This is a genomic window from Tsukamurella pseudospumae, assembly GCF_001575205.1.
Taxonomy (GTDB): domain Bacteria; phylum Actinomycetota; class Actinomycetes; order Mycobacteriales; family Mycobacteriaceae; genus Tsukamurella; species Tsukamurella pseudospumae.
In genome coordinates, this window is sequence record NZ_LSRE01000001.1 from 112209 (window position 1) to 338529 (window position 226321).

Below are 226321 nucleotides of genomic sequence, written 5' to 3' on the forward strand. Positions count from 1 at the left end.
GACGAACGCCTATGGGCTCAAGATACCCGATCGTCAACCCGATTCGGCGACCACGCCACGCCGCACCGCGGCGATCGCGGCCGTCGCGACGGTGGCCAACCCCGGCCGGGTTTCGAACGAGGTCTGCTTGATCTGATCGAGCAGATCGATGACCTGCCTGCACCAGCGGACGAAATCGCCCGCCGGAAGCGGCCGACCGCGCTCTCCGGCGGCCAACAGGACCGCCGCGAGGGTTCCGCCGGCGGCCCACTGGTACATCGGCGCCACGAAGCCGATGTCGGGCTCGCGGCTCGGCTCCAACCGGTGCGCGGACTCGGCGGCGACGATGTCGGTCCACCGGTCGGCGATGTCGCGGAGCGCGGACCGGACCGCGCCCGGCACCTTCTCGCCGGTCAGGAGCATGCCGCCGCGCTCGCCGCGGGACTCGAAGACCAGCGCGGACACGACCGCGGCGAGTCCGGCGGGGTCGATCCCGTCGAACACCCCGTCCTCGATGCACTCGCACACCAGCAGGTCGGACTCGCTGTACACCCGTGCCAGTCGGTGTCCGGCGTCCGTGAGCTCGGCGGCACCGTCGACCTGCGCGATGTACCCGCGGTCCGACAGCAGGGCCACGATCCGCTCGAAGGTGACGGCCAGGGACGAGGTGGTGGCGCGCACCGTCGCCGCCGAGGAGGTGACCTCGCGCTCCAGCCGGGCGTACCGCTCGGCGAGCCGGTCCAGCTCCGGGGCGCGCTGCCCCGTGTGCGCGGGGTGCGCGCGCATCCGGGCCCGCAGGTCGGCGAGCTGGGTGTCCGATGCGGCCGGACGGTGCGCCTTCGCCTGCTGCCGGGGCGCCGAGATGGTGCTGTTGCGCAGTGTCGACGCGAGGTCGCGCTTGCCACGCCCCGACCGGTAGTCGGCGTTCTTGGGGACGCGCAGCGTCCCGAGGACCTGGATCTCGCCGACGAAGTCGGCCGTGCCGACGCGTCCGGACCAGCTGCTCTCGGTGACCACGACCGGCTTCGGGTCGCGCCGGTCACCCGAGGGCTCCACCACGAGGGCCAGGCCCCGCCGGCGGCCGCCCGTGACGGCGACGACATCGCCTCGGCGGAGCTCCGCGAGAGCGGTCGCGGCGCCGTCACGGCGGTCGGCGAGGTCCGCGCGGCGCAGCGAACGCTCCCGCGCCCGGACGGCCTCGCGCAGCCGGACGTACTCGAGGTAGTCGGCGCCGCCCGCCGCCGCGGTGATCTCCGCACCGAGGGTGATCAGCTCCTTCTCGCCGCGCTCGACCCGCTTGGCCAGCCCGACGACGGAGCGGTCGGCCTGGAACTGGGCGAAGCTGGCCTCCAGGAGCCGCTCGGCGCCCTCGCGGCCCAGGCGGTCGAGCAGGTTGATCGACATGTTGTAGCCGGGCGAGAACGAGCTCACCAGCGGGAAGGTGCGCGCACCCGCGAGGCCCGCGACCTCCTGCGGCCGGACACCGGTCTGCCAGAGCACCACGGCGTGGCCCTCGATGTCGATGCCGCGGCGGCCCGCGCGTCCCGTGAGCTGCGTGTACTCGCCGGGCGTGAGCTCGACGTGCGACTCGCCGTTGTACTTGACCAGGCGTTCGAGGACGACGGTCCGCGCGGGCATGTTGATGCCCAGCGCGAGCGTCTCCGTCGCGAACACGGCCCGGACGAGGCCCTTGACGAACAGTTCCTCCACCGCGTGCCGGAACGCGGGGAGCATGCCCGCGTGGTGCGCCGCGAAACCGCGCAGCAGCGCCGCCCGCCATTCCTCGTAGCCCAGCAGGTCGAGGTCGGCGGGCGAGAACTCGGCGACGTGCTTGTCGACGATGCGGCCGATCTCGTCGGCCTGCTCGGCGGTGGTGAGCACGACCGGGGATCGCAGGCACTGGGTCAGGGCCTGCTCGCAGCCGGAGCGGGAGAACACGAAGGTGATCGCCGGGAGCAGGCCCTCGGCGTCGAGCAGCGCGATGACGTCAGGACGTGGGATGGGGCGGCGGACCTCCTGGCCGCGGCCCTGCCGGTTCCCGGAGCCCGTCCGCCGGCCGGTGCGGCTGTTGATCCCCGGCTCGAAGCTGCGGTCCAACGCCTCGCGCTGCTTGACGTAGCGGACCAGGTCCGCGTCCAGGATCAGGTTCTTCCGACCCTCGTCCTGTGCGGCGCGCAGTGCGTTCGTGTCGAACAGGTCGAACAGCTTGCGGCCGACCAGCATGTGCTGCCACAGCGGGACCGGCCGGTGCTCGTCGACGATCACCTCGGTGTGCCCGCGCACCTCGGCGATCCAGGCGCCGAACTCCTCGGCGTTGGACACCGTCGCCGACAGGCTGACCAGGCGCACGTCCTGCGGGAGGTGCAGGATCACCTCCTCCCACACCGCACCGCGGAACCGGTCGGCGAGGTAGTGCACCTCGTCCATGACCACATGGCTCAGCGCATCGAGGGTGGGCGAGTCCGCGTAGAGCATGTTCCGCAGCACCTCGGTGGTCATGACGACCACGGGCGCGGACGAGTTGATCGACGTGTCGCCCGTCAGCAGGCCCACGTTGTGCGCGCCGTAGCGGGCCGTCAGTTCAGCGTGCTTCTGGTTCGAGAGCGCCTTGATCGGCGTCGTGTAGAAGCACTTGGTGCCGCCGGCCAGGGCGAGGTGGACGGCGAACTCGCCGACCACCGTCTTACCGGCGCCGGTCGGGGCGCAGACGAGGACCCCGCGGCCCTCCTCGAGCGCCCGGCAGCCGCGGACCTGGAACGGGTCGAGGGTGAAATCGAGGGCTGCGGTGAAGCTGTCGAATTCAGAGGACGTCATCGAACCCCGAACGCGGGATCGACGTGCGCGTCACCTTCTCCGGTTGCCCGATCGGGGCGGTGTTCCCGACGGTGCCCGACGACGCCCCGGCGCTCGCGCCGATCGGCTGTGGGGCCGACGGTGTCGGCGACGCCGCCTCGTCGTCCAGCTCACCGTCGAAGACGTCCGAGCCGGCGGCGTTCCGGCGCTTGATCTTCTCGCGGATCCGGCAGAACTGGATCGACAGCTCGAGCAAGACGGCCAGCGCGAGACCGAGCACCAGCATGGTCAGGGGATCGCCGGACTGTGAGATGAACGCCGCGACGATGAACATCGACATCAGCAGGCCGCGCCGCCACTTCTTGAGCTTCGCATAGGGAAGGACCCCGACGAGATTGAGCGCGATGATGAAGAGTGGCAACTCGAAACTGACGCCGAAGATCGCCATGACGCTGAGAACGAAGCTGAAGTAGTCGGCGCCCTGGAGTGCGGTCACCTGGGTCTCGTTACCCACGGTGAGCAGGAACCGGAAGGCGTTGGCGATCATGAAGTAGCCGAGGATCGCGCCGCTGAGGAACAGCACGCCGCCCATCGTCACGAAGGCGAGCGTGTAGCGCTTCTCCTTGCGGTGCAGCGCCGGCACGATGAACGACCAGACCTGGTACAGCCACACCGGGCACGCCAGCAGAACGCCGGTCGCGAACGCGACCTTGACCCGGAGGTTGAACTGATCGAACACGCCGGTCGCGAGGAGCCGGCATTCGCCGGTTCGCGTGATCTCGGCGCGGGCGGACTCGGGGAGCTCGCAGTACGGTCCGCGCAGCAGCTCACCGGAGGGCCGGAGCCCCAGCATGCTGTGGTTGTACCAGAAGAACCCGATCACCGCGGCCAGCACGATCGCCAGGAGCGACCACAGGATCCGCGTGCGGAGCTCGTACAGGTGATCCACGATCGACATCGTGCCGTCGGGATTGACGACGGCACGACGACGACGCGGATCGAACGGGATCTTCACAAACAGTGCGGGCTACGGCTACGCCGTCTTGCGATCGGTGTCGGACGGCTGAACCGTCTGCACGTCGATCGGCTGCTCGGTGACCTGCGCCTGCGGCTGCTGAGCGGGGGCCTTCGCGTCGCCCTCGGTCTTCATCTCGTCCATCTCGCTCTTGAAGATGCGCAGCGATCGGCCGAGGCCGCGGGCGGCGTCAGGGAGCTTGCGTCCACCGAACAGGACCAGCACCACGACCGCGATGACGATCCACGCGGTTGCACTATGCGGAAACATGTCGCCTCAATTCTCTTCCGACTACGTGACAAGACTACCGGACCCGCGGCTCGCTGTTCCTGTGCGAACGCTGCGGGCGATGTGTCCGGTTCATGAATAGTTGGCGAGCCCCGCGGCCGCGCGGCGCGCGACGGCGGTCGCCAGCGACTCGGGGCCGCGCACCGTCAGTTCCCCGCCGAAGCTGAGCACGAACCGCACCATCCAGTCCTCCGTCGCGTACTGCATCGTCGCGGCGACCGGACCGCCCGCGTCCTCGCTCAGCACGGTGAACGGGTGGTACTCGAGCGCCCAGGCGGCGCCGGGGCCGACCTCGACGGTGGCCGTGGTCAGCTCGTCGGCCGCGGCACCGTCGAACAGCCCGGCCGCCGGTTCCACGTGCTGCGGCACCGAGGCGGGTTCGTCGAGCTCGTGCACCTCGTCGATCCGGTCGAGGCGGAACATCCGCAGGCCCTCGCTGGTACGGCACCAGGCCTGTAGGTAGCTGTGGCCGCCGAAGGTGTCGAGGGCGATGGGGTCGACATCGCGCTCCGTGGTGCTGTCGCGGGTGGCCGAGTAGTAGCGCAGGTGCAGTGCGCGACCGTCACGCAGGGCCCCGCGCACGGTGGCGGCGACGCCCGCCACCGGGCTGTCGGGCTGGGCGCCGTCGATCGAGGCGACGGTGTCCCGCCCCGCGCCAGCGACCGCCGCCTCGAGTTTGGCGATGGCTCGCAGGACCGCGGCCGGATCGGCGACACCGGGCGAATCCGCCAGCCCGCGCAGCGCGAGCAGCAGCGACGCCGCCTCGGGGCCGGTCAGCTTGAGCGGGCGGTCGATCTTGGCGCTGAAGCCGATGTCGACCCCGGACTCGTCGTAGTCGATCTCGATGAGATCGCCCGGGAACATGCCGGGCAGCCCGCACATCGTGAGCCCGGTCAGGTCCTTGCGCAGCTGGGCGACCGTGACACCGAGGTCGGCCGCGGCGCGCTCCAGGTCCGCGTCGGGGTGCGTGCGGAAGTACGGGATCACGTTGAGCCAACGCGCGAGGCGCTGCATCTGCTTCGTCGGCTGCTTGGACGGTGTGCTCATCGCGCCGCCGCCAAGGCCGTGAGCCGGTCCACGACGGCGTCGCGCAGCTCCTGCGGTTCGAAGACCACCGCGTCGGGCCCGAGCCCGGACACCTCCCGGGCAACGGCGTCGACCGAACGCATCTCGACGGTGATCTCGGTGCCGGACCGGCCGCGGAAGTCACCGTCGGCCTGCGTGGCCGCGAGCCGACGGAGCCCGTCGCCCCGCCCCCGCGCGACCCACAGCCGGGCCGTCCCGACCGGGTCGCGCTCGGCGACGGTGGCCACCACGTGCGCGTGCAGGTCGAAGCCCTCGGGCGGCCGCACGGTGGCCGCGGCCCCCGTGACGGAGCCGCCCCGGACCCGGCTGAGCTTGAACGTGCGCACGGCGTCGCGCGCCACGTCGTGCCCGACCGCGTACGCGCTGCCGCGGAACGTGACCACGCCCCACGGGTGCAGCGTGCGGTCGACATAGGGCTGCGCGGGATTGGCGCGGTGCTCGAAGGTGACCTGGCGCCGCCGGTCGATGCCCTCGAGCATCGCCAGCAACGCGCCCTCGGCACCCCGGTCGGGGGCGATACCCGGGCCCACGCCCGCGCCGGGCCCGCTGACGTCCATGCCGCCGGCGCGCAGCTTCTGCACCGCGGACTGCGCCGCTGAGGACAGCTCCGGCGACTGCCAGACCGCTGCGGCGACGGCCACGGCGGTGGCCTCCTCGGGATCGAGGTCGATCTCGCCGAGGGCGTACTCGTCGAACGCGATCCGGTAGCCGGTGGCCGAATTGATCCGGGACACCGGTGCCACCTCGATGGGGACGCCGAGTTCCCGCAGGTCCGCCTTGTCACGCTCGAACATCCGCTCGAAGGCCTCGTCGTCGGCGTCCGGGTCGTACCCGAAGACGTTCGCCCGGATGTAGTCCCGATCGAGCGGGCGTTGCGTGTACAGAAGGCATATCACCAGGTTGGTGAGACGCTCGATCCGCGAAGTTGCCACGTGTCGATCTTACGTTCTACGTGTCCGATCCGCGCGGATCGACGCGGTGTCGTCCGTTCGGAGGACAGGGGTCGCACTCCCCTATGCTCCACGCATCGTCGCGAGGAGGCCCGCCGTGCAACCCCATTCCGATCCGCTGTTCGGGCGGTACACCGTCGTCGCGCCGCTGGGCCGGCACGCCACCGGTACCAGCAGTCTCGTCGACGGCCCCGACGGACGCCAGGTGCTCACGGTGCTTCCCGTGGCCGACGGTGCCGCCTTCCTCCGGGACGCCGCCGTCGCAGCGCGACCGAGCGGCACCGGCGCGGCACCCGTCCTCGCGTACGGGTTCGCCGACGGTGTCGCCTGGTTCGTCGCACCCGACCCGTCCGGCCGGGACCTGGCCGCCGTTCCCGCCGCCGACATCCCCGTCGGCGAGATGGTCGGACGCGCCCTCGCAGCGCTCGACGCCGCGAGTGAGGCCGGCGCGCGCCGAACCTCCGGGGTGGGTGGGGGTCCCGCTCCCGTCCGGCGACGGTGGCCGGTGATCGCGGGAGCCGTCGCCGGAGTGTTCGTCCTCGTCGGGGCTGTCGTCGGGGTGACGGTGGCACGCAGCGGTGACTCCGGCGCCGACGGTCCGTCCGGTCCGGTGACGGCGGTCAGCGGGTACGGCGACACCGTCTGCGCGGTCGCCGATGCGCGCCTGTACTGCTTCGGAGGCAACCGGTCCGCGACGAACGGCGACGGAACCACGACCGCGCGAACGGCACCGGCGATCGTCGCCGGGCTCTCCAGGGTGTCGGACGTCGCGGTCGCTGATGGCGTCGTGTGCGCGATCACGGCCGGTGACGTCTACTGCTGGGGTGCGTACTCCTCCGGGTTGGTGCCGGAGCAGACCACGCAGTACACCGGGGCTCGGACCCCGGTGAAGGTCACGGGCATCTCGGGTGCGACCCGGATCGCCGTCGCCACCTCCGGCCGCCTCGGATCGACCGCCTGCGCCCTGACGGCGGCGGGCCCGTACTGCTGGGGCTCCGCGATCTCCTCGACGAAGCCGACCGCGCTGCGCGGGGTGCCGAAGGCGTCCGCGGTCGAGGTCTCCTTCGTCGGGTACGCCGCGATCGCCTGCGCCCTCGTCGATGACGCGGTCGAGTGCTGGACGGGCGGAACGGACTTCGACCCGCTCACCGAACCTCCCAGCCGCGTCGCCGGACTGCCTGCCGTGACGGCTCTGTCGGCGGGCGGCGCCTGCGGGGTCGCCGACGGCCGGGCGTACTGCTGGGAAGGAAACAGTGCGACCATCGCGGCGGTGGCCGCGCCGTGGGCATCGGGCCGGCGTGGGATCACCGCCGTCGCGAGCGACGGACAGTACGCGACGGCGCACTGCATCGTCGTCGACGGCGCAGTCTCGTGCGCCGGGAAACCCACGGAGACCGTGGCCGTGGTGTCCGGCCTCGACCGCGTCACCGCGATCACGACGGCCGGCCCCACCTGCGCCGTGGCCGACGGCTACCTGTACTGCTGGGGCGACCTGGCCTGGCGTACCGGCGGCACCGCCGGTGGTGCGGCGGCGGCCCCGGTACGGATCGAGGTGGCCCGGTAGGTCGCACGACGACGCCGCCGGGGCCACATCGGACGCCGCTACATCGACGCGATGAGCCGCTCGACCCGCTCGTCGACGCTGCGGAACGGGTCCTTGCACAGCACCGTGCGCTGGGCCTGGTCGTTGAGCTTGAGGTGCACCCAGTCGACGGTGAAGTCGCGTCCGGCGGCCTGGGCCGCGGTGATGAACTCACCGCGCAACTTGGCACGCGTGGTCTGCGGCGGGGTCTTGACGGCGGCATCGATCGCCTCGTCCGTGGTCACGCGCGCGGCCATGCCGCGGCGCTGCAGCACGTCGAACACGCCGCGGCCCCGCTTGATGTCGTGGTACGCGAGATCGAGCTGCGCGATCTTGGGGTCGGACAGCTCCATCGAGTACTTGTCCAGGTAACGCTGGAACAGCTTGCGCTTGATCACCCAGTCGATCTCGGTGTCCACGCCGGAGAAGTCCTGCGACTCCACCGCGTCGAGCGTGCGGCCCCACAGGTCCACGACCTGCGCGAGCTGCTCGTCGGGCTCGCGGGTGGCGAGGTACTCGACGGCCTTCCCGTAGTACTCGCGCTGGATGTCCAGCGCGCCGGCCTGCCGCCCACCGGCGAGGCGCACCTCGTGCCGTCCGGTGGTGTCGTGGCTGACCTCGCGGATCGCGCGGATCGGGTTGTCCAGCGAGAAGTCACGGAACTGGACGCCCGCCTCGATCATCTCCAGCACGAGGTGCGCGGTGCCCACCTTGAGCATCGTGGTGGTCTCGGACATGTTCGAGTCACCGACGATCACGTGCAGGCGGCGGTACTTCTCGGCGTCTGCGTGCGGCTCATCGCGGGTGTTGATGATCGGCCGGCTCCGGGTGGTCGCGCTGGAGACGCCCTCCCAGATGTGCTCGGCCCGCTGGCTCAGGCAGTACGTGGCGTTCTTCGGCGTGAGCAGCACCTTGCCGGCGCCGCAGATCAGCTGCCGCGTCACCAGGAAGGGCAGCAGCACGTCCGAGATGCGGGAGAACTCGCCCACGCGGCTCACCAGGAAGTTCTCGTGGCAGCCGTAGGAGTTGCCCGCCGAATCGGTGTTGTTCTTGAACAGGTAGATGTCGCCGCCGATGCCCTCGTCCTGCAGCCGCTGCTCAGCGTCCAGCAGCAGATCCTCCAGGACCCGTTCCCCCGCCTTGTCGTGCGTGACCAGCTGGAGCACCGAATCGCACTCGGCGGTCGCGTACTCGGGGTGGCTGCCCACGTCGAGGTAGAGGCGCGAGCCGTTCTGCAGGAAGACGTTCGAGCTGCGTCCCCAGGAGACGACCCGCCGGAACAGGTACCGGGCGATCTCGTCGGGGCTCAGGCGACGGTGTCCGTGGAAGGTACACGTGACACCGAACTCGGTCTCGATTCCCATGATTCGGCGCTGCACGGTTCGAACATACCCTCAGGTCCGCTTTCGCAGTCCGCCCCGCCCGGATCGGAGTGCCGGCGCTCCCGCACCATCACCGCGACGACGATCGGCGCGAGGGCGACCGCCGCCAGCACGAAGGTCGTCAGCACGTCCGTCGCGGCGACGAACGCACCCAGTGTCGCGGAGAAGACGAGGTTGAATCCGGTGTGTGCGATCGACGTCGTCCAGATCGTTCCCGAGCCGTACCACAGTGCGCTCCAGATGATCTCGAGCAACACCGACATCACGATCCACATCGGGATGAGCAGGAGGGTCTCGCGCAGGGGCACGTCGAACCCGAAGTAGCCCACCGACGCCAGCGGCCAGTGCCACGCTCCCCAGATCGCGCCGGTCGTCGCCGCAGCGGCCGTCGGCCGGTTCCGGAACACCGGCAGGTCGGCGAGCGCGCCCCGCAGATACGCGGTCCAGCCGAACTCCTCGCCGAAGAAGACGGGCGCGAACACCACCATCACGAGAGGCCCGAGCAGGAGCTGCTCCAGGTGGGGCCCGGCACCGTCGGGCGGGACCGAGATGACGCCCGTCGCGAAGCCGACCGGCAGGGCGACGGCCAACAGCACGAACGGGACCGCCAGCGCGAGGAGGTACCAGCGCCACCGCTCCCGTAGGCGCGGCCGCAGCCCCGCGTCGGCGAAGCCCTGCCGGGTGATCCACACCCGCACCACGAACGCCGCGAGAGCGGGCAGGAACGCGGCGGTGATCAGCTGGATCACCGGGTCGTTGAGCGGATGCCCGAGTGCGTAGGCGATCACCCACAGACCCCACGAGGGCAGGAAGGTCAGGGCCAGGAACCACGGGATGCCGCGCCGGTGCACGGAGGTTTCGTTCATGCCTCCAGTCCACCCGAACGACGGTCCGCGGTCACGGGCCCGGGAGCCCGACCTCGCGGTGGTGCCGGCACTACCCCAGCAGCTGCGCGACCCGCTCGTCGGACAGGCGCTTGAACGCACGACGGGGTCGGGTGTGGTCGAGGATCGCGACCTCCAGCTCCCCCGCCTCGAAGGTCTTCGGTTCCGCGGTCGATGAGGCGGACGAGCCGTTCGACGGTGCCGGGGCGCCGAGCGCCTTCGCCGCGAGGCCGAACGCTGCGGCGAGGTCCAGGCCGTCCTGGTAGCCCTCGGTGAGGACAGGCGTGATCGACTCCGTCTGGCCGCCCATGACCACGAACTGCTTCTCATCGCCGACGGAACCGTCGTAACCCACGCGGTAGAGCCGCGACGCGGCGTTGTCCGGCGTGCCGACCTCGGCCACGCACAGCTCCACCTCGTAGGGCTTGGCCTGTTCGGTGAAGACCGTGCCCAACGTGGACGCGTACGCGTTGGTCAGCGACCACCCGGTGACATCGCGCCGCGAGTACTGGTACCCGCGGGTGTCGGCGAACTGGATGCCCGCGCGCCGCAGGGACTCGAACTCGTTGTACTTGCCCACCGCGGCGAAGCCGATGCGGTCGTAGATCTCGCTGATCTTGTTGAGCGAGCTCGGATTGTCGGCCACGAACAGCACGCCGTCCGCGTACTTGAGCACGACGACGCTCCGGCCGCGGGCGATGCCCTTGCGGGCCAGCTCCGAGCGATCGCGCATGATCTGCTCGGCGGACGCGTAGTACGGGAAGGTCATGCCTGCGCCCCTCTCGCCGCGATGACGCGGTCCGTCGCGGCTGCCACGTCCGCCTCGGCGACCTCGACGGCACCGTCGGAGGTGATGACGACGGACGTCGGGTACAGCTTGCGGAGTACGTCCGGACCGCCGGTGGCGGTGTCGTCGTCGGCGGCGTCGAAGAGGGCCTCCGCGGCCACGTCGAGCGCACCGTCGGCGTCGAGACCCTGCCGGAAACGCTTCTTGATGGACGACTTCGCCCAGGCCGAACCCGAGCCGATGGAGTGGTAGCCCACCTCGTCGTGCCAGTCGCCCGTCACGTCGTAGGAGACGATCCGACCGCGTGCCTCCGCCTCGTCGAATCCGACGAGCAGTGGCACGGCCGCCAGGCCCTGGAGAGCCGCACCGAAGTTGCTGCGCACCATGCCCGCGAGCCGATTCGCCTTGCCCTCGAAGGTGAGCGGGACGCCCTCGATCTTCTCGTAGTGCTCGAGCTCCACCGTGAACAGTTTGACGATCTGCTTCGCGATGCCCGCGGTGCCGGCGATGCCGACCGCGGTCAGCTCGTCGGTGACGAAGGTCTTGACGATGTCGCGCTGCGCGATGAGGTTGCCCATCGTGGCACGGCGATCACCTGCGAGCAGCACGCCGCCGTCGAAGGCGACCGCCACGATCGTGGTGCCGTGCGGCACGTCCGCGGGGCCCTCGGAGATGCGGAAGGCCAACGCCTCCGGGGCCACCTCGGCCAGATGCTGGACGAAGGAGGATCGCGCGCCGCTCAGCGGCGTCACTGGCCGCCCTTCTGGACGTACGCGCGCACGAAGTCCTCGGCGTTCTCCTCGAGCACGTCGTCGATCTCGTCGAGGAGATCGTCGGTCTCGTCGGTCAGCTTCTCGATGCGCTCCTGGCCGGCTCCCGACGGTGCACCCGCGAGGTCCTCGTCGTCTCCGCCGCCGCCACGCTTGACCTGCTCCTGCGCCATCTCGCTGCCTCCTTAGCGACCATCCCGGGCCGCATGACCCGATGTTCCAACCCTACCGGCCTACACTGCTCCCGTGGATCCGTACACGCCGCCCGGCATGCCCGAACCGGTGCTCGTCAGCATCGGCGACATTCATTGCACCCGCACCCAGGTCATCACGCCCGCGGGAACCTTTCCGATCACGGGCGCGCAGTGGACCGTGACCGACCACAGTGTGCACACCCGCACCACGCCCACCTGGGCGATCGTCCTCGCGATCGTCGGCGCGTTCGTCGTCTGCCTGTTCTCGCTCTTCTTCCTGCTCGCGAAGGAGGACCAAACTCAGGGATTCGTGCAGGTCAGCGTGTTCGGCCCGGAGGGCCGTTCGTTCACGACCAGCGTCCCGGTGTACTCGCCCTTCGCCGTGCAGGACGTGTTCGGGCGCGTCAACTACGCCCGGAACCTCAGCATCGGCATGTAGCCCCGACGGTCCGCCGGAGTTCGGCCGCTACTGAAGGATGCGGGCGACGGTACGCCGGATGCGCCGTGGGCGGGGCGTGCTGCCGACGGGACAGACGACCTCGATGAGGGTGCGATCGTCGAGACGGATGACCCAGTGGTGCTCAACGATGATCGCCTCCGCATTGATCGTCGTGTGCGTGATCGACGCGAGCCGTTCGATCGGAATCGGTTCGGACGCTCCCCCGATGCCCACTCCCGACTCGTCGATCCACCAGATCACCCTCCCGGCGGACTTCCACATCGCGATCGGGATCGGACCGAAGAACGCCGTCACGACCGCGGCGAAGCCGGCTGCCATGACCACCATCCCTGGCGACCCCACCTCCACCGGCAGGAAGGCCGCGGAGATCACCACGAACGCGACACCGGCATCGAGAAGAGCGAGCGCAGCGGCTGCGACGAAGAAAGGAATCCCGATCCGCCCGCGGACGGCCAACGCTGTCGGCGGCGGTTCCGGCGGAACACTGGGCGCATCGATCGGAACCACGATGTCCGCTGCCGCGAACCAGACGGCGGCGCCGGCGATCCCGCTGGCGATGCCGAAGGCTACCCGTCCGAGCTCCCAGCCGTCGACGGTGTTCGCCTCTGCGATGAGGATTCCGCCACCGAGCACCAGCAGCGCGGCACCGATACGGAAGAACCAGAACCGAACGAACTTCCGTCCATCGATTCGCGGTGCCGGTGGCACGTACCCGAACGACTGCTCCGGCCGGTCCGCCCTGTGGCGCGCGCTCACCACCAACCGCCGCTGACGCGGACACCGGGGGCGACGTTCCGCACGAGGCCGCGGAATCGCATCGGTCGCACTGATGCTCCGGCGGGATATCGGACCGTGACGGGAGGACGATCGTCGAACGAGATAGTCCACCGGTGGGTGTAGACGAGGCCGCGAGCATCGTCCTTGTCGTACTCCACCGCGACCACGTGGTCCCACGTGCTTCGGCCTGGCCGGTCGGTATCGGTGGTGCGAAAGCCGATCTCGTCGAGCGTCGCCCAGAGGTGAACACTGCGGCCGCTCCGGATGATCCGCAGCGGGAGCGCGGCACAGAGCACGGCACCCGTCACTCCGAGGACGAAAACGCCCGGCCACAGGGCTGGTTCCTCCTCCGGCGGTGCGATCGAGAGTCCGAGGCAGATCACCGCGAGTAGTCCGAAGGCGACGGCAGCCAGCACGCCGATGACGAGGACGATGCCGTACCTGCCACGCACCACCGTCGGAAACTGCGGCGGCTCGGGGGCTCGACCGGAGCTCTCGACCGTTGGACCGTGGCCCGACGCAGGAAATGGATCCTGCCAGGTACCGGCCATCCTCACATGCGGGGCCGCACGTCTGATGCTCGCGCGCACGTGCGTGGGTCCACGCCGCACCCCCGCCGGATACCGGACCTCGTCCACGTCTCCAGTGGTGCGCCGAATCGTCCACACATGCCACAGCGGGAACCCGCCGACGTCCTCATATCCGTACTCCACGGCCTCTATCTCGCGCCAGGCAGCTCTCGTCGGGTTGTCGCCTCGCCGATACTCGAGACTTTGATCGGTGACCGCCATTCGCCACCGGACTCCGCCACGGAGTACCGCACGAAGGTACAGCACGCCTCGCGCGCCGGCTCCCACCACGAACAGCAGCGATGCGCCGCCGGGGAGCGTGAATCCGTTCGCCACGACATCCGCTATCAGACGCCAGGTGAAGAACGCGCTGCCCAGGAGTACTCCGACTGCGAGCCAACCGACACCTCCGATGCCGCCGCGCACCAAGACGTTCGAGCCGGCCGGCGTCACCATCCGAGGACCGTCTCGACCTGTGAGTGTTGGCGGATTGGACAACTATTCAACATCAAGAAGAGTGTATCGGTCTGATCCGCATCGCGAAGGAGTGAGTGGCGGTCAGCGGTCCAGGAGATGGGGTGCCAGGCGCCGCAGCTCGCGATCGATCTCGACTACTCCGGGGCGCAGGTCGACGGGCGTGCGCACGGACACATCGCCGAATCTCCAGGTGAAGTGATGGTCGACGTCGCTCGGACCGATCGGGAAGTACATCGACTCGACGGCTCGGCTGAACCATTCGATCTCGTTCCATGGCGTGAACGTCGGAGCTTGTCCGGATGTCGCGATGCTCACCCCCTCAGGAGACAGCGCGATCAACACGATCCTGGAAGCGCGAAGGACGCCGACGGCGTATCCCGCCAGCACCGCGTTGAAGAGTAGAACGAAGCCCCCGATCAGTAGTGCGCTCATCGCACCGTCCCGGGTACCGACGGCAAAGGCCGACAGGGCGGCACCACCGAGAAGTACCGCAGTGACGAATGTGAGGATGATCGCCCCCGCCGCGGAGAGGAAGAAGAGCAGGGTGAGGCGCCCGCGGACCTCGACCGCGTCACGAATCGCGAGGGCGCTGCGTGTCGCCACCGGAACGTGCGACGCTTCACGACCGATCACTCCCGCGGCGAGCGCGAAGAGCAGCGCACCGATGACCTCGATCCACCAGTCGATCTTGCGGTCGGCAGAGAGCCACAGTCCGACGCTCAGACAGGCGTGCAGACCGAGCAGCAGCGTCGATCCGAACAGCGCGAGGACCATCGGGCCGAACCTGCGCGGCGCTGACCGCGCATGCCGCACCACGTCAGATGGGACGGAGACGGACGACCGGGATCGGGCGGGTGGTCTTGCGCTGGTACGCCGCGTAGCGGCCGCCGTTGTTGCGATCCGCGAGATCCCAGAGCCGCTGGTAGTCGGCGTCGCCGGGCCGCAGGGTCTCGACGCCGGCCGGGAACCGCTTCGTCCCGACCTGCACGTCGACGGTGCCGGCGGCGACCATGTTGTGGAACCACGCCGGGTTCCGCGGCGCTCCGCCCTTGGACGCGACGACGACGTAGTCGGCACCGTCGGCGACGTAGGTCAGGACGGTCGTGCGCGGCTCCCCCGACTTCGCACCGACGGTGCGGACGATGAGGCTGGGCACCCCGAAGAGCAGCTTGTGACCGATGCGGCCGCCGGAGCGCACGTACAACTCGCCGTGCGCCTTGAGCACCTCGGGGAATGCCCTCGCGTACAGCTTGTTCAGTTCGCGGGCGATGTCCATGGAAGTCCTTGTCAGATGGTCGAATCGACGATGAAATCACGGTCGAGTCCGAGGAGGACGCCGTCCGAGGTGTACAGGTGGAGTTGCTCGACGTGCGCCTGCGCGACGAGCAAACGATCGAACGGGTCGTGCCGCAGGAGCTCCGGGAACTCGCGGATCCCCTCCGCGTGCTCCGCCTCCACGTTCAACAGTGCGAGTCCCTCACGCTCGACAACCGACCCGAAATCGACGGGGATCGTCAACTTGCCGAGCATCGACTTGATCGTGAGCTCCCAGATCGTCGCCACGGAGACGTACACCTCGACGGTCTCCGCGATCATCGACCTGGCGAATTCACCGAGACGGGGATTGTCGTCGAGTACCCACAAAGCGGTCTGGCTGTCGAGCAGGATCACTCGTCGTCCGTCCCGTAGAACATCCGCTGGATGTCGGCATCCACGTCGAACGCGGCGTCGTCGTAGGCGATCTGGCCGGCCAAACCCCCGAATTGCACGCGCGTACCGCGATGCGGGACGAGGTCGGCCACCGGACGCCCCGCCTTGGAGATGACGATGCGTTCACCCTGTGCGACACGTTCCAGCAGCCGAGACAGATGCGTCTTGGCTTCGTGGATGTTCACTGAGGTCATAGACCAAGGGTACGGACTTAGTCCGACTTAGTCCATGCCTGCCCGCCGTCGATCAACCCCGCAAGGAATCGACGAGCTCGCGGGCGGAGGAGGCACCGTCGAGCAGGGCCCCGACGTGCTCCTTGGTGCCGCGCAGGGGCTCGAGCGTCGGGATGCGGACCAGCGAGTCGGCGCCGACGTCGAAGATCACCGAGTCCCAGCTGGCCGCGGCGATCTCGGTACCGAAGCGGCGCATGCATTCGCCGCGGAAGTAGGCGCGGGTGGACTCGGGCGGCGTCGTCACGGCGTCCATCACCTGCTGCTCGGTGACCAGGCGCTTCATCGAACCGCGGGCGACGAGCCGGTTGTAGAGCCCCTTGTCGAGCCGCACGTCGGAGTACTGCAGGTCGACGAGCTGCAGCTTCGACGCTCCCCACGACAAGCCCTCGCGCTGACGGATGCCCTCGAGCAACCGCAGCTTGGCCGGCCAGTCCAGCTCGTCGGCGAGCCGCAGCGGATCGTCGGCGAGGGTGTCGAGCACTCGGACCCAGGTGGCGTGCACGTCGAGGGCACGGGCATCGTCGGAGCCCTCGAGGAAGGATCCCACCCGGTCCGCGTAGGCGCGCTGGATGTCCAGCGCCGTCATGTGCCGGCCGTCGGCGAGCTCGAGGACGCCGGTCAGCGACAGGTCGCGCGAGACCTGATGCACCGCGGAGACGGGCGCCGCCAGCTGCAGGTCCGACAGGTCGACGCCGGCCTCGATGAGGTCGAGCACCAGCGACGACGTGCCGACCTTGAGGTACGTGGAGGTCTCGGCGAGGTTCGCGTCACCGATGATGACGTGGAGTCGGCGGTACTTGTCCGGGTCGGCGTGCGGCTCGTCGCGGGTGTTGATGATGCCGCGCTTGAGCGTGGTCTCGAGGCCCACCTCGACCTCGATGTAGTCCGCGCGCTGCGAGAGCTGGAAGCCCGCCTCGTCGCCGCTGGCGCCGATCCCCACGCGGCCGCTGCCGCAGAACACCTGCCGCGTCACGAAGAACGGGGTCAGCCCGCCGACGATCGCGGCGAACGGGGTGTCCCGCCGGCACAGGTAGTTCTCGTGCGTGCCGTAGGAGGCGCCCTTGCCGTCGATGTTGTTCTTGTAGAGCTGCAGGGCCGGGGCACCGGGCACCGTCGACGCGTAGCGGGCCGCGGCGTCCATGACGCGCTCGCCCGCCTTGTCCCAGATCACCGCGTCGAGCGGGTCTGTGACCTCTGGCGCCGAGTACTCGGGGTGCGCGTGGTCGACGTACAGGCGTGCGCCGTTGGTGAGGATCATGTTCGCGGCGCCGATCTCGTCGGCGTCGATGATCGGCGCCGGCCCGCCGCGTCCGAGGTCGAAGCCGCGGGCGTCGCGCAGGGGCGACTCGAGGTCGTAGTCCCAGCGGGTGCGCTTGGCGCGCGGGACGGCCGCGGCCGCCGCGTACGCGAGCACCGCCTGCGTCGAGGTGAGAATCGGGTTCGCCGTGGGGTCCTTCGGCGCGGAGATCCCGTATTCCACTTCGGTACCGATGATGCGCTGCATGCGCCCCAGCCTATCGGTGCCGATCGGGCCGGGTCAGGCCGCCTGCCGCGCGATCCGGAACCGGGTGACCGCCCACAGCAGGACCGCCATGAGCGCGAGCACGCCGATCGCGATTCCCCACTGCATCGGCGTGGAGTCCCACAGCGGATCGACGCTCGATCGGGTCGTGACGAGCCGCCCGGACACCGGGTCGGTCGCGGTCACCGAGGTCACCTTCTGCAGGTCGATCGTCGAGGCGGACGCGGCGAAGCCCCATCGGGACGGGAACAGCCAGGACACCTGCTCGAGGCCCGGCCGGTCGTGCAGCCCGAACAGGCCGCCGCTCATCACGAGCTGGGAGATGACGACGACCACGAGGAGCGGCATCACCTGCTCGGCGGACCTGGCGATCGCCGAGATCAGTAGGCCCACCAGGGTGGACACGCACGCCAGGACCGCGATGTCGGCGATCAGCTCGATGGGGACGTTCGCGAGGATCGCACCCTGGTCCGGTGTGGCCGTGCCGATCAGCATGATGCCGACCATGATCGCCGCCTGCAGGGTGGCGGCGGCGAAGAAGACCACCGTCTTCGCCGACAGGTACGCGCCGGGCCGGAGACCGACCGCGCGTTCGCGCTGGAAGATGGCGCGCTCGCCGACCAGATCGCGGGCCGTCAGCGCGGCACCCATGAAGCACGCGCCGATCACCAGCAGTACGAGGATCATCTTCGGCGCCGCGACCTCCTTGTCGACGACACCCGCGAGCCCCTTCTCCGCGGGCACCAACAGCGTGACCGCGCCGAGGACGATCGGCATGAGGACCAGGAAGATCAGGTACGCCCGGTCGGCGAGGATCAGCCGCAGCTGCCGCCGCGCGATCACCGACAGCTGCTTGCGCGTCGAGGTCCGTGGCGCCTTCGTGGGGGTCGGCGGGGCTCCGGTCGGGGCCGGCGGCGGCGGGGCGGGGTTCGCCGAGCGGTACCGCTGCCACGCGACATCGGGTTGCTTGGCGGCGAAGTCGAAGATCTCCGCCCAGTCGCTCGTGCCCATCGCGGCCTTGACGCCCTTCGGCGAGCCGCAGTACGCGGTCTTGCCGCCGGGCGCCAGCAGGAGCACCTGGTCGCACATGTCGATGTGGGTGAGCGAGTGGGTCACGACGATGACCACGCGGCCCGCGTCGGCCAGGCGGCGCAGGGTCTGCATCACCTGACGGTCGAGCGCCGGGTCCAGGCCGGAGGTCGGCTCGTCCAGGATCAGCAGCGACGGGCCGGTGAGCAGTTCCATCGCGACGGACGCGCGCTTGCGCTGGCCGCCGGAGAGCTTGTCCACCCGCGTCTGCTTGTGCTCGGTCAGCTGCAGCTCCGCGAGCACGCCGTCGATCACCTGGTCGCGGTCGGCCTTCGACATGTCCGGCGGCAGGCGCAGCTCGGCGGCGAACCGCAGCGCCTGCTGCAGGGTCAGCTGCCGGTGCAGCACGTCGTCCTGCGGCACCATGCCGATACGGGAGCGGAGCGCGTCGAAGTCGCGGTGCACGTCCCGGCCCTCGAACTCGACCCGGCCGGCGGTCGGGGTGACGGCGCCGGAGACGACCCGGGACACCGTCGACTTGCCGGCGCCCGAGGGGCCGATCACGGCCGTCAGCGTGCCCGGGGCGGCGCGGAAGTCGATCCCGTGCAGGAGCGTCTTGTTGCCGTCGACGGTCAGGGTGATGCCCTGGACCGCGAGGCCGGCGCCCGCGAACTGCTGCGCCTTGGGGCGTTCCAGGCGGCCCTGCTCGACGATGAGGTCCGAGTTGCCGATGGTGACCAGGTCGCCCTCGCGCAGCGCGGTCGGTCCCGCGATGCGCCGGCCGTTGACCTGGGTGCCGTTGGCCGAGCCGAGGTCCTCGATGACGAGGCCCTGCGGGCCCGTCAGCAGCCGTGCGTGGCGGCGCGAGACCAGCATGTCGCCGAGGGCGATGTCGTTGTCGGGGGTGCGGCCGATGGTCATCTGGCCGGACGCGGAGCCCATGGGGCGCTGCGGCATCTTCGCGACCTGGTACAGGCCGGTGTTCCCCGCCATCGCGCGCAGGTGCGGCGCGACCTCGCCGCCGGGGCCCTGCAACAGTGTGGGCTCGGCCCGCTGGGCCGGGATCGGCGCCGACGGTGCCTGCTGTCGCGGCAGCTGCATCGGTCGTGACGGCGGCGCGGGGTTCTGCCCGGTGGCCGGGGGCACGGGGATCCGCGCCAACTGCGGTGCGCTCGGACCCGGCGGGGGCGTCGGCGTGCGCGGAACGGGATTCGACGGTGCCCGCTGCGCGGCGGGAATCTGCTGCACGGGCTGCTGCGACGAGGGCGGCGGCGGAGTCCGGGCCGGGGGCGGGGGCGGCGTGTTCGAGCGGGGCGCCGCCGAGAACACGACCTGGGCGCCCGTGCGGGGGTCGCCGAACATCAGCTGCTGCGTGCCGTTCAACGCGATGGTCGGCCGTCGGACGCCGCCGACGAACACACCGTTGGTGCTGCGGTCGGTGAGGATCCACCCCGTCGGACCCGCGGTCGCGACGGCGTGCGTCCGAGACACCAACGGGTGGTTGATCGTCACGTCCGACTCGAGCGTGCGCCCGAAGGTCACCGTCTTACCCGGGGCGAAGGTCAGCGTCTGCCCGTCCACCGTGACGGTGAGAACTGAAGTTTCCGTACTCATCACGCAGCATTCTATGCAGACGCGACTTGCCCTGGGCTTATGCGGCGCTTGTGCGCCGCCGCCCGGCGACCTACAGGTACTGCCCGGTGTTGTTCTCCGTGTCGATCGCCCGGGACGCGCTGGAGTTCTTGCCCGTCACCAGCGTGCGGATGTACACGATCCGCTCGCCCTTCTTGCCCGAGATCCGCGCCCAGTCGTCCGGGTTCGTGGTGTTGGGCAGGTCCTCGTTCTCGGCGAACTCGTCGACGATCGACTCCAGCAGGTGGGTGATCCGCAGGCCGGGCTGGCCGGTGTCGAGGAAGGCCTTGATGGCGTGCTTCTTCGCCCGGTCCACCACGTTCTGGATCATCGCGCCCGAGTTGAAGTCCTTGAAGTACATGACCTCCTTGTCGCCGTTGGCGTAGGTCACCTCCAGGAACCGGTTGTCATCCGTCTCGGCGTACATCCGCTCGACGACCCGCTCGATCATCGCCGTGACGCACGCCTCGCGATCGCCGCCGAACTCGGCGAGATCCTCCTCGTGGATCGGTAGCGCCGCGGTCAGGTACTTGGAGAAGATGTCGATCGCGCCCTCTGCGTCGGGCCGCTCGATCTTGATCTTCACGTCGAGGCGTCCGGGCCGCAGGATCGCGGGGTCGATCATGTCCTCGCGGTTCGACGCGCCGATGACGATGACGTTCTCCAGGCCCTCGACACCGTCGATCTCGCTGAGCAGCTGCGGGACCACGGTGGTCTCCACGTCCGAGCTCACGCCCGAGCCGCGGGTGCGGAAGATCGAGTCCATCTCGTCGAAGAAGACGATGACGGGCGTGCCCTCGGACGCCTTCTCCCGCGCGCGCTGGAAGATCAGGCGGATGTGCCGCTCCGTCTCACCCACGAACTTGTTGAGCAGCTCGGGGCCCTTGATGTTGAGGAAGTACGACTTCACCTCGCGCGAGTCGTCGCCCCGGACCTCGGCGATCTTCTTCGCCAGCGAGTTGGCCACGGCCTTGGCGATGAGCGTCTTGCCGTTGCCGGGCGGGCCGTAGAGCAGCACGCCCTTCGGCGGCCGCAGCGAGTAGTCCTTGAACAGGTCCTTGTGCAGGAAGGGCAGCTCGACCGCGTCGCGGATCAGCTCGATCTGCCGACCCAGGCCGCCGATGTCGGAGTAGTCGACGTCCGGCACCTCCTCCAGCACCAGGTCCTCGACCTCGGCCTTGGGGATGCGCTCGAAGGCGTAGCCCGCCTTGGTGTCGACCAGCAACGAGTCGCCCACGCGCAGCTTCCGGCGCGGCAGCCCGAACTCGTCGAGGCCCGGATCCTCGGAGGCCTGCAGCGCGAGCGGCGCGGCCAGGCGCACGACGCGCTCCTCGTCCGCGTGGCCGACGACGAGGGCACGGGCACCGTCGTCGAGGATCTCGCGGAGGGTGGAGATCTCGCCCACGGTCTCGTACTCGCCCGCCTCGACCACGGTGAGCGCCTCGTTGAGGCGCACCGTCTGGCCCGTGCGGAAGCTGACGACGTCCAGGTTCGGGGAGCAGGTGAGCCGCATCTTGCGCCCGGAGGTGAAGACGTCCACCGTGTCGTCCTCGTAGGTGCCCAGGAGCACGCCGTAGCCCGATGGGGGCTGCCCCAGCCGCTCGACCTCCTCGCGGAGCGTGAGCAGCTGATTGCGGGCGTCCCGCAGCGTCTCGAGCAGCTTCGTGTTGCGGGTGGTGAGCGCGTCGACGCGCTCGCGCAGCACGGCCGCGGAGGTGGCCTGCGAGGTTCCCGGCGTCGTGCTCGACGGGCGGGTCGGATCCGGCTCGGTCACAACAGCTCCCTTCCAGTGGGGACCTTCAACGCTACCCCTTGTTCGATCGACGCTGGGGACGAGGCGCGACGGTGCCGTCGGCCAGCCGCCGGCACGTGATCAGGAAGGCCGTGTGGCCCTGCATGCGGTGCGACGGTCGCACGGCGAGACCGACGACGTGCCACTCGCGCACGAGCGCCTCCCACGACCGGGGCTCGGTCCAGATGCCCTGCTCCCGCATCGCCTCGACGACCTTGGACAACTGGGTGGTGGTCGCGACGTAGACCGTGAGCACGCCGCCGGGGACCAGCGCCTTCCCGACGGCGTCGAGCACGTCCCACGGCGCCAGCATGTCGAGGACGACGCGATCGACCTGTGGGCCGTCGTACTCGGCGAGGTCGCCGAGGTGCAGGTTCCAGTTGTCGGGACGCCCGCCGAAGAACTCCTCGACGTTCTTGGCGGCGTACTCGGCGTGGTCCTCGCGGACCTCCCAGCTGGTCACCGAGCCCTCGTGGCCGACGGCGCGCAGCAGCGAGCACGTGAGTGCGCCGGAGCCGGCCCCCGCCTCGAGTACCCGCGCGCCCGGGAAGATGTCGCCCTCGGCGACGATCTGCGCCGCGTCCTTCGGGTAGATGACCTGCGCGCCGCGCGGCATGGACAGCACGTAGTCGGTGAGCAGCGGCCGCAGCGCGAGGTACGGGGTGCCGTTGACGGCCTTGACGACGCTGCCCTCGGGCGCGCCGATGAGCTCGTCGTGCCGGATCCCACCCTTGTGGGTGTGGAACTCCTTGCCCGCCTCCAGGTGGACGGTGAACTTCCGGCCCTTCGCGTCCGTCAGTTGCACTCGGTCGCCCACTACGAAGGGTCCACTGTTCGCCATGGGTGCAGATTGTCCCAGCGACCCCGCCGTTCCGGCGAATCAGGGCTGTCGGTAAGTGTTGTTCATGGCCGATGACGCGTTCTTCCATCCCGTCGGGACCCTCGACGCCGACGGGTTCGAGTACGAGGTGTTCGATCCGACCCGGGCGAGTGCGAGCGTGTGGGCGGACACCATGCAGCACGGTGCCCCGCCCGCGGCGATCATGGTGCGCGCCATGGAGAAGCTGGTCGGCGACGGCGCGCGGGTCTCCCGGGTGACGATCGACCTGCTGGGCGTGGTGCCGATCACCCGGACGCGGGTGCGGGCGTGGGTGTCCCGGCCGGGTCGGACTATCTCACTGATAGCCGCGGAGATGGACTGCGTGGATGGCTCCGGCGAGTACCGCACCGTCGCGCGGGCGCAGGCGTGGGCGCTCGCGGCGTCCGACACGACGGCGATCGCCCGCGACCTCTCCCCCGCCATCGCTCCGCTGGACGCAGTACCCGGCCCCGTGCCCGGCTTCTTCGCCCACCTGCAGGACCAGGGCTTCCTCTCCGCCTGTGAATGGCGTTTCGTGACCGATCCCGGCGCGCCGGACGGCCCCAAGCAGTGCTGGATCCGGCCGAAGATGCCGCTGGTCGCCGGTGAAGCGCCCTCGCCGCTGGTTCAGGTCTTCTCGGTCGTCGATGCCGCCAACGGCATCTCGGCCTACCTCGATCCGACTGCGGTGACCTGGATGAACATGGACATGACGGTGCACTTCCACCGCTCGCCGCAGCCCGTGGACGGCTGGGTCGGTCTGTTCGGCGATCAACTCGTCGGGGGCGAGGGCATCGGCACCACCGTGTCCCGGATGTACGACGGTGCCGGGGCCTTCGCCGTCGGCGCGCAGACGCTCCTCGTCGCCGCGCGGTGAGACGACGGCGCCCCGGGAACCTTCCCGGGGCGCGGTCACTCGCCGGTCAGAAGCGGCAGCTGCGGATGTCGGTCATCAGGATCGCCTTGGCGCCGAGGTCGGCGAGGTCGTCCATGACCCCGTTGGCGTCCTTGCGAAGGACCATGGCGCGCACCGCGACCCAGGCGTCGTCGGCCATGGGGGCGACCGTCGGCGACTCCAGGCCGGGCGTGACGGCGATGGCACCGTCGAGCAGCGTGCGCGGGCAGTCGTAGTCGAGCATCACGTACTGCCGCCCGAAGACGACGCCCTTGAGCCGCGCGGTGATCTGATCGCGGGCCCGGCTCGACTCGGCGCCGACGCGCTCGATGAGCACACCCTCCGAATCGCACAGGGAATCGCCGAAGGCGATGAGGTTGTTCTGCCGCAGCGACCGGCCCGACTCCACGACATCGGCGATGAGGTCGGCGACGCCCAGCTGGATGGAGATCTCCACGGCACCGTCGAGCCGGATGACCTCGGCGGTCATGCCGCGCGCGGCGAGGTCGCGCCGCACCAGGTTCGGGTACGAGGTGGCGACCCGCTTGCCGTCGAGATCGCCGACGGACCAGTCCTGGCCCGCCGGGCCGGCGTAACGGAAGGTGGACCGGCCGAAGCCCAGCGCGAGGCGCTCGGTGAACTCAGCGCCCGAATCGAGCGCGAGGTCGCGCCCCGTGATGCCCATGTCCAGCTCGCCCGAGCCGACGTAGAGCGCGATGTCCTTGGGACGGAGGAAGAAGAACTCCACCTCGTTGGCGTTGTCGATGACCGTGAGGTCCTTGGCGTCCGAGCGGCGGCGGTAGCCCGCCTCGCTCAGGATGGCGGCGGCGGCCTCGGAGAGCGCGCCCTTGTTCGGTACGGCGACCCGCAACATGTGTGTGGATTCCTTCGGGAGGATCAGGGGTGGGGGATCAGAGGTACGAGTAGACGTCGTCGAGCGTCAGGCCGCGCTTGATGAGCAGCACCTGCAGCCAGTACATCAGCTGCGAGGCCTCCTCGGCGAGGTCCGCGTCGCTCTGATGCTCGGCGGCGATCCACACCTCGCCCGCCTCTTCCAGCACCTTCTTACCCAGGAAATGGATGCCGCGGTCCAGCGCCTCGACGGTCCCGCTCCCAGCGGGCCGCGCCTCGGCCTTCTCGGCCAACTCCGCGAACAACGTCTCCATGGTCTTCACACGACTCATTGTCCCACGCGAACTAGAGTGGTCCGTGTGGAGGGCAGCGCGACCGCGGAGGGGGCACCGTCGGCACCCCGAACGGATGGTCCCGACGCCCCGGCGAAGGGCTCCGCGCAGTACCGCTACGCCCGCGCGTTGATCCGCGCTCGTCTGCGCCTCGTCCGCGCCGCGCGCGACCCGGACCGGTTCCTCCGCGAGAACTACGACGATCTCGCCCGACGGCACCCGCTCCTTGCGTGGGCATGGAGCCTGCTGCACCTCGACTTCGCCGGGCTCTTCGTCGGCGGACTGTTCCTGATGAGCAGCTTGACGGTGTCGCTGCTCCCCCGTTCCTGGTTCTTCCAGGGCATCGTGTCGGGCATCAACGCCGTGATCGGCTATGCGATCGGCGTGTTCCTCAAGTGGGTCGTCGTGGACCTGCTGGTGCGCTCGCACCCGATCCGCGACGATCCGAAGCGGGCGCGCTGGGTGCCGGTGTGGCGGGCGCTGATCGTGCTCGGCGTCCTGGCCGGTGGGCTGTGGATGATGATCGCCGCGAAACGCTGGCAGGACGACGTGCGGGCCCTGATGGGCATGCCGCCCGGATCGAACCTCTGGTACCTGCTCACCCCGATCGTGGCCTTCGTCGTTGCAGCGCTGCTGATCTCGATCTTCCGGGTGCTGCGCGACCTCGCGCTGCTGGTCGGTCGCCGAGCCAACCGCTTCCTCCGCATCCCGCTGCCCGCCGCCCGGGTGTTCGGCTTCGTCTGGATCGCCTTCCTGGCCTTCCTGCTGGTCGACGACGTCGGCTTCCGCGCCTTCACGGCCGTCGCCAACCGCGTCGCGTCCACCACCAACAACGAGGAGGTCGCAGGCTTCCCGCAGCCGACGATCCCGCAGCGATCCGGCTCTCCGGGTTCGCTCGCGCAGTGGTCCGGCCTCGGCAACGAGGGCCGCAAGTTCGCGACCGGGGGTCTGCGTGCGGAAACGCTGAGACGCTTCACCACGCGGCCCGTGAGCGAGCCGGTCCGCGTCTACGTCGGACTCGAGAACGCCCCGACGCCGGAGCGTCGCATCGCGATGCTGCACCAGGAGCTCGCGCGGACCGGTGCCCTCGACAAGGGCCACGTCGTGATCATCCCCACCACCGGATCCGGGTGGGTCAACCCGACCGCGGCGCGGGCGCTGGAGCTCATGTACGACGGCGACGTCGCTCTCGTCGCCATGCAGTACTCGTACCTGCCCAGCTGGATCTCGTTCCTCACCGACGGCGAGGCCTCGCTGCAGTCCGGTAAGGCGCTGATCGACGCCGTGCTCACGGACGTGCGCGCTCGCCCCGTGGCCGCGCGGCCCAAGGTCCTGGTCATGGGCGAGAGCCTCGGTACCCGCGCCGGCGAGGGCGCGTTCAACGGGCTCGCCGACATCCGGGACAAGGTCGACGGTGTCGTCTGGATCGGGCCGCCGCGCGCCAACCCGATCCACTCCGCGATCTCCGACCGGCGTGACCTCGGCACCCCGGAGGTACTCCCCACCTACACCGACGGGCTGATCGTCCGGTTCACCGACGGCAGGCGGTCGCTCGCGGGGAGCGGTGGCGCGGAATGGCTGGCCCCGCACGTCGTGTACGTGCAGCACCCGTCCGACCCGGTGGTCTGGTGGTCCCCGGAACTCATGCTGCGCCAGCCGGATTGGCTCAAGGAGGCACCGGGCAAGGACCGCAGCTCGGCGATGGCGTGGTACCCGTTCGTCACGTTCTGGCAGGTATCGGCCGACCTCGCGAACGCCGCGGGGGTTCCCGACGGACACGGCCACAACTACGGCACCGCCGTGGTGGACGCGTTCGCCGCGGTCCTCCCGCCCGCGGGGTGGACGCCGGCCGACACCGAGCGGGTCCGGATGGCCGTCATGGCCAGCGCCGCGATCGACGGTGCCGAGAAGTAGCTTCAGCGGCGGGCGGCGTCCTTCAGCGCAGCGAGCAGGTCCGGCGACAGGCCGCTGACGTCCGCGGTGAGGACGAGCGGCGACCCCAGTGCGGCCCACCGGGCGATCTGGGTGCGGCCCTGTTCATCGGTGACGCCGGGAAGGCCCGCGACCAGCATGTCGAGGTCCCGGACGGTGCCCGGGGCCGGCGGCACGCGGTCGAGGACGTCCGCGATGCCCTGGTCCTCGGTGGCGGGCGCGCCGGTCCGCCACGTCGGGACGACGTCGTTGGTGACGCGGACCGCGTCGGCGATACCCGCCCAGGTTCCGGTGGCACCGGGCACGGACCCGGCGACGCCGCTGTTCGGGTTGATCGCGTACGTGACGGGGCGCCCCGTCGCTACGAGCGCGTCGCGCATCCGGCGGAAGGCGGCGCGCTGCATCTCGGCAGGTACGCCCGGGCCGCACCAGTCGTATTTGAGGTAGTCGACGCCCCAGGCGGCGAAGGTCCGCGCATCCTGCGCCTCGTGGCCGGCGCTGCCGGTCGAGCCGGGGTAAGCACCGGACTGCTGCGCGCAGGTCCGGTCCCCGGGGGATTCGTAGATCCCGAGCGTGAGGCCCTCCGCGTGCAGCCTGTCGGCGAGCGCTGCGATGCCGTGCGGAAAGGTCGTCGGGTTCGCCGTGAGTGAGCCGTCCCGGGTGCGGTCCGGGGCGAACCAGCAGTCGTCGACGATGACGGTGCGGTAGCCGGCGGCCGCGAGCCCGCTGCTGATGAGCGCGTCCGCCTGGTGTTCGACCTCGGCCTCGGTGACCGCGCAGCCGTAGAGGTTCCAGCTGTCCCAGCCGAGGGTCGGCGGGAAGGCCGGCCGCGGTGGGGCTGGTCGCGCGCCGCAGCCCGCGACCAGAAGGAGCAGTACTGCGAGGGTTCGCTTCACACTCGCAGTGATACCCGCCGAAGCTGCGCGCGGGCTGGCAGGACTACAGCCGGAAGGTCTCGCGGGACGCACCGGCCAACGTGCCCAAGTGCACGGCACCGTCGGCGACGGGCTCGGGCCCCACGGTCAGGACCCTGCAGCCCGCCGCGAGGGCGGACCGTGCGCCGGTCGGCGAGTCCTCGACCGCCACGCAGTCCGACGATGCGAAACCCGCCAGCTCGGCGCCGCGCAGGTAGGGGTCGGGTGCGGGCTTGGGGGCCGGGATCTCGTCGCCGCAGACGGTGGCCACGAACCGGTCGCGGCCCAGGGTGCCCAGGGCGTGCTCGGTGACCTCGCGGATCGTGTTCGTGACGAGGACGAGGGGGACCTCCGCTGCGCCGAGCAGGTCGAGCGCCTCGCGCGCGCCCGGCTGCCACGGGATGCCACCGTCGAACAGTTCGACCACCCGGTTCGACACCCACCGCTCGGCGCCGGCGTAGTCGCGGTCGGCCTCCGGGACGTCGGCGATGTCGAACAGCTTGCGCAGGGCGTCGCCGGTCGCGTTGCCGAGTGTGCTCTCGCGCTGCTCCGGGGTGACCTCGTACCCCAGCGTGCGGGTGAACTCCGCGACCGCGATGTCCCACAGCTTCTCGGAATCGAGCAGGGTGCCGTCCATGTCGAACAGGACCGCGGACGGCAGGGAGGAGGTGGTCATGGCGTGCACCCTATGCGCCTGGTCATCCGAGGTGTTAATTCATTCGTCACCCGAACGACGGATCTCTGTGTTTGAGTGCGATGCATGCGCAATCGCACGCTGCTCACCGCCCTGGCCCTGACCGCGTCGGCCGCACTGGTCGCGAGTTGCGGCACGTCGGGGAACGAGGCGGCACCGTCGTCCTCCGCTGCCGCGTCGTCCGGCGCGAAGGCGAGTTTCACGGTGCCCGGCACTGACGACCTGCCGGCGGCCAAGCCCGGACAGGTGCACCTGCTGGCGTTCAACGACTTCCACGGCAACCTGCAGCCGCCGAGCGGATCGACCGGGAAGATCGGCGGCAAGGACGCCGGCGGCGCCGTCTACTTCGCGACCGCGCTGCAACGCCTCAAGAAGCAGTACCCCGACAACCTCACCGTGGCCGCGGGCGACCTGGTCAGCGCCAGCCCGTTGGTCTCGGCGTTGTTCCGCGACGAACCGACCATCAAGTTCCTCAACTCCGTCGGTCTGCAGGCGTCGTCAGTGGGCAACCACGAGTTCGATCACGGCACCATCGAGCTCGAGCGCCTGCAGAAGGGCGGCTGCGCGCCGCAGGGCTGCGAGCCCGGCGATCCGTTCACCGGCGCGGCGTACCAGTACCTCGCTGCGAACGTCACCAACACGCAGGGCCAGCTGCCGCCCGGGACCGTCCCGTGGAAGATGTTCGAGGTCGCGGGCAAGAAGATCGGCGTGATCGGCACCGTGACGCCCGAGACCGCGACCATCGTCGCGCCGGAGGGCGTGCGCGGCTACACCTTCGGCGACGAGGCCGAGGCCATCAACAAGTACGTGCCCGAGATCGAGGCTGCGGGCGCACAGGCGATCATCGCGACGATGCACGACGGCGGCGCACAGAAGGGCACCGGCGAGGCGGACCCGAACGCGTGCAAGGACGTCTCCTCCCCCGTCCCCGAGCTCGCGAAGGCGATCGACCCGGCCGTCACATCGATCGTCACGGCGCACTCGCACCAGGCCTACAACTGCACGATCGACGGCCGCACCGTCACGCAGGCGGCGTCCTACGGCCGGCTGATCACCGACATCACCCTCGACTTCAACGGTCCCGCGGCGAAGGCCACCGCGGTCAACCGCGTCGTCGGGCGTGACATCCCCGCCGACGCCGCCACCCAGCGCCTCGTCGAGTTCTACGAGAAGGAGGCCAAGCCGCGCGCGGACCGGGTGATCGGGACGATCCCCACCGATCTCAAACGCGATCCGTTCCCCGGCGGAGACTCGCCGCTCGGCGATGTCATCGCCGACGCGATGCTGTTCACCACGCGGCCGCCGAACGAGGCGGCCGGGCAGATCGCCCTGATGAATCCCGGCGGCGTCCGCGCCGACCTCAAGGGGGGCGATGTCACCTACGGCGCCGCGTACACCGTGCAGCCCTTCGGCAACCAGGTCGTGACCGTCTCCCTGAGCGGCCAGCAGATCATCGATCTCCTGGAGCAGCAGTGGCGCAACCCCGCCAAGGCGACTGTGCTGGCACCGTCGGGCATCACCTACAGCTACGACCCGAACGGCGCCCCGAACCGGAAGGTGGTGCGGGACAGCGTCAAGATCGGTGATCAGCCGATCAACACCGTTGCGAAGTACCGCGTGACCACGAACAACTTCCTCGCCGCCGGCGGCGACGGGTTCAGCGTCTTCACCCAGTCGACGGACCTCACCGTGGGCGGGATCGACCTCGACGCGCTGGAGAAGTACCTGCAGGCCACCCCGAACCTGCCGACCCCGACCAGCCGGGTCCGCAAGCAGTAGTCGCTGTCAGGGCTTCGCAGTAACATCGGCACCATGACCGCTGCACCGAATCCCGCGTTGCTCACGCTGGAGGACTGGTTCGCCTTGGGGGAGGACGAATCGCTGCGGCGTGCGGAACTGTGCCGGGGGCTACTGGAAGTGTCGCCGAGTCCGAGGGAAGAACATTCGGACGCAGTTCATGAACTGCGGAACGTCCTGAAGGCCCAATTGCCGGCTGAGTATCGCGTTGCCACCGAGATCGACGTGATCCTCGATGCCACGGCACCACCGACCGTGCGGCAACCCGACGTTCTCGTGCGTCATTCGGGATCGACGGGCACGCTCACCGCCGCCGACGTGGTCCTGGTGATCGAGATCCTTTCGCCCAGCTCACACCGCGTTGACCGCGTGACCAAGCGAGACGAGTACGCACGCGCGGGGATCCCGCATTACTGGATCGTCGACGTCGACGAACAGAGCGCTGAGGTGCTCGCGCTGGTCGACGGGAGATTCAAGGGCTCGACGGTGACCGGCCGGATCGCCGTCGACGTACCCGCAGCCCTGGACGTCGACCTCACCGCCCTCACCTACTGACGCAGGTCCAGGCCCAGCGCGGAGACCACGGCCTTCACCGCGTCGAGGGCACCGTCGAGCGACCCCGCCGTCGCCGCCGCGATCTGCAGGCCGGCGGCATCGTCGAGCCGCCAGAACCAGGCGGGCTCGCCGGGCTCCCCGGCCTGCAGGTGCAGCCTGTAGTCGTCCATACCCGGCAGGCCTACGTGTTGAAGTACTTCGCCTCGGGGTGGGTGAGGACGAAGGCGTCGGTGGACTGCTCGGGGTGCAGCTGCAGTTCCTCGGAGAGCTCGACGCCGATCCGTTCGGGCTGGAGCAGCTCGACCATCTTGCGCCGGTCCTCGAGTTCCGGGCAGGCGCCGTAGCCGAAGCTGTACCGCGCACCGAGGTACTTGAGGTCGAAGAAGTCTGTGACCGCGTTGGGATCGGTGTCGGAGACCTTCCGGCCGCCGGGCAGGATCAGCTCCTGCCGCACGCGCTGGTGCCACCGCTCCGCAAGCGCCTCCGTGAGCTGCACACCGATGCCGTGCAGCTCCAGGTAGTCCCGGTAGCTGTTCGCTGCGAACAGCTCGTTCGCCGCATCGGCGATCGGCTGCCCCATCGTGACCAGTTGGAAGGGCAGTACGTCGACCTCGCCGCGCTCGCGGGCCGTGCCGCGGTCGCGGATGAAGTCCGAGATCGCGAGGAACCGCCCGCGCTGCTGCCGCGGGAACTCGAACGAGTAGCGCACGGGCGCATCGGGATCCGGCGATTCGAGCACGTCGATGGTGTTGCCGTGGCTCACGGCCGGGAAGTAGCCGTAGACCACGGCGGCATGGTCGAGGATGTGCTCGGACTTGAGCTTGTCGAGCCAGTACCGCAGCCGGGGCCGGCCCTCGGTCTCCACCAGTTCCTCGTACGACGGGCCCTCACCCTTGCGGGCGCCGCGCAGGCCCCACTGCCCGAAGAACAGGGCGCGCTCGTCGAGCAGCGGCGCGAACTCGCTCACCGCGATGCCGCGGACGACGCGGGTGCCCCAGAACGGCGGGGTCGCGACCTCGAAGTCGAGCGGCACGTCGGAGCGATCCGGCACCACGACCGGCGCGGCTTCTGCTTTGCGCTTCTCCGCGATCCGTTTGCTCCGGGCGTGCCGCTCCTTGCGCTCGCGGACCTTCTCCGCGGCGGCGAGCGCCTCGGGGCTGTTCGGGTCCGGGCCCTCGCCGCGCTTGAGCGACATGATGTCGTCCATCAGCCGCAGCCCCTCGAAAGCGTCGCGGGCGTAGCTGACCTCGCCGTCGTAGACCTCCGCGAGGTCCGTCTCGACGTAGGCGCGCGTGAGCGCCGCGCCACCGAGCAGCACGGGGTACTTCTCCCCCAGGCCGCGGGCGTTGAGCTCCTGCAGGTTCTCCTTCATCACCACGGTGGACTTCACGAGCAGGCCGGACATGCCGATGACGTCGGCGTGCTTGTCCTCCGCGGCCTCGACGATGGCGGCGATCGGCTGCTTGATGCCGATGTTGACGACCTCGTAGCCGTTGTTGCTCAGGATGATGTCGACGAGGTTCTTGCCGATGTCGTGCACATCGCCCTTGACGGTGGCGAGCACGATCCGGCCCTTGCCCGCGTCGTCATCGGCCTTCTCCATGTGCGGCTCGAGGTACGCGACGGCCGCCTTCATCACCTCGGCGGACTGCAGCACGAAGGGCAGCTGCATCTGGCCGGAGCCGAACAGCTCGCCCACGGTCTTCATGCCGGACAGCAGGGTGTCGTTGATGATCGACAGCGCGGGCTTGGTCAGCAGCGCTTCGTCGAGGTCCGCATCGAGGCCCTCGCGCTCACCGTCGACGATGCGCCGCTCCAGACGATCGAACAGTGGGAGCTTCGCCAGTTCCTGCGCGCGGGATTCCCGCGCACCCGCGGCGGAGACGCCCTCGTACAGCGCCATCAGCTTGGTCAGCGGCAGGTAGTCCGGGTCACCCTCGGACTGCACGCCGTCGAGACCCCGCCGGTCGTAGACCAGGTCGAGGGCGGTCTCGCGCTGCACGTCCTCGATCTTGCTCATCGGCAGGATCTTCGAGGCGTGCAGGATGGCCGAGTCGAGCCCCGCCTCGGTCAGCTCGTGCAGGAACACCGAGTTCAGGACCTGCCGGGCCGCCGGATTCAGGCCGAAGCTCACGTTGGACAGGCCGACGGTGAAGTGCAGCGTCGGGTACTTCGCGTGCAGGATGCGCACGGCCTCGATGGTCTCGAGGGCGTCCCGACGGACCTCCTCCTGGCCGGTCGAGATGGGGAACACCAGCGGATCGATGATGATGTCGTCGAGCGCCAGGCCCCAGTTGTCGGTGAGATCGGCGATGAGGCGCTCGGCGATCCGCACCTTCCACTCGGCGGTGCGGGCCTGGCCCTCCTCGTCGATGGTCAGCGCCACGACGGCCGCACCGTGCGCCTTGACCAGCTCCATGATCTTGGTGAACCGCGACTCGGGACCGTCGCCGTCCTCGTAGTTCACCGAGTTCACGGCGCACCGGCCGCCGAGGTGCTCGAGGCCGGCCTTGATCACCTCGGGCTCGGTGGAGTCGATCATGATCGGCAGCGTGGACGCCGTCGCGAGGCGGGCGGCCAGCGCCGCCATGTCCAGCGCACCGTCGCGGCCCACGTAGTCCACGTTCAGGTCCAGCATGTGCGAGCCGTCGCGGATCTGGTCCTTGGCGATGTCGACGCACTTGTCGTGATCGCCCGCGAGCATCGCATCACGGAAGGCCTTGGAGCCGTTGGAGTTCGTGCGCTCGGCGATCATCAGGATCGAGCTGTCCTGCGCGAACGGCACCGTCGTGTACAGCGAGCTGATCGAACTCTCCGACTCCGGGGCCCGCCGGGCCTGCTCGGTGGTGCGCACCGCCTCGGCGACCTGCCGGATGTGCTCGGGGGTGGTGCCGCAGCAGCCGCCCACGAACGCGAGGCCGTACTCGCCGACGAAGCCCGACAGCGCCTCCGCCAGCTCCTCCGGTGTCAGCGGGTACTCCGCGCCGTTCTTGCCCAGCACCGGCAGGCCGGCGTTCGGCATGACCGACACGGGGATGCTCGAATGCCGCGACAGGTACCGCAGGTGCTCGCTCATCTCGGCCGGGCCGGTCGCGCAGTTGAGGCCGATCATGTCGATGCCCAGCGGCTCCAGCGCCGTGAGCGCGGCCCCGATCTCGGAGCCGAGCAGCATGGTGCCGGTGGTCTCCACCGTCACGTGCACGATGATCGGAATACGGCGCTCCAGCTCGGTCATCGCGATCTGGCAGCCCAGCACCGAGGCCTTGGACTGCAGGATGTCCTGGCAGGTCTCGATGAGGAAGGCGTCCGCGCCACCGTCGAGCATCCCCCGCGCGGCCTCCGCGTACGCGTCCCGGATCACCTCGAACGAGGTGTGGCCCAGCGTGGGCAGCTTGGTGCCCGGGCCGATCGAACCGAGCACGAACCGCGGCTCACCGTCGACCGCGAACTCGTCCGCGACCTTCCGGGCGATCGCGACGCCCTTGTACGACAGCTCCCGGATCCGGTCGGCGATGTCGTAGTCGCCGAGGTTGCTCAGGTTGCAGCCGAAGGTGTTCGTCTCCACCGCGTCCGCGCCGGCGGCGAAGTACGCGCGGTGGATGCCCTCGAGCACGTCCGGGCGAGTGTCGTTGAGGATCTCGTTGCAGCCCTCGAGCCCCAGGAAATCGTCCAGGGTCAGCTCGGCCGCCTGCAGCATCGTGCCCATCGCACCGTCGCCTATGAGAACACGGCGTTCCGCCGCCTCCAGGAACGTCGACTGCAGCGGCTGCTGATGCGTACGGGTCATAGTCCCAGGGTAGTGGGTGCGGGCAAATCGAATCTTCAGGGCCTGCGCGTACGCTGACCCGGTGATCTATCCACCGAACCTCGACCGCCCGGTGCTCATCGCGGCGTTCGAGGGCTGGAACGACGCGGGCGACGCCGCGTCGGGCGCCGTCGAGCATCTCGAGTTGACCTGGGACGCGACGCTGCTGACCGAGGTCGATTCCGACGACTTCTACGACTTCCAGGTCAATCGGCCGACCATCAAGCAGGTCGACGGGGTGACCCGGGCCGTGGACTGGCCGTCGACGACGCTGTCGGTGTGCCGTCCGCCGAAGGCCGACCGCGACGTGGTCCTCCTCCGCGGCATCGAGCCGAACTTCCGCTGGCGCGCGTTCTGCGAGCAGCTGCTGACGATCTTCGCGGACCTGCACATCGACAGCGTGGTGATCCTCGGCTCCCTCCTCGCGGACACGCCGCACACCCGTCCGGTGCCGGTCACGGGGACGGGCTACGACGCGGACTCCGCGAAGCGCTTCGGGCTCGAGCAGAACCGGTACGAGGGCCCCACCGGGATCACCGGGGTCCTCCAGGACGCGTGCGTGCGGTCCGGGTACCCGGCGATCTCGCTGTGGGCGGCGGTGCCGCACTACGTCTCGCAGCCTCCGAACCCGAAGGCCACCGTCGCGCTGCTGCAGCGCGTCGAGCAGGTCCTGGATCTCGCGGTGCCGCTGAGCGACCTGCCCGAACGGGCCGAGGCCTGGGAGTCCTCCGTGACGGAGATGACCGAGGACGACGAGGACGTGGCCGCGTACGTCCGCGGGCTCGAGGAGCGGGGTGACGCCGAAGCCCAGGACGTCGAGCAGCACATCGACGCCGATGCGCTCGCCGAGGAGTTCGAGAAGTACCTGCGGCGCCGCGATCCTGGTACGGGCCCGTGATCGGCGCCGCGGATCCGTCCCGGCGCTAGCCGATCCGTTCGATCGACACGACCGGCGTGGTGATGCGCCAGGTCCGCACGTCCGGGTCGTCTGCGGCGCGCACCCAGAACTGGGCCGACTCCCCCACCCGGCAGCTCTTGATGCCGAGCAGCGGGATGTCCTCCGAGTCGCGCCGGAGCGCGCTGATGCTCCACTGCTCGTCCTCGGAGTCGCCGCCGATCCCGGGGGCGCGCATCAGGGTCTTCTCTGCCAGATCCACCACGTAGGTCGACGTGCGGGTCTGCACGGTCCATACGCCCTCGGTCAGATCCGGGGCCAGCTCGCTGACGGTCCTCACAGGCGAAATATAGCGTGTCGGGGCGTCAGGCCGTGGCAGGTACGCCGAGCAGCGCGTCGACGGCGGCCCCCACGGCGGCCGGAGCGCCCGCGTCCGGACCGCCCGTGGAGAGGGCCTTCTCGGCCCACGCGTCGATGGCGGTGAGCGCGTGCGGGGTGTCGAGGTCGTCCGCCAGGTACCGGCGGACCCGGGCGATCAGCTCGGCACCGTCGGGGCCCGACGGTGCCGCGAAGGCCCGGCGCCACAGGTCCAAGCGCGCCAGCGCGCGCTCGAGCACCGCGTCGGACCACGGCCTGTCCTGGCGGTAGTGCCCCTCGAACAGACCGAGCCGAATCGCGGCGGGGTCGACGCCCGCGCGCCGCAGCTTCGAGACGAAGACGAGGTTCCCGCGGCTCTTGGACATCTTCTCGCCGTCCAGGCCGATCATCGCGGCGTGCACGTAGTGGCGGGCGAAGCGACGCTCGCCCGTGGCGGCCTCGACGTGCGCGGCCGAGTACTCGTGGTGCGGGAAGATCAGGTCGCTGCCGCCGCCCTGGATGTCGAAGCTCGCGCCGAGGCGGTTCGCCGCGATCGCGGCGCACTCGATGTGCCAGCCGGGCCGGCCGGGCCCCTGCGGCGAGGGCCACGAGGGCTCGCCCGGCCGCTCCGCGCGCCACAGGATCGGGTCGATGCTGTCGTGCTTGCCCGGACGGTCGGGATCGCCGCCGCGTTCGGCGAAGAACTTCTCCATCGTGGCGCGGTCGTAGCCGGACTCGTAGCCGAACTGCTCGGTGGCACCGGAGCGGTAGTAGACGTCCGGGAACTCGGGATCGTCCACGATGTACGCGGACCCGTTGTCCAGGAGCTTCCCGACGTAGTCGACGACCTCGCCGACCGACTCCACCGCGCCGATGTAGTCGCGCGGCGGGATGACCCGGAGGGCCTCCATGTCCTCCCGGAACAGGTCGATCTCGCGGGCGCCCAGGTCGCGCCAGTCGATGCCGTCACGATCCGCCCGCTCGAACAGCGGATCGTCCACATCGGTGATGTTCTGCACGTAGTGCACGTCGTGGCCGTTGTCCCGCAGCAGCCGGTTGACCAGGTCGAACGCCAGGTACGTGGCGGCGTGACCCAGGTGGGTTGCGTCGTAGGGCGTGATGCCGCACACGTACATCCCCGCCACCGCGCCGGGGTTGACCGGGCGCACCGCCGCGTCGGAGGTGTCGTAGAGACGCAGCGGGACCGACGGTCCGGGCACGCTGGGAACGGTGGGGGTCGGCCAGGAACGCATGCCTCCACCCTATGCGTCGGTGCGTCGACGTGGATTTCGGGCCGGAACCTGTGATCGGTAGGCCGAGTCGCCGCGCGATGCTAGCGGTGCACCCGGTCGGTGGACCCGGTCGGAGCGGAGCGTCACCGCGCTGGAGCAGCACGAACGCTGTGCCACAGGAACTCTCAGCAAACTCTTGCCTCGCAGCGCTGGTCTTCGACGAGACCGCGGGTCATGCTTGCCGGAACGTGAACAACCCTTTACCCGCGGAGGTGAACACGATGTCCCCCAGCCGTTTTGAGCGAGGACCCGAATCGGTGTCCACCGTCCGTGCCCGGCGGTCCTGAGACCCTCCGCTCTCCTCGTTCCGCCTTCTTCCCGATCATGCCTTCAGCAGCGAGGGCGTGCTATCCCCTATCCGCACCAGGAGGTGTTCGCCATGCGTGGAGACTGCCCGATCCGATTCACCGATGACAACGGCGAGACCCTGTGCGACGTCGCCGACGTCCTCTTCCCCGCGGAGCTGCGCTGGTACCAGCTGCTACTGGCCGGCGGGATCGTGCTCGCCGTGATCTGGCGACGGCTCGCGGACGTCCGGCCCGTCGACGGTCCGCCCCTGACGACTCCCGAGCTGGCGCGTCTGCGCGACGTGCGCGCGCCCGTGGTCGCAGCCCTCGGCATGCTGCGCGCCGGCGGGCACGTGACCGCGGACGGCCGACCGGACCCGGCGCGACCGCTGGGCCCGCACGCCGACCCGTTCACCCGGGCCGTCCTCACTCGGTTGGTGGCCGACCCCACCCGCACCGCGAACGAGCTGACGGTGGACACCGACGAGGAGCGTGCGGCTCTGGAGAGCTCGCTCGCCGCGCGCGGGCTGTGGCGGACCGGGGAGGTCCGGTGGCGCATGCGGGTCGGCGCCGCGCCCGTCACCGCCGTGGTGGCCGCAGGGGTGTTCCTCGTGTACCGGGCGGTCGCCTCCGGCGACATCGAGGACGCCATGCTGGTCCCCGGTATCGTCGTCCCCGCCATGCTCCTCGGGATGTTCGTCCTGCCGCACCTGTGGACCGTCTCCCCTGAGACGCGTGCGGGGAATCGGCTCGTCGCCGACGAGCGGAAGCGGTTCGACTACCTGGCGCCGTCGCGCCGGCCGTCGTTCGCGACCTACGGTGCGGCCGCCGTCGGGCTCTCCGTGGCGCTCTTCGGCACCGCCGCGGTCTGGCAGCTCGACGATGCCTTCGCGGGGTCGGTCGAGCTGGCCGGGAGCGCTGAGGCCTCCGGCGACGGTGGCGGATCGTGCGGAGGCGCGTCCTGCGGCGGGGAAGGCGGCGGAGGAGGCTGCGGCGGGTGCGGGGGTTGTGGCGGCTGCGGCGGGTGCGGAGGATGAGCACCGTGACACGCACCGTTCCCGCCCTCGGCGACCTCGGACTGGGGTGGCGCCGCGAGATCGCCGGCGTCATCGCGGACCTGCGGCCCGGTTTCTGCGAGGTGATCGCCGAATCGGTGCCGATCCGGCGCACGCGCGCCGTCCCCGATCCGCTCCTGACCGACCTGCGCGACCGCGGCGTCCCGCTGGTGCCGCACGGCGTGGCCCTCTCGCTCGGCGGGGTCGACGAACTGGAGCCCGACCGGGTGCACCGGCTGACCGCCTGCGCGGAGGCCTTCGGCGCTCCCCTCGTCAGCGAGCACATCGCCTTCGTCCGCGCGGGTGGCATCGAGGCGGGTCATCTACTGCCGGTGCCCCGCACCCGCGAAGCGCTGGACGTGCTGGTGCGCAACATCACCCGCATGCAGGACGCGCTGCCGGTGCCGCTGGCGGTCGAGAACATCGCGGCGTTCCTGCGCTGGCCCGAGGACGAGTACTCCGAGGGACAGTTCCTCGCGGAGTTGCTGGAGCGGACCGGCGCCCTCCTTGTCCTGGACGTCGCGAACGTCTACGCCAACGCCCGCAACCGCGGGCTGGACCCGCTCGGCGAGCTGGCGCGGCTCCCCGTCGACCGCATCGCGTACAGCCACGTCGCGGGCGGATCCGAGGGCGGCGGCCGGTACCACGACACGCACACCGACCCGGTGAATCGCGGTGTGCTGGAACTGGTCACGGCGCTGCGGGAGCGCGCCGAGGTCCCGTTCATGCTCGAGCGGGACGGACGGTACCCGCCGGCCGCGGAGCTGTTCGACGAGCTCGATGCCATCGCCGGCGCGGCGGGGTGCGCGCCGATCACCGACGATGCGAGGAAGGTGTGGTCATGAGCCTGCGGGAGCGTCAGGAGGCCCTGGTCCGGGCCCTGGTCGACGGTGGGCCCGTGCCCGACGGGTTCGATCCCGACGAGGTCGCGGCGGCGGGCGCGGTGTGCCGGCACAAACGCGACGCCCATGCCGGACACGCGGAGACGGCGCACCGTCGGCGCTGGTGGCGCAGGCCCCGCCGCTGACCCGGACCGGTCAGAACGGGGGCCAGGGAATCGGCCGGCTGGGCGTCGGCAGGGGCATGGCGCCCAGATCGATCAGCTCGGCCGCGCGCTCGACGAGGGCCGCCTGCTCCTCGTCGGTGATGAGGCCCGCGAGGTCGGGAGGCGCGGCGCGGAAGGCCTCGAGGTCGGCGAGCAGCTCGTCGGGCACGAGGCGCCCGGCCCAGCCCCACAGGACCGTGCGCAGCTTGGGAGCGCTGTGCAGGCAGATGCCGTGGTCGACGCCCTGCACCCGGCCGTCCGGCCCGAGGAGGACGTGGCCGCCCTTGCGGTCGGCGTTGTTGATGATGACGTCCAGGACCGCGAGCCGGCGCAGGCGCGGATCGTCGGCGTGGGCCAGCGCCACCTCCGCGATACCGTCCGGGGCGTCCTCGTCCTCCACGTAGCCAGTGAACACCTTCAGGTAGCCCTCGGGCACGCCGTCCAGTGGGAACAGGTCGACGAGGTCCGGGCCGTCCTCCGCGTCGGGCTCGTCGACCCAGCGCTGCACCATCCCCGTGCCGAGCGGCCCGTCGCGCAGGACGGTCTCGGGGATGAGACCCCAGCCCAGAGCCTCGGACACGCGGTAGGAGGCGACCTCGCGGCCGGCCAGCGTGCCGTCGGGGAAGTCCCACAGCGGCACCTCGCCGCGGACCGGCTTGTACACGGCGCGCTCACCCGTGTCGCCGAGCTCGCACAACAGGGTGGCGTTGGACGCGCTGGTGATGCGGCCCAGGATCTTCAGGTCGGCGGTCTCGAGGTCCACCGTGAGATCCACCTACTGGTCCTCGTCATCGGTGCCGCTGCCGAACGCCGCGCCGCGCCGGTAGCCGTTGAGGCGCACGCACATGTGGCCGTCGGCGTCCAACGGCTCGCCGCACAGCGGGCACGCCGGACGGCCCGCCCCGAGCACCTTCTCCGAACGGTTCGCGAACTCCCGCGCGGCCTTCGGGGTGAGGAACACCCGGACCGCGTCCGGGCCCTCCTCGGCGTCGTCCGCGAGCACCACGGACTCGTCGAGTTCCTGCTCCGTGATCGCGAGCAGCTCGATCACGACCGCCCGCTCCTCGGAGTCCCAGCCCAGCCCCATGGTGCCCACCCGGAACTCGGGATCGACGGGCATCACGAGCGGCTGCAGGTCGGAGACGGGCGTGCCCGCAGGCGGCATCTCCATGCCGAAACGGCGCGAGACCTCGTCCAGCAGCGCGGCGATGCGCTCGGCGAGGACCTCGACCTGCTGCTTCTCGAGCAGTACCGAGACGATCCGCGAGTCGTGTACCGCCTGTAGGTAGAACGCGCGGTCGCCGGGCTGCCCGACGGTGCCCGCGACGAACCGGTCGGGCGTCCGGAAAACGTGGACGGAGCGACTCATGCCTCGCCTCCCACGGTTGCCTCCTCAGCTGGACGTTTCGGCAGCGCGACGCTACCGGACGAGTTCACGCACTGCACCAGCGGGCGGTTCGGACCGTAGGTGACGATCGACACCGAGGCCGGTGCGACGAAGATGCGCTGGAACTGGTCGAGGTGCGTGCCCAGCGCGTCGGCGATGACCGCCTTGATGACGTCTCCGTGGCTGCACGCCACCCACACGGCGCCCGGTCCGTACTGCTCGGTGTACCGGCGGTCCGCCTCGCGCACCGCCGCGACCGCGCGCGCCTGGACGTCGGCGAGTCCCTCCCCGTCGGGGAAGACGGCGGCCGAGGGCTGCTCCTGGACGGTCTTCCACAGGGGCTCCTGCAGCAGGTCCTTGATGGCGCGCCCCGTCCAGGCGCCGTAATCGACCTCGACGAGCCGCCCGTCCACCTCCGGCGTGACGCCGTGCGCGGCGGCGAGCGGCGCGAGGGTCTGCTCGCAGCGCAGGAGCGGCGAGCGAACGGCGGCCACGATGTCGACATCGGCGAGGCGGCCGACGAGATCGGCGGCCTGCGAGCGGCCCGTCTCGTCCAGCGCCACGCCCTCGCCGCGCCCCGCGAGCACACCGGAGGTGTTCGCGGTCGAGCGGCCGTGGCGGAGCAGGATCACGGTCATGCTCCCGAGTCTATGCGCGGCCGCCACGTACGCTATTTGAAAGTGTTCCGCGCACCGTCGTGCATACCGTGCGATGCGCATCGTCGAAGGAGGATCGATGACACTTCCCCCGTCCCCGTCGGGCCCGCACGGCCCCTGGTCACCGTCGCGCACGCCCGTCGAACGTCCCCTGCAGGCACCCATCCCGCCGCTCCGGCCCGGGGAGGCGCCCCGGCTGTACGGGCCGCCCGTCGCTCCGCCGTCCGGCACCGACTTCATGTTCGGCGGATTCTGGCCCGAGAAGGACCTCACGCCGCGGCCCGCGCTGCTGGGCGCGGCGGCGGCGATCGGCGTCGTGGCGGCGGTGATCCTGCCGTACCACTACGCGGTGTCGCTGGCGGGACTCATCGTGGTGGCCGCCCTGCTCCTGGTACCGCTGGGGATCTCGCGGCACCGGGCGTCGCCCTACACCTGGCTGGTCGCCGCGCTCGGCACGGCGCTGGTCTCGCTCATGGTGCTGCGCGCGGCGGGCTGGCTGACCGCGCTGATGCTGCTCGTGCTCGTGCCGCTGGCGTTCTCCGCGCTCTCCGCGGGGAGGACGGTCCTCGACCTGCTCACGGCCGCGGTGACGTGGCCGCTGTCGCTCCTGCGCGCGACGCCGTGGGCGCGGCGCACCGCCGGGACCGTGCGGTCCCTGCCCGTCGGGTGGCCGGTGGTGCGGACCGCCGCGCTGTGCGTGGTGGCGCTGCTGGTGTTCGGAGCACTGTTCGCCACCGGCGACGCCGTGTTCGGGTCCTGGGTCCAGGCCCTGATACCCACGTTCGACGGTGGCTCCGTCGTCCTCCGAGTGCTGGTCGCGGCGGCGATCGGCGCGCTGGCGCTGGGCACGCTGTACACGGCGATCAACCCGCCGCGCCCCGTGCACGCGCCCGGGATCCCCGCCGGACCGTCGCGGACCGTCCGGCGGTTCGAATGGCTCGCCCCGCTGGGCGTGGTGATCGCGATGTTCGCCGGCTTCGTCGCAGCCCAAGCCACCACGATGTGGGCCGGGCACGATTACGTGCAGCGCACCGCGGGCGTCACCTACGCCGAGTCGGTGCACAAGGGCTTCGGCCAACTCACCGTCGCGACGCTCCTGGCGCTCCTCACCGTCGCGTTCGTCTGGTGGGCCGCGCCGCGGGAGTCGAAGTCCGACCTGGCCGCTCTGGCGGGCGCCCTGGGGTCGTTGTGCGCGCTCGCCCTCGTCGTCGTCGTGTCGGCGCTGTACCGGATGCACGTCTACCAGCAGGCCTACGGCTTCACGACGCTGCGGCTCGTCGTCGACGCGTTCGAGCTGTGGATGGGGCTGCTCCTGCTGCTCACGATCGCGTGCGTGGCCCTGCGTCGCGTCGGACAACTGCCGCGGGCGGCGCTGGCGTCGGCCGCGTTCGTGGTGATCGGGCTCGGCTGGATGAACCCCGAGGCCTGGATCGCCGAGCACAACGTCCAACGGTTCGAGGACACCGGCAAGGTCGACACCGCGTACCTCGCCACCCTCGGCCCCGACGCCCGTGCGGCGATCGCGCGGCTCCCGCTCGATGTCGCGCAGTGCTCGGTGCAGCAGGGTCCACGGGACGCGTCGTGGATCGAGTGGAACCTCGGGCGCGACCGCGCCCGCGACGTCCACCTGGACAGCAGGCTCTACCAGCAGGAGTGCAACCCGAACCGGGACGGGCAGACCCGCTGACCCGACCGGGCGGGGACGCGGTCAGTGCGTGCGGGCGAACTCGGTGATCGCGGTTCCCGCCTGCGGGGAGAAGGGCAGGTCCGCCCCGTAGTTCGACGGTGCGCGGCTCGGGTCCTGCTTGAGTACGTGCGAGACGCCGGTGAGGTGGACGTACGTGAGGTCGGCCGCGGTCAGGCCCGTGGCCAGGTGGTCGACGTCGGCGCAGCTGACCTGGATGTCCGCGTCGCTGCAGGTCAGCAGTACCGGATAACGGGCGGGCAGGGTGCGCGCGAGCTCCGGCGGGTCAATGCGGTCCAGCTGCTGCAGGAACTGCGCGGTGCTCGCGTTGAACGTGGACTTCAAGGAGGCCGGGAGGTCGGCGGGCACCGTCCCGCCGGCGCGGACCTGCGCGATCGTCGTGGCCAGGGCGGCGAGCAGCGCGTCACCGTCGGCCTGCGGGACCTGGCCCGCCTTCTCGGCCGTGGTCACCTGGTCGGTGATCTGCCGGGAGAGCAGGTCGAGGTAGCGGACGCTGAGCGGCTCCAGCATCCCCAGCGCCTTCACGGACGGTCCCGTCGTCGACGTGGCGAGCTGGAGCGCGAACAGCGCGCCCTCGCTGTGGCCGTACGCGGACAGGCGGTCCCGGTCGACGGACGGCCGGGACGCGAGGAAGGCGAGGGCGTCGCGCGCCTCGGTGGAGAAGACCTCGGCGTCGATCGCCGCCGGATCCGCGGCGTACTTCCCGATCCCCGTCGCCCCGGAGCCCAGCTTGTCGTACCGCAGACTGGCCGTACCGGCGGCGGAGAGCTTGTCCGCCACCGACTTCAGGGTGTTCACGGCGCCCGGGAGCAGCCGGGAGTTGCCGTCCCGGTCGGTCGGGCCGCTGCCGGCGATGAGGAGCGCCGCAGGCACGGGAGCCCCGGACGCCGGGCGGTGGAGCGTGCCGTGGATCGTCACGCCGCCGCTGTCGAACGTGACCTCGTCGTCGACCCACGCCTGCGCCGCCGACGAGCTGCTCGGCGACGTCGCCGGAGCGCCGGTCGGCGAGCACCCCGCGACGAGGGTCAGGACCGTCGCCGCCGCGATCGCCGCGCATCTACGACCGAACATCGTTACCTCCCCCAACGGACCTGTGATCGTCACCAGCGTAGAACGCGCGGGGGCCGAGCGCGCCGCCTACGCGGTCACTGCGGCCCGGGCGAGGGCTGCCGCCGCGGCCACGGCACCGTCGGACGCGGGCAGCAGCGGCAGGCGTACGGCGGGCGTCGCGATGCGGCCCTGCGCGGCGAGGACGCCCTTGATCACGGTCGGGTTCGGCTCGGCGAACAGCGCGGTCGCGAGGCCGGCGAGCGCGCCGCCGAGGACCCGGGCCTCCTCGATCCGGTGCTCGCGCCACGCGGCGACCAGTGCGGCGAACTCCCCCGCCGCGACATTCGCGCCGGCCGAGATCGCGCCGTGCCCGCCCAGCGCGAGGATCGCGCCGACGAACGGGTCATCGCCCGCCAGCACCGACACGCCGGCGGGCAGCCCCGCTCCGGTCTCGGCGAGGAGGCGCACCGTCGTGTCCGTGACGCCGCCGACGGCGTGCTTGAATCCGGCCACCCCGTCGAGCTCGGCGAGCCTCAGCAGCGTCTCCAGCGAGAGCGATCGACCCGTGCGCTGCGGGATGTCGTAGACGATCACGGGCACGGGGCTCTCCCCCGCGATCCGCCGGTAGTGCTCGACGACGCCCGGCTCGGACGGCCGCGTGTAGTAGGGCACGACGACCAGCGCGAGGTCGGCGCGTGGGTGGACGCCGTGGAGGGCTTCGACGGTGCCCTCCGTGGCGTTGGTCCCCACGCCGACGGTGAAGACGGCGCGGTGCTCGGCGCAGACCCCGCCGATCAGGTCGACGACGGCCGTCCGCTCGAGGTCGGTGAGCGTCGCGGGCTCGCCGGTCGTGCCGAGGGCGACGAGGCCGTCGGCCCCGTCGGCGAGGGTGTCGTGCGCGAGGCGCTCGAGCGAAACGAGGTCGACGGTGCCGTCCGCCGCGAACGGCGTGACAAGGGGGACGTGGAGGCCGGTGAGCTGCATGGCTATCAGGTTCCGGCATGCCGAGCGGAAGGTCCAGCGCGATTCCGCGATGTCGAGCGTAAGGTGAACTGATGCTCGATGTCCATCGTCTGCGCCTGCTCCGCGAGCTCGCCGAGCGCGGCACCATCGCCGCGGTGGCGCAGGCGCTCGACTACACGCCGTCGGCGGTATCTCAGCAGCTCGCGACCCTGGAGCGCGAGGCCGGGCGGCCGCTGCTGGAGCGCACCGGGCGCAGCGTGCGGCTCACCGAGGCGGGTCGGGTGCTCGTCGGGCACGCCGACGCGATCCTCGAGCGCCTCGAGCGGGCCCGGGCCGACCTCGACGCCCTGAGCACGGAGGTCACCGGGGAACTGCGGATCGGCGCCTTCGGCTCGGCGATGCGCACCGTCGTGACGCCCGCACTCCTGCGCCTGTCCCGCGACCATCCCCTGCTGCGCGTGCGCGTGACGGAGATCGACCCGGCGACCGCTCCCGAGGAACTGCGGTCCCGGCGACTCGACGTCGCGCTCCTGCAGCGCTACGACTGCCTGCCCGCGCGCACCGACCCTTCGCTCGACACCGAGCCGCTGTTCGACGAGGCCGTCCACCTGGCCGTCCACCGCGACCGTCCGCGGACGCTGGCCGACTGCGCCGAGGAGCGTTGGATCTCCGGCACGGTCGGCACGATGTGCGACGAGGCCACCGTCCGGACCTGTGAGAACGCCGGGTTCACGCCGCGGGTGCGGCACCGCACGGACGACTTCCCGGCCGTCCTCGCGCTCGTCGCCGCCGGCCAGGGCGTGGCCGTGATCCCCGACCTCGCTGCCGTCGACGTCCCCGCGGACGTGCTGCTCGAGCCGCTCGAGGTGGTCCGGCACACCGCGCTCGCCTACCGGCGCGGCGCGGCGCGCGACCCGCTCATCGGGGCCGCGCGACGGGCGCTCAGGTCGCGCTGATCACGCCGCCCCACAGCAGGCCGAGCACGAGCACGCCCACGAGGATCCGGTAGCCGACGAACCAGTTCAGCGAGTGCTTGGCGACGAAGTTGAGCAGCCAGGCGATCGCGGCGTAGCCGATGACGAAGGCGATCACCGTCGCGACCAGCAACTGCGGGCCCGAGGCGTGCAGCCCCTCCCCGGCGGGCTCGAAGGCGTCCTTCAGGCTGAACAGGCCGGACGCGGTGACCGCCGGGATCGCGAGCAGGAACGACAGCCGCACGGCCGCCTCGCGCTTGAGCCCGAGGAACAGGCCCGCGCTCGACGTCGCGCCGGAGCGGGAGACGCCGGGGATCAGCGCCAGGCACTGAGCGAGGCCCATGAGGATGCCGTCGCGGGCGGTGACCTGCTCCAGCGGCCGCTGCCGGTTCGCGAAGTACTTCGAGCTCACCCACTCCGCCGCGAAGATGACCACCGAGAACACGATGAGCATGGTCGCCACCAGGTACAGGTTGCGCGCCGCGGTCCGGATCTCGTCCTTGAGCAGATAGCCCAACACGCCGATCGGGATCGTGCCGATGATCACGTACCAGCCGATCCGGTAGTCGACGCCGCGCGCCGCTTTGTCGAACAGGCCGCGGAACCACGCCACGACGATCCGATAGATGTCCCGGGCGAAGTAGATCAGCACCGCCAGCTCCGTGCCGAGCTGCGTGACCGCGGTGAACGACGCGCCCGCGTCGTCGCCGAACCAGATCCCCGACACGATCCGCAAATGCCCCGAGGACGAGACGGGGAGGAACTCCGTCAGCCCCTGCACCACACCGAGCACGATCGCCTGCAACCACGTCATGTCCACCGGGGCAGGCTACCGGGCGGACCGGTGATCGGCCGGGCGCGGTAGCTTCGAGGGATCATGACCCGCACATTCGCGTCCCGAATCGCCGCCCTCACCGTCGTCGCCGCGGTCGCCCTGGCCGGGTGCTCGACGACCCCCTCGCGGGAGAGTCGCCCCACGATCGTCCCGGCGCAGGCGGCCGTCGCGCCGGAGCCGACGGTGCCGCCCGCCGGCACGGTGACCCCGTCCGGCGCCGGTGAGGGACTGGCCTTCGACGCGAAGAGCCGGCGGCTCGCGACGCTGGTCGGCAACGACGTGGTGCTGTACACCGTCGACGGCGGGCTCAAGGAGGTCGCACGGATCGACGCCGGAGCAAGGACCCACCAGGTCGTACCGAGCTGGGGAGAGCAACCCTACGGCGACTTCCTCGTGGCCACGGACAACGGCGTCATGACGATCACCGGCGACAAGGGGTATACGCAACGCATCGAAGGCGGCGCGCTCACGGTCTCCCTCTACGGCGGCAAGTCCGGGGACGCCGAGAGCGTCTGGGGGCTCGCGGGGACCGCGAAGGGCGACATCGTCGTCCTGCGCGTATCGGACCAGCCCCGCCGGATCTCCGGCCCGGTCGAGGCGAGCCGAGTCCTCGCCGACGGCTCCGACGTGGTGGTCGTCGACCGACTGCAGTCCTCCATCACCACCGTCGACGTGGCGGGCGGGAAGATCGGCAAGGGACTGCGGGTGGGCCGCGGCGTCACCAACGCGACGATCACGCCGGACGGCCGGGTCTTCGCCGTGGACACGGGGAAGAACCAGATCATCGGGTACACGGCCGCGCCGCTGATGGAGCGCTTCCTGTACCCGGAGACGGGCTCTCCGTGGGCCGTCGACTACGACGCGACCGACAAGCTGATGTGGATCACCCGCACCGCGACGAACCAGGTGGTCGGGTACGCGCTCGGCACCGGCATCCCCGAGCAGCGCAAGCTGTTCCCGACGGTGCGCCAGCCCAACGCGATCGCCGTCGACGCGAAGACGGGGACCTTGTACGTGCAGTCGGCCACCGGCGGCGGCATCCAGGCGATCCCGACGCGATAGGGAACGGACATTGACCACCGGCACCCGGAGCGCCCCCGACGAGGACGAGTACGATTTCCTGCCGTTGCGATTGCCGCGGGAGGTCTCGCGGGTGACCGCGGCGATGCGGCTCGCCATCGAGGCGGAGTTCGGCGGGTGGGAGCTGTCCCGCGTCCGGCTGTACACCGACGGATCTCGGCGGGTGCTGCTGCGCCGCAAACGCACGAAAACGTCCGGCATGCTGCCGCCGGACGCCACGAAGGGGTTGTGAACGCCATGTCCGCGATGTACCGCGCTCTGCTGAGGGTGATGTTCCTGATCTCGCCGGAGCGCATCCACCACCTGGTGTTCGGCCTCATCCGCGGGACCACCGCCGTTCCGCCCGTCCGGGCCGCGATCCGACGGTGCCTCGCGCTCCGCGATCCGATCCTCGAGCAGACGGTGTTCGGGGTCCGCTTCCCCGCGCCCGTCGGCCTCGCCGCGGGTTTCGACAAGAACGCGCGCGCCGTCAACGGTTGGGGCGCCCTCGGTTTCGGCTTCGCGGAGATCGGCACCGTCACCGCGCACCCGCAGCCCGGCAACCCCACGCCGCGCCTGTTCCGGCTGCCCGCCGACCACGCGCTGATCAACCGGATGGGCTTCAACAACTACGGCTCGGGCGCCGCCGCGAACGAGCTGCGCAAGCGCGACGCGGGGCCGGCCGCGGTGCCGATCGGCGCGAACATCGGCAAGACGAAGGTCACGCCGCTCGAGGGGGCCGCCGACGACTACCGGATCAGCGCCATGCTCCTCGGCCCGCTCGCCGACTTCATCGTGGTCAACGTCTCCTCGCCGAACACCCCCGGCCTGCGCGACCTGCAGGCCACCGAGTCGCTGCGACCCGTGCTGCAGGCCGTCCTCGACACCGTCACGGTGCCCGTCCTGGTGAAGATCGCCCCCGACCTCGCCGACGAGGACGTGGACGCGGTCGCCGACCTGGCGGTCGAGCTGGGCCTGGCCGGGATCGTGGCGACCAACACGACCATCAGCCGCGACGGCCTGGACACGCCGGCCGGCGAGGTCGAAGCCATCGGCGCGGGCGGGCTGTCGGGCCGCCCCGTCAAGGCGCGCTCGCTCGAGGTGCTGCGGCGGCTCTCCGCCCGCGTGGATGATCGGCTGGTGCTGATCTCCGTGGGCGGCGTCGAGGACGCGGACGACGTCTACGCGCGCATCCGCGCCGGTGCCTCGCTGGTGCAGGCCTACACCCAGTTCATCTACGGCGGCCCGCTCTGGACCCGGTCCGTGCACAAGCAGCTCGCCGCGCGGCTGCGCGCCGACGGCTTCGCGTCGATCTCCGACGCCGTCGGCGTCGATCGCTGACCCGGTCCGCCGAGCACTTCCACGACCACGCGACAGGCCGCGCCCGGGACTCCCGGGCGCGGCCTGTCGTCGTCGGGCTACTGCTGCGCGTAGGTCGCGCTGATCGAGCCGCGCGCGATGGCGGCGCCGAACAGGTTGAAGCCCAGGTACGCCGGCGTCGCGGTGGCCGGCAGGTCCAGCTTCTCCACGCTCAGGGCGTGCACCACGAAGATGTACCGGTGCGGGCCGTGGCCGGCGGGCGGGGCGGCGCCCACGTACTGCGGCAGGCTCGCATCGTTGTTCAGCGTGAGCGCGCCCTCGGGAAGGGAGCCCGGCGCACCGTCGCCCGCGCCGGCGGCGAGGGACGTGACGGACGCGGGGATGTTCGCGACGGCCCAGTGCCAGAACCCGGAGGCCGTGGGCGCGTCCGGGTCGTAACAGGTCACGGCGTAGGACTTGGTGCCCTCGGGCGCGCCGCTCCAGGACAGCTGCGGCGAGACGTCCTGCCCGCCCGCGCCCATGATCCCGCTGCGCTGCGCAACGGGCAGCTCGGCACCGTCGGTGATGGTCTCGGAGGTGACGGTGAGCTTCGGCAGGGCGGGCAGGCCGGCGTACGGGTCGAACGCAGCGGTCATGGTGGGCATCCTCTCGTCGGGTTTCGCGCGGTACGGTTCCAGGCTACGAGTTCATCAGGAAATGCTCGAACACCTTGGTGCCGAACAACAGCGACTCGACGGGCACGCGCTCGTCGACGCCGTGGAACAGGGCCGCGAAGTCGAGCTCCTCGGGCAGCTGCAGCGGCGCGAAGCCGAAGCACCGGATACCCAGCTTCGCGAAGGCCTTGGCGTCGGTCCCGCCCGACAGCATGTACGGGACCGTCTTGCCCTCGGCGTCGAAGGCGAGGATCGCGTCGTTCATGGCGTCGACGAGGTCACCGTCGAACTGGGTCTCGTACGAATCGAGCTTGGTGATCCACTCCCGCTCGATGTCCGGGCCGAGGAGCTCGTCGAGCTCCCGCTCGAACGCGGCCTGGCGGCCGGGCAGCACGCGGCAGTCGATGACGGCCTCGGCGGTCTGCGGGATGACGTTCGCCTTGTACCCGGCGCGGAGCATGGTCGGGTTCGCGGTGTCGCGCAGCGTCGCCCCGACGATGCGGGCCAGGCCGCCGATCTTGGCGAGCTGCCCCTCGAGGTCCGGACCGTCGAGGTCGATGTCGATGGTGGACTCGCGATCGAGGGCGCGCAGGAAGGCGATCACCGTGTCGGTGAGGACCAGCGGGAACTTGTGGCGGCCGAGCTTCGCCACGGCCTCCGAGAGCAGCGTCACCGCATTGTCCTCGTGCACGAACGAGCCGTGCCCGGCCCGCGCCTTCGCGGTCAGGCGCATCCAGCACATGCTCTTCTCGGCGGTCTCGACGAGGTACAGGCGCTTCTTGTCGCCCGACGGGGTGTCGACCGTCAGCGAGAAGCCGCCGACCTCGCCCACCGCCTCGGTGACCCCCGCGAACAGGTCCGGACGGTGCTCGACCAGCCAGTGCGAGCCCCAGGTGCCGCCGGCCTCCTCGTCGGCGAGGAAGGCGAAGGTGATGTCGCGCGGCGGGACCGTGCCCGTGGACTTCAGCTGCCGGGCCAGCGCGAGCATGATGCCGCACATGTCCTTCATGTCGACCGCGCCGCGGCCCCAGACGTAGCCGTCCTCGACGGCGCCGGAGAACGGGTGCACGCTCCAGTCGGCGGGCTCGGCGGGCACCACGTCCAGATGGCCGTGCACGAGCAGCGTGCCGCGCTTGGGGTTGGCGCCCTTGATGGTGGCGAAGACGTTGCCGCGGCCGGGCTGTCCGGACTCGACGTACTCCGTCTCGTAGCCGACGTCCTCCAGGCGCGCCTGGACCCACTTGGCGCACGCCTCCTCACCGCGGGTGGTCTCGAGCTCACCCGTGTTGGACGTGTCGAAACGGATCAGGGAGCTCACGGTCTCGACGACCTCGTCGAGCGCGTTCACGTCAGTCGTAGCCACGCCCTGTATTTAACACGTCCAGCACCGGGGCGGTGGCGCTCGGCGGGTGGCCCGACGTGGCGATTTGGATTCCCGGGGCGCCGTGGATTACGGTTAACGAGCTTCCCAGCGCGGGTGGCGGAATGGCAGACGCGCTAGCTTGAGGTGCTAGTGTCCTACTAATGGACGTGGGGGTTCAAGTCCCCCTCCGCGCACAGAACGAAAACCCCGGCTCCGGCCGGGGTTTTCGCGTTTCCGGTGGCTCATCGACGGGGCGGTAGCGGCCTGATCGTCGCGAGGCAGTGATCGCCGGCGAGGAACGATTCCAGGTCCAGCAGCTCCAGGTCCGCGTCGTGCGCGCCGAGAACTCCTTCGATCATGCCGCGGTGCACGGCACAGGTCACGCCGGGTCGTCGCCGCGCGACCTCGAGGAACGGACATCGGTTCAGGCGGATCCCTTCGGCGCGCCGCTCCGGTGCGAATCCCGCTTCGTCGAGCAGCCCTACGAGGTCCGCGAGCGCATCGGTGGACGACCGCGCTCGCTCGGCCCCCCACACGTGTCCCGACCGCCGGGCGCGCTCGGTCGCGTCGGGCACGGATTCCAGCACGTCCACGAGAAGGTGCGCCAGGAGCGCGAAGTCGCGCGGGCCCGACGGGTCCATCGCCGGGCGGGCGCGGTAGAGCATGCTGGGCCTGCCCGGGCCGTCCGACGGTGCGGGGCTCGCCTCGACGAGCCCGTCCTCGGCGAGGGCGTGCAGGTGGAAGCGCACGGTCGTACTCGGGACGTCCGTCGCCCCGGCGATCTCCGCCACGGTCTGCGCCTCGTCCGCGGCGCGCACGTGGCGCAGGACCTTCTCGCGCATCTCCATCAGGCGACCGTATCCCGCTCCGGGCGGGCGGCGACCACGGGCGCGTCAGCCGGCACGGGTCCGATCTTCGCCGCCCCGCCCGGCGACCCGACGGGCTCGCCGCACCCGGGGAGAACTCCCGAGAAGAAGTCGGCGTTGTCGGCCGTGTACTGCGCCCATTCGTCGGGGACGTCGTCCTCGTAGAAGATCGCTTCTACCGGACACACCGGCTCACAAGCGCCACAGTCCACGCACTCGTCGGGATGGATGTAGAGGCTGCGGGAGCCTTCGTAGATGCAATCGACGGGGCATTCCTCGACGCAGGCCCGATCCATCACGTCGACACATGGTTCCGCGATCACGTAGGTCATCAGGCGCGACTTCGCAGACCGAGCGGTTCGATCGTGAGCGAGGACGTGCGGTGCGTGTGCACGGTGAGGTAGTCGAGTCCGTCCGGACCCGCGCTGATCGCACGTTCCGAACGGCGCGGCAACCACAGCAGATCCCCTGCGGCGACATCGACGGTGCCCGTCGCGGTGCCGACGGTGCCGGACCCGCGGAGGACGTGGACCAGCACGTCCACTTCGGAGCCCTGGTGCGCACCGATCACCCCTCCGGCTCCCAGGCGGATCAGGTTCGAATCGAGCCCCCGGCCGTCCGTATCCAGCTTCCAGGCGACGTCCGCGCGCTCGACCGCACTCTCCGTGAGTGCACTGGTGTTGCCGACGATGCGCGGGGCCGGCGCCGCCAGAATCTTGCCGATCCGAACGCGGTAGTCGCGCCGCTCCCGGACGAGATACTCCCACTCATATGCGGACGGCAACTTCTGCTCGAACTCATCGCGCAGGTGCCGTGGATCGTGGTCGTTGACCAGGATGATCGCCTCGCCCACGTCGAGCGCGTCGAAGATGCCGAAGATCTTCGGGTGCCGCTCGGACTTCGGGATCTCACGTACATCGAGGGTGACATCGGGCATGGCGAGCGATCCTTCCAATTAATACAAGTCAATCTTGTATTAATCTACGCCCGGCCCGACTACCTCACCAACTGCGGCGCGAGCTCGATCCTGTGGCTCGGATCCCACGGCACGTCGCCGTGCAATGACGAGAAGCTGTATTCGATCTGCTCCCCGCCGCGGGACTCGTCCAGTCGCAGTGCCGCCAACTTGCCGCGCGCGAGCAGCCGCCCCTCCGCGTCGTAGATCCGCGCGTCCCGCTCGGTAACGGCGTCGTAGTCCGCGTGGAATGCCTCGTACAGCTCGCGTCCTGTGAACGTATCCATCTCTCCATGGTGCGCCCGATGACGCACGCGCGCCACGGAATCCCGCGCGATCCGGAGCAGTCGGAACAGTTCGCCGGATCTTGTCCCCCGCCCTCGGACTCCGCGCGACGGCGGACCGTCTGGCAGGGTGGCGGACGTGCCCCAGTCGATCGAGCCCGTCCCGTTCCGCAAGCTGCGCGACATCACGCCCGCCTCGCGATTCGGGGTCGGTGGCACCGACCTCGGAATCCCCTGTCGGGTCGGGAACGAGGTGCTCTACGTCTTCGGCGACACCTTCGAGGGGCTGAGCATCGGCGCCGGCGACTGGCGCTCCCCCGTCGGCCTGTTCGGCGACCGGGCCGGTGTCGTCCGGCGCCCCGCGGGGCCCGATCCGCAGCGCGCCCGGCAACTGCTCAACTACAGCCATGACACGGGCCGGTTCACCACCATCCTGCCGACCACCTGCATCGAGGTCGACGGTGCGCTGTACCTGCACACGATGAGGATGCAGAGCCTGGACACGGTCGTCCGGACGGGCCTGTACCGCAGCGACGACGGTGCGCAGTCCTGGCGGGAGGTCGCGCAGTACAACGCCGGGCACGCGGACGGCTGCTGGTGCATGTGGGCGATGTGCCCCGCACCCGACGGCTACACCTACACCGTCTCGACCGGCGGCCTCAGCCGCGACAAGGGGCTGCGCCTGCACCGGATGCGCACCGAGACACTGGGAACGCTGCGGGACGGCATCGATGTCGAGTGGGAGCCGTGGGGCTGGCGCGCCGAGACGGGGTGGGCGTGGGGCAACCCGCCCACCGACCTGAGCCTGGGGCGGGGTTACGGGGAGCTCTCCCTATCCCTGGTCGAGGGCGTGTGGGTGCTCACGTACTTCGACGCCGCCGGTTACCGGATCGCAGCCCGGTTCGCGGACCGGATCGACGGCGTGTGGTCCGATCCGGTCACGCTGCTGCACGGCAGCTCGTGGCAGGACGAGGACCACGCCGCGGGCCGCGTGGCACAGCTCTACGGCGGATACCTGGTCCCCGGGTCGACGCTGCGTTCCGCGCGCCTCGTCGTCTCGCAGTGGAACACCGCCGTCGGCCACCCGTACAAGTCGATGATGTTCACCGGCGCGCTGCGGCGGCCCTGACGCTCAGCCCTCGTCGGTGAGGCGCTCCTCGATGAACCGGACCGTCTGCTCGATGAGAGGCCGGAGCAGCCCCTGCACGTCCTCGTCGGAGAGCGGACGGCCGAGGATGACGGCGCCGAGCTGCGGGATCATGAACGGGGCGGCCTGGAGGCCGATCGCGACGTAGAGCGCGATCGCCGCGCGCAGGTCGTCCGTACCGCCGGTGACGGCCCGCAGGCGTTCGACCTTGCGCCGGTAGAACTCCCGGCGGGCATCGCTGAACGGCGGGGTCTCGCCCTCATCGGCGTCGTAGTGCAGCGATTCCCACATGAGCAGGCGCACCAACTCCGGGTCACGGCGGTGATGATCGAACGCGGCCATGACGTGGTCGGTGAGGGTCTGCCCCTCGAGGAACGGACTGTGCTCGACATGCTCGGTGAGCGCCTTCGCCATGACGATCTCGAACAACCCCTCTTTGCTGCCGAAGTACCCGTAGATCCGCTCCTTGTTCACCCCGGCCTCGGCGGCGATCCGCGCGACCCGCGCGCCATCGAACCCGCGCCGGGTGAACTCGGTCCGGGCGGCGGCGATCAACGCCTCACTCGTGGGCGTGGATTCGTATCCTGCAGCGTCGATCACGCGGCCAGACTACCGCCAACCGTTCGGTTGACCGCCAACCGTACGGTTGGTACGGTCGCCGCATGACGACCACCGCGACCGTTGCGCCATCCCGATCCGTACTGCTCCGCACCGGGGTCATCGCCGCCGCCGGAGCCCTGCCCATCGCCGGGCAGCTCTACGTCGTGCTGCCGCTGACCGCCGAGATCCGCGGCCTGTCCGGACACACGAACTCGACCGCCGCGCTGTCGAGCACCGTCTTCGCCCTGGTCTACGCGGCCGGGATCCTCGCGCTCGGTCCGCTCGCAGACAGGTTCGGCGCCCGCCGGTTGATGGTCGCGAGCGCCGGCGCCACCGCCGCCGTCACGCTGCTGGCGGCGTTCGCGCCGTCCGCGCCGTGGTTCCTGCTCGGACGCGCGGCGCAGGGGCTCGCGGCCGCGGCGTTCACGCCGGCCACGCTCGCGTACATCGCGCGAACCGCGCCATCGTCGGCGCGTGTGCCACTGAACACCGCCGCGATCGGCGCCGGATTGGCCTCGGCGGTGGTGGGCCAGGTCGTCGCGCAGCTCATCGCGCCGCTCGCGGGGATCACCGGTGTGTTCGTGGTCTTCGCGGTGGCCGCCGCCGTTGCGGCGGTCGCCGCCCGGACACTCCTTCCGTCCGACACCGCACCTGCGGATGATCGTCCGTCCGCGGGCGCGGTGCACCGCGCGATCCCCGGGTTGTTGATGCGTCCGCGACTGGTGCTGCTCTACTGCACCGGGCTGACCTTTCTCAGCGCTCTCGTGGCGCTGTACACCGCGCTCGGCGCGGACGGCCGCTGGCCGTCGGCGACCCTCCTGATCCTGCGCGCGAGCTCGCTCCCCGCGGTGGTCGTCGCGGGCCTGATCACGCTGCGCCTGTCGGCCGCCCCGCCACGCGCCCGCATCCTGGCCGCGGTTGGCATCGCCGTGACGGGCGCTCTCCTCTGCGCGACCGCTCAGACGCTCACCGTCGGGATCGGCCTGTTCGCGGTCATCGGCGCGATCGCTCTCGCCGCCCCGTCCGTGGTGGCGGAGGTGACCCGGCTCGGCGCACCGGCCATCGGCGCCGCCGCCTCGCTCTACACCGTGGCCATCTTCGGCGGAGCGAGTCTCGGCGCACCTCTCGCCGCTGCGCTCGGCAACGGCCTCGGCACGGTCGCGCTCGGTAGCGCGGCAGTGCTCGCACTCGGCGGCCTGACCTCCGCGATCGCCACCCGCACCTGAACAGAACATGTTCTAATCCGGTCATGGAGGACGCCTTCGCCTCGGCCCCGTCGACCTACGCAACCGGATCATCAAGGCCGCGACCTTCGAGGGGCGCACGCCGGACGCGCTGGTGACCGACGACCTGATCGACTTCCATGCCGAGTTCGCGCGCGGCCGCGTCGGCATGACGACGGTCGCCTACTGCGCCGTCGCCCCGTGACACCCAGCAGGATGATCAGCCCGCTGGCGCTGCGCGCGACCCTCCGGCCCGACGCGACACGGATCAGCGCGATCGTCCGGGCGCACGCCGACGCTGCCCGCCTCGCCGAGGACGCCGGTTTCGACGCGGTCGAGCTCCACTTCGGCCACAACTACCTGATCAGCGCCTTCCTCAGCCCGCTGCTCAACCACCGGCGCGACGCGTACGGCGGCGATCTCGCATGCCGTGCTCGCCTCGCCCGCGAGGTCGCGGAGGCCGTCCGCGGTGCGGTCGGCGGCAGGCTCGCCGTCACCGCGAAGCTCAACATGACCGACGGGGTGCCCGGCGGACTGAGCCCGGACGACGCGCTCCGAACGGCGCGCTGGTTGGAGGCCGACGGCACCCTCGACGCGCTCGAACTCACCGCGGGGAGTTCCCTGCTCAACCCGATGTTCCTGTTCCGCGGCACGCCACCGCGCCGGGAGTTCGCGGCGGCCTTCCCGAGCCCAGCGCTCCGGGCCGGGCTCCGGGCCGCAGGCCCCGTGTTCCTCCGTGAGTACCCGTACCGCCCGACCTATCTCCTCGCCCTCGCCCGCCGGTTCCGGGCCGCCCTGTCGATGCCGCTCATCCTGCTCGGCGGGATCGCCGAGCGGGCCGCGGTCGACCGGGCGATGGCGGAGGGCTTCGAGTTCACGATCTACACCCGGACTCGGTGCCCGGTGCCCGGTGCGCGAGGGGAGCTGACGCTCAGGCGATGCCGGGCACCTCGGTCGCCGCGAAATCCGCGAGTGCCTCGGTGACGATGTGCGGAACGTCGCCGGACACGTTGACGGTCACGCCGAACTCGTCCGGGTCCAGCGGCTCCAGGATGCTCAGCTGCGAATCGAGCATGCCCGCCTTCATGAAGTGGCCCGCACGGCTCTGCATACGCTCCTGCAGGAGCCCCTCATTGCCGGTGAGGAAGACGAAGTACACGCTGGCGCCGGCGGCCCGGATCCGGTCCCGATACGCCCGTTTGAGCGCGGAGCACGCCACGACCGTGGGCCGCCCGGCGATCATCTCGTCGCGCAGGTACGCCCCGATGGTTCCCAGCCAGGGCCACCTGTCGTCGTCGGTGAGCGGATGACCGGCCGCCATCTTGGCGCGGTTGTCGTCGCTGTGGAAGTCGTCGCCGTCGGCGAAGCTCCGGCCCAGACGGTCCGCCAGTTCGGCGCCCACCGTCGACTTCCCGGAGCCGGACACCCCCATCACGCAGATCTGGATCGTGGCCACCCGTCGAGTAGATCACGACCGCGCGGAGCACGCGGGCGAAGCGCGCAGGGAAGCCACCCGGCGCGGGGCCGGGCGGCCCGTCGCATAATTGACCGCGGCGACGAGCGGGGGGGTGAGACACGGATGTGGGTGCTCGGCGCTGCGGTCCTGCTGGTCGTGATCGCGGTGGTGGGTGCGCTTCTCGCCGAGCGGATCGCCCGCGAGGGTCTCCGAACGAAACTCGTGGGGATGTGCACCGACGTCCTCGGGGCGACCCCGTCGGTGGTGCTCGACGTGCGCCGGCCCGTGCTCCTGCAGCTGCTGCAGCGGCGCCTGTCCGGCCTGGAGATCACCACCCGGGACGTCGGGGCGGGGCCGCACGCCATCATCCTCGACGGGCACGCCCGTGGCGTCGCGCCGGTGCCCGACGGGCTGCGGGTCGACGCCCTCACCGCGACCGCCACGCTGCGGCTGTCGTGGATCCGCCACGTGGTCGAGGCTGCCCAGGCCGGCGGCGGGGTGGGCGGTATCACCGTCAGCTCGGTGACACTGATGCCGCGCCGGAAGTCGCTGGGGATGACAGTCGGGCTGCCCGTGGCGTTCGGGCTCGGCGTCGACATCCGGGTGGTCGTCGCGGTCGGCGTCAAGGCGGGCCGCCTCACCTTCCGGGTGACCGACCTGTCCATGCCGATCGCCGTGATCCCGGTCCCGATCCCCGTCGCGTGGGCGATCGACTCGTGGGTCAAGGAGCTCCGCCCCACGGTGATCCCACCCGCTCTCGACGCACTCACCATCACGAGGATGCACTGGCAGAAGAAGTCGGTCACCCTCGACCTGTCGGCCAGTGACACGACGGTGCCCCTCCCGTCATGAGGGACACTGTTCGCATGCCCGACACGATCAGCCCCATTCCGCCGGAGGATCTCGCCGCGTTCCATCGCGTGCTCGAGACCGCCGCGCTCCTCGACGACGGCGACCCCCAGTCGGTCGAGGTCCAGCGCGCCGTGGGCCACATGTTCAAGTTGCTCAAGCGCGAACGACGCAAGTCCGCCCGCTCCAAAGTCAAGGCCGCCGACCGCGACGTCCTCGAGCGGACGGCCACCGGCAACGCCGAGCGGATCGACGACGAGACGGCCGGGGTCCTGCTGACCACGCCCACGGTGGGCGACAGCGCCGGGGAGCTCCTGCGGCCGCAGAGTTGCTACATCTGCAAGCAGCCGTACACCCGGATCGACGCGTTCTACCACCAGCTGTGCCCGGAGTGCGCGGCGTTCAGCCACTCCAAGCGCGACGCGACGACGGACCTGCGGGGCCGGCGCGCGCTGCTCACGGGTGGCCGGGCCAAGATCGGGATGTACATCGCCCTGCGACTGTTGCGCGACGGTGCCGACCTCACCATCACCACCCGGTTCCCGACGGACGCGGCCCGCCGGTTCGCCGCGCTCGCCGACAGCGCCGAGTGGCTCGACCGCCTGCACATCGTGGGCATCGACCTGCGCGACCCGTCGCAGGTCAGCGCGATGGCCGATGCCGTCGCGGCCCGGGGCCCGCTCGACATCATCATCAACAACGCGGCGCAGACGGTGCGCCGCTCCCCCGGCGCGTACTCCGCGCTCGTCGACGCCGAGTCCGGCGACGTCCCTGCCGAGCTGGCGAGCCGGATCATCCGGTTCGGCCGAGCGAGCTCCGCGCATCCCGCCGCCCTGACCGAGGCCCTCGACGGGCACACCGGCGGCGTCTCCGGCGATCTCGCGGCGCTGGACCCCGCCGCGTTGACCGCGCTCGCGCTGCGCGGCGGGTCGTCGTCCGCGGCGCGGATCGAGGACGGCACCGCCATCGACGCGGGCGGCCTGCTGCCCGATCTCGTGCACACCAACTCGTGGGTGCAGACCGTCGAGGAGGTCGAGCCGCTCGAGCTGCTCGAGGTGCAGCTGTGCAACTCGGTGGCGCCGTTCATCCTCATCTCGAAGCTGCGCCCCGCACTCGCCGCGTCGACCGCGCGCCGCAAGTACGTCGTCAACGTCTCCGCGATGGAGGGTCAGTTCGGGCGCGGCTACAAGGGCCCCGGCCACCCGCACACGAACATGGCCAAGGCCGCGTTGAACATGCTCACCCGCACCTCCAGTGCCGAGATGCTGGAGCAGGACGGCATCCTCATGACCGCTGTCGACACGGGCTGGATCACCGACGAGCGCCCGCACCACACCAAGATGCGCCTCGCGGAGGAGGGCTTCCGCGCCCCGCTCGACCTGGTCGACGGGGCCGCCCGCGTCTACGACCCGATCGTGCAGGGCGAGGCGGGCGTGGACCTGCACGGCTGCTTCCTCAAGGACTACAAGCCCTCGCCGTGGTGATGGGTGGCCCGCCGCCGCGGTGACCGGCGACTAGGGTCGACGGGGTGACGGAAACGAAGATCCTGTTCGACTGCGACACCGGCATCGACGACTCGATCGCGCTGCTCTACCTGCTGAGCAAGCCCGAGGTGAACCTGCTCGGGATCGTCTCGTCCGCCGGCAACGTGCCCGCGCCGCAGGTGGTCGAGAACAATCTCGGCTGGCTGGAACTCCTGGGCCGCAGCGACATCGACGTCTTCGTCGGTTCGGACGCGCCGTTGGCGACGCCGCTGATGACCACCGAGGAGACGCACGGGCCCTTCGGCGTGGGATACGCCGACCTGCCCACGCCCGGCCGCGGACCGTCGGACGTCCCGGGCGCGCAGGCGTGGTCGGACCTGACCCGGGCGCACCCCGGCGAGGTCGTGGCCCTGGTCACCGGCCCGTGCACGAACCTCGCCCTGGCACTGCGCGACGACCCCGGCATCCTGACGCGGCTGCGCCGTCTGGTCATCATGGGCGGCGTCTTCTGGCATCCGGGCAACACCACGCCCACCTCCGAGTGGAACGTCGCCGTCGATCCGGAGGCGCTGTGGGAGGTGCTGCGCGCGTACGGCGAGCTCGACGGCACAGGCACGCCCCTGCCGATCCTCTGCCCGCTCGACCTGACGGAGACCATCGAGCTCACGCCCGACCACGTCGTGCGGCTCGCCGACGCCGCCGGGTCCGGCCCGGCCGAGGTACTCAGCCCCGAGGATCCCGACGGTACGCGGTCGGCCGCGAGCGATCGGGTGATCCGCGCGGCGTCGGATGCGATCCGTTTCTACTTCGAGTTCCACCGCGACCACGACCTCGGCTACATCGCGCACATGCACGACCCCTTCGCCGCCGCGGTCGCACTGGACCCGGCGATCGCGGAGACCCGTTCGTTCCCGGTGGACGTCGAGCTCACCGGATCGCTCACCCGCGGCACGACCGTCGCCGACGTGCACGGCGCGTGGAACCGCCCGGACACGGCGCAGATCGCGGTCGCCACCGACCAGACCGCGTTCTTCGACGACCTGGTGGACTCGATCGCAGGGCTCGCCCGTGGCCGCGACTGACGGGCAGATCGCGGCGTTCCTCGCCGTGGCGTCGGAGACCCTCGACACCGTCGACTCCGTGCTGGCCGACCTCGACGACCGCACGGTGAATCACGCCACGCCGGGCGGCAACTCGGTCTTCGCTCTGGTGACGCACATGGGCGGCGCCCTGGGCTATTGGGGCGGGTCGCTGCTGGCCGGCGAGGACGTCCCGCGGGACCGATCGTCCGAGTTCGTCGCGACGGGCACCGTCGACGAGGCCCGGGCGATCGTGCGAGGCCTGCGCGCGGACCTCCCGCGGTGGGCGGGCGTGGCGGCGACGGGTATCCGCAATCCTGCGGCGACGGGGACCACGCGGCGCGATGCGGCGACCGCGACGCCGGAGTGGGTGCTCACGCACATGCTGCGCGAGCTGACCCAGCACACCGGACACATGGAGATCTGCCGCGACGTCGTGGTCGCTGCCGCACACTGACTCCCATGATGATTCCGAAGGCGATCGCCGAGGGTGTTCGCGACGGCACCGTCACCACGCAGTACCGCCGGTGGGACACGCCCCGGGTCAAGGTGGGCGGCACGCAGGTCACGCCGGCCGGGGTGCTGCGCTTCACCCGGGTCACGCGGGTGCCCGACGTCGAGAGGATCAGCGACCGGGCGGCGCGCGCGGCCGGGATGAAGGACGCCGCCGCGCTGCGGAGGGCGCTGCGGCCGCGGGATCCCGACGCGCCCCGCCGGGAGCGGTCCGCCCGCGGCGGCGAACACGTCTACCGGATCCACCTCGAGTACGCCGGCGCGGACCCGCGGCTCGCCCTGCGCGAGGAACTGCCCGACGATGCCGCGCTCGAGGCCCTGGCGGTTCGCCTGGCCCGACTCGACAAGCGGGACTCCGGCCCCTGGACCCGCGACATCCTCACGTGGATCCGCGAGCACCCGCACGTCGTGTCCAAGGAACTCGCGGCCGAGCGCGGCGTGGACCTGCTGCCCATGAAGGTGGACATCCGCAAGCTCAAGGGCATGGGCCTGACCATCAGCCACGAGGTCGGCTACGAGCTCTCGCCCCGCGGCGCGGCGTACCTGAACTGGCTGGAAGACCGGTAGATCGCGCCCGCCGTGCGTCCTACGCTCAAGCGAAACCGCTGGCAAAGCGAGGCGACATGACGGACAACGATCAATCCAAGCCCTGGGTGAGCCTTGCGGATGCCCTGACAATGAAGGAACCCATCAGCGACGAGGCGAGTGACGCGTTCGACGCGATCCTGGAGGAGATCCGCGAGCAAAGTCGACGGAAGCTCCCCCGGGAAATCGAGTTGGACGACTGATCTTCGGTGCGTGTCATCACCGACACGCCGACGTGCAGTCACCGAGACGCACCAAAGATCGGACAGTTAGGCGGGCCGAGTTCACCCGCGCACCAGGAGTGGCTTCACAACTTTCCAAGCGTTCTGCGAAGATTCCGCGAGCGGAGGTCGCAGAACGCTTCAGAAGATGTTGGGCACGAGCGTGTTCGGCGCGCTGTCCATATCGGCCAAAATCGCGGAGCCGTTCGCAGGACTGCCGTTCGCAGGACACAGTCCGACCGCCCCGCGCCGACACGCACTGAGAATCGGTCCGTCAGGCCGGCTGCTCCGATTCCGCGGCGACCTCCGCGGTGGACTTGGCCCAGCGGTAGTCGGCCTTGCCGGCCGGGGTCCGCTTGACCTCGTCGACGAAGACGATGGTGCGAGGCACCTTGTAGCCGGCGAGCTCACTGCGAGCGAAGGTCTGCACGTCCTCGACCGAAGGACGCTCCTGCCCCTCCGCCACCGAGATGACGGCCGCGACCCGCTGGCCGTACCGCGCGTCGGGCACCGGGACCACGAGGGCGTCGGAGATCGCGGGGTGCCCGTGCAGGGTGGCCTCGACCTCCTCCGCGTAGACCTTCTCGCCGCCGGTGTTGATGCACTGGCTGCCGCGGCCGAGGAAGACGATGCCGCCGTCCTCCGCGGGGTACCCCATGTCGCCGAGCACCGAGATCCGCCGGCCGTCCGCGAGCGTCGGGAAGGTGCGTGCCGACTTCTCGGGATCGTTGTAGTAGCCGAGCGGCACGTTGCCGACGCGGGCGATGAAGCCGACCGTGCCGGGCGTGGTGATCTCGACGAAGGACTCGTCGACGACCATCATCTTCTCGGTGGGCGGGGCCTTGAGGTTGCCGTTCTCGTCGAGCGTCATGACGCCGTCGTTGCCCGACTCCGACGCTCCGAAGTTGTCGCGGAGGATCAGCTCGGGCTTGATCGCGGCCATCCGGTCGCGCACGTGCTTGGACCAGATGGCGCCGCCCGACGTGATCGAGAACAGCGACGAGAAGTCGGCGGTGTCCTTCTGCTTCTCCATCTCCTCGACGAGCGGGATACCCATGGCGTCGCCGACGATGAGGATGGTCTGGGTCTGATCGCGCTTGATGTTGCCGACGATCTGCTCGGCCTTGAAGTCGCGCTCGAGGATCACGCGCGAGCCGAGCACGAAGAAGGTGAACAGCGAGTACGCGGCCGCGCCGTGCATGAGCGGAGCGGCGATGAGGAAGGCCAGCGGCGGGAACTGCTTGGCGCCCTCGCCGACCTCGTCCAACGAGGTCCGGGGCTCGCCGCCGTAGGGCACGCCGGCGGAGAGCGGCTTGCGGAAGAAGTCGTCGTGCTGCCAGACGACGCCCTTCGGGTAGCCCGTGGTGCCGCCCGTGTAGATGATGTAGTGCTCCTCGCCGGTGCGCGGATCGAAGTCCCGGGCCGTGGAGCGGGATGCCGCGTCGGCGAAGGGCACGAGCGCGACGTCGGGCGCACCGTCGACCGCGGTGGCGAGCTCGGGGTCGATCTCGCCGACCACGAAGACGGTCCGCAGGTCGGGCAGCTTGCCGATGAGGCCGGCCAGCGTGCGCTGGTGCTCCGGCATCTCCACCACGATGCCGCGTGAGTCCGAGTTGGTGAAGATGTACTCGAGCTCGGGCCCGGTGTACCGGTAGTTCACGTTCACCGGCACGGCGCGGATCTTGATCAGCGCCACCAACGACTGCACGTGCTCCACACTGTTCTTGAGGAACAGCGCGACGTGGTCGAAGGCGCCGATGCCGTTCGCGGCGAACAGATGCGCCACCTGATTCGCCTGCGCGTCCATCTCGGCGTACGAGGTCTGCTCACCCTCGTAGCTCAAGACCACTCGCTCCGGAACCGCGTCGACGACCGCCTCGAAGATGTCGGCGAGGTTGAACTTCATGCGCACTCCTGTTCCTGACCTGCGAACCCGTCCAGCTCGGCAGAACGTGTTCTAGTTGTAACAGGTTCTACCGCGCCGCGGGGCGGAATCGGACGCAACTCGCCGTCGATCGTCCACGAATATCGCTCACGGCGCGGGGAATCCTCGTCAGAATCTCGTTCGCAGACCACAGTTGTCGCCCATGACGACCTCCCTCATCGCTCCCCCGACCGACGCGGAACTCGATGCGACCTTCGGCCCGCTGTACGCCCGCATCGCCGAGGGCGCAGTCGCCCGCGAACGCGACCGCGAGCTCGCGCACGAGCCGATCGCGCTGCTCAAGGAGGCCGGTTTCACCGCCCTGCGCGTGCCCCGCGAGCTCGGCGGTGGCGGCGTGACCCTGCGCCAGTTCTTCCGTCAGCTGATCGCCCTGGCCGCCGCCGACTCCAACATCCCGCAGGCGCTGCGCGTGCACGTCAACTTCGTCGAGGACCAGCGGCTGGCGAACACGACCGCGGGCGACGAGTGGCTGCGGGCCGTGGTAGACGGCACCGTCGTCGGCAACGCCATCACGGAGCCCGGGGCCGGGTCCGTCGGCGGCTACGCGACCGCCCTTACGAAGGACTCCGCGGACGGATACCGCCTCAACGGCACCAAGTTCTACTCCACTGGGACGCTCTACGCCGATCAGATCCTGGTGGCCGCGGACCTCGACGGCGAACGCGTCGGCGTGCTCGTCGACGCGCACGCCGAGGGCGTCGAGAAGGTCGACGACTGGAACGGCTTCGGCCAGCGGCTCACCGCCAGCGGGACGACGGTGTTCACCGACGTCGCCGTCCCCGCGGACCGTCTGCTCGGGGCCGGCTACGGCGCGCCCGGCGCGACGTACGCCACGTCGTACCTGCAGCTCGTCCAGCTGGCGGGCCTCGCGGGCATCGCGCAGCGCGCCACCGACGACACCGTCGCCTGGGTGCAGGCGCGCACCCGCACCTTCTCCCACGCCGCCGCCGACCTGCAGCGACACGACCCGCTCGTGCAGCAGGTGATCGGCAGGCTCTCCAGCGCCGCCTGGGCGGCGAAGCAGTCCGTGCTCGCCGTCGCCGACGTGCTCGACCGGGCCCTGGCGGACCGTCGGGTCCACGAGGACCTGGTGCCGGAGGCCGAACTGGCCGCGGCACACGCCCAGCTCGCCGTGATCGACCTCGTGCTCAAGGCGACCAGCGACCTGTTCGAGGTGGGCGGCGCGTCCATCGTGGACGCGGACCTCCGCCTCGACCGGCACTGGCGCAACGCCCGCACCCTCGCGGTGCACAATCCCGCGATCCAGAAGGCCCGCGCCGTCGGCGACCTGCTGCTCAACGGCGCCGACCTGCCCTACGCGTGGAACGCCGGTTCCCGCACCGAGAACGTCCGCTAGCCACACCACCGAAAGGCACGACCATGACCCAGGCACGTATCGCCATCATCGGCGCCGGAGTGGTGGGAGCCACCGCCGCGCTCGTCCTCGCCCGCGCCGGGCACCCGGTCGATCTGTACAGCGACCGGACCGCCGAACAGCTCCGCGACGAGGTGCCCGCCACCGGCACCGCGGTCCTGTTCGGGCACTCGCGCGACGTCGACCACACCCTCGTCGAGGAGCTCTACGCCGACGCGCCGCTCTCCACCGGCATGAACACCCGCCTGAACACGGGCGAGCCGGGCGCGCTGCAGGACGTGCTCGCGTTCGATCCCGACTTCACCTACACCGCTGCCGGGATCGACGTGCGCCTGCGTGCGTACGACCGGATCCGGCTGTTCGAGCAGGCCGGCGGCCGTTTCCACGTCGAGACGGTCACCCCGGAGAATCTCGACGACATCGCCGGCGCGCACGACCTGACGCTCGTCTCCACCGGCAAGGGCGGACTGTCCGGCCTGTTCCCCGTCGACGAGTCGCGCACCGTCTACCGCTCCCCGCAGCGACACCTGCTGGCGGCCGCGTTCACCGGCCTCGGGCACGGACCGGACGTCTTCACCGCCCGCGGCCACGGCGCGGGGAAGCACAACGTGTTCAACCTGCACACCGATCACGGCGAGATCTGGATCGGCCCGTACTGGCACAAGGACGCGGGAGCGTCGTGGAGCGTGCTCGGGTTCGCCAAGCCCGACGGTGCCTGGGTCGAGCGGTTCGGCGAGGTCACGGACGCGCAGAGCGCCCTCGAGGTGGTCGTGAGCATCTACCGCGACTACTTCCCCGACGACCTTCCCGACATCGAGAAGCTGCGGGTCATCGAGGAGGATCCGAGGTCCTGGCTCCGCGGCGCAGTCACCCCGACGGTGCGGCAGGGCGTCGGGTACACCCGCGGCGGACGCCCCGTGGCCGCCCTCGGCGACAGCGCGATCGCGTTCGACCCGATCGCCGGGCAGGGCGCGCAGACCGGACTGATCCAGGTCGCGGCGCTGGTGGAGGCCATCGAGGCCCGCGAATCCGACTTCACGGCCGCATGGATCACTGACCAGTTCGACCGGCACTGGGAGGAGCGCGGTCACGCGGCCGCCGAGGTCACGCGCCTGTTCCTCGGTGATCCGGAGTACGCCTTCGTCGCCGGCCCGGTGTTCGCGGGCGCGGTGGCCGACGACGCCGTGGGTGCGGCCCTGTTCGGGCTGCTCTCCGAGCCGGCACCGATCCTCGACCTCAAGACCGACGAGGACGTCGAGCGGTTCATCGCGGACGCGCGCGCCGCGCTGGTGCGCGGCTGAGCCGGTACGGGGCGGCGACGTGATCACCGTCGCCGCCCCGTACGCCGCTCTCCGCCACTCCGTGTTCGCCCGTGACCACGCCGTGGCAGACTCGGGCGCGTGACGGTGCGCATCGGTCTGGTCGGAGCGGGTCCCTGGGCACGGGAGACGCACGCCCCGTCCCTGGCGGCGCACCCGGGAGTCGACTTCGTCGGCGGGTGGGCACGCGACCCGGCCGCCGCCGCGGAGGTCTTCCCACGCGCCTTCGACTCCCCCGCAGCGCTGTTCGACGCCGTCGACGCCGTCGCGTTCGCGGTCCCGCCGAACGTCCAGGCCCCGTTGGCGGCCGCCGCCGCCCGAGCCGGCAAGCACGTGATCCTCGACAAGCCGATCGCCCTCGACCTCGAAGGCGCCGTCGCGCTCGCGGACGCCGTCACCGCGGCCGGGGTCCGGTCGATCCTCGCGCTCACCCGCCGGTTCGCGCCCGAGACCCGCGAGTTCCTGGCCCGCGCGGCCGAGCTGCAGCCGATCGCCGCGGAGGCCCAGTGGCTCTCCGGCGCCGCGCTGGCGGGCAAGTTCGCCGCGTCCGCCTGGCGTCAGGACGAGGGCGCGCTGTACGACGTCGGGCCGCACGTCATCGACCTGGTCGACGCCGCCGTGGGCACCGTCGAGGGAGTCGCCTCCGCCCGGTACGACGCCGGGAGCGATACGTGGACCGCGCAGCTCACACACGCCGACGGTGCCGCCTCCACCCTGTCGCTCTCCCTGCGGACGCCCGTCCTGCCGACGGTGATGCGGATCTCCGCGCACTCCGCGGCGGGCCTGGCCGTGCTCGAGAGTCGGGAGACGCCGTCGACCGAGTGCTTCCGCGTCCTGCTCGACGAGTTCCTCGCATCGATCTCGACCGGGGCCGATCACCCGCTCGGCGTCCTCCGCGGGCTGCACCTGCAGCGCGTGATCGCACAGATCAGGGCCGGGGCGTGTCCGCCGACTCCGTGAACCGCACCCCGGCGACGCCGCCGAGACCCCCCTGGGACGCCGACATCGCGCGCGCCTTCATCGACCGCTCATCCGACGGCTTCTTCGTGCACGACGAGGACGGCCTTCTCATCGAGGTGAACGACGCCGGGTGCGCGAGTACCGGCTACACCCGGGACGAGCTGCTGCACATGCACCTCCTCGATGTCGTGCAGGTCCCGGCCGAGGAGGCCGGCCGCAACCTGGACCGGGCGCGCGGCGGCGCCTCGCTGGTGATCCCGGCGATGATGCGCCGCAAGGACGGGAGCGACTACCCCGTCGAGGTGCACCTGCTGTACCTCACGCTCGACGGACGCCCGGTCGTCGCCGGGATCACGCGCGACATCACCGCGCGGGTCGCGTCGGATCAGGCCATGGACGAGGCTCGGCGCAGGCTCGAGGAGCGCGTGATCGAGTCGCGGTCGTCGTCGCAGCGTGCCACCGAGCTGCTGCAGGCGGTCATCGACACGGCGCCCGACCTCGTCTACATCAAGGATCGCGCGGGGCGCTACCAGTACGTCAACGCAGCGGTGGCCGGGCTCATGGGCGTGCGTGCGCAGGACGCGGTGGGCCACGACGACACCGTGCTGTTCGCGGCGATCGCCGAGACGCTGATGGCGACGGACCGCGCCATCATGGAGACCGGGATCGGGCACGAGGTCGAGGAGTACGTCGAGGTCGACGGGACGCGCCGGACGTACCTCTCGAACAAGGCGCCCTACCGCGACGGCACCGGCGAGATCGTCGGCCTCATCGGAATCTCCCGCGACATCACGACCAGCCGGCGCGACCAGGCCCTGCTCCGGCGCGCCGAGCAGCGCTGGCAGTTCGCGATCGACGGTGCCGGCGACGGCATCTGGGACCGCGACCTCACCACCGAGTCCGTGTTCTACTCCGAACGCTGGAAGACGATGCTCGGCTACGCCCTCGACGAGGTGGACGACACCGTCGAGGCATGGCAGCAGCGCGTCCACCCCGACGACGTGGCGACCTGCACCGCGGTCATGCGGCCCGTGCTGCGGGGTGAGATCGAGGAGTTCTCGTTCGAGCACCGGATGGCGGCCAAGAACGGCGAGTGGCGCTGGATCTCGGCGCGCGGCCGCGTGATGGAGTCCCGGCCGGACGGCACGCCGACCCGCCTGATCGGCACGCACACCGACATCACCGACCGCAAGCGCGCCGAGGAGGAGATCCGCGTACTGAACCGCCGCCTGCGCTGGCGTGCCGATCACGACGACCTGACCGGCCTCCTCGGCCGCGCGAGTTTCATCGAGCGCGCGACGGTCGTCGTCGGGGAGCGCCGCCTCGACGGCGACGCGCTGGCCGTCCTCTGGATCGACCTGGACTCGTTCAAGCGGATCAACGACTCGCTCGGCCACAAGGTGGGCGATCAGGTGCTCCAGCTCGTCGCGCAGCGCCTGCTGGACGCGAGTCTGCCGAGTGACCTCGTCGCGAGATTGGGCGGCGACGAGTTCGTGGTCCTCCGACCGCGCACCGACGCCGCCGACCGTTCGGAGGACTGGGCGGAACGGGTGCGGGTCGCAATGGCCGAGTCCGTCGACGTCGACGGGCTGCAGTTGTCCGTCACCTGTTCGATCGGCCTGGTCGAATCCCCGGCGACCGACGACGGCATCACGCAACTGCTCATCGACGGGGACCTGGCTCTGCTCCAGGCCAAACGGGACGGCCGGAACCGGATCGTGCGGCACTCGGCCGGGCTGCGGGCTCCGCAGCAGAAGCGGCTCGCGCTCGTGACCCACGTGCGGGAGCGGATCGAGGCCGGCGACGTGATCGTGCGCTACCAGCCGATCGTGGACCTGGCCACCGGCGCGATGGTCGGTGCGGAAGCCCTGACCAGGATCGTCGGCCCCGGGGGCGAGGAACTCGCCCCCGGGGACTTCCTCCCCCACCTCGAGGCCCTGGGCCTGCTGCCGAACCTGGCGCGGCTGGTGCTTCAGCGCGCCTGCGCCGATTTCGCGGCCGCGCCGGAACTCGGGTGGGTCTCCGTCAATCTGGCCTCGGAGGATCTCGCGGACCCGCTGCTCCCGCACGTGGTCGAGCGCGCCCTGGAGAGCAGCGGGCTGGCCCCCGACCGGCTGATCCTGGAGATCAACGAGCGCGTCGTCCCGGAGCGGCACGTGCTCGCCGCGACGCACCGGCTCGTCGAGCTGGGGGTCCGCATCGCACTCGACGACTTCGGCACCGGCTGGTCGAGCCTCGCACAGCTGCGGTACCTCGATCTCGCGCTGGTCAAGATCGACCGGTCCGTCGTCGTCGCGTCCACCGGGCACGACGATCCGCAGCTCGAGGCGATGCTCGACGCGGCGATCGCCATGGCGCGCGCGCTCCGCCTCGACGTGATCGCCGAGGGCGTCGAGACCGCGGAGGAGTCGGCGGCGCTCGCATCCGCCGGCGCGCACTTCGCGCAGGGCTTCCTGTGGAGCCGCGCCGTGGATCGCGAGGAACTGGGTCGCTGGCGCACCCGAGCGCTCCGGTAGGCGCGTCGACGCCGGGGGGTGCCGCCCCGTCGCGGCGCTACCCTGGGAGCATGGCGAGCCCCGGCGATCACCCGCAGACCCCGCAGACCGACCCGACGGCGCCCGGGGGCCCCGGCGCGGAGGAGGCGCCGATCGACGCGGAGGTGGTCGACACGCTGCCGGTCGCGCCCGCGGGGCCGACGGCACCGTCGTACGCGGAGGTCACCGGCTACACGCCCGCCGGTGTGCCCACCTTCGACCACGTGCGCGAGAAGATCGAGCGCCGCACCACCACCGCGCTGGGCGCCGAGGAGCTCGCGCACGGCACGACGGCCGGGCAGGACGCCGAGCGGGCCTTCGCCGAGCGGGAGAAGGCGGCGAAGGCCAAGCTCGAGGAGATCCGGCGCTCACTCGGCTCGCCCGCCACACCGCCGGACGCGCCGGGGGCGTAGCGACCGCGCGTCAGGCCAGGTTGCCGGACAGGTACTCCGCATAGGCGGGCAGGTCGAGCTGGCCGTGCCCGGAGAGGCCGATGACGAGCACCTCGTCCGCGTTCTCGCGGGCGTAGTCCGCCGCCGCCGCGATCGCGTGGGTGGACTCGGGGGCCGGGACGATGCCCTGCGTGCGGGCGAACAGCACGCCCGCCGCGAAGGCGTCGTTCTGTTCGACCGCGCGGCCCTCGACCAGTCCGAGCTCGACGGTGTGGCTCAGCGCCGGCGCCATGCCGTGGTACCGGAGGCCGCCCGCGTGGATCGGGTCGGGCACGAAGTCCATGCCGAGGGTGTGCATCTTGAGCAGCGGCGTCAGGCCGGCGACGTCGCCGTGGTCGTAGCGGTACTCGCCCTTCGTGATCGACGGGCACGCGGCGGGCTCGACGGCGACCACCCGCGGGTCCTGCCGGCCGTGGATCTTCTCCCGGAGGAACGGGAAGGCGAGACCGGCCAGGTTGGATCCGCCACCCGCGCAACCGAACACGACGTCGGCCCCCTGCTCGTGCTGGGCGAGCTGCTCGACCGCCTCGAGGCCGATCACGGACTGGTGCAGCACGACGTGATTGAGCACGCTGCCGAGCGCGTAGCGCGCCTCGGGGTCCTTCGCGGCGACCTCCACCGCCTCGGAGACGGCCATGCCGAGGCTGCCGGTGGTGTTCGGGTCCTTCTCCAGCATCGCGCGGCCGGACTCGGTGAGGTCGGACGGGCTGGGGTGCACGGTGCCGCCGTAGGTGCGCATGAGGTGCCCGCGGTAGGGCTTGGAGTCGTACGAGGCGCGCACCTGCCACACCTCGACGTCGATTCCGAACTGCGCGCCCGCGAAGGACAGCGCGCTGCCCCACTGGCCGGCCCCGGTCTCGGTGGTGAGCTTGGTGACCCCGTCGAGATGGTTGTAGTAGGCCTGGGCCACAGCGGAATTGGTCTTGTGCGAGCCGACGGGGCTCACGCCCTCGTACTTGACGTAGATCCGGCACGTGGTGCCGAGCGCCTCCTCGAACCTACGGGCCCGGATCAGCGGCGACGGACGCCACATGGAGAGGATCTCCCGAACCGGCTCGGGGATCTCGTGGTACGCCTCGGTGGACGCCTCCTGCGCGATCAGGCCCGTCGCGAACAGCGGCGCCAGGTCCTCGGGTTGCACCGGCTCCTTGGTGCCGGGGTGCAGATGCGGCGGGATGGGCGTGTCCAGCTCCGCGGCCAGGTTGTACCAGTGCGTGGGTACTCCGACGGTGGTGATGTCCTGGTGCGCAGCGGCATCCGAGAGTGTCATGCGTCACAGCCTAGAAGGGCCGCTCCCGCGGGCCGCCCCGAGGTCGCCGGATCCGCCGCGGGCTGCCGGTCCCTGCGATCCCGGACCTCCGGAGATTCCCGCTTTCCCGCAGTTCGGCGACGCACGATGAGTCATTCTGCTGAAATGGTGCAGACGCGCGGGCCGGCGCCCGGAGCCCGCTCGACCGAGGAGTACGGACCATGACGAAGTTCTCGATACGAGGTCTGTACGACGAACTCGAGCGGCGGATCACTCCTCCGGTGGAGACGGTTGTGCACTCCGACGAGTTCGCCGTGACCATGAAGCTCATCGGCCGCACGCGCGCCGCGATCGGCGGCCGGATCGACGCCGTCGGGGCGGCCGTGCTGCACACGGTGAACCTCCCGGCGGGCTCGGACATTCGCAAGCTCCGCCGGCAGGTCGGAGATCTGGACTACGAGATCCGTCGCCTGCGGCGGGAACTCGCAGAGCGGGACGAGAACGACCGCGCGCCCGGCGAGGAGCACTGACGTGGGCGTGACGGACGGTCCGCGGAGCGCCCTCGACCGGGTCCGCCAGGAGATCGAGCGCAACGCCCTACGGGCCCGCAACGGGATCAAGATGGCGGCGGGCCTGACCGCGCCGCGGATCGGCGCGACCGCGCGCGACGAGGTGTGGCGGGACGGCCGGGCACGCCTGTTCCGTTACCGCAACGACGAGGTGCGGCACCGACCGCCGCTCCTCATCGTCTTCAGCCTGGTCAGCCGCAGCTACATCCTCGACCTCACCCCGGGCAACAGCTTCATCGAGCACCTCCTCGGCGCCGGCTTCGACGTCTACCTCCTCGACTGGGGCGTCCCCGACGAGCGCGACTCCGCGAACGGCCTGGAGTACTACGCGGACGCGGCGATCCCGGAGGCGATCCGCGAGACCTGCCGCAGGTCGGGCACCGATGAGGTGAACCTCCTCGGCTACTGCTTCGGCGGCAACCTGACACTGCTGCACGCGGCGCACCACCCCGACTCCCCCATCCGCAGCCACACCGTGGTGGCGTGCCCCGTCGACTACACCGAGATGCCCTTCAAGTCCGTGCTGACCAGCGGCCCGGAGGATCTGGAGCGGGCGCTCGGCGAGGACGGGAACGTTCCCGCCGACGTGGTCTACAGCGCGTTCCGCTCCCTCAAGCCGGTCGCGGAGCTCACCGGCTACGTCGACCTCCTCGAGCGCATGTGGAACGACGAGTACGTCGCCGCCTACCAGGCGATGAACGGCTGGGGCACGGACCACGTCCCGCTGCCGGGCGGCGTCGCGCGGCAGATGGGCACGATGCTCAGCGGCGACAACGGCTTCATGACCGACCGCCTCTTCCTCGGCGGCGACCGGGTGCACCTGTCGGACATCCGCACCCCCTTCCTCGCGGTGGTCGGCGAGAAGGACCACATCGTGCCCATCGCCGCCGCCAGCCCCGTCATGGACCTCGTGGGCTCGGAGGACAAGACCGAGCTGCGCCTCAAGGGCGGGCACATCGGCCTCGTCGTGGGGCGTACCGCCGCGAAGACGACCATCCCGACCATCATCGAGTTCCTGATCGACAAGAGCGAGGCCGTCCGATGACCGAAACCCTCATCCGCGCAGTTGTTCCCGACGACGAGCCCGCGCTCGCGGCGATGTTCGCCGGGCTCTCGGAGCACGACCTCACCGTCATCCGGGAGGATCTCACCGGCCCCGTCACCGGCATCGCCGACGGCCCGGGACTGCGGTGGGTGGCGACCGCCGAGGACGGCACCGTCGACGGATACGCGGCGCTGACCCGGCTGCCCGGCTGGTCCGACCACGTGGGCGAGCTGCGGCTCGTCGTGGGGACGGCGCGGCGCGGCGGCGGCATCGGCCGGCTCCTGGTGCAGGAGGCGTTGCGCGCCGGGATCGCGGCCGGGCTGACGAAGGTCATGATCGAGCTCGCGACCGACGAGGATCGCGTGCTCACCATGTTCAGTGAGCTCGGCTTCACCGGCGAGGCCCTGCTGCGCGACCACATCCGGGGCCGCGACGGCGAGCTGCGCGATCTCATCGTGCTCGCCCATCACGCCCACGAGTCCGCCGAGGCCATCGGCCTCATGGGCGTCGCCGACGACCTCGCCTAGGCGCGACGCCCCCCGCGACCCGGCACCGAAGGAGAACCATGACGAACCCCCTGGACCTGTTCCGGCTCGACGGCCGCGTCGCCGTCGTCACCGGCGCCTCGAGCGGCCTCGGCGTCGGCTTCGCACAGTCGCTCGCCGCCGCCGGGGCCGACGTGGTGCTCGCCGCGCGCCGCGTCGACAAGCTGGCCGACACGGCCCGTCTCGTGGAGGGCCTCGGCCGCCGCGCCCTCCCGGTGGCGTGCGACGTGGCCGATCCGGACGCCTGCACGGCGGCGATCGAGGCGGCGATGGTCGAGTTCGGCCGCGTGGACGTGCTGGTGAACAACGCCGGCGTCGCCACCGCGGTGCCAGCGCTGCGGGAGGCCCCGGACGACTTCCGCCGGGTGATCGACGTGAACCTCAACGGCACGTACTGGATGGCCCAGGCCGCGGCGCGGGTGATGAAGCCGGGCAGTTCCATCATCAACATCGCCAGCATTCTGGGCCTGACCAGCGTCCTCATGCCGCAGGCCGCCTACTCGGCGTCCAAGTCGGCGGTCGTCGGCCTCACCCGCGACCTCGCGCAGCAGTGGGGCGCACGCCGCGGCATCCGCGTCAACGCCATCGCGCCCGGCTACTTCGCGTCGGAGATGACCGACGAGTTCGAGGACGGTGTCCTCGAGAAGTTCGTCCTGCCGCGCACGGTGCTCGGCCGGCTGGGCGCCGAGGGCGAACTCGACCCCGCGTTGCTCTTCCTGGCGAGCGACGCGTCCACCTACGTCACCGGCATCACGCTGCCGGTCGACGGCGGCATGCTCACGAACTGAGGCGAGGAACATGACCACGATCGAGACCGTGCGGGCCCCGCGTCGCGCCCTGATGACCACCGATTACGCCCGAGCGCTCGGCGAGGGCGGCGCCCTCTCCTGGTCCTGGCCGCTCCTGCTGCGCGCGCCCACCGGGGACGGGCGCCCGGTCCTCGTACTGCCGGGCCTGGGCACCTCAGACCTGAGCACCGTCGTGCTGCGCCGGACCCTGCGGCGCCTCGGATACCGGGTGCACGGCTGGAAGCTGGGCACCAACATCGGGCCGTCGGAGAAGATCCTGCGCGGCATGCCGGAGCGGCTGCGCGCGATCGCCGACGCCGAGGGCCCCGTCACCCTCATCGGCTGGAGCCTGGGCGGGATCTACGCCCGGCGCCTGGCCCGCGAACACCCCGATCTGGTGCGGCAGGTCTTCACGCTGGGCAGCCCGTTCCGGCTCGCGCACCACCGGCAGAGCAACACCCGCCTCGTCTACGAGACCTTCGGGCGGTGGCACGCGGAGCGGCTCGACCTTCCGCTCGAGCCCGACGGTGCGCCGCTCGGCGTCCCGGCCGTCGCGATCTACAGCCGTCTCGACGGCATCGTCCCCTGGCAACTGTGCCGGGACCCGGCACCGTCGGCCGAGAACATCGAGGTCCTCGGCTCCCACTTGGGCCTGGGCACCAACCTCGCGGTCCTCTGGGCGCTCGCCGACCGGCTCGCGACCCCGCCCGACGGTGCCCCGTTCCGTCCGCCCACCGCCCTGCGGTTCGCGTACCCGCGCCTGCCCGGAGCGTGATGCCCGACGGTCGGCCCGCCGGACGCGCCACGACGGAACGCAGGGACGCCGTGATCGAACGGGCGACGGAGATGTTCCTCGCCGGCGAGCGGATCGAGATGAACGAGCTCGCGGCCCACGCGGGCGTCAACCGGAACACCCTGTTCCGGTGGTTCGGCGGCCGGGACCGGATCCTGGGCGAGGTCGTCTGGTCGATCACGGCCCCCGCCTTCGATCACGTCGCCCGGACCGCCGACGGCGAGGGCGCCGTGCGGATCGCGAACGTCCTGGGCGACTTCTCCTCCGTCGCCAATCGCGGGTCCGCGTTCGCGCCCTTCGTCCGCCGCGAGCCCGAACGCGCCTTCCGCGTGATGACCACGCGGGCCGGTGGCGTGCAGCACCGCATCCTCGCGCGGATCGTCGCCGTGATCGACGCCGAGGTCGCCGCGGGGCGGTACGTCCCGGAATTGCCCGTCGATCTGCTCGCCTACGTCCTGCTGCGCACCGCCGAGGCGTTCGTCTACTCGCCGATCATCACCGGCGAGGAACCCGACTCCGAGAAGGTGCGCCTCTCGTGCGCCGCGCTGCTCGGTGTGGCCGCGCACTTCCTGCCCGCGGGCGTCGGCGTTCCCGCCGGTGCCGGCCGCGCGTGAGCCGGGCTCAGGTCCCGACGAGCGCCGCGGCGGCGAAGTCCCCCGCGTGGGCGAAGGCGGCGAGCACCACGTTCTCCCCCGCGCCGATCCGGCCGTCCCCGCGGGCGGTGGCGAAGGTGTGCGGGACACCGACGGCGAACAGATTGCCGCACTCGTCGAAGGTGTCCGGGTGCCGTTCGGGCGGGAGCTCGAGGGCCTCGCGCCAGTTCCGCAGGAAGGTGCGGTTGGGCTGATTGGTGACGAGGTGGTCCACCTGCGGCCCGGTGAGGCCGCCCGCCGCGGCCGCCGCCAGCGCGACCTCGGGCACCAGCCGGTTCCCGCGGGCAAGCACCTTCGCGATCTTGGCCTCGGTGAAGCCGACGTGCAGCTGTCCCTCGCCGGCCTCCCAGTACTTCCGCGGCGGCTCGACGGCGGCCGTCATGTCGCCCGCGTACTCGCTGTGCTGCGCGAGTACGACGTGGCGCACCGTCATCCCGCCCGCCTCCGGATCGGCGACGACGAGCGCGGCGGCGGCACCGTCGCCCGGGATGGCGGCCTGGGGCAGGTTCCGCACCCGGTCCTGGGTGAAGACGTTGCCGGCGGCGTTGGTGGCGGTGAGCAGGAGCGCCGACCGGGCGGTTCCGGCGGCGAACATCGTGCGCGCGAGCTGCAGCATGAGCAGGAACGCCGCGCAGCCACCGTTGTGGATGTCGAGAACCAGCGACGGGTGCATGCCGAGCCGGCGCGCGACGTCGCCGCCGCACCCGACGACGGGGAGGTCCGGCAGCTGCGAGTGACTGAGGATCACGTCGGCCTGCAGCGCGGCGTCGCCCACCTGCTCGCGCAGCCGGTCGATCGCGGTGCACATCAGCTCGACGTTGGACTCGGTCGGCGCCGCGTGGTGCCGGAACGCGGGCGGCGCGAACATCGGGTTCGCGGTGAGGGTCCGGCTGTCGGCGTCGGCGAACTCCCGGAAGTAGTCCGCGGGCACGCGGTTCTCGGGGAGGTACGAGGCGAGCCCGACGATGCGCGGGGTCGCGGCCGGGGCGCTCATGAGGACATCCAGTCGGGCTTGACGGGCTGTCCGTGGGCGTGGCGGTGCTCGGCGATGGCCTTGAGGTTCTCCAGTTCCATCATGTGCCCGGCGCCGAAGGTGTCCCACAGGTCGCCGACCCACACCGGCCGGCCGGGCGGTGCCGTGTCGGGGTACGGATTCTCGTCGTAGAAGGGGTGGTGGCAGTTGTTCCAGAGCACCACCGATCCGGGCCGGTTCAGCACCGTCTGCGCGTCCACGACCCGCATCAGGTAGATCATCCAGAGGTGTTCCCCCTGGTCCCAGGCGCAGTGGTAATCGACGGTCCGCGCGTCCGGATGCGCGACGGTCCGCGTGTAGATCTCGGTGTCGGCGCCGAGCATGTCCCGCGCCACCCACAGCCCGGGCTCGTCGGTCTCGCGGAAGCCGCGCAGGCTGTAGGTCCACTCCTCGAGGGAACGGGTGTCGGAGAGCCAGTGGAAGAGCTCGTCCGGCGGTGCGTTCACGTACGACTGGACGGGGCAGAAATCGCCGTAGATCTGTTGGTGCGGGTACACCGACCGCATGCGGTCGACGAGGATCGGCTGGGCCACCGGGCGGGGGTGGCTCTCGATCCGGATCGTCCCCTCGATGTCGATCGTCGGGATCATCGGTGCTCCTTCGCGGTATCGGGCAGAAGTGCTGCGAACGGTGGAACCTCGGCGGGGTCCGTGGCGATCTCGAGGACCGACGGTCCGCCGCCCTGTCCGGCCAGCAGGTCGGCGAACGCGGCCCGGGCACCGTCGGGCGTGGTGGCCGAGCGGGCGCGCAGGGACGGGAACATCGCGGCGAGACCGGCGCCGATCAAGCTCGGGCGGAACCGGTTGATGCTGGTCAGGTCGGGGAAGAACTTGTCCTCGCGGGCCACGCACATGCCGTGCGCGTCGTTGTTGAGGACGACGAGCACGACCGGCGCGCGGCCCTCGATCGCGGTGTGGATCTCCATGCCGTGCATGAAGAAGGCGCCGTCGCCGGCGAGGATCACGGTGGGCCGGCGGGTGGCGATGGCGGCGCCGATTCCGGCGGCGATGCCGTGCCCCATGCCGCCCATCCCGAGGGCGACGAGGAACCTCTCCCCACTGCCGAGCGGCAGGCGGTGCACCGCGGCGGCACCCGCGTTGCCGGCGTCGGCGAAGACCAGCGCGTCGGCGGGGATCGCCGGCGCGAGGGCATCGACGGCGTCGGCGCAGGTCATGATTCCGGAGTCGTTCCGGGGTACCAGGATCGGTTCGGGGACGATCGCGGTCCACGCCGCGCGGGTGCGTCCGCCGACCGCGGCGGCGAGGGCGCGGGTGTAGGCGGCGAGGTCGCGGCTCGACTCGTGGAGTGTGACCTCGCGCAGCGGCGGCTCCGCCCCGACGTGCACGGTGCAGGTGACGTCGATGACCGCATCGAGGCCGCTGCGGTCCATCAGGTCGAGGTCGGTGCCCAGCGCGAGGACCAGGTCGGCGTCCGCGGCGGCCCGGGTCACCGAGGGGTGCCCCATCACCCCCGCCACGCCGACCACGCCGACGTCCGGTGCGGCGTCACGGCCGTTGGGCGTCACGGCGACGACGGCGCCGGTGCGCGCCGCGAGCTCCGCCACGGGGCCGGCCAGGCGCGCCCGCGACGCCGCCTCGCCGAGCAGGAAGAGGGGCCTGCGCGCGGCGCGGACGGTCCGGACCACCTCGTTCGACGGTGCAGCACTCGCCCGCGGCGCGGCGGTGCGGTGCGGCAGGCCCGGGCACGGCGCGAGCTGGACGTCCTTGGGGAGCAGCAGCGCGGCGGGCAGGCCACGCTCGAGGGCGTCGAGGGCACCGTCGAAGGCGGGTCCGAGGTCGTCCGGACCGGCGACCTTGGCGGCGAAGCCGGTGACACCCCGCAGCACGGTCAGCACGTCGACGGTCCGCGGCCCGGCGCACATGTCCTGGAACGCCCCACGCCCCTCGCCGGTGGTCGGCGGGCTGCCGATGAGCGCGAGGACCGGAACGCGCGACTGGTACGCCTCGGCGAGGGCGGGAACGCAGTTCATCGCCGCGCCGCCGGACGTGGCGACGAGGCACGCCGGCCGACCCGTCATGCGCGTGGCGCCGTCGGCCATCGCGCCGGCACCGAACTCGTGCTTGGCGATGGTCACCGCGAGGCGACGGTCCGCGGGCGCGCGGAGCAGCGCGGCGAACAGATCCTCGGAATTGGCACCGTGGATTCCGTACGCGTTACGAAGTCCGTACGCGTACAACGCATTTGCGATCCACTCGGCAACATTTGAAGCCACAAGCGCCACAGTAGGCCGATGTGAGCTATCCCACAACACCGCAGCCGAACGGCGTCGACTTACCCCTGTCGCGCGAGCAGCCGCCGAGCGTAGTCCTCCGCGGCGGCGAGATCGGCGTCGGAGGGACGGCCGCGGTTCATGCCGCCGACCAGACCGAACGGCCCCATCGTGTCCCATCCGCGGCAGTGGTACACCTCGGGATCGACCCGGAACCCACGGCCTCCGAGCAGATCCGCAAGGCTGCGGGTGTATCGGCGCAACGGCGTCTCCGGCAGCCCGCTGGTCGCGTACACGAACGCCGCACCGCGCTGCCGGACCGGCAGTGACCGCACCAGCTCGACGAGCGCCGGATCGAAGTACATCCAGTACACGCCGGAACCGAATCCGATGAGGTCGGCGGCGTCGATCTGCTCCGCCGTGACCTCGGCGGGCGTCACCACGGCCGCGCCCAGCACCCCGCCGATCCGGTCCGCCACCTTCCGGGTGTTGCCGTGATGTGTGGACGCGCAGATCAGCATTGCCGACATGACCCCATCCTCACACGGGCGGGGGCGGCCTGTCTCGACGAGGAACTGACTCTCGAGTAAGTTCCTCTCCAACAGTTCCAACAGTCACGACGAAGGAGACTTCCATGGGATTCCTCCCCAAGAACCCGACCGAGATCATCGGTCGCGCGGATCGCACCCTCACCAGCGCAGACGAGACGCTCGGTCGCGTGGACGGCACGTTGAGCGAGGTCAGCGCGACCCTCGCCGGCGTCGACACGAAGTTGGGAACCGTCGACTCGACCCTCGCGAACGTCGACACCAAACTCGGCACCGTCGACTCGACGCTGACCGATGTCGACACCAAGCTGGGGACGGTCGACTCGACGCTGAGCACGGTGGACGGCACGCTCACCGAGGTGTCGAGCACGCTCACCGAGGTCAAGAGCGCCGTGGCGGACGTCAAGTCCCTCCTCGAGCAGCTCGACACCAAGCTCGCGCTCCTCGACCGAGTGCCGGACATCATCGAGAAGCTGGACGCGCTCGCCGCGAAGTCCTGACGATCCGGCGATGCCGGGGCCGGCGTTCGCGCGGGCCCCGGCACGTTCGCGCCTCAGGCCCCGGACCAGCGGTCCTTGTCCGCCTGCGTGATCTCGACGGGGCCCTGCGCGGGCTGGGTGATGCGGACGTGGTTGCCGAACGGGTCCCGCAGTGCGCAGTCGATGCCGTAGGGCTGCTCCTGCGGCTCCTCGGTGAACTCGACGCCCTTCGCTCGGAGCGCCTCGTAGGTGCCGCGGCAGTCCTCGGTGTTGAGGATGCAGGCCACGCCGAGCGCGCCCCGCGTCAGCAGGTCCCGCTGGGCGGCCGCGATCTCGGCGCCGCCCGGGACACCGGGCACCTCCAGCACCAGCTGGCGCTGCGGCTCGGACGGCAGCGCGATGGTGAGCCAGCGCATGAAACCCATGTCGACGTCGTCCTGCACCTCGAACCCGAGCTTGCCGACGTAGAAGTCCAGGGCCTCGTCCTGGTCGAGGACGAAGACGGATGTGATGGCGATCGATGTGAACATGCCGATGAGCCTACGAAGCCGCGGCGATCCGCGCTTATCCGGAACTGCTCAGTGCGCCGGCCTGGTCCATGACCGCACCACGCAGCCGGGCGCGGCCAAGGGTGCCGTATCGCGGCGGTACTCCGACGGCGACCGCCCCACGATCGCCCGGAAGGTGCGGCTGAAGGTGCCCGTCGACCCGAACCCGACCTCGAATCCGATGTCCGTGATCGACCGGTCCGTGTCACGCAGTCGAGCCATCGCCCGCTCGATCCGCCTCCGCTGCAGGTACCGGTGCGGCGTCTCGCCGAAAGCGACCGCGAACTCGCGGGAGAAGTGCGCCGGTGACATCAGGGCGATGCGCGCCACCGCGGGCACGTCCAGCTGCCGCGCGTAGTGCCGGTCCATGGCGTCACGGGCCCGCAGCAACCGCAGGTTCGCATCCTCGCGGAGGGAGAGACGGGCCACGGCGCCGCGGATCAGCGGCCGTCGAAGGCGTCGAGCAGACGCTGGGCGGCCAACGCAGGTGTGAGCGAGCCGTCCTGGACTGCAGCCTCGACCCCGGACCGGACGGACCGCACACCGTCGGACTGCTCGACCCGGGACAGGACCGTGTCCCGGACCATGGTCCAGGTCCAATCGACCTGCTGTTGCCGGCGGCGGCGGTCGAACTCCCCCGCCTCCTGCAGCGTCGTGCGATGCCGGATGACGGCGTCCCAGAACTCGGGGATGCCGGTGCCCTCGATGGCGCTCTGCGTCAACACGGGTGGCCGCCACAGCGATCCGCGCGGGTGGATCAGCCGGAGCGCGCTCGACAGCTCGCGCGCGGCGACCCGGGCCTCGACGATGTGGTCACCGTCGGCCTTGTTGACCGCCACCACGTCGGCGAGCTCGAGCACGCCCTTCTTGATGCCCTGCAGCTGATCGCCGGTCCGGGCCAGGGTGAGGAAGGTGAAGGTGTCGACCATGTTCGCGACGGTGACCTCGGACTGCCCGACGCCGACGGTCTCGACCAGGATCACGTCGAAGCCCGCAGCCTCCAGCAGCACGATCGTCTCGCGCGTGGCCTTCGCGACCCCGCCGAGCGTGCCGGACGTGGGCGAGGGCCGGATGTACGCGCGCGGATTCACGGCCAGGGTGCCCATGCGGGTCTTGTCGCCCAGGATCGAGCCGCCGGAGCGCGTCGACGACGGATCCACCGCGAGCACGGCGACCTTGTGCCCCAACGAGATCAGGTGATTGCCCAGCGCCTCGATGGTCGTCGACTTGCCGACCCCGGGCACGCCGGTGATCCCCACGCGGGTGGCGATCGGCGCGTCCGGGGCGGGCGTGAGCGCGAGCAGCAGTTGCTGCGCGAGCGCCTGATGATCCGGGCGCCGCGATTCGACGAGGGTGATGGCCCGCGCCAGCACCGCGCGCTTGTCCGCGCGGACGCCCTCCGCGAGCTCGGCGACGGTGATCACGCCAGCTGGTACCCCAGCTTGCCGCCCAGCTCGTGCAGCAGGTTCACCGCGGCGTCCGCGATGACGGTGCCGGGCGGGTAGATCGCCGAGGCGCCGGCCGCGTACAACTCGTCGAAGTCGCCCGGCGGGATGACGCCGCCGACCACGATCGTGATGTCCGGCCTGCCCACCTCCGCAAGCGCGTCCCGGAGAGCGGGGACCAGCGTCAGGTGGCCCGCGGCGAGCGACGACACGCCCACCACGTGCACGTCGTTGTCGGCGGCCTGCTGGGCCACCTCCTCCGGCGTGGAGAACAGCGGGCCCACGTCGACGTCGAAGCCGAGGTCGGCGAACGCGGTGGCGATCACCTTCTGGCCGCGGTCGTGGCCGTCCTGACCCATCTTCGCGATGAGCACGCGCGGGCGGCGGCCGTCGGCCTCCTCAAACTTCTCGACCAGGCCGATGGCGGTCTCGATGTTGCCGGACGCGCCGGCCTCCTCGCGGTACACACCACTGAGCGTACGGATCTCGGCCTGGTGTCGGCCGTAGACCTGCTCGAGGGCGTCGGAGATCTCGCCGACGGTGGCCTTGGCCCGCGCCGCGTCGATCGCGAGCGCGAGCAGGTTGTTCTCGAGGTTCGCCCCGCCCTCGGCCGAGGCCGCGCGAGTGAGGTTCGCCAGGGCGGCCGTGACGGCCTCGGGGTCGCGCTCGGCCCGCAGCTGCTCGAGCTTCGCCAGCTGCTCGCCCCGGACCTTGGTGTTGTCGACCTTGAGCAGCTCGATCGCCGCGTCCTCGGGCACCTGGTACTTGTTCACGCCGAGCACCGGCTGCCGCCCCGAGTCGATGCGGGCCTGTGTCCGGGCGGCCGCCTCCTCGATGCGCAGCTTCGGGATGCCCTCGTTGATCGCCTTCGCCATGCCGCCGGCCTCGGTGACCTCGCGGATGTGGGCGCGGGCGCGTTCTGCCAGCTCGTGCGTGAGAGTCTCGACGTAGTACGAGCCGCCCCACGGGTCGATCGGGCGCGTGGTCCCGGACTCCTGCTGCAGCAGCAGCTGCGTGTTGCGGGCGATACGGGCCGAGAAGTCGGTCGGCAGGGCGATGGCCTCGTCGAGCGCGTTGGTGTGCAGCGACTGGGTGTGGCCCTGGGTCGCGGCCATGGCCTCGACGCAGGTGCGTCCGACGTTGTTGAACACGTCCTGCGCGGTGAGCGACCACCCCGAGGTCTGCGAGTGCGTGCGCAGCGACAGCGATTTGGCGTTCTTCGCGTCGAACTCCGCCACGAGCTCGCTCCACAGCAGGCGCGCGGCGCGGAGCTTGGCGACCTCCATGAAGAAGTTCATGCCGATGCCCCAGAAGAAGGACAGGCGCGGCGCGAACTTGTCCACGTCGAGGCCCGCCTCGATGCCTGCCTTGATGTACTCGACACCGTCGGCCAGCGTGTAGGCGAGCTCGAGATCGGCTGTGGCCCCGGCCTCCTGGATGTGGTACCCGGAGATCGAGATGGAGTTGAACTTCGGCATCTTCTGCGAGGTGTAGGCGAAGATGTCCGAGATGATCCGCATCGAGGGCGCGGGCGGATAGATGTAGGTGTTGCGCACCATGAACTCTTTGAGGATGTCGTTCTGGATGGTGCCCGCGAGCTTCTCGGGGCCCACACCCTGCTCCTCGGCCGCCACGACGTAGAGCGCGAGGATCGGCAGCACGGCGCCGTTCATCGTCATCGAGACGGACACGCCGCCCAGGTCGATGCCGTCGAACAGTTGGCGCATATCGAGGATCGAGTCGATCGCGACGCCGGCCATGCCCACGTCACCGGTGACGCGCGGGTGGTCGGAATCGTAGCCGCGGTGGGTGGCGAGATCGAACGCCACCGACAGCCCCTTCTGGCCCGACGCGAGGTTGCGGCGGTAGAAGGCGTTGGACTCGGCGGCGGTCGAGAAGCCGGCGTACTGCCGGATGGTCCACGGCTGGTTGACGTACATCGTCGGGTACGGGCCGCGCAGGAAGGGCACCGTCCCCGGGTAGGAGTCCACCGGGTAGCCGGCCGCCGCGACGGCATCGCGGTCGGCGCGGGTGTAGACGGGCTTGACGTCGATGCCCTCCGGCGTGGTCCAGGTCAGCTGGTCCGGGGTGTAGGCGTAGGCCTTGGCCGAGGCGTCCACGAAGGCGTCGACGTCGGCGCTCGACGGTGTCGCGCCCGGCAGGTCCTCGAACGGAACGTCGGCGAAACTGGCGATCTCGCTGGTCATCACGCCCCCAATCGGGTCAGCAGGTCGTCGAGCGCGGCGGCCGCGTCGATCTTCGCGTGCAGGTAGATGTCGATCAGTCCGTCGTCGACGGTGCCGGGCGCACCCGCGAGCAGCACGAGATTCCCCTCGTCGCGGAGCGCGCGGGCCAGCGCCTCGCCCTCCTCGGCGTAGCCCGGGTCGGAACCCGCGAGGACGGCGATCCGCGCGCCGGCCGAGCCGTCGAGCGTGGCACTCCCCGCGGCCTGCTCGACCGCGTCCAGGACGGTCTCGATGCCGCCGGAGGCGAGCAGGTTGGTGAGGAAGGTGGACCGCCCGTTGTACTGGGCTACGGTGCCGATCGTGACCATCCGGATCCGCGGCCGCACGCCGTGCTCCCGGAGGAAGGCGTCGGAGCGGGTGCGCAGCGCCTCGAAGGGCGCGGCGTAGGACCGCACGACGGGTCCGTTCGTGGCCGCCGACGGTGCGATGGCCGGCTCGGCCAGGTTCGGGAACTCGTTGACGCCGGTGATCTTCTTGGCGCGCCGCGCGACCGCGGAGTCGCGACGGTCCGCGGCCTCGCCGAGACGGGTGGCGATCGACTCGTCGGCGATGCCCCGGCCGAACCCGCCCGCACGCTCGACCTCCTGCAGCACGCCCCACGCGGCGCGCGCCAGGTCGTCGGTGAGGGACTCGACGTGCCAGGATCCGGCACCCGGGTCGACGACCCGACCGAGGTTGGACTCCTCGAGCAGCAGCAGCTGGGCGTTGCGCGCGATGCGGCGGGCGAACGCGGGCGAGTAGCCCTCGACGCCGCCGGGCAGGGCCTCGTCGTACTCCAGCGTGGTCACGTAATCGGCGCCGCCGACGCCCGCGCCGAAAGCGGCGACGGTGACGCGGAGCATGTTGACCCAGGGGTCGCGCTGCGTGGTGGCGGCCAGCGAGGTCACGGCGTGGACCGGCGCGTTGCCCGCCTCCGGCTCCCCCAGCTGCTGGGCGACGCGCGCCCAGACCGTGCGCCAGGCACGGATCTTGGTCAGGGTGAGGAACTGGTCGTCCGTCGCGGCGAGGCGGATCGTCAGCTGGCCCAGGGCGCCGGCGGTGGACAGCCCGGCGGCGGTGAGGGCGCGGACGTGGTCGAGCGCGGCCGCGGCGGTCAGGCCCAGCTCCTGGGCGCACGTCGCTCCGGCGTTGTGCAGGTCGGCACCGTCGACGACGATCGCCCGGACGTCCTCGACCCGCGCATCGGCGCTGCGGGCGAGCTCGGTCGCCTCGTCGAGCGCGATATCGGCGCGGCCCACGACCTGCGAGGTCAGCGGCGCGGCGCCCAGGCTGACGTGGACGAGGTCGGCGCGGTAGGCGTCGGACTCGGCGGCCTTGTCGAGGGCGGCGTAGACCTGTGTGGCGGCCTCGGCGGCACGGCCTCCGGCCGAGACCAGGATCGGCGCCATGTCCGGGTACACGCCCTCGAGCAGCGGCGCGGGATCCGCGCGGGTGATCCAGAGCGCGCTCGCGCCGGACTCCAGCGCACCGAGCACGTCGGCGGAGTCGGTGCCCTCGGCGAAGCGCTCGGCGACCTTCCACCCCAGGCGGACGTCGGGCGTGGGGTTCCCGCCGCGGACGAAGGGGAAGGCGCCGGGCAGCGGGGCCTCGGGCAGTTCATCGCGCTGCGAGTACAGCGGCGCGATGTCGACGCCGTCGTCCTCGGTGGGGGTGGTCAGTGCTGCGATCGGGTCCTCGGGCGGCGTCCCGCCGCGCGACTTCGCGAGCACGGCACCGACCGAATCACGCCACGCGTCGTACGGGTTGTCCGCCACGAGACCTCCTCACCTGTGGCCCGGCACACGCCGGGTCGATGAGAACCCACGTTAACCGATTGCGCTTGCTACGCCCCAGTAGGGTCGCGGCACTCCGCGCGCACACCGCGTATCTTGGCTCGACGTGAGCGACAACGAATCCCGGCTGCGGCCCGGCGACCGCGCCCTCGTCGTCCGCGCGGCGATCGGCTGCGTGCTCGTGCTCGCTCTCGTGGTCGTCGGGATGCTGCTCCCGCACCCCGGTATCTCGACGGTGCGGGGGTGGGCGGACTCGACCGGCACCTGGTTCGTGGTCCTGTTCCTCGTCGCCCACACGGTGGTGACGGTGTTCCCGATTCCCCGGACGATGTTCACGGTCTCCGCGGGCGTGCTGTTCGGCCCGACCGGGATCCTGCTGTGCATGGTCGCGTCCACCGCTGCGGCGGTGATCGCCTTCCTCGCGGTGCGCGCCGTCGACGAGCGGCACCCGTCCGTGGTGCTCGCGCGGGTGCGGGAGCACCGCGCCTACCTCCCGATCGCCGCGCGGCTACGTGCCCGGGGCTGGCTGGCCGTCGGGTCGCTGCGGCTCATCGCCGTGGCGCCGTTCTCTCTGGTCAACTACGCATCGGCGCTCTCGCCCGTGCGCTTCTGGCCGTACCTCGCGGCGACGGTGGCCGGCCTCGCGCCCGGCACGATCGCGGTCGTGCTGCTGGGCGACGCGCTGACCGGTGAGTCGTCGCCCTGGCTCGTGGTGGTCAGTGGCGCGTTGATGGCGGTCGGGATCGCAGGCCTTCTGCTCGACGCCCGCATGCCCGCAAGACCTGAGGCTTGACAGGGTTCACCGCAAGGGCTTGCACTTGCCTACGGACGGACGTGCAGGAGCCCGGGGATGTCGACGACGCCGCCGAGCACGTGATCCGCTCCGGCCTCGGCGAGCGTCGCACCGTCGGCCTTGCCGGTGAGCACACCGACCGAGACCGCACCGGCGTTGTTGGCGGCCTGCACGTCGACGGCGGTGTCGCCGGCAGCGAGGACGCGGGCGACATCGCGCACGCTCGTGCGCTCCATCGCGCGGTGGATCATGTACGGCGCCGGGCGACCCGCGGCCACGTCGGACGTGGTGACCACCGCGTCCACGACGGCGCCCTCGCCCTCGCCGATCCGCCAACCGATGGCGGCGAGCAGCGGGAGCGCGACGGCGTCGTCGAAGCCGGTGGTCAGCGCGACCTTCACGCCGAGGGCGCGGATCTCGCGCAGCGCCTCGGGCACGCCGGCGATCGCGGTCGGCGGCGTCGCGGTGTAAGCCTGCTGCAGCCGTTCGCGGAAGCGCGCGAATCCGGCATCGACCCGCTCCGCCGTCGGCTCGACGCCGCCGAGACGCAGCAGGTTGGTGATCGCCTCGACCTTGTCGGTGCCCATCCATACCTGCAGATCGGCCTGGGCGACGGTGGCGCCGGCGTCCTCGACGGCGCCGCGCAGCGCCTCGTAGACGGCGCCGCCGTCGTCGATGGTGGTGCCGGCCATGTCCAGCGCGACGAGCTCGATGGGGTGTGCGGTCATGCGTCTCTCCTGACGGGTACGGAGCGCAGCGCCCGATCGGGCGCTGCGAAGAGTCGGTTCTCGACGATCACGGTCGTGACGCCGGGGGCGTAGCGGTCCTCGGCGTACTCGACGACGGTGCCGGCGGCATCGGTGGTCAGCCGCCGGACGCGCAGCAGCGGAGCCCCCTCGGCGAGCCCGAGGTTCGCCGCATCCTCCGCGCCGGCGGTGACGGCGTCGATCTGATGCGTGGAGGCGTAGAGGTCGGCGCCCGCGTCGAGGAGGAAACGGTTCACCGACCCGGAGTCCGGGTCGAACTCCATCAGCCGCTTCCCGAGGTCCCACACGAAGTACATGGCCTCGGAGAGTGCGGGGGCACCGTCGAGCGTGCGGACCCGGCGGAGCTCGAGGACCGGATCCCCCACCTCGACCTGCAGCAGCTCGGCGATCGCCGCGGACGCCGGGACGCGGGCCTGCAGGACTGTTCGCTGCCCCGGCTCGTGGCCGTGCTCCCGGGCCCACGCGGTGAACGACCCGAGGGCGCTGGCGGCGTGACTCGGAACATTGCGCCGGACCAGAGGCGAACGCCCCTGCCCGCCCACGATCAACCCCTCGGACCGGAGCGTCGCGAGGGCCTGACGCACCGGGCCGCGCGATGTGCCGAACTCCTCGCACAGCGCCGCTTCGCTGGGTGCCTGCTCCCCCTCCGGCCAGCGACCGGAGGCGATGCGCGCGCGGAACTCCGCGGCGAGGCGTTGATGAAGAGGCTGAGCTGCGACCACACCATTGAGTATACAAGTGAAATCGCCCCCAACCGTCTGTCCACATGAACGTCGCGTGAACAGCAGCACCACCTCGATGTACAGCGATACAACTTGTATAGACATCGTGTTCCGGGTCTTGCCAAGTCCAGGTACGGGCCGTCACGCTGGACGACATGAACACCGCAGTGGACGTCCTCGTCGTCGGCGCCGGCATCGTGGGGCTGGCCCACGCCGTCGAGGCGCTGGATCGCGGCCTGACGGTGACCGTCATCGACCGGGACGATCGGGCGATCGGGGCGTCGATCCGCAACTTCGGGCACGCCTGCGTGACCGGCCAGTCCGGGGACCTCGCCGATCTCGCACACCTCGCCCGCGACCGCTGGCTCGACCTGGACGCCCGCGCCGGGCTCGGCGCCCGGGCCACCGGGGGTCTGGCCGTCGCGCGGCACGCGACCGAGCTCGCCGTCCTCGAGGAACTCGCGGACCGCCGGGCCGGCGAGGTCGAACTGCGGACCCCGGCACAGGTGCGGAACGCGCTGCCCGGCGGCGGCGCCGACGACGTGATCGGGGGCGCAGCACTGCTGGCCGACCTGCGGGTCGACCCCCGCGTCACCGTCGCGCGGCTGGCCGCCTGGGTCGACGCCCAGGACCGCGGCGAGGTCCGGTTCGGCACCACCTACCTCGGCTTCGACGGCGTCCGCGCGCACACCAGCCGCGGCACCGTCGATGCGGAGCGAGTGATCGTCTGCGTCGGGCACGATCTCGACCACCACTTCCCGGATCTCGCCGAGGAGCACCTGGTCCGGCGGTGCGCCCTGCAGATGGCCCGCGCCGCGGATCCCGGCACGGTCGTCACCCCCGCGGTACTGACGGCGACCTCTCTCCTGCGCTACCCGGCGTTCGCGGAGACCGCGGCCGCCGCCGCGCTCCGCACGCGGATGGCGGCCGAACGTCCCGACCTGCTCGACATCGACGCGAACGTCATGTTCACGCAGCGCCCCGACGGCACGCTGATCATCGGCGATTCGCACCACACCGACCGCACCGTGGAGCCCTTCCTCGACGAGGCCGTCACCGAGACCCTCCGCGCCGAGGCCGCACGCGTCATGGGCCTGAGCGGGCTGCCGATCATCGAGCGCTGGCAGGGCGTCTACGCCTCCAGCGCGCTGCGCCCCTACCTCGTCGCCGAGCCGGCACCGGGCCTGTCAGTCCGCATCGTCACCTCCGGCGTCGGCATGACCATCGCGCACGGGCTCGCCCGGCGCCACTTCCCCATCTGATCGAACACCCCGCCACACCCCCACCTCCGCTCCACCCGAACGAAGGGCAATCCCCCATGCGCATCACCCGTTCCCTCAGCGCGATCACGGCCGTCGCGGCGGTGTTCGCCGTCGCCGCGTGCGGCGGCACCGGCGGCGGATCCGGCTCGTCGGACTCCGTCACCGTCTACAGCGCCGACGGCCTCGGCGACTGGTACAAGGCCGAGTTCGCCGACTTCACCAAGAAGACCGGGATCAAGGTCTCGCTCGTCGAGGCCGGCTCCGGCGAGGTCGTCTCCCGCGCGCAGAAGGAGAAGGCGAACCCACAGGTCGACGTGCTCGTGACGCTGCCGCCGTTCATCCAGCAGGCGCAGCAGCAGGGCTCGCTCGTGAAGTCGGACGTCGACACCTCGTCGGTCCCCGCCGAGCTCAAGTCCGCCGACGGCACGTACGTGGCCGTGGTCAACAACTACTTCGCGATGATCCGCAACACCGCCGCACAGCCGAAGCCGACGGACTGGGCCGAGTTCACCGGTCCCGCGTTCAAGCAGAAGATCCAGTACTCCACGCCCGGCAAGGCCGGGGACGGCACCGCCCTGCTGCTGCTCCTGCAGCACGTCATGGGCAAGGAGGCCGCGCTGACGTACCTCAAGGATCTGCAGCCGAACAACGTCGGCCCGTCGACGTCGACCGGCAAGCTCGGCCCGAAGACCTCCAAGGGCGAGCTGACGGTGGCCAACTCCGACGTCCAGATGGCGCTCGCGGCGATCGCCGCCGACAAGGTCGCCTACGAGGTCTTCTACCCCACCTTCGGCGGCAAACGCACTACCCTGCCGCTGCCGTACTACATGGGCCTGGCAGACAAGGCGCCCCACTCCGCGAACGGCACGAAGCTGATGGAGTTCCTGCTGTCGAAGGACGTCCAGCAGAACGTCCCCGAGAAATCCTGGGGCGCACCGGTCCGCACCGATGTCACCCCGTCGGGCCCGCAGTGGGAGGCCTTCCGCAAGGCCCTCGACGGCGTCGAGATCTGGAACCCGGACTGGAGCCGGGTGCTCACCGGCCTCGACGCCGACGTCAAGAGCTATGAGAAGGCGACCGGCCAGTGACCGCACCGAAGCGCATCGTCGCGCCGAAGGGCCTCGACGACGACGCCGTGGACCGCACCGTCCGCCGTCGGACGGCGGTCGGGGTGCAGAACGTGAGCGTCGTCTACGGCGACACGACCGCCCTGCGTGACTGCAGCTTCCAGGTCGCACGCGGCGAGACCGTCGCGCTGCTGGGGCCGTCGGGCTCCGGCAAGTCGACCGCCCTCAAGGCGATCGCCGGCTTCGAGCGCGTCTCCTCGGGCACCGTCACCATCGACGGGCGCGATGTCACGCACCTCTCCCCGGCGAAGCGGGGCATCGGCATCGTCGTCCAGAGCTACGCACTGTTCCCGCACATGACCGTCGCCAAGAACGTCGCCTTCGGGCTGCGCTCGCGCGGCGTCGAGCGGTCCGCGGTGGCGCCGCGGGTCACCGAGGTGCTGGGGATGGTCGGCATGGGCGATTACGCGGACCGGCTGCCCGGGCAGCTGTCCGGCGGCCAGCAGCAGCGGGTGGCGATCGCCCGCGCGCTCGCCACCCGCCCGGAGGTCGTGTTGCTCGACGAGCCGCTGTCGGCGCTCGATGCCGGCATGCGCAAGGACATGCTCGGCGAGCTGCAGCGGCTGCGTGCGGAGCTGCCCGATGTCGCGATGGTCTACGTCACGCACGACCAGAGTGAGGCGCTGGCCCTGGCGGACCGCGTCGCGATCATGCGCGACGCCCGGCTCGAGGCGATCGGCACCACCGCCGATCTGTTCCACCGGCCGCCCACGCGGTTCACCGCGACCTTCCTCGGCGGCGCCGACGTCCTCCCGAGCGGTGCGCTGCGCACCTCCCGCCCCCTGCCCGACGGTGACCATCTCCTCGCGGTCCGGCCGTGGGCGTGGCGGTTCACGCGGACGGCGCCGTCGAACGGCGTGCGCGTGACCGTTGAGCAGGAGCAGTGGCGCGGCGCGGTCCGGCACGTGACCGCGCGGATCGTCGAGACCGGCGAGACGATCGGCGTGGACGTGCCGGTGCTCGTGGACGCGCCGCTGCGCGCCGAAACACTCTGGGCCGAGGTCGATCCCGGCGATGTCATGGTGGTCCCGGCGTGACCGCGGTCCTCGACGCCCCGCCGGCCCCGCCCGCGCCTCCGGCGGAAGGGCGGTTCGCGGTGCCGCGGTGGGTGTGGGTGCTGCCGCCGGTCGCCCTCATCCTCGTGGCGGTGGTGTACCCGCTGGTCGGGATCGTGGCGCGCACCTTCACCGACAAGGCGGAGCGCCCGGCCGGCTTCGCGACCTGGCGCGACACGCTCACCGACGGTGCGGTTCTCCGTGCGTTGGGCACGACGCTCGAGGTCGCGGTGCTCTCGACGGTCGGCTGCCTGATCGCGGGCACCTTCCTCGCCCTGGTGCTCGCCTTCGTCCCGTTCCCCGGGGCCGGGGCGGTCGCCCGGCTGATCGAGGTGGTCGTCTCGTTCCCGAGCTTCCTCATCCCGCTGGCGCTCGGCGTGCTGCTCGGGCCGGTCGGCGTCCTGCAGGCGGTCGGGCTGCCCACCGGCTCGTTCACCACCTCGCTGTGGGGCGTCGTGCTCGCCGAGATCGCCTTCTACACGCCGTTCGTGGTGCGGCCGATGCTCGCCGCGTTCGGTCGCTTCCCGACGGTGCAGATCGACGTCGCCTCGTCGCTGGGCGCGGGGCCGGTGCGGATCATCGGCACGGTGATCCTGCCGGCGGCGCTACCCGCGCTCGCGGCGGCCGGATCGCTCACCTTCCTGTTGACGCTCAACGAGTTCGGGATCGTGCTGTTCACCGGCGCCAAGGACGTGATCACCGTCCCGATGCTCGTCTACACCCGGTCGATCGTCGGCCAGGACTTCGCGTCGGCGGCCGTACTGGCCACGGTGCAGTTGATCATCTCCGTCGGCGCGTACGCCGTGTACCGCGCCCTCATGAAGAAGGGAACGCACTGATGCTGGTGCGCAATCCGGCGGCGCGGGTCGCCGTCTGGGCGGTGTTCGCCCTCGTGCTGCTGGGTCTGGTGATCACCCCGATCGCCGTCACGGTGATCACGGCGTTCAGCGCCGGCTGGACCTCGGTGCTGCCGTCGGCCCTGACGACGGCACACGTCGCGGACGTGTTCACACCCGAGAACGCCGCCAGCATCGGCGTCTCGGCACAGACGGCGATCCTCGCCTCGGCGGTCGCGGTCGTCGCGGGAACGTGGGCCGCGCTCGCGGTGCCGGGCCTGCCGGGCCGCGCGCGGGGCGTGGTCGACGCCTTCTTCCACCTGCCGGTCGCAGTGCCGTCGGTGGTCGTCGGCCTCGGCGTGCTGGTGGCCTTCTCTGCGCCGCCGATCGTGCTCGGCGGCACCCCGGCGATCGTGGTGCTCGTCCAGGCGATCCTCGTGTTCGCGTTCGCCTATTCGATGGTCTCCGCCGCGGTCTCGCAACTGGACCCGATGCTGGACAAGGTGGGCGGCTCGCTCGGCGCCTCGCCGCTGCGCCTGCTGGTGACGGTGCGCCTGCCGCTGCTGGCTCCCTCGATCGCCGCGGCCGCCGGCCTGTCGGTGGCGCTGTGCATGGGTGAGCTCGGCGCGACGATCATGGTCTACCCGGCGTCCTGGCGCACTCTGCCCGTCACGGTGTTCACCCAGTCGGACCGCGGCGATCTGTTCGGCGCCGCCGCGAACACGATGTTCCTCGTGCTGGTCACCGTCGTCATCCTCGGTGTGCTGTCGGCGTTCCGGCGGCGCGGCCGGAACTGACCGCGAGCAGCGTCTGCACCACCTCGCGCGGTGCGGCGTCCTTGCGCCGTACCGCGCGCAGGCGTCGATGCAGGTCCACGCCATCGGTGGGAACCTCGACGAGGCGACCGTCCCGGAGCTCCGCCGCGACGGCGAGTTCGCTGAGTACGGCGGCCCGGCCGCCCGCGGCGACCATGATCTTCACCGCGGCGTTGGTGCCGAGGGCCACCGACCTCGGGTTCGGGGCGAGCCCGACGCGGCGCAGGGCCGCCTCGAGGGCGTCACGCGTGCCGGCGCCCGGCTCGCGCGTGACGAGCGGAAGTTCCGCGAGTTCGGCCGCAGTCACGGGCCGATCGTCGCGGCGCCGGGTGAGCGCGTCGCCGGGCGCCGCCACGAGGAGCAGGCGGTCGGTCCGCACGGTCCGCGACGCGAGGTCGTCGGGCACCGTCGGCCCCTCGATGAAGCCCAGGTCCGCGACGTGGGCACGGACATCGGCGATCACCGCCGCGGAGTTGCCGACGGTGAGGTGCACCGGCTCGTCGGTGTGCTCCCGCAAGCGGGCGAGCCAGGCGGGCATGAGGTACTCGGCGATGGTCTGGCTGCAGGCGATCCGCACGGTGTGGTCGAAGCGGAGCGCCTCCGCCCCCGTCTGCAGGGCCGACATCGCGCTCACGACGGTGCGCGCCCACTCCGTGACGGCGGCCCCCTCGGGGGTGAGCTCCGCGCCGCGGGTGCGGCGGTCGAGCAGGTCGAGGCGGAGCTGTCGTTCGAGGTGGCGCAGCCGCGAGCTGGCGCTGGGTTGCGAGATCCCGCACTCGCGGGCCGCAGCCGAGATCGACCCGAGGTCCGCGACCGCTACGAGCAGGCGCAGTGATTCCACCGACGGCGTTTCCATAGTGTCAGTCTATGGGTAGATAGCTGATCCATAGCTACCGTCGGCCCGTGATCCCCGCGAGAGTTGCAGGCATGAGCACAGCCGCCGCACCGTCGGACACCCGGACCGCACCGCACTCCCGCCTGCGTCGCGCCGTCCCCGGCGCCGCGCTGGCGCTGGCCGTCGCCGCGGTCGCCACGGTCGTCGGTCGCGTGATCCCGGTGCTCGGCGCCCCCGTCGCGGCGGTCCTGCTCGGGGCCGCACTCGCGACCGCGCTGCGACCCGCCCGGCGGTGGCCCGGCACGGCGACCGGATTCGCGCTGACCGGCGGCGTCGCCCTGCAGGTCGCGGTCGTGCTGCTCGGGTCGCAGCTCTCGCTCGGACAGGCGTGGGCGGTCGGCCGGTCGTCGATCCCGGTGATGTTCGGGACCATGGCGGTCTGCTTCGGCGCCGCGGCCCTGTTCGGCAAGTGGCTCGGGATCGAGTCGACGCTCCGCACACTGCTGGGCGTGGGTACCGCCATTTGCGGAGCGTCGGCCATCGCGGCCGTCACGCCCGTGCTGCGCCCGAAGCCCTCCACGGTCGCGTACGCGCTGTCGACGGTGTTCGTCTTCAACGTCGCCGCAGTGCTCACGTTCCCGTGGCTCGGCCACATGCTGGACATGGGGCAGCACGCGTTCGGCGTCTTCGCGGGCACCGCGGTCAACGACACCTCGTCCGTGGTCGCCGCCGCCGTGACCTACGGCGACGAGGCCACCCGTACCGCCGTGGTGGTCAAGCTGACCCGCGCGCTGATGATCGTTCCCGTGGTCCTGGTGCTCGCCTATGTCGTCGCACGCCGGCGTCCCACGACCGCGGACGCGCCCCGCCCCCGGGCGACCAAGCTCGTCCCGTGGTTCCTCGTCGGCTTCGTCGCGCTCGCGGGCCTGAACTCGATCGTCCCGTTCCCCGCCGATCTGCGGTCGACCCTCGGGCTGGCCTCGACGCTGCTCATCACCTGGGCACTGGCCGCGATCGGGCTGTCGACGGACCTGAGCGCACTGCGCCGCACCGGGTGGACACCCCTGCTGTTCGGCGGGTTGCTGTGGATCACCGTGTCCGCCTCCAGCCTCGGTATCCAGGCTCTGACCACCGGGCTCCACTGATCCGCAAGCCGTGATCCTTGCGAGCGGTCGCCGCAAGGGTTTAGGCTTGACAGATGATCGTCATCACAGCGGACCAACAGGGCAGCCGGAAGGACGCCGATCGGGTCGACGGTGCGCGGGAGCTGCTCGGCCCGCTGCGCTGGCTCCGGTCGCCGGACCGCACGGCGGGCGACGAACTGCAAGCCGTCACCGACGACGCCGCCGTCGCGGTGGACGCCGCCCTCGCGCTCCTCGCGGACGGGCACTGGAGCGTCGGGATCGGGACCGGCCCCGTCGAGCTGCCACTCCCCGACCAGACCCGTGCGGGAAGGGGCCGCGCCTTCGAGGCGGCGCGCGCGGCGGTGGAGGCCGCCAAGGGCGTCGCCGTTCCCGTGCAGGTCAGAGGTGCCGACGGTGCCGCCGCCGGACGCGCCGAGGCGATCCTGTCAGTGCTCGGTCTTATCGTGGGCCGCAGATCACGGGAGGGGCAGGAGGTGACCGCGTTGCTGAACACGGGCATGTCGATCACGGCCGCGGCGGCCGAGCTGGGCGTCTCGCGCCAGGCGGCGTCCCAGCGGGCGGCGGCGGCGGGCTGGTCGGTGGAGCCGGCGGGGCGCGCGCTGGCGGTCGAGTTGCTGGGCGCGGCCGACGTCGCGCCGGCCGCCGATCCGGGGGTCGCGCGATGATCGCCCTCGTCGTCGTCCTGCTGGTCGCGGCCGCCGTCGCCGGAGTGCTCGCCGCGCGCCGCGGCACGGAGGGCGTCGCCGGCGTCGTGGCGGCGGCCGTCCCGGCGCTCTTCGTCGGGGCGGCCGCGGTCGTTGCGCTCGCGGCGCCCGCGGCCACCGGCTTCGGGCTCGCAGCCGCGCGCGTCGCGGCCGTCGTCGCCGCGATGGCGGGCGGCAGCGCCCTGGTGACCGCCGCGTTCACGCTCGCCGGTGCGACCGGCCGGAACACCCCGGATCCGGCACCGTCCGACGGCGACACCGAGGGCGAGCCGTCCGGCGGTGACCCCGTCCCCGAGCCGCCGCTGCGCGGCGGGCTCGCGATCGGCGTGCTCGAACGGGCCGCGATCGCGGTGTGCGTCCTCGCGAACTTCGCCGCGGGTCTCGCGGTGATCGTGGCCGCGAAGGGGCTGGCCCGCTACCCGGAGCTGCGTCATCCCGGCGCGGCCGAGCAGTTCATCATCGGCACCTTCGTCTCGGTGCTCTGGGCCGTGGCGTGCGCGGGGGTGGCCGTCGCCCTCGGGAGGTGACTCGTCCGCGCACGACGACATCCGGTCCCGGATCTCGGTCTCCGGAGACGATGCCCGCGTAGTCCGCGTCCCCTAGCGTGAAGTGGACGCCCGGACACGCACGACCACGATGGAGATCGACATGCCCGCCTTCCCCACCCTCGACGGTCGCACCGTCTTCCTCACCGGCGCCGCGAGCGGGATCGGCGCGGCCGCCGCGCGGACCCTTGTCGCCGCCGGCGCGAACGTCGCCCTGGTCGATCTGCGGGCGCCCGAGGCGCTGGCCGCCGAGCTCGGCCCGCGGACCCTCGCCCTCGCGGGGGACGTGACCAGCTCCGACGATATGAACGCGGCGGTCGCGCGCACCCTCGACGCCTTCGGTGCGATCGACGTCTGCTTCGCCAACGCGGGCATCGCGGCGGCGCAGCCCACGACGATCCTCGCGTCCCCCGTCGACGAGTTCGAGCGGATCCTCGAGGTCGACCTCCTCGGCGTGTGGCGCACGGTGCGCGCCTGCCTGCCCCACGTCGTCGATGCCGGCGGCCACGTGCTCGTGACCGCGTCGATCTACGCCTTCTTCAACGGCGTCGCCAACGCCCCGTACGCGATGTCCAAGGCGGCGGTCGAGGCCTTCGGCCGGGCGCTGCGCGCGGAGCTCGCCGGCACGGGCGCGACCGCGGGCGTGCTCTACCCGGGCTGGATCGCGACGCCGATCATCGAGGCCTCGCACCGGGCGGGCACACCGGCGAACGAGCTGGTCGAGCTCGCGAACCCCGGCCCGCTCGGGCGCACGATCACGCCCGAGCGCCTGGCGCAGGACATCGTCCGCGGGATCACGGCGCGACGCGCTCGGATCGTCTCGCCGCGCCGCTGGGTGCCGCTGATGGTCGCGCGCGGACCGTTCGGCATGGTGATGGACGCCGTGATCGACCGGACCGGCCGGATCCAGAATCTGATCCGGCAGGTCGAGGACGAGGCCCGCGCGCTGCTGACCCGTCCGGATCGCAGTCAGTAGTCCCGCTGCGGCTCCTGCGCGTGCTGCGGCGGAGTGAGGCCCGGCTGCTGCACCTCGTACGGCGACTGCTGCCACTGCGCCGCGCTCTGCCCGAGCGGCAGCTGCGCGGTGGCGTCCGAGGGCTGCGCGACCTCCGCGTCCGGGACGGGTGCGGCGTTCTTCGTCGTCGGCGCGATCGGGGCGTCGGGCACCTCGTCCTTGGTGACCACGACGGGCGCCACCGGCTCCGGCGTCTCGAACCAGCCCGAGGTGTCGATGTCCGGGGCGGTCGCGGGCGCGTCCTCGGAGGGCTCGAACCGGAACACGCCATCGGAGCCCGGCGTGCCGAGGTTGCGCATGAACCCCTGCAGCGCGGCGTTGAAGTCGCTCGGCACCACCCACACCTTGTTCGCGTCGCCCTGCGCCATCTCGGGCAGGGTCTGCAGGTACTGGTAGGCGAGCAGCTCCGGCGTGGGGCGGCCGGACTTGATCGCCGAGAAGGTGGTCTCGATGGCCTTCGCCTCACCCTGCGCCTCGAGGTAGGCGGCGGCCCGTCGGCCCTCGGCGCGGAGGATCTCGGCCTGGCGATCGGCCTCCGCCGCGAGGATCGCCGCCTGCCGCTCGCCCTCGGCCAGCAGGATCCGGCTGGCCTTGTCACCCTCGGCCGACTTGATGGCCGCCTCCCGATGCCCCTCGGCGGAGAGGATGGTGGCGCGCTTCTCGCGGTCCGCCTTCATCTGCTTCTCCATCGACTCCTGGATCGACGGCGGCGGGAAGATCGACTTGAGCTCGACCCGCGCGACGCGCAGGCCCCAGCGGGACGTGGCCTCGTCGAGCACGCCGCGCAGCTGGCCGTTGATCTTCTCGCGCGAGGTCAGCGTCTCCTCGAGGGTCATGCCGCCGACAACGTTGCGCAGCGTGGTGGTGGTGATCTGCTCGACGCCGACCACGTAGTTGCTGATCTCGTACACCGCGGCCTCGGGGCGGGTCACCTGGAAGTACACGACGGTGTCGATGTTCACCGTGAGGTTGTCCTGCGTGATCACCGGCTGCGGCGGGAACGACACGACCTGCTCGCGCAGATCGACCCGGGCACGCACCGTGTCGATGAACGGGATGAGCAGCGCCAGTTGGCCGGACACCGTCTTCGTGTACCGGCCGAGCCGCTCGATCACCGCCGCCTGCGCCTGCGGGACCAGCACCAGTGCCTTCACCAGCACCACGACCGCCGCGAGGATCAGTACGACGAGTACGACCAGCCCGATTCCTATGCCGTCCATGCCTCTTCCTCTCCGTTGTGGGTCTTCGTCAGCTGTCGACCACGATCGCCACGGCACCGTCGATCTCGACGATGGTGACCTCGACGCCGATCGGGATCGCAACCCCCTCGTACGGGGTGCGCGCCGACCATTCCTCGCCGCCGATCATCACCCGCCCGCCGTCGCCACCCGAGACGGCCTGCAGCACGCGGGCTTTCGTTCCGGGCAGCGATTCCAGGTACGACGGCGCGTCGCCCCGCTTGCGCTCGACGTACCGCCGCAGCGGTGGGCGCACCAGCAGCAGGAACATGACCGACGACAGCGCGAACACCAGCCCCTGGGCCCACAGCGGCAGGTCGAACACGCTCGTGGCGCCGGCCGTGACGAGTGCGCCGCCGCCGAGCATGAGCAGAGTGAACTCGCCGGCCGCCGTTTCCGCCACGGCCAGCAGGATCGCGCCGATCAGCCAGAGCGCCGCTGCCATACCTCGATCCTGCCAGAAACTCGGACGACCGCGGCGCACCTTTCGTGTTAGGTTTACCTTACTAGTCGATGACGGGGGTCCGATGCACACGCAGGGCGACAGCACCTTCCTGCCCACCCGCGACGGGCGCACACTCCACGCCGCGGTCCTACCAGGGTCGGTGGACGCGCCGATCGTGGTCTTCGAGGCCGGCGCGGCGGCGAGCCGGTCATCGTGGGCCGCGGTCCAACCCGCGGTCGGCGCGTTCACGGAGGCGGTCGCCTACGACCGATCCGGTCTGGGACGCAGCGCGCCGGACCCGGTGGCCCGCACGCTCGATCGCATGGCGGACGATCTGAACGATGTTCTCGACGGTGTCGGCGCGGACCGTCGGTTCGTCCTCGTCGGGCACAGTGCGGGCGGTCCGATCGTCCGGCTCGCGGCGTCCCGTCGGCCCGACCGCGTGGCGGGCCTCGTGCTGGTCGATCCGACGGACGAGGCCGCCGATGTGCTGTTCGGCACGCCGTTCCGCGTCCTCGAACAGGTCATGGTGCGGGTGGGATGGGTGCTGGCCCGCGTCGGCCTGCTCGAGCGGGTGTACGCGGGCCAGTTCGCCGACGCCCCGGCCGATGTCCGCGCGGACGCGCACCGCGAGGCCTTCACCCCCGGCGTGATGTCCACGCACCGCCGCCAGGCGGCGACCTTCCTGACCGAGCTGAAGTCCTGGCGGAGCGCCGCCCCCGATCTCGGCGACATCCCGGTCACCGTCATCTCGGGCGCCAAGGCCGGCGACGGCATGAACGCGTCGATGCGCGCCGCCGCCAATGCCTCCCACGCCGTGCGCGCCGCCGCGTCCCCGCACGGACGCCACGTGGTCGCGGAGAATTCCGCGCACAACGTGCCCCTCACGGACCCGGAGCTCATCGTCGAGGAGATCCGCCGGCTCGCGACCGCGACGCCCCCGCCGCGCGGGTAGGTAGCGTGCAGCAGTGGCCGACAGCACCCAGGGGAACAGCCGGTACCCGACGACGCGCGACGGCAGGCGGCTGCACGCCGCGCAGCTCGACGGTCCGCCCGGCTCCCCGATCGTCGTCTTCGAGGCCGGCGCGGGCGGCACCCGATCCGGTTGGGCCCTGGTGCAACCCGCGGTCGCCGGGTTCGCGACGGCCGTCGCCTACGACCGCTCGGGCCTGGGGCGCAGTGCGCCGGACACCGTCGACCGGACCTTCGAGCGGATGGCCGACGACCTGAACGACCTCCTCGACGGACTCGCCGCCGGCGATCCCGATCGCCGGTTCGTCCTCGTCGGCCACAGCCTGGGCGGGCCGATCGTGCGGCTCGCGGCGGCGCGACGACCCGAGCGCATCCGCGGTCTCGTGCTGGTGGACCCGTCCGACGAGGGCATCGGCGCGATGCTGCGGCCGATGTTCCCCTACGCCGACTCCGTGATGTTCGTGGTACTCCGGGTGCTTGCGCGGACGGGTGTCAGCCGCCTCCTGACCAGCCGTCTCGCGGGCGACGTGCCCGCGGACGTCAAGGCGGATCTCGCCCGCGAGGCGACGACGCCCGTGGCCATCGACACGATGCAGCAGGAGCTCACGACCTTCCGCTCGGAGCTGCCCGCATGGCAGGACTCGCCGCCGTCCCTCGGCGACATCCCCGTCACCGTCATCTCCGGCGTGAAGACCGACCGAGCGCCGAAGATCCGCGCCGCGAGCACGGCCGCGCACGCTCGACGGGCGGCCGCGTCGCCGCACGGCCGGCACGTGCTCGCGGAGAACTCCGGCCATAACGTCCCACTGACCGATCCGGACCTCGTCGTCGCGGAGATCTGCCGCCTCGTCGCCGGGCCGGGTGCCGACGCGCGCTGATTCAGAGCGGGTACGGCGGCGCTCCGACGCCGACGAGGCGGTAGGTGCCCCACACCGTCTTGTCGGTGACCATCGCGGGCGCCCCCTCGCCCCCACCGACGGCCACCGTGACGCTGCCGCGCGGCATCTTCTTCAGTGCCGCACCGATCTCCAGGTCGTCGACGGTGCCGTACCAGTGGTAGTTGCCGTCGAGCGGCTCGAGGTGGCCGGCGAGGCGCACGGGCGAGACCGCCTCGTAGTCGCCCGAGCGGAACACGGCGGAGCCGGTGTAGACGCCCTCATCGCGGACGTGGTCGTTGGACAGGTCGACGGCGTCGCGATCGGGCCGCGAGGGCACGCGCCGGCCGCGCTGGATCCAGCGGGCGGTGACCGGCGGCCTGGCCAGGATCCGCGTGGCGGCCTCGGTGTACATCCACCTCAGCCACGCCAGCAGCGTCTCGAGCTGGACCTTCGACCCGTCGGTGAGCACGAGATTCGGCACGCCGTCGACGAGCATCCCGAGGTAGGCGCGCTCCGCGTCCGCGGGCCCGACCGTGGTCGGCGCGATCACGCGCGGATCGAGTGCGGGCACGGCGATCTCGGCCGTCGTGCCCGGTAGGACCACCAGGTCGTAGTCGGTCTCCCCGGCCGGGGTCGTCACGGTCCAGGCGTCCCGGTCGGGCCGGAACCGCAGGCCGAGAACATCGGACGGTGCGACGAGAGCACCGTCGACGCCCGGGACGCGAGCGCCGATGACGACGATGCGCGGCGCCTCCGCGGTTCTCACGCGAGGAACCCGGCCTTCTTCCACGACCACCGCGCGAACGAGCCCATGAGCCCGACGGAGTCGAGGAACCGGCCGAGGTCGCGGAAGCCGTCCTGCTTGGCCTTGATGTGGTGCGGGTTGGTGATCGCGGCGCGATAGGCGACCATCGGCTCGAGGCCGACCCGGGCGTACATGCGCGGGTTCGCGAACAGCATGCGGAAGCCGAACGCGGCCCCGGCGTGCAGGTTCCCGACGAGCAGGGTCTGCAGGCGGGTGCGATCGGCCTGACCGCGGCGCGCCCCGTCACGGGCGTAACCGATGTGCCGGGCCTCCTCGGTCACGTGGATCTGCATGAGCCGCGCGACGATCGGCTGTAGCTCCGGATCGTCCTTGATCTGACGCTGCTGCGCGTCGAAGATCTCCTCGCCGACCAGCGCGGCGATCCACACCGCCTGGCCCCGGATGACGGGCGCGAGAACGTACTTCACCACGGCGAGCTTCCATCCGCGCAGCCGGTACGGGCGCTCGCCGACGCGGTCGATGACCTTGCCGAACATCACCATGTGACGGCACTCGTCGCCCATCTCGGTGAGCGAGTAGAAGGCGTCGCGCGACGTCGGGTCCTTCGTCAGGAGGTCGCGCAGGAGGAGGCGGTTGAGCAGGTTCTCGAACCAGATGCCCATCGACAGCAGGTTCACCATCTCCTGCTTCGAGAGGGCGATCTGCTCCTCGCGGGACATGCCGTTCCAGATGTCGGTGCCGTACAGCGTGCACATGTGCGGCGGCAGGAAGAACTTGTCGGGATCGATCGGGGCGTCCCAGTCGATGTCGACGACGGGCGCGTAGGAGCGTTTGACGGAACCGCCGAGGAGTCGATCGGCCACGCTCTCACGGGTGCGTTCGGGCAGAGTCGTATCGGTCATGTGGCGAACGTAACACCACCGGCAGACAGAGTCCAGAATTCTGTCTATATCCCCAGGTTGTCGGGGGTGTCTATCGCACGAACTGGGCCCGCGCGGGGATGACGAAGGTCTGGGCGTACCGTCGGCCCGCCTCGACGTTCGCCGACGACGGTCCGCGGTGGTCCGGCCCGTCGACCAGGCCCTCGACGGGCGGCAGCGGGGTCAGCAGGAGCGAGTGCAGCTGCCGGACGAAGAAGTCCGCCATCGCCTCGACATCGGCGTCGTCGCGGTACTCGTCGCGCCGGATCTCGCGCAGGAAGAAGCGCCGCCCCTCTTGGATCTGCGGGGACTCGCCGTGGATGTACGGGAGGATCAGCGCCGGACTCATCGCGAGCACCCGCTGCAGGGCGCGGTGTTCCCGCAGGTAGGCGTAGGCGTAGGCGAATCCGGCGGCGAGCCGCTCGTCGTTGTCGGCGATCGGATCGGCGTAGGCGTGGATCCGGCTGTAGAACTTCTCGAGCTCGCTCGAGACGACCGCCTCGACGAGGGCGTCCTTGCCGGTGAAGTGCTGGTAGAGCGTCGCGCGGGCCAACCGCGCCCGCTTGGCGAGCGCGCCCATCGAGATGCGCGTCAGTCCCGCCTCGTCGACCCAGTCGAGAGCCGCCCGCAGGATCTGCTGCCGCGTGTCCGGTTTCGTCGTCGGGGTCGATGCCACCTGCGGATTCTATCCCGACCCGCCGCGATATCGCCTCAGTCCGGCTCCGTGACGAAGTCCACCAGTCGCTCGACAGCGCCGATCAGCGACGCGTCGAGATCGCGGAACGAGGTCACCGCGCCCTGCACGCGGCGCCAGCCGTCCTGCGGCGTGCCCCAGCCGAGCCGCCTGCAGGTGCCGGTCTTCCAGTCCTCGCCCCGCGGCACGTCCGGCCACGCCGCGATCCCGACGGCGGCCGGCTTGACCGCCGCCCAGATGTCGATGAACGGGTGGCCGGTGACCATGACGTACTTCCCCACGGACTGCGTCATCCGCGACTCCTTCGAGCCCTCGACGAGGTGGTCGGCGAGAACGCCGACCTTCCGTCCCGGGCCCGGCTGGAACTCCGCGAGCCGATCGCCGAGATGGTCGAGGCCCTCGAGCTGTTCGACCACGACGCCCTCGACGCGCAGGTCGTGGCCCCACACCCGCTCCACGATCGCGGCGTCGTGGATGCCCTCGACCCAGATCCGGCTCGGTAGCGCCACGCGTGCCTTCACGCGCTCCACGCGCGTCGAGCCCGACGCGCTGCGGACCGGGTCCGACGGTGCCTTCGCCGTCGGGCGCACCAGCGTGACCGGCGCACCGTCGATGAGGAACGCGGCCGGGCGCATCACGAACACGCGGACCTTGCCGCGCCCGTCCTCGAGCTTGACCAGGTCACCGTCGTAGCTGCGGTCGAAGCCGACGACGGCGCCGCAGAAGCCGGTCGCCGCGTCCTCGACCACGAGGTCGCGGTCGGCCGGAACCTCGGGGATCACGCGCGCCTTCTTGCTCGCGTGCCCCGCGTAGATGTCGCCGTACCTGTTCGCCACGGCGACCAACCGTAGTCGAACGAGCCCGCGGAACCCGGGAGCCCACACCGCTCGTCAGGGAGCCGGGTCGACGTACTGGGTGAAGCCGTACCGTTCGTGCGGGCCGATCGCGCCGAACTCGAACAGGCCCTCGCCCTCCTCGGTTCGGCCGTCGGGGTGCCGGACGGTGCACGTCGCGAGGTATTCGACGGGGACGAGCATCGTCAGGTTCACATCGAGTTCGGACACCCGGAACCGCCGGCCCTCGACCTTCTCCTCCCCCTGCCACATGCCGTGCCGCCAGTCCTGATCGAGGCCGTAACCTGTGCCGAAGCCGAAGTGGTTCGCGATGAGGATCGCGACGTCGACCTCGGTCCGGGCACCGTCGGATCCCGTGAACGCGAGCCGGGCGGCCCGGGCCCGGCGCGTCCCGGAGACGAAGTCGATGTCGTGGGCGACGTGGCCGAGCCAGCGGGGCTCGGAGCCGTCGTGCGGGATCCACGTGGCGTCCTCGACGACCGGCCGCCCGCGGATGTCCTCCTGCAGCACGACGCAGATCGTGGCCTCGGACAGGCGCAGGACGGAGTAGATCCAGAAGAAGTTGCCGGCCTCGGTGACGCGGCGGCCGGGCGGCTCCGCCTCGCCGACGGGGCGCACGCCCCACGAGCGGTCGCGGTTGCCGCGCCAGGTGCTCGCGTCGAACCTCTCGCCGTCGACGGTCAACGAACCCGCCCAGCTCCCGACCTGCACGAACCGCTGCGTGTCGAAGGTGACCCGCTCGAGCTGCCGGTGGAAGTGGCGCGGCTCGAGGTGCGCGGGCCCGGTCGCGGTGAACGTCAGATCGAACTCGAGGTTGTAGTCCTCCCCCGGCTCGAGGACGATCCGCAGCCGCTCGAGCCCCTCCAGAACCTCCAGCCGCAGCGGTCCGACGACCGTGTCCGTGCGGTCCGCACCGAGCGCCTTCGACGCGCGGAAGACCACCTGATCGTCGCCGTGCCGCGCGACGGCGAAGCAGTCCACCACGCCGAGGTTCGGGTACACGCCGAGGCCGAGCACCAGGAAGGGCTCGTCGGCGGTTCCGTTGTGCGCGTTGAAGTAGTAGCGGTCGTAGAAGTTGCGGTCCGAGGTCGCGGGGTGCCGGATCACCTCGGCGACCTGGTGCACCGGGAGGTCGTCGGCCGGCGACAGCGGCGAGCCGCTCCAGGTGCGCAGGGGCGAACCCCGCTTCGATCCGGTCACGGCACGGCCTCCCAGTAGGTCCCGTCGAGCATCTTCTCGATGCTCGCGCGGTGCAGGATCATGTCGTCGGGGTTCTCCGGCGGGACGGACGCCCCGAAGTCGATGGCACGGGTCTGGATCCGGTACATGATCACGCCGTGCACGATCGCGGCGTACGCGGTGTAGAAGTCCATGTCGCGCGGTACGTGTCCGGTGCGGTCGGCGTACCGTCGTTCCACGTCCTGGCGGCGGAGGAACCCGGGGAGGCCGGGCAGGCCCGCGAGCTCGGCGAGGTCCTGGAAGAAGCGGTGCAGGTACACGAACCAGCCCAGGTCCAACTCGCACGGCCCGACGGTGGCCATCTCCCAGTCCAGCACCGCGACCGGGGTGTTGCCGACGTACATCAGGTTGCCGATCCTGGCATCGCCCCAGGTGAGTACAGCGTCCGCGTGGCCCGGAAGATGGTCCTCCGCCCAGGCGAGCGCGCGGTCCAGGACGGGGGCCCGACGGTGCCCCTCCGCCGCCCAGTCGTAGAACGCCCGGAGCCGGCGCAGGTGCGCGGCGAGGGCCGTCTCCCCCGGCTCCGGCATCGGGATCCCGTCGCCCGGCGGGGTGACACCGTGGATCGTCGCGATGACGTCGACCGACGCGTCGCCGAGTTCCCGCAGGTCCGCGTCGGTGGAGTCGGGCCGCCAGGCGCCGAAGGTGTAGGGCATGACGTCCGGCGGGACCTCGCCGTCGATCCGGTCCATCACCAGGAAGGGCGCCCCGATCACGGACGGATCCTCCTCGACCCACAGGCACGACGGTGCCGCCACCCCGTACGACAGCACATGGCGCATGACCGCGAACTGGGCCGGAAGGTCGTAGCTCGGGAACACCGGATCGGACTCCGGCCGCGGCGCGACGCGGATCACGAGGTGCCGCTCGTCGTCGCCGAACCGGACGGACGCGAGCAGGGTCTCGCTGGACATGCCGTTGCCCTCCGGCAGCTGCAGGTCCAGGATCTCTGCGCCGGGCTCCCGCTCGGCGAACCACTGCTGCAGCCGCACTCGCACCTCGTCGGGACTGCGCTGCGAGGACGCCGGGCGGGCTTGCTCGGCGAAGGTGTCCGATTCACTCATGCCGGTCAGGGTAGATCCGCGGAGCGTTTGCTAGAACATGTTTCAGATATTCGGTGGGATCCGGCGCGTAAGCTGGTCGGGCCATGAGTACCGTCGCCACCCTCGCACGCCGCGCCACCGCGGGGCCCGCCCAGGGCTTCGCCGTGTGGTCGTCGGCCTGGCTCGCGGGATCGGCGGGCACCGATGAGCTGCTGGCGGCGCTGAGCGAGTGGGCGCCCGTGCAGTCCGTCGTCGACGGCGACCTCCCGGACCTGCTCGCCGAGATCCGGGCGCTCGCCCCGCACACCGTCCGGCTGCTGCTGCCCGCGCCGGGCGACGCGCGCGGGCTCCCCGCCGGGACGGATCTCGAACAGGCGGCGATGGCGCGGGGCGAGGTCGTCGTGTTCGACGGAGCGTCCTCGTCGATCGCCCTGGTTCCCACGCCGGAGGCCGCGGACGTGATGCGCTGGCAGGCCTTCCTGCACGAACCCGCCCTCGTGGACCCCGACCCGATGCCGCTGGGCGGCGCCGAACAGGAGTTGCGCGGCGCGGTCCGGGAGGCACCGTCTGCGCTGGCGGGCCTGCCGCCCGCGCCCGACGCGTCCGACGACCCCCGGCGCCTCGTGATGGACTTGACCCGATACCTCGGCGCCCACCGGCTGCCGCTCAGCGCGTCCGAGCGCGCGCACCGCGTGCTCGACAGCGCCGGGATGGTCGAGGCGATCCTGCTGGTCGCGGGCACGGAGAACCCCTACGCCGGCCTCACGCTGGCGTCCGCCCAGGGTGGCGACGCCGCGTACCGGGACCTGTGGCGCACCGTCCGCGCCGCCCGGGTGGCCGCGGTCAATGCCGTCTGCCGCGACGAACTACGCGGTTGAGCCGACGGATCAGGCCGGGCCGACCCACCATCCGGTGGTGAGGTCCGCCAGCACGACCGGTACTCGCTGCATGAGCCGCCCGCGCGCCGCCAGCTCGGGGAAGGGCGTCGCGAGGAGCGCCCTCGTCTCCGCGGGGTGCCGCTGGATCGCCGCGGCGTACTTGGGCGCGAGCTCGTCGGCGATGAACTTCCAGCGCGGCGCCCGATCGGCCCAGTTGAAGGCCGGCAGGGGCGCGCGGACGCGCACCGGCCCCGGCTCGATCCGCACGTCGATCGGCGCGTAGTTGCCGGGCGCCGGTGTGTCGGGTACGGCCGGCTTCCCCGCCAGCGTGGTCACGTACGACATCACCCGCCCCATCACGCCGCGCCCCGCCGACGTGACGTCCCACTGGTCCGCGACGATCTGGTTCTGCTCGCGCGAGGCCATGCGGACCAGCGCGTCGGTCAGCCGGGCGGGCGTGTTCGCGGCGACGGAGTCCCAGGCTCGCCGCATGTTGTCGTCCATGAGCCCGGCCCGGGCGTACTCGCCGATCGCCTCCGCGCCGCCGTCGAGGTAGGCCTCGTGCATCGGCACCATGTCGATGAAGATGTGCTTCTGCATGATCAGGAGCCGCTGGATGTACCAGCGGAGGTCCGCGTCGGTGAGTCCCGGTCCACGGGTCACGAGTAGTCGGACGTCCGCGGGCAGGGCGGAGAGCACCTGCTGCGGCCCGACGGCGTTCACGACGCCGCCGATCGCCGTCGCCAGCGTCCCCACACCGGGGACGCTCATGATCGACGCGACATCGTCGAGGTCGTAGAACCCCGCCGCGAAGGACACGCCCGCGATCCCCGCCATGCCCGCCCAGTACAGCTCGGGCCGCTCCCGCGCGAGCCCGAGGTAGTTGATGTAGACCTTGTCGACGTTCCCGCGGTTCGGGCCGAGCCCGAGGGCGGGGTCCCACTTCGCGAGGTCGATGCCGGCCCGGTCTGCGCCCCGGACCAACCAGTACTGATGCAGGAGCGTCGCGTACCGCTGCGGACTCGCACCCGAGCGACGGGCCGTCGCGAGGAGGGGCTCCAGCTCGGCGCGGGTGTCGGGTAGCGCGGCAGCGATTCCACCCGCCGACTCGCCTTCGCCGTTCGTCACCCGGCCGTCGAGGAACGACGGTGCGGCCGCCGCGGGCGCCGAGGGGGCAAGGGTCGCGCACCCGGCGATCAGAGCCAGGACCGCGACAAGGGTCCTCGCGCGGAGGTCGTTGCTTCGCCGCAGAACATGCATGGACCGACTCCTTCGGGTGCGCCGTCGCGGGCGATCACCGGTGGACCACCAGCGCCAGTGTGACAACGCTCGTTGTCATCAATAGCACGCCGCAGCACAGCCCCGCTTGCGATCAGTGAAGCCCGTGGCGCACCGGGACCGGTCGCCTGCTCACGATGGTCAGGAGCAGGAGTCGTTCCACCACCTGCCGGCCTCGGCGATCCACGGCACAGTGGCCGGCCGATCCGCGCCGCGCGGCCAGTTCATGGTGACGGTGCCGGTGAGCCCCGAAACCCGCACGGAGATCGTCGGTACCATCCCGTTCGTGCGGAAGAACCAGGCCTCCTGCTTCTCGGCACGCGCGAAGTCGTCGAGGTTCGTCACGGCCCGGCAGCGCACCGAGAGCAGCGTCCAGGCCACATCGAAGCGACTCTCCTTGAGCATCCGAAAGAAGTCGAGTGCGGTCGCCTGCAGATCCTGGCCGCTGGTGACGGGCGCGCTCGGCGCCGAGGGGATCTCGGTCCGCCAGGACGGTACGAGCAGCGAGGAGGTGCCGCAGCCGGACCCGCACGACGCGACGATCGCCACCGCGGCCACCGCCCGCAGACCGCGCGACCTGCGGCTCACGCCCGGTTCGGGCGCCGGACCGCCGGGCAACAGCCCTCGACGCAGGCGGCACCGTCGACGCTGACACCGAGCCCTGACGACCGGCCCGCGTCCGCATCGTCGACCAGATCCGCGACCATGGTGGCGAACCGCGGGTCGTGGATCGGGGTGGCGGCGCGGGCGAAGGGAATGCCTAGCTCGGCCGCGAGGTCGCGGGCCTCCGTATCGAGGTCCCAGATCACCTCGAGGTGATCGGAGATGAAGCCGATCGGTACGACCGCGACGCCGGGCACCCGCTCGTCCCACAGGGCCTGGACGTGGTCGCAGATGTCGGGCTCGAGCCACGGCACCTGGGGCGGGCCGGACCGGGACTGCCAGACCACGTCGTGCTCCAGGCCGAGCCGGGCGGCGACGTTCGCGGCGGCGTCCCGAACCTGCTGCGAGTACAGGTTCGACACCCCGGGCGGTCCGGCGTTGACGTCCGCGGACTCCGGGATGGAGTGCGCTGTGAACACCAGACGCGAGCCGGCCGGCACCGTCTCCAGCGCCGCGGCGGCGGCGTCCGCGAAGCACTCCAGGAACAGCTCGTGATCGTGGAACTGGGGCAGCTTCGTCAACCGCGGGGCACCCGGGCCGACGGCGGCCAGCGCACGGGCGATGTCCTCGTCGTACTGCCGGCAGCCGGAGAAGCCGCCCCACGCCGAGGTGGCGAAGACGAGCGCGTCGCGCACGCCGTCGTCCTTCATCCGGGCGACGGCGTCCTCGACCATGGGGTGCCAGTTCCGGTTCCCGAAGTACACGGGCAGCTCCCGGCCCCGGCGACCGAACTCCGCCTCGACGGCGGCGATCAGCGCACGGTTCTGCTCGTTGATCGGCGAGACGCCGCCGAACCGCAGGTAGTGCTGCTCGACGGCGTCCAGGCGCTCGGGTGGTACGCCACGACCACGGACGACGTTCTCGAGGAACGGCCGCACGTGGTCGGGGTGTTCGGGCCCTCCGAAGGAGAGCACCAGCAGCGCGTCGTGGGTCACGACTGCGCGTTGATCATTTCCTCCGGGAACCAGGTGTTGTGGCTGGCGCCGCCGTCGACGTAGACGATCGAGCCGGTGGTGCCGGGCAGCCAGTCCGAGAGCAGCGCGCAGATGCTCTTGCCCACGACCTCCGGGTCGTCGACGTTCCAGCCGATGGGCGAGGCGCCGTCCCAGTACTGGTTGAGCATGTTGAGCTTCTTGGCGTCGTCGGTCGCGGTGCCCGAGATCGCCTTGGCCGCAAGGGTCTTGATCGGGCCGGCGGCCACGAGGTTGGACCGGATCTTCTTCGCGTAGCCGACCTCGCGGGCGACGTAGCGGTTCACCGACTCGAGTGCCGCCTTCTGCACGCCCATCCAGTTGTAATCGGGCATCGCGGTGCGGGGATCGAAGTCCATGCCCACGATGGAGCCGCCCTCGTTCATGACGGGGAGCACGGCGCGCGCGAGCGAGGCGTAGCTCCAGGCGGAGATCTCGAAGGACTTCGCCACGTCGGGGCCGGGGCCCTCGAGGAAGGGCACCGCGTCCGGGCCCATGAGGGTGCGCGGCGCGAAGGCGATCGAGTGCAGCACACCGTCGATGCCCTGCGGCGCGAGCTCGCGGACCTTGTCGGCCAGGGTGCCGAGGTACTCCTCGTCGGTGATGTCGAGCGGGATCGCGGGCGGCACCTCCTGCGGCAGACGCTTGGCGATGCGGTCGATCAGGCGGAGCCGGTCCGGGATGCCGGTGATGATGACCGTGGCGCCCTGCTCCTGGGCCACCTTGGCGGCCGAGAACGCGATGGAGGCATCGGTGATGATGCCGGTGATCAGGATGGTCTTGCCTTCGAGCAGTCCGGTCACGGACGTGCCTCCTTCAGGTTTCGGGTGCTGCTGTGCTGGTTCGACGGTGCGCCGTCGGCGCGCGGAACGGGCCTAGTGGCCCATGCCGAGGCCACCGTCGACGTTGATGACATTGCCGGTGACGTAGGCGGAGTCGTCCGAGGCGAGGAACGAGACCACCGCGGCGACCTCCTCCGGCTGGCCGATGCGCTTGGCCGGGATGCCCTGCTTGATGAGCGGCTCGGTCATGTCGGCAGGGAGCTCGCGGGTCATGTCCGTGTCGATCAGGCCCGGCGCGATCACGTTGGCCGTGATGTTGCGGGAAGCCATCTCGCGGGTGACCGAACGGGCGAGACCGACCACGCCGGCCTTCGACGAGGCGTAGTTGGCCTGGCCACCGGTGCCGGCGAGGCCGACGACGGAGCCGAGGTAGATGAACCGGCCCCAGCGCTTCTTGAGCATGTCGCGGGTCGCGGCCTTGGTGACCCGGAAGGCGCCGGTGAGGTTGGCGTTGATGACCTTCTCGAAGCTCTCCACGCTCATGCGCATGACCAAGGTGTCCTCGGTGATGCCGGCGTTGGAGACGACCACCTCGACGGGGCCCTGGTGCTCGGCGACGGCCTTGAACGCGGCCTCGACGGAGTCGTTGTCGGTGACGTCGCACTGCACGCCGAACAGGCCCTCGGGGGCGCCGGAACCGCGGTGGGTCACGGCCACCTTGTGGCCGTCGGCGGCCAGGCGCTGTGCGATCGCGAGGCCGATACCGCGGTTACCGCCCGTGACGAGGACGGACCGGGGCGTGAATTCAGATGTCGACATGGAAGACAACGTATCAATCGCCCGCGCGAGCGGGGAAATCTCCGGGTATCCGGCAGCGTGTCACGGCAGCCGCCGGTTGTACGCCACGGCGCCCGCCGCGCCCAGGACGAGCAGCACCGTGCCCCAGAGCACCCAGACCCGGGAATTGTCGCCCTTCTGCATCTCCCAGCCGATCTCGTCGCGCAGCGTGCCGTACGCCTCGTTGAGGTCGCTCAGCGACGACGCGGAGAAGAACTGGCCGCCCGAGAGGTCGGCGATCTTCTTCAGGGAGGCGTCGTCGACGGGGACGGGGATGTTCTGCCCCTCGATGTTCACCGTGCCACCCGGCGTGCCGAAGGAGATGGTGGAGATGGGGATCCCCTCCTCCTTGGCCTTGCGCGCCGCGGTGAAGCCGCCGCGAGGATCGTCGAGGTCGGTCGGCACCGTCTGCTTGCCGTCCGATTCCAGAATGATCCGGGCCGGCGGCGCGTTGTCCTTGCCGCCCAGCACGTCCCGGATGTTCTTGATCGACTGGATCGCCGCGTAGATCCCCTCGCCGGTGGCGGTGCGCTGAGCGAGGTCGAGATGGTCGATCGCGTTGGTCGCCAGCGACCGATCCGGCGTCGGCGAGACCAGCAGCTGCGCTGTGCCGGCGAACGACACGATGCCCAGATTCATCCCGGCGGGCAGTTCTCCGACGAACTTCTTCGCCGCCTCCTTGGCCGCGTCGAGCCGGTTGGGACTGACGTCGGTGGCCTGCATCGACAGGGAGGTGTCGATGACGAGCACGACCGTCGCCTTGCTGCGCGGCACCTTGCGCATGGCCTGCGGCCCCGACAGGGCGACCATCATGAGGATCAGGCCGATGCTGAGCAGTGCGATGGGGACGTGCCGCCACCGGTTGCGCCCGGGTGGCGCCACCGAATCGAGCACCGACATGTTCGCGAACTTGAGTGCACGCTTCTCGCGGCGCCGCTCGTTGTAGACGTACCCGGCCACGATGGCCAGCACCACGAGGATGCCCAGCAGCCAGACCGGCGTGGCGAGCGAGGTCAATCCGCCCATCTAGGAAGCACCGGCCAATCCACGTCGGCGCGCGGCGACGAACCGCACGATGTCGGCCAGCCAGTCGCGGTCGGTGCGCAGCTCGAGGATCGGCGCGCCCACGCCGCGCAGCGTCCGGGCGACCTGCGCACGGTGCGCCTGCGCGGCCGCGGCGAACCGCTCCTGCAGGTCGGGGGTGACGGTGAGCTCGCGGACGGCACCGGATTCGGCGTCACGCAGAGCGATCTCGCCGACCGCGGGGAGCTCGACATCACGGGGGTCCAGGACCTCGACGGCCAGCACCTCGTGCCGGGCGGCCAGCCCGCGCAGCTCGCGGACGTAGTCCACGTCGCCGAGGAAGTCGCTGATCACCACGATCAGGCCGCGCGGCTGCTCGGGCCGGCGCAGCGCGTCGAGCGCGATGCGCAGGTCACCGCGCGTGCCCTCGACCGCGCGGGGAGCCGTCGCGATCGCCTTGAGCACCTTCTGCCGCTGCGCGCGACCGGACTTGGGCTGGACCCGCACGAGCTGCGCGCCGTTGGTCACGAGGCAGCCGACGCGGTTCGCGGCGCCGCTGACCAGGTGCACGACCGCGGCCGACGCGGCCACGGCGAGGTCCCGCTTGGTTCCACCGGTGGACCCGAAGTCCATCGACGCGGATAGGTCGACCACGATCCAGGTCTGCAGCTCGCGGTCGGCGATCATCTGCCGCACGTGCGGATGCGTGGTGCGGGCAGTGACGGACCAGTCCATCAGCCGGACGTCGTCGCCCGGCGTGTACGGGCGCGACTCCCCCGGCTCGGAGCCGGGACCGGGCAGCAGGCCCTGGTGATCGCCCTTGAGGACACCGTCGAGCCGACGCCGCACGAGCAGTTCGAGCGTCTTGAGCGACGCCTGCATGCGGGACTCGTCGACCTCGCCGCCGGCGAAGCTCGGGAGCGGGGCGTGCGGCATCGTCAGACCTGGGGCTGGTGCGCGGGCACGAACTGCTGCGGCGCCTGCTGCTGCGGCATCGCCTGGCCCACGACCTGCGGCAGTGCAACGGTCTGCAGGACCCGGCCGATCGCCTGGTCGGCGGTCACCTCGTCGGCCAGCGCGTCGTAGCTCATGACCAGACGGTGCCGGAGCACGTCCGGGATGATCTCGACGACGTCCTGCGGGACGACGTAGTCGCGACCGCGGAGCAGCGCGAGGGCGCGCGCGGCGGCGACGATGCCGAGGGTCGCACGCGGCGAGGCGCCGTAGGTGATCCAGGAGGCGACGTCGTCGAGCCCGAACTCGCGGGGCGTGCGGGTAGCGGCGATCACGCGGACCACGTAGTCGACGAGGGCGTGATGCACGAAGACCTCGCTCGCGGCGCGCTGCAGGCGCTGCACGGTCGCGGGGTCGAGCACCTGGGACGGGATGGGCGGGGTGGTGCCCATCCGGTAGACGATCTCCCGCTCCTCCTCGATCGAGGGGTAGCCGACGACCACCTTGAACAGGAAGCGGTCGCGCTGCGCCTCGGGCAGCGGGTAGACGCCCTCGTTCTCGATGGGGTTCTGCGTCGCGAGCACCAGGAAGGGATCGGGCATCGGGTAGGTCTTGCCGCCGATGGACACCTTCCGCTCGGCCATCACCTCGAGCAGCGCCGACTGCACCTTCGCCGGAGCGCGGTTGATCTCGTCAGCGAGGAGGAAGTTCGCGGAGACCGGGCCGATCTCGGTGTCGAACTGCTCCTTGCCCTGCCGGTAGATGCGCGTACCGACGAGGTCGGAGGGCACCAGGTCGGGCGTGAACTGGATGCGGGAGAAGGAGCCGCCGACGACCGTCGCGAAGGTCTCGACGGCGAGGGTCTTCGCGACACCCGGGACGCCCTCGAGCAGCACGTGGCCCTTGGCGAGCATGCCCACGAGGATGCGCTCGACCAACTGATCCTGGCCCACGATCACGCGCTTGACCTCGTACACGGCCCGCTCCAGCAGCTTGACCTCATCGGTCGAGGCGGCACCGCCCGTCCCGTTCTCCAGCCCCTGAGAATGCGTCACGCAAGACCCCTTCGTCGTCGTTCCCCCGGCCCGCGCGGGCCCGTCCGATCCGGGCCGTCGCGGCCCACTCCCACGAGAGTACGCAATCGTCGGCGGTCAGCTGTTGATCACGCGGACGCCCTGCGACAGGAAGGTCGAGGCGTCGAAGGGCGCGATCCGCACGGCGCCGCCGGACTGCGGCGACTCGAGGATCTGGTTGTTGCCCAGGTACATGGCGACGTGCTGCGTGCCGCCGGGACCGCGGAAGACCATGTCGCCGCGCTTGAGCTGGCTGATCGGGACCTTGTTGCCGGTCGTGTACTGGTACCCGGAGTACTTGGGCAGCGCTATGCCGACGGCCGCGTACATGTAGGCCATCAGGCCGGAGCAGTCGAAGCCGACGCGGTTGAAGTCCCCGTAGCTGTCGGCGACGCCGCCGTCGCGGACGCCCTTCGTCGCGCCGTTCCAGCTGCCGCCGCCCCAGGCGTACTGCACGCCGATGACCGACATGCCCCGCTGGATCACGGTCTCGATCATCTGCGCGCCGCTCTGGCCGGCTGCGCTGGTGGCCGCCTGTACGGCGGGTGCTGCAGCGGCCGGGGTCGCCTGCCCCGTCACGGCGCCGAACGGGTTGGTGAACAACGACGATGCCTGGCCGACGATGCCCTGTGCGAAAGTCCGAGCCGCGGCCAGCGGATCCGCGGAGTCGACGGTGCCCGCCTGCGCGGGAGCCGCTGCGGCCGGCGCGGCCTGGGCCGCGGGTGCCGCCGCCGCGGCGGGAGCCGCGATCTGCTGAGTCTGCTGCTCGTCGACGACGTACTGCGCGTAGATCTTCTGCTGCGCGGCGCGGTCGTCGGCGCGCTTGGCCTCGTCGAGAGCCCGCTGCGCGAGAGTGCGCTGGGCCGTGAGCCTTGCCTGCTCCTGCTCCTGGGTGCCGAGCGCAGCCACCGTCGTGGTGATCGAGTCCTCGGCGGTCTTCTTCCGCTCGACCGCGGCAGCGGCGGCGGAGTCGGCCTGCACCTTGGCGGCTCGGGCGGCGGTACGGGAAGCCTCGGCGCGGACCTTCGCGGCCTGCAGGTCGCCCAGCGCGACACGCTGCTTGTCCGCCACGATCCGCAGGGTCGTCGCGCGGTCCACGGCGACGCCGGGGTCGGCACCACCGAGCGTGTTGACCAGTGCGCCGGCGCTGTTGCCCTGCTCGTACGCCGCGCGCACGACGGTGTCGAACGTGTCCTGGGCCGTCTTGATCCGCGTGTTCGACTCCGTCACCGCGGTCTCGGACACCTTCACGGCGCCGGTGGCGGCACGCGCGGCGTCCTGCGCGGACTGCAGGTCCACGACGGCGCGATTGACGGACTGCCGCTTGGTCGCGACATCTCCACGCAGGTCGGCGATGCGCTGGTCGGCCTGCGCGATGCGGTCGACCAGGGCGGCGACGACGTTCGCGGGGTTCGCGTTGTCGCCGCCGGGCTCGGCCATGGCGGAGCCGGTGGCCGCAACGGTCCCGACCATCAGCGAACCGGTGGCGACGACCGCGAGCAGCGACCGCGCAGCGATGTTCGTGGCGGGGTGTGCCGTACGCCTCAAGGTGTCTCCCTCAACTCAAGACTCGTTCAGACCCGATGAGTACGCGTGTGCAACACGCACAACATTGGCTTCAGACGTACCGTACGGCACTTTCACAACAATAGAAAACAGTAATCACAAACTACACACGTGTGACTTCCCGGAAAGCAGCACTGAACTGCATCGATGATGCAATCGATGAACTATTTCGAATCGGACACCGGCCGCGAATCACACAGCTGGAATTTCGAATGAATGTGCGCTATTCGTTCGACGGAGCGGCCGCGGCGCCATTCTTTTCGACGGTGCTCACCACTGCGGCCGGCGCTGCAGCGGCCCGGCGGGCGGCGTCGACCGCGCGGCTGCGGGTGCGAGTCACGGACCGGGCCACTCCGGCGAGCGCCGCGACGAACACGATGAGGGCGACCGTGACGGCCGTCCACGGAAAGGTGGCGTCGTGCGCGACGTCCACGAAGTCCTGCGTGGCCTTGGGCGGATTGTTGAGCGCGAGGCGGCCGGTGTGGCCGTCCTGCCCCTTCTCGATCTGGAACCGGCTCAGCTGCGTCGAGTACCCGGCCACCTGATTGGGCGACATCACCAGGATCGTCATCGCGTCCTCGCCCTTGGCCTTCATGTCCTTGCCGACCTGGGTTCCGAGGTCGCGCAGCGAGGTGTCCGGGTCGTAGTCGTGCGCGAGGACGACCACCTTGAAGTTCTCGATGCCCTTGGCCCGGGCGTCACGGACGACGGCGACGAGCGCGGGCACCGAGTCCTGGTGGGCCGGACTGAGGACGGCGACGCCGTCGTGCGCGAGGTCCGCCTCGAGGGCCGACAGGTCGACGTCGGCGGGTACTGCGGTGATGATCGGCACGGGCCCCATGGCCCTCACAGTACGACACGCCCACGGCCGCGCCCGGAACGAGGCAGAATGAGCTGCGTCCCGCGAGGTTCAGCCCAATGACCTCTCACAGGACAAGCGTACTGTATTATCGGTTTCAGGCACCGACACAGCCCGTCGGTGCACACCACAAACGTTGAGTGGAGCTGACGTGAGCAAGAGCATCGATTCCTTCTCGTCGCGCGGCACGCTCGAGGTGGGCGATCAGTCGTACGAGATCTTCCGCCTCAGCGCCGTGCCCGGCACCGAGAAGCTGCCCTACGCCTTGAAGGTCCTCGCAGAGAACCTGCTGCGGACCGAGGACGGCGCGAACATCACTACCGATCACATCAACGCCCTGGCGAACTGGGATCCCTCGGCCGAGCCGAGCGTCGAGATCCAGTTCACGCCGGCGCGCGTGATCATGCAGGACTTCACGGGTGTCCCGTGCATCGTCGACCTCGCCACCATGCGCGAGGCCGTCACGGCGCTCGGCGGCGACCCGAACAAGGTCAACCCGCTCTCCCCCGCCGACATGGTCATCGACCACTCGGTGATCCTCGACGTCTTCGGCACGGCCGACGCGCTGGAGCGCAACGTCGACCTCGAGTACCAGCGCAACGGCGAGCGCTACCAGTTCCTGCGCTGGGGCCAGGGCGCCTTCGACGACTTCAAGGTCGTCCCCCCGGGCATGGGCATCGTCCACCAGGTCAACATCGAGTACCTCGCGCCGGTCGTCATGACCCGCAACGGCCAGGCCTACCCGGACACCTGCGTCGGCACCGACTCCCACACCACGATGGAGAACGGCCTGGGCGTCCTGGGCTGGGGCGTCGGCGGCATCGAGGCCGAGGCGGCCATGCTGGGCCAGCCGGTCTCCATGCTCATCCCGCGCGTCGTCGGCTTCAAGCTCACCGGTGAGATCCAGCCGGGCGTCACCGCGACCGACGTGGTGCTCACGGTCACCGACATGCTGCGTCAGCACGGCGTCGTCGGCAAGTTCGTCGAGTTCTACGGCAAGGGCGTCGCCGAGGTTCCGCTGGCCAACCGCGCCACGCTGGGCAACATGAGCCCCGAGTTCGGCTCCACCGCCGCGATCTTCCCGATCGACGGCGAGACCATCAACTACCTGCGCCTGACCGGCCGCACCGACGAGCAGCTCGCGCTCGTCGAGGCGTACGCCAAGGAGCAGGGCATGTGGCACGACGCCGACCGCGAGCCCGCGTACTCGGAGTACCTCGAGCTCGACCTCGGCACCGTCGTCCCGTCGATCGCCGGCCCGAAGCGTCCGCAGGACCGCATCCTGCTGTCGGAGTCGAAGACGGCCTTCCGCAAGGACATCCACAACTACGTCGAGCAGAACAACCCGGCGCCGCACACCCAGCTCGACGAGGCCATCGAGGAGTCCTTCCCGGCCTCGGATCCCGCCAAGCTCAGCTTCGCGGACGACGGTGCCGTCAACGTCCAGTCGGCCGCCAACGGCGCCGAGGGCCGTCCCTCCAAGCCGGTGACCGTGACCGGTGAGCGCGGCACGTTCGTGCTCGATCACGGCGCGGTCGCGGTCGCGGGCATCACCTCCTGCACCAACACCTCGAACCCGTCGGTCATGCTCGGCGCGGCGCTGCTCGCACGTAACGCCGTCAACAAGGGCCTGACCACCAAGCCCTGGGTCAAGACCAACATGGCTCCCGGCTCGCAGGTCGTCACCGACTACTACGAGAAGGCCGGCCTGTGGCCGTACCTCGAGAAGCTCGGCTACTACCTGGGCGGCTACGGCTGCACCACCTGCATCGGCAACACCGGCCCGCTGCCGGACGAGATCAGCAAGGCCGTCAACGACGAGGACCTGACCGTGGTCGCGGTGCTCTCGGGCAACCGCAACTTCGAGGGTCGCATCTCCCCCGACGTCAAGATGAACTACCTGGCCTCGCCGCCCCTGGTCATCGCGTACGGCCTCGCCGGCACGATGGACTTCGACTTCGAGACCGATTCGCTGGGCAAGGACAACGACGGCAACGACGTCTACCTCAAGGACATCTGGCCCTCGGCGCAGGAGATCGACGACACGATCAAGAACGCCATCAGCCAGGACATGTTCCGCAAGTCCTACTCGACCATCTTCGCCGGTGATCACCGCTGGCAGAACCTGGACACCCCCGAGGGCGACACCTTCCAGTGGGACGAGGACTCGACCTACGTCCGCAAGGCGCCGTACTTCGACGGCATGACGATGGAGCCCGCGCCGGTCACCGACATCTCGGGCGCCCGCGTCATGGCGCTGCTGGGCGATTCGGTCACCACCGACCACATCTCCCCCGCCGGCCCGATCAAGCCCGGCACCCCGGCGGCGCAGTACCTCGACTCGCACGGCGTGGCCCGCAAGGACTACAACTCGCTGGGCAGCCGGCGCGGTAACCACGAGGTGATGATCCGCGGCACGTTCGCGAACATCCGCCTGCAGAACCGCGTCCTGGACACGATCGGCCTCGAGGGCACGCAGGGCGGCTACACCCGCGACTTCACCCAGGAGGGCGGCCCGCAGTCGTTCATCTACGACGCGTCGCAGAACTACCAGGCCGCCGGCATCCCGCTGGTCGTCCTGGGCGGCAAGGAGTACGGCTCGGGCAGCTCGCGCGACTGGGCGGCCAAGGGTACGAGCCTGTTGGGCGTCAAGGCCGTCATCGTCGAGTCCTTCGAGCGCATCCACCGCTCGAACCTGATCGGCATGGGCGTCGTCCCGCTGCAGTTCCCGCAGGGCGAGTCCTGGAAGACCCTCGGCCTCGACGGCACCGAGACCTTCGACATCGCGGGCATCACCGAGCTGAACAACGGTGTCACCCCGAAGACGGTCCACGTGACGGCCACCAAGCTGGACGGCACCAAGGTCGAGTTCGACGCGGACGTCCGCATCGACACCCCCGGTGAGGCGGACTACTACCGCAACGGCGGCATCCTGCAGTACGTGCTGCGGAACATGGTCAACAGCTGATCGAAGATCGTCGACCACGAGTGACGGCGGGTCCGGCCCCTGCGGCCGGGCCCGCCGTCCCCGTTCCATCAGGAGCATCCATATGCCCAAGGTGAGCGATGACCACCTCGCCGCGCGCCGCCGTCAGATCCTCGACGGTGCGCGGACCTGCTTCGCCGAGTACGGCTACGACGGCGCCACGGTGCGCCGCCTCGAGGCCGCGACCGGACTGTCGCGGGGCGCGATCTTCCATCATTTCCGCGACAAGGACGCGCTGTTCCTGGCGCTGGCCCGCGAGGACGCGGAGCGGATGGCCGACATCGCGGCCGAGCAGGGCCTGGTCCAGGTCATGCGCGACATGCTGGTCCACCCCGAACGTTTCGACTGGCTCGGGACCCGGCTCGAGATCGCACGGCGACTGAAGAACGACAACGACTTCCGCGCCGAGTGGACCGAGCGCAGCGCCGAGCTGACCGACGCGACGCTGCGGCGCCTGGAGCGGCAGAAGCAACGCGGCCGGCTGCGCGACGACCTGCCCACCGACGTGATCCTCGCCTACCTGGACCTGGTGCTCGACGGCCTGGTGACGCACCTCGCGTCCGGCCGGCCGACGGCGGGCCTGGAGGCCGTGCTCGACCTGGTCGAGGAGAGCGTGCGCCGGACTGAGCCGTAGCCTCGGCCCGCCACCGCGTCCCGGACGGCCACCGTCCTCCGGCCCGCTACCGCCCTCCGGCGGCCTACCGCCCTGCGGGCGGGGTGGCGAACAGGAACACCGCGCCGCCGGGATCCGTGGCCGATCCCATCGTTCCCCACGGCGTCACCTCCGCCGCCCGCAGGATCTGCCCGCCTGCGTCGATGATGCGCTTCGCCGCGGCGTCGGTGTCCTCGACGGTGATGTAGACCTGCCAGAACGACGGCGTACCGTCGCCGAACACGCCCGAGTCGAACAGCGGTGCCGCGTCCATGATCCCGGCGACGCCCTCCTGCGCGCCGGCGGGACCGGCGAGCACCTGGCTGTACCGGTCGGGACCGAACGAGCCCTCCTTGCCGCCGCTGCCGATCTCCTCCAGCGTCCACCCGAAGACCTTGCGGTAGAAGGAGAGCGACGCGTCGTAGCTGCGGCTCATGCAGTCGAACCAGTAGGGCGTGCCGGGGACGCCGCGCTCGACGAAGCCGGCGTGGGTGCCGGGTTCCCAGACGCCGATCGCCGCACCGACGGGGTCGATGACGAAGCCGAACCGACCGAGATCACCGACATCCGATGCGGGGACGATCACGGACGCGCCCGCCTCAACGGCCGCGTCGAGCGAGGCCGCCGCGTCATCGGTGCGCAGGTAGGTGGACCACATGTCGCCCGGCCCGTCCCCGCCGTCCCTCGCGCCCATCAGGCCCGCGACGCGGTTGCCGTTCACGCGGAAGTTCCGGTACCCGCCGAACTCCGGGTTGGGCGGCTCGGCCTCCCAACCGAACACCGCGCGGTAGAACGCCGCCGCGGCATCGACATCGTGGGTCATCAGGTCGATCCAGACGGGTGCGCCCACCGGCGCCGTGTACTCGGTCATGAGGTCAACGCTTGCACACGGGACCGACAAGTTCCAGAACCGCCGAGAAACCTTGCACTCGCACAGGGCGCGTCAGATCTTGGCCACGCCTCGCGCGTCCCGGTACACCGCGGCCACGCCGCTGGTGGACATCGGCGCGGACTGGATCTTGGCGTCCGAGGCGACGACGGCTTGCAGCGTGATACCGGCGACGAGGAAGTCCGCGACCGACCGACGGGTGTGATCAGCGGAGGTCACGAGTACCGCTCCGTTGCCGAAGCCGTTCTGCCGCATGAGCGCCGCCGTGTTGATCGCATTGGCCTGCGTGGAGCCGGCACTCTCCTCGGTGTAGATCCGCGTGCCGGACACACCCTGCTCGAGCAGCCACTCCTTCATCGCGGCCGCCTCGGTCTTGCCCGCCTTCGGGGCGCCGCCCGTGACGACGATGGGGAACGCCGGGTACGCCTGGGCGACCGCGAGCCCCTTCGTCAGCCGCTCGACGAGGATCGGCCGCATCGCGCCGTTGTCCTCGAGGCCGAAGCCGAGGATCACGATGGCGGTGCCGGCCGCGACGCCACCCGGGACCTGATCGGTCAGCGGGAAGGTGAGCGCCTTGTTCACATTCGTCATCACGGCGACGACCTTCTGCACCTGATCGACGGGCATCTGATTGATGGCCGCCTGCGCGCCGGCGGTGTCGCCGGCCGCCTGCCGCTCGAACGCCTGGTTCGTCAGGGACGTCGTCGACGCTGTCGACGTCGACGGTGCCGCCCCCGCCGGCCCGGTGGCCAGGGTGGCGGCCACAGCGACGGCGGCCGTCAGCGAAACGATCGAACGAAAGAAACCAGAGACACGCATGTTGCCCTCCGTGACAAATGAGTCTACCGGTGGGAAACTACACTACTGAGGTGTGTGATGCACATGTGAATAGGAGATCTGTGACCTCCTGCGCCTCGCTACTTGACCGACCAGTCGTCGGTGCCGTCCATCGAGCCGACCTTGAGAGTCAGCGTGCCCGTGGATCCGTTGGCACCCTTGACCGGGCAGGTGAACGACGCACCCGGCTCGACCGCCTTCAAGCCCGTACCGCAATCGATCGTCACGGACTGCTTGACCTGCTGGGTCACCTGCGGCGCGAGCTGCGTTCCGACCGTCGCGAGGTTGTAGAGCTTCTTCGTCGTGACGAAATCGACGTTCATGTCCTTGTCCTTGACGGTGACCTTGACCGGCACCGTGACCTCGCCGAGCTTCGCGTCGCACGTGAACGTCGCGCCGGGCTTCGGCTTGTCGTCCGACTTGTCGCACGTCACCGAGTCGACCTTCTGCCCCAGCTTCGAGTACTCGGTGTTCAACTTGTCGGCGATCTTCGACTCCAGCTTCCCGAAGTCCATCTTCGTCCCGAACATCGAACAGCCCACCATCAACGGTGCGACAGCGGCAAGAGTGACTACACCAGCGATCTTCGTCTTCATGAACCGGACACTAGTCGACCTGAACCCGTCCCGTACACAAGTCCACGCGCGTGCCGCGCGACGTGGCACCGCCCGCGGATCTGTGCTTGAGTGAATCCTGTGGGGGTGGATCGCTGGACGCGTGATCAGGTGTTGGAGCTCGCGCCGGACGTCTCGTCGGCTCGGGCGGGTGAGAAACTGAGCGCGCCCGCGCCCTGGTCGGGCATCGGAACCACGCCGACCGCGGTCTGGGGGCAGTGTCAGGGCAGCGGCAAGCGGCCCTACCAGACCGTCGTGGAGCTCGCGGAACCCGCGTACAAGTGCTCGTGCCCGTCGCGCAAGTTCCCGTGCAAGCATGCCCTCGGCCTCCTGCTGCTCTGGGCCGACGGCGGCGTTCCGGACGCGCAGGAACCCGCTGACTTCGCCGCGACGTGGCTCGATTCCCGCAGCGAACGCCGCGCGCAGGCCGTCGATCGGGCCGCGGCACCGAAGGATCCCGAACGTTCCGCCCGCACGGCGGCCCAGCGCACCGAGACCGTCGCCGGCGGCATCGCGGAACTGCGACTCTGGCTGCTCGACCAGGTGCACGCCGGGCTCTCGGGAATGGACGGTGACGCGTATTCGCGCGTGGATCCCCTGGCCCGCCGACTCGTCGACGCGAAGGCCCCCGGGCTGGCCACCCGGGTGCGGCGCCTGCCGCAGACCGTCGTCGGCGCGGGCTGGCCGGACCGGCTCCTGCGGGAGCTCGGGCTGCTCTGGATGCTCGCCGAGGCCCACACCCGCTTGGACGCACTCCCCGACGAGATCGCCGCCACCGTCCGGCGCCACGTCGGATATCCCGTGGCCTCCGCCGATGTCCTCGCCGGTCCCGCGATCGACGACGCGTGGACGGCGTTGGGGCGCACCGAGACCGTCGAGGAGAACGTTACGACCCGGCGGACCTGGCTGCACGGCCAGGAGACCGGCCGGTGGGCCGTGATCCTCGACTTCAAGGTCCGCGGCGGTCCGTCGCTCCCCCGCCGCCCCGCTGTCGGCGCCACGGAGGTCGGGCCACTCGCCTTCCACCCGGACGGCCTGCGCGCGCTCGTCGCCGGGGACATGGCGGGCCGTCGGCCGGCGGTGGTTCGAGCCGGGGTCACCTGCGAGCGGGCCCGCGCGGATCGCGCCCGACGGTGCGCCGCCGACCCGTGGGTCGTGGACCACCCGGTGCTCCTGGCCGGAACTCCCGCCCACTCGGACACTCCGCACCTGGTCGATCGCGACGGCCTCGCGGTCCCGCTGCGCGTCACGGACGAGGCGTGGTGGACGCTGCTCGCCGTGTCCGGCGGGTCCGAGGTGGTCGTCGCGGGCCTCCTCGACGCGACGGCGTTCGTCCCACTGTCGGTCCTGGCGCACGACAAGGTGGTCGCGCTGTGACCGCCGAACACTGGCCGGCAACTGTGTCCGCGGCGCTGCTCGGCACCGGGACCCGCCGGACGGAGCGCACGGGCGCCGACCCCGTGATCTCCGGCGCCCTCGCCCGTGTTCCCGCGGACGCACCGCCGAACATCCTGGTCCTGCACACCGCCGCCCTGACCGCGACCGCACTCAATGCCGAAGGCGCCGCACCGATCCGGGGGCTCACGCCGCTCCCGGCCGCCGACGAGGACCCGCGCCCGCCCATGCCACGCGCGCTGGCCGGCACCGTCGTCTCCGCATTGCGCTATCCCGATAGCGAGACCTGGTGCCTCGGCCGCGTCGCCGAGGCCGGGCTGCGCGCGCCGACCGACCTCATCCCCCGCCTCCTGCGCTTCACGGCCGAGCGTCCCGGCGCAGCGGCGCCTGTGAGTACCCTCGTCGGGCCCCGCGGCGCCTGGCTCGCGGCGGCGGCACCGTCGATCGGTGCCCGACTCGACGGGGATCGCCCCGACCCAGCGGACTGGGAAGACGGTTCCGACGAAGCGCGGGCGCGTTACGTGCGTTCCGTCCGCCGGACCGATCCGGCGGCCGCGACCGAGTTGGTCGACGCCGCCTGGAAGGACACGCGGGTGGCCGGCCGCGCCGCGCTGCTGCGCGCGCTGGCGGTGATCCCCGCCGGCCCCGGCGACGACGCACTGCTCGAGCGTGCGCTCGACGACCGGAGCAAGGAGGTCCGTGCGGCGGCGCAGGAGGCGCTGGCCGGTGGTGTCGGCACCTCGTACCACCGACGGATGCGCGACCGGGCGCGCGAGCACGTCTCGCTGAGCCGCGGGCTCCTCGGGGGCCTCAAGCTCACGGTCCGCACCCCGGACGGTCTCGACGCGGCGGACACGCGGGACGGCATCGTCGGGCATCGATCCGGGATGGGGCGCACGTGGCGCAGGCAGTGGGCCGACCAGATCACCGCGGCGCTGCCGCTGGCGGACTGGGAGGACCTGCTCGGCGCCGCACCGTCGGATCTTGTGACGGCGCGCGACGACCGGGACGACCTGCTGCCGGGCTGGATCGCCGCCGCCGCGCGGCGCCCCGACCCGCGCTGGACAGCCGCCCTCGCCTCGACGGGCGCACCCGGCGCTCTCGCACTCCTTCCCGGCCCATGGCCGCCCGACCTCGCGGATCGCGTGGGCACGATCCTGTACAGGGCTGCGCAGGGCACCGACTGGCAGCTCGACGAGGGCGTCGACGTGCTGCTCGACGCCGCTGCCGCCCGGCTCCCCGTGGGCCCGGCATCGCCGTGGCCCGACCGGGCCGCACAGATCCTCGCCGCGGCGTCGCCCGTGCGCGCTCGATACTTCGCCGCACTGCCCGAGATCCTCCGCCTGCGCACCGCCATCGAACAGGAGCTGCCATGACTGCCACCCCCACAGGCGACACCGCCGATCTGCTGCGGCCGCACGCCGAGCAGGTGTACTCCGCCGAACTCGCGGCGCTCGCCCAGCAGGATTCGGCGGCGCGGCCCGCCCACTGGCGTCTGTCGCCGTCCGCTGTTGTCGACTACCTCTGCGGGACGACGCTTCCCGACGGTGCCGTCGTCACGCCCAAGTACATCGGCCCACGGCGCCTGATGGAGGTCGCCGTCGCGACGCTGGCCACCGACCGGGCCCTGCTTCTCCTCGGCGTGCCGGGTACCGCGAAGACGTGGGTGTCGGAGCACCTCGCCGCGGCGATCAGCGGCGACTCGACGCTGCTCGTCCAGGGCACCGCGGGCACCCCGGAGGAGGCGATCCGGTACGGCTGGAATTACGCCCGGCTCATCGCCGAGGGGCCCAGCCGGGAGGCGCTCGTCCCCTCGCCCATCATGACCGCGATGGCCGAGGGGCGCGTCGCGCGCCTCGAGGAGCTCACCCGCATCCCGTCGGACGTGCAGGACGCTCTCATCACGGTGCTCTCGGAGAAGACGCTCCCCGTCCCGGAGCTGGGAATGGAAGTGCAAGCCGCGAAGGGGTTCTCGCTGATCGCGACCGCGAACGACCGGGACCGCGGCGTCAACGAGCTGTCGTCCGCGCTGCGCCGCCGGTTCAACACCGTGGTCCTCCCCCTGCCCGCGACGGCCGACGACGAGGTGCGGATCGTCTCGCAGCGGGTGGCCTCGCTCGGCCGCGCGCTCGATCTCCCCGAGCTCCCCGCCGCGGCGGACGAGATCCGCCGGGTCGTCACCGTGTTCCGCGAGCTGCGATCGGGGCTCACCGAGGACGGACGGACGAAGGTCAAGCAGCCCAGCGGCACGCTCTCCACCGCGGAGGCGATCTCGGTCATCACCCACGGCACGGCGATGGCGGCCCACTTCGGCGACGGGGTCCTCCGGCCGGACGACGTCGCCGCGTCGATCCGGGGCGCCGTCGTCAAGGATCCGGTCGCCGATGCCGTCGCCTGGACCGAGTACCTCGAGTCGGTCGTCCGGGAGCGGCCGGGCTGGTCGGACTTCTACCGCGCGGCGCGCGAGACACACTGATCCATGACGTCCGCGGCGCAGGAGGCGCAGGTCCACGTCCTCGGGATCCGGCACCACGGCCCCGGCTCCGCGCGGGCCGTCGTGGCGGAACTCGAACGGCTCCGTCCGGACGCGGTACTGATCGAGGGTCCGTCGGACGCCTCGGAGCTGCTCGCGCACGTCGTCGATCCCGACCTCGTTCCGCCCGTAGCGCTGCTGGGGTACGTGGCCGACGATCCCGCGACGGCCGCATTCTGGCCCTTCGGCGTGTTCTCGCCGGAGTGGCAGGCCGCCCGCTGGGCCGTGGGGCACGACGTCCCCGTCGAGTTCTGCGACCTGCCGGCCGCGCAGTCGCTCGCCGCCCTCGGCGCACCGGTACCGGCGGCCGAGTCCGAGCCGGACGGTGCCGCAACGGAACCCGACGACACGAAGCCGGAGCGGGCACCGTCGGACGAGGATGACCTCCGCACCGACCCCATCGCCGCACTCGCAGCGGCTGCGGGCTACGACGACCCGGAGCGCTGGTGGGACGACGTCATCGAATCCCGGGGCGAGGGTGACGTCTTCGAGTCTCTCGCCGAGGCGATGCGCGCGGTCCGCGAGCACGTGGAGGCCGCGCCGGCCGACGGTGCCGAGCCGACCCGCGAGCAGCGGCGCGAGGCGTTCATGCGCAAGTGCCTGCGTGCAGCCCTGAAACGCGACGGGGTGCGCACGGTCGTGGTGGTCTGCGGCGCCTGGCACGTCCCCGCGCTGACGGGCACTCTGCCGACGGCTGCCGCCGACAACCGGATCCTCGCCGGAGCGCCCAAGGTGCGCGCGCGGTCCGCGTGGGTGCCGTGGTCGTACTCGCGCCTGTCCACGGCGTCGGGCTACGGCGCCGGCGTCACGTCCCCGGGCTGGTACCACCACCTGTTCACCACCGAACCCGACGAGGTCGTGGTCCGGTGGCTGACGCTCGTCGCGGAACTCCTGCGCGCGGAGGACGTCCCCGTCTCGTCGGCGCACATCATCGAGGGCGTCCGGCTCGCCGAGACCCTCGCAACGCTGCGCCGCCGGCCGCTCGCGGGCCTCGCCGAGGTCGACGAGGCCACTCTCGCGGTCCTGTGCGACGGTGCGCCGTCCCTCGCCGAGCTGGTCCGGGAGCGGGCCGTCGTCGGCGAGCGGCTGGGCGCGGTGCCCGAGCACCTGCCGGTCGTGCCGCTGCAGGCCGACCTGGACGCGACCGCGCGCACGCTGCGGCTCAAGCCGGACGCCGCGGTCAAGCAGCTCGTGCTCGACCTGCGCAAGTCGAACGACGTGGCGAAATCCCATCTACTGCATCGCCTCCGCATCCTCGGCGTCGAGTGGGGCGATCCGGCGGAGACCACCGGCAAGGGCACCTTCAAGGAGGGCTGGTCGCTGCAGTGGCGGCCGGAGCTCGCGGTGGACGTGGTAGTCGCGTCCATCTGGGGCACGACGGTGCCCGACGCCGCCGTCCGACGCCTTGAGGCACTGGCGGAGGAGGCGACGACGCTCGCCGAGGTCACGGGTGCGCTGGAGATCGCGCTCGTGGCAGACCTCCCGCCCGCCGTGACCCGCCTGCTCCGGGCAATCTCGGACCGCGCGGCGGTCGCGCACGACGTCGACGCGCTGCTGGCCGCACTGCCCGCGCTCGGCCGGACCCAGCGCTACGGCGATGTCCGCGGCACCGACACCGCCGCGCTCGCCGAGGTGTCCTCGGGGCTCCTGCTCCGCGCCTGCGTGGGTCTGCCGTCCGCGGTCACGGGGCTCGGCGACGAGGCCGCCGGCGTCCTGGCGGGACGGGTGGATCAGGTGGAGGAGGTGATCGGGCTTCTCGGCGACACCGACCGGGACCGTTGGTACGCAGCGCTGCTCACGGTCGCCGACCGCCCCGACGTCCACGGCTCCGTCGTCGGCCGCGTGACCCGGCTGCTGCTCGACAGCGGTGCGATCTCCGGCGAGGACGCCGCGCTGCGCCTGCACCGAGCGTTGTCCGCAGGCGCGGACACGACGGCGAAGGCCGCCTGGATCTCCGGCTTCCTCGGCGGCAGCGGCATCGTCCTCGTGCACGATCCTGCGCTCCTCGCCGTGCTCGACGGCTGGCTGCTCTCGCTCGGCGAGCAGGAGTTCGTCGACGTCCTGCCCCTGCTACGGCGGACCTTCGGCGACTTCGACGCCGGTGTGCGGCGCAACCTCGGCGACCGCGTCGTGCGGCTCGGGGACGACCCGGGCACCGTCGACCCCGAGGCCGCGACGCTCGATGCTCGACTGGCCGGACCCGCCGTCGCGACCGCGGCGCTGCTCCTGGGACTGGCGGAGGTGCCCGCATGAACGAACGGGAACGGCGCTGGCGGCTGCTGCTGGGCGCGTCCGCGTCCGGGTTGCCCACGCCGTCCGGGACGGATGCGCGGATCGACAAGGCGCTCGGTGCGCTCTACGACAACGACGGCCGCCGTGGCGGTCTCGGTGCCTCCGCACCGTCCGTCGTGCGCTGGCTCGGCGACATCCGGGAGTACTTCCCCTCGACGGTGGTGCAGGTCGTCCAGCACGACGCGGTCGAGCGGCTGGGTCTGCATCAGCTGTTGCTCGAGCCCGAGCTGATGGAGGCCGTGGAGCCGAACATCGACCTCGTCACCACCCTCATCACGCTGGGCCGCGCGATCCCCGAGACCTCCAAGGCCACGGCCCGCGCCGTGGTGCGCAAGGTGGTCGAGGAGGTGGAGAAGCGGATCGCCGACCGGACCCGCGCCACCGTCGGCGGCGCCCTGAACCGGGCCGCGCGCACCCACCGGCCGCGCCTGCGCGATGTCGACTGGAACCGGACGATCGCCGCGAACCTGAAGAACTACCTGCCGGAGCAGCGGACCGTCGTGCCCGAGCGGCTCGTCGGCTACGGCCGGCGGTCCCAGGCCGTGTCGAAGGACATCGTGCTGGCGATCGACCAGTCGGGCTCGATGGCCGCATCGGTGGTCTACTCCGCGGTGTTCGGGGCGGTGCTCGCATCGATGCGGTCGGTGCGGACCTCGCTCGTGGTCTTCGACACCGAGGTCGTCGACCTCACCGAGCAGCTCGACGATCCCGTCGACGTCCTGTTCGGCACCCAGCTCGGCGGCGGCACCGACATCAACCGCGCGATCGCTTACTGCCAGGGCCTGATCACCCGGCCGCAGGAGAGCATCTTCGTGCTCATCTCCGACCTCTACGAGGGCGGCGTGCGGGAGGAGATGCTCACCCGGGTCGCGCAGATGCAGGCCGCCGGGATCCAGGTGGTGGTGCTCCTCGCGCTGTCCGACGAGGGCGCGCCCTCCTTCGACCGGGAGATCGCGGCGGCGCTGTCCGACATGGGGATCCCCGCCTTCGCCTGCACCCCCGACGCCTTCCCCGACCTCCTCGCCGTCGCCCTGAACCGGGGCGACATCATCCGGTGGGCGGACCGCAACGAGCTCAGCAAGCGTGGAATGTCGGATTGACGGCGGCTCTACGACGCATCGGGCAGGGCGATCCCCAGCTCACGGAACACGGCACGGGCACGATCCGGGTAGTCCGTGATCAGGCCGTCCACGCCGTCGCCCAGCAGGGCGCGCATGGTGGCGGGGTCGTTGACGGTCCACGGAACGACCTTCAGCCCGTGCTCGTGCGCGCGCCGGATCAGGGTCGGCGTAGTGAAGCGTATGAAGTCCGCGTCGCCGATGCCGCCGTCCTGCGGGTCGCCCTGCACGGGTGACACGGCGGTGAGGCCCGGGATCGTCTCCTTCGCGGCGCGAATCCAGTCGCCGCCGTAGGTGTCGACGTCCAGACCGAGCCAGGGCGATGCGCCGGGCATCCCGGTCTGCAGGAACTGCTCTCCGTTGGTGAGCGCGATCAGGCCGACTCCTGTCAACTCCGGGCAGCAACGGGCCGATCTCCCGCAGCGCGGTCCAGTCGAAGCTCTGGATCGTGACCTGACGGGACAAGCCGGAGCGGGTGATCTCCCCCGCGACCGCTCGCACGAACTCGCCGCGCGGCGCCGTCTCCGACGGTGCCCCCGCCTCCACCTTGGTCTCGATGTTCATCCGCACCTGCGAGCGTCGCGCGCGGACGAGGTCGAAGAGCTCGTGCAGTTCGGGTATCCGCGCGCCGCTCACGACCCGCTGCGTCGCCGCGACCTTCTCGTATCCGCAGTTCATGGTGCGGATCTGAGCGTAGGTCAGGTCGCGCACGTACTTGCCGACGTACGGGTACTGCGGATCGCCCGGGGTCGCCGGCGCGGTGTCGACGCACTTGCGCGAGTCCACCTTCCGGTCGTGCGTGATCACGACCTTCCGGTCCTTCGTCACCTGCGTGTCCAGCTCCAGGGTCGTGACACCGAGCCGCATGGCCGCGGAGAAGCCCTCCAGCGTGGACTCCGTCTGCAGGCCGAGCCCTCCCCGGTGCGCCTGCAGGTCGACGGTGCGCGGCGCCGCCGGCGTGGAACCCGCCGGCGCGGCGCCTGTCAGCAACGCGAGGGACAGAGACACAACGGACAGGCGGCGCAGGTTCATGCACCGCACGGTAAGCGGCCGCGGTGAACCGGAACTGGCCACTGCGTTACGGGCCGATCAGCCCGACTCTTCGTCAACGTTTCGAGCGGCACCGACGGAGCGATGTGCCACCCGCTCCTGTGCATCTCGATAGATCTGCGTGATCCGGCGCTGCAGTTCCTCCTTCGGAGGTAGGGCCGTCCAATACTCGGCCACGACGATGCCGCCCTTGTGCATCTCGAGCAGTTCGACCTGTTCCCGGCTCGCTTCGGTGCAGAGGATCAGGCCGAGTGGCGCCTCCTCGTCGTCTCGGCGCTCGTAGCGGTTGAGCCACTTGAGGTACAGGTCCATCTGGCCCTTGAACGCCGGACGGAACTTTCCGACCTTGAGTTCGACCGCGATCAGCCGGCGGAGCGGGCGGGAGTAGAAGAGCAGGTCCAGCGTGAAGTCGTCTTCACCGACCGTCATCCGCTTCTGGCGGGCGACGAAGGTCCACCCGGTTGCCGACCTCAAGGAGGAAGGTCTCCATCTCGCGGATGAGCGCCTCTTCCAGATCCCGTTCGGCGTGGACGTCCTTGAGGCCGAGGAAGTCGAGCAGGTACGGATCCCGGAAGCTGTCCAGCGGCACCGCGGACCCGCCAGGGGTCTGGGCGTTCGCGATCTCTCGGCGCTCGTACCCCTGCCTCCCGATCAGCTCCCGGAGCGCGCGGACACTGAGTCGCGCGTCGAGCGCCTGCTGGACGTAGAAGGCTCTCGCCTCAGCCGAGTACACGGGCAGGAGCACCTTGAAGTGGCTCCAGCTCAATTGTTGCCCCAGCGTGGCCACAATCTGACGGTCTGGAAACACCTGGTAGAAGCGCACCATCCGATGGAGGCTTGACTTGTCGAACCCACGGCCGAAACGCTCCGTCAATTGTGGCGACAGTGTGGCCACAATCTCCTGAGCGTATTCGGCCCGTTCACCGGCGAGGACCTCCGTCCCGACGAGACAACCGATCTGCCAATTCATCAGCGTCAGAGCTACGTTCGCCTGCGCCGCGACCGCAGTGCGCGTCTCCTCGATCAATACCGAGACCTGCTCGAACAGGTCGCCCGAGCCCCTCGCCGCTACCAACTCTCCCATGTCCCCGTCCCTCCGCTGCCGTCCTACGGACGACGCTATCGGGGACGTATGACAGGTTTTGCCCGATCCTGGTGTGTCAGTCGATCTTGATGAACGTGACGGTGGTGGCCCTGGCCCGACGGAACTCCTGGAAGCGATGCCGGAGGTCGAACCTACCGGAGCCGCTGTACGGCTGGAAGATGTCGAGCCCACGCCCGAGCATGATCCGCCAGCCGGTATCCGTGGTGATCTGGCGGTCGTGGATGCCCAGCCGGAACTCGACGTCGAATTCCACACCGCCCTCGGCCACGGCATTCTTGATCTCCAGCAGCCCGATGAGCTGGGCCCTGTTCCGATCCTCGCTCGTCTTCTCCTCCGCGGTTACCAGCTTGACGGACACCGTGTCCTCCGCGACCTTCGCGCCGATGACCTCGAGCAGGAGATCGTAGAGGTTGCGCAGTTGGTAGGGCGCGCGGATGTACGGATCGATGATCTCGATCTTCGTCGCGCCGACCAGATGTGGCAGAAGCAGATTCGCGTAGGAATGCCCGATCGAGTCGTCGGGTACGTCGATGACCCCGGTGAACAGTTCCTCCACGTACGGGCCGTCGGCAGCGGCCACGGTGGTCCCGCCGAGCGGCACCCTCCCGCCCGCGCTGTCCGACGATGCCTCGCCCAGATCCGCGGCATCGCCGGCTGCGACCGCCGCATCGCGGTGGTACAGACGCGGATAGTCGAGTTCCTCGCGGGTCGCGACATCGTGCCATGCGCCGCGGGCGTCCGTGTACCCGAAGGTCACGTCGTCCATCGTCGAATCGATGCGGAGGATCTGGTCCTTGACGCGCTTACGGCCCTCGATGGCGAACCGCAAGAGCGTTTCGATCTCGGCCGGCTGCGCTTCGCCTCCCGGGTGGATCAGCTTCATCAGACCGGAGAAGGTCTTGCGCACGCCGTCGCGGTCGCGCTGCGAGATCTGCTCACTCAGGGTGAACCCGCCGGCGTACCGATCGGAGAAGTCGAGCGCGCGCAGATGCCGCAACGCCTCCGCCAGGTAATCCACGACGAATCCGTACCCGCTGGTGAACAATTCACGGCGGATGATCTCGACCTCCCAACCGGGGAGGTAGTGATGGATCCGGTCGAGGTACGCGGCATCGTGATACGACTCCGGCAACGCTTCGAACAGGTCGGAATGCGCGAGCATCGTCGGGACCGGGCGAGAGGTGTTGCCGATGAACACCATCGACGCCTCGGCGGTCTGCGTGTCGGTGCCGCGCGAGAACGACTTGTTCGCCATGTAGTTCTTCATGATGTCGACAAGAGTCTTGTCGACGCGCTTCTGGCCCGCGAACTCGTCGAACGCGACCACGTCCCAGTAGCCCACGAGGCCGATCGACTTGCTCGCGTTGTTCACGAACAGCTTCGCCGCAGTTACCTCTCCGCCAGAAATGAGGGTCCCGTGCGGCGAGAACTCCGAGTACACATGCGATTTGCCGGTGCCCTTCGGACCGAGCTCGACGAGGTTGTAGTTGCGCTCCACGAACGGCACCAGCCGCACCAGCTGCAGCAGTTTCGCCCGGGACGACAGTTTCGACGGTTCGAATCCGATCGTGCTGACCAACAGGTCGATCCACTCGTCGGTGGTGAACGATTCCCGCGCGGCGATGTACCTCGTGGCATCGAACTGACCCAGTTGGATGGGCCGCAGCGCCGCGATCATCCATCGATCGTCCGTCGCCTCCCCGCCGAGGTACTCGACGTCGACCATGCACCACACGCCCCCGGTGAGCAGCTTCCGGTTGTTCCGGACGGTGCCGTCATCGATCGGCACACCGCGTAACCCGAGGTTGCCGAACGAGGCTGTGTGCTTGTCCCGCTTCTCGTCGAGCACCACCGAGATCTTGTCGATCACCCGGTGCTTCCCGCGGTCCCTGATCGTCGACTTGATCAGCTCCGCCTCGCCGCGGTGCACGTAGTGCTTAGCGAGGATGTCCCGCACGGCTTCGATCCCGGACTCTATCGTCGCCGGATCGTCGGTCGCGCAGTACTGCGCGAGGAGGAACTCGAGCACGTAGCCCGGCACGACCGCGTTGCCCTTGATCCGGCCGACCAGGTCCTTGCGCACCACGAAGCCGGGGAACTGCACGTTCGCCTTCGCGTCCAGTTCACTCGTGTCGGTGATGCCCGCATCGGGTTCCGCCGAAGGATCGTCGTCGATCGGAGCGTCGCTCACCAGATCGCCGTCACTCTCAGAAAGCGTCATTGAAACCTCCGAAACCGCGCTGCAGTGTCGCGGTGGTGCTCTGGTAGGGAGTGGTATGACCGTTGATCCGCTCCTCCGCGCGGATCGTGATCACCTGGCCGTTGTACCGGTCTGCCTCCTCGTTCAGCACGAGTTCGACGGTGCGGCCCCGGTCGCGGATGTCCTGCGCCTCGCTCGCCACATCGACCGTCCGCTCCCCGGATAGCAGCGCACCGTCGGGCGCGTACACACCGATAACGAGCTCACGGCCGCGTGTCTTGCCCTGCACCGGGTCGCGTTGCAGCAGGGTGACCATGACGGTGCTCGTCGTGATTGTGGGAGTGCTGACGTTGACGTCCACCGTCACCTTGCTCACCGCGGAGTTGCGCCCGCGAATGAGCGTCACGAGTGGCACGACCACCTCCTGCAGCGACGCCCCGCCGTGCACGTACTGGTAGCCGGCTCCCTGCTTGCGCAGCCTGTGCAATCCGCGCGGAATCTGCACTTCGTCTCCGCTGTCGTAGCCGAGCGCCTGCGGCGTCCACGTGCGGAAGGCGGCTTGGTCCTTGAGTCCGTCGCCGATCACGTGGCGGCGTCCGAACGCCACCACTTCACCCTGCGGCGTCTCGCTCAAGTACTCGGTGGGTTCGAGGTCCGAACGCTGATAGAGGAACCCGTGGTCCGCCGTGACCAGGACGCGACTAGCGCGCATCTTCCCACTGCCGAAGCTCTTGATGATCCGCAGCAGATCGCCCACCGCGGTCGCGCAGGCGTCAGGGACCTGGTGCGGCGCCTTGTGGCCGGCCTTATCAATCGTGTCGTGGTAGACGACGAGCGCATCATTGCTCTGCCACAATGCGTTCCGGTCCGCCGGACTCATCGACATCACGTCGTCGAAGTCGATCGCCGTGGCGTGCACCTTGGCCCACAGCGTGTTCCGAGCGGGCAGTCCGGAGGTGGAGGCACCGTCGACCCGGACGGACTCCCCGTGCAGGCTGAGCCTGCTGTGGGGCAGCATCGCCGCCATCCCCGCGAAGGTCAAGGAGGGAAGGGGTGCGAGCCGCGGTTCGACGATGGCGTCGAACCAGTCGTTCTCCCGGTTCGCGCGCTGCGCGAGCTCGAGACCCACCTCGTAGCGGAACGCATCGGAGATGACGACGAGAGTCTTCGCCTTGGCCGGCAGGTCGTGGGCTGCGAATCCGCGCAGCGGCTCGACTCCTGGCACTGCCCACTCCGTCAGCGCGTCGACCTGCTCCTGCCATGCGGCGGCAAGCGGGCGCTGGTATTTGAGGAGGTACTGCTTCTCGACCTTGTCCGCCAATTCCGTGGGCAACTCGGTCTCGGCGGTCGCGAAGTAGTTGCGGAATCTCCGGTACGCACCGTCGATGGGAGCCCACGACGAGGCATAGCTGCGGACACCGTCCGTGGCGTCGGCCATCACGGGGAGGAACGCTTCGATCCGGGTGAGGCACTCCGCAGCTGCCTCGAGCGCGGCGTAGGAGTTCTGCTGGTCGATGAACCACGTGGTGCTGCGCCGCTTCGCGAGGATCTCTCGTACCGCATCGGGCGCGAGTTCACGCCGGTGGATGGCGGCCGCAAGCCTGCCGATGACGACCTCGTCGACGACCGGGAAGACGTTGCCTGCGGCCAGTTCGTCGAGCGGGTGGCCGGCACCGCGCAGGCGGTCGATGATGTTCAGGTCACGCTCGGCGGTCCGCGCCAGATACGTGAATAGCTGGTCGTACTGACGGCCGTCGCGCAGCCGCTCGAAGTCGATCCGTGCCGGGTTGCGGGCGTCGGGCCATTGCCGCCAGGCCTGGTCGAACAACCATGTCACCAGGCCGGCTACGCTCGGTGAGTCGGTTCGGTAACCGTAGATATCGGCGCATCCGCTCCACAGGAAGTCCGTCAGGTCCGCGTCCGCCAGTGTCTGGTACCCGGTGTCCTCGTCGTCGGCGTAATCCACGAACAGCGCGGTCACGATGTCCTGCAGCCGATGGCTGTCCTTCCCCTCCAGCCCCAGGACCTCCGCCGAGAGGAACGCCAGTACCTTGGCGGCGAGATCCTTCGGTGGAAGTGTTGGATCGACGTCGGCCAGCCGCGCGCGTACCGCGGCAATCCGGCCCGGTACTGCGAACGCGAACGAATGCCGCTCCACGACCGGGTCGACGTCGCGGTCGGTCAGCCCCAGTTCGTGGACCAAGATTGCCGCCGTGTCGGCCGTGAACACGCCGTACCCGGCTTCCAGGTCGAGGAGCCAGTTGTCCGGCCGCGAAGGCCTCTCCCCGGTGCGGTACACGAGGTGCCGGCGCCGCCTGTCGCGCACCGGGTCGTCGAGGTCCGCGTAAACCCGCGTCTTGATCCCCAGCTCATTGCCCTCGACCCGATGCACGACCACGTCGTAGGCCCCAGCGCCGAGGACGCCGACGATCTCGTCGAGACCTGCGGAGTACTCCCCCGAAACGTCGATCCAGGTGATGACCGGGCTGCTGGCGAACCGTTCCGCCAGCAGCTCGCCAATCCGGTTCGACGGTGCTGCCGTCACGACAGACCCTTCACGTACTTCAGGACCGCGCCGAGCTTCGGGTAGTTCTGCTTGACGCCGTCGTCGAGGTCGAGCGCGATCTCCGCGGTGGACAACGGGAACAGCGTGGTGGTCACCCAGTCCTGCACCTCGCGCCGCACCCGAGTCAGCTCGTCCTGCTCCTTGATGAGATCCCTCGCCTCAGACTTGTCAGCGGTGTCGAGGGCGTGCGCGATGGTCGTGAGACGGGCCTCTTGCTTATCCAGCATGTCATTCGCGTAGTTCTCGCGGACGATGCCGAGCGTCGTCGGCGTGTACCGGTGCAGGTAGACCAGCGCGCTGAAGCCCTTGTTGGGTTGCTTCGAATTCGACGACACCTGCCAGTAAATCGGGCGGTTCGAGTACATCTTGAGGTGATCGGCGTAGAAGTCCTTGAGAAAGTACTGCCGCAGATCTTTCCGCTTACCCAATCCGAGCGCGTGTTCGATCCAACTCACGTTTGCGGTGAGATTCTCTTCGCCGAACGCGACGGATAGGAATTCCCGAATACGCGAGAGGATATCGTCCGGGAAATACTCATTCTCCGTGATCGGTACGATCCCGTCATCGTCCGGTCGAAACCGCGAGTTCGGTACCTTGACCTCAAAATCTGCGATGGTCGAACCCGCATCCGCCAAAATCAGACCAGGTTCATCCAAGCTGTACCGGCCCATGATGCACCCGACGGCGTATGACAGGAGCTCCCGAGCAAGGTCTTGATCGAATAACGCGCGGTATTCCTCTTCGCGCCTGGAGCGCGAATTGCTCGGACGGTACCTGAAGTGCGGATTAAGAGTCACCGACACCTTATCGATGGATACGGCGACAGGAACCTCCGCCTGCAGGCCATACGCACGTGCGAATAGTTCGTTATTTCTCTGCTCGAGCGAGCGAGCCTCTTCCGCAATAGCGATCGAGTTTCCCCACAGGATTCCCGAGGCCTCAACCAGATCCGAGCAACCCAGACCAATCGTCGGATGTGAAACAAAATCCCACGAACACTCCCGAGCATTCCAATCCGATCGAAATATCGAGACCAAACGATCTACGCACTCACATACATCGTCAAGCACGTCAGCAATCACCGGTAGATTCCTGACCTGGCCCGCTTCGACGTTGATAGTCGGCGACAGAGCCGCGACCGTTTCACTCGCGCAGGTAGAGTTCAGATACCCAAGAAGGTGGGAGAACGAGATCCCCTGCTCCGGGAATATCGACATTCCAGCAACGTCAAATACGAATCCGGGCGGAAAGTATCTAAACGAGGTATCGCCGGTACCGACCTTCGACCACGAAATCGACGGACGGAAGTAGAAGGAGCGAGACCTGGGAAACGAGTGGCCGAAGCTCTCAATTCTCCTACCCGCATCTTGCCAGTCCACAACTTCAGACATGTTACCGAACCACCGACGAAACTGCCCACCCTTATTGTAGGGAAACCAACGAAATTCAACATTTCGAGAATCCTCTTCGGAGAGGCATTTCGAAGTAAAGCGCGAGATTGCCACTTCATGCCATTGGCGAACGAACCGTTCATTCTTACCAGTGGTGAGACCATTGACCACGTTCGCTACACTCCCAAGCAGCGAGTGACTGTGAAAGGACGACCGCAATCCGTCGGACAACCAATACACGATCGGAGACTCGGGCACTGCCTCAAATTCGTTCATTGAACTGACGAAACGAATTCGCGCGTCACCTTGTGCGTTATTCGCCTGAACTAGACAGGATCGTTTTTCCTCTTCGGATCGACCTTCGACAAGTCGAAAGAATTGCCCGTTTCCAGTCCGCCGGGATGCGATATCAACAACGAATGCGGTGGTCTGCACGACTTCGCCGCCGATCGAGTCGAATCCCCTCGCTCCCAGATGTGCCATGGTCACGATGTGCCCCCACTCTGGCAGCCGCGCGCGGAACTTGCGGTACGAGGTCAGGAACATCCACGACTGCATCGTCACCATTGCGACCGAGCCGGACGGACGAGCGAGCTCCGCGTTCCGCTCGATGAACATCGCATAGAGGTCGGCCTTGGTTTCGGGGAACCGTGCCTTCGCGAAGTCGCTGAGCTGCCCGCCCATGTTGCCGCTGCCCAAGTAGGGCGGGTTGGCAACGACGACGTGGTACTGATCGTCCTCCAGCGCATCTGCCTGCCGGTACAGGCGGCGCGCCCGGACGAGGACCTCGCGACGGGCCTCGAAGGTGGTGTCGGCACCGTCGGACTGCTCGGCGTCGGTGAGGATACGGCGCAGGACGGCCATGCCGACCGGGTCGACGCGGATCAGCGAGCCGAAGGTGTCCGCGTACACGAACGCCTGCAGCAGCGATTCCAGCGCTGCGCGGTCATCGCGACAGAGGCCCCGCGCCAGCAATTCCACATCGTCTCCGTCGAAGGTCAGAGGCTCGATCCGAACGATGTCCGGGCGGACGGGGGCACCGTCGACCTTGCGGGTGAGGAACCTACGGTCCTTCTCCCGAGCCTTCATGGCAAGCGCGAACGACGCGAGCTGCGCGGCGCGCGAGTCGATCTCAAGGCCACGAAGGTTGTGGGTGAGGATCTTCTGCGGAATCTCGGTGCGCGCGTAGCCCGCTTCCTCGTAGATGTGGAAGAGCAGGTCGAAGGCGTAGGTGAGCATGTGGCCGGAGCCGCAGGCCGGGTCGACCAGGCGGATCTCCTCGGGCGATTCGACGGTGATGCCCGTGTCGGGTTGGCCCTCGATCGGCTCGACGAAGTACGGCATGTGCTCGCGCAGAGCGCTGTTCGGGCGAGAGCGAAGCCACAGCCGCCCCAGGGAGTTCTCGACCAGGTACCGCACGATCCAGTGCGGCGTGAACAGCTGGGTGACGGCGGGAAGTTCCGCTGCGTCGATCGGCACCTTGGCCTTGTTGATCTCGTCCTTGAGATCGGAGTTGTAGAACTGATACAGCCAGCCCACCACTTCAACGGTCGCGCAGGCATCGTCGTCCATCACGGTGACGGCCCGCTCGCGAACGGAGGTCGGCGCGAGCAGGTCGGCCGGCACCAGTAGGCGGATCCAGTCGGCCGGGCCGGTGAACACCTCCGGCATCGACGGGTACCAGGCCACGAACATCGCGCGTAACAGGAGCGCGTACGCCTCGAGTTCGGGATTCTCCGAGGTGCGCCGTCCGCTGAGCAACGCGGACACCTCGGTGCGCGTGCGCTCAGGAACCTCATCGCCGAACTCGCCGGACTGAGCCCGGAGGAGGATCTCGGGCAGGTTCGACGCGGAATCCGCCGCGGGCGAGACCACACGGTAGAGCCCGGAGAACCCGCGCACGTCCATGAACCGGGCCGCAGTGAGACGGTTGAACCAGGTGTGGGCGGCGGTGTCCGCGACCCAGGTCTCGCCGTGCTCGGCGACCGCGGCGCGCAGTCCTGCGACGTCGTTCGGGTACTCGGCGGCGATCTTCGGATCGTTCAGCGCCTGGGTCACCAGGCCCGCCATCTGATCGAGGAGGGTGACGCGAGCCGCGGTGGCGAACTTCTCCAGCTTCGACGAATCCATCAGAGGATCACCGTCTTCCCGGCCTCGACCGCAGCGCGCAGAGCACCACCCACCCGTTCGAGGTAGCGGTCAACATCGGCGGAGGTGCGCAGAGTTGCCTGCGAACCATGCACTTCGAGTTCCGAAATGTTGACCGTCTCCGGCTCTGGCTTCGGCGGCTTGCCGCCGCCTCCGTCGGTCCCACGTCCTCCTGAACCGTCCGAATCGAGGTCTTCCGGTTCAGCTCGCCCCGCCACGAGTGCCTTGATGGCGTCGCGGAACGCCGCGTCGAAAGACTGCCGCGCCAGTGCCACTGCGCCGCGAGTGGAGTGTGTTGCCACTGCGTTGCGCATGGTCTGCAGTGCGGTCACCGCGTGTTCCCGCGCCGCTGGGCTCGCGTCCAGGTACTCCTGCGTCGCCCGCAATGCGGCGATACGCTCATCGATCGCCGTGGCTAGTGTGTCGCGGTCGTGCGCCACGGCACCGTCGACGTGCGAGAGCAGGCGCTCGTGGACCCGCTTGATCCGCGGCACGACCTCGCCGCGCAGGAAGTCGGGGTCGCCGAGGTCACCTGTGAGCTGCGCGAGATCGTCGGCGTCCGCGTCGTGCAGCTCGGCTTCCCGGTCCTGCAGGAACCGCTTCGCCGCAGCGATCACGGCCGGCTGCTGACCGTTGAGGAACCCCCGAATCGGATCGAGAGTGTCCTCCTTGAGATCCAGCAGGTCGTCTGCGTCGTCGAGGAACTCACTGAGGTACCACTCGGCCGGACGCCCGTCCACCAGCGCGCGCAGCCGGGCGGCCGCTGCCTGGACCTTCTCGGTGAAGGGGTACGGCTCGCCGGCCCACCGCGCCACCTCGTCGGCGGTGCCGGCCAGCTCGGTCCGCACCTTCTCGATCAGGTCGTCGGTGTTCGAGAACGTGTCGCTGCTGTCGGCGAAGTCCGCGAGGAATCGCTGCAGCTTGCGCACCTTGGCGGGGTCGTGCGCGCGCACCTCGTCCACATGAATCTGACGGTGCTTGTGCCGGTTCGTCAGCTCGCCGGCGATCTCGCTGCGGACGAGGGTCCGCGAGTCGAGCCGCAGGCGCACCCGCCCTGCGACCACGGCATGCGCGATGACGGCGAGCACCGACGTCGTGGACCATCCGAACGGCGGCTTCGCGAAATGCTCCACGAGATGACCGACGGTCGCATCCACCTGACGCGTCTTCGCGTACTGCACCTCGTTGACCACCGTGCGTGCCAGTTCGTCGAGCGACGAGGTCACGTCGAGGTCGAGAGTGTTCTCCTCGCGCAGGATGCGGCCGACGTCGCCGTCCGTGAGACTCGAGGCGGCGCGTGCCTCGTTGATCCGCAGGTACAGCGATTCGATCGCCACCTGCAACCCGGCGTTGACCCGATCCTTCGCGCTGCCGCCGCCGACCTGGATGATCGTCCCGTTGTGGACCAGATCGGCGTTCGCGACGGCACGCGCCACCTCCGCACGTACGGCGCGCCCGCGCTCGACGTTCGCGCGGCCGTGTGAGGCCAGGATTCGCTGGCGCGACTCGGGCAACGTCGACTTCATCTGCAGCTGCACATAGCTGTTGGTGCGGACGAAGAGCTCGATGTCGTCCCTCGTGCGGTCCGTGAGGTCCAGCACCACGAACAGCGCGCCCGCCGCCCCGATCGACTGCTGCTTCACATCGTCGACGGTGCGGTACCCGTACGGGGTGATGAACCGGACGCTCAGCGGCTCGGTTCGCCCCTGCCGCTCGTCGTCGAGCCATCGCTCGAGCCCCAGATCCACACCTGTGGCGTCGTGCCGGATCTTGCCCCCGACACCCGTGGCGGCCACGATCTCGTCGTTGAGGAGCTTCTTGACGTCGGCGTCGTTGCGGGCGTGGTTCTTGATCGCCTTCTCGACGTCCTGTTCCTCGTTCGTCAGGTACGAGTAGGCGTTGCCGGAACGCTGCACATAGGTAGCCCGCTCGAGTTCCTTGAGCGCACGCTCCACGTCGGTGTGCAGGGCTGCGATGTTCGCGTCGATCTCAGGGGTCAGCAGCACCGACAGCGACTGCGGCGTGGCCTCGAACCAGTCGACGTACTTCGTCATGAGCAGCGCCTTGAGCAGCCGCAACTGCAGGTCTCGATCGGGTCCGGTGATGTTGCGCGACGCGCTGATCACGTTCTGCTTGATGTCGGAGTTGAGCGACTTCTCGATGCCGTCGAAGAACATGTCGAACGTGGCGAGCTCGCCCACGCCGGCCGACTTCATCGACGAGCCGATGTCCTTGGTGACCCCCAGCAGCGAACGCTCACCCACCGACGAGTGCTTCCCCGTGAATGCATTGAAATCCGAAAGGCCGCGCATCGCGTCGTGGAACAGCTCGAACTGGTAGTCCACGAACGGGTAGGTGTTCACGAAGTCGGACTCGTTCGCGTAGCTGCTCAACGGGCGCTGGCTCTGCAGCGCGAACAGCGAACGGAACCGCTCGTGCTTGCTCTCATAGGTCCCGGACAGCAGCTCCACGCCGTCCGGCGTCTTCTCCAGTAGGCGCCGCGAGACCACGTCCTTGACGTTGCGAGAATCGAGTTTGAGCGCAACGGCGAAGCGCGCCTGGATCTTCGAGAAGTCCTGCTGCTGCTCCTTCGTCCGGTCCCCCAGGATCGATTCGAGCACCTCCTGTGAGGTCACGAACACCCAGGCGCGACCACGACACCGCGTGTGCAGCGACTCTGTGATGGTCTGAAGGCTCAGCATGAGTTGGGTGTTCTGCCCGATGAACTGCCCGATCTCGTCTACGAAGAAGGCCAGACGGTGCCCGGCCGGTTGCGCATCGAGCCACTGCGCCACTTCCTCGGTGAACGCCTCGATCGACGTGGCACTGTGCGTCTGCCGATAGGTGGCGAGCGGCGCCGAGATCGATTGCCCGGTCACCTCGGCGTAGGCTTTTTCCGCCGCGGCATCGGCGAACACCGCGAGTTCGCGGCCCTGTTCCCACGGCTTGCCGTAGTGCCGCTCGAAGGCGCCCTTGAACTGGTCGAGCACGCCCTGCGCCGCCAGGTCGCGCTCGAACCGCGCGATGTACGGGCTCTTCCCGTACAGCCCGGCCGCGTCGTAGAAGACCTGCACGAACACGTCGAGCAGCGCGCCCGGCTCGTCCTTGTTGTTCTTGTCGACCTTCTCGTCGATGTTGAACAGCAAAGAGGTTGCGGGGATCGCCGCAGCGCGCCCCAGAGCGCCGCGGACGATCGCGTCCTCGGCCGGCAGCTTCGCCTGGAAGTCCGGGACCACGTCCGAGCGGGAGAGCTCCGCTCCCGGCACGTCACCAAGGAGGTAGGCGAGCATCTTGAGCAGATGCGATTTGCCCGAGCCGAAGAACCCGGCGATCCACACCCCGTTCGACGGCGCCTCGCCCGGGAAGGTGTACGCCTCCAACAGGTCCCGCAGGTGATCGGCCACCTCCGCGGTGATCACGTACTCGCGCACCTCTTCGCGCAACTTCCCCGAGCTGGACGCCTTGACCACGCCGTCCAGTGGACGGTCGATGTCCTTCGCCAGGATCTGTTCCAGATTCGTCACGGGTTCCCCAGTTTCAGCAGGTCGAATGCGCGGTAGTAGTCGTCGTCGAGGAGTTGCCCGAACAGCACGAGAGACGCTCCCTGCGTGGGCGATTGCCGGTACTCGCCCGGGAAGACGAGCACCACGGGCAGATCGGACAGCAGTGGCTGCAGGGTGTTGAGGATGGTGTGCGCCCGGACCAGCGGGTACAGCCGCCCGACGTGGGTCAGCACCACCAACTGGGGTGTGGGCTCCTGCGCGCGGACGATGGACGTGATACGCGGCGACAGGTACTTCTGCGGCGAGATCACGTTCCCCACGTCCGCGAACGAATCCTTGGGCAGCGCGGACTCCTGCTCGAGGATCGCGTCCCACTGGCCGGTCTCGGCCCACATCGCCCGCGCGAGGGCCCAGAGGTCCACCTCGCACACCTCGATGCCGTCCGCGCGGAGCCGGCCCACGAGGCGCTTGACCTGCGCACCCACTTCCGGCTCGTCCGCGGCGGGATGCCCGAGGATGAAGTACGGCACTTCGCCGAGCTGCCCCCGCATGTGCAGGAAGTCGTCCGAGCGCATCACCGCGTACGCGCGGTCGAACCGCTCGGCCGGCGACAGATCCTCGTGGATCGGCTCAGTCATGACGGCCCCCTACCTCGGCTCCGATGCCCGCCAGCTGCCCGTCGTGGAGCGGAAGACTCATCACCAGTGACGCGTCCAGCTCGGAGATCACGTGTGCCGTGTCCGACGTCAGCGCCGCCGCGACGACCCGACCGGCTTCGTCCAGGAACCCGGCATCCCGAGCCATCCGGAAGGTGGTCTGGCGGAGTTTCACCCGGGTCGACGGTGCCGCGTCCCGCAGCGCGTCCACCCACGCGGACTGCACGTTCCAGAACGTCTCGAAATCATCGGGTTCGACGAGCGGGCGCTCCGCAAGAAGACGATCTCGGAGCACCTCGCGGCCGAAGTCCCGCAGTAGCCGGTAGCGAGCGCACGCCGCGACCCACAGCAGGATTCGCGACTGCGTGCCAGGGCCGTCAGCGATGATCCGCAGGCCGGCCCGAGGCATCACGGCGAGGCGCTGCACGGCTTCGCTCGTGACGCGGACCGTCGACCTCCGCATCCGCTGCTGGACGACATTCCGTTCCACCGCGACAGACCGTGCGCGCGACGCATCGCCTTCGGACAACAGGAGCCCTGCCACCGCAGCGGACTCAGTCACCATCAATCCACCGGTGGTGAAGGACAGGCGATAGGGCTCCCCAGCCATTGACCCTCACCCCCATGCAAGCACTCGAACCGGACGATTTTCCCATGTATACATGGTGGCTCCGACAATCGGCCGACCGCACCCTTGACCAGTGCCGAAGTCCCCGATCGAGGAAGAGCTGTCGCACCGGCTCGGAACCGAGATCGGACGGCTGCGCGTGGATCGCGGACTCAGTCAGGAAGCGCTGGCCGCCGAGGTCGGGATCAGCACCAACCACCTCCAACTTTTGGAGAGCGGACTATCGGATCGCCGCAAGGGCACGCCGGCGAACCCGCGGTTCACAACCCTCGTCGCACTCAGCAACGCCCTCGGCGTGAACCTCTCGGACCTGATCCGCCGGATCGCCGAGTAGCCATTTCCCGTTGAGAAGCGCCGGTCCGAACCGGACAGAATCGGAGAGTCGTCGTCCAGCGAACGCCCTCCCTCGCAGCCTCCGACATCCCCGATACACTGGACCGTCGCTGACGACCTATCGAACGGGAGGTGCACGATGGCGCAGTCTGCTGCGCAGCTGTACGCCGCGTTCACGGACAACGCCGACAACGACGTCGCGCTCAGGCTCCTCCGTTCCCCCCACGCCGTCGCCTACCTCGCGCTCATGGCTGCCCGGCTGGGAACCGGCCCCGTCGACGCGGAGGAGCTGGGGGACGCGCTCACCGTCGACCTGCAGTCCCTCCAGAACCACTTCACGGAACGCGCGCGCCCCGTCCCCGCCGGCCCGGACGTACTGGACCAGTGGGTGAAGCACGGCTACGTGTCCCGAACCCTCGACGAGGACGACCGTGAGGTCATCCAGCTCACCCGCGGCGCCACCACCGCGCTCGGCCAGGTGCAGGCGGTCTCGCTGGACCGCAACGTCGCCACCGAGACCGCGCTCGAGCTGGTCACGGCGCGGCTCTCTGCGGTCGCGGTCACCGTCAGCGCCGACCCGGACGATCACCTGCGCGCCCTCGACGAGCAGATCGCCGAGCTCACCCGGCGCCGCGAGGCTCTGCGCCAGGGCCTGATCCCCGAGTACGACCGCGACAAGGTGGTCGACGACCTCAAGATCGTCAGCTCCCTCGCCGAGCGCATGCCCGCCGACATCCTCGGCTACGGCGAGAAGCTCCGCGAGCACACCCGCGCCCTCCTCACCCACGGCCTCGACGCCTCCGAGTCCAGCGAGGCCGAGGCGTACGCCAAGACGCTGCAGCGCCTCTTCGACGGCCATGACGAGCTCGCGAACACCCCCGAGGGCAAGGCCTTCGACGCCTTCTACACGCTGCTGTCCGACCACCGCCTGCGCCGGCAGCTCGAGACCTCGGTCGCCTCGGTCGTCCACGAGATCGACCTCCCGGACGACCTCAAAGACTCCCTCACCGGCTTCCTCGACCGCATGTGGATGCAAGTCCAGCGCGTCGACGAGATCCGCGGGCAGGTGTACCGCCGCATCAACACCTTCGTCAAGGACGGCGACTTCCTCCAGTACCAGTCACTGCGCGCCCGGATCACCGAGGCGCAGCGCGCGGCCGTCGACGCCTTCGACACCGTCTCCGCGAGCCGGGACACCGGCCTCGCCGTCCCGATGACCGCCGTCGATACCAGTTCCGTCGGCGCCCTGCGCTTCCACGACGGCATCGTCACCCTGCCGCCCGAGGTCCGCGAGACCTCCGGAGAGTTCACCATCGACCCGGCCCGGCTCGTCGGCCGCGAGGCCATCGACTGGGACTCCCTCGCGTCCGCCATCAATGCGCAGGTCGGCATGTCCGACGGTGCCACCCTCGCCGAGGTCCTCGCCGCCATCGAGGCGCCCCGCGCGGGCGATGTCGTGGGCATCTGGTCGCTCGGCGCGCGGTACGGCACCGTCGACGCGGACCGTCCGGTCACCGTCGTCGCGCACACGGCCCGCGGGCCCCGCGAGCTGACGGTGCCGCACGTCGAGTTCGCCGCCGCGCTCCCGCCCCTGACCCCCGCCTCGGCCGCGCCCGAGCCCACCACACTCTTCGAGCAGGAGGCCTGATGTCGGACGAAGCCCTGGACATCGAGACGCTGGACGTGCCCGCCGACGACGTACTTCCCGAGATCGACCTCGCGGACTTCAGCATCGCCGACGAGGACGCGATCAAGTCCCTGCGCGGCGCCGATACCGCGCCGCGCTTCGACGGCGACACCTCGCAGCTCCCGAACTCCGTCTGCTACGCCCTGCAGGAGCTGATCGCTGCGCCCCACGTGTCCGCCAAGTCGAAGAACTGGGCCGTGATCGAGGCCGAGGAGACGCTGCTCCGCTCCCGCCTGTCGGAGCTGAACCTGCTGCTCGAGATCAACCGCGAGACCAAGCACGCCTTCACCCGGCAGGTCAGCGAGAACGATCCGCGACAGCGCAATCTGCTGCGCGCGCAGAGCCTCTCGCTCGCCGCATCGGTCCTCGCGCTGTTCCTGCGGCTCAAGCACCTGTCCAGCCCGGACGAGACGGCCGTCGTCGAGCGGCAGGAGATGCTCGACCACCTTCTGACCTTCCGCCCCGCACGCGACACCGACGAGGCCGGCTTCGTGAAGAAGGCCGACGCCGCGATCAACCAGCTGGAGACACGCCGCCTGATCCGCCGCGTGGGCACCAGCGACCGGTACGCCGTGCACTCGGTGATCGCCTCGCTGCTCACCCCCGAGCAGGTGGACCTCTACACCGCGGCGTACCGCGATCTCGCCAGCACCGACCAGGATCTGGGCGAGGCCGCGGCCCCCGTCGACGGCGCGGACGGCGACGGCACCGTCGACCTCGATGACCAGGAGGCGCAGGCGTGAGCGCGCATAGCACCCGAAAGCACTTGGGCCAGTACCGCCTGACCCGCCTGCAGGTGGTCAACTGGGGCACCTTCGACGGCTACAAGGACTTCCCCATCGACGAGCGGGGCGTGATCCTCACCGGCCCTTCCGGTTCCGGCAAGTCCTCGCTGATGGACGCGCACTCGGTGGTGCTGCTGCCCACCTACGACCAGTCCTTCAACGCATCGGCCGACATGACCGCGAAGGGCGCCAAGCGCGCCGCCCGCTCCATGGCGGACTACGTGCGCGGCGCGTGGTCGGTCAACGACGACGAGCATCAGCAGTCCAAAGTCCAGTACCTGCGCGGGGATTCGGCCACCTGGTCCGCGGTCGCCGCGACGTACGACAACGGCGCCGGCAACGTGACGACCGCCGTCGCCGTGAAGTGGTTCCCCGGCAGCGGGACCGACGGTGCCTCCCTCAAGTCGTGGTACCAGATCCACTCCGGCGCCTTCGATCTCCTCGACCTGCAGGACTGGGCCACAGCGGGATTCGACACCCGCGGCTGGCGGTCCCGGCACAGCGGCGTCGAGTCCTTCGACACCCAGGCCGCGTACCAGGACGCGCTCCGCAGGCGAGTGGGCATCGGCACCTCGAGCGCCGCGCTGGCGCTGCTCGGCAAGGCCAAGGCGATGAAGAACGTCGGCGACCTCGACGCCTTCATCCGCACCTACATGCTCGACCGGCCGCAGACCTACGCGCGCGCGGAACGCCTGGTGGAGAACTTCACCCAGCTCGACGAGGCCTACCGGGCCGCGGCGCGGGCCGAGGCGCAGGAGAAGGTCCTCCGGCCGATGCCGGAGGCGTACGAGCGGTACCGGTCGGCCACCGTCGGGACGACCCGCGCGGCGGACCTGCTCGGCGCCCCCGTGCGCTCCTACCTGCGCGGCCACAAGCTGCGCCTGCTGCAGGAGCAGATGGACCGGATCGAGGGTGAGCGAGCCGGCATGGACGCGCAGATCGCCCGCTGGGAGAACCGCGCCGAGGAGCGCAAGATGCGGTACAACGACCTGCTGCACCGGCTCCGGCAGGAGCAGGGCGAGGTCGGCGTGCTCGAGGCCGAGCTGCAGTCCCGCGAGCTGCAGACCCAGGCCCGCCAGCGCGCCTACGAGCGCTTCGCCGCGGCGGTGGAGAAGCTCGGCGAGCGTGCGCCGGAATCCGCGGAGGAGTTCGCCGCGCTACGCGAACAGGTTCCGGGCATCCGCGACCGCGCCACCGAGGCCGCCGAGGCGCTCGCGGGTCGGGTGCACTCCGCGTACACGGACGAATCCGACGCCCGTCGCGCCGTCGAGTCTGTCGACGACGAGCTGTCCGTCCTGGACCGCCGCGCGTCGCTCCTCCCGCCCGCGCTGCTGGACCAGCGCGACGCGATCGCCCGCGCCACCGGCGTTCCCGCCGAGGAGCTTCCGTACGCCGCGGAGCTGATCGACGTGCGGCCCGCGGAGCAGGCGACGTGGGCCGCCGCGGCCGAGCGCGTCCTGCGGCCGCTCGCCACCACGCTGCTCGTGCCGGCGGAGCATCAGCGCGCCGTCGCCGACCACGTCAACGCGGTGCGCGTCCAGGGCGTGCTCACCTACCAGGTGGTCGACGGTGCCGACGGCACCCGCCCGGATCCGGGTTCCCTGGCGGAGAAGCTCGTCGTCGACGAGAGCACCAAGACGGGTCGCTGGCTGGCCGGCGCCGTGGCCCGCGCCGCCCGGCACATCTGCGTCGACTCCCCCGCCGAGCTGGAGCGGCACGAGCAGGCCGTCACCCCGGAGGGCCTGGTCAAGAGCGCGGGCGGACGGTTCCGCAAGGACGACCGACGTTCCGTCGCCGACCGCTCGCAGTGGGTCCTCGGCACGAACACCGGGTCCAAGCGCGAGGCACTGCAGCGTCGTCGCGATGAGCTGGCCGCGGTGCACGCCAAGGCCGCGGACGCATCGGCCACGCTGCGCGACGACCTGGCCGAGCACAAGGCCGTCGCCGACAGTGCCGCAGGGGTTCTCGGCTACACCTCGTGGGGCGAACTCGACCACTGGGCGGCCAAGGCCGAGGCGGAGGAACTCGCGGACCGGATCTCCGACGCCAGGTCCGGCAACGCCGACCTGGGCGAACTGGAGCTGCAGGCCGACAACGCCTACGGCGAGCTGGCCGAGGCGCAGACCCGCATCGGCGGTCTCACCGAGACGATGAACCGCGCCGGCACCGAATTCGATGACCTCCTGGCCGAATTCGAGAAGATCGACGGCGAGAGCGCGCCGAAGCTCTCGGAGCCCGACGAGGACTTCCTCGCCACCGCACTCTGGCACCTGCTCACGGCCGACGAGGCCAAGCCGCGCCGGCTCACCCTCGATACCTTCGGCGAGGTCCGCGCCGACCTGCGTGCCGAGCTGGAGCGCCAGCAGAACGCGGCGACCGCCGAGCGCGACGCCGCCGAGGCGCGGATCGTCCGCACCGCGGAGCAGTTCCTGCGCGAGTGGCCGGACGCCTCGACGGAGCTGTCCGCCGAGGCCGCTTCCGCTCCGGACTTCGTTGCGGTGCACGAGAACCTCGTGGCGCACGGACTCGCGGCGGCGACGGAGAAGTTCCGGCGGCTCATCACCACCGATGTCAGCCACTCCGTGTCGAACCTGTTCAAGGAGGTCGACGACACGCACCGCGCGATCACGCGCGGCATCGCCGATGTCAACGCCGGGCTGCGCCGTGTCGAGTTCAACGAGGGCACGTACCTGCAGATCGCGTACGCCGCCCGGCCCACGCCGGAGGCCACCGAGTTCGCGAAGCTGGTCGACGAGATGGTCCGCGACGCCCCCGCGGCCAAGCGCGCCGAGCCCGCGGCGATGGCCGCCCAGTTCAAGCGGATCCGCGGCCTGGTGCTGCGCCTCACGGGCGACGACCCCGAGTCGCGCCGCTGGACCGAGAACGTGCTGGACGTCCGCACCGGATACTCCTTCTACGGCCGGGAGAACGCGGTCGGCGCCGAGCCCGATGCACCCGCGGTAGTCACCTACCGCAACACTGCGACGAACTCGGGCGGCGAGCAGGAGAAGCTGGTCGCCTTCTGCCTCGCGGCGGCGCTGAGCTTCGCGCTCGGGTCGCACGGCATCGACGGGTCCAACGAGCCGGCCTTCGCGCCGCTCATGCTCGACGAGGCCTTCAGCAAGTCCGACGAGCGCTTCTCCGCGCAGTCGCTGCGGGCCTTCGAGCAGTTCGGTTTCCAGCTCATCATCGCCGCGCCGATCCGCATGGTCGGCATCGTCGAGCCCTTCATCGGGCAGGTGATCCTCGTCGACAAGCAGGTCACTCCCGACGGTGCCCGCTCCGACGCCCGGTACGCCACCTTCGGCGAGCTCACGACCAGCCGCTGACCCGATTGAACACTGTTATGGAGAGCGTTTCTGCAGGTCGCGAACTCCATAACAGTGTTCAATCGGTGATATACAGGTGAGCATGGGCACCGTCGTCGCGCTGAACGCTCACCCGGACGATGAGTCGATCTTCATGGGCGGCACGCTGACGAAGCTGGCGGCCGCCGGGCATCGAGTGGTGGTGGTCGTCGCCACCGACGGCATGATGCGCGGCGACGACGAGCCCGATCCGACGCAGCGCCTGCGCGAGCTGGATGCCGCTGCCACCGAGCTCGGTGTCTCGGAGGTCCGTTGGCTGGGATACGCGGACAGCGGGCACGGGCGTGACCTCTACCCCGATCCTCCGGGCCGGGTGCGCCTGGTGCGGGCCGACCCGGACGAGCCCGCCGAGGCACTGGCCGCCGTCCTCCGCGAGACGGCCGCCGACCTCCTGATCGGATACGACCCCGCGGGCGGCTACGGCCACCGCGACCACATCGCCGTCCACCGCATCGCGCGCCGCGCCGCGGAGCTGACGGGTGTGCGTCTGGTGGAGGCGACGGTGCCGCGCGAGGTCGCCGTCCGCCTGCTCACGGTGACTACGCGGCTACGGCTCACCCGCGGCCACGACCTGGAGGCGGCGCGCACCTGGTTCACCCCGGCCGCGGACATCACGCACCGGATCGATGTGCGGCCGTTCGTGGCGGCGAAGCAGCGCGCGCTCGGCGCACACCGCTCCGAGATCAACGGGCCCGGCCGCGTCGCCCGTCTGATGCGGATCCTCCGCCGGCTCCCGGCGTGGCTGATCGCGCCGGTGGTCCGGACGGAGCACTTCATCGAGCCCGGCTCCACGACACAGTCCGACCGTCTCCTGTAGCTGTTATAGATCACGTGATCTATAGTTAGATCATGCGATCTACCGAGACCTTCACCGAACAGGCGCGCCGCGCACAGATCGCCGGGTGCGCGATCGACACCATTGCCGAGCTCGGCTACGGGAAGGCGTCCGTGCGCAAGATCGCGGACCGGGCGGGCGTCGCGATGAGCGTGGTGCTGTACCACTTCGGCGACAAGGACAGCCTGATCGCAGCAGTGGTACACGAGTCCTACTCCACCCTGCTCGCCGAGATGGTGCCCGCGGTCGAGGCCGCTCCCACGGCCGCGGCGAAGCTCGAGGCGCACATCCGCACGCACCTGCGGTACATGCGCACGCACCGCAACCACCAGCTGGCGCTCATGGAGATCGCCGGCGGCTTCCGCACCAAGGACGGCGGCCGCCTCCAGGACGTCTCCGTCGACGCGAGCCACGACGACGCGCGCGGCCGGGTCGAACTCGACGTGATCCTGGCGAGCGGCGTCGACTCCGGCGAGTTCCGCCCACTGAACGTCGCCTCGATGGCGACCGCGATCCGCGGCGCCGTCGGCTCCGCGATGCACACCACGCTCGCCGACCCCGAGTTCGACCTCGACGCGTACGCCGACGACCTCGTCGACGCCTTCACCCGCGCCACCCGCGCCGACCAGGAGAACTGATGGCCCACATCCTCATCGCCACCTACGGCTCCCGCGGCGACACGATGCCGCTCGCGGGCGTGGGGCTCCGGCTCCAGGAGGCCGGCCACACCGTCACGATCACCACCAACCACGAGCTCGACGGCGAGACAGCAGAACTGGGCCTCGACGCCCGCCCGATCCCCCTCGACCTCGGCGAACCGGACGGCGAGCCCTCCCTCGCCGACGCGCTGAAGCTGGTCAAACCCGCAGGGATCCGGCAGCTGAGCCGGGGCCTCCTCGACGCCGTCGCCGATGTCTCCGCCGACGTCGTGCTCGCCACGCCCTTCGCCGAACCGGCGATGCACGCCCTCGCCGAGGCCCGCGGAATCCCGATCATCGGCGCCCGACTGCAGCCGCTGTCCGCGACCCGCGAGTACCCGCCCAGCCTGCTCGGCGCGTGGTCGGCCGGCGGCGCGATCAACCGGGCCGCCGGACGGTTCGCCGAGGGCACCGTCGACCGGATGTACGGCGGGGTGGTCGCCGAGCTGCGCCGCGACCTCGGCCTGCCGAAGCGGTCTGCCCGCGCGCTCCGTCACGACCGCTCACACGCGCAGTGGCCGATCCTGTGCGGATGGTCGCCCAGCGTGCTCCCCCGCCCGGCGGACTGGCGCCCGGGCATCGAGGTCGTCGGCAGCTGGTGGTCGCCCACGCCGCGGAACTGGTCGCCCTCGCCCGACCTGGAGGCCTTCCTCGCCGACGGTCCGCCACCCGTCCTCGTCGGCCTCGGCTCGCTCATGGTGCCGGCGCAGGAACGGGACCGCCTGTCCTCGATCATCGACGAGGCCCTGGCCGTCGCCGGTGTCCGTGGCATCGTGCAATCCGGTGGTGCCGGCCTTCGGGTTCCGGACCGCGACGGCGTCCTGAACATCGACACCGTCCCCTACGAGCACGTCCTCCCCCGAGTCGCGGCGGTAGCGCACTCCTGCGGCGCGGGCACCACCGCGGCCGCCCTCCGCGCGGGTATCCCGACGGTGCCCCTCCCCTCTCCCGGCGGCGACCAGCCGTTCTGGGCCCGGCGGCTGCACGCGCTCGGGGCCGGCACCGCGCCGATCGCTCGGACGAAGGTCATGGTTTCCTCCCTCGCGGAGGCGATACGTGCCGCGGTGGGCGATACCCGGTATCGGACGGCCGCGGGCGTCCTGAGCAGCGCGATCGGCCGCGAGGACGGAGCCGCGGCGGTCGTCCGCGCCGTCGCGGGGCAATAACGATCTCGTAACACGGCTAACGGATTCCGTCCCTCCTCCCGATCTTCCTCGTGTCGAACGACATCGCCATGGGGGAACGAAAAGAGGAGGACGCGATGACAAACGCGACCAGGAACCGAATCCGACGCGCGCTGGTGCTACCGGTCGCGCTGGTGTCGATGATGGGACTGCTGCCCGCAGTCGCGGGCGCCGAGCCGACCACGCCGCCCACGGCACCCACGACCACGACATCCCCGGCGCCGGCACCCGCCACGCCGACGACCACGGTCGCGCCGACCACGACGACGCCGGCGACCACCACACCCGCCACCTCGACGGTGCCGACCACGACGACCCAGGCACCGTCGACCACGACGACGGTGCCGCCGCAGGGCCCGCCCGGACGGCTGACCGTCGGGGCGGTGCGCATCGTCGACCCGAGCGGCGCGAGCGTGCCGGGCGCGACGGTGCACGTCCAGGGCTGTAAGGGCGGCCCGGGGGCCTCGCTCGCCGACGGTGGCGCGACCACGGTCACCGGCCCCTGCGTCAGCGCCCGGATGGATCACACGCCGACCAACTGGCGACTGCTCTCGCCCGTCGTGCAGACGATCACCACGGACTCCGGCCGGGCCGAGTTCAGGTTCGTGCTCGAGCGCGGCGGCATCGTCCCGCCGACCTCGACGACCCCGCCGCCGAACAAGAACGTGCGCTTCACGATCACCGCCCGGGACCAGAACGGGAACGGCGTCGCGTCCGAGTACGCGGTCGCCGAGTGCGACACCTGGCGTCCGCTGGGCGGCGCCCGCACCGACAGCGCCGGCAACGGCGGCGGCGCGTTCCCGCGTGGATGCGTCAGCGTGGTGCCCACTGCCTGGCCGTCGTCGTGCGTACTGGTCGGCCCGAACGCGTACGCCCGGGTGGAGGGCAACGCCGTGAACCGCCTCGCGTTCCGATTCCGCTGCGGCGTCACGATCCCGCCCGGCGAGGTCGAGACGAACGGCACCCTCGTCAAGACCGACCGGATCACCGGCGCCCCGTTGGCCGGCGCGTCGTTCCTGATCTCCCGATGCGGCAGCGACGAGGCCGTCCGCGCGGTCACGACGGGTGCGAACGGCATCGCAGCCTTCTCGCTTCCGTCGGGCTGCTACAAGGCGACCGAGACCGCCGCACCCGCCGGCTACGTCCGCGATGCCGCTGCAGTCGCGTTCGAGGTGCGCCTGACCCCGCAGTTCCAGGTCCGGGTGACGAACTCGAAGATCGACGCCGGGCCCGTGGTCCGCAACCCCGGCGTCCGCGTCCCGATCGCCTCGATCCCGTCGGGCAGGACCTTCTGATGCGCCGCGCGGCCGCACTCGTCGTCTCCGCCGCGGCGGTGCTGTCCCTCGTCGGGTGTGGCAGCACAGTCGACGGGACGGCGAGCGCACCGTCGTCGAATCCGTCTGCGCAGAGCGACCTCCGGCCACCGGTCACGGCGACGGCGAGCGAGCCCACGACGCCGGTCACGGTCACCGTCGGTGACGCTGACGCGCCGGTCGACGCCGTCGCGACGGACTCGCAGGGCGCCCTGTACCCACCGACCGACGTGAGACGCCTCGGCTGGTGGGTCGACTCGGCGCTCCCGGGCGCAGGCGCCGGATCGGTGGTGATCACCGGGCACGTCGACGACGCCCGGCAGGGCACCGGGTACGCCAAGCGGATCTCGACCCTGAAGCAGGGCGATCGGGTGGAGCTCACCGGCAAGGACGGTGCTCGGATCGCCTACCGGGTCACCCGCACCGCCTCGGTCAACAAGGGCGTGCTGCCCACCGACGACCTGAACCGGCTCGACGGGCCGGAGACGCTCATCATGGTCACCTGCGGCGGGAACTTCGTCGGCCCGCCGATGGGCTATGAGAACAACGATCTCGTCTACGCGGAGCGCGCCTGACCGGACCGCGGTTAGGGTCGAGAGCATGCGTATCGACCTGAGCGGGCGGACCGCCCTCGTGACCGGATCGACCCAGGGCATCGGCCTCGCCATCGCCGCGGGACTCGCACAGGCGGGGGCGCGGGTGGGGATCAACGGCCGATCGGAGGGCCGCGTCACGGCGGCCATCACCGCCCTTGGCCGGCAGGTCCCCGGAGCGGATCTGATCCCCGTCGTCGCGGACGTCACCGTCGAGGTCGAGGCCGAGCACGCGATCTCCGAACTCGGCCCCGTCGACGTCCTGGTCAACAACCTGGGCGTCTTCGGCGCCGAGGATCCGCTCGAGGTCTCCGATGACGAGTGGCGCCGCTACTTCGACGTGAACGTGCTTGCGGCCGTGCGCCTCACGCGTCTGGTGCTGCCGGACATGATGGACCGCGGGTGGGGCCGGGTACTCAACATCGCGAGCGACTCCGCCATCGTCATCCCGGCCGAGATGATCCACTACGGCGTGTCCAAGACGGCGCTGCTGGGTGTCTCGCGGGGTTTCGCCAAGGCGGCCGCCGGGACGGGCGTGACGGTGAACTCGGTGATCGCCGGGCCCACGCACACCGGCGGCGTCGAGGACTTCGTCTACCAGTTGGTGGACACGAACCTGGCGTGGGACGAGGCGCAGCGCGAGTTCATGCGCCTGCACCGCCCGCAGTCCCTCATCCAGCGGCTCATCGAGCCGGAGGAGATCGCCAACATGGTGGTCTACCTGAGTTCCCCGCTCGCCTCCGCCACGACCGGCGCGGCCGTCCGGGTCGACGGTGGCTACGTGGACTCGATCCTTCCGTAGACCGTCCGCCGGTAGCATCACCGCAATGATCGACGGTCCGCTCGCGCCGCGACGGTCGGCCTGGTCGCGGGCACGGTATCGGATGCGCCGTACGTCGTCGCCCCGGAGTTGGGCCGTCGACGCGAACGACGGCATCATCGGCACCGCCGGACTCCTCGAGGGCTTCGCGGGAGCGGGTGCCGGCGACTCGGTGCTGATGACCGCCGCCTGCGCGGCGACGATCGCCGGCTCGCTCGCCGTCGGGGGCGCGAAGTGGGCGGAGGACGCCGCCGAACGCGATGCCGAGACGCACATCATCGACGAGGAGCGCGCTCAGCTCGCCGCCGCACCTGACGACGAGCTGGCGGAACTGGCGGCCTACTGGGAGACGAAGGGCCTGGACCCCGCAACCGCAGCGGCCGCTGCGGCGCAGCTCAGCGCGCGCGACGCGCTGGCGGCGCAGCTGGAGTACGAGCACGGCATCGTCCGGCCGATCCCCGCCTGGCACCCGGCGTGGGCAGGGCTGTCCTCGTCCCTCGCCTACGTCAGCGGCGCGATCGTCCCGCTGGTGCTGACGGTGTCGGTGCCGGTGGGCGTCGAGGTGTGGGCGATCGCCATCGCCGTGATCGCGTCGTTGGTCCTGACCTCGGTGATCGCCGGTCGGCGCAGCCACATCTCGGTGCGCCGGCTCATCGTGCGCACCGTCCTCGTCGGAGCCGCGACCATGCTGATCAGCTACCTGGTCGGGGCGCTGCTCCTGTGACCTCGAACGGGATCACGCCAGCTCGATGAGCTCCTGGTATTCGGCGTTCCAGTGGTCCTCGGTGCCGTCGGGCAGCAGGATGACACGCTCGGGATTGAGCGCCTCCGCGGCGCCCGGGTCGTGCGTCACCAGGACGACGGCACCCTCGTACGAGCGCAGCGCCTCGAGCACCTGCTCGCGGCTCACCGGGTCCAGGTTGTTCGTCGGCTCGTCGAGCAGCAGGACGTTCGCGGCGGAGGAGACGAGGCCCGCCAGCGCGAGGCGGGTCTTCTCACCGCCGGAGAGCGTGCCCGCGGGCTGCTCCAACTGCGGACCCGTGAACATGAACGCGCCCAACAGGCTCCGCAGATCCTGCTCCCCCGCGTCCGGCGAGGCGTGCCGGATGTTGTCCCACACGGACGCCGCGTCGTCGAGGGTGTCGTGCTCCTGCGCGAAGTAGCCGATCTTCAGGCCGCGGCCGGGCTCGAGGCCGCCCGTATCGGGCGTCTCGACGCCCGCGAGCAGCTTGAGCAGCGTTGTCTTGCCCGCGCCGTTGAGCCCGAGGACCACCACGCGCGAGCCCTTGTCGATGGCGAAGTCGACGCCGGTGAAGATCTCCAGCGACCCGTAGGTCTTGGTGAGGTTCTTGACCATGAGCGGGGTCTTGCTGCAGGGCGCCGGCGCGGGAAACTTGATCCGCGCCGTCTTGTCCTCGACGCGCACGTCGTCGAGCTCGCTCATCATCCGCTCGGCACGGCGCAGCATGTTCTGCGCAGCCACGGCCTTGGTCGCCTTGGCGCCCATCTTCGCGGCCTGCACGCGGAGCGCGCCGGCCTTCTTCTCGGCGTTGGCGCGCTCGCGACGACGGCGCTGCTCGTCGGTGGCGCGGGCGTCGATGTACTTCTTCCAGCCCATGTTGTAGACATCCGCCTCGCCGCGCACGGCGTCGAGGAACCAGACGCGGTTCACGACGTCGGCGAGCAGGTCCACGTCGTGGCTGATCACGATGAGTCCGCCGTCGTGGTTCTGCAGGAAGGTGCGCAGCCAGCCGATGGAGTCGGCGTCGAGGTGGTTGGTGGGCTCGTCGAGGAGCAGCGTGGTGTCCGATTTGCCACCCGACCCGTCGGACGCGGCGAACAGGATGCGCGCCAGCTCCACGCGGCGGCGCTGGCCGCCCGAGAGCGTTCGCAGCGGCTGCTCGAGCACCCGGTCCGGCAGGGCCAGGCTGTTGCAGATCCGCGCGGCCTCGGACTCGGCGGCGTAACCGCCCAGCGAGGAGAAGCGCTCCTCGAGGTTGCCGTACTTGCGCACCGCGGTGTCGAGCTCGTCGCCGACGAGTTCGGCCATCCGGACCTGCTGCTTCGCCATCTGCGCGACGATCTGATCGAGGCCGCGGGCCGAGAGCACCCGGTCCTTGGCCAGCACGTCGAGGTCGCCCTCGCGGGGGTCCTGCGGCAGGTAGCCCACGTCGCCGGACGAGATGATCTTGCCGGCGTAGGGCTCGCCCTCCCCGGCGAGGATGCGCATCGTGGTGGTCTTGCCGGCGCCGTTGCGGCCGACGAGGCCGATCCGGTCGCCCGCCTGCACGCGCAACTGGTCGCCGGGTGCGGTCAGCAGGGTGCGGACGCCGGCGCGCACTTCGAGATCGGTCGCGGTAATCACAACGGTCCAGCTTACCGGTCCGAGGGTCCGATTCTCACCTCCGATTCCCTGCGGTGACGGCGCTCACTCCTCCTCGCCGCTCTGCTGACGCACGACGAGCCGCACCGACCGATCGCCCTTCGCCGCGTAGAGCGCCCGGTCCGCCTCGGCGACCACCCGGGCGAGCTCGTCCGCGGCGAGCGGCCCGCGCACCACCACGCCCGCGCTACCCACGATCGCGGGCGGCGCACCGTCGGCGAGGAGACCCCGCAAGCGGTCGACGAGGGCCGTGGTCTCCGCCCGGGAGGGACGCACCGCCACGACGAGGAACTCGTCGCCGCCCATCCTGGCGACGAGCGCTCCGGGCAGGCCGCCACGCAGCGTGCGCCCGACCTCCACGAGCCGTTGATCGCCGGCCAGGTGACCGTGCCGGTCGTTGTACTGCTTGAACCCGTCGAGGTCCACCATCGCCACGAACGCGGCGCCGTGCTCCCTCCGGGCGAGCACCCGGAGTGCGGCCTGCAGCCCGAACCGGTTGTAGACGCCGGTCAGCGGATCACGGTTGCGTTCGGTGACGACCACGCCGATGCCGCGCCGACCGGACTCCACCACGAACTGGACCATCATCGGCAAGGCGAAGACGATGGCCAGAGCGGGAGCGAGCGTGGCGTAGAGCTCGCCGAGGGTGGCCCCGTCGACCACCATCGTCGTCACGGTGGTGGCCACGACAGCGACGACGGACAACATGCAGTGCAGCAGCAGGATCCGCCAGCCGAGAAGGAACGCCGTGAGCATCGCCAACATGCCCAGGTACGTGGTGCCGCTGATGCGGGCGGCACCCGACTGCGCCAGGCAGCCCGCGAACAGGCACACGTCCGCGACCGCGACGAATCGGATCGCATCGCGTGCAGACGGACGACGAAGTCGGAGCCACCACACGCCGAGCACTGCGCTGCCGCTGGAGCTCACGACGAACACGGCCATCGCGATCGGCGTGCTCGGCCGTGCGTCTGAGAAGAGGACGCCGATGCACAGCGGAACCATCATCAGCGCGAGCCCGCCGACGGCGACCCGGAGCGCGAGACCTCCGCCCTGGACCTTGAGCCACGACGACGCCGAGGCGTACTCCGCGGTGCCCGCCCGCCGCCACGCCTCACGGTCGGCGAGGCGGTGCACCGTCGACCTGAGTACCGCCCCTGCGTTCACCGCGCTGCCGGGGTCAGGTCGTGGACGACCACGGAGGTCTCCGTCGACCGCTTGGCCTCGTACAGCGCCGCATCGGCGGTGGTGGCGAGGTCGTCGAGGGGATCGTTGACCCCCGCGGCGGCGATGATCGCTCCGGCACTGGCCACGAGCCCCGTCGAGGGGTCTCCGCGGACGGCGATCAGTGCCCGCAGGTCCTCGACCAGGCGCCGCGCGTCGGCGTGCGTGCGCCGGATCGCGAAGACGCCGAACTCGTCGCCGCCGTTGCGCGCCACCAGCACGTCGTCGCCGAGACTCTGCAAGGTCCGAGCGACCTCCCGCAGCAGTTCATCGCCGGCGAAGTGGCCGTGAGTGTCGTTGTACTTCTTGAAGCCGTCGAGGTCGATCATGCCGACGACGTACACGCCCAGCGCCGCGGCCCGCGTGACGGAACGCATGACGGCCAGCTTCATCCCGCGTCGGTTGAAGCCACCGGTCAGCTCGTCGATGTGCCACTCGGCCACGACCCGGGTCATACTGCGACGCCCCATCTCCACGATCACCTGGATGACGACGGGCAGGCCGACGACCGTAGCGATCGCAGGAGTCGTGAAGATGTACAGGTCCATCAGCGTGCGGCCCTCGAACCAGATCGCGTACTGCGTGTATCCGGCGATGAGCAGCAGCGTGTACCCGCAGTGCAGCACCAGGATGCGCCAGCCCAGGAGGAATGCGGCGTACATGCCGAGCATGGCGAGGTGGATCGTCCCGCAGATACGGGCCTCCGGGGCGCTGAGCACGGTCAGCGCGACGCCGAAGGCCAGATCCGAGAGGACGAGGAACCAGATGGCCCCGCGCGCCGTCGGCCACGGGCGCAACAGCCACCAGACGCCCAGCGCCACGGCCGCGACGTTCGACCCCAGGTGCAGAGTCCGCGCCAGGACGCCGTGCGGCCCGACGGGATTGAACTGCATCACGAGGCCCATCGGCAGCATCGAGATCGCCAGCCCGGCGATCACCAGACGGAACGCGTTCTGGCTGCGCTGCCAGACGATGGCCTGCGTCGCGAACGCGAACTCCTTGCGCCCGGCTTCCTTCCACCCGCGCTTGTAGGTCAGCGCTCGCCAGACCCGATGGGCGGCACGACGGGGCCCACGGCCGCGGCGTCGTTGCGACGCGGCCTTGTCCGGCTCGGTGGAATCAGCGGCCAGCTCGCACCCCTTCGGCCAGTTCCGCGGTGAGGGTCCGCACCGCGTCCAACGACTCGCCCGCAGCGCTCACCAGAGCGGAGCCGACGATGACCGCGTCCGCGTACGAGGCGATCTCGGCGGCCTGCTCGCGCGAACGCACGCCGAGGCCCACGCCTACCGGGATGTCCGACACCGCACGCACCCGAGCCACGAGCTCGGGCGCGACATTGTCGACGGCGTCCCGCGCACCGGTGACGCCCATCGTCGAGGCGACGTACAGGAACCCCGACGACGCGTCGGCCGTCATCGCGAGCCGCTCGGGGGTCGACGACGGCGCGACCAGGAAGATCTTGTCGAGCCCGTACCGATCGGCCGCCGCGATCCACTCCTCGGCCTCCTCGGGGATGAGGTTCGGCGTGATCAGGCCCCTACCACCCGCCGCGGCGAGGTCGCGGGCGAAGGCCTCGACGCCGTACTTGAGCACGGGGTTCCAGTACGCCATCACGACCGGCGCGGCGCCCGCGCCGGCGACCGCCTCCGCGTAGGCGAAGATGTCGCGCACCCGGATGCCGCCGCGCAAGGCGTCGTCGGCGGCGCGCTGGATGACGGGGCCGTCCATCACGGGATCGCTGTAGGCGACGCCCAGCTCGACGATGTCGGCGCCGGACTCCGCCATCGCGACCACGGTGTCGATGCCGCCCTGCTTGGACGGGTACCCGCAGGGCAGGTAGGTCACCAGTGCTGCGCGGTTCTCCGCGCGGCACTGCTCGAAGACCGGTGCCAGTGCACTCACTTGTTCTCCCCCTCGAACTCCGCGTTGCGCAGCTCCGTGTTCAGTTCCGCGCCGATCACCTTCTGGCCGACGACATCTCCCTGCTCGTCGAGCAGTCCGAACCACTTCCCGGCGGTATCGACGTCCTTATCGCCACGGCCGGAGAGGTTGACCACGATCACCGCGCCCGGGCCGAGCTCGCGCCCCAGTTCGAGCGCGCCCGCGACGGCGTGCGCCGACTCGATCGCGGGGATGATCCCCTCGGTGCGGCACAGCAGCGCGAACGCGTCCATCGCCTGAGTGTCGGTGATCGGGACGTACTCCGCGCGGCCGTCCTCCTTGAGTTGCGCGTGCTCCGGGCCGACGCCCGGGTAGTCCAGCCCGGCCGAGATCGAGTGCGACTCGATGGTCTGGCCGTCCTCGTCCTGCAGCAGGTACGAATACGCGCCCTGGAAGGCGCCGGGGCTGCCGCCGGTGAAGGTCGCGGCGTGGCGGCCGGTCTCGACCCCGTCGCCGGCGGCCTCGCAGCCGACGAGCCGCACCCCCGCGTCGCCGATGAACGGGTGGAAGATGCCGATCGCGTTCGACCCGCCGCCCACGCAGGCGACCACGGCATCCGGCAGGCGCCCCGCCGCGTCGAGCACCTGCGCGCGCGCCTCCATGCCGACGATGCGCTGCAGGTCGCGAACCATGAGCGGGAACGGGTGCGGGCCCGCCGCGGTGCCGAAGCAGTAGTACGTCGTGTCGGCGTTGCTCACCCAGTCGCGCAGCGCTTCGTTGATCGCGTCCTTGAGCGATGCGGAACCGGACGCGACGGCGATCACCTCGGCGCCGAGCAGCCGCATCCGCGCGACGTTGAGCGCCTGGCGGTCCGTGTCGACCTTGCCCATGTAGACGACGCACTCGATCCCGAGCAGCGCGCAGGCGGTCGCGGTCGCGACGCCGTGCTGGCCCGCACCGGTCTCCGCGATCACCCGCGGCTTGCCCATGCGCTTGGCCAGCAGCACCTGTCCGAGCACGTTGTTGATCTTGTGGCTGCCGGTGTGATTGAGATCCTCGCGCTTGAGGTACAGCTGTGCGCCGCCCGCGTGCTCGTTCAGGCGCACGCACGGGTACAGCGGTGACGGACGGCCGGTGTACTGGCGCTGGAGGCGGTCCAGCTCGTCGAGGAAGCCGTCGTCGCTGCGGATCTTCTCGAACTCGGCGGTGACCTCCTCGATCACGGCCATCAGCGCCTCGGGCACGTGCCGACCTCCCCAGGCGCCCCAATGACCGGTCCCGTCCGGCTCATAGGCCGATCGCTGGGACAGTCCGGTACTCGCTTCTGGGAGGCTCACACGACGATTATCCCCATCCCGTCAAAGTGGAATCACGGCGACGCCAAACATTCCGCGAATCCCTCTGCCCGACGAATGTTTCCGGGCATGACCACCACTCTCGGCCACGTCCTCGACGATCCCGTCCGGGCCTCCCTCCGCGGCGCGCACGCCCGCTTCCGCCTCGGTGACGGTGCCGTGGTCCGCTACCGGCCGGACGTCGCGCGGTTCGTCGGGCATCCGGTCCGGCCGAACCCCGAGGAGTTCGACGCCCTGGCCCGGCTCGCCGTGCCCGGCATCCCGCTGTCCCTGCGCGGCGTGCGGGAGCCGCTCCCCGCGGGGTGGCGGGTGGTCGGCGAGGTCCCGTTGGTCCAGTACGACGGTGCCGCCCTCGCCACCGCTCCGGACGACGACGCCGAGGTGCTCGGTCCGCGGAACGCCGACGAGATCCTCGATCTCGTCGCCCGCACGCGTCCCGGTCCGTTCGAACGGCGCACCGTCGAACTGGGGCTCTACCTGGGACTGCGCGACGAACGCGGCAGGTTGATCGCCGCGGCCGGGGAGCGCCTCCACCCGCCCGGGTGGACCGAGATCAGCGCGGTCTGCACGGACCCCGCGCACCGCGGCCGGGGCCTCGCGACCCGTCTCGTCCGCGCGGTCGGTCACCACATCCGGCAGCGGGGCGACACCCCGTTCCTGCACACCTCCGCCGAGAACACCAGCGCCCGCGCGCTCTACGAAGGGCTCGGCTTCGAACTACGCGCCGCGATCCCTCTGCTCCTCGTCCATCCGCCCGCCACCGAACCCTCCGGAGCGTCATGACCCTCGCCCTCACCCGGCCGCACGCGATCACCACCGACCCCGAGCTCGCCGAACTCGCCGCGCTGCCCGTACGTCACCGCGCGCAGTGGGGCCGCTGGCTCGCAGTCGCGGTCGCCGTCGTGCTGTTCGCGCAACTGGCCGTCTCCGCCGTGACCAACCCGCGCTTCGACTGGCCCACGTTCGGCGCCTACCTGTTCAGCCCGACGATCCTGGAGGCCCTCTGGTTCACGGTGCAGCTCACCGCGATCGGCGCGGTGTTCGGCTTCCTGTTCGGCGGCGTGCTGGCGCTGGCCCGCCTGTCCGGCAACCGCGTCCTCACGGCGTTCGGCTTCGCGTTCATCTGGCTGTTCCGCTCGATCCCGCTCATCGTGCAGATCCTGTTCTGGGGCTACCTCGGCGCGCTCTATCCGACGATCGGACTGGGAATCCCGTTCGGCCCCACGTTCGTCGACGCGCCGACCAAGGACCTGCTCTCGCCGTACACCGCGGCCGTCATCGGCATCGTCCTGCATCAGGCCGCGTACGGCTCCGAGATCGTGCGCGCCGGGATCCTCGGCGTCGCGGACGGCCAGCACGACGCCGCCCGCGCCCTCGGCATCCCGCCGGCCGCGCACCTGCTGCGGATCACGCTCCCCCAGGCGTTGCGGACGATCGTCCCGCCCGCCGCCAACGAGGTGATCGGCCTGCTCAAGGGCACGACGGCCGTCTTCATCCTGGCGCTACCGGACCTGTTCTACCAGGTCCAGGTGATCTACGGCCGCAACGGCCGGATCATCCCGCTGCTGCTCGTGGCCGTCGCCTGGTACGCGCTGCTGACCACGGTGCTGTCGATCGGCCAGCACTACCTCGAGAAGCGTCTCGCGCGGGGCCACGGGGCCTCGACGAGTTCGACGAAGGAGAACGCCGCATGACCGCCATCGATCCGCGTCCGCGCCTCGAGGCCGTGGGACTCACCAAGCGCTTCGGGCACGACGACGTGCTGCGCGGCGTCGATCTGACCGTCGCACCCGGCGAAGTGGTCTCGATCATCGGACCGTCGGGCTCCGGGAAGTCGACGCTACTCCGGCTGCTCAACCATCTGGAGGAACCGAACTCGGGCGTCGTCCGCGTCGACGGCGAGCTCGTCGGCGTCCGTCGACGCGGCGATCACCTCGTCGCCCTGCGCGAACGCGAACTGCGGCGCCAGCGCGCGCGGATCGGCTTCGTCTTCCAGCAGTTCAACCTGTTCCCCCACCTCACGGCGGCCGAGAACGTCGCGCGCCCCCAACGTCTGACACTGGGGCGGAACCGCTCCGAGGCGGACGGCCGTGCGCGCGAGCTGCTGGACCGCGTCGGCCTCGGCGGGCACGCCGGCCACTACCCCGGGCAGCTCTCCGGCGGCCAGCAGCAGCGCGTCGCGATCGCTCGCGCCCTCGCGCTCGACCCGGACCTCATCCTGTTCGACGAGCCGACCTCCGCCCTCGACCCCGAGCTCGTCGGCGAGGTGAACGCCGTGATCGCGGAGCTCGCCGCCGAGGGCCGGACCCTGGTCGTGGTCACCCATGAGCTGGCTTTCGCCCGCCGCATCTCCGACCGGATCGTCTTCCTCGACCGTGGCCGCGTGGTCGCGGTCGGTTCGCCATCGGCCGTACTCGATCGTCCCGCCACCGACCGCACCCGCACCTTTCTCGCCCACTGGACCGCCAAGGAGACCGCATGACCACCCGAACGACGACCCGACACAGACTCCCCGCGCTCGTCGCGGCGATCGCCCTCGCAGGCTCGGTGCTCGCGGGCTGCGGCGGAGCGACCACGGAGTCGACGACCGCGAGCGTGACCGGTGCCGCGGGCCAACAGCTCAACCTCACCAGCAAGCAGAACCGCATCGTCCCGGCGAAGAACGAAGCCGCGGCCTCGCTACTCCCCCAGGCGATCCGCGACCGCGGGACCCTCCGCGTGGCTCACGGATCAGGTGCGGGCAATGCGCCGTTCTACTTCCCCGCGACCGACGACGAGCGCGTGTTCATCGGCGACGAGTCGGACATCGCCCACCTCATCGCGGGCGCGTTGGGCCTGAAGCTCGAGGAGTCCAACACCTCGTGGGAGGGTCTCTTCCTGGGCATCGACAGCGGTCAGTTCGACCTGGGCGTCTCGAACGTCACCGTCACGGAGGCGCGCAAGCAGAAGTACGACTTCGCCACCTATCGCAAGGACGATCTCGCCGTCGAGGTCCAGGATTCGTCGACCTTCACGTTCACCGACGGGAACTCCTTCTCCGGGAAGACGGTGGCTGTCGGATCGGGTACCAACCAGGAGCGGATCCTGCAGCGCTACGACACCGACCTGCGCGCCGCCGGGAAGCCGGGGATCACCATCAAGAACTACCAGGACAACACCGGCGTCTACGCCGCGCTCGCATCCGGCCAGATCGACGCCTACTTCGGCCCGAACCCGATATCGGCGTTCCATGTGGCGCAGACCAGGGGCACGCCGAACGCCACGAAGATCGTCGGCCGGGTATCGGGCGCGGGTTCCACGCTGCAGGGCCTGATCGGCGCGACCACTCGCAAGGACAGCGGGATCATCCGTGCGGTGCAGGCGGCGCTGGAATCGACGATCCGCAGCGGCGACTACGCGAAGGTGCTGCAGCGCTGGGGCCTTGAGGCCGAGGCCGTGCCCGCTTCGGAGATCAACCCGCCGGGGCTGCCGATCACCGACAAGTGAGGCCCCGACCCCACACCACCGTCAGCTCGCAGCGGGTTCGGCCGCGACGCCCGTCGTCGCGGTCGGACTCGTCGCACGGGCCACGAATTTGAACCGGTCCCCCCGGTAGACGCTGCGCGTCCACTCGAGGGCCACACCGTCCACCCCGCGCCCCAGGCGGTGGACCATGAGCATCGGATGCCCCGTCGGCACCGCCAGCAGCTCCGCCTCGTCCGGAGACGCCAGCGCCGTCTCCACCGTGTCCTCCACCGCTGCGATCTCCCGCGAGTAGTGCACGCGCAGCGCCTCGTACAGCGAGGCACCGTCCTCCGCCAACCGCCCCGCGAGCCCGCGCAGCGGTCCGCGCAGGTGGGCGATCTCGATGGCGAGCGGCTCGTCGTCGACGATGCGCAGCCGCGTCACCCGGTACACGCGCGCCCCGCGCGACAGCTCGAGCGCGGCCTGCGTCTCCGCGTCCGCCGGGACGTGGTCGCACGCCAGCACCCGCGAATCGACCGTCTTGCCGTCGACGCCGACATCCTCGCTCAACGAGGTCAGTTGACGCACCCGCACCACCTTCGGCGGCGCGACGTACGTCCCGCTGCCGTGTTCGCGGCGCAACACGCCTTCCGCGGACAGCTCGGCGAGGGCCTTTCGGAGCGTCGTGCGCGAGACGCCGAGCTCCTCGGCGAGCCTGCGCTCGGCCGGCAGCGTGTCGCCGTGCCCCAAATCGCCGATCCGTCGTTGCAGTTCCATCTTCGCGCGAAAATAACGGGGCGGCTCGGTGTGCCTCGTGCGAGGGATCGTCATGTGTTCCACACTACCCCTTGACGGTACAAGTGGTCTATGCCACTCTTGATCAACCCCAAGTGGTGTAGACCACTTGGGCGGACCTCAAGGAGAGAGCATGAGCGGTAGGCAGGCTGCCAAGTCCAGCGCAGTCCTCGTCGGCGTCGCAGCAGCGAGCCTCGGCGTCATCTACGGATACGACACGTCGAACATCGCCGCGGCGAAGGACTTCATCGCCACGGACTTCCATCTCGGTGACACTGCCACGCAGGCACTGGTCACCGTGGTCATCGTGGGCGAGATCCTCGGCGCCATCGTCGGCGGCTGGTTCGCCAACAAGGTGGGCCGCAAGAAGGCGATGGTCTCCGTCGCCGCCGGCTACACCGTGTTCGCCCTGCTCGGGGCGCTGTCGCCGTGGCTCGTGACGCTGTACGCCGCCCGGTTCCTCCTCGGACTGACCGTCGGCATCTCAGTGGTGGTCGTGCCGGTCTTCGTGGCGGAATCCGCACCGGCGAAACGGCGCGGTGCGATGCTCGTGACCTATCAGTTCGCCACGATCTTCGGCATCATCCTGGGCTACGTCTTCGGCTTCCTCCTCGCCGACCAGCAGCACGCGTGGCAGTGGATGCTCGGTATCGCCGCGGTTCCCGCGATTCTGGTCGGCCTGGTCCTGCTCCGCCTGCCCGACACCGCTCGCTGGTACATGACCCGCGGCCGCGAGGCGGAGGCACGCACCACTCTCGCCGCTGTCGAACCCACCGCCTCCGCCGCGGAGATCGACGCCGAGATCGCCGAGATGCGCGCGCAACTGTCGGACGAGTCCGGCGGCAAGCTCAGCCAGCTGTTCCGCCAGCCCTATCTCCGGGCCACGTTCTTCGTCGTCGTGCTCGGCTTCTTCATCCAGATCACCGGCATCAACGCGATCGTCAACTACAGCCCCGACATCTTCAAGTCGATGGGATTCAAGGACAACTTCGGCACGTACATGCTGCCCGCCTTCGTGCAGCTCTTCGGCCTGCTCGCCGTGATCATCTCGATCTTCACCATCGACCGCTTCGGTCGTCGCCCCATCCTGCTCGGCGGCATCGGCACGATGATCCTGGCGTTCGTCGTGATGATCACCGCGTATCAGATGGCGGACGGAGATTTCGAGACCCATAAGTCCGCCAGCGTGGTGGGCTTCGCCGGCCTCGTACTCGTGACCATCGGCTTCTCGTTCGGCTTCGGCTCGCTCGTCTGGGTGTACGCCGGCGAGGCCTTCCCCGCTCGCCTGCGCGCCTACGGCTCGTCGGCCATGCTCACCTCCGACCTGGTCGCGAACGCGATCGTCGCCCAGCTCACCCTGACGATGCTGCACAGCAAGCTGCTCGGCGGCACCGGCACCTTCGCGTTGTTCGGCGTCATGTCGGTCCTCGCCTTCCTGTTCGTGCTCAAGTTCGCCCCGGAGACGAAGGGCCGCAAGCTCGAGGACATCCAGCACTACTGGGAGAACGGCGGCAAGTGGCCGACCACGACCGGCGAGCCCGGTGCCGGTCAGGCGGAGGTCGCGGTCAAGTGAACACCGCGGTGATCGGCCTCGACATCGGAGGCTCGAAGACGCAGGCGGTCCGCGCGGAGAACGGCGTGGTCGTGGCCGAGGCCCTCGCGGGGAGCGCGAACATCGCGTCGGTGGGCCAGGCCGAGGCCGGTCGCCAGCTCGACATCGCGCTCGCCCGGCTCGGCGTCGAGGGCGTGGGCGCCGTGTGCGCCGGCGCCGCCGGCGTCGAGACACCGGCGGGGGCGGCCACGCTGACCCGGCTGCTCGCGGACCGGATCCCCGGCGCCCGCGTCCGCGTTGTGCACGACAGCCAGCTCATCCTCGCCGCAGCGGGCGTCCGCGACGGCATCGCGGTGATCTCCGGTACGGGCGCCGTAGCGTGGGGCCGGGCGGGCGACAAGCACGCCCGCGCCGGCGGCTGGGGTTACCTGCTCGGGGACGAGGGCAGCGGCTACTGGGTGGCCAAGGAGGCGGTGCGCCGCACTCTCATCCGGATCGATCGGGAGGAGCCCGCGGATCACCTCGGCCAGCAGCTCGCGGCCGATTGCGGCCTGCAGGACACCGACGAGCTGCTCGACCACTTCTACGCGCAGCCCGAGCGACGCTACTGGGCCGGACGCGCCCGGGTCGTCTTCGAGCTGGCGCAGTCGGGCGACCCGGTGAGCACGGACATCGTGGACCAGGCGGCGATCGCCCTGACCGACATCGCGCTGTCCGTCGCGGATCGCATCGGCTCGGCGGGCCCCGTCGTCCTGGCGGGCGGCCTCGCCGTGCACCAGCCCGCACTGCAGCGCCGTGTTCGGCACCACCTGGGGATGCGGGGCGTCTCCGACCTGCGGGTGCTCACCGTCGACCCCGTCCGCGGCGCCATCCAGATCGCCCTGCGCGAGCTCGAGCGTCGCAACTCCGCGAAGACCTGAGTCCGTGCGGCTGCCCCGCGTCAGCGCATCATCGCGCGGGGCGCGGGCAGCTGGGGTGCGAGCCCGCGGTGGCGAGGTCGGCGACCGCGGTCCGCGGGTCGCCCGCCGTCACCAGTCCCTCGCCGACCAGCACGCCGTCGGCGCCCTGGCCCGCGTAGGTGAGGAGGTCGTGGCTGTCGCGCACGCCCGACTCGGCGATCTTGATCACCGACGAGGGCAGGCCGGGCGCGATGCGGCCGAAGGTCTCGGGGTCGACGTCGAGGGACTTGAGGTTGCGGGCGTTGACGCCGATCACGGTGGCACCCGCCTCGAGCGCGCGGTCGGCCTCGTCCTCCGTGTGCACCTCGACGAGGGCCGTCATGCCGAGCGACTCCACGCGGTCGAGCAGCGACACGAGCACGGGCTGTTCCAGCGCCGCGACGATGAGCAGCACCAGATCCGCACCGTGGGCACGAGCCTCGTGGATCTGATACGGGCACACGATGAAATCCTTGCGCAGCACAGGGATCCGGACCCGGTCGCGCACCGCGTCCAGATCGGCCAGCGAGCCCTTGAACCGGCGCTCCTCGGTGAGCACGCTGATCGCACGCGCTCCCCCGGCCTCGTACTCCGACGCCAACGCGGCGGGATTCGCGATGCCCGCGAGCTCGCCCTTCGACGGGCTGGCCCGCTTGACCTCCGCGATGACCGCGATACCGGGCGCGCGCAGCGCGGCGGTGGCGTCGAGCGCGGGTTCCGCGGCCTTCGCGGCGGCCTTCACGGCGGCGAGGTCGAGGAGGGCTTCACGGGCCGCCACGTCCGCGCGCACACCCTCGATGATCGAGTCGAGAACAGTGGGTGATGTCACGGCAGCGGGCCTTTCGTGGAGCGTGCAGCGTGGTCCAAGATTAGCCCTCCGTCCGCGGGCGGTCGGGCGCGGCCCCCTCGCGTGACGAGCTCTCCACTCGACCCGCCTCGGCGGCGCCGGTGGTCGTCGGGTCCTCGCCACCGTCGAGGGCGTCCCAGAGGTCCCGCTCCGACGCCTCCTCCACCGCGGCATCGTCGAACACCCGCTGCTCCAGCTGGGCGCGACGCGCCGCGGGCGAGACGTACTTCGACCCCATCCCGCCGGCGCGGAGGCCGCGCACCAACAGCGCCGCGGCGACGACGGCGAGGAGACCCGCGACCAGCGCCACGGACGGGCCCCCCGCGGTCTTGGCGACCGCGGAGATATAGTCCTTGTTGCCCATCACCGCGTCGCCGCGCAGGATCTTCTCCAGGTAGCCGATGTCGGGCTCCTGGGTCAGCACCGTCAGCGCGGGATACGCCGTGCCGATCGCGGCCGCCGCGACGATCAGCGCCACCAGCGCCCGAGCCCACGTCTTGAGCGCCAGCCCGGCCGCGATGGCCGCGAGGAAGACCAGCCACAGCGCGGACAGCGCGGGCGCCCAGGTGTGCCCTGCGACCTCCATCGTTCGTGCGTCCGTCAGCCCGTCCGTCAGGGTGACGCCCATCCACGACATCCGGCCCGCGCCCCACGCGGCGCCCGCTGCGCCGGCCAGCAGGAGCGCGACCAGTGCCAGGTTCCGTTTCGCGTTCATCGTGCCTCCTCCGAGACCGCGCGCATGGTGTTCGCCGCCGCCACCGCCTTGAGCGCGGCGAGCGCCTTGTTGCGCGACTCGTTGTACTCGTACTCACCCACCGAGTCGGCGACGACGCCGCCACCCGCCTGCACGTACGCCGTCCCGTCCTTGAGGACCGCGGTGCGAATGGCGATCGCCGTGTCCGCGTCGCCGGCGAAGTCGAGGTACCCGACGATGCCACCGTACAGACCGCGGCGGGTGATCTCGGCCTCGTCGATGAGCTCCATGGCCCGGACCTTCGGCGCACCGGTGAGGGTGCCCGCCGGGAAGCACGCCGCGACCGCGTCGAGGGCCTGCCTGCCGTCCGCGAGGTCACCGGACACCGTCGAGACCAGGTGCATGACATGGCTGTACCGCTCGATCCGGCGGTAGTCGGTGACCCGGACGGTGCCCGGCGTGCAGACACGGCCGAGGTCGTTGCGGCCGAGATCCACGAGCATCAGGTGCTCGCTGTTCTCCTTCTCGTCGGCCTGCAGGTCCTTCTCCAGCAGCAGGTCCTCCTCCGCGGTCGCACCGCGCCAGCGGGTCCCCGCGATCGGGTGCGTGGTGGCGACACCGTCGGACACCGTGACCAGCGCCTCCGGACTCGACCCGACGATGGAGAACGCGAGCGAGCCGTCCGGCGCCGGGACCTGCACCAGGTACATGTACGGGCTCGGATTCGAGGCGCGCAGCACGCGGTAGACGTCGATCGGGTCGGCCTCCGAGGGCACGGAGAAGCGCTGCGAGGGCACCACCTGGAACGCCTCGCCGGCCTCGATGTCGCCGACGAGCTTCTCGACGATCGCGCTGTACTCCTCGACGGTCCGCTGGGCCGTCACGTCCGGCTCGGGCCGGGTGAACGACGCGACCGACGAGGCCAGGGGCGCCGCGAGCGCCGCCTCCATGGCGTCGAGCCGGTGGACGGCGTCCGCGTACGCCTCGTCGACCCGGTCCGCGGAGCCGTCCCAGTTCACCGCGTTGGCGATGAGCGTGATCGTGCCCTCGTGATGGTCGATCGCCGCGAGATCGGTGGCCAGCAGCCACACCATCTCGGGCAGGTGCAGGTCGTCGACCGTGGTGTCGGGCAGCCGCTCCAGGCGCCGCACGGCGTCGTAGGCGAGGTAGCCGACCATGCCGCCGTTCAGCGGTGGCAATCCCTCGATCCGCTCGGAACTCAGGAGCCGCAGCACCTCGCCCAGGGCCTCGATCGGATCGCCGCCCGACGGTGCGCCGGCCGGCGCCTTCCCGATCCAGGTGGCGGCACCGTCGACGACGGTCAGCGCGGACGGCGCCGGCGCCCCGACGAACGACCATCGGCTCCAGGACTGCCCCGCCGCGGCGGACTCCAGCAGGAAGGTGCCGGGACGGCCCCCGGCGAGCTTGCGATACGCCGACAACGGGGTCTCCGCGTCGGCGAGGACCGTACGGATCACGGGCACCACGCGGTGCCGGTCCGCGAGCGCGCGGAACTCGTCCGCGCTGGTGGTCGCGCCGTCGGGCTGCAGGTTCGGCTGCTGTGCGGTACTCATCGCCTGCCAGTATCCCAGCGCCGGTAGGTTCGTGGCCATGCGCATAGGCCAGCAGGCCCCCGAGTTCGCACTCCCCGACCGCACCGGCACCGTCCGCACCCTGTCCGAGCTCCGCGGCGACGGCCGCGCCGCGGTCTTCTTCTACCTCACGGCGGGTTCGCCCGTCTGCGTCGCCGAGGTCGATCGGTTCCGCGCGGCGGGCGAGGAGTTCGACCGGCGCGGCACGGCGCGGATCGGCATCAGCATGGACCCGGCGGCCCGGACGCAGGCCTTCGCCGACGTCATGGAGCCCGGCTTCCCGTTGCTCACCGACGCCGACGGTGCCGTCGCGGCCGAGTACGACGTCCTGCGGGGGCGGTACGCTGTGGCCCCCGTCAAGCGGCGGACCTTCCTCATCGACACCGACGGGACCGTGCTGCACATCGTGATCGGCGAGCTGCGGGCGGTGGCGCACGTCGAGGAGACGCTCGCCTTCCTCCGCACGCTCAGCGCGTAGCTCTCACTCCCGACCGAGCAAAAGATCGCCGTCGAAACAGGTGTGCGTGCCGGTGTGGCAGGCCGGCCCCGTCTGCCGGACGGTGAGGAGGACGGTGTCCCCGTCGCAGTCGAGCCGGACGTCGCGGACCTCCTGCACATGGCCCGAGGTCTCGCCCTTGACCCACAGCTGCTTCCGGGATCGCGAGTAGTAGGTGCCCTTGCGGGTGGCGAGGGTGAGCGCGAGCGCCTCGTCGTTCATCCACGCCATCATGAGCACGTCGCCCGTGCCCTCCTCCTGGGCGATGGCGGCGACGAGCCCGTCGGCGTTGCGCTTGAGCCGTGCGGCGATCTCCCCGTCGAGCGCGGTCACCGTCGGACCACCAGACCGTGCGTGGCCATCTCGGCCTTGACCTGCCCGATCGTCATGTCCCCGAAGTGGAAGACGCTGGCAGCGAGCACCGCGTCGGCGCCGGCCTCGACGGCGGGGGCGAAGTGGTCGACCGCGCCGGCGCCGCCGGAGGCGATGACGGGGATGTGCACCGCTGCGCGGGCCGCGCCGATCATCCGCAGGTCGAATCCCGCCTTGGTGCCGTCGGCGTCCATGGAGTTGAGGAGGATCTCCCCGACGCCGAGTTCCTCACCGCGGCGGGCCCATTCGATGGCGTCGAGACCGGTGCCCTTGCGCCCGCCGTGCGTGGTCACCTCCCAGCCCGACGGTGTCGGCTCCTCCCCCTCCGGCACGGTGCGCGCGTCGACGGAGAGCACGATGCACTGGCTGCCGAACCGGTTCGACAGCTCTTTGAGCAGTTCGGGCCGATTGATCGCGGCGGTGTTGACGGACACTTTGTCGGCGCCGGCGCGGAGCAGGGTGTCGACGTCCTCGACGGAGCGCACGCCGCCGCCGACGGTGAGCGGGATGAACACCTGCTCCGCGGTACGACGCACGACCTCCAGCATCGTCCCGCGGCCCGAGCTCGACGCGGTGACGTCGAGGAAGGTCAGCTCGTCGGCGCCCTGCGCGTCGTACGCGGCCGCGAGCTCAACGGGATCGCCCGCGTCGCGCAGGTTCTGGAAGTTGACGCCCTTGACGACGCGCCCGTCGTCGACGTCCAGGCACGGGATCACGCGCACGGCCACCGTCATCGGTTCCGCCTCCTTCGAAAGTGGTTCAGTAGCTGAGGGTTCCGGAGTGCCCCGGGTCGCCGCGGTAGTCCGACGGTGCGCCGACCGAGCGGACGACGGCCAGCAGCTCGTCGTGGACGACGGGCGACCCGGCGAGCACCGAATCTGCACCGACGTGCCACTCCTCGCCCGCGAGGTCGGTCACGCGACCGCCGCCCGCGAGCACCAGGGCGGCACCGGCGGCGTTGTCCCAGGGATGGTGCCCGAACACGACGGCACCCCCGAGCACGCCCGCCGCGGTGTAGGCGAGGTCGACGCCCGTCGACCCGAACTGCCGGACCCGCGCAACCCGGCGTGACACCTCGCCGAGGATGGCGTAGCGGTAGTCGCCCGGGAAGTGCCCGTTGCTGCCTCGACTGAAGCTGCCGACCGCGATCATCGCGTCGTCGAGCCCACCATCGCCCAGTGGCGGCACGTCCTTGCCTCGGTTGCGGACCGGGCCCTGCACATGACCGGAGAAGGAGTCCCCGACCAGGGGGAACCAGGCGAGCCCGGCGACCGGTCTCCCGTCGTGCAGCAGGCCGAGCAGCGTCCCGGTGGCCGGGTAGCCGGCGGAGTAGTTGAACGTTCCGTCGATCGGGTCGAGCACCCAGACGGTGCCCTCGTCGACCGCCGGGCCGCCGTACTCCTCGCCGTGCACAGGCACCCCGGTGGACTCGGCGACGGCGCCCGCGATCCGGCGTTCGAGTTCGAGGTCGAGGTCGGTGGCGAAATCGGCCGGGCCCTTGGCGACCGAGGCGGGAGCTCCCACACCCTCGACGAATCGGGGCGCGGCCGCGTCGAGCGCCTCGCCCGCCAGCGCCAGGAGCCGATCCGGGTCGCCGAAGAAGCCTGCGGGGAATCCGGCCACTAGCGCGACACCGCCGCCAGGGCCTCGGGCAGGGTGAAGCGGCCCGCGTACAGGGCCTTGCCGATGATTGCGGAGTCGACACCCGCGTCGACGAGCGTCGCGATCGCGGTGAGGTCCTCGAGCGCGGAGATGCCGCCGGACGCGACGACGGGCGCATCGGTGGCGCTCGCGACGGCCGACAACAGATCGAGGTTGGGACCGGTGAGCGTGCCGTCCTTCGAGACATCGGTGACGACGTAGCGGCTGCAGCCGTCCTCGTCGAGGCGCGCGAGCACCTCCCAGAGGTCGCCGCCGTCGGTGACCCAGCCGCGTCCGCGCAGGCGCCACTGACCGTCGATCTGCTTGACGTCGAGGCCGACGGCGATCCTGTCGCCGTACCGGGCGATCGCACTGGCGCACCACTGCGGGTTCTCGATCGCCGCGGTGCCGAGGTTGACGCGGGCGCATCCGGTGGCGAGGGCCGCGGCGAGGGAGTCGTCGTCGCGGATGCCGCCGGACAGCTCCACCTTGACGTCCAGCTCGCCGATCACGCCGGCCAGAAGCTCGCGGTTCGAGCCCTTCCCGAAGGCCGCGTCGAGGTCGACGAGGTGCACCCATTCGGCCCCGTCGTTCTGCCAGGCGAGGGCCGCATCGCGGGGCGATCCGTAGGCCGTCTCGCTGCCGGCCTCCCCCTGAACCAGGCGGACGGCCTGACCGTCGGCGACATCGACTGCGGGAAGAAGTACCAGACTCACGTCTCCAGCCTAGTGTGTCGGGTCATCCCGATCGTCGTCGTCCTGCCCGGCCGTCGCCCGCCCGACCATGCGATGGGAGACGACGCCCATCGCGGCGACCGCCCCGACCAGCCCGGCGGCGACGATGAGCAGCGCGATCGGAGGACTCGGGCGCAGCACGTTCAGCAGAACGACGGACAGCGCGAGCACCGCCACCGCCGCACCGAGCGAGAACAGCGCGAGCCGCCCCAGGGACAGGCCGCGCCTACCGGTCACAGGGTGTCCACCCAGTTCTTCAGGAGGATCGCGCCGGCGTCGCCACTCTTCTCCGGGTGGAACTGGGTGGCCCACAGGGGCCCGTTCTCGACGGCCGCCACGAACCGGCCGCCGTGGTCCGCCCAGGTGACCTTGGGCGCGCGGATGTGGTCGGCGATGTCGAGTTCCCACTGCTGCACGGCGTACGAGTGCACGAAGTAGAACCGGGTGTCGGCATCGGTGCCCGCGAACAGGCGCGAGCCCTGCGGGGCCTCGACGGTGTTCCACCCCATGTGCGGCACGACCTCCGCCTGCAGCCGTTCGACGGTGCCGGGCCACTCCCCGCAGCCGTCGGTCTCGACACCGAACTCGATGCCCTTGTCGAACAGGATCTGCATGCCCACGCAGATCCCCATGACCGGCCGGCCCCCCGCGAGACGCTCGCCGATGATCCGGTCGCCCTGCACCGACTTCAGGCCCGCCATGCACGCCTCGTACGCACCCACTCCGGGAACCAGGAGCCCGTCCGCGGTGAGGGCGATCTTCGGATCGGCGGTGACGGTGACCTCCGCCCCGGCCCGCTCCATCGCGCGATGCGCGGACCGGATGTTGCCGGAGCCGTAGTCGAGGATCGCCACCTTCTTCATGTCTTCCAGCCTAATCGGCGCGCGCCGCGGCCCGCACCGGAGTATCCGGTCACCCGGTCACCCGGTCACCCGGTCACGGTATGAGGATGAACTTCCCGCTGGCGTGCGACGCCGCGAGCTCGGTGTGCGCCCGCGCGGCCTCGGCCAGCGGGAAGGTCTTCGCGATCACGGTCACCACGGTGCCGGCGTCCGCGAGCTCCAACAGCGGAATCCGCGCCGACTCGCGGATTCGTGCGCTCTCAGGATCGGGCCCACCGATCGCCACGAAGCCGTCCCGAGCGGCGCGCTCGAACCCCGCAATCGTCACGACGCGCTGCTTCTCCGGAACGAGCTCGAGCGAGACGTCCGCGGCCTCATCGGTCCCGACGGTGTCGATCGCCGCATCGACCCCTCCCGGGGCAGCCTCGCGGACGCGCTCGACCAGTCCGTGTCCGTACACGACCGGGGTCGCGCCGAGGCTCCGGAGGTAGTCGTGGTTGACCTCGCGTGCAGTGCCGATCACGGTGGCGCCGCGCGCCTTCGCGAGCTGCACCGCGAGAAGGCCGACGCCACCGGCCGCGCCGTGGATCACGACGGTCTCGCCCTCCTGCAGCCGGATTCGCTCCAGCGCGTCCCACGCCGTGAGGCCGGTGGCCAGTATGCCCGCCGCGTGCTCCCAGACCAGGCCTGCGGGCTTGGGAAGCACCGCGGCAGCGGGAACGACGACGGCCGAGGCGTAGACGCCCGGGGCGTAGACCACCACCTCATCGCCCACGGTGATCGGCCCCTGAGGCCCCACTGCGTCGGGACCCACGGCTGTCACCACACCCGACGCCTCCAGTCCGAGCCGCTGGGGCAGTGTCGACGGATCGTCGCCGAACGCCCCGCTGTACCGCTTGTAGTCGATCGGGTTCACCCCGACGGCACGCACCTCGACGACCACCTGCCCCACCCCGGGCGCGGGGAGCTGCTCATCGATCACCTCGAGGACCTCGGGTCCTCCGAACGCCGTGGCCACCACTGCTGTCGTCATGCTGTGCTCAACGGGTGACAGGCGGGCGCCATTCCGTCACGACTCACTGTGATCGGAAGGTCTGGTGCAGGGACCATCCGCGGGGCGTCCGGATCAGAACTCGCGGGCGCCGATCAGCGCATCGGAGATGATGGCGGTGGCGCGCTGCAGCGCGGGGATGGCGCGCTCCTCGAAGCCCTCACCCAGGCGCGACACCGGGCCCGAGATGCCGACGGCCATCGGGGTGGGCGCGCCGGGCACGGCCATGGCGAAGCAGCGGACGCCGACCTCCTGCTCCTCGTCGTCGATCGAGTAGCCGCGCGCTCGGACGGTCTCGACCTCCGCGAACACACCCGACAGGGTGCTGACGCTGTGCGGCGTCGGGGCGGGGATGCCCGCCTGACCGACGAGCTTGACGATCCGCGCGTCGTCGAGCTCGGCGAGCACCGCCTTGCCGACCCCGCTGTTGTGCAGGTTCACGCGGCGACCCGCCTCGTTGTTGGTGCGCATGCTGTGGGGTGAGGGCACCTGCCCCGTGTAGATGACCATGTCACCGTCGAGGACCGCGAGACTCGCGGTCTCCTCCAGCTCGTCGACGAGCGACTGCAGGACCGGCACGGCGACCGCGCCGAGCTGACGGTTCGCGACCTCGCCGAGCCGGATCAGGCGCGGCCCCAGTGCGTACCGTCGGTTGGGCAGCTGCCGGACGTACCCGATCCCGACGAGGGTGCGCAGCAGCCGGTGGATGGTCGGCGGCGGGAGAGGCGTGCCGGCCGAGAGTTCACTCAATGAGCACTCGCCGCCCGCTCGCCCCATGAGCTCGAGCAACTCGAAGGCGCGCTCGACGGACTGCACTCCGGTCGTGGACTTCCCCGCCATGCGCTCCCCCTACCGTGCGATGCACCGTGCAAAACCTACTGTTCCGTATCGAGACTACCCACATTCATTCCGTTCAATGTTCCGTATCGCGGTATCGGTTTCCGATCGCGCACCTGACCATCACCTCGACCACATCTCCCCTGCGGAACCGTTGGTCCGCATCCCGGAACCGCTCCGTCCGCATTCACTGCCGCGACGCGGGCTCGACTCCGCAGCGATGGCGGCACCCGTTGTCGCACCGCACATGTCACACCAACTCTTCCCTGAACATGTTCTTGACAGCCCCGCGACGGCGTGTTTCACTCGACGTGACCGGAATCACAATTCCGGAAGGCGGAACCGCATTCTGCGCCGCCCGACGATCGTCTTCGATCGACTTCCAGCATCTTCGCCGCTCCGCCGGAGCATCTGCGCCGACGGGTGCCACTCCCCCGTTTCGGACCGAGAGGACCATCATGACCAGCTCACAGAAGGACGCGGCCGACGAACGCGTCGAACCGCCGACCACCGGCTCGCCCGGCACCGGCGTTCTGGACAGATTCTTCGAGATCACCCGTCGCGGGTCGACCGTTCCGCGGGAGATCCGCGGCGGCCTGGTCACCTTCGTCGCGATGGCCTACATCGTCGTGCTCAACCCCTTGATCCTCAGCAGCTCGGCCGACGCCGCCCAGGGCACACTGGGATTCGTCCAGGTCACCGCCGTGACCGGCCTGACTGCGGGCGTCATCACCATCCTGTTCGGCCTGGTCGCTCGCCTGCCCTTCGCCCTGGCAGCGGGCCTCGGCATGAACTCCTTCCTCGCGGTGGCGGTGGTCAAAGACGTGACCTGGCCGGAGGCGATGGGGCTCGTGATCATCAACGGCGTGATCATCGTGGTCCTCGGCGCCACCGGTATCCGGACCGCGATCTTCCGCGCGGTTCCGGCGGAGCTGAAGACGGCGATCACCGTCGGAATCGGCCTGTTCATCGCCTTCATCGGCTTCGTGAACTCGGGTTTCGTGACCCGGACGCCCGCCGGCCCGCCGGTGCAGCTCGGCCACGACGGATCGATCGACGCTCTGCCGACCGCGGTCTTCATCTTCGCGCTGCTGCTCATCGCGGTCCTGGTCGCTCGGCGGATCCCCGGAGCGATCCTCATCGGCATGATCGTCGCGACGTTGGTCGCGATCGTGGTGCAGCACTTCGCGAAGCTCGGCACCGTCGGCGACCCTCATCACCCCGACCCCAAGGGCTGGAATCTGAGCGCACCGGAGCTCCCGAGCCATGTCGTCGCCCTCCCCGATTTCGGTCTGATCGGCCAGTTCGACCTGGTCGGAGCCTTCGAGCGGATCGGCGCCCTCTCGGCGACCATGCTGGTCTTCACCCTGGTGTTCACCAACTTCTTCGACGCCATGGGCTCGATGACCGGCCTCGCACGGCAGGCGGGGCTCGGGCAGCCCGACGGGACCTTCCCCCGCATCCGATCCGCCTTCGTCGTCGAGGGCCTCGGCGCGGTCGCCGGCGGCGCGTCGTCCGGCTCGTCGAACACCGTCTTCGTCGATTCCGCCGCGGGCATCGCGGAGGGCGCACGCACCGGCCTCGCGGCCTGCGTGACCGGCGCGTTGTTCCTGGCCTCGATGTTCTTCGCGCCGGTCATCGGGGTGATCCCGATGGAAGTCGGCGCGGCGGCACTCGTCGTCGTCGGCTCGATGATGGTCGCCCAGATCCGCGAGATCGACTTCACACACTTCTCGGTAGCCCTGCCGGCGTTCCTGACGATCGTGACCATGCCGCTGACCTACTCGATCGCGAACGGCATCGGCGTCGGCTTCATCACCTGGGCCCTGCTCAGCGTGCTCAGCGGCCGCGGCCAGAAGGCGCATTGGCTCCTGTGGGCCGTCTCGGTCGGGTTCATCCTGTACTTCGTCCGCGGACCCATCACGGCCCTGATAGGCGGCTGACGTGCACATATGCACCGACGTCGCCACGCCGTAGGTCGACCGAGTCCGGGATGCGGAAACAAAATTCCGAAACACTCTTCCCACTGTGACTCGCGTCACCTATGATCAAGCTCTGGACCCTGTTCGCATGGAAAACCAGCGGTCCAGCTCAGCTACACGAACCATGCCTGACGGAACCCGTCCCCGGGTTCAGTAGGGATGCAGCGGTGATCGAAACGCTGACCGGATGTCGTGTGACAGTCAACGGCGAACCCCACGCCTTCACGGGACCCGCCCACACGAGCACACTCGATTGGCTCCGTGACCAGGGCCTGACCGGCGCCAAGGAGGGCTGCGCGGAGGGCGAGTGCGGAGCGTGTTCCATCCTCGTCGCCCGTCCCGGCGACCCCGACGAACCCGGGGATAGGACCAGGTGGACGGCCATCAACGCCTGCCTGACCCCCGCTGCGGCACTGGCCGACCAGGAGATCATCACCTCTGAGGGGCTCGGATCCCCCGACCTGTTGCACCCCGTCCAGCAGGCCATGGCACTGCGCGGCGGATCGCAATGCGGCTACTGCACACCGGGATTCATCTGCAGCATGGCGGCGGAGTACTACCGGCCGGATCGCGCCTGCGAAAGCTCCTCCGCACCGCAGGGATCCAACGACTGCCCCGCGCACGACGAGGAACACGGCCCCAACGGCTTCGACCTGCACGCCCTGTCCGGAAACCTCTGCCGCTGCACGGGATACCGCCCGATCCGCGATGCGGCGTACGGACTTCCCGCAGAACCCGCCGACGACGACCCACTGGCCGCTCGGCGGGCCGAACCCGCACCGGAGCCGCAACCGACCGAGATCCACAGCGCGCACGGGCGATTCCTCCGTCCCGCCTCCTTCGACGATGTGCTCGACCTGCTGGCCGCGGACGAATCCCCGGTGCTGGTGGCGGGTTCCACCGATTTCGGCGTCGACGTGAACCTCAAAGGTCGCCGAGAACCACTCGTCGTGGCGATCGACCGCCTTCCCGAACTGCGCGAGCTGAACGTCTACGCCGACGCCGTCGAGATCGGCGCCGCACTCACGCTCTCGGAGATCGAACGACGGCTGGACGGCCGGATCCCACTCCTGGCGAAGGTCTTCCCGCAGTTCGCGTCGCGGCTCATCCGCAACGCCGCCACGCTCGGCGGCAACCTCGGCACCGGTTCGCCCATCGGCGACACTCCACCGGCGTTGCTCGCCCTCGAGGCGCAGCTGATCCTCGCGTCGCGGTCCGGGGAGCGCTCGGTCCCGCTGTCGGAGTACTTCACCGGCTACCGGCAGACGGTGCGCCGCCCCGACGAACTGATCAAGGCGGTGCGGATTCCGGTGCCGCTCAGTCCGGTCACGGCGTTCCACAAGATCGCCAAACGCCGCTTCGACGACATCTCCAGCGTCGCCGTCGCGTTCGCGCTGACGATCGACGACGGCACGATCACCCGAGCCGCGATCGGCCTCGGCGGTGTCGCTGCCACCCCACTACGCGCCACTGCTACCGAACAGGCACTGATCGGACGCCCGTGGTCGCACGACACGGTGCTCGCCGCCGCCGAGATCCTCCGCGCGGAGGGCACCCCGATGGACGACCACCGCGCATCCGGGCGGTACCGCGCCGCGATGCTCGGCCGCTCCCTCGAGAAGCTCCACGCCGAGTCCACCGTGTCGACCGGCACCGTCGCCCGGGGAGAGCTGTCATGAGCCACCTGTCCGAGCGCCCCGCGAACGCCGTCGTCGGCCAGGACGTGCCGCACGAGAGCGCCGTCCTGCACGTGACGGGCGCCGCCCTGTACACCGACGACCTCGTCGGGCGCACCCGCGACGTGCTGCACGCCCACCCGGTCCAGTCCGATTGCGCCCACGCCCGGATCGTCGCACTGAACACCGAGCCGGCCCTGCGTGTTCCCGGCGTCGTCCGCGTGCTGACCGCGGCCGACGTCCCCGGGGTCAACGATGCCGGCATCAAACACGACGAGCCGTTGTTCCCAGAGGACGAGGTGATGTTCTACGGACACGCCGTCTGCTGGGTGCTCGGCGAGACGCTGGAGGCCGCGCGCCTCGGCGCCGCTGCCGTCGAGCTCGAACTCGAGCCGCTCCCGTCGCTGATCACCATCGGCGATGCGATCGCCGCGGAGAGCTTCCACGGCGCCCGGCCGACGGTGCGCCGCGGCGATCCGGAGGCCGGGTTCGCGCACGCCGCGCGCACCTTCTCCGGCGAGTTCGAGTTCGCCGGGCAGGAGCACTTCTACCTCGAGACCCATGCCTCGCTCGCACAGGTCGACGAGGCCGGCCAGATCTTCGTGCAGTCCAGTACGCAGCACCCGTCCGAGACGCAGGACATCGTCGCGCACGTCCTCGGGCTGCCGAGCAACGCCGTCACGGTGCAATGTCTCCGGATGGGAGGGGCGTTCGGCGGCAAGGAGATGCAGCCACACGGCTTCGCCGCGATCGCCGCCCTCGGGGCGACCCTGACCGGGCGCCCGGTCCGGTTGCGGCTCGACCGCACCCAGGACATGACGATGTCCGGCAAGCGGCACGGCTTCCACGCCACGTGGCGGGTGGGCTTCGACGACGACGGCCAGATCACCGCCCTGGAGTCGACGCTCACCGCCGACGGCGGCTGGAGCCTCGACCTCTCCGAGCCCGTCCTCGCCCGGGCGCTGTGCCACATCGACAACGCGTACTGGATCCCGAACATCGCGGTGCACGGACGGATCGCCCAGTGCCACAAGACCTCACAGACGGCGTTCCGCGGGTTCGGCGGACCGCAGGGCATGCTGGTCATCGAGGACATCCTCGGTGCCTGCGCGCCCCGGCTGGGCCTGTCCGCACGGGAACTGCGGCGCCGCAACTTCTACGGCGACGGCCAGAGCACCCCCTACGGCCAGCCGGTCCGGCACGCCGACCGAGTCCGGACCGCGTGGGAACAGGTCATCGCATCCGGCGATGTCGAGGCGCGCGAGGCCGAGATCGACGCGTTCAACGCGGCGCACCCGCACACCAAACGCGCGCTCGCCCTCACGCCGGTCAAGTTCGGCATCTCGTTCAACCTCACCGCGTTCAATCAGGCCGGCGCGCTCGTCCTCGTCTACAAGGACGGCTCCGTCCTGATCAATCACGGCGGGACCGAGATGGGCCAGGGGCTGCACACGAAGATGCTCCAGGTCGCCGCCACCACGCTCGGCGTACCGCTGTCGCGGGTCCGGCTCGCCCCGACGCGCACCGACAAGGTGCCCAACACCTCGGCGACCGCGGCCAGCTCCGGCGCCGACCTCAACGGCGGTGCGGTCAAGAACGCCTGCGAGCAGATCCGCGACCGGCTCGCGACGGTGTCCGCCGGACTCCTCGGCACGAATCCGTCCGACGTGCGCTTCCACGACGGCGTGATCAGCGGGCTGGGCGCGTCCTCGGCGAAGCTCACCTGGGAGGAGGTCGTGCACGCCGCGTACTTCCAGCGGGTACAGCTCTCGGCCTCCGGCTACTACCGCACCGAGGGCCTGCACTGGGACGCGAAGGCCATGCAGGGTGAGCCCTTCAAGTACTTCGCCTACGGTGTGGCAGCGAGCGAGGTCGAGGTCGACGGCTTCACCGGCGCGTACCGGCTCCGCCGCGTGGACATCGTCCACGACGTCGGCGATTCCCTGTCCCCGCTCATCGACCTCGGCCAGATCGAGGGCGGGTTCGTGCAGGGCGCGGGCTGGCTGACACTGGAGGACCTCCGGTGGGACGAGAGCGACCGGCCCACCCGCGGACGGCTGCTCACGCAGTCCGCCAGTACCTACAAGCTGCCGAGCTTCTCCGAGATGCCGCCTGATTTCCGGGTCGCGCTACTGGACAAGGCCCACGAGGACGGTGCGGTCTACGGCTCGAAGGCCGTCGGCGAGCCGCCGCTCATGCTGGCCTTCTCCGTCCGGGAGGCGCTCCGTCAGGCGGCGGCCGCGTTCGGCCCTCCGGGAACGAGCGTCGAACTCGCCTCGCCCGCCACACCGGAGGCCGTGTACTGGGCGGTCGAGAACGCGCGCACCGCCGGACCGGAGCGGAACGGTCACCGTCGGGATGCGGTCCCGAACGCGGTCGCCGCGCGTGCCCCGGCCCCCGCGGCGCTCGGCTGAGGTCGACATGACCTGGCTGGGCGACGCCGCCCGCCTCCGCCGCGACCGGCGACCCGCTGTGCTGATCACCCAGATCGGCGTCCGCGGCCACGCCCCGCGGGAGGCCGGCGCGAAGATGATCGCCTCTGCGGACGGCGAGTTCGGCACGATCGGCGGCGGCAATCTCGAACTGACCGCGATCGATCGCGCCCGGACCATGATCCGTGGCGGGGTCACGGTGCCGGAGACCCTGACGCTCCGGCTCAACGACAAGGCCCGGACCGAACACGGGCGACAGTGCTGCGGAGGCGAGGTGGTCATCATGCTCGAACCGTTGCCGGTGGTGCCGGCGGTGGCGATCTTCGGAATCGGCCACGTGGGACTGGAACTCGCGCGGATCCTGTCCCGGCAGGACATCGAGCTCCACCTCACCGACTCCCGCCCCGAACAGCTCACGGCGGCGGCACAGATCGAGCCGGGCGAGGCCACCGTGCACCTCCGGCACTCGATGCTCCCGGAATCGGTGCTGGAGGAAGTGCCGGTCGGCACCCACGTCCTCATCATGACCCACGACCACGCCGAGGATTTCAACCTCTGCGACCAGGCCCTCCGCACACCCGGACTGGGCAGCATCGGACTCATCGGCTCCTCCGCGAAGTGGAGTCGATTCCGGACCCTGCTGGCCGAAGCCGGCCACGACGCCGAGGCCATCGACACCATCCAATCCCCCATCGGGCTGAGCACACTCGTCGGCAAGCACCCCGCGACCATCGCGGTCAGCGTGGCGGCCGACCTCCTCGCCAGGTTCCCGATATCCGTTCCAGGAGAACACTCATGATCATCTACCGCAGCCGCGTCCTCGACACCCCCGACGATCCGTTCACAGGTGGAGCCCTCCGTGCGGACGACGACGCGGGCATCGCCGTCGAGGCCGGCGTGATCGTCGATCGCGGAGGCTTCCGGGGTGTCGCCGAACGCCACCCCGCGGCGGAGGTCGCCGACCTCCGGGACGGCGTGCTCCTGCCCGGCATGGTCGACACCCACGTCCACTACCCGCAGATCCGCGCGATCGGCGGGCTCGGCATGCCCCTCCTGGACTGGCTGGACCAGTGCGCACTCCCCGAGGAGTGCCGCCTCGAGGACCCCGGGTACGCCCGCACGGTGGCCAGGGAGTTCCTCACCGGGCTGGCCTCGGCCGGCACCACCACGGCGCTCGTCTTCGGCTCCCACTTCCACGACGCCGTCGACGCGCTCTTCGCAGAGGCCGAACAGGTGGGCGTCCGGATGACCGCGGGGCTCGTCACGAGCGACCACAATCTGCCCGAGCCCCTGCTGAGCACCCCGGAACGGTCCTACAAGGAGGGCCGCGACCTCGCCGACAGATGGCACGGCCGAGGCCGGCTCCGATACGCGGTGACGCCGCGGTTCTCGTACTCGACGACGCCGGACATGCTGGCGAGCGGCGCCGCCCTCATGGAGGACGTGCCCGGGCTGTGGTTCACCTCCCACATGAACGAGAACCCCGCGGAGATCGCCGCCGTCGCCGGGCTCTTCCCCGGATCGGCGCACTACCTCGACACGTACCACCGGCACGGGCTCATCACCGAACGTTCCGTCCTCGCCCACAACGCCCATCCGACGGACGCGGAACTCACTCTCCTGGCGGGCGCCGGGGCGTCGGTCGCGCACTGCCCCACTTCCAATTCGGCGCTCGCGAGCGGATCCTTCCCGCTGCGCCGCCACCTCGACCACGGCGTCCGGGTGGCTCTGGGCACCGATGTCGGTGCCGGGAGCGGGTTCTCGCTGTTCAAGGAGGGGCTGCAGGCGTACTTCATGCAGCAGTTGCTCATGGGCGACGGTGTCCCCCTCACGGCTGCGCACCTCCTGCACCTCGCGACGCGTGCGGGCGCGCAGGCCCTCGGCCTCGACGACGTCGGCGACCTGTCGGTGGGGAGGCAGTTCGATGCGATCCTCGTCCGTCCCGCAGCGGGACAACCGCTCGACGTCTGCCTGCGACAGGCCGCGACGGCGGACAACGCACTCGCGAAGATCTTCTCGCTCGGCACCGCCGCGGACGTCGCGCGCGTGTGGATCGGCGGCGAGGCACCGGTGATCCCGGCCGCGATCCCGGCCGGATAGCGCACCGTCCACCGCGCGAGCGCAACGGGCCCGCGCGACGTGCGCGGCGGAACCTCCGAAACCCTTGTGTGACCACACGGATCGGCGTATTCTCCACCATACGGAATTAATTTTCCATTTACTGACCGGAGGTCCCATGCCCACTCGATCGCTCACCGACGACGCTCTGGCCGCGATCGAGGGGCGGCTGGCGGAGACCGATGCGCTGTTGGCGCACGGCTACCCGGGCGACGACGGCCGCCGGCAGCCGGTCCAGACCGCGTACATCCCGGCGGACCGGTTCGCCCCCGACACCGCCTGCACGTGGGGCGTCGCCGCGATCGCCGCGGCCGAGGAGGCCGGTGGCGTCGCGGCGGTGGCGGAGATCGTGGGCCTGGCCGGCGATCCCGCGCTCGCCGACCTGGTCCGGCACAAGCTCAGCACGGAGCCGATCGAGGACCTGCGCCTGGACTTCGAGGACGGCTACGGCGATCGCGGCGACGAGGCCGAGGACGCGGACGTCCTCACCGCCGCTGCGGCCGTGTCGAAGTCGGTCGCCGACGGCGTCGCCCCGCCGTTCATCGGGATCCGGTTCAAATGCTTCGAGGCGCCCACCCGGGCGCGCGGCCTTCGCACGCTGGACCTGTTCCTCGGTGCGCTCGTCGAGGCCGGCCCGCTCCCCGAGGGGTTGACCCTGACGCTGCCGAAGGTCACCACCGTCGGCCAGGTCGAGGCGATGGTGGACGTCGCGGGCCGGCTGGAGCAGTCCCTCGGCCTGCCCGACGGCCGCCTGCGCTTCGAGGTGCAGGTCGAGACGCCGCAGGTCATCCTCGGCGCGGACGGCACGGCCCCGGTGGCCCGGCTCATCCACGCCGGACAGGGCCGCGTCAGCTCGCTGCACTACGGCACCTACGACTACTCGGCCTCGCTCGGCATCGCCGCGCAGTACCAGTCGATGGAGCACCCCGCAGCGGACCACGCGAAGAACGTCATGCAGCTCGCCGTCGCGGGCACCGGGGTCCACTTGTCCGACGGGTCGACGAACATCCTCCCGATCGGCGACCCCGCCCACGTCGCGGACGCCTGGCGCCTGCACGCGCGCCTGGTCCGGCGCCACCTCGAGCGCGGGATCTACCAGGGCTGGGACCTGCATCCCGCGCAGCTCGTCACCCGCTACCTCGCTACCTATGCGTTCTACCGCGAGGGCTTCGACGCCGCCGCGACCCGACTGCGCAACTACGTGCACAAGATCGATTCCGCCATCCTCGACGAGCCCGCGACGGCCCGCGCGCTGGCGTCCTTCATCCATCGCGGCGTGACCTGCGGGGCGGTCACCGCCGCCGAGGTCGCCTCCGCCGCAGAGGTCACGGTCGACACCGTGCGCGACCTCGCCCTGAACCGTCCCATCCAGAACCAGGAGAACCGATGAGCGCCACCGAGCCCTTCTACTACTCGCCGCAGGGCGGGCACCCGCCGCAGACCGATCTGCTCACCGACCGCGCCATCGTGACCGAGGCGTACACGGTGATCCCCCGCGGCGTCATGCGCGACATCGTCACCTCGGTGTTCCCGGGCTGGACGAACACCCGCGCGTGGGTCCTCAACCGCCCTGTCGCCGGCGGTTCCACCACGTTCGCGCAGTCCATCGTCGAGGTCTCCCCCGGCGGCGGCTCCGACGCTCCGGAGCCCCAGCCCGAGGTCGAGAGCTTCCTCCTGCTCACGCAGGGCGAGCTCGACGTGACCATCGACGGCAGCGCCCACGCGCTCACCTCCGGCGGCTACGCGTACATCCCTGCCGGAACGGCCTGGTCCGTCGCCAACAAGGCCGACGGTGCCGCCGTCTTCCAGTGGATCCGCAAGCGGTACGAGCCGCTCGCCGGCCACACCCCGAAGGTCGCCGTCGGCAACGAGCGCGACATCGAGCCCTCCGCGATGCCCGGCACCGACAACAAGTGGCGCACGACGCGGATCCTCGACCCGCAGGACCTCGCGTACGACATGCACTGCAACATCGTGACCTTCGAGCCCGGCGCGTCGATCCCGTTCGCTGAGACGCACGTCATGGAGCACGGCCTCTTCGTCCTCGAGGGCAAGGCGGTCTACCGCCTCAACGGTGACTGGGTGGAGGTGCAGGAGGGCGACTACATGTCGCTGCGCGCCTTCTGCCCCCAGGCCTGCTACGCCGGCGGACCGTCGAACTTCCGCTACCTCCTCTACAAGGACGTCAACCGCCAGATCGCCCTGTAACGCACGCCAGTACGACGGTGCCGCCTCCCGGGACTCCGGGAGGCGGCACCGTCGTACGCGGAAACCGGTCAGGACAGCGCGGCCGCCGCCCGGACGAGGGCCTCTCGCAGGCGCATCGTGTTCGCGTCGAGGGTCCGCTCCACCTGCTCCTGGCTGACCGGCCACGGCGTCTCGGCGATGACGTCGTGGTCCGTCACCAACGCGACGCAGGCGTAGCCCATGCCGAGCTCGCGGGCGAGGACCGACTCCGGATAGGGCGTCGTCGAGACCACGTCCCAGCCCTGCGCGGCGTACCACCGGGACTCCGCGGTCGTCGAGAACCGCGGGCCGCGGATCGCGACGACCACGCCGCCGTCGGCCACCACCCAGCGTTGCTCGCGCAGCGCCGAGATCGCCGCCTCGCGCGTGTCCGCGGCGAAGGGCTCCGCGAAGGACACGCGGACGTCCTCGTCGTCGTGGAAGGTGTCGTCGGTGACGCCGGTCCGGTCGACGAGCTGATCGGGAACCACGACGGTGCCCACGCCGATCGACGGATCGAACGCCCCCGCGGGGGTGGCGCCGAAGATGTGCCGTACCCCGAGGTGGTGCAGCGCCCAGATGTTGGCGCGGTGGTTGATCCGGTGCGGCGGGATGTTCCGCTCGCGCCCGGACCGCGTCAGATACGCCACGCGTCGACCGTGTGCGGTGCCGATGACGACGTCGTCCGACGGGCGACCGTACGGCGTGTCGACCGGGTAGGAGCGCGCGTCGTCCAACAGTCCGTAGTAGCCCCAGCTGCCGAGGATGGCGACCGTTGCACCCTCTGCGTGCGCGGCGGTGGACTCAGACATTCTTCGCTCCTTCGGGATCGGTGACGCCATCGGCGACGGTCACCGCGTCGGCGCGCGGCGGGAACGCCGCGGTGCCGTGACCGGGGTGTGCACGGACGTCATCGGGATCGTCGACGACCAGCGTGCCCTCGAGGACCGCCTTCATCTTCTCGGTGTCGAGGAGGCCCTCCCAGCGCGCGATCACGAAGGTCGCGAGACAGTTCCCCAGGAGGTTCGTCGCGACGCGCATGGAATCCATCAGACGGTCCGCACCGAGCAGCAGCGCCACCGCCGCGACCGGGAATGCTCCGACGGCTGCGGCGGTCGCCGACAACGCGACGAACGCCGAACCCGGAACGCCGGCCATCCCCTTGGAGCTGAGGATCAGGATTCCCATGATCGCGATCTGCTGCCCCACACTGAGATCCGCGCCGACGGCCTGGGCGAGGAACATCATCGACAGCGACAGGTAGATCGCGGCGCCGTCGAGGTTGAACGAGTAGCCGGTCGGGATCACCAGGCCGACGACCGAGCGGTCGCAGCCGGCGGCGTCGAGCTTCTTGATCACAGACGGCATCACGGCCTCGGACGAGCCGGTGCCGAGCGCGAGCATGAACTCCTCGCGGCAGTACTTGAGGAACTTCCACGTACTCACGCCGGTGATGAGCCGCACCGCGACGGAGAGGATGAGGATGAACACGATCGCCGCGCCGTAGCAGGCCACGACCAGCATGCCGAACGACGCCAGCGAACTCGCGCCGTAGTTGCCCACTGTGAACGCCATCGCGCCGAAGGCGCCGATCGGGGCCAGGTACATGATGTAGCTGACGATGCGGAAGATCACGTGCATCGCCTGATCGATCACCTCGAGCAGGATCGGCTGCACCTTCTCGCTGATCGCGGCCAGGGCGACACCGAAGAGTACTGCGAACAGGAGCACCTGCAGCAGGTTGTTCTTCGCGAACGCGTCGACGACCGACGTCGGAATGATGTTCATGACGAAGTCGACGCCGCCGGGCAGCTTCTCACCGTGCGTCTGCGCATCGATGGCGCTCGCATCGAGCGTCGCCGGGTCGATGTGCAGTCCGGCACCGGGCCGCACCACGTTGCCTACGAGCAGGCCCAACGCGAGCGCGAAGGTCGTGCACACCGTGAACCAGAGCAGCGCCTTCGCGCCGATCTTGCCGAGGGCCGCCATGCTGCCGACCTTCGCGATACCCGTCACCACGACGAGGAAGATCAGCGGCGAGACGAGCATCTTGATGAGCTTGATGAAGCCCTGGCCCAGCGGAGCCAGGTGGTGGGAGAAGTCCGGGAAGAAGATGCCGGTGCTGATGCCCGCGGCGATGCCGATGAGCACCTGCACGAACAACGATCTGTACCAGGGCTTCTTGGTCGGCGCAGCAGTCGTGCTCATGGTCGTTCCCTTCGTGTCGGGCATGGGGTCTGTGTCAACTCTGAATCGGCCAGCCGGTCACGACCTTCGGTCGCGGGGTGGCGTACGTCCGGACCTTCGAGGTGCGCAGTCCCATGCGGACCAACCCCTCCGCGATCGTGACGGCCGAGCGGACACCGTCGACGATGGGGACTCCCGTTGCGGCCGACACCTTCTCCTCGAGCTCGGCCATGCCTCCGCAGCCGAGGCAGATGACCTCGGCGTGGTCGCGCTCGACCGCCTCGCGGGCCTGGGAGACGATCGCCTCGACGGCGCGCTCGGGCTCGGACTCGAGTTCGAGCACGCCGAGACCCGAGGCCCGGACCGAGGCGCACCGTGCGTCGAGACCGGCCAGCTTGAGCCGGTCCTCGATGAGCGGGACGGTGCGGTCGAGGGTGGTGACCACGGAGTACTTGTGCCCCAGGTACATCGCGGTCGACGCCGCGGCCTCGGTGATGTCGACGACCGGAACCTCGAGCAGCTCCTGCAGGCCCTCGCGGCCGTGCTCGCCGTAGCCCGCCTGAATGACGGCGTCGTACGGGCCCTCGTACCGGGTGATCGCATCCATGACGGCGATCGCCGCGAGGTAGGACTCGAAGTTCCCTTCGCAGGAGTCCGCGCCGAATCGCGGTGTGATGCCGATGATCTCGGTCCCCGGGGACGCGGCGGACCGGGCGGATTCCGCGATGGCCGCGGTCATGGACTCGGTGGTGTTGACGTTGGCGACGAGAATGCGCATGGCGGGTGCTCCTAGTGCTTGCTGGGAACGGCGATCGGCTCGCCGGAGACGTCGACGAACGGGCCCTCGCGGTCGGCCACGAGCAGGTAGACGATCGCGCCGAGCGCGGCTCCGATGAACCACGAGTAGTTCGAGACGACGTGGAACGCGGGAACGAATGCCATGAGGAGCGCCGCACCGGCGGTGGGGATCAGGGCGATCACGGCGCGCGGGTTGACGCCGCCGCGGTAGTAGTACGGCGCGTCGGGCAGGTCGCAGTACAGGTCCGGCACGTTAACCTTGGACTTGCGGATCAGCCAGTAGTCGGCCATGACGATGCCGAAGAGCGGGCCCAGAAGAGCGCCGAGGCCGCCCAGGAAGTAGGTGATCACCGCGGGCGAGTCGTAGAGGTTCCACGGCAGGATGACGATGCCGATGACTCCGGAGATGAGGCCGGCGCGCCGGAAGTTCAGCTGCTTCGGGAAGAGGTTGTTGAGCGCGTAGATCGGCGCGACGAAGTTCGCCATGAGATTGACCGCGACGGTCAGCACGAGCAGCGCCAGGCACGCGAGGACCAGCAGCAGCGTGTTCGGGACGGTCTTGACGATGTCCGCCGGCGACTCGATGACCTGGCCGTTGATCTTGAACTGCGCCCCGGCGAGGGTGATCACGATGCCACCGAAGAGCAGCATGTTGAGGGGGATGCCGAAGAAGTTGCCGCGCACGATGGACTTCTTGGACTTCGCATTACGGGTGAAGTCGCAGAAGTTGAGGACGAAGGTGCCGTAGATGGCGACCCACAGGCTCGCGCCACCGACGATCTGCAGCCACATGTCGAGGCCGGTCTTCGACTCGGGCGTGGTCCACGCGATCGACCAGCCCGCCTTGCCGAACATCCAGATGGCCAGGGCCGCCATCGTGATGAGGATTACGGGGCCGGCGAAGGCCTCGTATTTGCGGATCATCTCCATGCCGTAGCTCACGATCACCAACTGGATCACCCAGAGCACGACGAATGCGATCCACCCCAGTGTCGAGAGACCGAGGAAGCGGTTGTGATCGAGCGTGTCGGCGCTCGGAATCACGGCGACGATCATGATGCGCAGGACGACCGACGCGAGATAGGTCTGGATGCCGAACCAGGCGATCGCGACGACTCCGCGGATGAGCGCGGGTATCTGCGCGCCGCGGATGCCGAAGGAGATGCGGCTCATGACCGGGAAGGGCACACCCGTCTTCTCGCCCATGAACCCGGACAGATTCAGCAGGAGGAAGAGGAACACGCCGCCGAGGCCGAGCGCGAGGAGGATCTGCCATCCTCCGAGGCCGAGCGCGAACAGGCCGATCGCGAAGGCGTAGTTCCCGAGGCTGTGCACGTCGTTCGCCCACAGGGTGAAGATGTTGTAGCCACCCCAGGTACGACCGGTACGTTTCGTGGGAGCGAGATCCCGGTTGTAGAGGCCGTCGCTGAGCCGGTTCAGCGCGTCCACGTCCGGGAGGTCGGTGACCGCGGCGTCCCCGAGTCGGATCGGATTCGCCTCCGGCGCGCCTGCGCGGGGGGTGAGTTCTTCTGTCATGCTGGGCCTTCGTTCCTGCTGGCTGACCGCTCGAATTCATTCCGTTGTGCGGAACTGTTCTTCCACTGGTAGCGATAAGTAAGACCTATACCAGCGGCTCTGTCAAGAGGGATGTCGCATGTCGGAATAAGATCCTCACACGGCGGAAACTTGGATCTTGACTAGTGGCGCAGGTCACACCTAGTGTGGCCCCAGGATCGAGACGAAATTCCGCGACACGGAATTTCCAGCGAAGGAGAACCTGCATGAGCACGGACAGTGCCGAGTACGACCTGGTGGTCCGCGGCCGCCGCATCGTGACCACCGCCGGGACGGTCGCCCGCGAGGTCGGGATCCGCGACGGCCGCGTCGTCGCCATCGAGCCGCTCGGAAACGGCCTCACGGGCCGGGAGGTCATCGAACTGCGCGACGACCAGGTGATGATCCCCGGACTCGTCGACACCCATGTGCACGTGAACGAGCCCGGTCGTACCGACTGGGAGGGCTTCGAGTCCGCGACCAAGGCAGCCGCCGCCGGTGGCGTCACCACCCTCGTCGACATGCCGCTCAACTCGATCCCGCCCACCGTCGACCGCGAGGCCCTGCGCCTCAAGCGCGAGGTGGCCGGGCCCAAGGCCCACATCGACGTGGGCTTCTGGGGCGGTGCCGTGCCGGGCAACAAGGACCAGCTGCGCGGCCTGCACGACGACGGCGTGTTCGGCTTCAAGTGCTTCCTGCTGCACTCGGGCGTCGACGAGTTCCCGGCGCTCACGGTGGACGAGATGCAGGAGGACATGGCCGAACTGGCCACCTTCGACTCCCTGATGATCGTGCACGCGGAGGACGCGTGCTCGATCGACCACGCCCCCGAGCCCACCGGAGCCGAGTACGCGGGCTTCCTCGCCTCCCGCCCGCGCGGGGCCGAGAACAAGGCGATCGCCGACGTGATCGAGCGCGCCCGTTGGACCGGCGCCCGCGCGCACGTGCTGCACCTGTCCTCGTCGGACGCACTGCCGATGATCGCGAGCGCGCGGCGCGACGGGGTCAAGCTCACCGTCGAGACCTGCCCGCACTACCTCACGCTGCTGGCGGAGGAGATCCCCAACGGCGCGACGGCGTTCAAGTGCTGCCCGCCGATCCGCGAGGCGTCGAACCGCGAGCTGCTGTGGGAGGGACTGCAGAACGGCACGATCGACTGCATCGTCTCCGACCACTCCCCCTCGACGATCGACCTCAAGGACGTCGAGAACGGCGACTTCGGTGTCGCGTGGGGCGGCGTCGCCTCGCTGCAGCTCGGTCTGTCCCTGATCTGGACCGAGGCCAAGCGCCGCGGTATCGGCCTCGAGCAGGTGCTCGAGTGGATGTCCGCGAACCCCGCCAAGCTGGCCGGCATGACGCGCAAGGGCCGGATCGCCCTGGGCTTCGACGCGGACTTCGCGATCTTCGAGCCCGAGGCCGCGCAGGTCGTGGACGTCCACCACCTGCATCACAAGAACGCCATCTCGCCGTACGACGGCAAGGCTCTCGCCGGCGTCGTGAAGGACACGTGGCTGCGCGGACAGAAGGTCGACTTCGAGACCCCGCACGGCAACCTGATCCGGCGCGGCGAGGCCTAGTAGGCCGACGCGTCCCGGGGCCGGCGGCGCACCGTCTGCCCCCGGGAACGTGGGGTTAGAGCGTTCCCTTGGTCGACGGTACGCCCGTGACCCGCGGGTCGGGCTCGACGGCCGCGCGGAGGGCGCGGGCCACGGCCTTGAACTCGGCCTCGGTGATGTGGTGCGGGTCGCGACCGTAGAGCACCCGCACGTGCAGCGCGATGCGCGCGTTCATGGCGAGCGACTCGAAGACGTGGCGGTTGATCACCGTCGAGTACGGGACCCCCGGGTAGCCGCCGATCACCGAGCTGACCAGGTACTCGGGCTCGCCCGTGTGCACCGCGTAGGGCCGGCCGGAGACGTCCACCGACGCGTGCGCGAGCGTCTCGTCCATCGGGATGAAGCAGTCGCCGAACCGGCGGATGCCGCGCTTGTCGCCGAGCGCCTCCGCGAACGCCTGACCGAGCACGATGGAGGTGTCCTCCACCGTGTGATGCGCGTCGATCTCGATGTCGCCCTTGGCCTGCACGGTCAGATCGAAGCTGCCGTGCTGGCCGAACGCCGTGAGCATGTGGTCGAAGAAGGGCACGCCCGTGGAGATCTCGGTCTTCCCGGTGCCATCGAGGTTCAGCTCGACGACGATGGACGATTCGCGCGTCGTGCGCTCGATACGGGCGATGCGATCGGTCATGAGCGGTCTCCGTCGTTCTTCGGTGCCAGCTTCTCGCTGATCGCGAGGAAGGCGTCGTTCTCGTGGTCCAGGCCCACCGTCACGCGGAGGAACCCGGGGATGTGCATGTCGCGCACCAGGACTCCCCCATCGAGGTAGGTACGCCAGGCGGCGGCCTCGTCGGCGAAGCCGCCGTAGAGGATGAAGTTCGCGTGCGATTCGATGACCTGGTAGCCCAGGGCCCGCAGCCGCGCCGCGATCCGGTCGCGTTCGGCGGACAGGTGCGCGACGGACGCGAGGGTCTCCGCGCGATGATCGATCGCGGCGATCGCGGCGGCCTGCGTGAACACGGACAGGTGATACGGAAGGCGCACCAGCTGGATGGCGTCCACGATCGCAGGCGCCGCAACGAGGTAACCCACCCGGCCGCCCGCGAAGGCGAAGGCCTTGCTCATCGTGCGGCTGACGATCAGCTTGCCGCCGAAGCGGTCCAGCAGGCGCACCGCGGACGGCCCCGAGCTGAACTCCCCGTAGGCCTCGTCGACGATGACGATGCCCGGCGCAGCCTCGATCATCCGGATCAGGTCATCCTCGGCGATGAGGTGCCCGGTCGGGTTGTTGGGGTTGGTCAGGAACAGCACGTCGGGCCGCAGCTCGTCGATGGCACCGACGGCGTAGTCCACGTCGAGCGCGAAGTCCGCGGTCCGCTTTCCCGGGATCCAGTGCGTGTCGGTGCCGTCCGAGATGATCGGGTGCATCGAATAGCTGGGCACGAATCCCATCGCCGTACGACCGGGACCGCCGAACACCTGCAGCACCTGCTGCAGGATCTCGTTGGAGCCGTTCGCCGCCCACACGTTCTGCGGACCGACGACGGTGCCCGTCCGCTCGGTCACGTACTCCGCCAACCGGTTCCGCAGCGCGGCCAGGTCGCGGTCGGGATACCGGTTCATCGCGGCGGCGGCCTCGCCGACGGCCTTCGCGATGTCCGCGACGAGCGCGGGACTCGGCGCATGCGGGTTCTCGTTGGTGTTCATCGCGGCGGCCACCGGCAGCTGCGGCGCCCCGTAGGGCTCCTTGCCGCGCAGCGTGTCGCGGATCGGCAGCTGGTCCAGCGTCACCGATTCACCGGGAAGCGGGGTCACGCGTTCCCACCCTTCAGCGACTCGAAGCGCAGCCGCACGGCCTCGCCGTGCGCCGGCAGGTCCTCGGAGTTCGCGAGGGTGATGACGGTGCCCGCGATGTCCTTGAGCGCGGCCTCGTCGTACTCGACGACGTGCACTCCCCGCAGGAAGGTCTGCACCGACAGCCCCGAGCTGTGCCGGGCGCAACCGGCGGTGGGCAGGACGTGGTTGCTGCCCGCGGCGTAGTCGCCGAGGCTCACCGGCGAGTGCGGGCCGACGAAGATCGCGCCGGCGGCACGGACGCGGCCGGCGACCGCGCGCGCCTCCGCGGTCTGGATCTCGAGGTGCTCCGCGGCGTAGGCGTTGACCACGTCGAGGCCCTCGTCGATGCCGTCCACGAGGACGGTGCCGGACTGCGGGCCGCGCAGTGCGGTGTCCACGCGCTCGCGGTGGCGCGTGACCTCGAGTTGGGCGGACAGCGCCTCGTCGACGCGGTCGGCGAGCTCGGACGACGTGGTGACCAGCACGGACGCGGCCATGACGTCGTGCTCGGCCTGGCTGATCAGGTCGGCCGCGACGTGCACCGGATCGGCGGTGTTGTCCGCGAGGATCGCGATCTCCGTGGGCCCGGCCTCCGCGTCGATGCCGACGAGACCGCGGCAGAGCCGCTTCGCGGCCGTCACGTAGATGTTGCCGGGACCGGTGATGAGGTCGACGGGGGCGAGTTCGGCGCCGTCGAGATCAGTGCCGCCGTGCGCGGCCAGCGCGATGCCCTGGGCGCCGCCGGTGGCCCACACCTCGTCGACGCCGAGCAGCGCGCAGGCGGCGAGGATCGTGGGGTGCGGCAGACCGTCGAAGTCCTTCTGCGCGGGCGAGAGCACGACGAGCGAGCCGACGCCGGCGATCTGGGCCGGCACGACGTTCATGACGACGGACGACGGGTACACGGCGTTGCCACCGGGTACGTACAGTCCGACGCGGTCGACCGGGATCCACCGCTCGGTGACGGTGCCTCCGGGCACCACCTCGGTCACGGTATCGACGCGACGCTGATCGGAGTGCACCTTCCGGACCCGCTCGATCGCGGTCTCCAACGCCGCACGGATCGCCGGATCCAGCTGCGCGAGCGAACGCTCCAGCGCCGCCGCGGGAACGCGGACCGTGGGCGGGCGGACACCGTCGAACGTCTCACCGAACTCGAGGGCGGCGTCGGCGCCGCGCTCGGCCACCGCGTCCACGATCGGGCGGACCTGCGGCACCACGGCGTCGACGTCGACGCCGCCGCGCGGAAGCGCCGCGCGCAACTCGGTGAGCGACGGGCGGCGACCACGCAGGTCGAGACGGGTCAGCTGCAGATCAGGCATGACACCATTCTATGGGTCCCGCGCCAGCCCGTTTCCGCCCAGGGCGTCGGGCGCTGCGGCGCCCGTCACAGCCGGGACCGACGGTCCGCGCACCACCTGACTGTCCGGTAAGTTGTCGGCCATGGCTGAGAGCAACCACGGCGACCAGGGACTGCTGTACTGGCTGGTCAAGCACGTCTCGGTGGGACCGACGATCCGCGTGATCAACCGGCCCGTCGTCGAAGGGCTCGAGAACATCCCCGTCGACGGTCCGGCTCTGCTGGCCGGAAATCACCTGTCGATCGCGGACTGGCTGTTCGTGCCCCTGGTGGTGCCGCGCCGCATCTCCTACCTCGCCAAGAGCGACTACTTCACCGCGCCCGGCATCTCCGGGAAGCTACAGAAGTTCTTCTACACGCAGACCGGGCAGGTGCCGATCGACCGCACCGGCGGCGACGCGGCGACGGCGGCGCTGAACACCGCGAAGAAGCTGCTCGCCGAGGGGCGCCTCGTCGGGATGTACCCCGAGGGCACGCGGTCCCCCGACGGCCGGCTCTACCGCGGCCGCACCGGCCTCGTGCGGATCGCGTTCGAAGCGAACGTGCCGATCATCCCCGTCGGCGTCGTCGGCACCGACAAGGTCTCCCCGCCCGGCCCCTTCAGCTGGCACGCGGAGCGCGTGCAGGTGAAGATCGCCAAGCCGATCGAGCCGATCGAGTACGACATCCCGTCGGATCCGGACGAGCGGCACGCGCTCGAGCGGTCCGTGACGGACCGGCTGATGCAGGAGATCCAGGCGCTGACGGGTCAGGAGTACGTCGATGAGTACGCCAAGAAGTGGCGCCCGCAGTCCTGACCCCGCGCAGCGCGCCCGCGATCTCGCGGTACTGCGCCGCGTACGGGACCGGATCGACCGGGAGTTCGCGCAGCCGCTGAACGTTGAGGAGCTCGCGCGGGGCGCGCACCTGTCCGCCGGGCACCTCAGCCGCGAGTTCCGCCGCGTCTACGGCGAATCGCCGTACTCGTACCTGATGACCCGCCGGATCGAGCGGGCGATGATGCTGCTCCGCCGGGGCGACATGTCCGTCACCGACGCGTGTTTCGAGGTCGGCAGCTCATCGCTAGGCACCTTCAGCACCCGGTTCACCGAGTTGGTCGGCGTGCCGCCGAGCGTGTACAAGCGCGACCACAGCGCGGCCGCGGAGGGCATCCCCGCCTGCCTCGCGCGGCAGGTGATGAGACCGGTCAGGAATCGAGAAGCGCCGCCCGCCGCGCCGCAATAGCCTGTGGGGCATGGACATCACGATCTCGCTCGCCTACCTGCCCCACACCGATGCGGAGGCCGCGCTCGGCTTCTACCGCGATACGCTCGGATTCGAGGTCCGCAAGGACGTCGGCTACCAGGACATGCGCTGGCTCACCGTCGGACCGGTCGGGCAGCCGCAGACCTCGATCCTCCTGCACCCGCCGGCCATGGACCCCGGCCTGACCGAGGACGAGAAGACCACCGTGCTCGACATCATCGCCAAAGGCGCCTACACGGCGATCACGCTCTCGACGGACGACCTGGACGGCCTGTTCGAGCGCGTCGCCGGTGCGGGGGCCGACGTGGTGCAAGAGCCGATGGATCAGGACTACGGCGTGCGGGACTGCGCCTTCCGCGATCCGGCGGGCAACCTGATCCGCATCAATCAGCTGTAGCGAGACCGCGTATGCAGTGCTTCCCCAACGGGGTTTCGCGTCCCAGGACCGCGCATGCTGGCAGCGGAGAGGGCAGGTGCATGCCGAAAGGGCATGCACACGGTGCATACCCACGAAATTACAGGTCAGATGGCCTTTCGAAGAGGAGGGGTATGCGGGAAACGCATACCCCTCCTCCGACCAGTGGCGTAGAGCGCTTCGCGGCCGCTATGTGAACTGAGCGGGGGTATGCACCTCATGCATATCCCCGCCTCCGAAAAACGTCCCTGAGCTGGGAAAACAATGGGTATGCGTGGCGCGCATAGCCTTTCCGAACGACACGTGCGCCCCGCGCGGCCGGCGCTAACCGAGCGTCGCGGTGTCGATCACGAAGCGGTACCGCACGTCCGAGGCGATCACACGCTCGTAGGCCTCATTGATCTGATCCGCGGAGATCAGCTCGATCTCGGAGCCGATGCCGTGCTCGGCGCAGAAATCGAGCATCTCCTGGGTCTGCGCGATGCCGCCGATCATCGAACCGGCGAAGCTGCGGCGGTTGCGGGTCAGGTCGAAGACGTTGACCGGGACCGGGTTCTCGGGCAGGCCGACCTCGACCAGGGTGCCGTCCACAGCCAGCATGCCGAAGTACTGGTGCATGTCGAGGTTCGCCGACACCGTGTTGATGATGACGTCGAACGTGTTGCGCAGCACCTTGAAGGTGTCCGGATCGGACGTCGCGTAGTAGTGCGCGGCGCCGAGGCGGAGCCCGTCCTCCATCTTCTTCAGCGACTGGCTGAGCACCGTGACCTCGGCGCCCATCGCGGCGGCGAGCTTGACGCCCATGTGCCCGAGGCCGCCCAGACCGATGATCGCGACCTTGGTGCCCGGCCCCACTTTCCAGTGCCGCAGCGGGCTGAACAAGGTGATCCCCGCGCAGAGCAGCGGAGCCGCCGCGGCGTAGTCGATGCTCTCCGGGACGCGCAGCACGTAGTTCTCGTCGACGACGATGCCCGTCGAGTAGCCGCCCTGCGTGGGCTGCCCGTCCCGGCCCTTGGCGTTGTACGTGCCGACCATGCCGCGCTCGCAGTACTGCTCCTCGCCGCGCAGGCACGCCGCGCACTCGCGGCAGGAGTCGACGAAACAGCCGACGCCCACGCGGTCGCCGACGGCGAACTTCGTGACCTCGGAACCGACCGCGGTGACCTCACCGGCGATCTCGTGTCCCGGCACCACGGGGTACCGCGCCGGCCCCCACTCGCTGCGCACGGTGTGGATGTCGCTGTGACAGATGCCCGCGTAGCGCACGGCGATCTGGACGTCGTGCGGGCCGGGATCGCGCCGCTCGACGGTCATCGGCTCCAGCGGTTCGGTGGCGGACACGGCCCCATATGCGTTGACGATCATGGGTCCCATTGTGCGCTCTCCGAAGTACCGCCCGCCTCGTGACCCTCGCTACATGTCCAGCCCCAGGTCGAGAGCCCTCACCGAGTGCGTGAGGGCACCGACGGCGAGGTAGTCGACGCCGGTGCGCGCGTAGTCCCGCGCCACGTCGAGGTGCAGCCCACCGGACGACTCGAGCTTGGTCCGCGGGGCCGTCTTGTTCCGGCGCTGCACCGCGGACTGCGTCATCCACAGCGGCATGTTGTCCAGCAGAACGAGATCGACGCCGAGCGCGAAGGCCTCGTCGAGCTGCTCGAGCGAGTCGACCTCGACCTCGAGCGGCACCCCCGGTGCACGACGACGCACCGCCTCCACCGCCGCCGTCACCGAACCGGCCGCGACCACGTGGTTGTCCTTGATGAGTGCGGCGTCGCCGAGCCCCATCCGGTGGTTGACTCCCCCGCCGGCGCGGACCGCGTACTTCTGCAGCGCGCGCAGGCCCGGCAGCGTCTTGCGGCTGTCGCGGATCTTCGTCTCCGTGCCGTCGACCTCCTCGACCCAGGCCGCGGTCGCCGTCGCGATGCCCGACAGATGCGTCAGCACGTTGAGCATCGTGCGCTCGGCGGTGAGCAGGGCGCGGGTCGGTGCCTCGATCGCCATCGCGACGTCGCCGGGCGCGATGACGGTGCCGTCGGCGATCTTCGCGGGCACCCGGTAGTTGCCGGGGCCGACCACCTCGTCGAGCACCCATTCCGCGACGGGCACGCCGGCCAGCACCCCGTGCTCCCGGCTGATCACCTTCGCGAGGGTGGTGGCACCGTCGGGCACCGTGGCCTCGCTGGTCACGTCCGGGCCGTACCGGAGGTCCTCGTCGAGCGCCGTGCGGATGAGCCGCACCACCTCGGCGCGGTCGGGCTCGAGCGTCAGTTCCGTCATCGGGTCGCCTCCAGCGCCTCGGTCGTGGTCTCCTGGCGGGCCAGCGCCTGCGCCGCCATCAGTCGTGCGACGGTGGCGAGCACGCCGTCCTCGTGATCGCGCGGGGTGGCCGCGGGCACGTCGACGACGAACCCCGGGTCGGCGAGCAGCGCGCCGAGCTCCTCCAGGCCGTCGACGGTGCGCCGGACCCCGCAGAAGCGCGTCATGGCGTCCTGGAGCTCGGGGCGCTCCGCGCGCGCGGTCGACGGCGAGATCGGGCGCACGGCACCGTCGGGCAGCGCGGGGGCGACCTGCGCCGCGGACGCGACCCGCAGGCCCATGACCAGTGCCTCGAGCAGGCTGTTGGAGGCCAGGCGGTTCGCGCCGTGCAGGCCGGTGTGCGCGACCTCGCCGGCCGCGTACAGGCCCGGCGCGGTCGTCGCGCCGTGGAGATCGGTGACCACGCCGCCGCACAGGTAGTGCGCGCCGGGGACGACGGGGACGAGGTCCGTCTGCGGGTCCAGGCCTGCGGCCCGGACGGCTTCCGTCACCGTCGGGAAACGTTGCGCGACATCGGGGATCATCGTGGCGTCGAGGTACACGCACGGCGCGCCGGTGCGTTCCATCGCGTCGGTGACGGCGCGGGCCACGACGTCGCGCGGCGCGAGGTCGCCCATCGGATGCACGCCGGCCATGACCGCATCGCCGTTCGCGTCCTGCAGGTGCGCGCCCTCGCCGCGGACGGCCTCCGAGATCAGCGGTCGCCGACCGCGCGCGCCCGGCGTGTACAGCATCGTCGGATGGAACTGGACGTACTCCAGCTCGCGGACGTCCGCGCCGACGGCGGCCGCGAGCGCGATGCCGTCGCCCGTCGCACCGAGCGGATTCGTCGTGCTGGCGAACAGGTGCCCCGCGCCGCCCGTGGCGAGGAGCACCGTCCGGCCGAAGACGTCACCGTCGGGCGTGCGCACGCCGACGATCCGGTCGCCGTTCGCGAGCAGGGCGTACGCCTGGCCGGGCCGCGCGGTCAGCGTCGTGCGGGTCTTCGCGGCCGCGGTCAGGGCGCGCTGGACCTCCGCACCGGTGGCGTCGCCCCCGGCATGGATGATGCGGGACAGGCAGTGCCCACCCTCGCGGGTTCGCTTGAGCGTGCCATCGGGGCGGCGGTCGAACTGCGCACCCCAGGAGATGAGCCGGTCCACCGCTGCCGGACCGTCGGCCAGGATCGACCGGGCCGCTTCGACGTCCACGAGCGGGCCGCCCGCCGCGACGGTGTCCGCGACGTGCCGCTCGACGGAGTCCTCCGGGTCGTTCACGTCGACGACCGCGATGCCTCCCTGCGCGTACGCCGTCGAGGTCGACGGTGCGCCGCCCACCGAGGGCTTGAACAGCACCGTCACCGTCAGGCCCGCATCGGCCGCCGCGATCGCGGCGGTGAGCCCCGCAACGCCCGCGCCGACGACGAGCAGGTCGGCAGCTTCGGGCCGCTCGGCCCCGGTCGTCATTCCCCGCCGCCGGGCTGCCCGATGCCGATCATGCGGGTCACGGCCTTGCGGCCGGCGTCGGCCATCGCGGCGTCCACGAACACCTCGTCCTTGCCCTCGACCAGGCACCGCAGAAGCGCGGCCGGCGTGATCATCTTCATGTACTTGCACGACGCGCGGTCGTTGACGGCGCGGAAGTCCACCCCGGGCGCCGCCATGCGCAGTTGGTGCAGCATGCCGACCTCGGTGGCCACGAGGACCTCCTTCTTGCCGGTGGCGCGCGCCTCGTCGAGCATGCCGCCGGTCGAGAGGATCTTGACCCGGTCGTCGGGGACGGCGCCCTCGCCGGCCAGGTACAGCGCGGAGGTGGCGCAACCGCACTCCGGGTGCACGTAGAGGTCGGCATCCGGGTGGGCCTTGGCCTGCGCGGCGAGCTCGTCGCCGTTGATGCCCGCGTGCACATGGCACTCGCCCGCCCAGATGTGCATGTTCTGCCGGCCCGTGACGCGCTTGACGTGCGCGCCGAGGAACTGATCCGGCAGGAACAGGATCTCGGTGTCCTCGGGGATCGACTGCACCACCTCGACCGCGTTCGACGACGTGCAGCAGATGTCGGTGAGCGCCTTCACCTCGGCGGTGGTGTTGACGTAGGAGACGACGACGGCACCCGGGTGCTCGTCCTTCCACTCCTGCAGTTCGACGGCCTTGATCGAGTCGGCGAGCGAGCAGCCGGCGCGCTGGTCCGGGATGAGGACCGTCTTCTCCGGGCTGAGGATCTTCGCCGTCTCCGCCATGAAGTGGACGCCGCAGAAGACGATCGTCGAGGTCGAGACGTCGGCGGCGATGCGCGAGAGCGCGAGCGAGTCCCCGACGAAGTCGGCGACGTCCTGAATGGCGGGCAGCTCGTAGTTGTGCGCGAGGATCGTGGCATCGCGGAGCTTCGCGAGTCGCTTGACCTCGGCGGCCCACTCCCGGTCGCCGTCGACGCCGGTGTACATGCCACCGCCCTCGACGATCCGGTCGTAGAGGGGCGAGCTGAATGCGGTGGCGGCGGACGTGGCTGTGGTCATCGCGGCGCCTCCCTTTCTGTCGGACTATTTATCGACCTATGATCGATATATGGCCGATGCTAGCACCGCTCCCCCGCACCGGGTCGCGCACGAGGTCCTCTCCGCTGTGTTCCGGGTCACTCCCTCGTCGGGGCCGGCGGGACCATCGGGCGTCCTCGAGGTCCTGCTGTGGCAGCGCGCGATGGCCCCGGACCAGGGCGCCTGGTCGCTCCCCGGCGGCCTGCTCGATCCGCGCGAGGACCTCCCCACGAGCGCGCGCCGGCTGCTCGCGGAGAAGGTCGACCTCACCGAGGTCGCCCACCTCGAGCAGTTCGCCGAGTTCTCCGACCCCCATCGCGTGCCCGCGAACGAGGACGCCGATCGCACCCTGGCGTCCACCTTCCTCGGCCTCGTCCGGTCCGGCACCGACCCACGACTGCCCGACGACACCACCTGGCACCCCGTCGAGGCCCTCCCCACGATGGCCTTCGACCACGCCGCGATGGTGCACCGCGCCCGCGCGCGCCTCGCGGCGCGCCTGTCGTACTCGAACATCGGCTTCGCACTGGCGCCGCGCGCGTTCCCGGTCTCGCAGCTCCGCGATGTGTACGTCGCCGTGCTCGGCTACCCCGTGGACGCGACGAACCTGCTGCGCATCCTCTCGCGACGCTCGGTGATCACGGCGACCGGCGAGACGGGGCAGGCCACGCGCGGGCGCCCGCCCGCGCTGTACCGGTTCACCGATTCCTACCTGCGCATCACCGACGAGTTCGCGACGCTGCGCCCGCCGGGCTGACGGCACCCTGCCGGGTGCGGCGCACCGTCGGACCCGCGGAGATCAGGCGGACTTCCGGGCGGCCCGGGCCCGTTCCCGCTCCACGGCACGGGCGCGACTCTCCTCGAACCGCACCACGTCGGCCTCGAGTTTCTCCAGGTAGCGGCCCAGCTCGTCGCGGTACTGCTCGCCCGCGGCCGAGACATCGGTCCGGTCGAACAGCCCCCAGATCGTGAAGATGGGTTTGAGCACATCGTCGAGGTGCTGCCGCAGATCGTAGATGCCGTGTTTGACCATGAGCACGCCGTTGCGGCGGAAGTCCGGCTTGCCCTCGCCGGGCATGACGAAGTTGGTGGTCACCTTGACGATGGACTTCAGCACCTGATCGGGCGCGATGTCGAGCGCCGCGGCCGTGAGGTTCCGGTAGAAGACCATGTGCAGGTTCTCGTCGGTGGCGATGCGCTTGAGCAGCGCGTCCGCGACCGGCTCGTCGCACACGCGGGCGGTCTGACGGTGACTGACCCGCGTCGCGAGTTCCTGGATGGTCACGTACACGACCTGGTCGAGGACGCCTCCGTACTGCTCCGGGGCCTCCACCCCGAGCTCCAGGTGCGTCATCCGGTCACGCTCGAGCTTGACCGGGTCGACGGAGCGGGTCACCAGGAGGTAGTCGCGCATCGCGATGCTGTGCCGGTTCTCCTCCGCGGTCCAGCGGCCCACCCAGGTGCCCCAGGCACCGTCGAGGGAGAAGTTGTCGGCGATCGTGCGGTGGTACGACGGGAGGTTGTCCTCGGTGAGGAGGTTGGTGATCATCGCGACGCGTGCGACCTCGGAGAGCGGCGACTGCCCCGGCTCCCAGTCCTCCCCTCCGAGCGCGGCGAAGTTCCGGCCGTCTCCGAACGGCACGTAGTCGTGCGGGCTCCACGGCTTCGCCACGCGGAGGTGACGATTGATGTTGTCCTCCACCACGGGCTCGAGTTCGGTCAGCAGTTGCAGGTCGGTCATCGTCGACATGGTCAGCGCCTCCGTCGTTCCGGACGATCCGATGGTAGGACGCCACGGGGCGACGGTGCAGCCGAACTTGCGGTACAAAAACGACGACCACCGCCGCTCCGTCACGCGGGCTACCGTGGCCACATGGGTCACCCGCGCAATGTCGATCTGGTCCTGGAAGGCGGCGGGATCCGCGGCATCGCGCTGCTCGGCGCCATCACGGAGCTGTCCGCCGCCGGCTACCGGTTCCCGCGGATCGGTGGCACCAGCTGCGGTGCGGTGGTCGGAGCGCTCGTCGCCGCGTACCAGCGCGCCGGCCGCCCGATCGAGGATCTCGTGGACGCGATGCACGAAGTCGACTACCGGAGGTTCGCGGACGAGTCCCGCGCGCAGCGCGCGTTCGGCCCGCTCGGCGACGGTGCGGCAGTCCTCCTGCACGACGGGATGCATTCGGGTGACCACCTCCTCGATTGGCTCACGCCCCTCCTCGCCGATGCGGGCGTGCGCACCTTCGAGGACCTGCGGATCGTCGACGACCCGGGGTGCGGCCTGGCGGATTACCAGCGCTACTCGCTGGTCGTGAACGTCTCGGACGTCAGTCGGCGGGTTCTGGTCCGGCTGCCCTGGGACTACGACCAGTACGGCCTACGGGCCGACGAACAATCGGTCGCCGCGGCCGTGCGCGCCTCGATGTCGGTGCCCTTCTACTTCCGGCCGGTGCGGGTGAACACCGACCGGGGCGCGGTGACCTGGGTCGACGGCGCACTCCTCTCCGCCTTCCCTGTGCGGATGTTCGACAGGTCCGACGGACGCGTCGAGCGCTGGCCCACGTGGGGCATGAAGCTGTCGGCGCGTCCGAGCGTGCACGCACCGGACGCGCCACTCGACGGTCCGCTGCAGCTCGCCGTCGGGTGTCTGCGCACCGCGCTGGACCAGGACTCGAACCGGTACCGCCTCGCCGACGAGGGGATCACCAACCGCACCGTCTACATCGACACCGGCGCCGTCGGGAGCCTCGACTTCGATCTCGACACCGCGGCGCGTGAGGGGCTGCTCGACGCCGGACGGCGCGCTGCGCGAGAATTCCTGACGACCCAGACACCCGAGCCGGGAGCGCCATGACCAGCACGTCCGAGGGCCCGTCGGAGGAGTCGTCCGCCGAGATCGCCGCCGACGAGACCGGCGACGTCGCACGCGGCCTGAGCATCGGCGCCGGCGCGGCCGTCCTGTTCCTCCTGCTGCGACTGCTGGCCGTGGCGGACTGGGACTGGAACACCGCGACGGCGATCATGGCGGTGACCGACGTCAACGACGCGCTGACCATGTTCTTCGGGACTCTGATGGGGGACGCGGCGTTCACGGGAGCTCTCGTGGCCCTACTGCTGCCGATCACGCTGCTCAAACTGGTGTGGCCGATCCGCGGCACTCGCACGGGTGTCGTAGGCACCAGCCTCACGCTCGCGCTGCTGATCGCCGCCGCGGTCGCCCTGTCGGCGACCTATCGGTACGTCTGGGTGCCGATCAGCGCCGTGGTCGTCGGGCTCCTCGTCGTCGCGATGCGGCTGTTCTGGCGGCACGGCGTGCTCCGCCGGTTCACGGAGTTCGTGTTCCGGCGCGCCACTCTGATCGCGGGGATCGGCCTGCTCGCGATCGCCGGCCTCGTCGAGACGCCGTGGGTGCCGCTCGAGGACGTCGTGACGAAGACGGGGACCGTGCACGGCTACGTCCTCAAGGCGGAGCCGGGATTCCTGACGGTGCTCACCGAACCGGACCGGCAGGTGCGCGTCCTCACCACTGCCGACGTGCTCGAACGGCGCTGATCACCCTCGGGAACACAATCGGACCACGGTCCGTTACAGTTCTCGATGGGCCCGATGGAGGCCCGAACGGGAAGGATCGACATGCAGTTCGGAATCTTCAGCGTCGGCGACGTCACCGCGGACCCGACCACCGGCACCACCATCAGCGAGCACGACCGCATCGAGATGATGACGAAGATCGCGATCAAGGCCGAGGAAGTGGGCCTCGACGTCTTCGCGACGGGCGAGCACCACAACCCGCCCTTCGTGCCCAGTTCCCCCACCACGATGCTCGGCTGGATCGCCGCCCGCACCGAGAAGCTGCGCCTCTCCACGGCCACCACGCTGATCACCACCAACGACCCGGTGAAGATCGCCGAGGACTACGCGATGCTGCAGCACCTCGCGAACGGGCGGGTCGATCTCACGCTCGGCCGCGGCAACACCGGCCCCGTCTACCCGTGGTTCGGCAAGGACATCCGCCAGGGCATCCCGCTGGCCATCGAGAACTACCACCTGCTGCGCCGCCTGTGGCGCGAGAGCGTCGTCGACTGGGAGGGCGAATTCCGCACGCCCCTGCAGAGCTACACCTCGACGCCGGCGCCGCTGGACGGCACGCCGCCGTTCGTGTGGCACGGCTCGATCCGCTCGCCCGAGATCGCCGAGCAGGCCGCCTTCTACGGCGACGGCTTCTTCCACAACAACATCTTCTGGAACAAGGAACACACCGAGCAGATGGTGCGCCTGTACCGGCAGCGCTTCGAGCACTACGGACACGGCTCCGCGGACCAGGCGATCGTCGGGCTCGGCGGTCAGGTCTTCATGGCCGGGACCGAGGCCGAGGCCAAGCGCCGGTTCCGCCCCTACTTCGACAACGCGCCCGTCTACGGCCACGGCCCGTCGTTGGAGGACTTCGAGAAGATGACCCCGCTCACCGTCGGCACCCCCGAGCAGGTGATCGAGAAGACGCTCGGCTTCGCCGCCTACGCGGGCGATTACCAGCGCCAGCTGTTCCTCGTCGACCACGCCGGCCTGCCGCTCGAGCAGGCGCTCGAGCAGGTCGAGATCCTCGGCACCCAGGTGGTTCCCGTGCTGCGCAAGGAGTTCGAGCTGCGCCGCCCCGCCCACGTCCCCTCGAATCCGCCGACGCACGAGTCGCTGGTCGCGGCCGGTCCCGACTCGCCGCATCACGACGTGGTGCCGTCCGCCGCCCTGCTCGCCGGACAGGAGGCCTGACGATGTCGCGTTCCCTCGTCGTCGTCACGGCCGGCGTGTCCGAGCCGTCGTCCACCCGACTGCTCGCGGACCAGCTGGCGGATGCCGTCCTGGCCGGGGTCTCGGCCCGGGGTGAGGCGCTGGAGGTCACCGTCATCGAGGTCCGGGAGCTCGCGCGCGACCTCGCGACGGTGATGACCACGGGCGTTCCCACCCCCGCACTGACCGCGGCGCAGGATGCGCTCGCTGCGGCCGACGGCGTCATCGCCGTCTCGCCGGTGTTCACCGCCAGCTACAGCGGGCTGTTCAAGATGTTCTTCGACGCGCTCGACCCGAATTCACTGACCGGGGTGCCCGTGCTCATCGCCGCCACCGCCGGCACGCCGCGACACTCGTTGGTGCTGGACCACGCGCTCCGGCCGCTGTTCGGCTACTTGCGCGCCCGGACCCTCCCGACCGGCGTGTTCGCCGCCACCGAGGACTTCGGCTCGTCCGAGCTCGCGGCCCGGATCTCACGGGCCGGGGGTGAGCTCGCCGGCGCCCTGATCACGTCCGACGGTGCCGTGGCCGGCTTCGGCGGACCGTCGGACCTGGGCGCCCCACGGCGCTCCGGGAAGGGCACCGACCTCGGCCCCGTCACCGACTTCGCCGACCTGCTCCGCGGGCACACCGGCTAGACGGTCGTCCGCCAACCGGCCGAACAGAGCGATCACCATGCACCACAGGGCTGCGACGCCCGGCCACACCATGACCAGCACCCACGACGCGAGGTCCGCGATCGTGCCGCCGGAGTGATCGGCCGGGGCGAGAAGATTGGCACCGTCGAGGCGGATCGACGGGGCTGCGGTGAAGTCCGAGCCGGCGGCGACCGGTCCAGTGAACCGGGCGTTCACCACCGCCTGGCCGAGGAGGACGGCGACCACCACGCCGATCACCGCCGCACCGAGCGTGATCCCGACACCGCGCGGCGTTCGGCGCGCGCCGCGGAACAGCGCCGCACCGGTCAGCAGCCCGCCGACCGTCGACACCGCCGCGAACGCGGCCGTCGCGACGAAGAAATTGTCCAGGTAGTCCGTGCGCAGCACGGTCTGCCCGGACGAGAGCACCACCCCGCGCACGCCCGGCACCGTCGTTCCCCAGACGAGGGCGGCGGCGGCCCCGAGGACCGCACCGACCACGATCGGCACCACGACGTGGGAGGTCGCGCTGGGCGCGGTTCGAATAGCCATCAGGGTAAGCGTATCGACCGTTCCTGTGCGGCCGGCGTCAGCGCTCGCGGCTCTTCGAGTCCAGCTCGCCGTGCCGGGAGCAGCGGGCGGTCCAGCCGTCGGGGCTGACCTGCACGATCATCCGGCGCGCACAGTAGGCGCAGTAGCGCGGCGGCTCGAGGCCGAGGAGCGCCGCCGCGAAGACGGGCGCCCCCTCGGCGAGCGGCTTGCCGGTGAACTCGTTGTACACCGGCTCCTTGTCGGCCACGACCGTCACAGCGTCTCGTTCAGGGCCTTGATCGGCATCTTCAGCTCGCCGAGCAGGTCGAGATCGGTCTCAGCGGGCCGACCCAGAGTGGTGAGGTAGTTGCCGACGATGACGGCGTTGATCCCGCCGAGGATGCCCTTCTCGGCGCCCAGGTCACCGAGGGTGATCTCGCGGCCGCCGGCGAAGCGCAGGATCGTGCGCGGCAGCGCCAGCCGGAACGCGGCGATGGACCGGAGCGCCTCGTTCGGCTCGAGCACGTCCAGGTCGCCGAAGGGGGTGCCGGGGCGCGGGTTGAGGAAGTTGAGCGGCACCTCGTCGGGCTCGAGCTCGGCCAGGTTCGCGGCGAACTCGGCGCGCTGCTCCAGCGTCTCGCCCATACCCAGGATACCGCCGCAGCAGACCTCCATGCCGGCCTCGCGCACCATCTGCAGGGTGCCCCAGCGCTCCTCCCACGAGTGGGTGGTCACGACCTTCGGGAAGTGCGAGCGCGAGGTCTCCAGGTTGTGGTTGTAGCGGTGCACGCCCATCGCCTTGAGCTCGTCGACCTGCTCCTGGGTGAGCATGCCGAGGCTGCACGCGATCTGGATGTCGACCTCGTTGCGGATGGCCTCGATGCCGGCGGCCACCTGGCTCATCAGGCGCTTGTCCGGGCCTCGGACGGCGGCGACGATGCAGAACTCCGTCGCGCCGGTCTTGGCGGTCTGCTTGGCGGCCTCGACCAGCGACGGGATGTCGATCCACGCCGAGCGCACGGGCGACTCGAACAGGCCCGACTGGCTGCAGAAATGACAGTCCTCGGGGCAGCCACCGGTCTTGAGGCTGATGATGCCCTCGACCTCGACCTCGGGGCCGCACCACTTCATGCGCACCTCGTGGGCGAGCTGGAGGACCTCGTCGAGCTTCTCGTCGGGCAACTGCAGCACGGCCAGGACCTGCTCCTGGCTCAGTCCCTCGCCGCGCTCGAGCACCTGCTCGCGTGCGACCTCGATGATGTCGGCCAGGACCCCGGTCATGTAGATCTCCCTCGTCGGCTGTGCGCTGTCGGCTGTGGTGTGCGACACCGTGGCGTCGCGGTTACCGAGCACTGTACAGCGTTCAATTCATGAACGGTGTTCAAGGGCCGTCGGTCACAGTCGGGCGAGTCCGGCCAGCCACTCCCGGTCGAACCACGACGCGGCCTGCGCACCGAACCGCGCCGGCGCGAGCGCGGGGGCACCGTCGGGCACCCTGCCCACGATCGGCACTCCGGTGAGCTCGGGAAGGTCGACGAGGTTGCAACGTTCCGCCAGGCCCGGGGCCTCGGGCCAGCGGGAGAGCACGATCCCCGCGCAGGCGACCCCGCCGGCCTCCAGCGCCCGGACGGTGAGCTCGGTGTGGTTGAGCGTGCCGAGGGCGGGATCGGCCACCACCACGACCGCCGCGCCGAGTTCCCGGGCCAGGTCGATGAGTGTGAACGGTGTTCGAGTTCCGTCGAGGCCGAGGCGCACCAGGACGCCGCCGGCCCCCTCCACGAGGACCGTCCCCTCCACACGCCGCACGATCTCGGCCGCCTCGTCGAGGCCCAGGGGCGCCAGACCCGCGCGGCGGGCCGCGGTGAGCGGCGCGAGGGGCTCCGGGTACCGCCGGTGCTCGACCGTCTCCACCCCGGGAACCAGCCGCGCGACCTCGGCCGCGTCCGACAGCGCACCGTCGGCGTCGCGATCGGCACCGTCGGGCAGTCCGGTCTGGGCGGGCTTGACGACGGTGACCGGCCCCGCGGTCCGCAGCGCCGCGGCGAGGGCGGCCGTGGCCACCGTCTTACCGACACCGGTGGACGTGCCGGTCACGCCGAGGATCATGCGACCGCCCGCCGGATCACTGCGACGGCGGCGTCGACCTCGGCGTCCGTGAGATCGGCGCGGACGGTGATCCGCAGCCGCGAGGTCCCTTCTGGCACCGACGGGGGCCGGAAGCAACCGACGTGCACGCCCTGCGCCGCGCAGGCGTCGCGGGCGGCGACGGCCCGCTCCGGCTCGCCGAGGACGAGCGAGACCACCGCCGATGTCGGCTCGGGCGCGCCGATGCCGGAGGCCACGGCGCGGGCGCGGTCGAGGACTCGGTTCGCGAGCGCGGGGTCGGCCCGCAGTTCGGCGAGGGCGGCGGCCGCGGCCGCGACGGCCACGGGGGCGAGGCCCGTGTCGAAGATGAACGGACGCGCCGCGTCGATGAGGTGCGCGCGCACCCTCTGAGGTCCGAGGACGACGCCCCCCTGGGAGCCGAGGGCCTTGGACATGGTGGCCGTGACGACGAGGTCGGGCGCGCCGGCAAGGCCGAGTTCGTGGACGAGACCGCGCCCGCCGTCGCCTCGGACCCCCAGGCCGTGCGCCTCGTCGACGACGAGGACCGCGCCGTGCGCGCGGGCGGCGGCGTAGAGGCCCGCGACGGGGGCGAGCATGCCGTCCGCGCTGTAGACCGAGTCGGTGAGGACGAGCGCGCGGACCTCGGTGCGCGCGGCGAGGGCCTCCCGAACGGCGTTCACGTCTCCTCGCGGGGTGACGACGATGCGCGCGCGGGAGAGGCGGCAGGCGTCGACGAGCGAGGCGTGCGAGCCGCCGTCAGAGACGACCAGGGCACCGCGGCCCGCGAGCGCGGTCACGACACCGAGGTTCGCGAGATATCCCGACGAGAAGCACAGCGCCGCCTCCGCGCCCAGGAATTCCGCGAGGCCGCGCTCGAAGGACTCGTGCAGTTCGGTGGTGCCGGTGACCAGCCTCGATCCGGTGGCGCCGGCTCCCCAGACGCGCAGGGCGTCGGCGGCGGCCGCGAGCACGCGCGGGTGCCGACTCAGGCCCAGGTAATCGTTCGACGCGAGGTCGAGCCCGGGTTCGTCGGGGCGGCGCGCCGTCAGCGTGCGACGCAGGCCGGCCTCGGCGCGGTCCGCGGCGTAGCCGTCGAGCCACCCCAGCGCATCTACTTGAACACCGTTCACCCGATCACTGTAGCGCCGCGCGGACCGCGGCCGAGACCCCTCCGCAGATCGCGGCCACATCCGCGGGCGTGCTGATGAACGGCGGCATCGTGTAGACGAGGTCGCGGAAGGGTCGCAGCCAGACCCCGGCGGCGACGGTCGCCTCAGTGGCGACGGTCATGTCGACCGGCCGGTCGAGCTGCACCACGCCGATGGCGCCCAACACGCGCACGTCGACGACGCCGGGCATTGCGCGCAGCGGCGCCAGCCCGTCCCGCAGTCCCCGCTCGATGGCACCCACCCGCGCCGCCCAGTTCTGCGACAGCAGCAGTTCCGTACTGGCCACGGCGATCGCGCAGGCGAGCGGGTTCGCCATGAACGTCGGTCCGTGCATGAGCGCACCCTGGTCGGAGTTCGAGATGGTCAGCGCGACCTCGTCGGTGCAGAGCATCGCGGCCAGCGTGAGGTATCCCCCGGTCAGGGCCTTGCCGACGCAGAGGATGTCCGGTGTGACTCCGGCGGCGTCGCACGCGAACAGCGTCCCGGTGCGCCCGAATCCGGTCGCGATCTCGTCGCAGATCAGCAGCACCCCGTGCCGGGCCGTGATGTCGCGCAGGGCCGCGACGTACGCGGGCGGGTGGAAGCGCATGCCGCCCGCGCCCTGGACGACCGGCTCGATGATGACGGCCGCGAGCTCGTGGGCGTGTTCGCCGACGAGGCGATCCAGCTCGGCGACATAGTCCTCGTCGTACTCCGCGGGCGGCGCCGGCGCGAAGACCTGCGTCGCCAGGACGTCCGACCACAGGGAGTGCATGCCACCGTCGGGGTCGCACACGCTCATCGGCGTGAAGGTGTCGCCGTGGTAGCCGCCGCGCCAGGTCAGCAGCCGGTTCCGGCCACTGATCCCCCGGGCGCGCCAGTACTGCAGCGCGGTCTTCACGGCGACCTCGATCGACACCGAGCCACTGTCGGCGAGGAAGACCCGGTCCAGACCGTCCGGCGTGATCCGGACCAGGAGCTCGCCCAGCCGCGCGGCGCTCTCATGAGTCAGCCCGCCGAACATGACGTGCGACATCGTGTCGAGCTGCGCCTTCGCCGCGGCGTCGAGCACCGGGTTGCGGTAGCCGTGGATCGCGGCCCACCAAGAGCTCATCCCGTCGATGACCTGCGATCCGTCGCCGAGAGTCAGGCGCACGCCCTCCGCCGAGGTGACCACCCGGGCCCCGGTACCACCCACCGCGCTGTACGGGTGCCAGAGGGTGCGGGCGTCCAGGGCGAGGATCTCATCGGGCGTCATGTCGGGCCACCATAGCCGCGTTACTCTGGCCGGGTGCACGGCACGAGCGGGTTGGGCCCGAAGGAACGTCGGGTGGGTTCGACCTACCGCCTGCAGCTCTCCCCTGCCTTCACGTTCGACGACGCCGCAGCTCAGGTGCCCTACCTGGCGGATCTCGGCGTGACCCACCTGTACCTGTCGCCGGTGCTGGAAGCGGTGCGCGGTTCCATGCACGGATACGACGTCGTCGACCCGACGACGGTGCGCGGCGAGCTGGGCGGCCGCAAGGGCCTCGAGCGGCTCGCGGACTCGGCGCACGTCGACGGCCTCGGCCTGGTGATCGACATCGTGCCGAATCATCTCGGCGTGGGCCGCCCGGAGCAGAACCCGTGGTGGTGGGATGTACTGCGCCTCGGCCGGATGTCCGCGTTCGCGCACGTCTTCGACATCGACTGGGACCCGCGCAACGGGGCCGGGGGCAAGCTCGCGATCCCGGTCCTGGCCTCCGAGGAGGACGCGGCGGCGCTCGCCGTCGACCGTACGGGGCCCGAGCCCGTGCTCCGCTACCACGACCGCACGTTCCCGATCGGTCGCGACGTGGGCGGCCTCGACGCGGAGCGACTGCATTACGCGCAGCCCTACCGGCTGGTGCCCTGGCGGTCCCCGGTGCGCTCCTACCGGCGGTTCTTCACGGTCGACGACCTTGCCGGCGTCCGCGTCGAGGACCCCGAGGTGTTCGCCGCGACGCACGCCGAGATCGGCTCCTGGTTCGCGGACGGGATCGCCGACGGCTTGCGCGTCGACCACCCCGACGGCCTGGCGGATCCGATCGACTACCTGCGCCGGCTGCGCGAGCTCGTCGGACCCGACGCCTGGATCGTGGTCGAGAAGATCCTCGAGCCGGACGAGCCGCTCGATCCGGATCTCCCCGTCGCCGGAACGGCGGGCTACGACGCGCTCCGCGAGCTCGGTCACGCCCTGCTCGACCCCGCCGGGGAGCCGGGCCTGACGGATCTCCACACACGCTGGACCGGGGACGACGGTGCCGTGCGGTGGAACTCCAGCTCGGTCCTCCGACTCCGAGACGAGCTCGCCGCCCGCGATCTGCGCCCCGAGTTCCTCCGGCTGGCCCGGTCGGTCCGTGAGGAGACCGGTACGTCCGTCCCCATCGATGCGCTCGCGGAGGCCGCGCTGGCGTGGATGAACGAGATCCCCTACTACCGCGACGACTACCCGGTCCTGCACGTCCCCGCCGCGAACACGGGAACCTATGCGCACTATCGGTCGACCTTCGGCGAGGCCGTGCCCGGGCAGGCGACCGCGACCGAGGCCGTGGCGGCCGCGCGCTCCCTCGGCCGGGACAGCGCGCACCGGTTCGCCCAGCTCACCGGGGCGCTCACGGCGAAGTCCCTCGAGGACACCTCCTATTACCGCGCCGCCCGGCTGATCTCCCTGCAGGAGGTGGGCGGCGCACCGTCGGACTTCGGGCCCGAGGATCCCCACCCGGCCCTGTCCCGCCGCGCCGTCGAGTGGCCCGCGGCGATGACCACCCTCTCGACCCACGACACCAAGCGCGGTGAGGACGTCCGGGCCCGGATCGGGGTGCTCGGCCAGTGCTCCGGCGACTGGGCGACGGCGGTGGAGCGGTGGCTGCCCGAGCTGCCCTCCGCACCCGATCCGGTCACAGGATTGTTCCTGCTCCAGACGGTGTTCGGCGTCCTGCCCGACGACGGCGCGGTCACCGACGACCTGCGGGGCCGGCTGCACGCGTACGCCGAGAAGGCCATGCGGGAGGCCCGGATCGGCACCTCCTGGACCTCGCCCGACGGTGCCTTCGAGGCCGCCGGTCACACGTTTCTCGACGCGGTGCTGGGCGGTCCGGTCGGTACGGAGATGGCGGAGCTGGTCGCCGGACTCGCTCCGCACGGCCGTTCCGACTCCCTCGCGCAGAAGCTGCTGCAGCTCGCCGGGCCGGGCGTGCCCGACATCTACCAGGGCACGGAGCGATGGGAGGACTCGCTCGTGGATCCCGACAACCGCCGCCCCGTCGACTGGACGGCGCTGCGGGACGACTCGCACCCCAAGCGGGCAGTGGTGCGCGCAGCGCTGCGGCTGCGCCGCGAGCGCCCGGACAGCTTCGTCGGCGGCTCCTACACTCCGCTCCGCGCGGACGGCCCCGGTGCCGATCACCTGCTCGGGTTCCACCGCGGCCCGCAAGGCGGATCGTCCGACGTGGCCGCCCTCGCGACGCGCCGCTCCCTGGTCCTCGACCGCGCCGGGGGCTGGCGCGGCACACGCGTGGACCTCGGCGGGGGCGCATGGACGGATCGTCTCACGGGGAACGTCTTCGCAGGTCGGGCGACACTCGCCGAGGTTCTCCTCGAACATCCTGTCGCCCTGCTGGTGCGCGAGTAGAAAACTTGTCAGTGGGTCCGCGCACACTCGTGAACATGAACAGCGAAACCCCGCGGCCGCTTCGGACGGCACTCGCCCAGTCCGCCACCGCGCGCGCCGGCGTCAGCGGCGCTCGGATCCGCGCCTCGTCGCTGGCACGGGTGGCGGAATCGCTCCGGGAGCACGGCCTCCCCGCCGATCTGCTGCCCACGGGTCGGCTGGTGATGACGGTCGCCACGTCGCGGCTCACGGCCCAATCCCTGCCCGGCGGCGCGATCGAGGTGCGGGCGTTGCGCGAGGGCCGCAACTCGATCCTCGGGCTGCTGGAGGATCCGGAGGAGGTGGCGCACCTCCTCATCCGCTGTGCCGGCATGTCCACTGCCTGGGAGCTCACGGCGGACATCTACGACAGGCTGGTGCTGGACGGGGCGCGGTCGGTGCTCAGTGAGGTCCCGATGGGCGACACGCTGTACGTCCGGCTCGGGGAGCGCACCTTCGGGGAGCTCTTCGCGGAGGACGGGAACGCCTGCCTCGGTGTGCCCGCGGTGGTCACGCTCACCACCCACATCTGTGCCGATTCTCTCGACGAGATGTGGCGGTTCCGTCTGCTGGACCAGCACGAGTTCCGGTCCGTCGGGTGCATCTCCGGTGGTCGGCACGAATCCGTCGAGTCGGCGGTGGCAGCGCTGGCGCTGCACCGCGCACGCACCCCGGAGTGGGAGGCGTTGCACTGACGCTATCGTTCTTCACCGATGTCCATGCCGCCCCCTTCTCTCGCCGATCATCGGTTCGAGGTGTGGGCGCCGCGCCCGGATCGGGTGCGTCTCTGGCTCGACGGCGCGGTGCACCCGATGCGGGCCGACCCCGGCGGTTGGTGGCGCACCACGGCACCGGCCCGCGAGGGAGCGCGGTACGGCTACCTGCTCGACGATGACGGCACCGTACTCCCCGATCCGCGGTCACCGCGCCAACCCGACGGAGTGCACGCACCGTCGGCCCTGATCCCGGAGGTCGCGCCGCCGCGCTGGGAGGGCCGGGAGCTGCGCGGCGCCGTCGTGTACGAGTTGCACATCGGCACGTTCACCTCCGAGGGCACTTTCGACGCGGCCGTCGAGCGGCTCCCGTACCTCGTGGAACTGGGCGTCGGTTTCGTCCAGGTCATGCCGGTCAACGCCTTCAACGGCACGCACGGTTGGGGCTACGACGGTGTCGGTTGGTTCGCCGTGCACGAGCCCTACGGCGGGCCGGCGGGCCTGGAGCGGTTCGTCGCCGCCGCGCACCAGGTCGGGCTGGGCGTGCTGCTCGACGTGGTGCACAACCACCTCGGCCCGTCCGGCAACTACCTCGGGCGGTTCGGCCCGTACGAGACCGACGGCGCGAACACCTGGGGCCGGACGATCAACCTGGACGGCGCGGGCAGTGCCGAGGTGCGGCGCTTCATCCTCGACGACATGGCGTGGTGGCTGCGCCGCTACGGGGTCGACGGGCTGCGGCTCGACGCGGTGCACGCCCTCGTGGACGATCCCGACCGACACCTGCTGGCCGACGCCGCGGCGCTGGCCACCGAGCTGTCCGCGGAGCTCGGTCGGCCACTGGCGCTGATCGCGGAGTCCGATCTCAACGATCCGCGCCTGGTCACGGCCGCGGACCGCGGCGGTTACGGGCTCGCGGCGCAGTGGAACGACGACGTGCACCACGCGATCCACACCTACGTCTCCGGCGAGCGGCAGGGCTACTACGCCGACTTCGGCAGCCCGGAGTGCCTGGCGACGGTGCTCACCGAGGGCTTCTTCCACGCCGGCACCTTCAGCTCCTTCCGCGGGCGGGTGCACGGCGAGCGGATCGACCCGGCGGTGGTGGCACCGTCGCAGCTCCTGGCCTATACCTGCACGCACGACCAGGTGGGCAACCGCGCCCGGGGCGACCGGCCGTCCGAGTACCTGTCCCCCGGTCGGCTCGCGATCAAGGCCGCGCTGGTCCTGTTCTCCGCCTTCACTCCGATGCTGTTCATGGGCGAGGAGTGGGGCGCGCGCACGCCCTTCCGGTTCTTCACCAGTCACCCGGAGCCGGAGCTGGCCCGCGCGACGGTCGAGGGTCGCACGGCGGAGTTCGCCGCGCACGGTTGGCCGCCGGGCGAGGTGCCCGACCCGCAGGACCCGGCCACCTTTGCGGCGTCCCATCTGGACTGGACCGAGCGGGAACACCCCGAGCACGCCCGGCTGCTGCGCAGCTATCGCGCGCTCATCGCGCTGCGCGACGACCCGGCGCTCGCCGTCGACGATCTGCGCGCGGTCACCGTCGACCACCCCGGCGAGGCCACCTGGTTCGCGGTGCACCGCGGCGACCTCACGCTGATCGTCAACGTCTCCGACCCGCCGGTCACGGCGCCGTTCGGGGGCACCCCCGTGCTGGAGTGGGCGGCACCGTCGGTCCAGGGCGGCGCGACGACCGTGCCGGGCGAATCCTTCGTCGTCCTGCGCCGCGCACTATGAAGTCACTTTTCCTGCCACCCTGTTGCTAAGCGATCGCTTTGTGAGAACCTTGCCCGTATGCGAATCGGATTGGGCATCAACTACACGGACGGGTTCAAGGCCACGGCCGACGAGGTCCTCGACCTGGAGCGGGCGGGGCTGGACATCGTCTTCGTCCCCGAGGCGTACTCGTTCGACGCCGTCAGCGCGCTCGGCTACCTCGCCGCGAAGACCGAGCGCATCAAGCTCGCGTCCGGCATCCTGCAGATCTACACCCGCACGCCCACGCTGACCGCGATGACCGCCGCCGGACTCGACAACGTCTCCGACGGCCGGTTCATCCTCGGCCTCGGCGCATCGGGCCCGCAGGTGATCGAGGGCTTCCACGGCGTGAAGTACGACGCCCCGATCGGCCGTACCCGCGAGATCATCGAGATCTGCCGCAAGGTCTGGAGCCGCGAGCGGCTCGAGCACCGCGGCAAGTACTACACGATGCCGCTCACCGAGGAGGACGGCGGCACCGGCCTGGGCAAGCCGCTCAAGCTGATCAACCACCCTGTGCGCGACCGTATCCCGGTCCTGCTTGCCGCACTCGGACAGAAGAACGTGGCGCTGGCCGCCGAGGTCGCCGAGGGCTGGCAGCCCATCTTCTTCCTGCCCGAGAAGGCCAAGGACGTGTGGGGCGATGCGGTGGCGGAAGGCAAGGCCAAGCGCGATCCCGCGCTCGGCGAGCTCGACGTCTACGCCGGGCCGGCGCTCGCGATCGGCGAGAACGTCGATCACCTGCTCGGCTTCGTCAAGCCGCACCTCGCGCTGTACATCGGCGGCATGGGTGCCAAGGGCAAGAACTTCTACCACACGCTGGCCACCAACTACGGCTACGGCGCCGAGGCGGACCGGATCCAGGAGCTCTACCTCGCGGGCGACAAGGCCGCCGCCGTCGAGGCCGTGCCCGACGAGCTGGCACGCAATGTCTCGCTGATCGGCCCGAAGGGCTTCGTCAAGGAGCGGATCGCGGCCTTCGAGGAAGCGGGCGCCACGGTGCTCAACGTAGTGCCGATCGCGGAGGACGCGGCGGGCCGCGTACAGCAGGTCGAGCTGCTGCGCGGGCTCCTGTAGCGTCCGACACAGTCCGATAGGGGGCGGTCCGGGAAGATTTCCGGACCGCCCCCGGTTGTCTCTTCTGTGACCGAAGCTTCCTTCCCCCGCCCCCGCCTGTCCCTCCTCGAGCTGGCCCCCGTCGTCGACGGTGCCTCCTTCGGCGACGCACTCCGCGACACGATCGCGACCGCGCAGGAGGCGGAACGACTCGGGTACGAGCGGGTCTGGGTCGCCGAGCACCACTCGATGCCCGGTATCGCGAGCTCCGCCCCGGCCGTCCTCATCGGCCAGATCGCGGCCGCCACCGACTCGATCCGCGTCGGCTCGGGCGGAGTCATGCTGCCCAACCACCAGCCCCTCGTCGTCGCCGAGCAGTTCGGCACGCTCGACGCACTGTTCCCGAACCGCATCGACCTCGGCATCGGGCGCGCGCCCGGAACGGACCAGCTCACCGCGCACGCGCTGCGTGGCGGCAAGGTCAGCGAGTCGGTCGACGACTTCCCGCAGGCGCTCGCGCACCTCCGCGCCTTCCTCCGCGACGACTTCCCCGCCGACCACCCGTACGCCGCGATCACCGCCACTCCGGGCACCGGTTCGAACCCCGAGATGTGGCTGCTCGGCTCATCGACGTTCAGTGCAAAGCTCGCGGGCCTGCTCGGCCTGGGCTTCGCCTTCGCCCGGCACTTCGCGCCGCAGGCCACGCTGCCCGCCCTCACCGAGTACCGCGAGAACTTCCGCCCCGGCGACATCGACTCCCCCAACGCCATGCTGACGGTGACCGTGATCGCCGCCGACACCGACGAGCAGGCCCAGCGGATCGCCGGACCCGCGAAGGCGTCGATGTACCGGGTGCGCACCGGCAACCCCGGCCGGATGTTGACCTTCGATCAGGCCGCCGCGCAGCCACTGACGGCCGATCAGGAGCAGGCGATCGCGCCCACCACTGCCGCCTGGATCGTCGGTTCGCAGGACACCGTGCGCGACGAACTGCGCTCGCTGCTGGAGCGCACGCAGCCGCAGGAGCTCATGATCGCCGGGATGATCCCCGGGCGCGACGAGCGCGTGCACAGCCTCGAGCTGATCAAGGGCGCGGTCGACCAATTGGGCTGAGCCCTACGCCGTGACGTCCCCGTTGAACAGCACCCGGGTCGGGCGGACTCGCACCACGACCTCCTCGGGGACGGCGTTGCGCCGCCCGAATTCCTCGCCACGCTCGGCGCCCATGTACCGGACTCCGCAGGCCGTGCAGATCTGGAGCAGGTAGTCGGGATCGTCGACGAACTCGGCGATGCCCTGCACCTGCGCGAAGGCGTACGGCGGTTCCTGCAGGTCGACCGACACCGCGACCCGCGGGTCCTTCGCCAGCAACCGCCCCTTCGGCGTGCCCCGTCCCGTGGCGAAGACGAGGGCACCGTCGTCGATGACGAACCAGACCGGCGTCGTGAGCGGGCGCCCGTCGGTCGCGAGGTAGGCGAGGTGCCCCGTCCGCGTTCCGGCGGAGAGGAACTCGACGGCGGCCGGGGTCAGGGACTGCGTGATCTGCATGGGTCGAGGCTACGTCTCCACCCGGATCTCCACCCGTCGGTCGATCCGGCTCCGCGCTGATCGCGGAAGAGTCTGCGGTATGAACTCAGCGACCACCGCCGTCATCGCCGTCATCGCCATCGGCTGGATCTTCTACCGCCAGTTGCAGGCCCGTCCGCTCAAGGAGAAGACCTCCCGTATCGCGCTCGTCCTGGCCGCAGTCGGTCTCGTCCAGACGGTGCAGTACGTCTCGCACGGCGGTCCGGTGGGCGCCGGGCACGTGATCGCGGCGGTGATCGGCCTCGCCATCGCCGTCGCGCTCGCCTACCCACGGGCCCTGACCACCAAGGTCTTCCCCGGCCCCGACGGCGCCTACCTCCGGCAGGGCACCGCCGCCACGATCGGGCTGTGGATCGTCGCGATCGGCCTGCACGTGGCCGTGGACTTCGTCGTTCCCGCCACGATGGGCGACCACACCGGCCACGGCTTCGCCGGCGTGACCACGATGCTGTTCATCGGCGTCACCCTCTTCG

Annotated in this window: 216 protein-coding genes, 1 tRNA gene and 2 pseudogenes (1 of these 219 running past the window's edge); 97 read left to right on the forward strand and 122 right to left on the reverse strand. The window is 70.5% G+C overall.

Going from position 1 to position 226321, the window contains the following annotated elements; genetic code table 11:
- Positions 1-33 precede the first annotated feature (33 nt).
- The 5 genes from AXK61_RS00540 to AXK61_RS00560 all read right to left on the reverse strand — a co-directional run bounded on the left by AXK61_RS00540 (position 34) and on the right by AXK61_RS00560 (position 6093).
- A complete protein-coding gene (locus AXK61_RS00540; RefSeq protein WP_068743260.1) occupies positions 34-2793 on the reverse strand; it encodes a DEAD/DEAH box helicase in 2760 nt (919 codons plus the stop codon).
- On the reverse strand, positions 2780-3787 hold the full coding sequence (gene tatC / locus AXK61_RS00545; RefSeq protein ID WP_068743262.1) for a twin-arginine translocase subunit TatC: 1008 nt from the start codon (positions 3785-3787) through the stop codon (positions 2780-2782). The genes AXK61_RS00540 and tatC overlap by 14 nt, the downstream gene beginning before the upstream one ends.
- Before the next feature lie 18 nt (positions 3788-3805).
- Entirely contained in the window at positions 3806-4057 is a 252-nt protein-coding gene (tatA, locus tag AXK61_RS00550; RefSeq protein ID WP_068743264.1) for a Sec-independent protein translocase subunit TatA, read from the reverse strand.
- A gap of 90 nt (positions 4058-4147) precedes the next feature.
- A complete protein-coding gene (locus AXK61_RS00555) occupies positions 4148-5122 on the reverse strand; it encodes a helix-turn-helix transcriptional regulator (protein ID WP_231855340.1) in 975 nt (324 codons plus the stop codon).
- Positions 5119-6093 carry a helix-turn-helix transcriptional regulator gene (locus tag AXK61_RS00560; RefSeq protein WP_068569612.1) on the reverse strand — a complete coding sequence of 325 codons (975 nt, stop codon included), beginning with the start codon at positions 6091-6093 and terminating at the stop codon, positions 5119-5121. The genes AXK61_RS00555 and AXK61_RS00560 overlap by 4 nt, the downstream gene beginning before the upstream one ends.
- A 115-nt stretch (positions 6094-6208) precedes the next feature.
- Here AXK61_RS00560 and AXK61_RS00565 point away from each other — a divergent pair, with 115 nt between their 5' ends.
- Entirely contained in the window at positions 6209-7675 is a 1467-nt protein-coding gene (locus AXK61_RS00565) for a protein kinase family protein (RefSeq protein WP_068743266.1), read from the forward strand.
- Between the two features lie 38 nt (positions 7676-7713).
- On the opposite strand, the gene pafA is transcribed toward AXK61_RS00565, so the two are convergent.
- From pafA to AXK61_RS00590, 5 genes are all read right to left on the reverse strand, one after another.
- Positions 7714-9072 carry a Pup--protein ligase gene (gene pafA / locus AXK61_RS00570; RefSeq protein ID WP_197466711.1) on the reverse strand — a complete coding sequence of 453 codons (1359 nt, stop codon included), beginning with the start codon at positions 9070-9072 and terminating at the stop codon, positions 7714-7716.
- On the reverse strand, positions 9000-9941 hold the full coding sequence (locus tag AXK61_RS00575) for a CPBP family glutamic-type intramembrane protease (protein ID WP_068743268.1): 942 nt from the start codon (positions 9939-9941) through the stop codon (positions 9000-9002). The genes pafA and AXK61_RS00575 overlap by 73 nt, the downstream gene beginning before the upstream one ends.
- A gap of 70 nt (positions 9942-10011) precedes the next feature.
- On the reverse strand, positions 10012-10728 hold the full coding sequence (gene prcA / locus AXK61_RS00580) for a proteasome subunit alpha (RefSeq protein ID WP_068569604.1): 717 nt from the start codon (positions 10726-10728) through the stop codon (positions 10012-10014).
- A complete protein-coding gene (gene prcB, locus AXK61_RS00585) occupies positions 10725-11498 on the reverse strand; it encodes a proteasome subunit beta (RefSeq protein ID WP_068569602.1) in 774 nt (257 codons plus the stop codon). Before prcB ends, prcA begins: the two co-directional genes overlap by 4 nt.
- The gene (locus tag AXK61_RS00590; protein ID WP_068569600.1) at positions 11495-11689 is read right to left on the reverse strand and encodes a ubiquitin-like protein Pup; all 195 of its coding nucleotides are present in this window, start codon (positions 11687-11689) and stop codon (positions 11495-11497) included. Before AXK61_RS00590 ends, prcB begins: the two co-directional genes overlap by 4 nt.
- Before the next feature lie 73 nt (positions 11690-11762).
- Here AXK61_RS00590 and AXK61_RS00595 point away from each other — a divergent pair, with 73 nt between their 5' ends.
- On the forward strand, positions 11763-12149 hold the full coding sequence (locus AXK61_RS00595) for a hypothetical protein (RefSeq protein WP_139057723.1): 387 nt from the start codon (positions 11763-11765) through the stop codon (positions 12147-12149).
- Between the two features lie 27 nt (positions 12150-12176).
- Here the strand turns inward: AXK61_RS00595 and AXK61_RS00600 are convergent, their stop codons facing one another.
- From AXK61_RS00600 to AXK61_RS00645, 10 genes are all read right to left on the reverse strand, one after another.
- Entirely contained in the window at positions 12177-12926 is a 750-nt protein-coding gene (locus AXK61_RS00600; RefSeq protein WP_139057722.1) for a hypothetical protein, read from the reverse strand.
- Positions 12923-13402 (reverse strand): hypothetical protein, encoded by a 480-nt coding sequence (locus tag AXK61_RS00605; RefSeq protein ID WP_068569596.1) that lies wholly within the window; start codon positions 13400-13402, stop codon positions 12923-12925. The genes AXK61_RS00600 and AXK61_RS00605 overlap by 4 nt, the downstream gene beginning before the upstream one ends.
- Before the next feature lie 672 nt (positions 13403-14074).
- Positions 14075-14767: a hypothetical protein gene (locus tag AXK61_RS00610; RefSeq protein ID WP_068569595.1), complete on the reverse strand. Its 693-nt coding sequence runs from the start codon at positions 14765-14767 to the stop codon at positions 14075-14077.
- A 43-nt stretch (positions 14768-14810) separates the two neighbouring features.
- Positions 14811-15269, reverse strand: a complete 459-nt coding sequence (locus tag AXK61_RS00615; RefSeq protein WP_068743270.1) for a nitroreductase/quinone reductase family protein — start codon at positions 15267-15269, stop codon at positions 14811-14813.
- Between the two features lie 11 nt (positions 15270-15280).
- Complete coding sequence (locus AXK61_RS00620) at positions 15281-15664, reverse strand: type II toxin-antitoxin system VapC family toxin (protein WP_068743272.1); 384 nt, start codon at positions 15662-15664, stop codon at positions 15281-15283.
- Entirely contained in the window at positions 15661-15897 is a 237-nt protein-coding gene (locus tag AXK61_RS00625) for a type II toxin-antitoxin system Phd/YefM family antitoxin (RefSeq protein ID WP_068743274.1), read from the reverse strand. The genes AXK61_RS00620 and AXK61_RS00625 overlap by 4 nt, the downstream gene beginning before the upstream one ends.
- 52 nt (positions 15898-15949) lie before the next feature.
- Positions 15950-17440, reverse strand: a complete 1491-nt coding sequence (gene dop, locus AXK61_RS00630; RefSeq protein WP_068569591.1) for a depupylase/deamidase Dop — start codon at positions 17438-17440, stop codon at positions 15950-15952.
- Positions 17441-17473: 33 nt separating this feature from the next.
- Positions 17474-20101: an ATP-binding cassette domain-containing protein gene (locus tag AXK61_RS00635; RefSeq protein ID WP_197466712.1), complete on the reverse strand. Its 2628-nt coding sequence runs from the start codon at positions 20099-20101 to the stop codon at positions 17474-17476.
- A gap of 70 nt (positions 20102-20171) precedes the next feature.
- Positions 20172-21824, reverse strand: coding sequence for a proteasome ATPase (gene arc / locus AXK61_RS00640; RefSeq protein WP_414929974.1), 1653 nt, complete (start codon positions 21822-21824; stop codon positions 20172-20174).
- A gap of 100 nt (positions 21825-21924) precedes the next feature.
- Complete coding sequence (locus AXK61_RS00645; protein WP_068569584.1) at positions 21925-22752, reverse strand: tRNA (adenine-N1)-methyltransferase; 828 nt, start codon at positions 22750-22752, stop codon at positions 21925-21927.
- A 64-nt stretch (positions 22753-22816) separates the two neighbouring features.
- Between AXK61_RS00645 and AXK61_RS00650 the strand changes: the two genes are divergently transcribed.
- Positions 22817-23647 carry a thioesterase family protein gene (locus AXK61_RS00650; RefSeq protein WP_068569582.1) on the forward strand — a complete coding sequence of 277 codons (831 nt, stop codon included), beginning with the start codon at positions 22817-22819 and terminating at the stop codon, positions 23645-23647.
- A gap of 46 nt (positions 23648-23693) precedes the next feature.
- Here AXK61_RS00650 and hisG read toward each other — a convergent pair whose 3' ends face one another.
- Together hisG and AXK61_RS00660 are read right to left on the reverse strand one after the other, a co-directional pair.
- Positions 23694-24539: an ATP phosphoribosyltransferase gene (gene hisG, locus AXK61_RS00655; protein WP_068569581.1), complete on the reverse strand. Its 846-nt coding sequence runs from the start codon at positions 24537-24539 to the stop codon at positions 23694-23696.
- Positions 24540-24576: 37 nt separating this feature from the next.
- Positions 24577-24840, reverse strand: coding sequence for a phosphoribosyl-ATP diphosphatase (locus AXK61_RS00660; protein ID WP_068569578.1), 264 nt, complete (start codon positions 24838-24840; stop codon positions 24577-24579).
- 138 nt (positions 24841-24978) lie between these two features.
- Between AXK61_RS00660 and AXK61_RS00665 the strand changes: the two genes are divergently transcribed.
- Positions 24979-26763 carry an alpha/beta hydrolase gene (locus AXK61_RS00665; RefSeq protein WP_414929975.1) on the forward strand — a complete coding sequence of 595 codons (1785 nt, stop codon included), beginning with the start codon at positions 24979-24981 and terminating at the stop codon, positions 26761-26763.
- A 2-nt stretch (positions 26764-26765) separates the two neighbouring features.
- Here the strand turns inward: AXK61_RS00665 and AXK61_RS00670 are convergent, their stop codons facing one another.
- The gene (locus tag AXK61_RS00670; RefSeq protein ID WP_068569575.1) at positions 26766-27677 is read right to left on the reverse strand and encodes a glycoside hydrolase family 27 protein; all 912 of its coding nucleotides are present in this window, start codon (positions 27675-27677) and stop codon (positions 26766-26768) included.
- Positions 27678-27720: 43 nt separating this feature from the next.
- Positions 27721-28371 (reverse strand): HAD family hydrolase, encoded by a 651-nt coding sequence (locus tag AXK61_RS00675; protein ID WP_068569573.1) that lies wholly within the window; start codon positions 28369-28371, stop codon positions 27721-27723.
- Between the two features lie 84 nt (positions 28372-28455).
- Between AXK61_RS00675 and AXK61_RS00680 the strand changes: the two genes are divergently transcribed.
- Both AXK61_RS00680 and AXK61_RS00685 read left to right on the forward strand, forming a co-directional pair.
- Positions 28456-30168 (forward strand): bifunctional metallophosphatase/5'-nucleotidase, encoded by a 1713-nt coding sequence (locus AXK61_RS00680; protein ID WP_068569571.1) that lies wholly within the window; start codon positions 28456-28458, stop codon positions 30166-30168.
- Between the two features lie 33 nt (positions 30169-30201).
- Positions 30202-30741 carry a Uma2 family endonuclease gene (locus AXK61_RS00685; protein WP_068743277.1) on the forward strand — a complete coding sequence of 180 codons (540 nt, stop codon included), beginning with the start codon at positions 30202-30204 and terminating at the stop codon, positions 30739-30741.
- Here the strand turns inward: AXK61_RS00685 and AXK61_RS24680 are convergent.
- Positions 30735-30911: a hypothetical protein gene (locus AXK61_RS24680; protein ID WP_156485512.1), complete on the reverse strand. Its 177-nt coding sequence runs from the start codon at positions 30909-30911 to the stop codon at positions 30735-30737. The two genes, AXK61_RS00685 and AXK61_RS24680, sit on opposite strands and share 7 nt — an antisense overlap.
- Positions 30912-30922: 11 nt before the next feature.
- Entirely contained in the window at positions 30923-34528 is a 3606-nt protein-coding gene (metH, locus tag AXK61_RS00690) for a methionine synthase (protein ID WP_068743279.1), read from the reverse strand.
- Positions 34529-34589: 61 nt separating this feature from the next.
- Here metH and AXK61_RS00695 point away from each other — a divergent pair, with 61 nt between their 5' ends.
- Positions 34590-35444: a PAC2 family protein gene (locus tag AXK61_RS00695; RefSeq protein WP_231855342.1), complete on the forward strand. Its 855-nt coding sequence runs from the start codon at positions 34590-34592 to the stop codon at positions 35442-35444.
- Between the two features lie 25 nt (positions 35445-35469).
- Here AXK61_RS00695 and AXK61_RS00700 read toward each other — a convergent pair whose 3' ends face one another.
- Both AXK61_RS00700 and mshC read right to left on the reverse strand, forming a co-directional pair.
- Positions 35470-35781, reverse strand: coding sequence for a hypothetical protein (locus AXK61_RS00700; protein WP_068569564.1), 312 nt, complete (start codon positions 35779-35781; stop codon positions 35470-35472).
- Between the two features lie 25 nt (positions 35782-35806).
- Complete coding sequence (gene mshC / locus AXK61_RS00705) at positions 35807-37051, reverse strand: cysteine--1-D-myo-inosityl 2-amino-2-deoxy-alpha-D-glucopyranoside ligase (protein ID WP_068569563.1); 1245 nt, start codon at positions 37049-37051, stop codon at positions 35807-35809.
- A gap of 418 nt (positions 37052-37469) precedes the next feature.
- Between mshC and AXK61_RS00710 the strand changes: the two genes are divergently transcribed.
- Genes AXK61_RS00710 through AXK61_RS00720 form a run of 3 tightly spaced genes read left to right on the forward strand, consistent with a single transcriptional unit; the run spans position 37470 to position 39459 of the window.
- On the forward strand, positions 37470-38414 hold the full coding sequence (locus AXK61_RS00710; RefSeq protein ID WP_139057721.1) for a TIGR04222 domain-containing membrane protein: 945 nt from the start codon (positions 37470-37472) through the stop codon (positions 38412-38414).
- Positions 38411-39277 (forward strand): MbnB/TglH/ChrH family RiPP precursor modification enzyme, encoded by an 867-nt coding sequence (locus AXK61_RS00715; protein ID WP_068569561.1) that lies wholly within the window; start codon positions 38411-38413, stop codon positions 39275-39277. The genes AXK61_RS00710 and AXK61_RS00715 overlap by 4 nt, the downstream gene beginning before the upstream one ends.
- Positions 39274-39459, forward strand: a complete 186-nt coding sequence (locus AXK61_RS00720; protein WP_068569943.1) for a hypothetical protein — start codon at positions 39274-39276, stop codon at positions 39457-39459. Before AXK61_RS00715 ends, AXK61_RS00720 begins: the two co-directional genes overlap by 4 nt.
- Before the next feature lie 10 nt (positions 39460-39469).
- Here the strand turns inward: AXK61_RS00720 and AXK61_RS00725 are convergent, their stop codons facing one another.
- From AXK61_RS00725 to AXK61_RS00735, 3 genes are read right to left on the reverse strand one after another with little or no spacing between them, the layout of a single operon-like run.
- Positions 39470-40252, reverse strand: a complete 783-nt coding sequence (locus tag AXK61_RS00725) for an SCO1664 family protein (protein WP_231855350.1) — start codon at positions 40250-40252, stop codon at positions 39470-39472.
- Positions 40253-40846: a DUF3090 domain-containing protein gene (locus AXK61_RS00730; RefSeq protein ID WP_068743281.1), complete on the reverse strand. Its 594-nt coding sequence runs from the start codon at positions 40844-40846 to the stop codon at positions 40253-40255.
- Positions 40843-41502, reverse strand: a complete 660-nt coding sequence (locus tag AXK61_RS00735; RefSeq protein ID WP_068569559.1) for an MSMEG_4193 family putative phosphomutase — start codon at positions 41500-41502, stop codon at positions 40843-40845. Before AXK61_RS00735 ends, AXK61_RS00730 begins: the two co-directional genes overlap by 4 nt.
- A gap of 97 nt (positions 41503-41599) precedes the next feature.
- Here AXK61_RS00735 and AXK61_RS00740 point away from each other — a divergent pair, with 97 nt between their 5' ends.
- Positions 41600-43207 carry a DUF4153 domain-containing protein gene (locus AXK61_RS00740; protein WP_175399918.1) on the forward strand — a complete coding sequence of 536 codons (1608 nt, stop codon included), beginning with the start codon at positions 41600-41602 and terminating at the stop codon, positions 43205-43207.
- 21 nt (positions 43208-43228) lie between these two features.
- Here AXK61_RS00740 and AXK61_RS00745 read toward each other — a convergent pair whose 3' ends face one another.
- Together AXK61_RS00745 and dapA are read right to left on the reverse strand one after the other, a co-directional pair.
- Positions 43229-44296 (reverse strand): alpha/beta hydrolase, encoded by a 1068-nt coding sequence (locus tag AXK61_RS00745; RefSeq protein WP_231855352.1) that lies wholly within the window; start codon positions 44294-44296, stop codon positions 43229-43231.
- A 66-nt stretch (positions 44297-44362) separates the two neighbouring features.
- Entirely contained in the window at positions 44363-45259 is an 897-nt protein-coding gene (gene dapA, locus AXK61_RS00750; RefSeq protein ID WP_068569557.1) for a 4-hydroxy-tetrahydrodipicolinate synthase, read from the reverse strand.
- 71 nt (positions 45260-45330) lie between these two features.
- On the opposite strand from dapA, the gene AXK61_RS00755 reads away from it, so the two are divergent.
- Entirely contained in the window at positions 45331-46194 is an 864-nt protein-coding gene (locus AXK61_RS00755) for a LysR family transcriptional regulator (RefSeq protein WP_068569556.1), read from the forward strand.
- Here AXK61_RS00755 and AXK61_RS00760 read toward each other — a convergent pair.
- Positions 46181-47026 carry an undecaprenyl-diphosphate phosphatase gene (locus tag AXK61_RS00760; RefSeq protein WP_068569555.1) on the reverse strand — a complete coding sequence of 282 codons (846 nt, stop codon included), beginning with the start codon at positions 47024-47026 and terminating at the stop codon, positions 46181-46183. The genes AXK61_RS00755 and AXK61_RS00760 overlap by 14 nt on opposite strands.
- 63 nt (positions 47027-47089) lie before the next feature.
- On the opposite strand from AXK61_RS00760, the gene AXK61_RS00765 reads away from it, so the two are divergent.
- From AXK61_RS00765 to AXK61_RS00775, 3 genes are read left to right on the forward strand one after another with little or no spacing between them, the layout of a single operon-like run.
- On the forward strand, positions 47090-48109 hold the full coding sequence (locus AXK61_RS00765) for a YncE family protein (RefSeq protein WP_068569554.1): 1020 nt from the start codon (positions 47090-47092) through the stop codon (positions 48107-48109).
- Positions 48110-48119: 10 nt separating this feature from the next.
- Positions 48120-48359, forward strand: a complete 240-nt coding sequence (locus tag AXK61_RS00770) for a DUF5703 family protein (RefSeq protein WP_068569553.1) — start codon at positions 48120-48122, stop codon at positions 48357-48359.
- Positions 48360-48373: 14 nt separating this feature from the next.
- Positions 48374-49447 carry a quinone-dependent dihydroorotate dehydrogenase gene (locus AXK61_RS00775; protein ID WP_068569940.1) on the forward strand — a complete coding sequence of 358 codons (1074 nt, stop codon included), beginning with the start codon at positions 48374-48376 and terminating at the stop codon, positions 49445-49447.
- 77 nt (positions 49448-49524) lie between these two features.
- Here the strand turns inward: AXK61_RS00775 and AXK61_RS00780 are convergent, their stop codons facing one another.
- Together AXK61_RS00780 and AXK61_RS00785 are read right to left on the reverse strand one after the other, a co-directional pair.
- Positions 49525-50061, reverse strand: a complete 537-nt coding sequence (locus AXK61_RS00780) for a YbhB/YbcL family Raf kinase inhibitor-like protein (RefSeq protein WP_068569939.1) — start codon at positions 50059-50061, stop codon at positions 49525-49527.
- Between the two features lie 43 nt (positions 50062-50104).
- Positions 50105-51442 (reverse strand): M20/M25/M40 family metallo-hydrolase, encoded by a 1338-nt coding sequence (locus AXK61_RS00785; RefSeq protein WP_197466713.1) that lies wholly within the window; start codon positions 51440-51442, stop codon positions 50105-50107.
- Between the two features lie 108 nt (positions 51443-51550).
- On the opposite strand from AXK61_RS00785, the gene AXK61_RS00790 reads away from it, so the two are divergent.
- Positions 51551-51636: transfer RNA gene (locus tag AXK61_RS00790), tRNA-Leu, on the forward strand.
- Between the two features lie 48 nt (positions 51637-51684).
- On the opposite strand, the gene AXK61_RS00795 is transcribed toward AXK61_RS00790, so the two are convergent.
- The 4 genes from AXK61_RS00795 to AXK61_RS00810 are packed head-to-tail and all read right to left on the reverse strand — an operon-like array spanning position 51685 to position 53550.
- Positions 51685-52290, reverse strand: a complete 606-nt coding sequence (locus AXK61_RS00795) for a helix-turn-helix transcriptional regulator (protein ID WP_231855354.1) — start codon at positions 52288-52290, stop codon at positions 51685-51687.
- On the reverse strand, positions 52290-52640 hold the full coding sequence (gene fdxA, locus AXK61_RS00800; protein ID WP_068743285.1) for a ferredoxin: 351 nt from the start codon (positions 52638-52640) through the stop codon (positions 52290-52292). Before fdxA ends, AXK61_RS00795 begins: the two co-directional genes overlap by 1 nt.
- Entirely contained in the window at positions 52640-53245 is a 606-nt protein-coding gene (locus AXK61_RS00805) for a DUF2249 domain-containing protein (RefSeq protein WP_068743287.1), read from the reverse strand. Before AXK61_RS00805 ends, fdxA begins: the two co-directional genes overlap by 1 nt.
- A gap of 59 nt (positions 53246-53304) precedes the next feature.
- Complete coding sequence (locus AXK61_RS00810) at positions 53305-53550, reverse strand: hypothetical protein (RefSeq protein WP_068569551.1); 246 nt, start codon at positions 53548-53550, stop codon at positions 53305-53307.
- A gap of 136 nt (positions 53551-53686) precedes the next feature.
- Here AXK61_RS00810 and AXK61_RS00815 point away from each other — a divergent pair, with 136 nt between their 5' ends.
- The gene (locus AXK61_RS00815) at positions 53687-54676 is read left to right on the forward strand and encodes a DUF4185 domain-containing protein (RefSeq protein WP_197466714.1); all 990 of its coding nucleotides are present in this window, start codon (positions 53687-53689) and stop codon (positions 54674-54676) included.
- A gap of 3 nt (positions 54677-54679) precedes the next feature.
- Here AXK61_RS00815 and AXK61_RS00820 read toward each other — a convergent pair whose 3' ends face one another.
- Positions 54680-55294 (reverse strand): TetR/AcrR family transcriptional regulator, encoded by a 615-nt coding sequence (locus AXK61_RS00820; RefSeq protein ID WP_082789159.1) that lies wholly within the window; start codon positions 55292-55294, stop codon positions 54680-54682.
- A gap of 62 nt (positions 55295-55356) precedes the next feature.
- Here AXK61_RS00820 and AXK61_RS00825 point away from each other — a divergent pair, with 62 nt between their 5' ends.
- Both AXK61_RS00825 and AXK61_RS00830 read left to right on the forward strand, forming a co-directional pair.
- Complete coding sequence (locus AXK61_RS00825) at positions 55357-56520, forward strand: MFS transporter (protein ID WP_068743289.1); 1164 nt, start codon at positions 55357-55359, stop codon at positions 56518-56520.
- Between the two features lie 67 nt (positions 56521-56587).
- Positions 56588-57501, forward strand: a pseudogene (locus AXK61_RS00830) (oxidoreductase).
- On the opposite strand, the gene AXK61_RS00835 reads toward AXK61_RS00830, so the two are convergent.
- Entirely contained in the window at positions 57449-57949 is a 501-nt protein-coding gene (locus AXK61_RS00835) for a gluconokinase (RefSeq protein WP_197466722.1), read from the reverse strand. The pseudogene AXK61_RS00830 and the gene AXK61_RS00835 sit on opposite strands and share 53 nt — an antisense overlap.
- 147 nt (positions 57950-58096) lie before the next feature.
- Here AXK61_RS00835 and AXK61_RS00840 point away from each other — a divergent pair, with 147 nt between their 5' ends.
- From AXK61_RS00840 to AXK61_RS24685, 6 genes are read left to right on the forward strand one after another with little or no spacing between them, the layout of a single operon-like run.
- The gene (locus AXK61_RS00840; RefSeq protein WP_068569545.1) at positions 58097-58825 is read left to right on the forward strand and encodes a hypothetical protein; all 729 of its coding nucleotides are present in this window, start codon (positions 58097-58099) and stop codon (positions 58823-58825) included.
- A gap of 14 nt (positions 58826-58839) precedes the next feature.
- Positions 58840-60306: an SDR family NAD(P)-dependent oxidoreductase gene (locus AXK61_RS00845; RefSeq protein ID WP_068569544.1), complete on the forward strand. Its 1467-nt coding sequence runs from the start codon at positions 58840-58842 to the stop codon at positions 60304-60306.
- Between the two features lie 44 nt (positions 60307-60350).
- The gene (locus AXK61_RS00850) at positions 60351-61388 is read left to right on the forward strand and encodes a nucleoside hydrolase (protein WP_068569543.1); all 1038 of its coding nucleotides are present in this window, start codon (positions 60351-60353) and stop codon (positions 61386-61388) included.
- On the forward strand, positions 61375-61842 hold the full coding sequence (locus tag AXK61_RS00855) for a mycothiol transferase (protein WP_068569542.1): 468 nt from the start codon (positions 61375-61377) through the stop codon (positions 61840-61842). The genes AXK61_RS00850 and AXK61_RS00855 overlap by 14 nt, the downstream gene beginning before the upstream one ends.
- A 5-nt stretch (positions 61843-61847) precedes the next feature.
- Positions 61848-62465 carry an ASCH domain-containing protein gene (locus tag AXK61_RS00860; protein WP_068569541.1) on the forward strand — a complete coding sequence of 206 codons (618 nt, stop codon included), beginning with the start codon at positions 61848-61850 and terminating at the stop codon, positions 62463-62465.
- A 56-nt stretch (positions 62466-62521) separates the two neighbouring features.
- On the forward strand, positions 62522-62686 hold the full coding sequence (locus tag AXK61_RS24685) for a hypothetical protein (protein WP_156485513.1): 165 nt from the start codon (positions 62522-62524) through the stop codon (positions 62684-62686).
- Positions 62687-62978: 292 nt separating this feature from the next.
- Here the strand turns inward: AXK61_RS24685 and AXK61_RS00865 are convergent, their stop codons facing one another.
- Positions 62979-64610 carry an AMP-binding protein gene (locus AXK61_RS00865; RefSeq protein WP_068743293.1) on the reverse strand — a complete coding sequence of 544 codons (1632 nt, stop codon included), beginning with the start codon at positions 64608-64610 and terminating at the stop codon, positions 62979-62981.
- Between the two features lie 181 nt (positions 64611-64791).
- Here AXK61_RS00865 and AXK61_RS00870 point away from each other — a divergent pair, with 181 nt between their 5' ends.
- The 5 genes from AXK61_RS00870 (at position 64792) to AXK61_RS00890 (ending at position 71250) form a co-directional block, all read left to right on the forward strand.
- A complete protein-coding gene (locus AXK61_RS00870; protein WP_068743295.1) occupies positions 64792-66006 on the forward strand; it encodes an acyl-CoA dehydrogenase family protein in 1215 nt (404 codons plus the stop codon).
- Positions 66007-66029: 23 nt separating this feature from the next.
- A complete protein-coding gene (locus tag AXK61_RS00875) occupies positions 66030-67325 on the forward strand; it encodes a styrene monooxygenase/indole monooxygenase family protein (protein ID WP_068569538.1) in 1296 nt (431 codons plus the stop codon).
- A gap of 99 nt (positions 67326-67424) precedes the next feature.
- Positions 67425-68303, forward strand: a complete 879-nt coding sequence (locus tag AXK61_RS00880; protein ID WP_068743297.1) for a Gfo/Idh/MocA family protein — start codon at positions 67425-67427, stop codon at positions 68301-68303.
- Entirely contained in the window at positions 68285-70819 is a 2535-nt protein-coding gene (locus tag AXK61_RS00885) for a sensor domain-containing protein (protein ID WP_068743299.1), read from the forward strand. Before AXK61_RS00880 ends, AXK61_RS00885 begins: the two co-directional genes overlap by 19 nt.
- A gap of 50 nt (positions 70820-70869) precedes the next feature.
- A complete protein-coding gene (locus AXK61_RS00890; RefSeq protein ID WP_068569536.1) occupies positions 70870-71250 on the forward strand; it encodes a PspA/IM30 family protein in 381 nt (126 codons plus the stop codon).
- 10 nt (positions 71251-71260) lie between these two features.
- Here AXK61_RS00890 and AXK61_RS00895 read toward each other — a convergent pair whose 3' ends face one another.
- Positions 71261-72559 (reverse strand): TrpB-like pyridoxal phosphate-dependent enzyme, encoded by a 1299-nt coding sequence (locus AXK61_RS00895; protein WP_068743300.1) that lies wholly within the window; start codon positions 72557-72559, stop codon positions 71261-71263.
- Between the two features lie 200 nt (positions 72560-72759).
- Here AXK61_RS00895 and AXK61_RS00900 point away from each other — a divergent pair, with 200 nt between their 5' ends.
- The 6 genes from AXK61_RS00900 to AXK61_RS00925 are packed head-to-tail and all read left to right on the forward strand — an operon-like array spanning position 72760 to position 76892.
- The gene (locus AXK61_RS00900) at positions 72760-73068 is read left to right on the forward strand and encodes a hypothetical protein (protein ID WP_068743302.1); all 309 of its coding nucleotides are present in this window, start codon (positions 72760-72762) and stop codon (positions 73066-73068) included.
- Position 73069: 1 nt separating this feature from the next.
- Positions 73070-74152: an alpha/beta fold hydrolase gene (locus tag AXK61_RS00905; RefSeq protein ID WP_068743304.1), complete on the forward strand. Its 1083-nt coding sequence runs from the start codon at positions 73070-73072 to the stop codon at positions 74150-74152.
- Positions 74149-74679: a GNAT family N-acetyltransferase gene (locus tag AXK61_RS00910; RefSeq protein ID WP_068743306.1), complete on the forward strand. Its 531-nt coding sequence runs from the start codon at positions 74149-74151 to the stop codon at positions 74677-74679. The genes AXK61_RS00905 and AXK61_RS00910 overlap by 4 nt, the downstream gene beginning before the upstream one ends.
- Positions 74680-74717: 38 nt before the next feature.
- Positions 74718-75485, forward strand: coding sequence for an SDR family NAD(P)-dependent oxidoreductase (locus AXK61_RS00915; RefSeq protein WP_068743308.1), 768 nt, complete (start codon positions 74718-74720; stop codon positions 75483-75485).
- A gap of 10 nt (positions 75486-75495) precedes the next feature.
- Entirely contained in the window at positions 75496-76260 is a 765-nt protein-coding gene (locus AXK61_RS00920; RefSeq protein WP_068743311.1) for an esterase/lipase family protein, read from the forward strand.
- A 50-nt stretch (positions 76261-76310) separates the two neighbouring features.
- Positions 76311-76892 carry a QsdR family transcriptional regulator gene (locus tag AXK61_RS00925; protein WP_231855356.1) on the forward strand — a complete coding sequence of 194 codons (582 nt, stop codon included), beginning with the start codon at positions 76311-76313 and terminating at the stop codon, positions 76890-76892.
- Positions 76893-76899: 7 nt separating this feature from the next.
- Here AXK61_RS00925 and AXK61_RS00930 read toward each other — a convergent pair whose 3' ends face one another.
- The 4 genes from AXK61_RS00930 to AXK61_RS00945 are packed head-to-tail and all read right to left on the reverse strand — an operon-like array spanning position 76900 to position 80724.
- Positions 76900-77925, reverse strand: coding sequence for a 3-oxoacyl-ACP synthase III family protein (locus AXK61_RS00930; protein WP_068569533.1), 1026 nt, complete (start codon positions 77923-77925; stop codon positions 76900-76902).
- Positions 77922-78554 carry a hypothetical protein gene (locus tag AXK61_RS00935; protein WP_068569532.1) on the reverse strand — a complete coding sequence of 211 codons (633 nt, stop codon included), beginning with the start codon at positions 78552-78554 and terminating at the stop codon, positions 77922-77924. The genes AXK61_RS00930 and AXK61_RS00935 overlap by 4 nt, the downstream gene beginning before the upstream one ends.
- Positions 78551-80197 (reverse strand): thiamine pyrophosphate-binding protein, encoded by a 1647-nt coding sequence (locus AXK61_RS00940; protein ID WP_068743315.1) that lies wholly within the window; start codon positions 80195-80197, stop codon positions 78551-78553. Before AXK61_RS00940 ends, AXK61_RS00935 begins: the two co-directional genes overlap by 4 nt.
- A gap of 59 nt (positions 80198-80256) precedes the next feature.
- Positions 80257-80724: a flavodoxin domain-containing protein gene (locus AXK61_RS00945; RefSeq protein ID WP_068743318.1), complete on the reverse strand. Its 468-nt coding sequence runs from the start codon at positions 80722-80724 to the stop codon at positions 80257-80259.
- A 104-nt stretch (positions 80725-80828) separates the two neighbouring features.
- Here AXK61_RS00945 and AXK61_RS00950 point away from each other — a divergent pair, with 104 nt between their 5' ends.
- On the forward strand, positions 80829-81242 hold the full coding sequence (locus AXK61_RS00950; RefSeq protein ID WP_068569529.1) for a hypothetical protein: 414 nt from the start codon (positions 80829-80831) through the stop codon (positions 81240-81242).
- A 53-nt stretch (positions 81243-81295) separates the two neighbouring features.
- Here AXK61_RS00950 and AXK61_RS00955 read toward each other — a convergent pair whose 3' ends face one another.
- The 5 genes from AXK61_RS00955 to AXK61_RS00975 all read right to left on the reverse strand — a co-directional run bounded on the left by AXK61_RS00955 (position 81296) and on the right by AXK61_RS00975 (position 87214).
- Positions 81296-81751: a VOC family protein gene (locus AXK61_RS00955; protein ID WP_068743319.1), complete on the reverse strand. Its 456-nt coding sequence runs from the start codon at positions 81749-81751 to the stop codon at positions 81296-81298.
- Between the two features lie 48 nt (positions 81752-81799).
- Positions 81800-82138 carry a helix-turn-helix domain-containing protein gene (locus tag AXK61_RS00960; RefSeq protein ID WP_082789175.1) on the reverse strand — a complete coding sequence of 113 codons (339 nt, stop codon included), beginning with the start codon at positions 82136-82138 and terminating at the stop codon, positions 81800-81802.
- Positions 82139-82209: 71 nt separating this feature from the next.
- The gene (gene meaB, locus AXK61_RS00965) at positions 82210-83190 is read right to left on the reverse strand and encodes a methylmalonyl Co-A mutase-associated GTPase MeaB (RefSeq protein ID WP_082777807.1); all 981 of its coding nucleotides are present in this window, start codon (positions 83188-83190) and stop codon (positions 82210-82212) included.
- Positions 83190-85421, reverse strand: a complete 2232-nt coding sequence (gene scpA / locus AXK61_RS00970) for a methylmalonyl-CoA mutase (protein WP_068569526.1) — start codon at positions 85419-85421, stop codon at positions 83190-83192. The genes meaB and scpA overlap by 1 nt, the downstream gene beginning before the upstream one ends.
- Complete coding sequence (locus AXK61_RS00975; RefSeq protein WP_068743323.1) at positions 85421-87214, reverse strand: methylmalonyl-CoA mutase family protein; 1794 nt, start codon at positions 87212-87214, stop codon at positions 85421-85423. The genes scpA and AXK61_RS00975 overlap by 1 nt, the downstream gene beginning before the upstream one ends.
- Before the next feature lie 124 nt (positions 87215-87338).
- On the opposite strand from AXK61_RS00975, the gene AXK61_RS00980 reads away from it, so the two are divergent.
- The gene (locus AXK61_RS00980; protein ID WP_231855358.1) at positions 87339-88025 is read left to right on the forward strand and encodes a TVP38/TMEM64 family protein; all 687 of its coding nucleotides are present in this window, start codon (positions 87339-87341) and stop codon (positions 88023-88025) included.
- 29 nt (positions 88026-88054) lie between these two features.
- Here AXK61_RS00980 and AXK61_RS00985 read toward each other — a convergent pair whose 3' ends face one another.
- Entirely contained in the window at positions 88055-88753 is a 699-nt protein-coding gene (locus tag AXK61_RS00985) for a phosphonatase-like hydrolase (protein ID WP_068743325.1), read from the reverse strand.
- The gene (locus AXK61_RS00990) at positions 88750-89514 is read right to left on the reverse strand and encodes a GntR family transcriptional regulator (RefSeq protein WP_068569523.1); all 765 of its coding nucleotides are present in this window, start codon (positions 89512-89514) and stop codon (positions 88750-88752) included. Before AXK61_RS00990 ends, AXK61_RS00985 begins: the two co-directional genes overlap by 4 nt.
- Before the next feature lie 155 nt (positions 89515-89669).
- On the opposite strand from AXK61_RS00990, the gene AXK61_RS00995 reads away from it, so the two are divergent.
- Genes AXK61_RS00995 through AXK61_RS01015 form a run of 5 tightly spaced genes read left to right on the forward strand, consistent with a single transcriptional unit; the run spans position 89670 to position 94591 of the window.
- Complete coding sequence (locus AXK61_RS00995) at positions 89670-90776, forward strand: TIGR03364 family FAD-dependent oxidoreductase (protein ID WP_068569522.1); 1107 nt, start codon at positions 89670-89672, stop codon at positions 90774-90776.
- Between the two features lie 56 nt (positions 90777-90832).
- A complete protein-coding gene (locus AXK61_RS01000; RefSeq protein ID WP_068569521.1) occupies positions 90833-91864 on the forward strand; it encodes a 2-aminoethylphosphonate ABC transporter substrate-binding protein in 1032 nt (343 codons plus the stop codon).
- The gene (locus tag AXK61_RS01005) at positions 91861-92940 is read left to right on the forward strand and encodes an ABC transporter ATP-binding protein (RefSeq protein WP_068743328.1); all 1080 of its coding nucleotides are present in this window, start codon (positions 91861-91863) and stop codon (positions 92938-92940) included. The genes AXK61_RS01000 and AXK61_RS01005 overlap by 4 nt, the downstream gene beginning before the upstream one ends.
- The gene (locus AXK61_RS01010; RefSeq protein ID WP_068743330.1) at positions 92937-93797 is read left to right on the forward strand and encodes a 2-aminoethylphosphonate ABC transporter permease subunit; all 861 of its coding nucleotides are present in this window, start codon (positions 92937-92939) and stop codon (positions 93795-93797) included. The genes AXK61_RS01005 and AXK61_RS01010 overlap by 4 nt, the downstream gene beginning before the upstream one ends.
- Complete coding sequence (locus tag AXK61_RS01015) at positions 93797-94591, forward strand: ABC transporter permease (protein WP_068569518.1); 795 nt, start codon at positions 93797-93799, stop codon at positions 94589-94591. Before AXK61_RS01010 ends, AXK61_RS01015 begins: the two co-directional genes overlap by 1 nt.
- Here the strand turns inward: AXK61_RS01015 and AXK61_RS01020 are convergent.
- Positions 94545-95465: a LysR family transcriptional regulator gene (locus AXK61_RS01020; RefSeq protein WP_068569517.1), complete on the reverse strand. Its 921-nt coding sequence runs from the start codon at positions 95463-95465 to the stop codon at positions 94545-94547. The two genes, AXK61_RS01015 and AXK61_RS01020, sit on opposite strands and share 47 nt — an antisense overlap.
- Positions 95466-95536: 71 nt before the next feature.
- On the opposite strand from AXK61_RS01020, the gene AXK61_RS01025 reads away from it, so the two are divergent.
- The 4 genes from AXK61_RS01025 (at position 95537) to AXK61_RS01040 (ending at position 98814) form a co-directional block, all read left to right on the forward strand.
- Entirely contained in the window at positions 95537-96589 is a 1053-nt protein-coding gene (locus AXK61_RS01025) for a YeiH family protein (protein WP_068743332.1), read from the forward strand.
- A 53-nt stretch (positions 96590-96642) separates the two neighbouring features.
- Positions 96643-97254 (forward strand): hypothetical protein, encoded by a 612-nt coding sequence (locus AXK61_RS01030; RefSeq protein ID WP_068569515.1) that lies wholly within the window; start codon positions 96643-96645, stop codon positions 97252-97254.
- Positions 97251-97820 carry a hypothetical protein gene (locus AXK61_RS01035; protein ID WP_068569514.1) on the forward strand — a complete coding sequence of 190 codons (570 nt, stop codon included), beginning with the start codon at positions 97251-97253 and terminating at the stop codon, positions 97818-97820. The genes AXK61_RS01030 and AXK61_RS01035 overlap by 4 nt, the downstream gene beginning before the upstream one ends.
- 82 nt (positions 97821-97902) lie before the next feature.
- Positions 97903-98814, forward strand: a complete 912-nt coding sequence (locus AXK61_RS01040; RefSeq protein ID WP_231855360.1) for an SDR family NAD(P)-dependent oxidoreductase — start codon at positions 97903-97905, stop codon at positions 98812-98814.
- Here AXK61_RS01040 and AXK61_RS01045 read toward each other — a convergent pair.
- Together AXK61_RS01045 and AXK61_RS01050 are read right to left on the reverse strand one after the other, a co-directional pair.
- A complete protein-coding gene (locus AXK61_RS01045; protein WP_068569513.1) occupies positions 98808-100073 on the reverse strand; it encodes an SPFH domain-containing protein in 1266 nt (421 codons plus the stop codon). The genes AXK61_RS01040 and AXK61_RS01045 overlap by 7 nt on opposite strands.
- A gap of 28 nt (positions 100074-100101) precedes the next feature.
- Positions 100102-100536 carry an NfeD family protein gene (locus AXK61_RS01050; RefSeq protein WP_068743334.1) on the reverse strand — a complete coding sequence of 145 codons (435 nt, stop codon included), beginning with the start codon at positions 100534-100536 and terminating at the stop codon, positions 100102-100104.
- Between the two features lie 82 nt (positions 100537-100618).
- On the opposite strand from AXK61_RS01050, the gene AXK61_RS01055 reads away from it, so the two are divergent.
- Both AXK61_RS01055 and AXK61_RS01060 read left to right on the forward strand, forming a co-directional pair.
- Positions 100619-101491 carry an alpha/beta fold hydrolase gene (locus AXK61_RS01055; RefSeq protein ID WP_068743336.1) on the forward strand — a complete coding sequence of 291 codons (873 nt, stop codon included), beginning with the start codon at positions 100619-100621 and terminating at the stop codon, positions 101489-101491.
- 13 nt (positions 101492-101504) lie between these two features.
- On the forward strand, positions 101505-102386 hold the full coding sequence (locus AXK61_RS01060) for an alpha/beta fold hydrolase (protein WP_068569510.1): 882 nt from the start codon (positions 101505-101507) through the stop codon (positions 102384-102386).
- A 1-nt stretch (position 102387) separates the two neighbouring features.
- Here the strand turns inward: AXK61_RS01060 and AXK61_RS01065 are convergent, their stop codons facing one another.
- From AXK61_RS01065 to AXK61_RS01090, 6 genes are all read right to left on the reverse strand, one after another.
- On the reverse strand, positions 102388-103152 hold the full coding sequence (locus AXK61_RS01065) for a DUF4873 domain-containing protein (protein WP_068569509.1): 765 nt from the start codon (positions 103150-103152) through the stop codon (positions 102388-102390).
- Positions 103149-104054, reverse strand: a complete 906-nt coding sequence (locus AXK61_RS01070; protein WP_068743338.1) for an AurF N-oxygenase family protein — start codon at positions 104052-104054, stop codon at positions 103149-103151. Before AXK61_RS01070 ends, AXK61_RS01065 begins: the two co-directional genes overlap by 4 nt.
- Before the next feature lie 70 nt (positions 104055-104124).
- On the reverse strand, positions 104125-104748 hold the full coding sequence (locus AXK61_RS01075) for a TetR/AcrR family transcriptional regulator (RefSeq protein WP_068743339.1): 624 nt from the start codon (positions 104746-104748) through the stop codon (positions 104125-104127).
- Positions 104749-104783: 35 nt separating this feature from the next.
- Positions 104784-105602 (reverse strand): DUF3097 domain-containing protein, encoded by an 819-nt coding sequence (locus AXK61_RS01080; RefSeq protein ID WP_197466715.1) that lies wholly within the window; start codon positions 105600-105602, stop codon positions 104784-104786.
- Between the two features lie 54 nt (positions 105603-105656).
- Positions 105657-106820 carry a hypothetical protein gene (locus AXK61_RS01085; RefSeq protein ID WP_231855362.1) on the reverse strand — a complete coding sequence of 388 codons (1164 nt, stop codon included), beginning with the start codon at positions 106818-106820 and terminating at the stop codon, positions 105657-105659.
- Positions 106817-107923, reverse strand: a complete 1107-nt coding sequence (locus AXK61_RS01090; protein ID WP_068743342.1) for a phosphotransferase family protein — start codon at positions 107921-107923, stop codon at positions 106817-106819. The genes AXK61_RS01085 and AXK61_RS01090 overlap by 4 nt, the downstream gene beginning before the upstream one ends.
- Before the next feature lie 83 nt (positions 107924-108006).
- On the opposite strand from AXK61_RS01090, the gene AXK61_RS01095 reads away from it, so the two are divergent.
- Positions 108007-108780, forward strand: coding sequence for a hypothetical protein (locus AXK61_RS01095; RefSeq protein ID WP_068569504.1), 774 nt, complete (start codon positions 108007-108009; stop codon positions 108778-108780).
- 9 nt (positions 108781-108789) lie between these two features.
- Here the strand turns inward: AXK61_RS01095 and AXK61_RS01100 are convergent, their stop codons facing one another.
- From AXK61_RS01100 to AXK61_RS01145, 10 genes are all read right to left on the reverse strand, one after another.
- Positions 108790-110040, reverse strand: a complete 1251-nt coding sequence (locus AXK61_RS01100; protein WP_068743344.1) for a hypothetical protein — start codon at positions 110038-110040, stop codon at positions 108790-108792.
- A gap of 159 nt (positions 110041-110199) precedes the next feature.
- Complete coding sequence (locus AXK61_RS01105) at positions 110200-110646, reverse strand: hypothetical protein (protein ID WP_139057719.1); 447 nt, start codon at positions 110644-110646, stop codon at positions 110200-110202.
- On the reverse strand, positions 110643-111656 hold the full coding sequence (locus tag AXK61_RS01110; protein ID WP_068569501.1) for a ferrochelatase: 1014 nt from the start codon (positions 111654-111656) through the stop codon (positions 110643-110645). The genes AXK61_RS01105 and AXK61_RS01110 overlap by 4 nt, the downstream gene beginning before the upstream one ends.
- Positions 111653-112495 carry an NADH-dependent enoyl-ACP reductase InhA gene (inhA, locus tag AXK61_RS01115; protein WP_068569500.1) on the reverse strand — a complete coding sequence of 281 codons (843 nt, stop codon included), beginning with the start codon at positions 112493-112495 and terminating at the stop codon, positions 111653-111655. The genes AXK61_RS01110 and inhA overlap by 4 nt, the downstream gene beginning before the upstream one ends.
- Before the next feature lie 72 nt (positions 112496-112567).
- Positions 112568-113293 (reverse strand): 3-oxoacyl-ACP reductase FabG1, encoded by a 726-nt coding sequence (fabG1, locus tag AXK61_RS01120; protein WP_068743346.1) that lies wholly within the window; start codon positions 113291-113293, stop codon positions 112568-112570.
- A gap of 60 nt (positions 113294-113353) precedes the next feature.
- Positions 113354-114337, reverse strand: coding sequence for a VWA domain-containing protein (locus tag AXK61_RS01125; RefSeq protein WP_068743348.1), 984 nt, complete (start codon positions 114335-114337; stop codon positions 113354-113356).
- The gene (locus AXK61_RS01130) at positions 114338-115270 is read right to left on the reverse strand and encodes a DUF58 domain-containing protein (RefSeq protein WP_068569497.1); all 933 of its coding nucleotides are present in this window, start codon (positions 115268-115270) and stop codon (positions 114338-114340) included. It lies immediately after the preceding gene.
- A 2-nt stretch (positions 115271-115272) separates the two neighbouring features.
- Positions 115273-116430 (reverse strand): AAA family ATPase, encoded by a 1158-nt coding sequence (locus AXK61_RS01135; RefSeq protein ID WP_414929976.1) that lies wholly within the window; start codon positions 116428-116430, stop codon positions 115273-115275.
- Positions 116431-116439: 9 nt separating this feature from the next.
- On the reverse strand, positions 116440-117909 hold the full coding sequence (locus AXK61_RS01140; protein WP_068743350.1) for a C40 family peptidase: 1470 nt from the start codon (positions 117907-117909) through the stop codon (positions 116440-116442).
- A 241-nt stretch (positions 117910-118150) separates the two neighbouring features.
- Positions 118151-118768, reverse strand: a complete 618-nt coding sequence (locus AXK61_RS01145) for an Rv1476 family membrane protein (protein WP_068743352.1) — start codon at positions 118766-118768, stop codon at positions 118151-118153.
- Positions 118769-118937: 169 nt separating this feature from the next.
- Between AXK61_RS01145 and acnA the strand changes: the two genes are divergently transcribed.
- Together acnA and AXK61_RS01155 are read left to right on the forward strand one after the other, a co-directional pair.
- Positions 118938-121754: an aconitate hydratase AcnA gene (gene acnA / locus AXK61_RS01150; protein WP_068569493.1), complete on the forward strand. Its 2817-nt coding sequence runs from the start codon at positions 118938-118940 to the stop codon at positions 121752-121754.
- Positions 121755-121836: 82 nt separating this feature from the next.
- A complete protein-coding gene (locus AXK61_RS01155) occupies positions 121837-122406 on the forward strand; it encodes a TetR/AcrR family transcriptional regulator (protein ID WP_068569492.1) in 570 nt (189 codons plus the stop codon).
- Positions 122407-122470: 64 nt separating this feature from the next.
- Here the strand turns inward: AXK61_RS01155 and AXK61_RS01160 are convergent, their stop codons facing one another.
- The 3 genes from AXK61_RS01160 to AXK61_RS01170 form a co-directional block, all read right to left on the reverse strand.
- Positions 122471-123295: a VOC family protein gene (locus tag AXK61_RS01160; protein WP_068569491.1), complete on the reverse strand. Its 825-nt coding sequence runs from the start codon at positions 123293-123295 to the stop codon at positions 122471-122473.
- Between the two features lie 72 nt (positions 123296-123367).
- Positions 123368-124132, reverse strand: a complete 765-nt coding sequence (locus AXK61_RS01165) for a YdcF family protein (protein WP_082789161.1) — start codon at positions 124130-124132, stop codon at positions 123368-123370.
- Between the two features lie 98 nt (positions 124133-124230).
- Complete coding sequence (locus tag AXK61_RS01170; protein WP_082777757.1) at positions 124231-124746, reverse strand: DUF4333 domain-containing protein; 516 nt, start codon at positions 124744-124746, stop codon at positions 124231-124233.
- Between the two features lie 105 nt (positions 124747-124851).
- Between AXK61_RS01170 and AXK61_RS01175 the strand changes: the two genes are divergently transcribed.
- Genes AXK61_RS01175 through AXK61_RS01195 form a run of 5 tightly spaced genes read left to right on the forward strand, consistent with a single transcriptional unit; the run spans position 124852 to position 132084 of the window.
- Positions 124852-126141 carry an SWIM zinc finger family protein gene (locus tag AXK61_RS01175; RefSeq protein WP_231855364.1) on the forward strand — a complete coding sequence of 430 codons (1290 nt, stop codon included), beginning with the start codon at positions 124852-124854 and terminating at the stop codon, positions 126139-126141.
- Positions 126138-127535: a DUF5691 domain-containing protein gene (locus AXK61_RS01180; RefSeq protein WP_156485515.1), complete on the forward strand. Its 1398-nt coding sequence runs from the start codon at positions 126138-126140 to the stop codon at positions 127533-127535. The genes AXK61_RS01175 and AXK61_RS01180 overlap by 4 nt, the downstream gene beginning before the upstream one ends.
- Positions 127532-128635 (forward strand): ATP-binding protein, encoded by a 1104-nt coding sequence (locus AXK61_RS01185; RefSeq protein WP_068743356.1) that lies wholly within the window; start codon positions 127532-127534, stop codon positions 128633-128635. The genes AXK61_RS01180 and AXK61_RS01185 overlap by 4 nt, the downstream gene beginning before the upstream one ends.
- Before the next feature lie 3 nt (positions 128636-128638).
- The gene (locus tag AXK61_RS01190) at positions 128639-130945 is read left to right on the forward strand and encodes a DUF5682 family protein (RefSeq protein ID WP_068743358.1); all 2307 of its coding nucleotides are present in this window, start codon (positions 128639-128641) and stop codon (positions 130943-130945) included.
- Positions 130942-132084, forward strand: a complete 1143-nt coding sequence (locus AXK61_RS01195; RefSeq protein WP_068569484.1) for a VWA domain-containing protein — start codon at positions 130942-130944, stop codon at positions 132082-132084. Before AXK61_RS01190 ends, AXK61_RS01195 begins: the two co-directional genes overlap by 4 nt.
- Before the next feature lie 8 nt (positions 132085-132092).
- Here the strand turns inward: AXK61_RS01195 and AXK61_RS25955 are convergent, their stop codons facing one another.
- The 10 genes and pseudogenes from AXK61_RS25955 to AXK61_RS01235 form a co-directional block, all read right to left on the reverse strand.
- Positions 132093-132494 carry a glycerophosphodiester phosphodiesterase gene (locus AXK61_RS25955; protein ID WP_331710542.1) on the reverse strand — a complete coding sequence of 134 codons (402 nt, stop codon included), beginning with the start codon at positions 132492-132494 and terminating at the stop codon, positions 132093-132095.
- A gap of 67 nt (positions 132495-132561) precedes the next feature.
- Positions 132562-133134 (reverse strand): annotated as a pseudogene (locus tag AXK61_RS25960) (glycerophosphodiester phosphodiesterase family protein); the annotation flags it as partial.
- 57 nt (positions 133135-133191) lie between these two features.
- Positions 133192-133581 (reverse strand): PDDEXK nuclease domain-containing protein, encoded by a 390-nt coding sequence (locus AXK61_RS25280; protein WP_197466716.1) that lies wholly within the window; start codon positions 133579-133581, stop codon positions 133192-133194.
- Positions 133568-134236, reverse strand: a complete 669-nt coding sequence (locus AXK61_RS25285; RefSeq protein WP_197466717.1) for a PDDEXK nuclease domain-containing protein — start codon at positions 134234-134236, stop codon at positions 133568-133570. The genes AXK61_RS25280 and AXK61_RS25285 overlap by 14 nt, the downstream gene beginning before the upstream one ends.
- Positions 134237-134312: 76 nt before the next feature.
- Entirely contained in the window at positions 134313-136478 is a 2166-nt protein-coding gene (brxL, locus tag AXK61_RS01210) for a BREX system Lon protease-like protein BrxL (RefSeq protein WP_082789162.1), read from the reverse strand.
- Positions 136465-139002 carry a BREX-1 system phosphatase PglZ type A gene (gene pglZ, locus AXK61_RS01215; protein ID WP_068743360.1) on the reverse strand — a complete coding sequence of 846 codons (2538 nt, stop codon included), beginning with the start codon at positions 139000-139002 and terminating at the stop codon, positions 136465-136467. Before pglZ ends, brxL begins: the two co-directional genes overlap by 14 nt.
- Positions 138999-142544 (reverse strand): BREX-1 system adenine-specific DNA-methyltransferase PglX, encoded by a 3546-nt coding sequence (gene pglX / locus AXK61_RS24690; RefSeq protein WP_068743362.1) that lies wholly within the window; start codon positions 142542-142544, stop codon positions 138999-139001. The genes pglZ and pglX overlap by 4 nt, the downstream gene beginning before the upstream one ends.
- Positions 142544-146086, reverse strand: a complete 3543-nt coding sequence (gene brxC, locus AXK61_RS01225) for a BREX system P-loop protein BrxC (protein WP_068743364.1) — start codon at positions 146084-146086, stop codon at positions 142544-142546. The genes pglX and brxC overlap by 1 nt, the downstream gene beginning before the upstream one ends.
- Entirely contained in the window at positions 146083-146703 is a 621-nt protein-coding gene (locus tag AXK61_RS01230; RefSeq protein WP_068743365.1) for a DUF1788 domain-containing protein, read from the reverse strand. The genes brxC and AXK61_RS01230 overlap by 4 nt, the downstream gene beginning before the upstream one ends.
- The gene (locus AXK61_RS01235) at positions 146696-147331 is read right to left on the reverse strand and encodes a DUF1819 family protein (RefSeq protein ID WP_068743367.1); all 636 of its coding nucleotides are present in this window, start codon (positions 147329-147331) and stop codon (positions 146696-146698) included. Before AXK61_RS01235 ends, AXK61_RS01230 begins: the two co-directional genes overlap by 8 nt.
- A gap of 91 nt (positions 147332-147422) precedes the next feature.
- Here AXK61_RS01235 and AXK61_RS01240 point away from each other — a divergent pair, with 91 nt between their 5' ends.
- The 11 genes from AXK61_RS01240 (at position 147423) to AXK61_RS01295 (ending at position 159689) form a co-directional block, all read left to right on the forward strand.
- Positions 147423-147683, forward strand: coding sequence for a helix-turn-helix domain-containing protein (locus AXK61_RS01240; RefSeq protein ID WP_068569477.1), 261 nt, complete (start codon positions 147423-147425; stop codon positions 147681-147683).
- Between the two features lie 138 nt (positions 147684-147821).
- Positions 147822-149330 (forward strand): DUF3375 domain-containing protein, encoded by a 1509-nt coding sequence (locus AXK61_RS01245; protein ID WP_068743369.1) that lies wholly within the window; start codon positions 147822-147824, stop codon positions 149328-149330.
- On the forward strand, positions 149330-150112 hold the full coding sequence (locus AXK61_RS01250) for a DUF4194 domain-containing protein (protein WP_068743370.1): 783 nt from the start codon (positions 149330-149332) through the stop codon (positions 150110-150112). Before AXK61_RS01245 ends, AXK61_RS01250 begins: the two co-directional genes overlap by 1 nt.
- Positions 150109-153483, forward strand: a complete 3375-nt coding sequence (locus tag AXK61_RS01255; protein ID WP_068743372.1) for an ATP-binding protein — start codon at positions 150109-150111, stop codon at positions 153481-153483. Before AXK61_RS01250 ends, AXK61_RS01255 begins: the two co-directional genes overlap by 4 nt.
- Before the next feature lie 82 nt (positions 153484-153565).
- Entirely contained in the window at positions 153566-154339 is a 774-nt protein-coding gene (locus tag AXK61_RS01260) for a PIG-L deacetylase family protein (RefSeq protein ID WP_068743374.1), read from the forward strand.
- A gap of 32 nt (positions 154340-154371) precedes the next feature.
- Entirely contained in the window at positions 154372-154995 is a 624-nt protein-coding gene (locus AXK61_RS01265; RefSeq protein WP_068743376.1) for a TetR/AcrR family transcriptional regulator, read from the forward strand.
- Positions 154995-156221: a glycosyltransferase gene (locus tag AXK61_RS01270; RefSeq protein ID WP_068569471.1), complete on the forward strand. Its 1227-nt coding sequence runs from the start codon at positions 154995-154997 to the stop codon at positions 156219-156221. Before AXK61_RS01265 ends, AXK61_RS01270 begins: the two co-directional genes overlap by 1 nt.
- 95 nt (positions 156222-156316) lie before the next feature.
- Entirely contained in the window at positions 156317-157534 is a 1218-nt protein-coding gene (locus AXK61_RS01280; protein ID WP_139057715.1) for a prealbumin-like fold domain-containing protein, read from the forward strand.
- On the forward strand, positions 157534-158127 hold the full coding sequence (locus AXK61_RS01285) for a class F sortase (protein ID WP_068569468.1): 594 nt from the start codon (positions 157534-157536) through the stop codon (positions 158125-158127). Before AXK61_RS01280 ends, AXK61_RS01285 begins: the two co-directional genes overlap by 1 nt.
- A gap of 25 nt (positions 158128-158152) precedes the next feature.
- Positions 158153-158947: an SDR family NAD(P)-dependent oxidoreductase gene (locus tag AXK61_RS01290; RefSeq protein WP_068743380.1), complete on the forward strand. Its 795-nt coding sequence runs from the start codon at positions 158153-158155 to the stop codon at positions 158945-158947.
- Between the two features lie 25 nt (positions 158948-158972).
- A complete protein-coding gene (locus AXK61_RS01295; RefSeq protein ID WP_082777753.1) occupies positions 158973-159689 on the forward strand; it encodes a VIT1/CCC1 transporter family protein in 717 nt (238 codons plus the stop codon).
- A gap of 12 nt (positions 159690-159701) precedes the next feature.
- On the opposite strand, the gene AXK61_RS01300 is transcribed toward AXK61_RS01295, so the two are convergent.
- The 5 genes from AXK61_RS01300 to trpB all read right to left on the reverse strand — a co-directional run bounded on the left by AXK61_RS01300 (position 159702) and on the right by trpB (position 165790).
- Entirely contained in the window at positions 159702-161330 is a 1629-nt protein-coding gene (locus AXK61_RS01300; protein WP_068569466.1) for an ABC-F family ATP-binding cassette domain-containing protein, read from the reverse strand.
- Between the two features lie 63 nt (positions 161331-161393).
- Complete coding sequence (locus tag AXK61_RS01305) at positions 161394-162485, reverse strand: GGDEF domain-containing protein (protein WP_068743382.1); 1092 nt, start codon at positions 162483-162485, stop codon at positions 161394-161396.
- A gap of 26 nt (positions 162486-162511) precedes the next feature.
- Positions 162512-163510, reverse strand: coding sequence for a GGDEF domain-containing protein (locus AXK61_RS01310; protein ID WP_068743384.1), 999 nt, complete (start codon positions 163508-163510; stop codon positions 162512-162514).
- A gap of 181 nt (positions 163511-163691) precedes the next feature.
- Positions 163692-164474 carry a tryptophan synthase subunit alpha gene (gene trpA / locus AXK61_RS01315; RefSeq protein WP_068569463.1) on the reverse strand — a complete coding sequence of 261 codons (783 nt, stop codon included), beginning with the start codon at positions 164472-164474 and terminating at the stop codon, positions 163692-163694.
- Positions 164471-165790, reverse strand: coding sequence for a tryptophan synthase subunit beta (gene trpB, locus AXK61_RS01320; RefSeq protein WP_068569462.1), 1320 nt, complete (start codon positions 165788-165790; stop codon positions 164471-164473). Before trpB ends, trpA begins: the two co-directional genes overlap by 4 nt.
- A gap of 87 nt (positions 165791-165877) precedes the next feature.
- Here trpB and AXK61_RS01325 point away from each other — a divergent pair, with 87 nt between their 5' ends.
- The 4 genes from AXK61_RS01325 to AXK61_RS01340 are packed head-to-tail and all read left to right on the forward strand — an operon-like array spanning position 165878 to position 169294.
- A complete protein-coding gene (locus tag AXK61_RS01325) occupies positions 165878-166591 on the forward strand; it encodes a GNAT family N-acetyltransferase (RefSeq protein ID WP_068569461.1) in 714 nt (237 codons plus the stop codon).
- On the forward strand, positions 166588-167502 hold the full coding sequence (locus tag AXK61_RS01330; RefSeq protein WP_068743386.1) for an amino acid ABC transporter permease: 915 nt from the start codon (positions 166588-166590) through the stop codon (positions 167500-167502). Before AXK61_RS01325 ends, AXK61_RS01330 begins: the two co-directional genes overlap by 4 nt.
- Entirely contained in the window at positions 167499-168290 is a 792-nt protein-coding gene (locus tag AXK61_RS01335; RefSeq protein ID WP_068569459.1) for an amino acid ABC transporter ATP-binding protein, read from the forward strand. Before AXK61_RS01330 ends, AXK61_RS01335 begins: the two co-directional genes overlap by 4 nt.
- Positions 168287-169294, forward strand: a complete 1008-nt coding sequence (locus tag AXK61_RS01340) for a transporter substrate-binding domain-containing protein (RefSeq protein ID WP_068743388.1) — start codon at positions 168287-168289, stop codon at positions 169292-169294. Before AXK61_RS01335 ends, AXK61_RS01340 begins: the two co-directional genes overlap by 4 nt.
- A gap of 21 nt (positions 169295-169315) precedes the next feature.
- Here the strand turns inward: AXK61_RS01340 and AXK61_RS01345 are convergent, their stop codons facing one another.
- Positions 169316-170029, reverse strand: coding sequence for a GntR family transcriptional regulator (locus AXK61_RS01345; protein WP_175399915.1), 714 nt, complete (start codon positions 170027-170029; stop codon positions 169316-169318).
- Between the two features lie 151 nt (positions 170030-170180).
- On the opposite strand from AXK61_RS01345, the gene AXK61_RS01350 reads away from it, so the two are divergent.
- Together AXK61_RS01350 and AXK61_RS01355 are read left to right on the forward strand one after the other, a co-directional pair.
- Complete coding sequence (locus AXK61_RS01350) at positions 170181-171620, forward strand: sugar porter family MFS transporter (RefSeq protein ID WP_068743392.1); 1440 nt, start codon at positions 170181-170183, stop codon at positions 171618-171620.
- Positions 171617-172519, forward strand: coding sequence for an N-acetylglucosamine kinase (locus AXK61_RS01355; protein ID WP_068569455.1), 903 nt, complete (start codon positions 171617-171619; stop codon positions 172517-172519). Before AXK61_RS01350 ends, AXK61_RS01355 begins: the two co-directional genes overlap by 4 nt.
- Positions 172520-172547: 28 nt before the next feature.
- On the opposite strand, the gene trpC is transcribed toward AXK61_RS01355, so the two are convergent.
- Genes trpC through AXK61_RS01370 form a run of 3 tightly spaced genes read right to left on the reverse strand, consistent with a single transcriptional unit; the run spans position 172548 to position 175652 of the window.
- Positions 172548-173366 carry an indole-3-glycerol phosphate synthase TrpC gene (gene trpC / locus AXK61_RS01360; RefSeq protein WP_068569454.1) on the reverse strand — a complete coding sequence of 273 codons (819 nt, stop codon included), beginning with the start codon at positions 173364-173366 and terminating at the stop codon, positions 172548-172550.
- A 40-nt stretch (positions 173367-173406) separates the two neighbouring features.
- The gene (locus tag AXK61_RS01365) at positions 173407-174099 is read right to left on the reverse strand and encodes a TIGR02234 family membrane protein (protein ID WP_068569453.1); all 693 of its coding nucleotides are present in this window, start codon (positions 174097-174099) and stop codon (positions 173407-173409) included.
- Complete coding sequence (locus AXK61_RS01370) at positions 174096-175652, reverse strand: anthranilate synthase component I (protein ID WP_068569930.1); 1557 nt, start codon at positions 175650-175652, stop codon at positions 174096-174098. Before AXK61_RS01370 ends, AXK61_RS01365 begins: the two co-directional genes overlap by 4 nt.
- Positions 175653-175689: 37 nt before the next feature.
- Here AXK61_RS01370 and AXK61_RS01375 point away from each other — a divergent pair, with 37 nt between their 5' ends.
- Positions 175690-176148: a peroxiredoxin gene (locus AXK61_RS01375; protein ID WP_068569452.1), complete on the forward strand. Its 459-nt coding sequence runs from the start codon at positions 175690-175692 to the stop codon at positions 176146-176148.
- A 3-nt stretch (positions 176149-176151) separates the two neighbouring features.
- Here AXK61_RS01375 and hisI read toward each other — a convergent pair whose 3' ends face one another.
- The 8 genes from hisI to AXK61_RS01415 all read right to left on the reverse strand — a co-directional run bounded on the left by hisI (position 176152) and on the right by AXK61_RS01415 (position 181646).
- Entirely contained in the window at positions 176152-176499 is a 348-nt protein-coding gene (gene hisI / locus AXK61_RS01380) for a phosphoribosyl-AMP cyclohydrolase (RefSeq protein WP_068569451.1), read from the reverse strand.
- Complete coding sequence (gene hisF, locus AXK61_RS01385) at positions 176496-177272, reverse strand: imidazole glycerol phosphate synthase subunit HisF (RefSeq protein WP_068569450.1); 777 nt, start codon at positions 177270-177272, stop codon at positions 176496-176498. Before hisF ends, hisI begins: the two co-directional genes overlap by 4 nt.
- A 25-nt stretch (positions 177273-177297) precedes the next feature.
- Entirely contained in the window at positions 177298-178161 is an 864-nt protein-coding gene (locus AXK61_RS01390) for an inositol monophosphatase family protein (RefSeq protein WP_068743394.1), read from the reverse strand.
- A complete protein-coding gene (gene priA, locus AXK61_RS01395) occupies positions 178161-178895 on the reverse strand; it encodes a bifunctional 1-(5-phosphoribosyl)-5-((5-phosphoribosylamino)methylideneamino)imidazole-4-carboxamide isomerase/phosphoribosylanthranilate isomerase PriA (RefSeq protein WP_068743396.1) in 735 nt (244 codons plus the stop codon). The genes AXK61_RS01390 and priA overlap by 1 nt, the downstream gene beginning before the upstream one ends.
- A 9-nt stretch (positions 178896-178904) precedes the next feature.
- On the reverse strand, positions 178905-179150 hold the full coding sequence (locus AXK61_RS01400) for a hypothetical protein (protein WP_068743398.1): 246 nt from the start codon (positions 179148-179150) through the stop codon (positions 178905-178907).
- On the reverse strand, positions 179147-179776 hold the full coding sequence (gene hisH, locus AXK61_RS01405; RefSeq protein WP_068743400.1) for an imidazole glycerol phosphate synthase subunit HisH: 630 nt from the start codon (positions 179774-179776) through the stop codon (positions 179147-179149). The genes AXK61_RS01400 and hisH overlap by 4 nt, the downstream gene beginning before the upstream one ends.
- Before the next feature lie 73 nt (positions 179777-179849).
- Positions 179850-180788: an NADP-dependent oxidoreductase gene (locus tag AXK61_RS01410; protein WP_175399914.1), complete on the reverse strand. Its 939-nt coding sequence runs from the start codon at positions 180786-180788 to the stop codon at positions 179850-179852.
- Between the two features lie 93 nt (positions 180789-180881).
- Positions 180882-181646: an IclR family transcriptional regulator gene (locus AXK61_RS01415; RefSeq protein WP_068569446.1), complete on the reverse strand. Its 765-nt coding sequence runs from the start codon at positions 181644-181646 to the stop codon at positions 180882-180884.
- Positions 181647-182101: 455 nt separating this feature from the next.
- On the opposite strand from AXK61_RS01415, the gene AXK61_RS01420 reads away from it, so the two are divergent.
- The 7 genes from AXK61_RS01420 to AXK61_RS01450 all read left to right on the forward strand — a co-directional run bounded on the left by AXK61_RS01420 (position 182102) and on the right by AXK61_RS01450 (position 192059).
- Positions 182102-183586, forward strand: a complete 1485-nt coding sequence (locus AXK61_RS01420) for an NCS2 family permease (RefSeq protein ID WP_068569445.1) — start codon at positions 182102-182104, stop codon at positions 183584-183586.
- Between the two features lie 233 nt (positions 183587-183819).
- A complete protein-coding gene (locus tag AXK61_RS01425; RefSeq protein WP_231855370.1) occupies positions 183820-185304 on the forward strand; it encodes a xanthine dehydrogenase small subunit in 1485 nt (494 codons plus the stop codon).
- Positions 185301-187715 (forward strand): xanthine dehydrogenase molybdopterin binding subunit, encoded by a 2415-nt coding sequence (gene xdhB, locus AXK61_RS01430; protein WP_068743402.1) that lies wholly within the window; start codon positions 185301-185303, stop codon positions 187713-187715. Before AXK61_RS01425 ends, xdhB begins: the two co-directional genes overlap by 4 nt.
- A gap of 7 nt (positions 187716-187722) precedes the next feature.
- Entirely contained in the window at positions 187723-188532 is an 810-nt protein-coding gene (xdhC, locus tag AXK61_RS01435) for a xanthine dehydrogenase accessory protein XdhC (protein WP_068743540.1), read from the forward strand.
- Positions 188529-189833 carry a guanine deaminase gene (gene guaD / locus AXK61_RS01440; protein WP_068569443.1) on the forward strand — a complete coding sequence of 435 codons (1305 nt, stop codon included), beginning with the start codon at positions 188529-188531 and terminating at the stop codon, positions 189831-189833. The genes xdhC and guaD overlap by 4 nt, the downstream gene beginning before the upstream one ends.
- Before the next feature lie 136 nt (positions 189834-189969).
- Positions 189970-191241, forward strand: coding sequence for a DUF6986 family protein (locus AXK61_RS01445; protein ID WP_068743403.1), 1272 nt, complete (start codon positions 189970-189972; stop codon positions 191239-191241).
- Complete coding sequence (locus AXK61_RS01450) at positions 191238-192059, forward strand: bifunctional allantoicase/(S)-ureidoglycine aminohydrolase (RefSeq protein ID WP_068743406.1); 822 nt, start codon at positions 191238-191240, stop codon at positions 192057-192059. Before AXK61_RS01445 ends, AXK61_RS01450 begins: the two co-directional genes overlap by 4 nt.
- Before the next feature lie 68 nt (positions 192060-192127).
- Here the strand turns inward: AXK61_RS01450 and AXK61_RS01455 are convergent, their stop codons facing one another.
- Genes AXK61_RS01455 through AXK61_RS01470 form a run of 4 tightly spaced genes read right to left on the reverse strand, consistent with a single transcriptional unit; the run spans position 192128 to position 196598 of the window.
- Entirely contained in the window at positions 192128-192889 is a 762-nt protein-coding gene (locus tag AXK61_RS01455) for an MTAP family purine nucleoside phosphorylase (protein WP_068569440.1), read from the reverse strand.
- The gene (gene dctA, locus AXK61_RS01460; RefSeq protein ID WP_082789177.1) at positions 192882-194285 is read right to left on the reverse strand and encodes a C4-dicarboxylate transporter DctA; all 1404 of its coding nucleotides are present in this window, start codon (positions 194283-194285) and stop codon (positions 192882-192884) included. The genes AXK61_RS01455 and dctA overlap by 8 nt, the downstream gene beginning before the upstream one ends.
- A gap of 34 nt (positions 194286-194319) precedes the next feature.
- Positions 194320-195042: an aspartate/glutamate racemase family protein gene (locus AXK61_RS01465; protein WP_068569439.1), complete on the reverse strand. Its 723-nt coding sequence runs from the start codon at positions 195040-195042 to the stop codon at positions 194320-194322.
- Positions 195043-195053: 11 nt separating this feature from the next.
- Positions 195054-196598: an NCS1 family nucleobase:cation symporter-1 gene (locus tag AXK61_RS01470; protein WP_082789164.1), complete on the reverse strand. Its 1545-nt coding sequence runs from the start codon at positions 196596-196598 to the stop codon at positions 195054-195056.
- 245 nt (positions 196599-196843) lie between these two features.
- Here AXK61_RS01470 and allB point away from each other — a divergent pair, with 245 nt between their 5' ends.
- Positions 196844-198193, forward strand: coding sequence for an allantoinase AllB (gene allB / locus AXK61_RS01475; RefSeq protein ID WP_068569438.1), 1350 nt, complete (start codon positions 196844-196846; stop codon positions 198191-198193).
- A gap of 55 nt (positions 198194-198248) precedes the next feature.
- Here allB and hisB read toward each other — a convergent pair whose 3' ends face one another.
- The 3 genes from hisB to hisD are packed head-to-tail and all read right to left on the reverse strand — an operon-like array spanning position 198249 to position 201330.
- Positions 198249-198863 carry an imidazoleglycerol-phosphate dehydratase HisB gene (gene hisB, locus AXK61_RS01480; RefSeq protein WP_068569437.1) on the reverse strand — a complete coding sequence of 205 codons (615 nt, stop codon included), beginning with the start codon at positions 198861-198863 and terminating at the stop codon, positions 198249-198251.
- Positions 198860-199987: a histidinol-phosphate transaminase gene (locus AXK61_RS01485; protein ID WP_068569436.1), complete on the reverse strand. Its 1128-nt coding sequence runs from the start codon at positions 199985-199987 to the stop codon at positions 198860-198862. Before AXK61_RS01485 ends, hisB begins: the two co-directional genes overlap by 4 nt.
- Positions 199984-201330: a histidinol dehydrogenase gene (gene hisD, locus AXK61_RS01490; protein ID WP_068743408.1), complete on the reverse strand. Its 1347-nt coding sequence runs from the start codon at positions 201328-201330 to the stop codon at positions 199984-199986. Before hisD ends, AXK61_RS01485 begins: the two co-directional genes overlap by 4 nt.
- A gap of 121 nt (positions 201331-201451) precedes the next feature.
- Here hisD and AXK61_RS01495 point away from each other — a divergent pair, with 121 nt between their 5' ends.
- The 3 genes from AXK61_RS01495 to AXK61_RS01505 are packed head-to-tail and all read left to right on the forward strand — an operon-like array spanning position 201452 to position 203010.
- Positions 201452-202165: a lysophospholipid acyltransferase family protein gene (locus AXK61_RS01495; RefSeq protein WP_068743410.1), complete on the forward strand. Its 714-nt coding sequence runs from the start codon at positions 201452-201454 to the stop codon at positions 202163-202165.
- A complete protein-coding gene (locus AXK61_RS01500) occupies positions 202131-202592 on the forward strand; it encodes a helix-turn-helix transcriptional regulator (protein ID WP_068569434.1) in 462 nt (153 codons plus the stop codon). The genes AXK61_RS01495 and AXK61_RS01500 overlap by 35 nt, the downstream gene beginning before the upstream one ends.
- Before the next feature lie 10 nt (positions 202593-202602).
- Complete coding sequence (locus AXK61_RS01505) at positions 202603-203010, forward strand: VOC family protein (protein ID WP_068569433.1); 408 nt, start codon at positions 202603-202605, stop codon at positions 203008-203010.
- Between the two features lie 342 nt (positions 203011-203352).
- Here AXK61_RS01505 and AXK61_RS01510 read toward each other — a convergent pair whose 3' ends face one another.
- The 4 genes from AXK61_RS01510 to nadA are packed head-to-tail and all read right to left on the reverse strand — an operon-like array spanning position 203353 to position 207838.
- Positions 203353-204402, reverse strand: coding sequence for an NAD(P)-dependent alcohol dehydrogenase (locus AXK61_RS01510; RefSeq protein ID WP_082777750.1), 1050 nt, complete (start codon positions 204400-204402; stop codon positions 203353-203355).
- A gap of 39 nt (positions 204403-204441) precedes the next feature.
- Entirely contained in the window at positions 204442-205305 is an 864-nt protein-coding gene (gene nadC / locus AXK61_RS01515; RefSeq protein ID WP_068569431.1) for a carboxylating nicotinate-nucleotide diphosphorylase, read from the reverse strand.
- Entirely contained in the window at positions 205302-206789 is a 1488-nt protein-coding gene (nadB, locus tag AXK61_RS01520; protein WP_068743412.1) for an L-aspartate oxidase, read from the reverse strand. The genes nadC and nadB overlap by 4 nt, the downstream gene beginning before the upstream one ends.
- Complete coding sequence (nadA, locus tag AXK61_RS01525; protein ID WP_068569429.1) at positions 206786-207838, reverse strand: quinolinate synthase NadA; 1053 nt, start codon at positions 207836-207838, stop codon at positions 206786-206788. Before nadA ends, nadB begins: the two co-directional genes overlap by 4 nt.
- A 49-nt stretch (positions 207839-207887) precedes the next feature.
- On the opposite strand from nadA, the gene AXK61_RS01530 reads away from it, so the two are divergent.
- Complete coding sequence (locus AXK61_RS01530) at positions 207888-208613, forward strand: NUDIX hydrolase (RefSeq protein WP_068569428.1); 726 nt, start codon at positions 207888-207890, stop codon at positions 208611-208613.
- Positions 208614-208655: 42 nt separating this feature from the next.
- Here AXK61_RS01530 and AXK61_RS01535 read toward each other — a convergent pair whose 3' ends face one another.
- Entirely contained in the window at positions 208656-209597 is a 942-nt protein-coding gene (locus AXK61_RS01535) for an acyl-ACP desaturase (protein ID WP_068569922.1), read from the reverse strand.
- Positions 209598-209729: 132 nt separating this feature from the next.
- Here AXK61_RS01535 and AXK61_RS01540 point away from each other — a divergent pair, with 132 nt between their 5' ends.
- The 4 genes from AXK61_RS01540 to AXK61_RS01555 all read left to right on the forward strand — a co-directional run bounded on the left by AXK61_RS01540 (position 209730) and on the right by AXK61_RS01555 (position 213276).
- Complete coding sequence (locus tag AXK61_RS01540) at positions 209730-210707, forward strand: patatin-like phospholipase family protein (protein ID WP_068743414.1); 978 nt, start codon at positions 209730-209732, stop codon at positions 210705-210707.
- Positions 210704-211405, forward strand: a complete 702-nt coding sequence (locus tag AXK61_RS01545; protein WP_068743415.1) for a hypothetical protein — start codon at positions 210704-210706, stop codon at positions 211403-211405. The genes AXK61_RS01540 and AXK61_RS01545 overlap by 4 nt, the downstream gene beginning before the upstream one ends.
- An 81-nt stretch (positions 211406-211486) precedes the next feature.
- Positions 211487-212620, forward strand: a complete 1134-nt coding sequence (locus AXK61_RS01550; RefSeq protein WP_068743417.1) for an LLM class flavin-dependent oxidoreductase — start codon at positions 211487-211489, stop codon at positions 212618-212620.
- A gap of 2 nt (positions 212621-212622) precedes the next feature.
- Positions 212623-213276 (forward strand): FMN reductase, encoded by a 654-nt coding sequence (locus AXK61_RS01555; RefSeq protein WP_068743419.1) that lies wholly within the window; start codon positions 212623-212625, stop codon positions 213274-213276.
- 589 nt (positions 213277-213865) lie between these two features.
- Here AXK61_RS01555 and bsaP read toward each other — a convergent pair.
- The 5 genes from bsaP to AXK61_RS01585 all read right to left on the reverse strand — a co-directional run bounded on the left by bsaP (position 213866) and on the right by AXK61_RS01585 (position 218319).
- Positions 213866-214057: a biotin synthase auxiliary protein BsaP gene (bsaP, locus tag AXK61_RS01565; protein ID WP_068569920.1), complete on the reverse strand. Its 192-nt coding sequence runs from the start codon at positions 214055-214057 to the stop codon at positions 213866-213868.
- A gap of 23 nt (positions 214058-214080) precedes the next feature.
- Positions 214081-215088: a biotin synthase BioB gene (gene bioB / locus AXK61_RS01570; RefSeq protein ID WP_068569921.1), complete on the reverse strand. Its 1008-nt coding sequence runs from the start codon at positions 215086-215088 to the stop codon at positions 214081-214083.
- A 114-nt stretch (positions 215089-215202) separates the two neighbouring features.
- Positions 215203-215913 carry a dethiobiotin synthase gene (bioD, locus tag AXK61_RS01575; RefSeq protein ID WP_068743423.1) on the reverse strand — a complete coding sequence of 237 codons (711 nt, stop codon included), beginning with the start codon at positions 215911-215913 and terminating at the stop codon, positions 215203-215205.
- On the reverse strand, positions 215910-217043 hold the full coding sequence (locus tag AXK61_RS01580; RefSeq protein WP_068743425.1) for an 8-amino-7-oxononanoate synthase: 1134 nt from the start codon (positions 217041-217043) through the stop codon (positions 215910-215912). Before AXK61_RS01580 ends, bioD begins: the two co-directional genes overlap by 4 nt.
- 4 nt (positions 217044-217047) lie before the next feature.
- Positions 217048-218319, reverse strand: a complete 1272-nt coding sequence (locus tag AXK61_RS01585; RefSeq protein WP_068569421.1) for an adenosylmethionine--8-amino-7-oxononanoate transaminase — start codon at positions 218317-218319, stop codon at positions 217048-217050.
- 33 nt (positions 218320-218352) lie between these two features.
- On the opposite strand from AXK61_RS01585, the gene treY reads away from it, so the two are divergent.
- The 5 genes from treY (at position 218353) to AXK61_RS01610 (ending at position 225374) form a co-directional block, all read left to right on the forward strand.
- Positions 218353-220713 carry a malto-oligosyltrehalose synthase gene (gene treY, locus AXK61_RS01590; RefSeq protein ID WP_231855372.1) on the forward strand — a complete coding sequence of 787 codons (2361 nt, stop codon included), beginning with the start codon at positions 218353-218355 and terminating at the stop codon, positions 220711-220713.
- 35 nt (positions 220714-220748) lie between these two features.
- A complete protein-coding gene (locus AXK61_RS01595; protein WP_139057714.1) occupies positions 220749-221426 on the forward strand; it encodes a hypothetical protein in 678 nt (225 codons plus the stop codon).
- An 18-nt stretch (positions 221427-221444) separates the two neighbouring features.
- Positions 221445-223184 (forward strand): malto-oligosyltrehalose trehalohydrolase, encoded by a 1740-nt coding sequence (treZ, locus tag AXK61_RS01600; RefSeq protein ID WP_231855374.1) that lies wholly within the window; start codon positions 221445-221447, stop codon positions 223182-223184.
- A gap of 57 nt (positions 223185-223241) precedes the next feature.
- Complete coding sequence (locus tag AXK61_RS01605) at positions 223242-224282, forward strand: LLM class F420-dependent oxidoreductase (protein WP_068569418.1); 1041 nt, start codon at positions 223242-223244, stop codon at positions 224280-224282.
- Between the two features lie 66 nt (positions 224283-224348).
- The gene (locus AXK61_RS01610; protein ID WP_068569417.1) at positions 224349-225374 is read left to right on the forward strand and encodes an LLM class flavin-dependent oxidoreductase; all 1026 of its coding nucleotides are present in this window, start codon (positions 224349-224351) and stop codon (positions 225372-225374) included.
- 3 nt (positions 225375-225377) lie between these two features.
- On the opposite strand, the gene AXK61_RS01615 is transcribed toward AXK61_RS01610, so the two are convergent.
- A complete protein-coding gene (locus AXK61_RS01615; RefSeq protein ID WP_068743429.1) occupies positions 225378-225809 on the reverse strand; it encodes a PPOX class F420-dependent oxidoreductase in 432 nt (143 codons plus the stop codon).
- A 79-nt stretch (positions 225810-225888) separates the two neighbouring features.
- Between AXK61_RS01615 and AXK61_RS01620 the strand changes: the two genes are divergently transcribed.
- A protein-coding gene (locus tag AXK61_RS01620; protein ID WP_068743431.1) for a hypothetical protein crosses the window boundary here: on the forward strand, positions 225889-226321 show its 5' portion. Its footprint extends 71 nt past the window's final position; only the first 433 of its 504 coding nucleotides appear in the window; the start codon lies at positions 225889-225891; its stop codon lies off the right edge, out of view.

What these genes read in the sequence shown, in the direction of transcription:
- AXK61_RS00540 (WP_068743260.1), bottom strand. Translation starts at nt 2,793, where the DNA reads ATGACGTCCTCTGAATTCGACAGCTTCACCGCAGCCCTCGATTTCACC.
- tatA (WP_068743264.1), bottom strand. Translation starts at nt 4,057, where the DNA reads ATGTTTCCGCATAGTGCAACCGCGTGGATCGTCATCGCGGTCGTGGTG.
- AXK61_RS00555 (WP_231855340.1), bottom strand. Translation starts at nt 5,122, where the DNA reads ATGAGCACACCGTCCAAGCAGCCGACGAAGCAGATGCAGCGCCTCGCG.
- AXK61_RS00575 (WP_068743268.1), bottom strand. Translation starts at nt 9,941, where the DNA reads ATGAACGAAACCTCCGTGCACCGGCGCGGCATCCCGTGGTTCCTGGCC.
- prcA (WP_068569604.1), bottom strand. Translation starts at nt 10,728, where the DNA reads ATGACCTTCCCGTACTACGCGTCCGCCGAGCAGATCATGCGCGATCGC.
- AXK61_RS00590 (WP_068569600.1), bottom strand. Translation starts at nt 11,689, where the DNA reads ATGGCGCAGGAGCAGGTCAAGCGTGGCGGCGGCGGAGACGACGAGGAC.
- AXK61_RS00610 (WP_068569595.1), bottom strand. Translation starts at nt 14,767, where the DNA reads ATGGTCCTCGCGCTGTTCGGATCGACGCTGCTGCTCGGTCTGCACGCC.
- AXK61_RS00615 (WP_068743270.1), bottom strand. Translation starts at nt 15,269, where the DNA reads ATGGACATCGCCCGCGAACTGAACAAGCTGTACGCGAGGGCATTCCCC.
- AXK61_RS00625 (WP_068743274.1), bottom strand. Translation starts at nt 15,897, where the DNA reads ATGACCTCAGTGAACATCCACGAAGCCAAGACGCATCTGTCTCGGCTG.
- dop (WP_068569591.1), bottom strand. Translation starts at nt 17,440, where the DNA reads ATGCAGCGCATCATCGGTACCGAAGTGGAATACGGGATCTCCGCGCCG.
- AXK61_RS00635 (WP_197466712.1), bottom strand. Translation starts at nt 20,101, where the DNA reads ATGAGTACGGAAACTTCAGTTCTCACCGTCACGGTGGACGGGCAGACG.
- AXK61_RS00645 (WP_068569584.1), bottom strand. Translation starts at nt 22,752, where the DNA reads ATGGCGAACAGTGGACCCTTCGTAGTGGGCGACCGAGTGCAACTGACG.
- AXK61_RS00650 (WP_068569582.1), top strand. Translation starts at nt 22,817, where the DNA reads ATGGCCGATGACGCGTTCTTCCATCCCGTCGGGACCCTCGACGCCGAC.
- hisG (WP_068569581.1), bottom strand. Translation starts at nt 24,539, where the DNA reads ATGTTGCGGGTCGCCGTACCGAACAAGGGCGCGCTCTCCGAGGCCGCC.
- AXK61_RS00675 (WP_068569573.1), bottom strand. Translation starts at nt 28,371, where the DNA reads ATGACCACCTCCTCCCTGCCGTCCGCGGTCCTGTTCGACATGGACGGC.
- AXK61_RS00680 (WP_068569571.1), top strand. Translation starts at nt 28,456, where the DNA reads ATGCGCAATCGCACGCTGCTCACCGCCCTGGCCCTGACCGCGTCGGCC.
- AXK61_RS00685 (WP_068743277.1), top strand. Translation starts at nt 30,202, where the DNA reads ATGACCGCTGCACCGAATCCCGCGTTGCTCACGCTGGAGGACTGGTTC.
- AXK61_RS24680 (WP_156485512.1), bottom strand. Translation starts at nt 30,911, where the DNA reads ATGGACGACTACAGGCTGCACCTGCAGGCCGGGGAGCCCGGCGAGCCC.
- metH (WP_068743279.1), bottom strand. Translation starts at nt 34,528, where the DNA reads ATGACCCGTACGCATCAGCAGCCGCTGCAGTCGACGTTCCTGGAGGCG.
- mshC (WP_068569563.1), bottom strand. Translation starts at nt 37,051, where the DNA reads ATGCGTTCCTGGCCGACCCCCACCGTTCCCAGCGTGCCCGGACCGTCG.
- AXK61_RS00710 (WP_139057721.1), top strand. Translation starts at nt 37,470, where the DNA reads ATGCGTGGAGACTGCCCGATCCGATTCACCGATGACAACGGCGAGACC.
- AXK61_RS00715 (WP_068569561.1), top strand. Translation starts at nt 38,411, where the DNA reads ATGAGCACCGTGACACGCACCGTTCCCGCCCTCGGCGACCTCGGACTG.
- AXK61_RS00720 (WP_068569943.1), top strand. Translation starts at nt 39,274, where the DNA reads ATGAGCCTGCGGGAGCGTCAGGAGGCCCTGGTCCGGGCCCTGGTCGAC.
- AXK61_RS00730 (WP_068743281.1), bottom strand. Translation starts at nt 40,846, where the DNA reads ATGAGTCGCTCCGTCCACGTTTTCCGGACGCCCGACCGGTTCGTCGCG.
- AXK61_RS00735 (WP_068569559.1), bottom strand. Translation starts at nt 41,502, where the DNA reads ATGACCGTGATCCTGCTCCGCCACGGCCGCTCGACCGCGAACACCTCC.
- AXK61_RS00740 (WP_175399918.1), top strand. Translation starts at nt 41,600, where the DNA reads ATGACACTTCCCCCGTCCCCGTCGGGCCCGCACGGCCCCTGGTCACCG.
- AXK61_RS00745 (WP_231855352.1), bottom strand. Translation starts at nt 44,296, where the DNA reads ATGTTCGGTCGTAGATGCGCGGCGATCGCGGCGGCGACGGTCCTGACC.
- dapA (WP_068569557.1), bottom strand. Translation starts at nt 45,259, where the DNA reads ATGCAGCTCACCGGCCTCCACGTCCCCCTTGTCACGCCGTTCGCGGCG.
- AXK61_RS00755 (WP_068569556.1), top strand. Translation starts at nt 45,331, where the DNA reads ATGCTCGATGTCCATCGTCTGCGCCTGCTCCGCGAGCTCGCCGAGCGC.
- AXK61_RS00760 (WP_068569555.1), bottom strand. Translation starts at nt 47,026, where the DNA reads ATGACGTGGTTGCAGGCGATCGTGCTCGGTGTGGTGCAGGGGCTGACG.
- AXK61_RS00765 (WP_068569554.1), top strand. Translation starts at nt 47,090, where the DNA reads ATGACCCGCACATTCGCGTCCCGAATCGCCGCCCTCACCGTCGTCGCC.
- AXK61_RS00775 (WP_068569940.1), top strand. Translation starts at nt 48,374, where the DNA reads ATGTACCGCGCTCTGCTGAGGGTGATGTTCCTGATCTCGCCGGAGCGC.
- AXK61_RS00780 (WP_068569939.1), bottom strand. Translation starts at nt 50,061, where the DNA reads ATGACCGCTGCGTTCGACCCGTACGCCGGCCTGCCCGCCCTGCCGAAG.
- AXK61_RS00795 (WP_231855354.1), bottom strand. Translation starts at nt 52,290, where the DNA reads ATGGAGATGCGCGAGAAGGTCCTGCGCCACGTGCGCGCCGCGGACGAG.
- fdxA (WP_068743285.1), bottom strand. Translation starts at nt 52,640, where the DNA reads ATGACCTACGTGATCGCGGAACCATGTGTCGACGTGATGGATCGGGCC.
- AXK61_RS00805 (WP_068743287.1), bottom strand. Translation starts at nt 53,245, where the DNA reads ATGCCCGATGTCACCCTCGATGTACGTGAGATCCCGAAGTCCGAGCGG.
- AXK61_RS00810 (WP_068569551.1), bottom strand. Translation starts at nt 53,550, where the DNA reads ATGGATACGTTCACAGGACGCGAGCTGTACGAGGCATTCCACGCGGAC.
- AXK61_RS00825 (WP_068743289.1), top strand. Translation starts at nt 55,357, where the DNA reads ATGACGACCACCGCGACCGTTGCGCCATCCCGATCCGTACTGCTCCGC.
- AXK61_RS00835 (WP_197466722.1), bottom strand. Translation starts at nt 57,949, where the DNA reads ATGGGGGTGTCCGGCTCCGGGAAGTCGACGGTGGGCGCCGAACTGGCG.
- AXK61_RS00840 (WP_068569545.1), top strand. Translation starts at nt 58,097, where the DNA reads ATGTGGGTGCTCGGCGCTGCGGTCCTGCTGGTCGTGATCGCGGTGGTG.
- AXK61_RS00845 (WP_068569544.1), top strand. Translation starts at nt 58,840, where the DNA reads ATGCCCGACACGATCAGCCCCATTCCGCCGGAGGATCTCGCCGCGTTC.
- AXK61_RS00860 (WP_068569541.1), top strand. Translation starts at nt 61,848, where the DNA reads ATGATGATTCCGAAGGCGATCGCCGAGGGTGTTCGCGACGGCACCGTC.
- AXK61_RS24685 (WP_156485513.1), top strand. Translation starts at nt 62,522, where the DNA reads ATGACGGACAACGATCAATCCAAGCCCTGGGTGAGCCTTGCGGATGCC.
- AXK61_RS00865 (WP_068743293.1), bottom strand. Translation starts at nt 64,610, where the DNA reads ATGAAGTTCAACCTCGCCGACATCTTCGAGGCGGTCGTCGACGCGGTT.
- AXK61_RS00870 (WP_068743295.1), top strand. Translation starts at nt 64,792, where the DNA reads ATGACGACCTCCCTCATCGCTCCCCCGACCGACGCGGAACTCGATGCG.
- AXK61_RS00875 (WP_068569538.1), top strand. Translation starts at nt 66,030, where the DNA reads ATGACCCAGGCACGTATCGCCATCATCGGCGCCGGAGTGGTGGGAGCC.
- AXK61_RS00890 (WP_068569536.1), top strand. Translation starts at nt 70,870, where the DNA reads ATGGCGAGCCCCGGCGATCACCCGCAGACCCCGCAGACCGACCCGACG.
- AXK61_RS00895 (WP_068743300.1), bottom strand. Translation starts at nt 72,559, where the DNA reads ATGACACTCTCGGATGCCGCTGCGCACCAGGACATCACCACCGTCGGA.
- AXK61_RS00900 (WP_068743302.1), top strand. Translation starts at nt 72,760, where the DNA reads ATGACGAAGTTCTCGATACGAGGTCTGTACGACGAACTCGAGCGGCGG.
- AXK61_RS00910 (WP_068743306.1), top strand. Translation starts at nt 74,149, where the DNA reads ATGACCGAAACCCTCATCCGCGCAGTTGTTCCCGACGACGAGCCCGCG.
- AXK61_RS00915 (WP_068743308.1), top strand. Translation starts at nt 74,718, where the DNA reads ATGACGAACCCCCTGGACCTGTTCCGGCTCGACGGCCGCGTCGCCGTC.
- AXK61_RS00920 (WP_068743311.1), top strand. Translation starts at nt 75,496, where the DNA reads ATGACCACGATCGAGACCGTGCGGGCCCCGCGTCGCGCCCTGATGACC.
- AXK61_RS00930 (WP_068569533.1), bottom strand. Translation starts at nt 77,925, where the DNA reads ATGAGCGCCCCGGCCGCGACCCCGCGCATCGTCGGGCTCGCCTCGTAC.
- AXK61_RS00935 (WP_068569532.1), bottom strand. Translation starts at nt 78,554, where the DNA reads ATGATCCCGACGATCGACATCGAGGGGACGATCCGGATCGAGAGCCAC.
- AXK61_RS00945 (WP_068743318.1), bottom strand. Translation starts at nt 80,724, where the DNA reads ATGTCGGCAATGCTGATCTGCGCGTCCACACATCACGGCAACACCCGG.
- AXK61_RS00950 (WP_068569529.1), top strand. Translation starts at nt 80,829, where the DNA reads ATGGGATTCCTCCCCAAGAACCCGACCGAGATCATCGGTCGCGCGGAT.
- AXK61_RS00955 (WP_068743319.1), bottom strand. Translation starts at nt 81,751, where the DNA reads ATGTTCACATCGATCGCCATCACATCCGTCTTCGTCCTCGACCAGGAC.
- AXK61_RS00960 (WP_082789175.1), bottom strand. Translation starts at nt 82,138, where the DNA reads ATGGACCGGCACTACGCGCGGCAGCTGGACGTGCCCGCGGTGGCGCGC.
- scpA (WP_068569526.1), bottom strand. Translation starts at nt 85,421, where the DNA reads ATGACCAGCGAGATCGCCAGTTTCGCCGACGTTCCGTTCGAGGACCTG.
- AXK61_RS00985 (WP_068743325.1), bottom strand. Translation starts at nt 88,753, where the DNA reads ATGACCGCACACCCCATCGAGCTCGTCGCGCTGGACATGGCCGGCACC.
- AXK61_RS00995 (WP_068569522.1), top strand. Translation starts at nt 89,670, where the DNA reads ATGAACACCGCAGTGGACGTCCTCGTCGTCGGCGCCGGCATCGTGGGG.
- AXK61_RS01000 (WP_068569521.1), top strand. Translation starts at nt 90,833, where the DNA reads ATGCGCATCACCCGTTCCCTCAGCGCGATCACGGCCGTCGCGGCGGTG.
- AXK61_RS01015 (WP_068569518.1), top strand. Translation starts at nt 93,797, where the DNA reads ATGCTGGTGCGCAATCCGGCGGCGCGGGTCGCCGTCTGGGCGGTGTTC.
- AXK61_RS01020 (WP_068569517.1), bottom strand. Translation starts at nt 95,465, where the DNA reads ATGGAAACGCCGTCGGTGGAATCACTGCGCCTGCTCGTAGCGGTCGCG.
- AXK61_RS01025 (WP_068743332.1), top strand. Translation starts at nt 95,537, where the DNA reads ATGAGCACAGCCGCCGCACCGTCGGACACCCGGACCGCACCGCACTCC.
- AXK61_RS01030 (WP_068569515.1), top strand. Translation starts at nt 96,643, where the DNA reads ATGATCGTCATCACAGCGGACCAACAGGGCAGCCGGAAGGACGCCGAT.
- AXK61_RS01035 (WP_068569514.1), top strand. Translation starts at nt 97,251, where the DNA reads ATGATCGCCCTCGTCGTCGTCCTGCTGGTCGCGGCCGCCGTCGCCGGA.
- AXK61_RS01045 (WP_068569513.1), bottom strand. Translation starts at nt 100,073, where the DNA reads ATGGACGGCATAGGAATCGGGCTGGTCGTACTCGTCGTACTGATCCTC.
- AXK61_RS01050 (WP_068743334.1), bottom strand. Translation starts at nt 100,536, where the DNA reads ATGGCAGCGGCGCTCTGGCTGATCGGCGCGATCCTGCTGGCCGTGGCG.
- AXK61_RS01055 (WP_068743336.1), top strand. Translation starts at nt 100,619, where the DNA reads ATGCACACGCAGGGCGACAGCACCTTCCTGCCCACCCGCGACGGGCGC.
- AXK61_RS01070 (WP_068743338.1), bottom strand. Translation starts at nt 104,054, where the DNA reads ATGACCGATACGACTCTGCCCGAACGCACCCGTGAGAGCGTGGCCGAT.
- AXK61_RS01090 (WP_068743342.1), bottom strand. Translation starts at nt 107,923, where the DNA reads ATGAGTGAATCGGACACCTTCGCCGAGCAAGCCCGCCCGGCGTCCTCG.
- AXK61_RS01095 (WP_068569504.1), top strand. Translation starts at nt 108,007, where the DNA reads ATGAGTACCGTCGCCACCCTCGCACGCCGCGCCACCGCGGGGCCCGCC.
- AXK61_RS01100 (WP_068743344.1), bottom strand. Translation starts at nt 110,040, where the DNA reads ATGCATGTTCTGCGGCGAAGCAACGACCTCCGCGCGAGGACCCTTGTC.
- fabG1 (WP_068743346.1), bottom strand. Translation starts at nt 113,293, where the DNA reads ATGTCGACATCTGAATTCACGCCCCGGTCCGTCCTCGTCACGGGCGGT.
- AXK61_RS01125 (WP_068743348.1), bottom strand. Translation starts at nt 114,337, where the DNA reads ATGGGCGGATTGACCTCGCTCGCCACGCCGGTCTGGCTGCTGGGCATC.
- AXK61_RS01130 (WP_068569497.1), bottom strand. Translation starts at nt 115,270, where the DNA reads ATGCCGCACGCCCCGCTCCCGAGCTTCGCCGGCGGCGAGGTCGACGAG.
- AXK61_RS01145 (WP_068743352.1), bottom strand. Translation starts at nt 118,768, where the DNA reads ATGGGGCCCGTGCCGATCATCACCGCAGTACCCGCCGACGTCGACCTG.
- AXK61_RS01155 (WP_068569492.1), top strand. Translation starts at nt 121,837, where the DNA reads ATGCCCAAGGTGAGCGATGACCACCTCGCCGCGCGCCGCCGTCAGATC.
- AXK61_RS01160 (WP_068569491.1), bottom strand. Translation starts at nt 123,295, where the DNA reads ATGACCGAGTACACGGCGCCGGTGGGCGCACCCGTCTGGATCGACCTG.
- AXK61_RS01165 (WP_082789161.1), bottom strand. Translation starts at nt 124,132, where the DNA reads ATGCGTGTCTCTGGTTTCTTTCGTTCGATCGTTTCGCTGACGGCCGCC.
- AXK61_RS01170 (WP_082777757.1), bottom strand. Translation starts at nt 124,746, where the DNA reads ATGAAGACGAAGATCGCTGGTGTAGTCACTCTTGCCGCTGTCGCACCG.
- AXK61_RS01185 (WP_068743356.1), top strand. Translation starts at nt 127,532, where the DNA reads ATGACTGCCACCCCCACAGGCGACACCGCCGATCTGCTGCGGCCGCAC.
- AXK61_RS01190 (WP_068743358.1), top strand. Translation starts at nt 128,639, where the DNA reads ATGACGTCCGCGGCGCAGGAGGCGCAGGTCCACGTCCTCGGGATCCGG.
- AXK61_RS01195 (WP_068569484.1), top strand. Translation starts at nt 130,942, where the DNA reads ATGAACGAACGGGAACGGCGCTGGCGGCTGCTGCTGGGCGCGTCCGCG.
- AXK61_RS25280 (WP_197466716.1), bottom strand. Translation starts at nt 133,581, where the DNA reads ATGACGGTCGGTGAAGACGACTTCACGCTGGACCTGCTCTTCTACTCC.
- AXK61_RS25285 (WP_197466717.1), bottom strand. Translation starts at nt 134,236, where the DNA reads ATGGGAGAGTTGGTAGCGGCGAGGGGCTCGGGCGACCTGTTCGAGCAG.
- brxL (WP_082789162.1), bottom strand. Translation starts at nt 136,478, where the DNA reads ATGACGCTTTCTGAGAGTGACGGCGATCTGGTGAGCGACGCTCCGATC.
- pglX (WP_068743362.1), bottom strand. Translation starts at nt 142,544, where the DNA reads ATGGATTCGTCGAAGCTGGAGAAGTTCGCCACCGCGGCTCGCGTCACC.
- AXK61_RS01230 (WP_068743365.1), bottom strand. Translation starts at nt 146,703, where the DNA reads ATGACTGAGCCGATCCACGAGGATCTGTCGCCGGCCGAGCGGTTCGAC.
- AXK61_RS01235 (WP_068743367.1), bottom strand. Translation starts at nt 147,331, where the DNA reads ATGGCTGGGGAGCCCTATCGCCTGTCCTTCACCACCGGTGGATTGATG.
- AXK61_RS01245 (WP_068743369.1), top strand. Translation starts at nt 147,822, where the DNA reads ATGGCGCAGTCTGCTGCGCAGCTGTACGCCGCGTTCACGGACAACGCC.
- AXK61_RS01250 (WP_068743370.1), top strand. Translation starts at nt 149,330, where the DNA reads ATGTCGGACGAAGCCCTGGACATCGAGACGCTGGACGTGCCCGCCGAC.
- AXK61_RS01260 (WP_068743374.1), top strand. Translation starts at nt 153,566, where the DNA reads ATGGGCACCGTCGTCGCGCTGAACGCTCACCCGGACGATGAGTCGATC.
- AXK61_RS01265 (WP_068743376.1), top strand. Translation starts at nt 154,372, where the DNA reads ATGCGATCTACCGAGACCTTCACCGAACAGGCGCGCCGCGCACAGATC.
- AXK61_RS01270 (WP_068569471.1), top strand. Translation starts at nt 154,995, where the DNA reads ATGGCCCACATCCTCATCGCCACCTACGGCTCCCGCGGCGACACGATG.
- AXK61_RS01280 (WP_139057715.1), top strand. Translation starts at nt 156,317, where the DNA reads ATGACAAACGCGACCAGGAACCGAATCCGACGCGCGCTGGTGCTACCG.
- AXK61_RS01285 (WP_068569468.1), top strand. Translation starts at nt 157,534, where the DNA reads ATGCGCCGCGCGGCCGCACTCGTCGTCTCCGCCGCGGCGGTGCTGTCC.
- AXK61_RS01290 (WP_068743380.1), top strand. Translation starts at nt 158,153, where the DNA reads ATGCGTATCGACCTGAGCGGGCGGACCGCCCTCGTGACCGGATCGACC.
- AXK61_RS01295 (WP_082777753.1), top strand. Translation starts at nt 158,973, where the DNA reads ATGATCGACGGTCCGCTCGCGCCGCGACGGTCGGCCTGGTCGCGGGCA.
- AXK61_RS01325 (WP_068569461.1), top strand. Translation starts at nt 165,878, where the DNA reads ATGACCACCACTCTCGGCCACGTCCTCGACGATCCCGTCCGGGCCTCC.
- AXK61_RS01330 (WP_068743386.1), top strand. Translation starts at nt 166,588, where the DNA reads ATGACCCTCGCCCTCACCCGGCCGCACGCGATCACCACCGACCCCGAG.
- AXK61_RS01335 (WP_068569459.1), top strand. Translation starts at nt 167,499, where the DNA reads ATGACCGCCATCGATCCGCGTCCGCGCCTCGAGGCCGTGGGACTCACC.
- AXK61_RS01340 (WP_068743388.1), top strand. Translation starts at nt 168,287, where the DNA reads ATGACCACCCGAACGACGACCCGACACAGACTCCCCGCGCTCGTCGCG.
- AXK61_RS01345 (WP_175399915.1), bottom strand. Translation starts at nt 170,029, where the DNA reads ATGGAACTGCAACGACGGATCGGCGATTTGGGGCACGGCGACACGCTG.
- AXK61_RS01350 (WP_068743392.1), top strand. Translation starts at nt 170,181, where the DNA reads ATGAGCGGTAGGCAGGCTGCCAAGTCCAGCGCAGTCCTCGTCGGCGTC.
- AXK61_RS01365 (WP_068569453.1), bottom strand. Translation starts at nt 174,099, where the DNA reads ATGAACGCGAAACGGAACCTGGCACTGGTCGCGCTCCTGCTGGCCGGC.
- AXK61_RS01370 (WP_068569930.1), bottom strand. Translation starts at nt 175,652, where the DNA reads ATGAGTACCGCACAGCAGCCGAACCTGCAGCCCGACGGCGCGACCACC.
- AXK61_RS01375 (WP_068569452.1), top strand. Translation starts at nt 175,690, where the DNA reads ATGCGCATAGGCCAGCAGGCCCCCGAGTTCGCACTCCCCGACCGCACC.
- hisF (WP_068569450.1), bottom strand. Translation starts at nt 177,272, where the DNA reads ATGACGGTGGCCGTGCGCGTGATCCCGTGCCTGGACGTCGACGACGGG.
- hisH (WP_068743400.1), bottom strand. Translation starts at nt 179,776, where the DNA reads ATGAAGAAGGTGGCGATCCTCGACTACGGCTCCGGCAACATCCGGTCC.
- AXK61_RS01410 (WP_175399914.1), bottom strand. Translation starts at nt 180,788, where the DNA reads ATGACGACAGCAGTGGTGGCCACGGCGTTCGGAGGACCCGAGGTCCTC.
- AXK61_RS01415 (WP_068569446.1), bottom strand. Translation starts at nt 181,646, where the DNA reads ATGGCGGGGAAGTCCACGACCGGAGTGCAGTCCGTCGAGCGCGCCTTC.
- AXK61_RS01420 (WP_068569445.1), top strand. Translation starts at nt 182,102, where the DNA reads ATGACCAGCTCACAGAAGGACGCGGCCGACGAACGCGTCGAACCGCCG.
- xdhB (WP_068743402.1), top strand. Translation starts at nt 185,301, where the DNA reads ATGAGCCACCTGTCCGAGCGCCCCGCGAACGCCGTCGTCGGCCAGGAC.
- xdhC (WP_068743540.1), top strand. Translation starts at nt 187,723, where the DNA reads ATGACCTGGCTGGGCGACGCCGCCCGCCTCCGCCGCGACCGGCGACCC.
- guaD (WP_068569443.1), top strand. Translation starts at nt 188,529, where the DNA reads ATGATCATCTACCGCAGCCGCGTCCTCGACACCCCCGACGATCCGTTC.
- AXK61_RS01445 (WP_068743403.1), top strand. Translation starts at nt 189,970, where the DNA reads ATGCCCACTCGATCGCTCACCGACGACGCTCTGGCCGCGATCGAGGGG.
- AXK61_RS01450 (WP_068743406.1), top strand. Translation starts at nt 191,238, where the DNA reads ATGAGCGCCACCGAGCCCTTCTACTACTCGCCGCAGGGCGGGCACCCG.
- AXK61_RS01455 (WP_068569440.1), bottom strand. Translation starts at nt 192,889, where the DNA reads ATGTCTGAGTCCACCGCCGCGCACGCAGAGGGTGCAACGGTCGCCATC.
- dctA (WP_082789177.1), bottom strand. Translation starts at nt 194,285, where the DNA reads ATGAGCACGACTGCTGCGCCGACCAAGAAGCCCTGGTACAGATCGTTG.
- AXK61_RS01465 (WP_068569439.1), bottom strand. Translation starts at nt 195,042, where the DNA reads ATGCGCATTCTCGTCGCCAACGTCAACACCACCGAGTCCATGACCGCG.
- AXK61_RS01470 (WP_082789164.1), bottom strand. Translation starts at nt 196,598, where the DNA reads ATGACAGAAGAACTCACCCCCCGCGCAGGCGCGCCGGAGGCGAATCCG.
- allB (WP_068569438.1), top strand. Translation starts at nt 196,844, where the DNA reads ATGAGCACGGACAGTGCCGAGTACGACCTGGTGGTCCGCGGCCGCCGC.
- hisB (WP_068569437.1), bottom strand. Translation starts at nt 198,863, where the DNA reads ATGACCGATCGCATCGCCCGTATCGAGCGCACGACGCGCGAATCGTCC.
- hisD (WP_068743408.1), bottom strand. Translation starts at nt 201,330, where the DNA reads ATGCCTGATCTGCAGCTGACCCGTCTCGACCTGCGTGGTCGCCGCCCG.
- AXK61_RS01495 (WP_068743410.1), top strand. Translation starts at nt 201,452, where the DNA reads ATGGCTGAGAGCAACCACGGCGACCAGGGACTGCTGTACTGGCTGGTC.
- AXK61_RS01500 (WP_068569434.1), top strand. Translation starts at nt 202,131, where the DNA reads ATGAGTACGCCAAGAAGTGGCGCCCGCAGTCCTGACCCCGCGCAGCGC.
- AXK61_RS01505 (WP_068569433.1), top strand. Translation starts at nt 202,603, where the DNA reads ATGGACATCACGATCTCGCTCGCCTACCTGCCCCACACCGATGCGGAG.
- AXK61_RS01510 (WP_082777750.1), bottom strand. Translation starts at nt 204,402, where the DNA reads ATGGGACCCATGATCGTCAACGCATATGGGGCCGTGTCCGCCACCGAA.
- nadC (WP_068569431.1), bottom strand. Translation starts at nt 205,305, where the DNA reads ATGACGGAACTGACGCTCGAGCCCGACCGCGCCGAGGTGGTGCGGCTC.
- nadB (WP_068743412.1), bottom strand. Translation starts at nt 206,789, where the DNA reads ATGACGACCGGGGCCGAGCGGCCCGAAGCTGCCGACCTGCTCGTCGTC.
- nadA (WP_068569429.1), bottom strand. Translation starts at nt 207,838, where the DNA reads ATGACCACAGCCACGTCCGCCGCCACCGCATTCAGCTCGCCCCTCTAC.
- AXK61_RS01530 (WP_068569428.1), top strand. Translation starts at nt 207,888, where the DNA reads ATGGCCGATGCTAGCACCGCTCCCCCGCACCGGGTCGCGCACGAGGTC.
- AXK61_RS01535 (WP_068569922.1), bottom strand. Translation starts at nt 209,597, where the DNA reads ATGACCGACCTGCAACTGCTGACCGAACTCGAGCCCGTGGTGGAGGAC.
- AXK61_RS01540 (WP_068743414.1), top strand. Translation starts at nt 209,730, where the DNA reads ATGGGTCACCCGCGCAATGTCGATCTGGTCCTGGAAGGCGGCGGGATC.
- AXK61_RS01545 (WP_068743415.1), top strand. Translation starts at nt 210,704, where the DNA reads ATGACCAGCACGTCCGAGGGCCCGTCGGAGGAGTCGTCCGCCGAGATC.
- AXK61_RS01550 (WP_068743417.1), top strand. Translation starts at nt 211,487, where the DNA reads ATGCAGTTCGGAATCTTCAGCGTCGGCGACGTCACCGCGGACCCGACC.
- AXK61_RS01555 (WP_068743419.1), top strand. Translation starts at nt 212,623, where the DNA reads ATGTCGCGTTCCCTCGTCGTCGTCACGGCCGGCGTGTCCGAGCCGTCG.
- bioB (WP_068569921.1), bottom strand. Translation starts at nt 215,088, where the DNA reads ATGACCGGGGTCCTGGCCGACATCATCGAGGTCGCACGCGAGCAGGTG.
- bioD (WP_068743423.1), bottom strand. Translation starts at nt 215,913, where the DNA reads ATGATCCTCGGCGTGACCGGCACGTCCACCGGTGTCGGTAAGACGGTG.
- AXK61_RS01585 (WP_068569421.1), bottom strand. Translation starts at nt 218,319, where the DNA reads ATGACGCCCGATGAGATCCTCGCCCTGGACGCCCGCACCCTCTGGCAC.
- AXK61_RS01595 (WP_139057714.1), top strand. Translation starts at nt 220,749, where the DNA reads ATGAACAGCGAAACCCCGCGGCCGCTTCGGACGGCACTCGCCCAGTCC.
- treZ (WP_231855374.1), top strand. Translation starts at nt 221,445, where the DNA reads ATGTCCATGCCGCCCCCTTCTCTCGCCGATCATCGGTTCGAGGTGTGG.
- AXK61_RS01605 (WP_068569418.1), top strand. Translation starts at nt 223,242, where the DNA reads ATGCGAATCGGATTGGGCATCAACTACACGGACGGGTTCAAGGCCACG.
- AXK61_RS01615 (WP_068743429.1), bottom strand. Translation starts at nt 225,809, where the DNA reads ATGCAGATCACGCAGTCCCTGACCCCGGCCGCCGTCGAGTTCCTCTCC.